The organism is Mucilaginibacter sp. P4_D1 (assembly GCF_056401935.1).
In genome coordinates, this window is sequence record NZ_JBFUIJ010000008.1 from 1 (window position 1) to 196,045 (window position 196,045).

Here is a 196,045-nt window from a genome sequence, read left to right on the forward strand (position 1 = left end):
CTTCATCACTGTTAATCGGCAAGCCATAACAATGGCTTTTTGCACGTTTACCGCAACTTTTTTCTTATAGTTTTTCTATTTCTTCAGCCGAAAGTTGAGTGAATTTTTCTATCTGGGCAACAGCCATGTCTTCTTTTTTCATTTCACGGGCAATAGCAATAGCTTTTGCTTTTTCACCTTTTCTTTCACCTTTCTTTTCGCCTTTTTTCTCAGCCCTGTCTAATAAAAGTTCTTCAATGCACATGGTGGTGCTTCGTTTTGTTAAATTTATAGCGATTGGATTAAGCTGTATTTATTAGGAACCAGCATACTATGACATAGGCTGTTTTTACGTGTTTACAGCGGTTTCTTATAATTTTTCAATCTCCTCAGCGGAAAGCCGGGTGAGTTTTTCGATCTGGGCAACAGGCAAGCCATCCTTTATCATTTCGCGGGCAATAGCAACAGCCTCTTCTTTTCTACCTTCTTTTCTACCTTCGTTTCTACCCTTTTTTTCGCCTTTTCTCTCGGCCCTGTCCAATAAAAGTTCTTCGATACCCATGGTGGTGCTCCTTTCTGTCAAAATTTCTACCTGTTGCTCAAATTTAGTGTTTATATCCTGATTTTCAAAGCGTATGTAATACCTTAAAAAATTCATCAGCACCCTTATTTTTTCTTTATTTATCTGTTTGACCAACAATAGCCTGGTTAGGCTAAGCTTTAAGTTTAACAACAGTTCATCACGTTCCCTGCTGCTTTTCAGGTCTTTGCCTGCAAATGCCGCCTTTGCTGTAAGCACAACAAGGGCAAAAGGGTTGTCGCTGGCTTGCAGTGCCTCGTCGCTTTGGCTGGCTATTTTGTAGGTATTAAACGTATAACGTAGGCTGGTGCCCATAAAGTCTATCGCAAAATAATTGGGCCTTTCTTTTGTATTGGCTTCGGTAAATATAGCGTAGGCAACTATTGGTTTTTGATACTTATCCAGTATCCGGTAAAAGTAAGTATACATGCGACTTGCAAAATCTTTTTGATATTGGCCCTGTACTTCCACGTGCACCAAAATCCATTCTTCTTTGCCTGCTTTGGTAAATACCTTAACCAGTTTATCGATCACCTTTGGAGAATACTCATCATTTTCGGGCGGAAAAACCTGCTCCAGCTCTTTATCCAGGAATTCGAAGCCTTTATCAAAATCGAAAGTCTCTGGGGCCTCAGGATTAAGAAAACATAGGAAATCATCAAAAATATCTTCGAGGATACCTTTCCAAAGGAGGTCGTCTTTTCTTCTCATTTAGGTAAAACAGAAATTGAGTATAGTTAAAGTCTTTAACATAAGTCACCTAACTAACCAAGCCCGACCTTTAATGGTGCCGGGCTTGGTCGGTGGATAGTTGATTAAACGAGTAGCAGATAAGAATAAAGATGTTGGGTATTCAACACTTAATAAACCCGATCAACCATTTACTGCTATCTTATGTCTACACCGCGTCTGATAACGAAGTAAAGGTAAAATCACGAATCCGCATAGGAGGGATCAGGGCATTTTGGCCCGATTCGCCACTTACTGTACGCTCGGCTTTACCCAGAGCATCCAGGTTATTAAGCATGATAACCGGGCTTTCGTTAAACCTTAAATTCTTGATCGGGAATTTGATTTGCCCGTTCTCGATGTAGAATGTACCATCACGGGTAAGGCCGGTAAACAATAGCGTTTGCGGATCAACAGGGCGAATGTACCACAGGCGGGTAACCAAAATCCCTTTTTCGGTACCTTTTATCAATTCTTCCAAGGTGGCATTGCCGCCTTCCATAATTATGCCGTCGGGGTTTGGTATTGGCTTCACGCCTTGTTTTTGAGCCCAATAACGCGAGTATGTGAAGTTTTTAACTACTCCTTTTTCAATCCAGCTTCGTTTTACCTGCGGTTGGCCATCGCCGGCCCAACTGCCTGTTGGCAAATCGGGGTGTGATGGATCGGAGTAAATGTTTACCCTTTCATCAACCATTTTTTCGCCAAGTTTGGTTTTACCGCCGGGTTTACTTAAAAAACTGCGGCCTTCATCGGCGCTGCGTGCATCAAGGCCGCCATACAATTGTTCAAGTAATACAATACCGGCGGCGGGCTCTAAAATTACCGTGTATTTTCCCGGTTCAATAGCTTTGGCGCCTTTCGATCCGGTTGCCTTTTGGGCAGCTATTTTGGTAAATGCCAGTGTATCCAGTTTACTCACATCGTTATAACCCTTGGTAGAGTATCCCGAGCCTGTACCGTCTTCAGAACGTAAGGTTACCGAGAAATTTACATCTGTAGAGGTATTGTAGGCAAACAGGCCATGCGAATTCATCATCGAGCTAAAGCCCGCGCTGTTTTGCAAAAAGCCTGCTGCTATTAACTTATTTTCTTTTGCTGTATCCAGGCTTTTGCCCACCATATCTGTACGCAAGGCAGGGGTAATTGCCGCAGTTTCGGGTACAAAGGTTTTTGAGCGTGGCGCGTAGGTTTGCGGGCCTAAAAAGGATACAAACTCCGGATTCTCCGGCGCTAGCTGTGCCAGCTCTTCGGATAAGCGAACGGCTTTTTCAACCGAGGCATCATCATATTCGTTGGTGGTTACCACACCCAGTTTTTTGCCAAAGGCTGATGAAATAACCATACTGGTTTGGCTTAACGAGCCACTGGTAGATACTGTATTGCGGGCATACCTGATATTACCCGAGTCTGATCCGCCAAAGTTGATCTCGCATTCATCGGCTTTTGAATAGCCCAGCGCCTTTTTTAATATCGCGCGGCATTCATCTTCTGTTAAAATTGCCATATATTAAATTTTTCTTGCTGTATTAATTACGTTAACTCCTTTAAATAATGCTGTTGATGACCCGTGAGATACGGCGCTGGCCTGCATAGGCTGGCCTTTACCATCAAAAAATGATCCGCCTAAGCGATAATCATTTGCATCGCAAACTGCGGCGCAGGAGTTCCAAAACTCCTGCGTGTTTGACTGGTAAGCCACATCATTCAGCATACCTACAATTTTGCCATTTTTGATCTCGTAATACAGCTGGCCGCTAAACTGGAAGTTATAACGTTGCTGATCTATCGAGAACGAACTATCGCCAATGATGTAAATGCCTTTTTCTACGTTTTTGATCATATCATTTACGCCCATAGGCACCTTACCGGGTTGTAAGGATATGTTAGCCATACGCTGGAATTGCACATCCTGCCAGCTTTGCGAATAGCAACAGCCCTGCGATTCTTTTAAACCAATGATATGTGCCTGATCGCGGATGGCCTGGTAGTTAACCAAAATACCATCTTTAATAATATCCCATTTTTTGGCCTCAACACCTTCATCATCATAACCAACAGCGCCAAGCGAACCAACCTGGGTTTTATCCGCCACAATGTTTACATTTTTGCTGCCGAAGTTGAATTTTTTTGATTCCCATTTATCCAGGGTAAGGAAACTGGTACCTGCAAAGTTGGCTTCGTAACCTAGTACACGGTCGAGCTCGGTAGGGTGGCCAACAGATTCGTGGATGGTTAACCAGAGGTGGCTTGGATCTAAAACCAGATCGTATTTGCCTGCTTCAACAGATTTTGCTTTTAGCTTTTGATCGGCCTGGGTAGCTGCCGCGCGGGCATCTTCCAGCATATCATACCTGTCTTTATAAAGGGTTGTTACACCTTTTATCTTGTCACTTTCGCGCGGGGTCATATATTCATAACCCATGCCGCGTGGTGCGCTTAACGACTGGCGCGTTTCAAATTTGCCGGTTTTAGCATCAATTTTAGTAACGGCGAATAACGGCCAGATACGGTGGATATCCTGATCGATATATGAACCGTCGGTAGATGCAAAGTATTTTTGCTCGTTGACTAAAAACAGGATCGAGTTTACATAATTGGCGCCGCCTTTCATGGCTGCATCATTTACGGATAGCAATAAATCTGTTTTTTCTTTCATCGGCACTTCAAACGCGTTGCGCTCAATCGGCGTTTTCCAGCTTACTTCGCCATGGCCCTTTTGAGGCACCAGCTGTACCGGATCTGTTTGGATGCGGGCGTTTTCTTTCGCTATGGCTACGGCAAGTTCGGCGGCTTTGGCTATGCTATCATTATCCAGCTTATCTGTAGCGGCAAAACCCCAGCAACCGTTGGCAATAACGCGGATACCCATACCGTACGATTGGGTATCAACAATATTTTCAACCTTGTTTTCGCGGGTTACCACAAACTGGTTAAGGTAGCGGCCTATACGCACATCGGTATAGGTGGCGCCTTTTGACCGGGCAGCATTTAAAACCACGTCGGCCATTCGTTTTTTAAGGGCCACATCTACCGGGCTCATATCATGGCCGGGTAAAACGGGCGAACCGAAAACGGGGATCCTGCTAAGCATGGATGCACTAATGCCCATTCCGGTTAGGTAAAGGAAATCTTTTCTTTTCAAAGTCAGTCAGTTTTAAGTCCTAAATATAATGAGCGAAGTTTGGATATTTGAGTGTTTGAAGCAAAACAGGTTAATTTGTTACGGATTTGCTTAAGATTTTCTGACTACATACGTTTTTGCAAGCTGATCATGCCAGGCCTGGTGCATAGGGCTCCATAAAACGGTTAAAAAGCCAATGCAACATAACAGGCTTGATAGTATTTTACCAAAATTTCGTGCCAGGGCTTTACTAAAATCCAACCTTTGGCCACGGGCATCCACTACAATCATCTTGCAGACAATTTTTCCTATGCTTGCCTGCAATTTTGTGGCTTCAAAAACGGCATTGTACAAAATCCAGCTGAGTACACTGATGAACATCGGCAGATATCTGCTATCTTCTGTTTCATCATTGATGTTATGAAATAGCATCTTTTTAATAAGCAATATCACAACGGTGCCAATAGTAGTTGCTACAAATAAAAGTATGTAATCAATAACATAGGCCAACAGCCGCCACCAAAAATTGGCAACATTACGTTCGTCAGGTTGAAAAATGCCTATTGATCTAAAGTATTCCTGAAATTCGGGTAAATCGGTAGCTTGTTGCCAGTCATCGGCTATGGGCGATAACACTAATTCGTCGGGGCTTAATCCCACCTCCATTAACTCGGTATGTGTATAAGGGCCATCCTGTTGGCCGCCTTTTAAAATGTAATATTCGTTTATCATTAATCTACAGCTTAGGTTTGTGTAAATTAACTAAAATTGTAATTGCGGGCAAATTAATCCCAATCAATAATTTAGCGCGTACATAATAATATTTACGCCAAACTTGGTATTATCTTCGGCCAGGAAACGCTTATTCCGGTAGTCATAGTCCCATTCGCAACCATAATCCTTACTGCTATACAAAACTGCTATGCGCCCGTTAATTTCAATGGCTTTTAAATAATCGTGCACCAAATCATCTCCCCAGCCATTTAATTCAAAGCTGGTGGTAGGTGGGCCTTTATCGAAAGAGAAAAAAGAATGGTATATTTTATGGTTGTTAGGGATTTTTTTCAATGCGGTGGGGCCAAACAAAGCAACCATTTGCGCTTCGAATGATTTGGCAAAAAGGCCATCTATATCATGGTTACAGTCGTCCACAAAAATAAAACCGCCATTCTCTGCATACTTTTTAAAATTCGCCCGCTCTTTGGTATCAAACTGGACAAGCTTATGGCCGCTCAGGTAGCAAAATGGGTACAAAAATATATCATCGCTGCTTAAGGGGATCACTTTTTCCTGCTGATCAATAGGAATTGTGGTATACTCCAGCAGGGAATTGAGGAGGTTTGATGGCATGCGCTGATCGGTATCCCAATCGCCGGAGTGGTAACTTAACCTGGTAAACGTAAATTTTCCGCTGAATGCCATCGTGCTTTAAAACCTTAAAAGTAGTACAATATTTTATGCTGATGCTACATTTGTTTGCATTGCTTGTAAAGTTTTGGATACTTTATTTGATTTTTAATAAAAAATACTGGTTTTTAATCAAAAGGGTGATATATTGGGGGAGTACATTAAAAACGTATTAAGTTGGAACTGACCGAAAATAATATAAAAGCGCTGCTTGCCAAATTGCCTGCTTTAAAAGGCGAAATTCAAAAGGTAATAGTAGGGCAAGATGCCATATTGGACGAATTGCTGGTAGCATTTTTAGCCGGAGGCCATTGCCTGTTAGAAGGTGTGCCCGGCCTGGCCAAAACACTCATTGTAAAAACCATGTCGCAGGCGCTGCACCTGGCCTTCAGGCGTATCCAGTTTACTCCCGATTTGATGCCTACAGATATTATAGGTACCGAGATACTGGAGGAAGACCATGCCACAGGCAAACGTTTCTTTAAATTTAATAAAGGCCCGCTGTTTGCCAACATTATCCTGGCCGACGAAATTAACCGAACTCCCCCAAAAACGCAATCGGCATTGCTGGAAGCGATGCAGGAGTTTGAGGTAACCTACGGCGGCCAAACATACCCCCTGGATAAGCCTTTTTTTATCCTTGCTACCCAAAACCCTATTGAACAGGCCGGCACTTACCCGCTCCCCGAAGCCCAGTTAGACCGTTTTTTATTGCTGATAAAAATTGGATACCCAACCGAGCAGGAAGAGTTTGAAGTACTGAACCGTACCACCGGTACCAAAAAAGCCGATGTTAAGGCAGTAATAACTGCCGAAGAAATTATTCAGGCCCAGGCACTGGTAAGGCAGGTTAGTATAAGCGAAGACCTGGTAAAATACGTGAGCCAGGTAATCCGTTCCACCCGCCCCGATACCACCACAGTAGGCTATGTAAAAGAATGGGTGCGCTGGGGTGCAGGCCCGCGGGCAGGGCAGGCGTTAATATTAACAGCCAAAGCACGGGCATTATTAAAAGGGCGTTACTCCGTTTTGATGGAAGATATACACGCTATGGCCCCGGCTGTGTTAAGGCACCGCATATTGATGAACTTTAAAGCCGAGGCAGAAGATATTACATCAGATAAAGTGACCGCGGAGTTGATAAAAACAATAACCAGGCCTAAAACGATTTAATACGCGTTATTGCGAGGAACGAAGCAATCCCATACATGCAAATCTACTTGCTAAATCGAGGATTGCTTCGTTCCTTATAATGACGCCTTTAATAAAATCCGAAATCAAAAATGCAGCTTGATCCAAAAGTATTAATGACCATTAAGGATTTGCCGTTACTGGCGAAAACGGTTATTGATGGCTTCATGAATGGGTTTAACAAAAGCAAGGTGAAGGGGCCTGGGCTTGAGTTTAGCCAGTATCGCAGCTATCAGCCCGGCGATGATTTACGCTGGCTGGACTGGCGCATGTTTGCCCGGAGCGATCGGTATTACATCCGCGAATCGGAGGTGGAAACCAGTATTTCGGTAAAGTTTTTGGTTGATGCCAGCGCATCGATGGATCATGATGATAACGGGATAAAAAAGATAGACTATGCCCGTTTCCTGGTGGCGTCGCTGGCCTGGTTATCCAATTTGCAGGGCGATTCTGTAGGGTTGTACGTTTTTCAGGATGGCGGTTTGTTTTCGTTAGCATCCAAACCCGATCCGCAACATTTGCAACGGTTGTTTTATCACCTGCAACAGGTTAAACCAAACGGTAAGTTTACGCAGCCGGTTCATTACAAGGAGCTGTTTGCCGGCGATGGCCGTAAGGAGCTATTGGTATTTGTTACCGATATGTACCAGGCTGATGGCGAGATAAATAAACTGCTGGATTCACTAATAGCTTTAAAACATGAAGTGGTAGTATTTCACCTGATGGGCAAAAATGAGCTTGATTTCGACTTTAGCGGATATGCTTCATTAGAAGACCTGGAAACCGGGGAGACTATCGAAATAAACACCCAACAGGCAGCCGACTACCAGCAAAAGCTGAAAAGCCATTTAGAGGCAATCCGGATGCAATTACTGGGCAAGCATATCTACTACCGGATGCTGAGCACTGCCCAGCCGCTGGATGAAGCGCTGCGCGATTTTTTAACACAACGACATAAAAGCAAATTTTGAATGTGCTGTTTGAATTTATTTATTCCTCAAATCAATAATTCACTAATTCAATAATTAAAATAAAGAATGCAGTTTTTAAATCCCATATGGTTGTTTGCTATTGCCGCAATAAGCATCCCGGTAGTGATACACCTATGGAATATCAGGCCGGGCAAAACCCTAAAGGTTGGCAGCATCGCCCTGATAAGCGCCGCTGCCCAAAAAAGCAGCCGGAGTTTTAAGCTGAACGATGTGTTGCTATTTATTTTACGATGCCTGTTTTTATTGACGCTTGCTTTTTTATTGGCCGCTCCTTTTTGGCAGCGCAGCCAGGCAATAGCCAAAACAAAAGGGTGGGTGCTTATCCCTAAAGCCAACCTGAAAGAGACCTATAAAAATTTGAAATTTACTGTAGATTCTTTGTCTAAAGCTGGTTATGAGTTTCATTTTTTTGATGAAGATTTCAATAAATTTGAATTAAATAAATTACTGAATGATAGTTTATTAAAAGATAAGGCTGAAGTAAAAAATTACTGGAGCCTGGTGGCGAAATTAAACGAAAAGCTACCGCCAACCCTGCCGGTTTATTTACTCACCCCAAACCAGGCAAGGTACTTTAGCGGCAACAAACCGTCAGTGTCGCTTAACCTGCATTGGCAAACCTATACCCCGGCCGACTCGGTAAGCACATGGGTTGAAAATGCCTGGTTCACCAGTAATAATTCAATAAAAGTTATCGAGGGAAATAGCAGGCCATCTGGTACCTATTTTACGAATTATGTTATCCAATCCGAGGGCGATCCAAAATCGCCATTCATAGTAGATGTTAACCATGGCAGCCCAGTTATCAGCTTGAAAACGGCCCGGGAAAAATACACGCCGATTGACACAAGCACTTTGCGGATAGCTATCTATAACGATAAATACAGTGTTGATGAAAAGTATTTAGGTGCTGCTTTACAGACGATTATTGATTTTACCCAACGTAAGGTTGTAGTCAAAAAATATGCTGATGTGGCGCAAATACCGGCAAAACAGGATTGGTTATTTTGGCTCTCCGATAAACCTGTTGATGCCAATATACTGGTTAAAGCTGCCCATGTGTTCAACTATCAACAGGGGAAGATCGAATCGGAATCATCGTCAATAAAAGCCAGCGGCGCTTTTGCTTTAACCGAAAGGGAAGAGCCCGCAGCAATTTACAAACTGGTTAAAAATGAAATTTCGGGCGGTAAATCTATTTGGGTTGATGGCTATGGCAACCCTGTTTTAACGCGAGAGGAAAGCCCACAAACTACACAGTATCACTTTTATTCCCGTTTCAATCCCGCCTGGAATGACCTGGTTTGGAGTAATAATTTCCCAAAGTTATTATTGAAGTTGATTTTATATGGCACTGATTATGAAGTGTTAAACAGTCGTGATCTAACGAAAATTGACCATCGGCAAATGATGCCAAATATAATTTGGTCGGCAAAAAAAATAGATAATAGCAAAATAGTTGTGCAAACAGATCTGTCGCGCTACTTCTGGCTGATGCTGATTGCCGCGTTCATTGTCGAGAGATGGGTTGCCCATAAAAATAAGCCTGTATTAAAATGATTGTACCTACAGGGATAAATAAAATAAACGCGATACGCAGGTGGTATATCAGCTATCAGCTGCTTGCCGATGTGCTTTTTGCTGCCGCCATATCGCTGCTTTCAATTGGTTTGTTATGGTATTTATTTAAAGTGCCGGTACTTTGGGCGTTACCCTTATTTATATTATGCCTGGCAATTTTTCTGTTCATTCATCGGGCCTGGAAAACCAGCGACGTTTTAATAGCTAATTTTCTTGATCAACAATATCCCGAACTGGAAGAAAGCAGCGGGTTGGTATTAAAACCTGCATCAGAATTAAACCTACTGGAAACACTACAGGTACAAAAGGTAGAAACTCAGTTGCTGGCTGTTCCGCAGTGGCATAATTCGTTTTTAAAGCGGGCAAAACTTGCGCTACTGTTGCTGTTGTTTGCAGTCGGATTGACCTGGGCACTAAATAAGCAGTCGGTAACAAATCAATCCTTGGCAGGAGTTGTTTTATTAACTGAAAATAATGCCATTCCCGAAAAGGTACTGCCCCAAATATCGTCGATTGACGTTGCGGTACATCCGCCAGCTTACACAGGTAAACAGCCTCGTAGCCAGGATAAATTTACTTTAAATGTAGAGGACGGCGCGACTGTGAGCTGGAAAATCGCCACCAATATCGCGGTTAAACAGGTGKCATTGCTGTTTAATGATAAGGAAACTATTAACCTTAAAAATATAAACCCCGATAAAACCGGTTGGCAAATTCAAAAACTGATTAATAAGCCAGGTTTTTACCAGGTTAACGTTGACGGCAAGCTTTCGGACTTATACCAGGTACAGGTAATAACAGACCAGCCGCCGGTTATTCATATCAAATCGCCTAAACAATACACCTATATTGATGCGGGCGAAGCGCAAAAAGTAAATATTGATGCAACCGTTAATGATGATTATGGTGTAGCAACCGCGCTTGTTTTCGCCACCGTAGCTAAAGGAAGCGGCGAGGCTGTAAAATTCAAAGAGTATAAAATCGATTTTTCTACCTCGTTCAGTTCGCACTTGCCACAATATAGCCTGCAAAAATTAATTAGTTTGCCGGCCTTAAACATGGAGCCGGGCGATGAACTTTACTTTTACATCCAGGCTACCGATACCCATCAACAACAAAGCCGCACGGATGTTTATACAGTATCTATACAGGATACCGCTCAATTGTTAAGCATGGATGGTATGCTAAGCGGGGTAAACCAAAAGCCGGAATTTTTCCGTAGTGAGCGGCAGATCATCCTTGATACCGAAAAGTTGTTGAAGGATAAAGACAGCATTACAACGGTGAAGTTTAATGACCGGAGCAATGACCTGGGTATTGATCAAAAGCTGCTTCGCCTGCGTTACGGCAAGTTTTTAGGTGAAGAGTCGGAATCTGACATTAATCCTGCGGATGTGAAAGATGATCCGGTTGGGGACATCAAAAATTACGGTAATGCGGCGGTAATATTGGATAAATACACTGATAAACATGATAATGCCGAGGATGCCCAGTTTTTTGATCCTGAACTAAAAAAACAACTTAAAGCCACACTTACAGAAATGTGGAAGGCCGAATTGCAATTAAGGCTTTACAAACCACAAGACGCATTGCCATTTGAGTATAAAGCACTGCGATTGTTAAAAGATTTGCAGCAAAAATCAAGGATGTATGTAGCTAAAACGTCGTATAATCCACCGGCGTTAAAATTAGAGAAACGTTTAAGCGGCGATCTGTCGAAGATCAATCAACCCATCAATAAATCGGATGTTAAACCCGGTACCGATCAATATGAAAATTTAAAAAAGGCGGTGCAGGTTTTAGCGCAGCTTAAGGTTGCGCCAAAAATGAGCGATGCAGATGAACATGTGCTTGCTTTAGCTAATCAGCAGCTCAGTTCAAAGGCCTCGGCTCAACCGGGTGCTTACTTGCCGGCTTTAAGTGCCATGCGCCGGATATTATCGAAACCAGATAAAATTAGGCCGGGCGATATCTCGTTGGTAGAAAGAGCTATTCAAAAAACGCTGATTCCAGCTGATAAATTGCCGGTTGCAGCGCAAATCCCCGCAGATTTAGGGTTATCGCAGCAGTATTATAAAAACCTTAACCAATTAAACCGCTAAATACAAATGAACTGGAACGCCATTGTTATCGTCATTTGCATTTTAATTGCTGCTTTCGCGGTTTGGAAAGAGTACGTTCGGGCAAATCAATCGCGTTTGGTTTTACGACTGCTTGCAACTATAACGGCCATAATTGCCTTAGCCTGTATTGCTTTACCTTTAACTTACCAGGTTAATGTAAACCGGCAGGATAAAAGGGAAGCGCTATTACTAACTGAAGGCTTTAGTGCCGATAGTGTGAGCAGGTATAATGCTGAAAAAATATTCACCCTGAATAGCGCAATCAGCCAAAAGAGTTCGAAGGCAACGCTGATCTATGATTTAGCAGATCTGAAATCCGATTCGACAATTACACAAATACGGATCCTGGGTGATGGTTTGGACAAGGAAGAACTACAGCGATTGGATCATGTACCGGTAATATTCCATCCCGCGGCTTTTAAACAAGGGATAACCGCAGTTAGTTGGAGTGAGCGCCTAAAAGCAGGAGATGAGATTAACGTTGCCGGAACTTATAAAAACAGTTTGCCTCAAAAAATAAAACTGGTACTGAAGGGCTTAAGTACAGGGTTGGATTCTGTAATCATTCCACCGGGCGAGGCGGTGCCGTTTAATTTAAGGAACACGCCCAAAAATCAAGGCAAAAACGTTTATAAGTTACTGGCCATAGCCGGGACAGACACGCTCGAGAACCAAAATATCCCCGTACAAATTGAACCGGCCAAACCTTTGAATGTTTTAATGCTAACCGCATCGCCCGATTTTGAGAGTCGGTTTTTAAAGAACTGGCTTTCCGAAAAGGGATACGCAGTGGCAGTCCGCTCGGCAATCAGTAAAGATAAATTCAACAAAGAGTTCATCAACCTGGATCAATTTCCGCTTGATCATTTATCAGCTTCGGTTTTTGGCAAGTTTGATGTTTTAATTGCTGACCTAAGCGTTTTGAAAACGCTAAACGGGGCCGAGGCTGCCGCTTTACAACAGGAAGTAACCCAAAAAGGCCTGGGGGTAGTTATACGGGCTGATAGTAGCTTAAGATCAAATTCGTGGCTGCAACGCGATTTCCCTGCTGACCGGCTGTCGATGAAAGATCCTGCACCGGTATCGCTCAGCATACAAGGCAAAACCGGTAACACAGCCAAATTGAATGCCGGAATGGTTTACCTGGCAAACCAGGCTAATACCCAAGCATTGGTTAGTGACGAGCACGGACATGTTTTAGCGGCCAATGCATTGGACGGTGCCGGTAAATTGGTATTCACACCCTTGAATAATACTTTCAGCTGGATATTGGGCGGTAATAAAGCCGACTATTCAGCTTTATGGTCGTTGTTGATTGCTAAGGCAGCACGAAAGATTGCCACAACAGAATCGTGGACAGTAAAATCGACTATCCCAACAGTATCAAATCCGGTTGAGTTACAGCTGGAGAGCGCGATAGCGCCATCGGCAATACAAATTGGCAGCGCGGTTATCGCCCCAATACAAAATAGCAAGCTCCCTTTTCAATGGAAAGTAAACTACTGGCCGCAGGTTGCCGGCTGGCAATCTGTAAAACAAAGTAACGGGACTTTAAACTGGTTTTATGTTTATAGTTACGATGATTGGAAAACTATAAGGGCGTTAAAAAAGCAAGCCGACACCAAAGCCTATATCGCCAACAACGCGATTAATAGCAATGTAACGAAACAGATACACGAAAAAGCCACGATTGCTGTAAGTAAAATTTATTTTTATGTTTTGCTATTGATGGCTTGTGCTTTTTTGTGGTTAGAGGCTAAGTTTCGGTAGTTATATAAGTAATAAAAGGAGGAAATATACTTTGAGAAGACGTGACTTTATCTATTTAACGGGTATGGGTGCCGGCGCTTTAATGCTGCCTGGTATGAATGCCCTCGGTAAAACAATCGATCCTTTACAGGCGCTGGAAGGCGTTGATGTAAAGATCAAAAAAGAGCTGGCCGATGTGGCTTTAAACGCAGCCAAATCAAAGGGTGCTACCTATGCCGATGTTAGGATTGGCCGCTACCTTAACCAGTTTGTGGTAACCCGCGAAAACAAGGTGCTTAATGTGGCCAATACCGAATCGTATGGTATCGGTATCCGGGTTATAGCTAATGGTTGCTGGGGATTTGCGGCAACCAACGATGTAACTAAAGAAGGTATGGCTAAAACTGCCCTGAAAGCAGTTGCAGTTGCCAAAGCCAATGCCAAAATTGGTGGAGCTCCCGTAGAACTTGCCCCTCAAAAAGGTTATGGCGAAGTAAGCTGGAAAACACCGATTACCAAAAACGCATTTGAAGTGCCAATCAAAGAAAAGGTTGATCTGTTGCTTAACGCCAACGGCGTGGCTATGGCAGGTGGTGCCAACTTTGTAAACTCGATTATGTTTGCTGTAAACGAGCAAAAATATTTTGCATCTACCGATGGTTCGTATATCGACCAGGATGTACATCGCTTATTCCCGAGTTTTACAGTAACCAAAATAGATCCTGCTGCAGGTTCATTTGAAACCCGCAGGTCGCTAAGCTCGCCGGTTGGTATGGGATACGAGTATCTTGATCCGTTGGACAGCGAGAAGGTGACTGGTATAACCACCCGCTACAAAAAGCGTTATGACATGATTGAAGATATGAAGTTTGCTACCCAGCAGGCAGCCGATAAAATAAAAGCAAAATCGGTTGAGCCGGGCAAATATGACCTGGTGCTTGATCCTTCGCACTTATGGTTAACCATTCACGAATCTGTTGGTCACCCTACGGAGCTTGACCGTGTGCTGGGCTACGAGGCTAACTTTGCCGGTACCAGCTTCCTTACGTTAGATAAATGGAAATCGGGCAAGTTTAATTTTGGCAGCAAGGCCGTAAATATTGTGGCCGATAAAACCCAGGTAGGTTCATTAGGAGCCGTAGGTTATGACGATGAAGGTGTTAAGTGTAAAAAATGGGATATCATAAAAGAAGGCACCTTAGTTAACTACCAGGCCATCCGCGACCAGGCACATATTATCGGGCTTACCGAATCACAAGGCTGCTGTTACTCCCAAAGCTGGCAGGATGTGCAATTTCAGCGTATGCCAAATATATCTTTGCAACCGGGCAAAACCCCATTAAGTGTTGATGAGATGATTAAAAACGTCGAGAAAGGCGTTTACATTATTGGTGATGGCTCATTCTCTATCGATCAGCAGCGCTATAACTTCCAGTTTGGCGGGCAGCTGTTTTATGAGATTAAAAACGGCAAGATAGCTGGCATGCTTAACGATGTTGCCTACCAGGCCAACACACAGGAGTTCTGGAATTCATGCAGCCAGGTTTGCGACGAGCGTGACTACCGTTTAGGTGGAGCCTTTAACGATGGTAAAGGCCAGCCAGGCCAGTCAAGCGCGGTATCGCACGGATCATCAACCGCGTTATTTAAGGGAGTTAATGTAATCAACACTAAAAGAAAGATCGGATAACTGAATTATGCCTATATTAAATAAAGAAGAAGCCCAGGCTTTACTAAAAAAGGTACTTGCCTATTCAAAAGCCGAGGAGTGTGAGGTAAGTTTAAACGGGAGCGAAGGCGGTAATATCCGCACCGCTTTAAATGCTGTTTCAACAGCTGGCGATATCAGTACTATTGGATTGGCCGTAACATCGGTATTTGGCAAAAAGGCCGGTACCGCCACCATTGATGAATTTGACGATGCCGCGCTGGAAAGAGTGGTGCGCCGGTCGGAGGAACTGGCGCAGTTAGCGCCGGCCAATCCCGAATATATGCCGATGTTAGGTCCGCAAACTTTTGCAGAGTCTATTACTTTTAATGCTAACACAGCAGCCATAACGCCTGATACCCGCGCCGAAATGGTAGCCAAAAGTCTATCGGTTACCAAAGAAGCAAAATTGACAGCCGCCGGGTTTCTCGAGAATTCTACCAGTTTTAACGCTGTAATGAATTCTAAAGGGTTGTTTGCTTACAACAAAGGTAGCGATGTTACTTTCTCGGTTACCACCCGTAACCAGGAAGGCACAGCATCTGGCTATGCTGCCAGGGGATTTACCGATGTAAGTAAGATGGATACCTTTTCGGCAACCAAATACGCCGCAGGTAAATGTTTAAGCTCATCAGGTGCAAAAGCCATAGAGCCAGGTAAATATACCGTTATACTAGAGCCTGTTGCAGCTACCTATCTGCTGGAAAACATGTTCCGTTTTGATGCCCGGAGTGCCGAAGAGGGCCGCAGCTTTCTGAGCAAGAAGGGTGGAGGTACCCGCCTGGGCGAGCAGCTAATGGACCCTAAAGTGAATATCTACTCAGACCCATTTAACCCCGACCTGCCATCAACCACATGGAGCGGTGAAGGCTTGCCGCGCGAAAAAACCAGCTGGATTGAAAAAGGCGTGGTTAAAAATTTAAGCTATACCCGCTACTGGGCTGATAAAAAAGGTGTTAAGCCTTTGCCAGGCCCCGGTAATATTATTATGGATGGCGGCGATGCCAGCCTGGAAGACCTCATCAAGAGCACCGAACGTGGTATCCTGGTATCGCGCCTCTGGTATATCCGCATGGTTGATCCGCAATCGTTGCTGTTAACAGGCCTTACCCGCGATGGTACGTTTTATATCGAGAATGGTAAAATCAAGTTCCCGGTTAAAAATTTCAGGTTTAACGAGAGCCCGGTTATTATGCTTAACAACCTGGAAGCCCTTGGCAAGCAGGAGCGGAGCATCAGTGTAGAAAGTTATCGCAGCTACCTCATCCCAACTTTGAAGGTGAGGGATTTCACGTTTAGCTCACTATCAGACGCTGTTTAAATCTTTAACAAAAACGGGAAATTTTAATTAAGATCCCGTTTTTTGTTATTTATATAGTGTTTTGGGGATACTATACCATAATGTCATCAAGTGCATGTACAACCGAAGCCACCGCATTTACGTCAACAGGTAGTGCGGGATGGTCTATAAGCTGTACAGCGAGGTTACCTATCCAATAAGGTGCTGTATCCTCATTACCCGCCGAACTATTACCATCGTGTGGGTAGTCAAGGGCCTGGTCATCAGAGTCGGCAGCATGTACTGACTCATGGATGAATGTACCCGCTATACTCCCTAACGATCTGTTCAATTTGTTGCCTGCAATATTGATGTGAATGGAAGTAGGATCGTTTGGATCTTCATACCCCAATTCCCTTGTGAAATATTTCTTGAATGTTTTTACAGATAACTGAAGGTTGCAATTTTGCATCGAGGCGGCTACCTGTGCTCCCGTTGCGTTGGTAAAATAAAACCCGGGTTTGGTTGCAATAGCCTGGTAAAAGGCGTTATCGGCCAAAAGCCTGTTTGCTTCTGCTACGCCGTCAATAAGAATCTGGATTGATCCGTTGTATGTTATTGTCATCATGATAAAATGGTTTTGTAACAGTAAAACTACACTTATCTTGTTTGGCCCGGAATACCTGCATCAAGGTATTTATTTCATGATTTCCCGTTGAATATCAAACAGAAACTCAAATAAATTGATCTCCGTGGGGATTTGTAGTTTCTTTCTCAGCCTGTATCTGCTTATTTCAACTCCCCTTACAGATATCGCCATTAGCTGGGCAATCTCCTTACTGGATAGGTTCATAATGAGGTAGGCACATAATTTTAACTCCTGCTGGTTGATACTGGGGTAGCGGTCTTTAATTACCGTCAGGAAGTCGGCGTGTACTTTGTTAAAGTGCAGCGAGAATTGTTCCCATTCCTCGTTTACCTTCTTTTCTTCGGACAGCAACCGCAGGATCTTTTTAATTTCTACCGTTTCAACAACATCCTTACCCGATTTGTTGATGCGTTGCAGTTCGTCCTTAACTTTTAAAATAAACTCCTTTTTTTGCACCAGGCTCATGGCCGAGCTGGCCAGTTCGGAGTTTTTATATTCAATTTCGCTCTCCAGTTTTTCATTCTTCAATTTCACCACCTCTTTTTCCGATCGCTCCAGCTCAAGTTGGTGCAGGTAGGCCATTTGCTTTTGCTCTTCCTCGTTCTTTTGTCGCTGTATCGCCAATTCTTTTTGCTGGTTGCGGATGTGCCGTTTTTCTTGTTGCTGGTAAATAAAATAAAGCAGGTAGCTAAAAATTATTATGTAAACAAGGTATGCCCAGATGGTTTGATACCAGGGCGGACTAATGGTGAAAGTATAGACGCTTACCGGCGATTCGTTATTCTGGTGATTGCGCGCCTTTACCATAAAAGTATAAGTACCTGCCGACAGGTTGGTGTAGTCCTTTTCAGTCTTTTTTGACCAGGCCGACCATTCCTGGTCAAAGCCTTCCAGATAATAGCTATACGTAACATTTGATTGGCCCTCAAAAACAGGCGAGGAGTATTCAAAGTGAAGGGAGTTTCGTAAATAACTCAGTGAACGGGTATTGGTTGATGATTGCTTATTATCATCATTAACCAATCCATAATATCCGCCAAAAAGCAGGCTGTCGGTACCTGCCGTTGCTTTAACCTTGCGGATAAAAACCGACAGCGGGTGGATATTCTGTTTGTATTTGGCATAGTTAATATGATAATAGCCGTTCTCGCTGCCAACAAAAACGTTGTTATCATTAATGGGATAAACATTTTCAAAGCCGCTTAATATTTTATCGGTTAGCTCGGGGATGTAGGTAATGGTTGGTTTCGGGGATGAATAATCGACCACGCCGAGGCTTTTTTCCTGTACAAACCAAATATTGCCTGATGGATCTTCTCTTAAATACCTAAGGCTTCTTGTTCCGAAAATCCCTTTATAAGCCTCGGAAGGCCCAAACTTATCAGTGGAAGCATCATATTCATAAACGCCTTTTTCTGTTGCTACAACTACACGGTTCCTGATCTTAAAAACAAAATTGTTTAAGGTTGATGGCAAGCCCTGCGCCTGGGTATACATTTTTACCTGCGCGTTGTCGGGGCTTATTTTATAAATACCGCGGGTGGGGTGCGATGTCCAGATATTACTTTCGGCATCAACGGCCATAAAACGGGCCGATTCATAGTATTTGCCAATATTCCCTTTATCAAGAAAACCGGTAGCTATTCGTTCAAATAACCTCACGCCGTAATAATTGCCTGCGGCAACTAAATTGGTACCGGGTTTGTTTAATAAAGGTTCAAAAAGCCAAAAGCCTGTGGCATTATAAATAGGGAGCAACTTATCCCCGCTTATTTTAAACATGCCATCATCGCGGCCGGCCAGCAAATCGTCGTTAACTACAGACAAATGCCATGATAAGCCATCGGCTAAAACGTTAAAATTATTTTTAGCGTAGCTTAAATCGGTAATATCTTCTACAGGGAGCTTGTATATACCTGTCGACATAGAAAAATACAGCGCGTTTTGGTATTTAGCTATGGCATAACCGCTGCCATCTTTAAACACAGCCGGGTTAATATGTTTTACGGCATTATTAAAGGCGATGAAATCGATGCCATTATCAAGCCCCAGCCATATGTTATGGTTTACATCCATAAACATGCAGCGCACATTTGTATTTTGAAGCCCCTCTTTTTTCGATATCTTTTCTATTACGGTGCCGTTTTCATCAACCTGGTAAATGCCGTTGGTATAGGTACTTAACAGGTAATTATTTTCGCCAATAGCAACCGCCGCCGAAAATGCCTGCTGACCACCTATATCGAAGCCGCTAAGCAGCCAGTTTTTGAGCTGGTTCCCGGTTAAAACAAAAACGCCGTTTTTGGCAGTAGTAACCAGGCTGGAGTTTTCGCCAAACCGGCAAACGCTGGTAATATAAAAGCCATTGGGCAGATCTTTTTTTTCGATAAAGGTTTGCCAGTTGTTGTTTTTAAAAACCAGTACGCCCTTTTGCTGATCATGTGCTATTAGCTGGCCCTGGTATAAGCCCAAAAATAACCACGACGATGAGTTATAAATAGTTATTTTGCCATAGCTATACCTGAAGATTTTATCATGTGACCGAAAAAATACATCATCGCCATAGGTCACAATATCCCAGATATCCGAAAAATTCTGGTCGGCCTTGGGCAGTAGGTTTTTTAACGAGGTAAAAGTAAGCTGTCCGTTGCTACCGGGGGCAAAGTACCCCAACTCGTCTTGTCCGCCCGCGTAAAGTTTCCTGTCCTTTCCAAATTCAATAGATCTGACAATAGTTTTATTAGGCAGCGGATACAACTGCCAGTATGCGCCATCAAAAACAAGCACGCCCTCGTTATTGGCAAAATACATGCGGCCCTGGGCGTCTTGCCTTATTTTCCAGTTTTGGGTGCCGCCGTTATATTGTTTTTTATCAAAATTAACCGTTTCGCGCTGGCCAATATAAGTTTGTGAAGATGCAGACTGCACACCCGCAAGCAGGAGTAAAAAAATAATAGTACGTAAAAACATATCAGGTTATAATGCGGCGATGAACATTTTAATAAATGTATCAACTATAAGCGCGATTAGCTACTAATATGACKATTTTTTCAAACTGTGTGGTAGTGATGTAGTCCGTTTTTTCGCTGCAACGGCCCATGCATCTACATTTGAAGCGTCGAAACCAATTGACCAAACCAATTATAATATTAAAAATTTTAACGCGAGTATGAATGTATTATGCCTCATGATGCCCTGTATAATTAATTTATGTAGTGGTAAATACAGTATGGAAAATATCACAGCTATTAGCCCCGAATTTCCACCCTGAACCATAAAAATCGTTTATTCTGCATCCTGACCAGGTGCGTTGCGCAAGGGTAACAAGCCTGGAATGCAGCTTTCAATTATAATTATATAACCTAAAATTCAAATTTGTATGCAAGTAAAACTCAGGTTTTGCATGTGCATCGCCTTACTATTTTGCTTTGTAAGCGGTGCATTTGCGCAAAACGTTCGATTAACCGGTAAAGTAACCCAAAAATCAGATGGGCAGCCTTTACCCGGTGCATCAGTATCTATTAAAGGTACAACAACAGGTGCAATAACAGATGTAAATGGCAATTATTCGCTTAATATACCGCAGGTTGGCGCTACAATAGTAGTATCATTCCTGGGTATGGAAACCTTAGAAAAAGCAGCTTCAAAAGGCGGCGTGCTCGACTTTGCTTTAGAAGATAATGCCGCAAAGGCATTGAATGAAGTAGTAGTGGTTGGTTACGGAACGCAAAAAATAACCAAAGTTTCGGGCGCCATATCAACTATTAAAGCTTCTGACATCCAAAAACTAACCCCAACACGGGCAGAAGAAGCGCTGCAGGGGCAGGCAGCCGGCGTAAGCGTTATCCAAAGCGGTTCGCCGGGCTCAAAGCCTACGGTGCTGGTAAGGGGTATCCCATCATTTTCGGGTACCGACCCAACGGTAATTATCGATGGTGTGCAGCAAACTTTAACCGATTTTAACTCCATCAATCCAATTGATATCGAATCGATCAACGTGCTTAAAGATGCGGCTACAACAGCCATATATGGTGTACATGGGGGTAATGGTGTAATAGTAGTAACCACCAAAACCGGCAAAAAGAACCAGAAACCGCAAATTGCCCTAACCACCAATTACGGTATTCAGGAAGTAGCCCGCACAATTGGTGTATTAAATGCTTCTGAATATGGCGCTATTGTAAACGAAGGTAGCGTTACTTCGGGTGGCAGCGTGATATTTCCTGACCTGAGCACACTCGGCGTTGGTACCGATTGGCAAAAACAAATTTTCCATACCGCCCCCATGCAAACGTATAACTTATCGGCTACGGGCGGCAGCGAAAACGTGAACTATTTCCTGTCCGGCGGCTACCAAAGCCAGGGTGGTATTGTTGGGGGCATTGATAAATCGAGGTTTGACAGAGGGAACTTTACCGCGAACCTTAACTTCCAGCTAAGCAAAAAGTTAAAATTTACTATCAACGCAACCGATGTAATCCTTAAATCAAAAGGCATCCAGGAAAATTCTTTCAACAGCATCTTGGGTAGTGCGTTAAACTTTGATCCAACCGTACCCATTTATAATAACGTACCCAATACGGTAGGGAAATACGGCTTTAGTAACCATATTTTCTCGGAGGTTTATAACCCGCTTACCAAACTGGATAATACCTACAACACAAACACAGGCAACAAACTGTACGGCAAATTTGAATTGCAGTACGATGTATTTAAAGGCTTAACTTTAACCAGCAGGTTTGGCTACACCAAATATGATTCAAATGCAAAAACATTTACACCTCTTGTATTTTATGGCCCCCAGAACGTAGATAATACGATGAATGCCGACGGAACAACCGTTACCGGCATGCACAACAGCGTATCGCACGAAAAGGACAGCAACTTTAATTATTCTTGGGAAACCTATGGTAATTACAATTTTAACCTGGATAAAGACAATCATTTTGAAACTACCGCAGGTTTCTCGCTATACCGCACATCTGGCAACGCCGATGGGGCAAGCAGGCAGGATGTGCCTTATAACTCCTGGGAATTTGCCGATTTTACAGCCGCAACCGGCACAAATTCGGCTACAAATACCAATGCGCTTAGTGGCTACTACTACCAGTATTTCCGCCGGAATGTTTCGTACTTCGGTCGTGTAAACTACGATTATAAAGAAAAGTACCTGGCGTCGTTTGTGGCCCGTCGCGATGGTTCGTACGCTTTTGGTACCAATAATAAGTTCGGTAATTTCTACTCCGGTTCGTTGGGGTGGGTTGTAACAAGCGAAGACTTTTTTAAAGTTCCTTTTATTGATTATTTAAAAATCAGGGGTAGCTATGGCGCTATCGGTAACGAAAACGTTAGCCCGCAATATGTAAAAATTTCAACCGGCGGCCCTGATTACGGCCCAACTGCCAACAGTAATGGTTACAACTTTGATAATGTATTTTATCCGGGTTCAACTGTTGCATCGGCTGCCAATAACAGCTTGAAATGGGAGCGCCAGTTACAATCAAACGTAGGTTTTGATATTCATTTCTTTAACAGCAAACTTAATATCTCGGCAGATTACTACCAGAAAAAAGTAAACGGCTTATTATTTACGCCGAATGCTTCCTTATACCTGGGTACTGTGCCAATCCCTACAGCCAACATTGGCTCAACCAAAACTAACGGTTTTGATATCACCCTAAGCTATAATGAAACCTTAAACAAGGATTTTAAACTGGGTAATACGTTTACGTTTACTACAGCAAAAAACCTGGTAACCGCTACCAATACCGATAACAGCGCCAAAATATACGGAGGGGGCTATTTTAACGGTCAATCGCAAACAGTTACTGTGTTCCAGAAAGGCTTTACTCCCGGTTATTTTTATGGCTATAAAACGGATGGCCTGTTTCAAACTGCGGATGAAATTGCCAAAGCACCTACCCAGTCGGGCGCGCAACCTGGCGATATCCGTTATGTTGACATAAACAAAGACGGCAAGATAGACGCTAACGACCAAACCAAAATTGGTGACCCTTTCCCTAAATTCACCATCGGCTGGAATTTGAGTGCATCATACAAAGGCTTCGATTTTAGCGCCTTTACTTATGCATCTATCGGCAACGATATTTATAGGGCTTACGAGCGTAATGGAAACTATACCAATAAATTCCGCAGCGTACTGGCCAGGTGGACAGGCCCCGGAACTACCAACGATGCCCATAACCCAAGATACTCATTTACCGATCCTAACAGCAACATCCGCGTATCTGACAGGTATGTTGAGAACGGTTCATTTGTAAAGATTAAAAACCTGCAGCTGGGCTATACCTTTCCTAAATCAATAACCGGAAAGGTGTTTAACAGTGTGCGCCTATACGGCCAGGTTAAAAACGCTTTTGTAATAACCAAGTATACCGGTTATGATCCGGAAATATCAGGCGGCATCCTGGATACAGGTGTTGATCGTGGCGAATATCCGCAACCACGCATCTATTCATTTGGCCTTGATATCAAATTATAATCATTTAAATAGATCATATTACAATGAAGAAGAAATATATATTAATGAGTTTGGTTACCCTGGTTACCATACTTGCATCCTGCAAAAAGTTTGTGGATTACAATCCGCATGAAGATTTTGTGACAACGGAGCAGGACTATTTAAAATCGGAGACTGATTACCGCACCATGGTAATTAGCGCGTACTCGCCGTTACAATGGCTAAACCAGATGGTTCCCGTGGGCGATATCGCCTCAGATAATTCGGTAACCGGGGGCGAGAGCGCATCAGATGTGTTGTCGTTACAACAGATAGATGATTATACCAACACACCCATCAACTCAACCATGACCGATTTATGGCAGGTGGCCTACGAGGGTGTTAACCGGGCCAATTATTTAACCCAGTACAAGGATAAAAACCTGGCAGGCCAAACCATTACTTTTGCTGGTAAGGATGCCCTTTATGGCGAGATTTACTTTTTACGTGCTTACTACTATTTTTCGCTGGTACGCATGTTTGGCGATGTTCCCTTGTTTACCGACAAGCGTTTGGGCGTAACCGATTCACGTACTTTAAAAAGATCGCCTAAGGCTGATGTTTATAAAGCAATTGAGGCCGATTTGGCCAGTGCTATTGCTGCATTACCTGCTGTACAAACACAAAAAGGCCGCATTACCAAATATGCCGCGCAGGCGTTATTAGGTAAGGTTTACCTTTACGAAAACAAGTTTGATCAGGCAGCGTCAACATTAGAAACCGTAATTACCTCCAACGCTTTCTCGTTAGTGGCCGATTTTAATTCGATATTCCTGGCGGCCGGCGAAAACGGGTCTGAATCGGTATTCGAGATCCAATACACCAATGGATCGCCTTATTACAATTGGGGCGGTGTAACCCGGGGCCAGGGTAACTACTCGGTACAGCAATGCGGCATCCGTGGTTTAAACGGCAATATTCCGTATGCAGCCGGCTGGAGCACCAACCTGCCGTCGCAAAATTTAGCCTCGGCTTATTCCGCCGGCGATCAGCGTAAAGCGGTAACAACTTTTGATATCGAAGCCTACAAAAATGCCAATCCTGCATTAGGTATTACTTACCAGGTAGCGCCATATAAAAATACGGGCCTGTACAATGGTAAATACCTGCCCCGCAAAGGCGAAACATCTGGTCAGGTGGAGTTGAACTATTTAAACAACTTCCGTACTATCCGTTACGCCGAAGTGTTGCTGATGGCTGCTGAAGCCAACAACCGCGCTACCGCGCCCAACGATGTAAAGGCACAGGGGTACCTGAACCAGGTACGCCAGCGTGCATTTGGCGATGCTAACCACAATATCACCTTAACCGGCGCAGCGTTAAAACAGGCTATCTGGGACGAGAGAAGGCTGGAACTGGCTATGGAGGGCGACAGGTTTTTTGATTTGGTTAGAACAGGGCAGGCCGCCGCGAAAATTCCGGGCTTTAAAACGGGTAAAAACGAAGTATTTGCCATCCCGCAGTCAGAAGTGGATGTTTCGGGCTTAACACAAAACCCGGGATATTAATTCATTTAACTATTAAAACTAACGATCATGAATGCAAGAAAATATTTTTATAGCATAGCGTTATTACTGGCCGTTACCGCGGGTTGCAAAAAAGAATCATACACTGATACTTCTTTTGTAAACGGTATTACATCGCCTGCTAAGCTATCTGTCCTGTTTGATATTACGCAGGATAACTCGGGACTGGTAACCATTACGCCAAATGGCGAGGGAGCGGTATCATACGATGTTTATTATGGCGATGCGGGTAGTACTTACGTAAAAGTGCAGTCGGGTAAAAACGTACAGCACACTTATGCCGAAGGTAATTACACGGTTAAAATTGTAGGCCACGGCCTTAACGGTAAAACAACCGAATTTACCCAGCCGTTAACCGTGTCGTTCCGCGCTCCCGAAAACTTGAAAGCTACGGTAACTACATCGGGTTTAAGTATTAGCCTATCGGCATCTGCCACCTACGAAACCTTATTTAAGGTTTACTATGGCGATTCGACAGCGGTTAACCCCGAGCCTTTTAAGGCGTTTTTAGAAGGACAAACTTTAACCCACGCTTACGCCGGTGCAGGCGTGTACGTAGTTAGGGTTGTGGCACTTAGCGGCGGCGCGGCAACAACTACTTTGCTTGATACCATCAAAGTTGGCAAGCAAATAGATTTGCCGGTTACTTTTGATGATCCTAATTATGATTACACCATGAGCGATTTTGGTGGCAATCAATCATCTGTAGCGGCCGATCCGGCCAACCCGGCTAATAAAGTTTTAAAGGCCATTAAAACAGCCGGATCTGAAGTTTGGGCTGGTACCACCATTGGTACTTCCTTAGGTTTTGCATCTAAAATTCCTGTTACTGCGGCTTCATCAAAAATGAGCGTGCGGGTTTATTCGCCTGCGGCAGGATTGGATATCAAACTAAAAATTGAAGACCATACCAACGGCAACCACGCTGTTGAAACCGACGTTAAAACAACCGTTGCCAATAAATGGGAAACGCTGACATTCGACTTTAATTCGCCGGCCGCAGGCACGCCGGGATTAAACGCGGCGTATACTTATGACAAAGCATCATTGTTCTTCAACTTTGGCGTAAACGGCGATGGCAAGGCATATTATGCCGACGATTTGAAGTTTGTTCCATCGGCCCCTGCATTAACACAGATAAACCTGCCGGTTACATTTGATGATGCTACGGTTAACTATACCATGACCAATTTTGGCAACGACCAAACAACCGATGCCGTTGACCCAACCAACGCAGCTAATAAAGTAAAACTTACTACCAAGCCAAACGGTGCCGAAGTATGGGCGGGTGTAACCATTGGTACGCCAGCCGGGTTCCTTGCAAAAGTGCCCCTAACTGCAACAAGCAACAAAATGACAGTACGGGTTTACTCGCCGGCGGCTGGCATCGATATCAAATTGAAGCTGGAAGATCACACCAATGGCGCCAATTCGGTCGAAACGGATGTGTTAAGTACGGTGGCTAACGGCTGGGAAACGCTAACGTTTGATTTTACCAAAAACTCATCTGGTACACCTGCTGTTAATTATGGTACTACCTATGATAAGGCATCCATTTTCTTTGATTTTGGTACTGCAGGTAATGGTAAAAAATTCTATTGGGATGATGTGAAGATGGCCGCCTCCCGTCCTGAAGTTTTAGGTATCCCGCTCACTTTTGAATCAACTACATTAAGTTATGCATTTACCGATTTTAATGGCGGAACTGTAACTGTAATTGCCAACCCCAAATCATCGGGTATAAACACCAGTGCCAAAGTTGGTAAAATGGTTAAAAATCCTGGCGAAACCTATGGCGGTAGCTATATTACCTTACCAAACCCAATTGATTTTTCGACAAAGAAAACCTTTACCATGAAAGTTTACTCGCCAAGGGTAGGTGCAAAAGTATTGCTGAAAGTTGAAAACCTGACTGATGGCGGTACCAGCTTTGAAAAACAAGTGACTACCACCAAAGCCAATGAATGGGAAACGCTCACGTTTGATTACAGCACCATTAACACCGCAAAATCATACCAAAAAGTGGTACTGATATTTGATAACGGAACAAGTGGCGATGGATCTGCCAATTACACCTGGTTGTTTGATGATATTTCACTTAATTAATATTAACAGATCATGAAATTCAATATAAAATTAATCGCCATATTTTTTGCCGCTGCCGCGATAGTTTATAGCAGCTGTACAAAGCAAAAATATCAGTTCGGCAGTATCAAAACGCCGGCCGATCTTAAATTAACGGCAACCATTACCGGTGCCGACGCCGCAAACCCCGCCGGATCGGGTGCGGGTACTGTAGCTATAGCCGTAACTGCAAGCAACGCCATTACCTATAACATCGACTTTGGCGACGGCAACAAGCAAATTGTATCATCGGGCGTTATTACCTACAAATACAATAATCCTGGCACATTTGACTATACCATTACGGTGAATGCTGTTGGTACTGGTGGCGTAACGTCAACCATCAGCAAAAAAATAACAGTATATGTAGCCTATACCATTCCGCCGGCAATAGTTTCGGGCTTAACAGGCAGCTCATCGCGTACGTGGGTAACAGACAGAACAGCGCCCGGGCACGTAGGGGTAGGGCCAACCAATACGTTTACACCCGATTACTATGCAGCCTCGCCAAATCAGCGCGCCGATTGTTTGTACGACGACGAGATAACATTTACCAAAGATACCAATGGAAACATCATCATGACCATTGATAACAAGGGGCAATCATTTTTTATAGCGGCGTCAACCGCGCATTACGGGGTAAGCGGCGGCGATAATTGCTATGCTATTGATGAAACGGGCGCTAAAAAGCTGGTATTTATGGATGCTTCATCTGGCTCAAATTCAGGCAATTCAACCATGGTGCAATTTGTTGTGCCGGGTAACGGATTGATTAACTTTGGTACGGGCGGCAATACCTACGAGATCTTATCAATCAGCGATACCAATATATCGTTACGTAACATCGGTATCGACGGACTGGCATGGTATCAAAAATTAAAAGTTAAATAACCTGGATATGAAATTTTTAAAAGTCGTAATATTAATTCTACTGGTATCATCACTTGCCGCCTGCAGTAAAAAAAGCAGCGGTACCGGTACCCCCAATAATCCGCCCACCGGGTTGGATATGACATCAAACGTAAGCACCGATGCCAGTGGCAATGTAACTTTTAACGCTACTGCCACCAATGCAGTAAGTTATGAGTTTGATTTTGGCAATGGTGTTTTTCAAACATCTACATCAGGATCTGTAACCTATAAGTACCCGGCAGCGGGTACTTATACTGTAAAAGTTACTGCAAAAAGCAGCACAGGGCAAACAGCCGCAAAATCTATCCAGGTAACGGTTTCATTAACCGCAGACACCGGAGGCGGAACAGGGGCAGGTGCAACCTGGGCCGAAGAGTTCAATACCGATGGTGCGCCAAATTCGGCAATATGGGGGTATGATCTGGGTAACAATAATGGCTGGGGTAATAATGAGCTTGAATATTATACCAATCGGAGCGATAACGTTATCATATCGGGCGGCACGCTTAAGATAAAACTCAAAAAAGAGGATTATATGGGCAGCGCTTATACATCGGCAAGAATTTTGACGCTTAACAAGTTTTCGTTTAAATATGGTAAGATAGAAATAAGGGCCAAAATGCCTGCCGGCTCGGGTACGTGGCCTGCTATATGGGCAATGGGCGATGATATTTCCACTAATCCCTGGCCCGGCTGCGGCGAGATAGATATTGTGGAACACCTTGGCCGCGATTTGAATAAGATTTATGGTACGGTACATTATCCGGGCCATTCGGGCGGCAATTCTGTAGGAGGCACTACGGTCATTACAGGCGCCACTACCGATTTTCATAGGTATGCTATAGATTGGTCGGCAACGGCTATCAAATTTATGGTTGATGACGTAGTTTATTTTACCGTGCCTAATGACAACAGCTTGCCATTTAACCACAAATTTTTTATCATACTTAATGTGGCTATGGGAGGTAATTTTGGAGGTGCTGTCGATCCTGCATTTAACAACGCCCAGATGGAGGTTGATTACATCCGGCTTTACCAATAAGTTTAACTTGCAACGCCATTTACCTGCGCATAAAGCCTGGGTAGACGGTGTTGTAATTAATACTACAACTAATTAAAAATTCACTTAATCGTAATTTATGATAAACTATCGAAAGTATAGGTACTGTTTTTTACTTCCGCTTTGTGMTATCCTGATGCCAACAACACCCAGCTTTGCTCAAAAKAAAAAAGCGACATTAAAAACGGCAGAAAAAGTTGTTTTTTTCGACGATTTCTCGGGCAAAAAACTGGATCGGGGTAAATGGGGGGCCGAGATAACAGGTCAGCATAACAACAATGAATTGCAGGCTTATATAGATACTAACGCAACGGCCTTCCTGGTAAACGGAACAGCTGCTGAAGGTGCAAGGAATGGCGCTTTGGTAATAAGGCCACAATCGATGCCCGGCTTTAAAACAAAGGATGGACAGAATTTTGATTTTATATCGGCGCGGCTAACCACCGAAAATAAATTTGAGTTTACGTACGGCAAAGCCGAAGCAAGGATTAAACTTACAGATGGTGCCGGACTTTGGCCCGCCTGGTGGATGCTGGGCAAAGGTGCCTGGCCCGAATGCGGCGAAATTGACATTATGGAATACGTAGGCGAGAAGGATTGGGCAAGTGCTGCCGTGCACGGCCCCGGCTACTTTGGCGAAACCCCTTTTGTAAACCGGCAATATTTTACAGCAGGCAACGATGTTACCCAATGGCATACTTACGCCGTTGAATGGACACCCGATGCCCTGAATTTTATTTACGATGGCAAATTGATGTTCAGGGTAAATAAAAAAATGACAAATCATTACGGCAAGTGGGCGTTTGATACCAGGAAGTACCTTATCTTAAACTATGCTTTAGGTGGTGCTTATCCTGTAAAAATAAATGGTGTAATGTCGCCGTATAACGGTATGCCGGCATCGTCAGTAAATCTTGTTAAAAAAGGCGAAGCAAAAATGTTGGTTGATTGGGTTAGAGTAACTCAAAAAAAGTAACATTTATCAAAACGCTTTTTGAATTTAGAACCGGACTTGACAGCCGGTTTTTTTGTGATTTGAAATTTAACAGGCGGTTCAGCTATAAGAAATGAAAAATTAAGTAGAAAATTTTACAATAAACCAAACCCTTTTGTTTATTGTACGTATAAAGGTTGAGAATTGATTTCTATAAGAACAGTGTTGTTGGCTATGTTATTGGTTGTAAATAATTTACCGGTTTAAGGATTTATTTAAACCAGACCTTATTATCATAAAGCTGAAACGAATAGATATTGAGGTTAATGAAGATCCGTCTACTTTTTTTTATTTTTTTACTTATTTCCCTGCGTGGCCTTTGTCAGTCATGCTCATTATCTGTATCCATAGCTTCTTCGGAGCCGGGCATATGTGCAGGCAATACCATTGATTTAACAGCTACGCCCGCTGGTGGTACCGGCAGTTATGATTATGCCTGGAGTACAGGCGAAACTGTTAACCCAATTCACGTAAACAAAGCAGGTAATTATACGGTAACTGTTACCGATAAATCCTCGGGCTGTACGGCCAGTAAAACAATTACAGTAAGCATTACGCCAACGCCTACAGCGCCTGTAATAACAGGTGGGGGTACAGTTTGCCAGGGTACAAGCGCCCATCTTCAGATTACATCGGCAGGTGATAGTTTTCAATGGTATACGCAGGCGGCAGGCGGCAGTCCTTTTCATACAGGCACCAGTTACGATACGCCTCCCGTTAACGGCTTTTCAGCTTACTATGTTGAAACTACTACCGCCGGCTGTACAAGCGCCCGGGTTACTGTTTCTGTTAACGTTTTAGGCAGACCGGTAGCCCACAGTGTTAAAGCCTGTGCAGGTAGCCCGGTTACGCTATCGGTAAGCAACGGCGATAATTATAGCTGGTATACCTCAAGCACGTCAACAAATGTTGTTAATACCGGCCCAACGCTTACCATAGCATCATTAAATCAATCAGTAACTTATTTTGTATCTTCAACTGTTAACGGTTGCACAAGCCAGCGTACCGCTGTATCAGCCACGGTAACCTCGGCGCCGCAATCACCCACGGTTAACAGCAACAATTCGGTATGTTCAGGTTCGGTCATCACTTTACACGCCGATTCGCCATCCGGCGTTGTTGATTGGTTTGATACACCAACCGGCGGCACCCCTTTAATATCAAGCCCGGATTATACAACACCGGCGCTTACTGCCAATACCACCTACTACGTACAAAGCACGTTAAACGATTGCCAAAGTGCCCGTGTACCGGTTAATGTAACTGTAACACCTATACCCGCAGCCCCACCGCAACAAACCGTAAATAGCTGTTATAACAGCAGCGCACACCTAACAGCGGGCACATCAGGCACCTACCAATGGTATGCCGATGCGGATGGCAAACACTTTTTAAAACAAGGCCTTACCTATGATACCCCACCATTAACCCAGGATGTTACTTACTATCTTATGGCCGTTAATTCAGGCTGTAATAGCACGCTTAGCCCGGTAAATGTTGTGGTTGCGCCGCTTGTTCCGGCACCATCGGTATTAAACCCACCCATTACCTGTTACGGTTCCACAGCCGAGCTTACCGCTACCGCTCCCGGAGGCACCTACCAATGGTTCGCAACCGCTACCGATAATAACGCATTGCCGCTTACCGAGAACGGAAAATTCACAACACCGGCGTTAACCACTACCACTACCTATTATGTGCAAACTGTAGTAGGGCAGTGTACAAGCGCCCGTACTGCGGTAAAAGTACCTGTATTAAGCCAGGTAACCCCACCCGTAGTACATGATACCAGCACTTGCTCAGGAACCCCGGTAACCCTGACAGCAAACGGGCCCGCCGGAAATTATGCATGGTATGATAGCAGTAATACGCTCCTTCAGATTGGGCAAACATTTACTACCCCGGCGTTAACATCTACCACTACATACACCGTACAAGTTACCGTTAATGGTTGCAGCAGCGCTCCTGCTCCGGTAAAGGTGACGGTTACACCATTGCCGCAATCGCCGGTAGCCGGGCCGTCGCCTACAATTTGTCCGGGTACTACAGCCAATCTTACAGCCAGCGTACCCGCGGGCGAAAGTATCGATTGGTATGCAGTACCCTCCGGAGGTGTATCTTTGCATACAGGAAACAGTTATACAACACCGCAATTATCTGCCAATACAACTTATTATCTGCAAAGTACATCGGGGGCCTGCACCAGCACGCGCACCCCAATTACAGTTACCGTTGATAACAGCGGTACTACGTTTACCTATTCATCGTCAACATTTGCAACAACAGGCGCAAATCCAACGCCGGCTATTATCAACCCATCGGGCGGTGGTACTTTTAGCGCACCTTCAGGCGTAGTATTTGTAAGTACTACAACAGGGCAAATTAATGTAGGCGCAAGTACTCCCGGGACCTATAAAATAGTTTATACCAGTAGCGGTACTTGTTCGGGCACTTATTCGGTTACTATAACTATTACCGATAATCCTCTTACTACTTTTACATATAATACTCCTGTTTGTAAAACCGGGACCAACCCTAAACCCCAGTTTGCAGCTGGCGCCAGCGCCGGTGTTTTCACAGCATCGCCCGCCGGATTAACCTTTGTAGACAAATTCACCGGCGAAATAGATTTAAAAAATACCAGCAAGGGAACATATACTGTGCAAAACACTATACCACCCAGCGGCGGTTTTGCTGGCGATTCATCGACTTTTAAAATTACCATTGATGACGCCGTTGTAATTACCGCGGGGAGCAATCAGAGCGTGCCGCTAAATACACCGGTTACTTTAAATGGCAGTATAACTGGTGCACCAGGAGGCACCTGGTCTGGTGGCGCAGGACAATTTTCTGATGTGAATGACCTTCACGCTGTTTATACTCCTGCAAATAACGAAAGCAAGGCTGTGCTCACCTTACTTTCAAATAAGCCTGCCGGAGCATGTAATGCAGCATCGGCAACGGTAACCATCTTGTTTAACACGCCTCCGCCGGCGCCTACTGCCCAAGATGCCCAGATTTGCACCGGCAGCAGCACCACGCTAACGGCTACAGCACCCGGGGGAACCTATAATTGGTTTACCGTAGCTAATGGTGGCTCATCAATAAAACAAGGTGCAAGTTATACCACTCCCGCACTTACGGCTACTACCACTTATTATGTGCAAACTACTGTAAACGGGCTCTCAAGTCCGCGTACAGCTGTAACGGTAAGTATTTTTGACCAACCGCCAACGCCCACAACCTCGGCAGATACGGTTGTTATTTGCGCCGGAGGTACAGCAAAATTTATTGCAAGTGGCTCCGTCGGAAACTACCAATGGTTTAACGAAAGCGGGCAAACCGTGGCCACAGGCAATACGCTTACAACATCACCATTAAACACCAGCACATTTTATAATGTACAAAGTACAGTAGGGCAATGCGTAAGCGCTATGAAAAAGGTAGTTGTTATAGTTAACTCAATACCTTACATTACCAGCGCCTCAAGCGGTTTTATCTGCAGCGGCAACCCTTTAAATTATACCATAACGGCCAATTTGCCAAATGCTACATTTAGCTGGGGGCGGGCGGCTGTAGCCGGTATCAGTAACCCGGCAGTTTCAAACCAATCCAGCGCTTTAATTTCCGAAACGTTAATAAATACCACGGCCAATCCAATAAATGTAACCTACGCAATCACACCAACAGGTGGCACATGTTCAGGTACGCCTATTAATTATGTTGTTACGGTTTACCCTACACCAGTGATAACCAGTTCTGCAAAGGATACAATTTGCAATGGTACCTCTGCCAATTACACTATAAAATTTAGCACGGCCAATACTTCATTTAGCTGGAGTAGGGCTGCAGTGCCCGGCATTACCAATAACGCGGTGAACGGCCAGGCTTCAAATGTTATCAGGGAGGTTTTATACAATACCAATACTACCCCGGTTGATGTTGTATACACCATTAGCTATAAAACCAACGATTGTGATGGGGCGCCATTCAGTTGGGTGGTTACTGTTAACCCGGCACTTAATATTACCAGCGATACTACATCCCTGGCATGTAACAAAACACCACAAAATTATACCATAACATCCAATGTACCCATCGCAACGTTTACCTGGAGCAGGGCAGCAGTGCCGGGCATTAGCAATCCGGCGGCTACCGGTAACACCGCGTTGATTGATGAGGCCTTAACAAACACTACAACATCGGCTGTGACCGTTAATTATATTTTAACACCGATTGCCTATGGTTGCTCCGGCCTACCATTTACGCATCCGGTAACAGTTAACCCCAAACCCAATGTGCCACAGGCCAACAGCAATTCGCCGGTGTGCCTGGGCAATACCATTAATTTACGTACCCCATCGTTAGCAGGCGCTACATATATGTGGACGGGGCCTAACGGTTATTCATCAACATCGCAAAACCCGGATATCCCGGCTACTGCGGCAAGCGCTGGTACTTATAACTTATTTGTTACTGTTGCCGGGTGTACAAGCGATGCCGGTGTTACCACTGTGCAGGTAAACCAGCCGCCACTTGCCGAGGCTACGGGCCCGCTGCTGGTTTGTGTTAACGCTACGTCAATTCCACTTAAAGGGTCGGTAACTGGTGGTACTACAACCGGTATCTGGTCGTCAAGCAACCCGAAAGGGAAATTTTTGCCATCGTCTACAACTATCGATAATGTGCAGTACATCCCATCGCCAGAAGAAAAGGCTGCAGGTAAGGTTACCATAACCCTGTCATCTACCAGCAAGGACGATTGTACAATATCAACCTCAACCCTAAATATTGTATATGGGCAGGAGCCTGGCGCCGATGCAGGTAAGGATCAGAATGTTTGCTCGCAGGATCAATTGGTACAATTGGCCGGAAAGATCCTGGTGCCCGGTGGTACAGGTTCCTGGAGTACGGCCAAAGGCGACGGTCATTTTAATTCAGGCAACCAGGCCAACGCGTCATATTCACCGGGGGCTAACGACAGAAAGAATGGTTCTGTTATGTTAACTTTTAATGTCAATAATTCCGGTCAATGCTATACACCGTCTGATTCAGTTAAAATAACATTCTTTGGCCCTCCGGTGCTCGCTACCGAAAAAACAAGATATGTGTTGAAAGATAAAACGATTACGCTGCATCCGTCGGTAAATGACAACACAGTTGCATATTTATGGTCGCCCAATTATAATATCAGCGATATCCATGCAAAAGAGCCGGTAATAACCGGTAGCGTAGATACCACGTATACATTAACCATTACTGATAGCCTGGGTTGTGTAACTACCGGTACAACTCATATTGTGGTATCGCCAACACTTTCGGTATCCAATGCTTTCTCGCCCAATGGCGATGGCACCAATGATACCTGGGAGATAATAGGTCTGGTAGCCTACGAAAATTCGACAGTAGATGTGTTTAATCGTTACGGTACCCTGATATTCCATTCCAAAGGCTACGGTGTGCCATGGGACGGTAAATCAAACGGCCAGCCGGTACCAGTTGGCGTTTATTACTATATTGTAGATACCAAAATGAATGGGCAACGGTTTACGGGATATGTTACGGTTTTGCGGTGATCTGAGGTCTGTGATAGATTATATTAAGATGGTTAAAACAAACACGTCAGATTTTTTTTTACACCACACACCACACACCACACACCACAGATCAACCTAAAATCCCAAGCAGATCAGTCTTCGACATGGATTGTAAGAAGGAGCCGTCGGTATTAACCAGGTTATCGGCCAGGCTGCGTTTAAAGTCCTGCATCTGCATAATTTTTTCTTCCACGGTATCGGGGCAAATCATCCTTACCGCTACCACGTGCTTGTTTTGACCTATACGGTGCGACCTGTCGATCGCCTGGTTTTCAACGGCGGGGTTCCACCAGGGGTCCACCAGGTATACGTAATCGGCTTCGGTTAAATTAAGGCCGGTACCACCTGCTTTCAGGCTGATGAGGAATACGCTGATCTTCGGGTTGTTTTGAAATTCGTTCACCGCGGCCTCGCGGTTACGGGTACTGCCCGTGAGCCAGCTGAATTCAATTTTACGGCTCACCAATTCTTTTTTGATGAGTTCCAGCATCGATACAAATTGCGAGAATACCAGTATTTTATGCTGATGCTGTTTGCTCTCAATCTGCTCAACCAGCATATCTATCTTGGCCGATTCGTTGCCCGGCAATTTCTCGCCCTCAATTAGCAACGGCGAATCACAGATCTGCCTCAATTTGGTTAACCCCTTAAGTACATTCATCGGCGTTTTTCGCAACTCGTCGCTGGTGGTGGCCGAGATGTATTCGCGGAATTCCTTCTCGTAAGCATCGTAAATTTTGCGTTGCTGCTCCTTCATTTCGCAGTACAAAACCATCTCGGTTTTTTCGGGCAGTTCGGCTGCTACCTGTTGTTTGGTGCGGCGCAAAACAAAGGGTTTTATTTTATGCTGCAATTCGGCGGCGCGTTTGTGGCTTTTAAACTTATCTATCGGCACTGCGTAGATATCTTTAAAATATTGCTTTGTACCCAACAAACCCGGGCAGGCGAAGGATAGCTGCCCGTAAATATCGAAGGTGTTATTTTCGATAGGGGTGCCGGTAATGGTTATCCGGTTGCGCGATTTTAACAAACGAGCCGCTTTATACCGTTGCGAATCGGGGTTTTTGATCTGCTGCGATTCGTCAAGGAAAACGTAGTTAAACTGGTAATGCTTTAAAAAGTTAATATCGGCCAGCAAGGTACCATACGATGTCAGGATAATTTCGTAGCCATCAAAATCGGCCGTGCTTTTTATCCTGTCGGCACCGTAAATGGTGTGCATCCTGATGGATGGGGCAAACTTTTTAACCTCGGCCTGCCAGTTAAAAATGATAGACGTAGGTACTACCAGCAAATTGGTATTGCGATCGCTTTTTTTGCGTTGCGATAATATGAACGCGATGATCTGCATGGTTTTACCCAGGCCCATATCATCGGCAAGGCATCCACCAAAATTAAAATCATCCAAAAAATTGAGCCAGTTTAAGCCCTGCTGCTGGTAAGGGCGAAGTGTAGCCTTCAAATCTGCCGAAACCTCTACATGCGCTATCTTGTCAAAATTGGCTAACTTTTCACGATAGGTATATAATTCGGCTTTCACTTCTTCGTCCATTACCTGCTGGTCAAACAGTTCGGCAATGGCGGTATAATTTATTTTGTGGATACTTAAAATGTCCTCGTCGGTTACTTCGCCGGCGTTAAAGTATTTGGTAAATTTTTCTATCCAATCCAAAGGTAAAATGCCCAGGGTGCCGTCGTCAAGTTGTATGTATTTGCTTTTGTTGCGCACCGCTTTTTGTACCCGTTTTAGGCTGGTTTTGGTTTTTCCAAAGCGGATGCCTATTTCGGTATTAAACCAGTTGATGCCGCTTAGCACCCTGATGGTGATATTTACCTTGTTTGGGTTTAGCTTATTGCCCTCCAGTTCGTTAAAGCCTAAAACGGTAATGCCATGCTGACGCCAGTCTTCAAATACATTTAAAAACCACTCTTCCTGTAAAAAATGCCTTTTGTGCAGGTAAAAGTAATGCAGGTCGTTGTCCAGTTGTTCTTCAAAATAGGGGTGCTGCCTTACCAATAAGGCGGTTAGGGCTACCTCAGCATCGTCGTCGCGCTTTACAATAAATTCGTTGCCTTTATGGTCAAGCCCGTGAATGGTGCGTTTGGTGCGTACCGGAATTTCGGCCTCGCCGTAGCGCATCACGGGGATGATCATCACATGGCTGCCAAAATCCGACAGGTAAATGATCTGTTCTGTTTCGGCATCAAAGCCCTGTTGCTTTAACTGGGCCTGCGTGGCCGGTTTTATATGCTGATAGGCAATGCTGATCCTGTCTTCCAGTTTGGTGAGCAACTGTATTTTAAACTCCTTGTATTTAGAGTGATGGATAAGCAGGTTCTCGGGCCGTTTACGCATCAGGTCTATAATGCCCAATAGCTGAAGGTTATCGGCCAGGTAAAGCTTATCCTTTGTCAAAATAAAATAACTGAACCGGATGCCCAGGTCTTTAAGCTGATGCACCTCGCCGTCAATTTTAAGCTGGCCCGAAAATTCATAAAAAGGCCCGCGCGGTTTAATATCCAGGTTTACGTTTTGCGGTAGCAAGCCCACTTTAACCGGTACAATGGATGATGCCGTAATATTATCAGATGCCTCGGTGTTGTGGTAATAAAAATCGTATTGCAGCGGGTTTTTGATAATAGCCTTTAAGGCCAATATATCGGCTGCGGACCGTTTACTGTTAATATGGTTTTGAAACTTATTTATCCCCGTAAAAAACTTGATCTGCTCATGGTCCTCCGTACTCCATATCTGGTCTAACGGGTTTATCAGCGTCAGCGGGTTTTTAATTTTTCCCTCTTTGGTAATTTGCGCGCTGTACAGCTCCACAAACAGGTATTTATAATATTTATGCTGTTTTAAAACAATACACATCGATTGGCCGGTATTGCCATCGGCCTTATCAGTAATTGCCGCATCGGGGGGCAGCATCATTTCGCCGTACTGGGCCAGGCTATCTTTGGTAACCGGGATGAGCGAGGGCAGGCGCGGAACAATCACCGCCTGTTTATCGGTATACATCACTTTCAAAAAAGCATCCAGATCGGGCTCATTTTCCAGTCCGTAATCAAGGGCAACTTTCCGTAGTTTTTCGTCGCGCAGGCGGGCATCAAAATAGATGCGCAGCTCGTTTTTTTTAATAATGGCGGTAAGTACTGCGGTTTGGTGTGCGCAAAGCCTGCCGTGGCTGGCATTACAGCCACAGGTTAACAGTAGCTGGCTGTTGTTTTGCACTACGGTAACCTCCGGAAAGTTATCACCATCAAAGTCGTGATAAAACACGCCGCTGTCAATATCGATAACCTCGGGCACGATCTGTTTATAATAGGATGGATGGTTATCAAAACCACCGCCCGACCGCTGGAGTATAACAGTATCGGTAATGGCCGCAAAAGGCAAATCTAAAATATAAGTATGGCCCTCATGCTCATCATCCTCATAAATAGCTACGGTATCCAATATAATTCCCCCGGTGTGTTTTGGGTAAATATCTTAACAATTGCCGAAAGTAGGAGTATGCGTGTGATGAATTTTTGATAACAACATTGTCATAAATATTGCGCGTGCTGAACGTGCTGTCAGATTCTCTAACCTCGGACGACTATGCCTGTAGTCTCCAGATTACAGGATAATAAGGATTATGGATGCATAATTAATAACAGAAGACAGTAAAGCTATCTGATGTTGGATGGTTTCAAATCATAATGTTATCTTTAGCACAATCAAATCTTATCATGAAGTATTGTTTTTTTATATCCGCATTAATGTTGATGGCCGCGCTATCATGTAAAAAGTCGGCTGCGCCGGTTGTTGTTCCACAGCCCAATTATGGCAAGGTGAAAATTGGGCGTAACGATTACAGGACTGTAGTGATAGGAAAGCAAACATGGACAGAACAAAGCTTTCATTACTGGTACGATCCTGTAGATGGCCCGTATGGGAGTAATTCTGATGGTTACTACGTAACACTATCAAATAGACCCGATACTTTGCCAGACGGGTGGCGGGTAGCCACCGTTGCCGATTTTAATAAGCTAACCGCTAATTTTAAATATACGACAGATTTTAGAGGAAACAATGTAGCAGTTGCCGGTGGTGGTATCGAACAAATTTGTGGTAATTTTCAATGGACCACCACAGAGGGTACAAATGCATTATTTTTTAACGGTCAGCCTTCTGGCTACGTTATGAGGCCTCAGACCGCCGATGGCGGTATGCACGACAAAACCAGCGGTTATTATCTTGCCGCTAAATACGTGGGCGACCGCGATTATCATAACGTATTGTTGTACAAGCTGAACCCCAAATATGCAGGCATTGTTAGTGTAAATGATGGTACCGATAGTATAGCAACAGCGCTTATGCGTTTTGTAAAGGATAATTAATGATAGGTTAGGTAACGACGATTTTAGGGAGTCGTCCTTTTGATTTGAAGACAGGTACCTTGTATAAATAATAAAGCCCCTCGTTATCAACGAGAGGCAGTTAATTGTATGTCATAAGTTTTATTTGAGAGATTACTTCTTCTTGTTATTGTTGGCCTGTGATAACACCGACCCTGCCAAGCTCTTGGATGTTGCTGAAGAATGTGAATTTCTTAAAACAGAGGAAGCTTTAGTGGCTTCTTTAGAAGATGATTGTTTTTTGTTCATGATTTATCTATGTAGCTTGTTTTATACCACACTCAAATATACCCAAAACAAACGAGGTTTTCATTGAAAAGCTAATTTTTTTAGCTAAAATTGAAGATGTTTATCAACACTTTTACTTTTGTCAACTATATGCTTCTAAGTCCAACTCCTATCTGTAATTTTAAGAAATGAAACCTTATCTCTTCAATGCCATTCTTGGTTTTTTAGCGCTTATAGTACTTGTACTTCCGTTTACAGGGAAGGTACATGATGGTAGATTTAGATGGTTCAAAGGATTCACAATTAGAGGCTGGATAGTTTTAGCGGCGTTTATAGCAAGCATCACTGTAAACTACTTCAAAGACTTACAAGCAGATAAAGATGACATCGAAAAAAATCKAATAGTTAAGATTGAAAAAAGACAAGATGATTCTATTGCTAGAAAACGAAACGACGAAAGTAACGCTAAAATAGTAACGACATTTACAGACGCACTAGCAAAGCACGGATTAAAATATGATTCGGTCGAAAAAATAATTCAGAAACTTGTAAAAGACTCTTTAAGGAAAGAAACTAAAGTTGTTAGATCGGATGAACCTAATTTGGATATATGCAATATACAACAGGGACCATTTCACAGCGATACTACTGAACTTTTATTGTCGCTATGCGCCACTAAGTCTACGGTCTACAACATCCAATTGAAAGTCTACCAAGCGTACGAGTTAGAAAATAAATTTTTCTYAGTAAACGGAGTTCCTGATTTTTATGCACATAATGGAACTTTAGCTGTTGATAAAAAATTTATTGGGAGCATAAATTTCATAAAATTAGATCACCGTGTTAGATATATGGAATTTTTGTTCATCGGAACTTACACTAATGAAGATAATAAAATTTTCCACCTTAGAACTATATACAACTACGACTTTATAAAGAAGACTTGGGGTATGGAGAATGAGCCTTATTATTCCAATGCTGTGACTTTTTTCCATAAAAAGGGGGTAATATTTTGATTAAACGATATGTTATTTTATTGTTATAAACAATATTTCCTTCGCATATTTTAATTTTCTTCCTATTTTTAAAACCTAAACATTCACAATAAATAACACCGTTTTGCAGCTAACAGAAGACCAGATATACGCCCTTGCGCCCGATGAAGCTTCAAAAAAAGCGGGTCGCGACTTGGCCGGTCCGGCTAAATGGGTAACCAAAGGCATTAATGAGCTGGCGCTTTGGGGCGAATGCCAGGGCAGCGGCAGCAAACCTTACCAAACCCAGGTTGATTTAACTTCCATAGCCTTTAAATGTTCGTGCCCAAGCCGTAAGTTTCCGTGCAAGCATGGTTTGGGGCTGTTGCTTTTATGCGCCCAGCAGCCAGCCTTATTTACCAATGGCGATATGCCTGCCTGGGTGAGCGACTGGATTAGCAAGCGATCTGAAAAAGAAGAAAAAAAGGTTGAGAAAGCCGAAAAGCCCGTTGACGAAAATGCACAGGCCAAACGGCAGCAGGCGCGGGAGCAAAAAGTAAGCGGCGGCATTGCCGAATTACTGGTTTGGATAAAAGACATTGTGCGCGGCGGCATTTTAACCATGCCCGAAAAAGGGGCAAACTTTTGGGAAAACATGGCGCGCCGCATGGTTGATGCCCAGGCAGGCGGTTTAGCCGGGATGGTGCGCGCTTTAGCCACCACCAATTTTTGGAACGAAGGCTGGCAAAGCAGCTTTATGGATAAACTGCTGCAATTGTACCTGGTGGCCGAAAGTTACCAGCACTTGGCCAATATTAATCCCTTATTACAACAAGATATCCGCACGGCCATTGGGTTTACCACCAACCAGGAGGAGTTGAAACAGCAAACGGGCGTTACGGATACCTGGCTGGTGATTGGCAAGGATAGCCGCGATGAACAGCAGCTTACTGTGGAGCAAAACTGGCTTTATGGCATTAAAACCAATCAATACGCGTTAGTGCTGCAGTTTATAGCCAGAGGGCAATTTGGGCAGCTGGCTTTAAGCCCCGGCATGTATTTAGATGCCGAGTTGGCTTATTTCCCTTCGGCGGTGCCTTACCGGGCAATTATTAAAAATTACAATGCGTTAAAGCCGGTTGATTTGGCCGCGATACAAAGTTATAGCGGCTGGCAGCAGGTGGCAGGGCAGGAGTCGGACCTGAACAGCCGTTTGCCTTTCAGGGGCGAGATGCCTTTTGTGGTGGCCGGGCTAAAGCCGGTGCTGTATCAAAAACAATGGTGGTTGCAGGACCAGGAGGGCGGCCTATGCAAAATAGCCCCGGCTTATCAAAATATATGGCAGCTGATGGCCATAAGCGGCGGCGAGGCACTCACCATGACCGTTATTGGTAAAGAGAATGAGTATCGCCCCCTTGGGGTTTGGCATCAAAATAATTATAAAGCTATCTGATGAAGGCCTGGGAACATGTTATAAATGCCGCCATGCTGGGCACCGATAAACCCATGCCGGGCAATGCCGATTTGCCGGACGAGATAGCTATTGTTGCTAACGCGATTGATAGCACCGACACTTTAGATAAAGAAGCAAAATACCTGCAAAAGGCAGCTTTAATATACAATTACAGGCAATGTGGTTTTACCCCATTGCAAAAACAAGACCTGCCGCAAAATATAGCCCAACCGGAAACAAAATCCTATTGCACTGAAACAGCGGCCAGGGTTTTAGATGCCATACTCGACGAAAACAACGATGCCCTACTGGAACTTTGGCTAAACTTGTGCCACAAAGCCGGGCAATTATCTTTGCCGGATGTTTTGCCTGTATTGTTGGAGAAGGCCGAAAAAGATAAATCATTAAGACCGTTAATAACCGGGTGCAGCGGCAACCGCGGCCTTTGGCTAAGCAGGCTGAACCCCGCATGGGATTATTTTAGTGTATTGCCCGATGAAGATATTTGGCAAACCGGCAAACCGGCCGAAAGGGGGGAGGTACTCAGGAAGGTGAGACAAAGCGACCCTCAAAAAGCACTGGAATGGTTACAGCAAACCTGGGAGCAGGAAAACGCGGCAGGCAAAGTGGAGTCGCTAAAAGTTTTGAAAACAAACAGCAGCCCGGCCGATTTACCCTGGCTGGAAACTTTGTTGGCCGAGAAAGGGCAGAAGGTGAAAGAGGAAGCTTTGACTTTGCTGAAGCATATTCCCGGCTCGTCTATCGTAAAACAATACGAGGATTTGCTGGCAAAAGCTGTCACCCTGAAAAAGGAAAAGGCCATGCTGGGGATGATGACCAAAATCTCTATCCGGCAGGAATTACCGGCAACGGTTGATGAAAGCATTTTTAAATCGGGGATAGAAAAACTGGCCGGGCAAAAAAGTTCGGTAAATGATGAAGGCTATATCATTTACCAATTGATGGCTTCCGTACCGCCTTCGTTTTGGGAAAAACAGTTTGATGCCACGCCCGAGCAGGTGGTGGGCTATTTTGAAAAATATGCAGTATCGCAAATTGGTGCTTTGGCTAAGGCCGTTATCAGGTTTAATGCTGATGGCTGGATCCCATATTTTTTTTACAAGGCCGAGATTCATCCCGAATTTGTGAATAAACTACCCGTACAGCAGCGCGATAAATACCTTTTTATGTTTATGGACAATGATGCCCCTAATACCGTACAAATAGCGTTACGTTGCCGGCAGGAGTGGGGAATTGAATTTACAAAAGCAGCGCTTGTACATATGGTTGCCTATCCTTATCAATATAACCGTGGCGATTTTGGCCGGATGATCAGGCTGATTCCGGTGGGCATCCTGGACCACCTGGAAAGGATAGTGCCCAAAGATTTGAACCACCAGGCTCCCTGGGATAAAAACAAAAATTACTTAATTAAATTACTCGGCTTAAAGCAACAAACGCTTCAGGCCTTTAACGCATAAAATAATTTAACATGTCACAGATCTTACGTCAGCATGCAGAGCAATTATTTGCACAGGAACTGGAAGAACTTAAAAAGCAGGATTCGGAGAAGCGCCCGGTAAACTGGGTACTATCGCCGCAGGCCGTGGTTACCTACCTGATGGGCGGTAAACTTAAAAACGGTTTCGAGGTATCGCCAAAATACATCGGCAATCGCCGCTTAATGGAAATTGCGGTAGCAACCTTAACTACCGACCGTGCCCTGTTGCTTTACGGCTTGCCCGGAACCGCCAAAAGCTGGGTAAGCGAGCATTTAGCGGCAGGCGTAAGCGGAGATTCGACCCTAATTATACAGGGAACTGCCGGGACAAGCGAAGAATCTGTACGTTACGGCTGGAATTATGCCCGCCTGATAGCGCAAGGCCCAACAGAAGAAGCACTGGTAGAAACACCCGTAATGCGTGCCATGAAGGACGGTAAAATAGTGCGTTTGGAAGAACTTACCCGCATTGGCGCCGATGTACAGGATACACTGATCACCATCCTGTCCGAAAAAACATTGCCCGTTCCCGAACTGAATATGGAAGTGCAGGCCGTAAAAGGCTTTAACGTAATTGCCACCGCCAATAACCGCGATAAGGGCGTAAACGAATTATCAAGCGCGCTAAAGCGCCGTTTTAATACCGTGATTTTGCCCTTGCCCGATACCATTGAAGAAGAAATTGACATTGTGCGCCGCCGGGTAGAGAGCTTTGAAAAAGTAATGGAGATGCCTGCCGAGCCACCGGCCTTGCAGGAGATCCGCCGGATAGTGACCATTTTCCGTGAATTGCGCAGCGGGGTTACTTTGGACGGTAAAACAAAAATTAAAGTGCCATCGGGCACGCTAAGCACAGCCGAAGCAATTTCGGTAGTGAACAGTGGGTTATCCATGGCCGCCTATTTCGGCGACGGGCAAATCAAGGCCGCCGATTTGGCTGCAAGCATCATCGGTTCGGTAATTAAAGACCCCGTGCAGGACAAACTGGTTTGGCAGGAGTACCTGGAAACCGTTGTAAAGCCACGCAACGATTGGAGCGATATTTACCGCGCCTGCCGGGATTTGTAAAGCCGAAAGCTTAAGGCGGAAGGCTGAAAGCTTTTAGCTGCGTCCTTAATAATTTGATTTGTTTACGATGAGGTTGAAAATTAACCAATGGGAGTAAGTATTTTAGGTATCAGGCACCATGGCCCCGGTTCGGCACGGAATGTGAAGGCGTTCCTGGAATCGGTAAAGCCAGATATTGTGTTGGTTGAAGGTCCGCCGGAAGCCGATGCCATGCTGCAATGGGTGGGGCACGAGGGTTTAAAACCTCCCGTGGCTTTGCTGTGCTTTCAGCCCGACGATTCGCGGCGATCGGTATTTTATCCCTTTGCCAGTTTTTCGCCGGAGTGGCAGGCCATACTTTACGCTAAAAAGAATAATATCCACGTAAGGTTTATGGATTTGCCGGCCGGCAACCAGATGCTGGTAGAAAAAGAGCGTGCCGTTGTAATCCCGGATACAGACCCCGATAAAGATGCGATAAACTCCGATGCGCAGCCTTTCGAAAATCTGTATAAAACCCCGATAAGCTATTTATCGGATGCCGCCGGCTTTGCCGACGATGAAAAATGGTGGGAGCAGATGTTTGAATACCGCTCAAACAACGATGATGTATTTGACGCCGTAGCCGAAGCCATGCAGGCCCTGCGCGAAGGCCTGCCCCAAAAAGATAAAAAACTGGAGCAACTGCGCGAAGCTTATATGCGCCGCACCATCCGCCAGGCCGAAAAGGAGATGTTCCATACCATCGCCGTTATTTGTGGTGCCTGGCATGTTCCCGCGCTGCAAGGTAAATCGTCGCAAAAAGATGATAACGAACTGTTAAAAGGCCTGCCCAAAGTAAAAACTGAATGCACCTGGATTCCCTGGACGTTTAACCGCCTGAGCTTTAACAGCGGCTATGGGGCGGGTATCAACTCGCCCGGATGGTACAACCATGTTTGGCATCATCCTACGGATGACGGCACTTTGTGGATGGCCCATGTTGCCCAATTGTTTCGCAAGCAGCAGATGGATACGTCGGTTGCCCACATCATTGAAGCAGTGCGTTTAGCAGGCTCTTTAGCCTCCTTACGTGGCCTGCCAAAGGTTGGGTTGGAGGAACTGAACGAGGCAACCCTGAGTGTATTATGTAACGGCGAAAGTATTTTGCTGAAACTGGTGCATGAAGAGCTGATTGTTGGCCACCAGATAGGCGAGGTGCCGGTGGATATTCCCAAGCCGCCGCTACAGTTAGATATTGAAAAACTGCAAAAGAAACTCCGGCTCCCGGCCACTGCCGATTACAAAGATTACACCCTGGACCTCCGTAAGGATACCGACCTGGAACGAAGCGTGTTTTTACACCGCCTGTTGTTGTTAGGAATTGATTGGGGCCGCCAGCAATATATCACCGGCAAGGGCACCTTCAAAGAACAATGGCGCCTGCAATGGGATCCCGGTTATTCGGTAGATATTATCGAGCGGGGCAACCTGGGCAACACCGTTGCTGAGGCCGCTGCAGCCAACGTGCTCAACCGCGCCACCGAGGCAAAAGAACTCAATGAAATCAGCGACCTGCTTGAAAAAAGCATCCCTGCTGAATTACCCGGGGCGATTGAGTCGCTGATTACCCGGCTAAACGATTTAGCAGCCGCCTCGGCCGATGTAATCCAGCTAATGGAAGTAGGTCCCGGGCTTATTACGGTGGCCCGTTACGGTAACGTGCGCAAAACGGATGCTACGATGGTATTGACTATCATCAGCAGCATTATCACCCGTATTTGCATCAGCCTGCCCAGCGCCTGTGTTGCCATTGATGAAGACGCCGCCCAAAAACTACTGGAACTATTTTACAAACTGAACGACGGCATTAACCTGTTACAGGACACCGATATCACCGCCCTTTGGCAACAAACCTTGCGGGTGATAGCCGGTAATAAAAATACCTCGCCGGTAATTGGGGGCTACAGTACCCGCCTGTTGAATGACGGTAAATTATTAGAGGGCGAACAGTTGATGCAGTACTTCGGTTATGCCATGTCGTCGGCAACCGCGCCGGATATTGCGGCCGCCTGGCTCGAAGGATTTTTAAAAGGCAGCGGAACTTTGTTGTTACTCGATCTGGATCTTTGGCAGGTGATAGACAACTGGGTGTCAGGTTTGACGGATGAGATTTTTATGCAGGTGCTGCCGCTGCTCCGCCGCACGTTTTCCAACTTTACCAGCCCCGAGCGGAGGAAGCTGGGAGAAAAGGTGAAGTTTGGTGCATCAACGGTGCAACAACGGGTTAATAACGATGCCGGATTGGATACCCAACGGGCATTGAAAGGTATCCCGGTGGTTATGGAATTATTAGGTTTAGCCATCAGCAATAACAACACTCAAAATGGAAACTGAACCACAACATTTACGCAAATGGCGGCTCATTTTGGGCGGCCACCAACAGGAGGGTACCGGCTTTGAACTGGAAGAGGCCGACCTGAAGGTAGACCGTACTTTAGAGGCATTATATGACAGTGATAAGACCGGTGGACTGGGGGCTTCTTCGCCAAACGTAAGCCGCTGGCTGGGCGATATTCGCACATTTTTCCCATCAAGCGTTGTACAAGTAATGCAGCAGGACGCGCTTAAACGCCTGAACCTCACCCAGATGTTGTTTGAAAAGGAGATGCTCGAAAACATCGAACCCGATGTTCACCTGGTAGCAACCCTGATGACACTGAGCCGGGTTATTCCCGATAAAACTAAGGATACCGCCCGCCAGGTAGTACGCAAAGTAGTTGACGAACTTATAAAAAAACTGGCCGAACCTACCCGCCAGGCCATCAGCGGTAGCCTGAGCCGGAGCGTACGTAACACCCGCCCACGGCACAGCGAAATTAACTGGGGTGCAACAATTCTCAAAAACTTAAAACACTATCAACCTGAATATAAGACTATTGTGCCCGAAAATAGGGTGGGGTATGGACGCAAAAGATCGTCGTTAAAAGATGTAATCCTTTGCCTGGATCAAAGCGGATCAATGGGCTCGTCCGTAGTATACTCCGGGATTTTTGGTAGTGTAATGGCTTCTATCCCAGCTATCAAAACCAAAATGGTGGTATTTGATACCGCTGTTGCCGACCTCACCGAAGAGCTGACCGATCCGGTTGAACTATTGTTCGGTGTGCAGTTAGGTGGTGGTACCGATATCAATGCTGCACTAACTTATTGCCAGCAAATAGTTACCAAACCCGCCGATACCGTAATGGTTTTAATAACAGACCTTTACGAAGGCGGTAACGTGAACGAAATGCGCCGGCGAGCTGTGGAAATTGTGGCTTCAGGCGTTCAGTTGGTAGTATTACTGGCTTTGAGCGATGATGGTGCACCATCTTATGACCATCGGAACGCCCAATTCCTGGCCGATTTGGGTGTACCGGTTTTTGCCTGTACACCTGATAAATTCCCCGATTTAATGGCGGCAGCGCTTACTAAGCAGGATGTTGCTTTGTGGGCTGCTAAAGAAGACCTGGTTCTAAAGAAATGATTTGAATGTTGTTCAATAATATCGGCCATTTTTACCAGCTATAAATAGCATTTTATCTTTAGTATTTTTTGCCATAAATAAAATCTTTGTTTACCTTAGATAAAAAGTATAAGGTATTGATTTTTAAAACTTTAAAAAGTATTATTAAGTCAATATTTGCACTGTTATTACTACTTAAACCTTAATTTATGTCAAAGAAACCAAGTGTTACCCCCGATCAGGCTAAGAATATAGCCTGGTACCTTCAACCTGTTGATTTACATACCTTGCTTCCTATTAATGTTGGGTTGCGGTCGGCGCAGGAAGCAACTATGATATCTGTCCTCGGTTCGCCTCAATTACCCCTTACCACGGTTGATCAGCCCGGTAAAGCGAGTCCACTGGTAAAAAAGCTTGCGTCTACCCTAAATATCAGCCCCTTAATTATCGCTAACGGTATTAAGCCCTCTGTCCAAAGCCTTGATGCTATACTTAAAAAAGCCTTTAGTCAAGAACAAGCTGCGGGTCATGATCTTAAAAGTGTACTTAGTTCGGCATATAATATGCTAAATGTTCGTTACCGCAAGCCGCCAAAGGGCCCGCCGTCAACCCAAATCAGTAATCATGCTTGGGGTGCTGCTATTGATTTCAAGATAATTACCCAGGACTTTTTGGGCGATACCCATTCAACCATACCTAAATATATTGAAGTATTACTGCCTCTTTTTAACGAAGAAGGCTGGTATTCGGGAATAAGCTTCCATGATACAATGCACTTCGAAGTTTCCGATGGAACTATCCATCAGTGGTCGGCAGAAGGAAAATTTAAGATTTAAAAAACTTAACGGACACGTCGCAAATATTGGTTCAAATTTTAGGTGTAACCGCCTTAAATGGCTTATCAAACGAATTAGCCCCATTTACACCCACTTTACGGCGGTAAACTTTATCCTGGCAGGTAACATATAATATATCAAAATTGGGGCCGCCAAAGCAAATATTGGCGGGGGTATTTCCGAAGGGGACGGGTATTATCGAAATTACCCGTCCTATCTCGTCCATAACCTGGATACCCATTTTTGTAACGGCATAAATACGGTTGTTACGGTCACATTTTAAACCATCGGCCCAGGCGTTTTCGGCATTATCGGGTACATGCAGCCAGCCAAAACGCTGCTTGGCCGTTAATGAGCCATCAGCTTTAACCTGGTAAGCATATACCCAATGGCTTGCACTCTCGGCAACATATAACTCCGTTTGATCGGGGCTAAGGGCCAGCCCGTTAGGGAATTTGAGCCCTTCATCAACAACCAGTTTTTCGCCATTGGGCCTTATAAGGTAAATTTTGCCCGGCTTTTCGGCACCGTTGGGTGCTGTTACATAAATGTTCCCGTTGTTGGCTACAGTAAGGTCGTTTACATTGATGCCGTCAGCAACCATGGTTTCCTTATTGTTTACATCATATTTTAAAATTTGATTGGTAGCAGTTGCGGTGTTGTAACGTAGTCCGTCGGCACCAAAAGCTGTGCCGCTGGCTTTTTTAGAATCTATTTTTAGTTGGGTTAAGTGCCCCTGCAAATCTACTTTGTAGGTTTTAGCATTGGGGATATCCTGGTAAAATACCTCTCCCGCGGCATTAACGCCGGTTCCTTCGGCAAAACCATAACCTTCGCCAACCAGTTCCCAGTCTTGGCCCGGTATGATGATTGTGTTGGTGAAAGCGTTTTTTGACTGACCTTTTGCAACCGGTTTTGGATAATCTTTCCATAAAAAACGCATGGCTTGCGGAAATATGGCCGTAGCATGGATTCCATTGTGTCCGCCATCGCCCCAGGCGTGCTCAACCTCGTAACCAGCAAACTGCAACGCTCTTTCCATCATCTGGGCAGTTATCCACCAGTCGCCAACGTAGTTATTCAAATCGTTTGTTCCGTCCTGCAAAAATACCCTGATTGGTTTAGGCTCAAATTTGCGAATGAGGGTAGGGAACCGCTCGGCACCACGAAAACCTACATAAGTGCCAATCGAACTAAATACCCGGCTAAACTGGTCTGGCCTTTCCCAGGCTGCGTTAAAGGCGGCTATCGCACCGCTGCTTGATCCGCCTATAGCCCGGTCATTGGCCTTTTTTGAAAGCAGGATGGGTTTTCCGTCTTTGGTTTTTTGCTTCTCAACTTCGGGGAGTAATTCCTGTATTAAAAATTTAATATAATTATCGCCCAAGCCATCATATTCGTAGCTGCGGTTGTTACGATTTAATGCGTTGTCGGCATCTTCGGCTGGTATGCTGCCGGGTTGTATAAACACCGCGATAGTTACTGGCATTTCTTTTTTGTAAATAAGGTTATCAAAAACAACCGGGGCTTTAAACTGGATACCATCCTGGTTTACATACAGGCAGGCCGGTTTTTTGCCGTCATACGCGGCGGGCACATAAATCCAGTATTTACGCGTGGTGCCGGGGAATATCTTTGAACTATCGAATTTAAATTCCATCATATCGCCCTTGGGTACGCCGGTTTGATCCATTGACGCAGGATCAGCGGGGTAATTTTCGGCCGGCGACTGGGCAGCGGCATCCAGCCAGGATATAAAACATACAAAAAGAAACAATACTTTTATTGGTTTCATGGCGGGCTTATTTCAGGTTTATGTAATTGGTTTTCAAATATATAAAATTGATAGTAAAAATGATGTGAGACTGATTGAGGAGATTGTTTAATTCTGGTAAAATATAATTCCTATAGGAATAGTAGTTTATGGAAATAATTTTATATTTGCGACGTAAAAACACCACCATGAATGCTTTTTTAAATCCTGGAATAGGGTTCAATAAATTCTCTCCTGCTACTCCGCGRCAATTCATGTGCGGTTATTGTTGTTGTTGCTAATCCGGCACAACATCCTGTTATTTTTTTGACGCTGATTTTCTTTCGCATGAAGAGGCGTGCAGCCTTCAAAACATTCATTTGAAATGAAATTTACAGGTATTGTTTGATGGGCAGCCTCAAAGGATAATATATCACTTACCAATAATCTGAGTAATGTGCTTAGTAAAAAATAACCAATACCAGGTAGCATAGTCAACAATCTATGATCGGTACCATATGTTTATCAAATCAAACAAATAAATGAAAAAACTCATTCTTGCTTTTATAATATTTTTTGCCATCAGCCTGGGCACCTGGCAGGTACATGCCCAGCAAAAAAAGCCAAATATCATTCTTATTGTTGTTGATGATATGGGGTATGCCGACCTGGGCAGCTATGGCTCTGAAATTCATACGCCCAACCTGGATAAGCTGGCTTCGCAAGGGCTTCGTTTAAAAGAGTTTTATAATAATGCCATCTGCGCGCCAACCCGGGCATCCATATTAACGGGCCAGGATCAGCATAAGGCAGGAATTGGTTATTTTGATCAAAACCTGGGTTTGCCGGCTTACCAGGGCTACCTGAATAAAGAATCGGTGACCTTGGCCGAAGTACTCAAACAAAATGGATATAGTACTTTAATGTCGGGCAAGTGGCACGTGGGCAACGATAGTACCAGCTGGCCAAACCAAAGAGGGTTCGACCATTTCTTCGGTATCATAGGCGGAGCTGCGAATTACTTTAATGCCGGTTACATGCCACTTGCGGGCGCCAAATACCCTGTTATTATTGAAGAAGATAACAAACGCTGGCATAAACCCGACGATAGTTATTATATGACGGACGAGATTGGCGATCATGCCGCCAAATTTTTGGATGAGCAAAGCAAAACCAATAAACCGTTCTTTTTATACCTTACGTTTAATGCACCACACTGGCCGTTGCAGGCTTTGCCTGAGGATATTGCCAAATACAAAGGAAGGTATAACATTGGTTGGGATTCGCTGCGTAAAGAACGTCTTGCCCGCCAGTTAGCCTTAGGATTGCGCGATCCAAACCAGCCGCTTGCTGTACGTGATGCCGAAGTACCCAACTGGGATAATCTCACCTACGATGAGCAGCAGCTGTGGAAAGCCAAAATGGAGGTTTACGCTGCCATGGTTGACCGTATGGATCAAAACGTTGGCAAGGTGCTTGATAAGTTAAAACAGCTTAAAAAGGACGATAATACGCTCATTGTATTTATATCTGATAATGGCGCGCCAGCCGAGGATGTGGCACATGGCAAGGTACACGCGGCCCGTAATATTGGCCCGGTAGGTACATCCGGCTCGTTTGAATCGCAGGGGAAAAATTGGTCGTTTGTATCTAACTCGCCGTTACGCTCATTTAAGGGTGCCCTATATGAAGGTGGTATGAGTTCGCCGCTTATTGCCTGGTTTCCCGGTAAAATAAAAGCAAATACAATTGAAAGAGGCACCGCCCACCTTATTGATCTGGCACCTACATTTTATGATGTGGCAGGGGCTAAATACCCGGTGGTTTATAACGGTACCAAAACCAACCCATTGATTGGTAAAAGTCTTGCCGGTTTGTTTTTCAAGGGCGAGGACCTGAACCGGAACAAACCGCTGTTTTGGGAGTTATGGGGTAATCGCGCTGTACGCGAAGGTAAATGGAAATTGGTATCAGTATTCCCGGTAAATCAATGGGAGTTGTACGATATTGATAACGATCGCGGAGAAACTAATAATCTGGCTGCAAAGAACCCCGAAGTGGTACGTAAGCTTTCATTAGAATACCTGCAGTGGGTAAACGCAAATAATGTAGTTTTGGATTTTAATTTGATAAAACCCAAAGCGATACTGGATATTAAAGCAAATTAAAGGTGTATAAAATAACTGAGCCGGTAATGAAGGAAATAAGAATAAAAACCAGGCAAATTTATAGAGCAGGCTTAGGCCTGATGGTATTGGGAATTGGCTTTTCGGCATCATCGTGCAAACCGAAACCGGCTGCCGCAGCCGTTGTTGTTAAGCCGGCATTACCGGTCAAAAAAGCCATCTGCTGCGAATCGAATATCCCGGCACGTTTTCCGTCGCTGGCCGGTCGCCAGGCCGCTTTGTTAGGAAAAGCTGACGTAAACACCGCTCACCAGGGGATGGTTTTTATTAAGCCGGGTAGTTTTCAAATGGGGGGCGATAATAAACAGGCGTCGCCCGATGAATATCCAAAACACCAGGTTACGGTTGATGGCTTCTGGATAGACGTAACAGAAGTTACCAATGCCCAGTTTAGCAAGTTTGTAAAAGCTACCCGTTACATTACAACGGCCGAAAAAAAGCCAGATTGGAACGAGCTGAAAAAGCAATTGCCTCCCGGAACAGCCAGGCCGGCAGACAGTCTGATGGTAGCTGCATCGCTTGTGTTTAGTGCGCCCAATCACCCCGTGGATCTGAATGACTATAGCCAGTGGTGGGTTTGGAAAACAGGTGCAAATTGGAAACATCCGCACGGCCCTAAAAGCAGTATTGCTGGGAAAGATAACTACCCTGTGGTGCACATTTCCTGGTACGATGCCGTAGCTTATTGCAAATGGGCGGGCAAACGTTTACCTACAGAAGCCGAGTGGGAGTGGGCCGCACGTGGCGGCTTGCCAAATAAGATTTACCCCTGGGGTAACGAGCCGGTTGATGCCGGTAAGGTAAAAGCCAATACATGGCAAGGACACTTCCCCGATAATAATACCGTTAAAGATAAATTTTATGGAATAGCGCCTGTTTCCAGCTTTGCCCCAAATGGTTATGGTTTATACGATATGGCAGGTAATGTTTGGGAGTGGTGCGCCGATTATTATAATAACGGTTACTACAAAACAATTAGCCGGCCCGGGGGCGTTAAAAATCCAACAGGGGCTACAAAAAGCTTTGACCCCGACGAGCCTTATGCCATTAAGAGAGTAATCCGTGGTGGATCATTCCTGTGCAACGATAGTTACTGTTCGGGTTACCGTGTTGCCCGCCGTATGAAAAGTACCGAAGACAGTGGCATGGAGCACCTGGGCTTTCGTTGCGTAGCTGATAAATAAATTTAAGCTGCAGATAGCACCAATAACCTGTCTGCTAAAACAATAACCTGAATGGAATTAGTTTTCATTCAGGTTTTTTCGGTTAACGGAATAAGCTTATGGCGTCGGGAAGATATAAGGATTAAACAAACGACACGTTATTTTTGTTGCGTGATCCTGGTTATCCAAAGTCCCTTTGGTACCAGTATGAAGCAACAACAGGYACAAATATTTGGATGCGCCTAAATTGCGGAATACGTTAATTTGGTGTTAACCATGATAAAATATAAAATATTGATTATCAAACATTTATAAATATTTTTTCTGAAATGTGTTAAGTTATGTTAACCCAATTAAATGCGTTTGCCCCCGGTTTCAATCAAATAATTTAGATAAAGAAAAATAAAAAAACTAACTTTCAAGCATCATCKCAAGCAAGCGAAAATTTTAAACCTATAAAATAGCTAAAGTAAAATATGAAAAACCTTACAATGTTAGGCACTAAGTTAACTGGCCATTTTTTTCAGATGCAAATTATGCTGTTGTTATTAGTTTTTTCGGCGTTTACAGTATCAGCCGTTAATTTAGAGCCGAAGAAAGATCCTGACGTAATTGGCAGATGGGATATCACTATAACCAAAGGAGGTAAAAGTTTACCTTCCTGGCTGGAGGTGCAAAAATCAGGCACCCATACGCTGATTGGCCGTTTTGTTTATGCTTTTGGAAGCGCCCGCCCGATTTCGGAAGTTAAGCCCGAGAACGGTAAATACAGCTTTTCTATTCCTCCGCAATGGGAAGAAGGAACCCGCAATATGGATTTTCAGTTTGAAGTGAGCGGCGATAAATTAAAAGGTACGATGGTTTTTACCGACGGCCTTAGCTATGAATTTACGGGTGCGCGCGCTCCGGTACTCATCAGGGCTAAAAGCCCAGTTTGGGCTGCGCCTGTGAAATTATTTAACGGAAAGGATACAAAGGGCTGGCATACCGACGGAAAAAATCAGTGGATAGCCGAGGGTGGAATTTTAAGAAGCCCGCATTCGGGAGCTAACCTGATCACTGATAAAACTTTTACTGATTTTAAACTCCACATTGAATTTAGGTACCCGCAGGGAAGCAATAGCGGCGTTTACCTGAGGGGCAGGTATGAATTGCAGGTTATCGATACAAAAAGCGGCGACCCTGAACCTATAAATAACCAGTTCAGCTCAATCTATGGTTTCCTGCCGCCAAATAAAATGATGGCGAAGAATCCAGGTGAGTGGCAGTCCTATGATATTACGCTGGTTGGCAGGATGGTAACTATTGTGGCCAACGGAAAAACGGTAATATGCGACCAGGTAATCCCCGGAATAACCGGCGGAGCGATAAATAGCCGGGAAGGCGAACCCGGCCCAATTTTGATACAGGGCGATCACGGGCCGATAGATTACAGGAATATTATTATAACACCTGTCAAATAAGAAATCCAAATAAACGAAAAAGCCTTTCCGCGAAACCAGGAAGGCTTTTTTCGTTTCAATCCCAACTATATTTGTACTATTTGATATCGGCCTTGGTCTATGAAAAGCAACCAACAGTCGGTAGTCTTAGGCCCATCATCGATTCATCAGCCAATAACGCAGAAAGCATAGTTGAGGTTAAGTATATTTGTTTTCTGGCAGATCATTGCTTATGATCGGCTTCGATAAACCACGTATAAACGAACGCTAACTTTTATCTAATCTGTGAATCGTATGAACAATCCTCGGTATAAGCAAAATCTTAAAGTTATAAAGTTTAGCCCGGTCAAATTACTTTCCGTAGGTCTTTTATTCACTGCGTTAATTTTTGCCGCAACAGGATGTGTAGCGCAGGCTACGCCGCCAACTTCACTCCTCGCATTATCAAAAGCCGATCATATCCTGGCTATCATCGATCCGCTTACACTGAAAGTCGTCGCACGTGTTCCTGTTGGTTCAGATCCCCATGAAGTTATTGCATCAGCCGATGGAAAAACAGCTTATGTTTCGATTTACGGAGGTGGCAGTCTACATGAACTAAGTGTGGTTGATCTGGTGGCCCAAAAGCCCTTGCCTACTATTGATACCAGGCCATTCATGGGACCGCACGGCCTGACGGTTGCCGATGGCAAGGTGTGGTTTACCGCAGAGGGGACCAAAGCTGTTGGGCGCTATGACGCTGCAATTGGTAAATTCGATTGGGCTATGGGAACGGGACAGGATAGAACACACATGATTTACGTAACCGGCAACGGGAAACAAGTTTATACCACAAACGTTTCGGCGGGAACCGTAAGCATTTTGATAGATAGCCTGCTGAAACCTGCTCCTTCTCCAATGGGATTCACGCCGCCGGCTCACCAGGACTGGGTACAAACGGTTATTCCGGTGGCTAAAGGCTCTGAAGGATTTGATGTATCTCCCAATGGCCGTGAATTGTGGACTGCCGGTGCTGATGACGGCACCATTTCCATCATCGATATTGCTGCAAAAAAACTAATAGGTAAAATTGATGCGAAAGTTTTGGGGGCCAACCGGCTTAAATTTACACCAGATGGCAAGCGGGTACTGATTACAAGCCTGCGAACCGGTGATTTGTTTGTTTATGATGCAGCATCGCACAAGGAACTGAAACGCATTAATACCGGTCATGGAGCAGCAGGCATCCTGGTAGACGATGACGGATCCCGCGCGTTTATCGGCTGCACCGGCGATAACTATGTTGCGGTAATAAACCTGAAAACGTTGGAAGTAATCGGGCATATAGATATACGTGGCGCAGATGGATTGGCTTGGGCGGTTAGGCCGTAGTGGCTATTACAACGACCTTTTCCAACTGTTTATCACAATCTGAATGTCGGCATCAGAACCTGACCGTGCTGACTTATTTTTGCTGATGAGCAATCTTGAAGAGCCAGGCATTCATTGTTAATGCTTTTTTAATGGTTTATTAAGTTATGTAGCTTTATTTGTATTGACAATTAATGCTCAATGAATAAGAAAGTCTTCATACTAACTAATATACTCCTGATTTTTACAATAGCTACAGGGTTTGCCAAACCGAAATTTCCTGCTGATACGTTGCTTGATAAATATAATGTAAGCTGGGATACACCGGGCCCCGGTTCGGCCCAATCGATGCCTTTAGGAAACGGGGATATTGGCCTGAATCTTTGGGTCGAAAAGAATGGCGATCTTGTTTTCTACATTAGCAAAACCGATGCCTGGGGAGGCGAGTTAGATGCCCAAAAGGATGAGTGGATGAAACAGGGTGGGGTGTTGATGAAGCTGGGCGCTGTTAGGGTATCTGTAAGCCCCAATCCGTTAGCGTTAGGTAATGGTTCGGTTTTCAAACAGGTGCTTAAGCTAAAAACAGGCGAAATAGTAATACAGGAAGGAAAAGACAGCTCGGCCATAACCTTGCGTGTTTGGGTTGACGCTAATAACCCGGTAATAAGGGTGGAGACGCAAAGTGCCGGATTAACAACTGTAAAAGTGAAACTCGAAAACTGGCGGGCAGGTTTAACGGATGCCATCTTAAACAATCAAAAAAGCCGCATTGCGTGGTATCATCATAATGTATCAACTGCTGATACTCATTTGGCCAACCTTACCTTTGGGGCTATTATTAAAGGAAAAGGCCTCGCGAATATTGATAACGTAACGCTACAGTCAGGGAAAAAGGTTAAATCGCAATTGATCTCTATTTATCCCTTAACATCGGTTTCAACCAGTGGCCGTCAGTGGCTATCTGGTCTTGAGGAGAAAATGAGCCGGATTGAAAAATTAAAACTTGAACAGACGCGGCAGGCCCACCAGCAATGGTGGCAGCGGTTTTGGCAACGCAGCCGGGTATTTATCAGCTGTGATGCACAAGCTTACAATGTTACGCAAGGCTATGTTTTACAGCGTTTTGTTACAGCATGCGCGGGCAGAGGAGCCTATCCGATAAAATTCAATGGGTCTATTTTCGTGGTAGACAACCCCGCTAAAAATGAGAATGCCGATTTCCGTGCGTGGGGCGGGCAATATTGGTTCCAAAATACCAGGGCCATGTACTGGCCACGGCTTATGGCCGGCGACTTTGACATGATGCGGCCATTGTTTAAAATGTATGCCAATATTTTGCCTGCTAATACTGCGCAGGTTCAGCAGTATTACCATCACGGAGGTGCATATTTCGCAGAAACCTCGCCTTTTTGGGGTGGCCTGAGTTTTATGGGCCCCGATGTGAAAGCAAATTATACCAATCATTACTTTACGCCTGTATTGGAGTTAAGCATGATGATGCTTGACTACTATGAATACACAGGCGATACTAAATTCGCCAGGGAAACTTTATTGCCCATTGCCACTGCAGGGCTGCAATTTTTTGATCAGCATTTTGGCCGCGATAGCACAGGGAAATTGCTGCTTGATCCCGACAACGCAATAGAAATGTTTTGGAAGGTGCGTAACCCGGCACCTGATATTGCGGGCCTGCATGCTGTACTTAGCCGGATGATAAAATTGCCTGCTGGTATGGTAGATAAAAAAACACTTTTGCAATGGCAAAAACTATATAATGAGCTGCCGCCATTGCCAACATCAAATTATAACGGAAAAACAATACTTCTGCCTTATACAGGCCCCCAAACAGCAAAATCATTCAATAGTGAAAACCCCGAATTATATGCGATATACCCTTTTCGGATCTATGGTTTAGGAAAGCCGGATTTGGAAGTAGCTGTAAATACTTTTAATACACGCAAACAGCGTTCAAAGGGCTGCTGGGTGCAAGACCCTATACAGGCAGCCATGGTAGGCCAGGCCGACGTGGCTAAAGAATATGTGAGTTTTGCCCTTACACGCAAAGATCCGGCCCTTAAGTTTCCGGCATTTTGGGATAAAGCCAATGATTATATGCCCGATGAAGACAACGGGGGCAATGGTGAAAACGGATTGCAGCAAATGTTGATGCAGGTTGATGGTAAAAAAATAATGCTTTTACCTGCCTGGCCGCTTGGTTGGGACGCCGATTTTAAACTCAACGCGCCATATAACACAACTGTAGAAGGAAAGGTTGTAAATGGAAAGCTCAGTAACCTGAAAGTTACTCCTGAAAGCCGCATGGCCGATGTAATTGATATGACGAAACAACAGGCAAAATAAATGTTAAATTAGTATTGCTATTTGTTAAATTTATGCCAGTTATCTGGCTCAAATTTCAATGGCATTATAGCCTTATATAAAGTTATATTCCTTGAATCTGTATGGTTTTTATTGTAATTTAGCCGGTGCATCACATGTAACCTAATAATACTGCATGTTYTATAACCTGAATTATAAACTATACGCCGGGTACATAAGTTTTAATGCTTAATGTGTACTTACCAACATGAGATTTTTTTTATCGGGAACTATAACGGTTATTATATTAAATATCCTATCTGTATTGCCAGTTAATGCGCAATCGTATGGGCTTGGGTTTTATAGCCACGAAGTGGTGCAGGATAAACGTACTACATTAGATTTAAGCCTGAGTAATGTTTCGCCAAAAGAAAGCCTCGAAATTTCATTCGACTTGTCTTTCATGCCCAATCATGAAATATATTTTGGTTATATATTAAGGATAGTTGACGATAATAAACAAAACATCGATTTAGTTTACGATAACCAGGCTAACACCCGGCATTTTAAGATCATCATTGGTGACCGGCTTTCAAAAATCTCCTTTAATATTGACGATAAACGGCTTTTTGAGCGTTGGAACAAATTGCGCTTACTGATTGACTATAAGAATGATAAGATAACCATATTCTCCGGGCGGGAATCATTTTCGGAGTCGGGCGTTCACTTGCAGCAAAGTAGAAATTACAAACTACTTTTTGGCGCCAATGCTTACCGCCAATACCAAACAACCGATCTTCCCCCGTTAAAATTAAGGGATGTTAACGTAACTCAAAGCGGTACGCTATTGGCTAACTGGCCGCTTAACGAATGGGAGGGTTGTGTGGCCAATGAAAGCGTAAGCCAAAATAACGGAACAATAACAAACCCCTTATGGATAAAAGCCCGCCATCGTAATTGGCAAATGGAGAGGGAATTTACAGTGCCGGGTGATGCCAGTGTTGCGTTTGACGCAGACAATGAGGCTGTTAACATAATTTCACAGGATTCATTAGTCACGTTTTCGGTGAATAAAACACCGCAGTTAAAAAGTGTGGCTTATCGTTCGGGCAGGCAATTGCTGGTGCCAGGGGATCAGGCACTGTTTGGCAACGATAAATTATATTATCTGTATATCGATCAGATGGCCGTTGCTACCTACGATTTTAAAACCGGGCGGTGGAACAAGGGCTTCAAAAGCCTTGCAACCAATAATGGGCACCTGAATAAGTTTTACAATAAAACGGATAGTTGCATATATACCATTGGCGGCTATGGCCAGCTGATTTATAAGGATAGTGTGAAATGTTATAACGTAGTTACCAATAGCTGGCAAAAAGTAACAGTGAAAGGCGACACTTTTACCCCCCGCTACCTGGCGGGCCTGGGCGTCAATAAAACCGGCGATACTGCTTACGTAATAGGCGGGTACGGCAGCGCTTCGGGGCAGCAGATAGTGAATCCGCGTAATTTGTATGATATGATGCGGTTTTCGGTTAAGGATAAATCCTTTAAAAAACTGTTTACTATCGATGTTAAAGATGAAGATTTTGTGTTTGCAAACTCTTTGGTCATCAACGAAAAAAGCCGGTCGTACTATGGGCTCATTTTTCCCCAGCATAAATTTAATTCAAGTATTCAGCTTATCCAGGGATCGTTGGATAAGGCAAGCTATCATTTGGTAGGTGATACCATCCCTTTTCTTTTTCATGATATTCACTCCTATGCCGATTTGGGCTATTTTCCGCACAGCGGCAAGTTTTTGGCTGTAACGCTCTTCAGAGAAAACGATCGGACAAGAATCAAGATATATTCTCTGTTAAGTCCGCCAGAGCCGTTGGCAGATAAAGTGGTTGAGATTAGCCATGTCAATTATTTCTTATGGATAGGAGGCATATGCGCAGCTGGCTTAGGTTTAACGTTGGCTACTGTCATTGTCCGTCGGCGTAAAAAAGTAATTATCCCGATACCGTCTAAGGTAGTTAACGATTTACCTGTAATTGCTCACCACACTGAACCGGAATTCGTAGAAGAAGATGATCACACGCGAACCAGCAACAGTAATGCCATATTTTTATTTGGCGATCTTCAGCTTTTTACTCCTGATGGGAACGAGATAACCAAGTATTTTACCCCTTTATTAAAAGAGTTGTTCCTGGTTATATTACTGTACTCCGTAAAACTGGATAGGGGGGTAAGCTCCGAAAAGTTGAACGAAATACTTTGGTTTGATAAATCAGAAAAAAGCGCACGTAATAATCGCTCTGTAAATATTGCCAAACTTAAATCGCTGCTGGATAAAATGGGGCATTGCCATTTATCAAAAGATACCGGTTATTGGAAGATAGAGATTGATTACACCAATATATTGGTTGATTATCACAATTACCTGAATATTGTATGCAACAAAACCAGGCTGAATAAGCAAAGAATAATCCAGCTTACCCATATCACCCAAAGAGGTAATTTTTTATCGAACATTGAATATGAGTGGCTTGATGCTTTTAAATCAGAAGTGTCTAACGAAATCATCGACTCCTACATTCAATTTGCAAACAGCGTCCAAATTGCCGACGACCCCGAGTTTTTAATAAAACTGGCCAATGATATTTTCTACTTCGACCCTGTAAACGAGGAAGCTATGATATTGAAATGTAAAGCTCTTGCACATATTGGTAAACATTCGCTGGCAAAAAATACTTTCGAGAGTTTTAATAAAGAGTATAAAACAATTTATGGCGAAGCTTTTGACCGTGATTTTAATTCAATTCTTGAATAAATCTGTTACAAAAGCTATTTTTCCTGCTGATTAATCAATTATTAATAGTTCATTAAGCATTATGGGCAATTTTGGCATCATAAACCAAATATAAATTTTCTGAGATGGTTAATCATTTTTCCCGCTTGTTAAAGTCGGTTCCGTTATGTGCGTTATTGAGTGTTACACTCGCTGGTACATGTTACGCGCAAAGCGCCGATGGTAATTTAGAATACATTGACCCACGCATTGGCAATGTGGGCCAACTTTTAGAGCCCACCCGGCCTACCATGCACCTGCCCAACCAGATGATTAGGATGTACCCTAAACGGGCCGATTATATTGACGATCAGATTTCAAGCTTTCCGCTCAATATGGTTTCGCACAGGCTGGGCGAGGTTTTTGCCATAAAGCCAGATGATAAACCGCTCACGGTCGATTCCTGGGACCAAAAAATGCCTTATGACCACGATCTGGAAATAACGCGACCATGGTATTATTCCACTTACCTTATTGATAAGGACATTAACGTGCTGTTTACCCCGGGTAAAAAAGTAGGCATATACAGATTCTCCTTTCCTGCAAAAACAGCCGCTAAAAGCGTCCTCTTTAACGTATATAATGATGGTGCCTCCAGTTGGAATTTTACCGGTGGTAATGAAGTAACCGGCACAGAAACTTATCATGATGATATTAAAGTATATGTTTATGGTCAGTTTAGCGCAAAAGGAATAGCAGGGGTTATTAAGGATGGTGTTTTAACCAAACAAACATCAATTGAAGGTAAAGATGCCCGATCTTTTATTACTTTTTCAGACGGGACTCCTGATAATATCGAGTTTAAATATTCCATATCATATATAAGCGCCCAGCAAGCAAAGCAGAATTTTAACGATGAATTTACCGGGGTTGATTTTACTACTTTGATGGCAGCTGCAAAAGGCGCATGGGCAAAGGTTGCCAACCAGATACAGGTTGAAGGCGGTACTGTGGCACAACGTAGGTCGTTTTACACTGCACTATACCGTAGTAATGAGCGTATGGTAAACATTAACGAAGATGGCCATTATTATAGCGGTTATGATAAAAAGGTGCATGACAGTAACAGGCCTTTTTATGTAGATGACTGGGTATGGGACACTTACCTGGCATTGCATCCGCTCAGGTCGATATTAAACCCGACCATGGAATCGGATATGTTAAACTCCTATGTGAATATGTACCAGCAAAGTGGTTGGATGCCTACCTTCCCGGTGTTGTTTGGCGATAACCCCTGCATGAATGGTTTTCACTCTACCGTGATGTTTTTAGATGATTACCGTAAAGGCATTCGTGGTTTTGATGTAGAAAAGGCATATGAAGGGATTGTAAAAAATGCAACACAGGCCACCATGCTGCCCTGGGAAAACGGCGCTAAATGTGAGCTTGATGATTTTTACTATGCTAAAGGATATTTTCCTGCTCTGCAAAAAGGCGAAAAGGAAACCGTAAGCCTGGTACATTCATTCGAGAAAAGACAGGCTGTAGCTGTTACATTGGGTGGCAGCTATGATGATTGGGCTGTTGGTGAATTGGCTACCGAACTGAATAAGACAAATGATCAATCAATATTTGCAAAGCGGGCATCTAACTATAAAAACTTATGGAACGAGGATAAAAAGATGTTCATTCCAAAGGATAAAGACGGCAACTGGATAAATATCGATCCTAAATTTGATGGTGGCCTTGGCGGGCGCGACTTTTATGATGAAAACAACGGATGGACTTACCTATGGCAGGTACAGCACGATATACCCGGATTAATCGGTTTAATGGGCGGCAAGGATAATTTTGTGGCTAAGCTTGATCAAACATTTCGCGAAAGCCTTGATCGCAGCAAGTACCAGTTTTGGGCCAAATTCCCCGATGCTACAGGTCTGGTTGGGCAATATTCTATGGGCAATGAGCCAAGTTTTCATATCCCATATCTGTACAATTATGCAGGTGCGCCCTGGAAAACCCAGAAACGAATCCGCTTTTTACTGGACGTATGGTATAAGGATAACATATTCGGTATCCCCGGCGATGAAGATGGCGGTGGCATGTCGGCGTTCGTCGTGTTCTCCTCTATGGGTTTTTATCCAATTACACCGGGCAAACCTATATATACTATTGGTAGCCCTGTATTTAGTAAGGTTACCATTAGTTTGCAAAATGGTAAGCAGTTTAAGATGATAGCAAATAACTGCTCGGTGATTAATAAGTATATCCAGAGTGCAAAGTTTAACGGCGAAGTTTTAAATAAACCATGGTTTACGCACGATCAACTGACGGCCGGTGGGACTCTCGAACTGGAAATGGGGCCAAAGCCCAATAAAAACTGGGGTATCTGATCTAATCTATAAAACAAAAATATTAACAATAATCCTGATGAAAAAACAAGTTTTTAGCATCTTGTTGCTACTGCTATGCGCTGTTGCCTATAGTCAAAAACACAGCAAAACATCAGCGTTTAAAAGTTATAAAGGGTTGGTAATGGCCGGTTACCAGGGTTGGTTTAATGCCGCTGAAGATGGGGCCGGCCGGTGGTGGAATCATTATGTATCGCACGGCAAATTTGAACCTGGATTTACCAATATCGATTTATGGCCCGATGTAAGCGAATATAAAAAGACCTATAGATCTCCCTTTAAATTGGCCGATGGCAGCGATGCGTACCTGTATAGTTCATACGATGCCTCTTCGGTTGAAACACATTTTAAATGGATGCAGCAATATGGCGTCGACGGTGTATTTGTACAGCGTTTTATTGGCGATGTGCAGCGGAGTAGGGGGCGTAACCACAATGATGTGGTTTTGGGCAATGCACTTAAGTTTTCTGAAAAATACCATAGGGCAATTTCGGTAATGTACGATCTTTCGGGAATGGGCGGCAGAGGCGACTCGCTGGTGATAAAAGATTGGAAACATTTGGTTGATAGTATGAAACTAACCAATCGCGGCAATAAGCAAACCTGGCTATATCATAACGGAAAGCCACTGGTAGCCGTTTGGGGCGTAGGTTTTAACGACAATCGTAAATATGGCCTTGCAGAAGCTGAGCGAATCATCGATTTTTTAAAGAATGACCCTGTTTATGGCGGATGTGCCGTGCTGCTTGGTGTGCCAACTTACTGGCGCGATTTTGGGAGCGATACCGAGAAAGACCGGCACTTGCATGATCTGCTTCGTAAGGTGGATATTGTACACCCCTGGTTTGTAGGCCGTTTTAATGAAGAAGCTTACCCCAAATTTCAGGCCCGGATAGTGGATGATATTGCCTGGTGCAAAGCTAATAAGATTGATTATGTGCCTACAATTTTCCCGGGTTTTAGCTGGCATAATATGAATCCGCGGGCGTCCCAAAACCAGATTCCGCGCAACCGCGGAAGCTTTTACTGGAAACAAATTAACGGGGCAATTAAGGGCGGGGCAAGTATGCTATATGTTGCCATGTTTGATGAGGTTGATGAAGGCACAGCTATACTCAAGGCGTCTAAGAATCCCCCCGTGGGGCTTAGTACGTTTGTTAAATATGAAGATGATATTCCTAATGATTATTATTTATACCTAACGGGGTATGCCGCCAAAATGCTTAGGAAGCAGCTGCCTTTACAGGAAAATGTACCACCGCCGGTAAAAAAATAACCGGGGTTTAGTTGATGTTACCAGGCATTTGGTAACCGGTGTGCCCGGGGTGAGATACGGGCGCACTTATTTTTAAAACCTTACCAAGGAGGGCTTTTTCCGGGTAACAAAAGATCAGGAAGCTTGTCGGAACAAATGAAATGCTTAAAAGGTACGGACTAACTGGGTGGTAAAATACCCCTGTTCTTTAGAAAAGTACAGGAAATGAGAGGTTTACGGCAGTGATTTTAGAAAAATTTCTAACAGTTCCCCGATAATTTTCAAAAGAAAAGCCGCAGCAACTATTAGTTCCCGCGGCTTTTCTTCGATAGATAACTTTTGTTACAAAATAGGTTTTGTAGGCCTTGTTGCCGTAAGCGGGGTTATCTTTTTAAACATCTTTGCCCCGTCGCCGGTAAGCCTCAGGTAGTAATCTGCAGAGCAGGCGGTGCCGTCTTCATCAAGCCCCAAAAAGCCTGAGCCTGCCGGTATAAATGCCTGGCTTTCGGCAGTCTTGGCTATCTGGTTGCCTTCATTGTACTCATCAAACATCGAAATGTAGATGCCCTGGGCGCCAACCCTGGTCATGTTGTAAAACTGTCGCCACATAAAGTCGCCGTGGGCACGCTGGCGGCCAGATAAGTCGCCGGGTAGTATACAGGGTTGGTAGTCAATTCCGTTGGCATTGCAATAGGCCTGGTCGGCTTTATTAATGGTTACAAAAAAACCGTCGGACTGGTTGGCATTGCCTATCCTGCCAACCATCCATGGCGAAAGCATATCAAATGCCTTATACGTACTTAAAAATCCCGGGCGTGAATCGCTGGTTTGGGTAAGCCAGTTTGTAGGCACGCCGCCAATAACATAACATCCCTTGCTTTTAAACCATTTAATCACTTCAAGGCAGTTTGCCGCAGTAAAGTCATGGTTGTTATCAGAAAAGCCAAATCCCCAGATACACACAACAGGTTTGCCATTTTGCTTTGCATAGGCCGGCGACGAGGTGTATTGCGACATTTTGTTTGTCCAGTCGGTTTTTAATTCGCTTTGCATATTTGTCCAGCCGCTTACATCGTACATAATGTAAAACTTGACACCATTTTTTTCGGCGGCTATTTTGGTTTTGGCGGCCATGGCATCGCGTACCGGACCTTCCAGTCCGCTTGGGTTAAAACGCTGTAAGGCAGCACCGTCAATACCATAGTCTTTCATCCATTTAAACTGGGTATCGATAGTTTGATCTGAAAACGAAGAAAACACCGTAGCCGGTTGCCCGTTCCCTAAATTGGCAAATTGGGTAGGGAATTTATTGGTATAATCGCGCATATCTGGCCAGGCCGAAATAGCTTTATTGGTTGGTGATGGCTGCTGTTCCCAGGTTTGAGCCCAGTGCCAGTACCTGTTTATCGGCGATCCGTCGCCTATAGCCGCAAACCAGCCCTGGTAACCTACTACTACTTTGCCCACTACATCGCCAACCGGCGATGGTGTTCGGTCAATGGTATCTGTTGGTGTTACAGGTGGGGCTGGGGTATTAGTACTTTTTTTTGAACAACTGGTGTTCGCTGCTATCAGCGTTATTAGTAGCAACGCGTTAAATGATCTTCTTCTCATGTCCCTTGTTTTATTTGTTTATATCTTTTATTTTTTCACTCCGTTAATATCTGTTTGAATTACTTTCCTGATAGTGCCATCGGCGTTGTAATAAAGCTTGTTTACACAAACAGAACGCAGCCAATCATTGTGCGAAAGTGAGCTATTATGGTAAAAGGCATACCACTGCCCTTTAAACTCAATTATTGAACCATGGTCGGTAAAACTGTCGGTAGGGTCCATGTATACACCTTTATAGGTCCAGGGACCAAGCGGGTTATTACTTGTTGCATAGCGCATACGATTAAATTTTCCGGCCTCGTTAAAATTATCGGCGTATGAGAGGTAATACACGCCGTTCCGTTTATGTACCCAGCTTGCTTCATGAAAATCCGTAAGGCCCTGCATGGTTTTCATTTCGCCATCAAGTTCCATCATATTATCCTTTAACTTGCCGCCTTTACAGATGTTACCACCGCCGTAGTATAAATAGGCCTTCCCGTCATCGTCAACAAACACACAGGGATCTATCAACGATTCGAGCCCATGGATGTACCCCTGCGATTTAAAGTCCTTTGCCGGGCTTTTGCTAGTTGCTACGCCTATTTTCCAGGTAGTATTCCATTCGGTACCGCTGGGATGCGGGAAGTAGAAGTAGTAAGTGCCGTTTTTATAAGCGCAATCGGGCGCCCACATAAAACCACCTTCGGGGCGACCCCAATCAACCTCGCTTGCCTGTAATACCTGTCCTTCATCCCGCCAGTGTACCATATCATCGGTAGAGTATACATGATATTTATCCATCAAATCGCAGCCACGCGGCGGGTCGATGTCATGAGAAGGGTATAAATACAACCTGCCATCAGTCCAAACATGTGCCGATGGATCTGCAGTGTAGATATTGGTAATAAAAGGGTTTTTAAAACCGTCGCCCTTTGGGTCTTCAATAACTACTGTTGGGGTTTCGCCGGTGGGGTTGCTTTTTTTTGAGCAATTGCTTGCTGCCACCACCAGGGTTGTTAAAAGGATTGTATATACTATCTTCCCGTTCATATTATTTACTTTTTTATCGCTCCTGTTGGTATTACTTTTTTAATAGTGCCATCGGCATTATAGTAAAGCTTATCTACACAGATAGACCGTAACCAATCCTGGTGAGAGAGTGAACTGTTATGGTAAAACGCGTACCATTGGCCCTTAAACTGAACAATGGAACCATGGTTGGTGTAGCTATCAGTAGGGTTCATATAAACACCTTTTGAAACCCAGGGGCCTAACGGACTATTGCTGGTGGCATAACGCATTTGGTTGTGTTTGCCGTTCACATCGTGATTGTCTGAATAGGATAGGTAGTATATGCCGTTCCTTTTATGTACCCAGGTGGCTTCATGAAAATCTTCCAGGCCTTCCATTTTTTGCATTTCTCCATCAATTTCAATCATGTTGCTTTTTAGTTTGCCACCTTTGGAAGTGCCGCCGCCACCATAATAAAAATAAGCCTGGCCATCATCATCTATAAACACACACGGATCAATCATCGATTCCAATCCTTTGATATACCCTTGCGATTTAAACCCGCTTGCCGGGCTTTTGCTGGTGGCCACGCCAATTTTCCAGGTGCTGTTCCACGCGGTGCCGCTTGGATGGGGGAAATAAAAGTAATAGGTGCCATTTTTGTAAGCGCAATCCGGCGCCCACATAAAACCGCCTTCTGGGCGGCCCCATTCAACCTGGCTGGCGTTTAGTATTTCGCCATGGTCTTTCCAGTGCACCATGTCGTCGGTTGAGTAAACGTGGTATCTGTCCATCAAATCGCAGCCGCGCGGCGGGGCTACGTCATGCGATGGATATACGTACAGGCGGCCGTCTTTCCAAACATGGGCAGATGGATCGGCTGTGTAAATATCAGTAACAAATGGGGTTCCGACAGCTGCGGTATCGGCCGGTTTATCCTGGGCAATACACAAAGACGTTGATAGTGTTCCCAGGCCTATGGCCAATATAGCTGATATTTTTATTAAATTATGCTTTATCATCAGGATGCTGTTTCTTTTTTTAAATGGCAGAGAAATTACTTTCTCCGCCATTTTGATGTTTATAAATTAATGAAGGGTTGGGGAATAATTATTTTGAGACAACTTTGATGTCATCGATGCCATAATTTTGATCTGTTGTTGCTTTAGCTGCACTCCAGAAGAATATCTTTATATAGTTCATAGCTGTTAAATCCGGCCCCCCGTCTCCCGACACATATCCGTCGGTAAAATTGAGCTGCAAGTGATTCCATCCATTTTTTAAGGTCGGGATAATTTTATCCATTCCCCAGCCAATACGTTTGTTATCCGGATCGGCGGCGCTGCTGAATTGTATTTGACCATCTACTTTAAGTAAAGAAACGTCCTGGACATAAAACCAAAGATCCAATAGCCCTGTTGCTATGGTTACCGTTGTATTAACAGGAGCGGGCAGGGTTTTAATAAACTGCATAAAGTCCTGGCCGGTTTTTATTGTTGCCTTCAGATAACCGGTACCTTCTTTTTGGCCGGTTATTGTTAAAACCGGGTCTCCGCCTGCTACCTGCCAGCCGTCAGTTTTATCACAGTTATCAATCACTACGGGCGGTGGCGGCGGTAATGCTGCAACCCTGATATCATCGATACCAAAATTTTGGTCAGTAGCTGCTTTAGCTGCGGTCCAGAAGAATATTTTTACAAAATTCATTGCTTTTAAATCCGGCCCGCCATCTCCGGATACGTATCCATCGGTAAATTTCAGCTCTAAGTGGTTCCAGCCGTTTTGCAGTGTTGGGATAATTTTATCCATGCCCCAGCCAATACGCTTATTATCCGGATCGGCGGCGCTGCTAAACTGTATCTGGCCATCTATTTTAAGCAAAGAAACATCCTGAACATAAAACCAGAATTTTAATTCGCCGGTACTAAAGGTTGCTTTTGTATCAACAGGAGCGGGAAGGGTTTTAATAAACTGCATAAAATCTTGCCCTGTTTTTATCGTTGCCTGAATATAGCCAGTGCCTTCTTTTTTGCCGGTTGTTGCTAAAACAGGATCTCCGCCTGCTACCTGCCAGCCGTCGGTTTTATCGCAATTGTCAATTACAACAGATGTATCGATAACCGGGGGTGTTGTAGTATCAACCGGGGGAGGGGCTTTAAGGCCTGATGTATCCCGCGAAACATATTTTTCTTTTTGGCAGCCCACAATTATAAAGCCTGCCATAAGGATGGCGCATGCCATCGTTGTTTTAATGAATTTCATTTCCTTTTTTGGTTTAAGGTTAAATTATTTAGGAACGTCTACCTGTACTATTTCCGAAAAATTGGAGCTGTTGAAACTATCGCTCAAACGCACCCCGGCACGTACAAAAAATGTGCGGCCCGGAATAAGGTTAGGAACGGTTAAGGTGATTGATTTTTGCGCTGTAGTCAGGTCAATAAATTCTTTATTGATGGTTACAGCATTTAAATCCGAGAAGTCTCTGATAGAAGCTCCTGTACCTACCAGCTTTGTGGTATTCACATAAGGCTGCACATCTTTAATAGTTGGCAACCCTGCTACAACGGGCGCGGTAATATCAAACTTTAAGGTTAAAGTTGTGCCTGTTAAACTTGTAGTAAAGTTTTTGATAATGATGTACGGTGTAACAACAAAGTCGTGTTTGGTACCTTGGGCAATATTCACCGTCACGGTATCATAAACCGGCCAGAAAGCGCCGCCTGTAGGCACAACCTTATATGCACTTTTAAAAAGTTTGGTATCCTGAAAGGTGCCATCAAACTTACTTGGAATGGTTTGTGGGGTAGTCCAGCCAATTTGCTGAAGTTTTATTGTGGTGCTACCGCCTGATGTTGGCAAGTTACCACCTTCGGACGAAATTATATTGCCTTGGAATGAGGCGTTAGGACCATCGTAATTGTCTGTTTTTGTACATGCAGAACTTGCAAGTATAGTTACGCCCACCAAAATTCTGCTAATCAGTTTTTTCATATCTTAAAATTTAAATTCTTAATAATTTGGATTATTAGGGAGCAGGTTAGGGTTCTTTCCGATTTCGCCTCCGGGAATTCCTTCATAATAAAATTGCTTCTGGAAAGAGTATTCGCGATTAAACAGTTCTGTTTCGGCTAAGAAGATGAATTTGTTTTCATTTAACACATAATATGGCATCAGGCCTTTAAAGTGCGCCCTGTCAAGCACCACATCGGCTGTGCGCCATCTTTTTAAATCCCAATAGTATTGGTTTTCAAATGCAAGCTCCATACGCCTTTCGTTGCGAACTTTATTTAAATCGATAGTAGTGTAAGGGGCTGCACCGGCCCGGCTTCTGATGAGGTTAACAGAAGTTAATGCATCGCCGGCGTTGCCCAATTCCATAGCAGCTTCTGCCCGGTTTAACAAAATCTCGCCATAACGAAGGTCAATCCAGGGCTGCTCGCTCCTGTTAAGGTCAACCGCCGATTGGGGTTTGTTATAATCAACATATTTGCGCACATAAAAGCCTGTGCGGGTTAGTTCATCGCCACCTGTCCATGGGCCGGTAAAGCCAATTACCTGCTTGCCCTGGTACAATGTTTTTGTATCGCCTGCAAGTATGTATGAGCGTGAATTGGCCTGTTTAGCAACCTCAGCGGCCGCTGTTCCGCTAAAAGATGGGTAAATGCCCCGTTGCATATCAAACATAAGCCCCCTTAACGTTGCGCCAGGGAAATAAACGGTGGCTAATAACCTTGGCTCAAGACCTTGCATCAATTGTGCACGGTTATCAAAACGTTTAGGTGTACCATCGCCATTAGTTACCGGTAACTCTCCCCAAAGCCGTACAAAATCTAATGTAGGGTATGAACGCGAAAGCGCATTAGCTGTAAAATAACGCGGCGACATAGTAGCATCCCAGCTATGAGCAGTGTGAGTAGCAATAGAATATTGTTTTATAAAAATATTTTCGGGGCTTGTGCTTTTTAAGAACAGATCAACATAGTTTTGTACTTTATCTGAATTTGCACTGTAAAGCGAGTAATGACCATCGAGCAATTTAGCGGCATCATAAGCTGCCTGGAAATAAGCAGTCGCTTTATCTGCAGGGATACCAACCAAGCCTTGTGCGCGCGCCGGGCCATCAACAAAGTTTACTGAACCGTACCTGGCCACACACGCGGCATAAAGCATTGCCCGTGATTTTAAGGCGGCTGCAACATACCTGTTGGCCCTGCCTGCATCACTGGTTTCGGGCATCATCTGGTAACCCAAATCAAGCTCGGTGCCGATAAAATCCCATACAGCCTGTTCTTTATCGCGGTGCACCTGGAGTGTTGACAGTGGTGCGCCAGGATCTTGTGGTACCGTAATAATTGGGATACCCCCGTAACGCTTGGCCATGCCAAAGTAATAGTACGCCCTTAAAAAATGAGCTTCGCCCAAAAGGGCATTTACTGTTGGCTGGCCTAGCTTGGCCACATGTTTAGGCAATTCGGCTATCAGGGTATTTACGTTCCTGATATCGCCATATGGCCAGTAACCAAAGCCACCGCCAATATCCATCCCGCCAAAAGGGCCAACTTCTTCGCCCGTAACCGAGGCCGAATTATAAAAGTTTTCCCAATCGTTGCCACCGGTTTTAAACCCCTGATCGGGCCGGTATTTAAAGTCTTCAATAGGTAAATTATGGTATATGGTTGCCAAAAACGATTTAACACCTGCCTCGCTGTCATATATAATCTCGGGAGTAAAGATGTTAGTCGGCAGAATATCCAACCTTTGGCAGGAAGTAAGCGAAACCCCTACGCCAATAGATATTGCTATAATAAATTTATGTATACTTTTCATGTGTCAATAGTTATTCGTTAATAATTCATGATATGCCCGGCAGTCTAAAACGAAACGTTAGCTCCAAGATTGAAGGTTCTGTTCATCGGGTAGGTGTAGCCTGCGAAAGCTTTGCTGAAATCGCCGTTATCTCTCGGATTTGGCCCCTGATGCTCAGGATCATAGTTTTTCAATCCGGTAAATGTTAACAGATTGTAGCTGTTTACATATATCCTGAACTTTCTAACACCTATGCTTTTCAAAACTGCCGGCGATAAAGAATAACCAAATTCAAGCGTTTTTACACGCAGATAGCTGGCATTTTGTATCGCTTTTGTACCCTGTGCGGCAGGCGACCCCATTGCAGGGTAATAGCCTGGTACCCATTGTGTATTCGGGTCAAAAACGTTTGCCGAAGGATCTGCCGTGTGCCAGCTGTCAAGGAAGCGTGTTAAAGCGCTTCTGCCATACATCAACGGTTCTGCAAATTGTTCGCCATACTGTACGTAAACCCCGGCTGCGCCTTGTAAAAGCATGTTCATATCAAATCCTTTATAACTTAGGCCTACGGTAAAACCATAGTTGTATAGCGGTATATCGGTAGTGGCAATAGGATGACTGTCTTTATCATCTATAACCCCGTCGCCGTTCCAATCCTTATAATAATAGTCGCCGGGTATGGTATTGTTATTGCCACCACCCGTGTTTACGCCATAATTATATATTTGCTTATAGGTGGTAAACTGCCCGGCATACTCTGGCCCCCACCAAACATTCTGATACCTGTTTGTTTGGTTCTCTTTCCAATTTAAATACTCGTTACCTGAATTACTGCGAAGAACAGTCATGTTTTTTAAGCGGGTTGTACCTATGTTACCCGTAAGGTTTACGCCCAACTGACCAAAGGTATTCCTGTATGATAAGTTAAGATCCAAACCCTGTACCCGGTCGCTGTTGTAATTAATCTGGGGCACATCGGCACCTACTGTTCCGGGTAAAGCCACCGAAGGGGTAGCGGGCAATCCGGTTCTGTCGTTTCTGAAAACTTCAATAGTTCCGTCAACTTTTCCACCAAACAAACCAAAATCAATAGCTATATTCTTTATGGTGCTTATTGGCCAGGTTAAACCAGGGTTGCCAAGTTTTGGCGCCGACCCGTTTACCGCGCTTGACGCAAAAATGTAGTTGTTTACCGGATAGGTGTAACCGTTTACATAATTGAATGCATTACCCTGCTCGTCACCAACCTTACCGTACGAAGCTCTGAGCTTCAGGTTGGAAAGGATGTTATCTGAGACCAGTTTGCGGAAAAAATCCTCTTTTGTTAAAACCCAGCCTATTGATGCACCCGGGAAGAAGCCATATTGATCGGCCCCTGGTTTATACAAACTGGTGCCATCCCGGCGAAAACTGAATTCGGCAAGGTACTTTCCTTTAAAATCATAATTAAACCTTCCAATAATACTCCTATGTGCCTGGTCCTGCAAAGCATTGGCATCCATTCCACCATACATATTGGAATTTTGCAGGCCGCCGAATAAATAATTTACCGGAATCTCGGTATCGCGGTATGCGTTAAAATTATCAGCAGTTTCATGGCTTTGCTCATAGGTAGCCATAGCTGTGATATTGTGGTCATCAAAAAAAGTATGCGCGTAATTTAACGTTACCTGGCTTAAAGTATTTAAGTGGGTATAATAGGCGCGGGTGATGCCCGAAGGTGAATTTACAACGCTTGGTATGTAACTATTGTCGTCTGCTTTGTAAGTATATAAAGAGAATGTCTTTTTTATCTGATTATAATCATTAACCCCATAATCAATATTAAATAAGGCCTTTGCACTTAATCCCTTTATACCTGGGATGTCATACGTTAAATTTAACTGGCTGGTAATACTTTTGTTCCTGCTCCTTTTTGAACCCACTTTGTCGGCATCGGTTATGATAGATGGGTTCATGTTATCATCAATTACAGCTGGATATAAAGGATTATCATTGGCGTATATCTGGTGTGTAGGTATCTGGTTCCAGGTGTACTTATAAATAGTCCATTCGTCTGTATAAGGCTGATTTTTTTCATCCATCCAGGCCGATGTTAATACCTGCCCTTTTAACCCTTTTGTTATATTGGCCGTAACGTTTGAGCGGAAATTATATTTGTTGTAGTTTAAATCTCCGGTTTTAAAAACACCGTCCTGCCGTTGATAACCAAAGTTGAAGAAATAGCTGATTTTGTCGTTTCCGCCATCAATATTTAAATTATGCTGTATTTGGTTGGCTGTCTTCCTGAAAACCATGCCTATCCAGTCGGCCGATTTGTAGGTGCCATCAAGCCATGGTTTGATGTCGGCATATGAATATTGYGGGGTTACATTAGATACAAAATTATTGGCAAAATCGCGTTTAACTTTTTCATTTGTAAGCAGCATATAATCTACAGCGCCTACGCCCTGGGGCATACCTAAAAACGTTTGGATAGCGTCGTTAACAGAATAATTGATGTTAATGTTGCCGTTTTTTCCGCCTTTTTTGGTGGTTATTAAAATGGCGCCACCTGCAGCCCTTATACCGTATATAGATGCGGCTGCATCTTTTAGTACAGAAACGCTTTCAATTTCATTCGGGTCCATGCGGCCTATTGTTGATTGGTCGCCGCCAATTACACCATCAATTACAACCAATGGGGCGCTTGTAAACCCCCTGATATTTAAATTGTTGGCAAAAGATCCCGGTTCGGCAGTTGTTTGAACAATGCGTACACCCGGTATTTTACCGCTAAGCATATTTATAACACTTTCGTTTTTAGTTGTTACAATCTCTTTGCTTTGTAGTGTTGATACAGAGCCGGTTATGGTGGCCCTTTTTTGTACACCATAGCCCACCACTACTACTTCATCAAGCGTTTTGTTAGTTGCAGTTAATGCGATGGTGCCGCCTTTTATATCTTTTACAATTACCTCTTTGGTAAGGTAGCCTAAATATGATACCTGTAAAATCACGTTAGTATTTGCAACGTTCAGGGTAAACTTTCCTGCTATATCAGTTATAGCACCAGCTGTAGTACCTTTAATTTTTACACTTACCCCCGGAAGTGCCGACCCATCGGTTAAATCAATAACCTTTCCGCTGATAGAAGTTTGCTGGGCTAACAAACCAAGCGGGAAAAGGAAGAGGAGTATAAGTAAGTATCTAAGTTTTTTCATATTGTCTCTCTGTTAATATTTAAGTTTAATTGGTTTGGTTTACCGTGTTAGGGTAATAAATAGCGCGTGCGGCAGCTACTTACGGCGGGTTAGGTGCGTAATGATACATGGTGTAATTTGGTTGGTTAATAAATCACCTGACGCTTATATGAGGGCTGGCAGGTGCTATAATTGGTTTATTTTACTGACACAAAAGAAGAGGCGATCATTAATAAAAAATAAATAATAGATTAATTTTAGCTGTAAAAACACTAAAAAGGAGGCTTTTGAGATATTTTTCGCAATCGATTGCGGTTTTTGTGGTTTTGGGAGGATTTTTGTTTTTAACAAAGCCTTGCCATGGATTTACGTGGCAGTTTTACTAAACAAATATTGCCAGGTGAATTAAATGGCAATCAATTCTTCTGATCTTTGCGAGATCAATACGAAGTGGAGGAGGGGTTTTATTTACGGTGATAGTATACTTGGTGTTAATGTCAATGGTAAATTGACGGATAGTCTTTAGCCCAAAGTCTTTAGCCAAAAAAGAAAAAATTCTATTGTAGGCTTACGACTTTGTACTGTTGGCTAAACATTAATAAATGCAAACTATTAGTTTATTTTACTTTTTGCTACGATGTCATGCAATATCATATCGGCGTGCACCCGCGAGTTTTCAATAAACCAAAGGTGAGTGTCTAAGCCGCCGCAAACAACGCCTGCAAGGTATAAACCCGGCAGGTTGGTTTCCATAGTTTCGGGATTGTATTGGGGGATGAATTTATCTTCGGACAGGATAATGCCCAGTTTTTTCAGGAAATCGAAATTGGGTTTATAGCCGGTCATGGCCATTACAAAGTTGTTGGGTATTGTAATTAATCCATCGGGTGTTTTGATATCAACCTCATGTTCGCGGATAGCCTCAAGATTGGAGTTGAAATAAGCTTTAATGCTGCCTTCTTTTATCCGGTTAATGATGTCAGGCCGTACCCAGTATTTAACCCGGCTGCTAATTTCCGGCCCACGCACCACAATGGTAACGTCGGCACCCTTGCGGTAAGTTTCCAGAGCCACATCGATAGCCGAGTTGCTGGAGCCAACAACCACTACTTTTTGCAAAGTATAATAATGCGGGTCCTGGTAATAGTGTTTTACTTTGGGAAGGTTCTCGCCGGCGATATTTAAATTAACCGCGATGTCATAAAAGCCGGTAGATACGATAACCTTTTTTGCCCGGTAGATTGCTTTACTTGTTGTTATAGTGTAGACATCGTCTTCGGCTTTTACATTGGTTACCTCCTCAAATAAATGGAGCGGAAGGTTGTTGGATAGTGCAACCCTGCGGTAATATTCCAAAGCATCATTACGGGTAGGTTTGTTATGAACGGTTACAAAAGGTACGCCACCAATCTCTAATTTCTCAGAAGTTGAGAAAAAGGTCATGGTTGAAGGGTAGTTATATAACGAGTTTACCAGGCAGCCTTTTTCGACGATTACAAAACTTAAACCTGCTTTTTGGGCTGCCAGTCCGCAAGCTAAACCTATGGGGCCGCCACCTATAATGAGTATATCGAGCATGCCGCTAAGATAGGCAGTTTTTGAGAGAGAATTGTGGAGTGATTTCGGATTAGTTTCCTTTTGGTTATCCAGGTGAACATGCTTTTGCCGGGAAAAATATAGGCACAAAAAAAGGGTAAGCTACTTTTATCGCGCCGCTCAACTCTCTACCCTTGCTGTGTTCCCACCCTGGGGGAGTTCAAGAGGAGCTGGCCGTAAAAGACTTACCCCGGGGCAAATATAGAAAAAGGATGCGTATCAGGTTAATAAATTGTTAAAAAAGGCTTAGCCGCTGATAGCTAAAGGAATAGATTGTTGTTTGTTGCCCGTTGTGGGTTACATCGGGCATAAACCCCTGCTCTTCGTCAACCTTGAATGCGGGAAAACTGCGTATTTTAAAAATTTACTGCGTTTTTTTGACGGGCAAAAATAGAAAAGGCGGTTATTTAACCGCCCCCCTTTATTTTTTACTTTGTTAATATCAATTCAAGATCTTTTTTGATCAGATCAGCGTTTTTTGGTTTGATCTCGTAATCGAAATTAGCGGCACCATCAGTCGCGATCCGGATAATTGAAACTGATTTGGTTTTCAACGTTTCGATATCATCTTTTTCCAGCTTATAATATACAAGGTTAATAACCCGGTCGGCCTGCGAGCCGTAAGTTACATGGGCATCACCGCCAGCATCTGGTTTTAAGTCCAGTACGCTGTTATCAGTAAACTTAATATTGGTAATGTTAGCCGGACCTACAGACCATAACCGGGGACCATTCATATTATCTATCCTGAAACATAGCACGTAACTTGTTCCTATTTTCTCTGCGTAAACATATAATAGCCTGCCTGTTGCAAAGCCCAATTGTGTGTAAATTCTTTCATCAGATGTTTTCCACGTGGTGTCTCCTTTGATCTTATCGATCTCTGGTTTTTCTAATTTTTGGGCACTCGCAGAAAGTGTAATGCCGGCGGCTAAAATAGCCAGGAGGTAAATTTTTTTCATTGTGAAATTTTTAGGGTTAAGTAATAATTGATAAAAKGTTATAGGTTTAAAGCCAACAAGGTTTTATGTTAAGGTTTAGGTTTTTTTATTCAATATGAGTGTTTATGCCACGGCCAGCTTTCTGTCGAAAGGGATTTTTTTATATACTTTATAGCTATCAAATTTGGTGTCGGCCTCTTTTTCCAGCACAGTTATGCCATCGGCTAAAAACTCATCTTTGTATTCAATTTTTACAAAATGGGGCCACAGGATGTTAAATGCTTCTATCGGTATTTTACGCGCAATGGTAATGTGTGGATGAAGCTTTTTTATCATCAATAAATCCTTAATGGCGGTAAACCAATCGGATGTTTCTTTATCCAATTCTATTTCGGCATAAATGGTACGGAAGGCCGGCCCATGCGAAAAAAAGTTAAACCCTATGATCCTGATGTTATGCACAATGACAGTGCGCCTGATAATAAAATCGACCATATCATAAAAAGGTCCGATAAGTTTTGGTTTCTGTGAGCCGGGATCGACCTCATCGCTGTTAACATCCAAGGTAATATGCGCACGCGAATTCATCCCCTGGAAATTACCTATGYGGTTAAAACACGCTTTTTTAAAGGCGTTTATCTTTTGATCAATACGATCTGGCGGAGACAATACAGTCAGATAATATTTAAGGCTCATATTCAAGTTAAAAAAGACTGGTTTGTTTATTAACGACAGCTGTGTTTTTTAAATGCCGCATTAAATAATCCTGGTAAACACTGTTTAATGAATCTGGAGAACCTTTAAACTCAAATTCGCGATAAACCGACGAACCGGAATTAACCAGGTTTTTTAAAATGGTGAATTTTGATACCACAAACCTCTTTTTCAACTCTTTCCTTTGAAAATAGGGCCAAAGTAAATTAAACTGTTCGGGGGTAAGTCCGCGTGCTATGGTAATGTGCGGTGTTCCGCTGCCTTTGCCTACTATATCCCACAATAATTTAAGCCAGTAGGTGTTATGGTCGCTTATCTTAAGCTTTGCGTAAATGGTTTTGTTATAGCCGTTGTTTTCGTTAAAACAATCAAAGCCATCTATCTCAAAAACAACTGCCGGTAAAGCCGTTAACCTGCGCTCAAACATCGAAAAGCCATGGTCATGTACATGAATGGGGTGCTTTGGATAATTGTTGGTAGTTATATGGGGCTTTGACCCCATGCCCGGGTAATCGCCGATTACCCGCCGGGCTTCATTTTTTAATTTAACAATCTCGGTATTAACATGATCGGGCAAGGACAATACGAAGTGAAAAAATGGCGAATTCATATAATTGCTGATTAAATTGTTTCAAATAAACTGGTCTGATCCTGGCCGACCATTTCAATCCGGCCGGCTTCAATGTTTTCGGTACCAATAAAGCCTTGCTGATTTTTAAATTCAAAGGCTTTAAAAAACTCCCATTTGGCATATGGGGCAAACGTATCGCGTTTAACTATGGTAAGCGCGTTTATCCAGAATGGCTCAACCAGCTTTTTATGCCTGAAATGAGGCCATAAATCGTTAAAATCTTTTTCTGCTATATTCCTGGCAATGGTTATATGCGGCGTAAGCGCCTTTTTTATTTTTAGTTTTTTCTTTAGCTGGCCAAACCAATCGTCAACAGCTGGTGTCGACCGTATATTGGCGTATATGGTAAATTTGCCGTGCACATGCGGGAAATTTCCAAATCCATCGATATGCAGTAATACGGGCGGCAAGCTTCTCAATTCTGTTTCTAACAAGTCAATGTTTCTATCAGTCATGAACKGCTTTTGACGTTCCTTATGCTGGATTGAAATATGAGCAGGCGAGTTCATACCTTGATAATCTCCAATGAGCCTTGCCGATGCCTTTTTATAGCGGGCAATTTCGGCCCTGATTATCTTCGGTGGCGAAAGCAGCATTAAATGATCTTCGTACATCCTCATGTTCTAAATTCTGTTAATCAAAAATACTAATATTATTAGTAAAATACCAATTTAATTAGCAAATTTGTTTCGTGGATCAAAAACGACATATCGTACACATCGATCTCGATTCATTTTTTGTGTCGGTAGAGCGTAAGTTTAACCCAGCGCTTATTGGTATTCCTGTGCTTATTGGTGGCTCGGCAGATAGGGGTGTGGTTGCCTCTTGTAGTTATGAAGCCCGTAAATTTGGTATCCACTCGGCCATGCCAATGAAACAGGCCATGAAGCTTTGCCCGCATGCCACGATAGTACGTGGTTCCCATGGCCGCTATTCTGAGGCGTCCAAAGAAGTTACAGATATCATCCACGACTCGGTACCGCTATTCCAAAAATCATCGGTTGACGAGTTTTATATCGACCTTACCGGCATGGATAGGTTTTATGATTGTTACCAGGTAGCATCAAACCTTAGGCAACGTGTTATTAAAGAAACGGGGCTACCTATTTCATTTGGGATGGCATCAGGCAAAACGGTGGCAAAAATGGCTACCAATGCGTCAAAACCAAACGGTCAGCTATTTATTAAGCATGGCGAAGAATTAAAATTCCTGGCTCCATTGCCTATCGGCAAAATTCCCGGCCTTGGCGAAAGCACAGCTCAAAAGCTATATCAATACGGTATTGAAAAAATTGGCGACCTGCAACGCGCTGACCTTAAGTTTTTAGAAACTGTTTTTGGCAAAGCAGGGATTTTTCTTTGGGAAAAAGCGCATGGGATAGATCATAGCGAGATTGTGCCCCATTCTGATCGTAAATCTATATCGACAGAGCATACTTTCGATATCAATGTAAACGACCAACGGACCATTGAAACCATCCTTGTTTCGATGACGGAAGAACTATCGTCAAAACTGCGGCGTGAAAATAAACTGGCATCGTGCCTGGCTATCAAAATAAGGTATGCCAACTTTGAAACCCACACCCAGCAGCAAAAGATAGCCCTTACCGCGGCCGAGCATATTCTGTTGCCCGGCGTCAAAAACCTGCTGAAAAAAGCGTGGAACCAGCACCGGCCCATCAGGCTGATAGGGGTAAGGTTAAGTAACCTCGCAAGCGGCCGCTATCAGATTAACCTGTTTGAAGATAATGAGGAACGCATCCGCTTATACCAGGCAATGGATAATATCAACTTTAAATTTGGTGATAAAACTATTTGCCGGGCATCGGGCATGGAGATAGGCACGAGGAATTTTAACCCGTTTTTGAAGGGTTAGGCTCTAAAAGGAAGAAGATACAGTTAAGGACAGTTTGCTAAAAAAAACGGTTAATTTAGCGCTTGTACTTCTGGTAAACCTGTAATTACTCCCGCCGTGATGAAACAAATAAGACCATTGCTATTGTTGGTACCCATATTCATGATCCTGAGCGCTTACAAACCCAGGGAGTTGACCTGGGTGGCCATAGGTGACTCAATCACTTATCTAAACGATCATCTTAATGAAACGGGTAACCGGGTAACCAGGGGATACCTAACCGGCGTGACCGAGCAGTTAACCGGTTTGAATTATATTAATAAGGGCTTTAACGGCTGGACATCGGGCGGTATCGCACAAAACATAGACAGCCTTGGAATTCCGGTAGCGGATGTTTACACTGTTTTTTTGGGAACTAACGACTGGTGGCAGGGAAGGCCTGTTGGCAGCCCGGACGATTATAAAGCCGGTAAAGGCAATGCTACCGTTTACGGCTCGTTCCGCATTATTATCAATAAGCTGCGTAGCTTAAACCCCGATGCAAAAATTATGCTGATAACTCCCATGCAAAGGGTTGACTTCGTGTATATTAACGATCAGCGAAATAATGCCTTTGGCAGCTATCGCACTAAGAATGGCCAATCGCTGGAAATGCTTGTGAACGCTATAGATTCTATCGGCCGCTGGGAACAAATTCCGGTGGTTGACCTTTACCATGACAGCCGGTTGGCAATAGAGAACCTGGTTAAATTTAAACGCCTTAAAAACCCGGTATTGGGCTCTTACAAGAATTACGTTTACCCGGAATTTACCAACGTCCCTTTTAATGCTGCTACAGATGATTACCCTTATCCTAAGGAGGCCATCGGGTTAACATACGACGGTTTACATCCTTCGGACCAGGGAAACGCTGTTATTGCCGGAGCAGTGACAAAAGTATTTAAGCAATGGTTTGGTGCAGATAATGCAACCGATTGGAAAGGATACATCGACCTGCAGGCATATACCAAACCGTTTTGGACGGCTGATACCATTGTAGATGAATCTGTACAGGTGATGAAGGATCAGGCCAATTTCAGTACGAGACTGCTTTTTAAGCCTACTAAAATAATATCGGTAAAAGCCGCCAATTACAGCAAGGAATATATTAAAGGAAAGGACTGGACTGAATACAACGGTAACCTGGTTATCCCGGAAGGCTCATTTGTTCCTTACTTTAGCCCGGGAGACCTGATTTTTGATAAAGCCAGACCGGGGCGTTCTATGGCGGGTAAAGTGCCAGGCACCCACGTGCTTTTTAGCGAAGGTCCGTTTTTCAGTTCAAGGCAAATATTGGTTTCGTACCTCCCTGAAAAGCGGCGAAACTGGAAAGGGCCGGTGCCCAGGTTTGCCGGATTGCTGCTGCCAAATACGCTTGTTAAATTGAAAAACCAAACTGGCCTTAAGGTAGTTTTTTATGGTAACAGCATAGAAGTAGGTTATAACGCCAGTGGCCTGGAAAAAACACCACCCTATATGCCTGTATGGCCAGAACTGGTGATTAGTAGCCTGAAAGCAACTTACGGGAATCACATTGCCTTTGCCAATACCTCGGTAGCTGGCCGTGCGGCAAAATGGGGACAGGACTCTGTACGCCGCCGGGTAATGGCAGAAAACCCAGACCTGGTAGTAATTGGGTTTGGGATGAACGACGGGACTGCGAAGATAGCCCCCCCGGTGTACAGGGAACAGATTAGGGGGATCATAGATTCGGTTAGGTTGGCCAATGCAAAAGCGGAATTTATTCTGATAGCGCCGATGCTTGCTAACCCGGCCTCGGTTTTCAGCGGTTTTCAGGTACTCTATAAGGCGGAACTGGATAAACTGGCAGGAAAAGGTATAGTTGTTGCCGATATTACAGGTGTACACTCTGAATTGTTAAAGCATAAAACTTACCAGGATATGACCGGTAACAACATTAACCACCCTAATGATTATCTGGCCAGATGGTACGCCCAATATATTTTAGGGTTGTTGCTAAACAGATAGTTGACTCCAGTAATTTTCGTTTTTTATTGTCGCAGTAGCGTTCTGCGACGTTAGGCATCTTAAATCTTATATCTTACATTCGCTCTTAGTCACAGTTCGTCAAAGGTTTTTTACCATTGGTCAAAGTATTTATATTGATTGCGCCGGCTTTGTTTCCTTTGATAAAAAAACAAAACGATCATGCAATCCACACAACGACAAACTTACCTCGATTGGTTACGAATCATATCAATCATCGGCGTATTATTTTTTCATTCGGCCATGCCCTATGTGGCCGAGGATAACTGGCATATAAAAAACGCCCAAACCAGTAACCTAATGATGGAATCAAATCACTTTTTGCACCTTTTTCGCATGCCGCTGCTCTTTTTTATTTCTGGTACCGTGAGTTACTACATGATGCAGCGGCGATCTACTTTAAACTTCATCGGCTTACGTTTCCGCAGGCTATTTATTCCATTACTGGTGGGCATGTTTATCATTGTGCCGCCTCAAATTTATATGGAGCGGCTGGCAAATGGCTATCACGGCAGCTACTGGCACTTTTATGCAAGTGTATTTAATTTTGTGCCTTATCCCAAAGGCAGTTTCAGCTGGCATCACCTATGGTTTATTGCTTACCTATTTATTTACGATTTAATATTTGCCCCGGTATTTGCATGGATGGTCTCGCCCAAAAGTGATGGCTTTAAAACTAAACTCGCGGTCCTGGCTAAGGGTAAATGGATTTACCTGCTCATGTTGCCGGGTATCATTTGGTTTACATTTTTAAGCTGGCAATTACCCGAAACAAACGACTTAATTCACGACGGATGCTATTTTGTTTACTGGCTGTTTTTTGTTTTGGCCGGCTTTATATGTATTGTACAGCCCAAACTAATGGATAGCCTGCAACGGAACCGGCGTTTTGCTTTAACTATTGGCTTTTTGAGCCTCATGTTATGGGAATGCCTGAGGTGGAATGGAATCGAGCCTTTACACGCCCGCTGGCCATTTCAAAATATATTGTTTAGTTATGCTTTTACTGCTTTAAGGCCAATAATTGCCTGGGGATGGGTATTGGCTTTGGTTGGCTATGGCAAACAATATCTTAACCGCACTCATAAAGTTTTAAGTTATTTAAACCAGGCTGTGTATCCTTTTTATATTCTTCACCAAACTGTGATAGTGCTGCTGGTTTATTACATTGTACAGGCGCCAAATGAAAGTATCCTGTCGAAATATATTTATACAGTTGGGATCACCTTTTTTATAACTATGCTTATTTATCATTTACTGGTGCGTCCATATACCTTAACCCGCTTTTTATTTGGGATGAAACCTTTGGAGATGAGTCAAGAACCAAGAGTCAGGAATCAAGAAGATGTTGCTGAACTGGAAAAGCTTGGCAGCCGCGAACCACTTACTACATCCGTGGTATGAAATTGAGTTGCCAGGTAAGCAAATTTGCATAGTAAAAACAATTATCATACCTTAAACAAGATCAAATTACGACCTTAGTCTTAACTCTTGATTCTTAACTTTTGACTCTTTTCCCATGAAGTTTTTCAGGAAATATATTTCCCCCGCGTTGTATGGCCTGCTGGTATATTTTACCGTAAGGCTGCTGCATGACACTGAACATGATGAAATGTTTTGGAAAAGAGACTGGGGTTTAAATGTCCTTGAAATGAGCTGTAGTGTATTGGTGGGCTATGCAGGCATATATTTATTTGAATGGCTCTTTCGGTTTTATGACAGGCGCTGGCCACTGCAATTCAATTATCGGGGGGTAGTAAGAGAATTAACTATACTGGTGTTTGCTAACCTGGTTTTGGTGAACCTGATATTTACTCCAATGGCTGCATTTACTGACGACGGCCTATCCTGGGGTGATCTGGCAGACCTCACCATGATACCAACCTTATATGCCATTATTTATTATGGCATAGCCCGTAGCAGCACATGGTTAAAGGCCTACATTGCCAACAAAGTACAACTGGAAAAGTTGACTACCGATCAGTTAGAAACCGAACTTAAGTTTTTGAAAGCCCAATACCATCCGCACTTTTTGTTTAATGCTTTAAACACCATTTATTTTCAGATGGATGAGGATGTGCCGGCGGCCAAGCAAAGTACAGAATTGCTTTCCAGTTTGTTAAGATATCAACTTTACGATCAGCAGCAACAGGTACCTATAAACCACGAATTGGAATACCTGCAAAACTACATCCGCTTTCAGCAAATAAGGGCCAGCAGTAAATTGAAGCTGAATGTTTGTTTTGATGAAAGGTTAGCAGATCAGCCAATTTACCCATTACTACTGCTTCCGTTGGTCGAAAATGCTTTTAAATACGCGGGTGGCAATTTTGAAATCAGTATTAGTGCAAATATTAACAATGGTGACTTTATTTTTGCTACAGTTAATGATGTACCGGCACAAATACAGCCTAACGAAAACTATACTGGTATTGGGTTAGAGAATTTACGCCGCCGTTTACAGTTGTTGTATCCGGATAAACACCGGTTAACGGTTGGCTGTGAAGGGAATTGTTTTTCAGCACAGTTAGTGATAGAATTTAATTGATGAACTTGATAACTTGTATAATAACCGATGATGAACCTTTTGCGCGCAAGGGCCTGCAGGGTTATGTGGAAAAGACCAGCTTTTTTGATTTAAAAGCGCAATGCGAGGACGCAATGGAATTGAGCGAAGTGCTGAAACAACAGCCTGTCGACCTGCTTTTTTTAGACATCCAGATGCCGCATTTAACAGGGGTTGAATTTATAAGATCGTTGCAAAATCCGCCAAAGGTGATATTTACCACAGCGTTCAAGGAATATGCCACAGATGGTTTCGACCTTGATGTGCTGGATTATCTATTAAAACCCATCTCGTTTGAGCGATTTATGAAGGCTGCCTTTAAGGCCAAAGATTATTTTGATCAAAAGGGGAGTATGGGTATAGAAATGGGATACATGTTTGTAAAGAGCGAAGGCAAGCTTGAAAAAGTTGTTTTTGATGAGGTGTTGTTTGTGCAGGGTATGGAGAACTATGTGGTGATACAAACGGCCAACAAAAAGATCATCACCCACAGTACATTAAAAGCTTTTGGCGAAAGGCTACCGCAGCGTAAATTTTTACAAACTCATAAATCGTACTTTGTGGCGTATGATAAGGTAAACTCCATTGATGGTAATATGCTGAATGTAGGAATACACCATGTGCCTATCAGCAGGCAGTTACGGGAACAGGTGATGCAGCTGCTGATTAACAGGGGGAAGTAAATTGGTTGCCCATATCTTGTTCTTAACCGCGATATGTTCTTCAAGGTTGGAGGCCTGTCAGTGTGAGCCTGTCGAAGACTCGCGCGGAGAGGCCTTTGCCTACCATGGTTCGACAGGCTCACTATGAAAGCCTTTTTACAACTTTATTTAATTAAACTGTTCTTTTAACCGAACCAGTCTATCAATCATCAGGTTAAGCTTTTCTTCTTCGTTTTTAAACATCCTGGGTTTTAAGTAAAAAGTGGTAAACAAAAACCAGATGGTGATGGAACTATAAGTGCCAATTTTAAATGCCAGGGAAGATTTTTCCAACACCTCGATAAAGTACAGTGCCAGGCCGGCGCTGATTAATAGAATGTAGATATAATAAAACCAACCTGTAATTTTCGACCGTGTTTTTTGGTATTCTTTAAGGCTATCCAAATACTCGGCCGGGTTAATGGTTGCGTCGCGCTTGCTTAAAATGTGATAGTGCCTTACGGTAAGCGCCAAATACATCAGCATGGTAAGCAATACTATTAAAATACCCGCCGTTGTAACCCCCGACTTGAATGCCAGGAAAAATGTAACAATGGCGGCAAATACTGTAACGGCCACCATGGCCACAATTGTCCAATACAACTTGTTGGTTATGCCGCGAATCCCCTTCTTTACCTGCTTCAGCACATCATCCACTGAAAGCTGATCTTGCTTTGGCTGTCCCTGCCAAACCGACATCAAATGATCAAAGTCTTTCATACTGGTTATATAATTCAGTTAACTTCTGTTTAATACGATAAATTTTCACCCTCAGATTTCCCTCCGATATCCCCGAAACCTCTGCTATTTCGGGATATGGTACTTCATCAAGTACCAATGTTATTATAATTCTTTCCGATTCCTCCAGTTTTGATATGCATTTGTATAGTAAAGCAACCTGCTCATTCTTTTCAGAAAACTCCTCTCGTTTAGTTTCAGCTATTTGTTCGGTAAGTTCGTCTTTCGCCTGTCGCTTCTCCGATCGCAGGTAGGTTAAGCAGGTGTTTACGGCAATACGATAGATCCAGGTAGAGATCATGGCCTGGTTACGAAATTTATCCAGGTTTTGCCATACTTTTAAAAAAGTTTCCTGTAGCAGGTCATTCGCGGCGTCATCGTCGCCGGTATAACCATAGCACAAATGGAAAATCTTTTTAGAATTAGCTGCATAAATTTCCTTGAATGCTGCTTCTTTGTTGGCCACTGTTAATAGAATTTATATGGGTTAGATTATCTTAGTGTACATATGTTACAACAGGTAATCACTCTTTTTAAACCAGTTCAATTTTTTTTCGGCATCTGTAATTAATGCATTGTAGCTATCGGCAAAATCATATTGCAGGTCTTCATGTAGTTTAGTTATTAGCGTTTTTACCTTTTCAACCTGCCGGGTTAATATCAGGCGTATTGGTTTGTATGACGTGCGCCTGTCGGCATACTCCAGGTAATTACTACAAAAATTTAACAAAAACTCAATCTCCGCCGTTTTTGAGCCAGTAAACTTAGTGTATTTGCTTAACAATCGTAATATTTTACGCATGCCTTTAGCTGCGTTATAGCTCAGCGCCGGCAACTGGCTAAACATGAACCCTGCTTCGGCTTTAACTTTTTCTATAAAGGCGCCTTCATCGTAGGCTTCGAACAGCAAATAGGCCAGCAATTCTTTGTTTTCTTTTTTATAACGCGCCAGCCGAAGCAATAACTCAGACAACTGCTCATGCGGCAAATGCTGAATTTCTTTTTTGATATGCTGTAGTCCGTAGGTAGTAACTGTCATTATAAATAGAATCAAGAATTGAGAGTCAAGAATCAAGACATGATCAATTCTGGTTGCCAATATATACAAAATGTTTTAAGAGAGTCAAGAATCAAGAGCCAAGAATCAAGAAAAACACAAATCTTCAATGATAATACAAATTAAGAAGGAAGGTGTTTGCGGGGCGAAGAGTCAAGGGTCAACCATCTGTTTGCAGCTTAATTTTTCCTGTCTTGACTCTTGATCTTGACTCTTGATTCTTTCCGCTCCGATTCTTAACTCTTGATTCTATTTCACTACTTTTGTCGACTGATCAAAATCCATGCAAAAAAAAAGCAAGCTGACGCTGTACATTTTTATAGCGCTTATCGCCGGTGTAATAGTTGGTTATATTTACAACACTAACGTAATCAATAAAATTAATGCCAATATAAGTACAGCGGATGCGCACATTAAAGCCATTGATAAAAACTTGCTGGCATCAACGGATACTACAACCGCTGGCTTTCAAAACTTAAAGCTACAGCGGAAAGCAGAAGTTAAATTACAGCAGGATAACAGCACTTTAAGAGAAGACAAGCTTGAGGGCTTTAATATTTTAAGTAAGATTTTCCTGAATTTGATAAAGATGATTGTGGCGCCGCTGGTGTTTACAACGCTGGTAGTTGGCGTGGCAAAAGTTGGTGATATTAAAGCAGTGGGCCGGATAGGCGGCAAAACGATGCTTTGGTTCGTTAGTGCCACCTTAGTGTCTTTATTGTTAGGGATGCTGCTGGTTAACTTATTTGAGCCAGGCAAAACTATGCACCTGCCGTTGCCAGACAGCCATTTAAGTACCGGTATCAAAAAATCGGCACTGTCATTAACCGAATTTATCGGGCATGTGTTCCCCTCAAGCTTTATCAAATCAATGGCCGATAACGAGATATTGCAGATTGTGGTGTTCTCTTTGTTTTTCGGTATTGCCACGGCAGCGATTGGCGAGCAGGGTAAAATAGTTATCAAAGCTATGGATGCCATTGCCCATGTGATATTAAAGATAACAGGCTATGTAATGAAGTTGGCCCCTGTTGCCGTATTTGGCGCTATAACAGCGGTAATTGCAAAGCAGGGCTTAGGTGTTTTATCAACCTATGGCATATTTATTGGCGAATTCTACTTTTCGTTAGTGTTGCTTTGGCTTATCATAATATCAGCAGGCTTTATTGTTTTACGTAAGCCTGTGTTCAGACTGATTAATAACATAAAAGATGCTATGCTTATTGCATTCAGCACTTCAACCAGCGAGGCTGCTTACCCTAAAGTATTGCTGGAACTGGAGCGGTTTGGCTGTAGCAACAAAATTGTGAGTTTCGTATTACCATTAGGGTACTCATTTAATTTGGATGGCAGCATGATGTATATGACCTTTGCATCATTGTTTTTGGCGCAATCGTACGATATTCATTTGTCGTTTGGACATCAGTTATCCATGCTATTGGTGTTAATGCTTACCAGTAAGGGTGTTGCGGGTGTGCCAAGGGCATCGTTGGTTGTTATTGCAGGAACTCTATCAATGTTTAATATCCCAGAGGCAGGATTGTTCCTGTTGATAGGAATTGATCCTTTGTTAGATATGGGTAGATCGGCGACAAATGTTTTGGGCAATGCTATGGCAACGGCGGTTGTTAGTAAGTGGGAGGGAGAACTTGATAAAACACCGGAAATGGAACCGATTTAAACATAAGAATAAGCATACAAATTCGCTTTGCACATCGGGGATTGCTTCATTCTTCGCAATGACGGATGTAATGGTACCAACTCAATAATTCAGTAAATTAATAATTAATTAAATGTCTTCAAGAACTAAAAAAATATTCCTCATCTTCACTATTGTTGTTCCGTTCCTTTTATACTGTTTTTACTACTACGGTATGATGATAAAAAATGCGCCTTACCGATATGCCGATTTCCAATCGATATCTATCGCTTATGGGCCCAAAGATAGCCTGGTGAATAAATTCAATTCCCTCGCCGGCGATTACCAGTATATTAATAAAAGAGATTCGCTGGTGAAAACGCACGTGAAACTTACTGATAACGATCTGTTATACCTGCACCATAAAGCGGCCGACCTTGGTTTCTGGGATTTTCCGTCGAACGAGAGGGGTGACACCGTCAAAGAAAAGCCGGTGCGTTATATCATCGAGTTTAAATATAAAACCAAAACTAAACGGGTTGTTTTTGATTCGAACTTTGCAGGCGATCCTAAATTGATAGATGCCAATAAACAACTGATCAAAGAAATTGATCAAAGTTTAACAACCGCAGAACGAAGACTTAAAAAATAAAAGGTTGCGGTGTTGTTTATTAAATAACCAATCCCTATATTTGCACCTCGAATTTTAAAACAATAATTAACAAACATGTACGCAATAGTAAGTATAGCAGGACAGCAATTTAAGGTTGCAAAAGACCAGCAGATCTTTGTACACAGGTTACAAGGTGACGAGGGCGCTAGTATTGAATTTGACAGTGTATTGTTAGCAGAAAACGAAGGTTCATTCAAATTAGGTTCTGATTTGAAAGGCGCTAAAGTATCGGCTAAGATCTTGTCTCATTTAAAAGGTGATAAAGTAATCGTTTTCAAAAAGAAACGTAGAAAAGGTTACAAAAAGAAAAACGGTCACCGTCAGCAATTTACCAAGATCGAGATCACTGGTATCACATTATAATTTAAAGTTTTAAACCGAGCCGATTTATCAGCTCATAAAAGATATAAACAATGGCACACAAAAAAGGGGCCGGTAGTTCCAGAAACGGCCGCGAGTCGCATAGCAAACGTTTAGGTATCAAAATTTTCGGTGGTCAGCCCGCAATTGCAGGTAATATCATCGTTCGTCAGCGTGGTACTAAACACAACCCAGGCGTTAACGTAGGTATCGGCAGAGATCATACTTTATTCGCTTTAGCCGAAGGTATTGTAGTTTTCCGTAAAAAAGCTGATAACCGTTCATACGTTTCAGTTGTTCCGGCTACAGAAGCAGTTGCCGAAGTAGCAGCAGCACCAGCGGTAGTTGAAGCAGCACCTGTTGCAGAAGAAGCTCCAAAAGCAAAGAAAGCAGCAGCACCAAAAGCTAAAAAAGCTGATACTGAAGAAGCAGCAGCTGAATAATTAGCAAAGCTTTATAGATGATATAAAAAATCCCCGGTCAAACTTGATCGGGGATTTTTTTATTGCTTTATTGCGGTAGGAGTAAAGGAGATTGGTACTGTATAATACACTCTTACAGGTTTACCACCCACTGTTCCCGGTTTCCACTTTGGCGAGAGTTTTAAAACACGTATAGCCTCATTATCAATATCTGCATCTACCGAGCGGACGCAATAGGCATATTTTACCGCTCCATCTTTTTCAATTATCATCTTTACGAACACCGTTCCCTTAATCCCTCTTTTGAGGCAACTCGCCGGGTATTGCATATTTTTGACAAGGAACGACGAAAACTGACGCTCGCCTCCGGGAAATTCAGGTATTACATCTGCCATGCTGTAAACGGAATCTGCCCGACCTGTATTTTGGGCCTTGGCCCGATAGGTACACACTGCGATAAATACAATTAACAAGGTTAAGGTTTTTTTCATGAGCAAATGAACTTAGCAATAATGTCGAATGGTATCTATTCAATAATAAGCTTCTTCAAATAATACGTATCCGGATCAATCACAGGCATTATTTTGCTGGTAATTGTCAGTCCCTTTTTGTCCAGGGTGTATCGCTTGGTTAGGCCATCGGCACTAATGTCAACCGGTAATGGCATGTCAATATTTTGAAGCTGGATGAAGTACTTATCGCCGCGTTTTGCGGTTACATGAACTTCGAGTTTATTAACAGAATAAATATAGAGATCAAATAAAGGCTTCAAATCAATACCGGCTGCTTTGCTAAAATATTCCTGCACATCTGCCGTAGTAACCATGTTGCTGTAGGTGTATTTAGGACTTGTAACGAAGTTTTTTATAGTTGGGAAGAAGATAGTGTCGCCCATAATATATCTTAAAGTATGCATAAAGAAAGCGCCTTTGCCGTAAATGTCGCCATTATAAGCTGCCTCTTCGTCGATATCTTTTCCTATTACCAAGGGGATTTTGTTGCCAAATGAAAGGGCAGCTTGCTGGAAGTGTTTAATATAGGCTTGTTCGCCTTCCAAATCGCGTATGGGCATGGCATCACCAAAGGTGCAAATACCTTCGTGGATCCAGTAATCGGCCCAATCCTTGGCTGTTACTTTGTTGCCCCACCACTCATGGCCAAATTCGTGATGCATCAGCCAGTCAAAATCTTTGCCGCCGAGTTTGCTGTACCTGAATTTGTTGCCGTAGGCATTCATGGTTTGATGCTCCATACCCAGGTGCGGCGTTTCGGCAATGCCTATTTTCTCTTTAGCCCACGGATACTCGCCAAAATACTTTTCTTGTATGCGGATGGTTTGCTCGAAAATATCAAGGTGACGGTTGGCCTTAGCGGCATCCTCCTTTAATACATAAAACTGGATAGGCACAGTTGTTCCATTAACGGTTTTATATGGCCTGCTTACAACAGTATAATCGCCAACATTAAACAGGATACTATAGTTGTTGATGCTATAATTGGTTTTCCAATGGTAGGTAGTCTTATCGCCGCTTTTGGTTACTTTTTGCAGTAAGCCCGGACCGGCAACTACCAGGTCTTTAGGTACGGTTATCAGCATATCAACACCGTCATTTGGCTCATCCGAAGGATGATCCTTGCACGGAAAATAAAGTTTGCCCCCGGTTCCCTCGGCTGTGATGGCAACCCAGGCATGCCCGGTAGAATCTTTCGTCCAGGTGAATCCATCATCCCAGGGCGGACGACGGGCAACATGGGGCTTGCCACCATATATCACTTTAACACTGGCTTTGCCGGTAGGTAATTCCTTGGCAGTATTGATGGTGATGAGGTTGTTTTGGTAAGTATAAGGTTCTTTTTTACCATTAACCAATACGTTTCTGATCGTTAAGGAATCCAACAGATCAAAAAGTAACACCTTAGTAGGCTGCGCCATGATTACATCAATAGTGGTATAACCATCTATCGTTTTTTGAACCGGATCAACGCTTAACGCGATTGTATAATGACGCACGTCCATAATGGCTTGCTCAGGTTTGAGCTTGCCGCCGGAGGTTAGGGTTTGGGCGTTTGCTATTGTCCCGACGATCAGCGTGAATATTACAAAGAGTGTTTTCTTCATTTTGTGTTTTACTGGCCTAATGTGAAATTTATGGGAACTGTATATCCTGATCTTATAGGTTTGCCGTTTAATTTAACAGGAATCCATTTAGGTGAAAGTTTGAGCACCCTTAATGCTTCTTCGTTAAATTTATTCTGTAACCCTCTTTTTATTTCAAAATGAGTCAGGGAGCCGTTTTTTTCTACAATAAAAGAAATGATAACCCTACCTTGAACATCAAGTTGCGGGTCAGGGTTTTTTAAGTTCTTTTGCAGGAAAAGTTTAAAAGCGTCGTACCCACCTGGAAATGATGGCTGGGGTTCAATTGGGCAAATAAGAATATATTGTGTAGAATCGTTCGGTCCAATTGCCGGGATTTGTGCCTTGACAGAAATTGAGCATAACAAACCTGTTAACAAAAGCAAAATACTCTTTTCCATCCTTAAATATAATTAATACTCTCTCACCAACAAATTATCGGCAAACTGCCTCAAATACTGTCGCCTGTCTTCCGACAGCTTGATCTGGTCTAACGCGCTAAAGGCGGCATCGGCATAGGCTCGCATAGCATCTTCGGCATAATTCCTGATGTCAAGGCTATCGTAGATGCCGGTCACCGCGGCGACCTTTTCGGAGGGGTTATATTGTTCTATGCTCAGCCAGTTTTCGAGTGTTGTGGCCTCGCTATCTTTTGCCAGTTCAAGGGCCTTAATAAGAAGGTAGGTTTTTTTGTTGGATAATATATCACCGCCAACTTGCTTGCCAAATTTTTCGGGATCACCGTAAACATCCAGGATATCATCCTGCAGCTGGAAAGCTATGCCAACATTTACACCAAAATCATACAGTAATTGCGCATCGGCTAATGTAGCGCCGCCAATAATTGCGCCTATTTTTAGCGTTCCCCCTAATAGTACGGCGGTTTTAAGCCGTATCATGTCCAGATACTCGTCAATCTGCACGTTATTGCGCTGCTCAAAACTCATGTCAATTTGCTRGCCTTCGCATACACCCGTGGCAGTTTCGTTAAAAACATCCATTACCCGGCGTAAAATACCATCGTCAACCTTCATCATGAATTTGTTGGCTTCTACCATCATAGCATCGCCGGATAGTATGGCTACATTGGCGTTCCATTTTTCGTGCACTGTAATTTTACCACGGCGCAAGGGAGCCTTGTCCATAATGTCATCGTGCATCAGCGTAAAGTTGTGAAATACTTCGATGGCCAGGGCAGGCTCTATCGCTTTTTCCACGTCGCCGCCAAACAGGTCGCATGCCATTAGCAACAGGGCAGGGCGTAGGCGTTTACCGCCAAGCGAAAGTATATAGCTTATAGGTTCGTAAAGATCGGTAGGATATGCCGGAAAAGTAAGTTCGTCTACCGCCTTGCTCACCATGGCATGTAGTTCTGTAAGTTGTTTCATGTTTGTAGTTAACGGCTGATTAAGTTGATTGAGTGGGATTAAGTTGATTGAGTGGGATTAAGTTGATCGAGTTAAAAATTCAACCACTCTCCTAATCACCCCAATCAACCACTCACCTAAAATATCAATCCTGCACTAACGAAAAATCAATTTGCTTCTTGGTCAAATCAACATTTTTAACCCTGATTTTTACCTCATCGCCCAGCTGGTAAGTTTTCTTTTTACGCTGACCGATGATACAATAGTTTTTTTCGTCCAAAGTATAAAAATCATCGGATATATCGCGCAGGCGAATCATGCCCTCACATTTATTTTCGATGATCTCGACATACATACCCCACTCGGTAACTCCCGAGATAATACCCGTAAAAGTATTGCCAACCTGGTCGCGCAGGTATTCTGCCTGTTTATATTTAACAGATGAGCGTTCGGCATCGGCTGCCTTTTTTTCCATTTGCGAACTATGGGAACATAGCTTTTCGTAATGTTCTGCATTTACCGATTGTCCGCCGTTTAAATAATGAAACAGCAGGCGGTGTACCATAACATCCGGGTACCGGCGAATAGGGGAGGTAAAGTGCGTATAATGATCAAACGCCAGGCCGTAGTGGCTGCTGGTTTTTGTAGTATATATCGCCTTAGCCATCGATCTGATGGCCAGTTGGGTAAGTACGTTTTGTTCTTTTTTACCTTCTACATCCTCCATCAGGAAGTTTAACGATTTTGCAGTTTCTTTATCTGATTTAGTATTTATTTTATACCCAAACCGGGCCGCAAACTGTGCAAAATTGGCCAGGGCATCGGGTTTAGGGGAATCATGCGCACGGTAAACAAATGTGTATTTGTGCTTGCCTTTACCCATTTTGCTTACATGTTCGGCCACCTTACGGTTGGCCAACAGCATAAAATCTTCAATTAGCTTATGGGCATCTTTACGTTCTTTTACATAAACTCCAATGGGCTTGCCTGTTTCATCAAGCTTAAATTTAACTTCGGTAGTTTCAAAGCTGATGGCGCCATTTTTAAATTTCCGGTCGCGCAGTTTATAAGCCAAGGCATTTAGCTTAAGAATCTCGTCTTTAAAATCACCTTCTTTGCTTTCAATTACTTCCTGAACTTCTTCATAAGTAAAGCGCCTGTCAGAGTAAATGATGGTTTTTCCGTACCATTCGGTTTGGATAAATGCATTCTCGTCCAGTTCAAAAACTGCCGAAAAGCATAGCTTTTCTTCTTTAGGGCGCAACGAGCACAGGCCATTTGAAAGGCGCTCGGGCAGCATCGGGATAACCCGATCAACCAGGTACACAGAAGTAGCACGATCGAACGCCTCTTTATCCAGGGCAGAATCGGGTGCTATATAATGCGATACATCAGCAATATGCACACCAACTTCGTAATTGCCATTCTCGAGTATTTTAAACGATAATGCGTCGTCAAAATCCTTGGCATCAAAGGGGTCGATAGTAAATGTGGTAATATCCCTGAAATCTCTTCGGCGGGCAATTTCCTCTTTGGTGATCACATCCGATATCTCTTCCGACTCATGTTCAACCTCGGCCGGGAAGGATAACGGAAAACCATATTCGGCAAGGATGGCGTTCATCTCGGTGTCATTCTCGCCTTGTGCACCCAAAATGTGTTTTATTCTGCCAATGGGGTTTTTGGCCTCAGCCGGCCAGTCGGTAATTTCGGCAACTGCTTTTATCCCGTTTTTAGCCCCGTTTAGCTCGCTCATCGGGATAAAAATATCATGCATCATTTTACGGTCGTCCGGGATGAAAAATGCAAAACGCTCAGATAGTTTTACAATTCCGGTAAACTCCATTTTGGCGCGCTGCAATATCTCAATGATCTCGCCTTCTTTACGTTTGCCTTTACTGATGGCGTATACGTAAACTTTAACACGGTCGCCATGTAAAGCATTGCGAAGCTTGCGTGGGGCAACAAAAATGTCGCTTTCCAATTCATCGTCAGTAACTATAAATGCCGAACCGTCGTTCGTCAGATCGACACGGCCCTCCATAAATGTTTTTAACTCAAGAAGTTGGAACTTGCCTGGCGAAACCTCTTTAAGTACCGATTTAAAAGCCTCGTCTTTTAGAATATCAAATATAATTTCGCGCGATTCGGGATCGCGGACGTTTAATTTTGCAGAAACCTGTTTATAATTAAGTGGCGTATTGCCGTTTTGTTCAAATACATCAAGTACCATTTGGGTAAGTACCTGAACGATAGAAGAATTATTTTTCTTTTTTTTAGACATACAAAAGTATTTGTGCTAAGATACGGAATTTTGGTGTTTGGGGGAGAAGACGAAAAAGACAGGGTTAAGGAAATTGATTTTGAATCTGAGGTTGTGAATTTGGGCAATCGACAGGAGCCCATTTTTTGAGTTAGACACGAATGCATGCCAATCCGGCTAAATTTAATCTAATTTCACAAATTTTTGGATTGATAGGCTGCACAACTTAAGATAGTAAGAATTTGGCAATGTTTTGACCAACAACAAGTGCAAAATATCGATTAGCTAAATTGCGCGAAATCTTAGTTGAATGTTAACCATGTTAAATTATAAAATGTTTATTATCAGATATTTATAAATTAAATAGCTGAAATGTGTTAAGTTATATTAACCCAGTTTAGATGCGTTTGCCTTTGYTATCACCCCTGCGGAATCGATGCAATCAAATTCCTGGTGTACTCGTCCTTTGGCCTGTAATAAATATCGTCCGGGTAACCTGTTTCAATGATCTCGCCTTTATTCATCACCATCATCCTGTCGGATATATGTTTAATAACGGCAAGATCATGCGAGATGAAGATATAGGTAAGTTTAAACTCCTGCTGTAATTCGCGGATCAGGTTAAGCACCTGTGCCTGGACAGATACATCAAGCGCCGACACTGATTCGTCGCAGATGATAAATTTGGGCTGCAGCGCCAGCGCCCGTGCTATCACGATACGTTGCCGCTGGCCTCCTGAAAACTCGTGGGGGTAACGGTTAAAATGTTCTGGTAACAGATTTACACGTTCCAGTAAATCTAAAACGTGTTTTTTGCGTTTGGTATTATTGGCGTAAAACTGGTGCACCTGCAAAGGCTCCATGATGGATTGACCGACGGTTAATTTAGGGTTTAAAGACGAGTAAGGATCCTGGAAAATGATTTGGATATTGCGGCGTACCTCACGTAGTTCATTCTTTTTTAAGCTCCCCAGATCTGTATTTTCGAAACTGATATTACCGGCTGTGGGCTCTATCAATCTTAGTATGGTACGACCTAATGTTGTTTTTCCGCAACCCGATTCACCAACCAGGCCAAGTGTTTCGCCTGGGTAAACTTCAAAACTTACATTGTTTACCGCTTTAACCACTTTTTTTGACAGACCCAACAGGCCCGTACTAACCGGGAACCAGGTTGAGAGTTGGCCGATCTTCAATAAAGGTTCTTGTTTATAAAGTTCTATCCTTCTTGCTTTTATTTCAGTTTCAGGATAATGATACAAGGTCCTGATGTTTTCTATAGTGACCGCCGATTTGTTTTGGATATTTTCTGCATCAAAAAAATCGGCAACTATCGGCAGTTTCTTTAAATGTTGATTTGGTGAAGGCCTGCATGCTAATAAGCCTTTAGTGTATGGGTGACTGGGATGATCGAATAAGTCGGGCGTATTGGCCTCTTCAACAATTTCGCCTTTATACATCACCATTACCCGGTCGGCAATTTCCTTAATAACCCCCAGGTCATGCGAAATGAAAATGAGACTCATCTGGCGAGCTTTTTTAAGGCAGAGCAGCAGTTCAATAATTGTTTTTTGTACCGTTACGTCAAGCGCAGTAGTTGGCTCGTCGGCTATTAATATCTCCGGATTGCAGGATAGGGCCATAGCTATCATCACCCTTTGTTTTTGCCCACCTGAAATTTGGTGCGGATAGCTATCAAAAATTGCTTCAGGGCGGGGCAGTTGTACTTCGTTAAAAAGTTCGATAGTTTTCTTTTTGGCCTCAACCTTGCTTAAACCCAAATGCAGCCGGATGGCCTCGGTTAACTGGAAGCCGCAGGTAAGCACCGGATTGAGTGAGGTCATGGGCTCCTGAAAAATCATGGCCATACGGTTGCCCCTGATGTGGCGCATATCGGCTTCCGATAATTTGCACAAACTTACATCGTTTAAAAGCACATCGCCATTGATAACAGTTTTATCGGCATCTAAAAGCCGCATCAAAGCAAGCGATGTAACAGACTTACCCGAACCGGATTCGCCGACTATCCCGATAGTTTCGCCTTTTTGTAAATTAAGCGATATGTTTTTTACAGCCTTAAATAAGCCATCTGCTGTTTTAAAGCTAACCTCCAGGTTTTTTACTTTCAGCATTATTGGCCGACTATTGTTATCATCTCATCTTTTATTAAATCTTCGCCACGATAACGCCTTATCAGTTGCGCGGTGGCAACCACATCTTTTTGGCAATAAGTGCAAATCCGATCAAGCTGGTTTTCGTTCCAGTAAACATGACCTACCATGCTGCCGTCAATATCATCCTTTGGGGTGGGGATGTCAAAAATGGCGGTGAGTAAATTTAAGGATGTGTAGTTTTTGTAATCGCCAAACTTCCAAAGTTCCATAGTATCCAGGTGAATAATTTCCCATGGCTTTTTACCTGCCAATTGGAGTTGAGGGGGAAATGGCAAACCATTTATTAATAACCTGCGGCAGATGTAAGGAAAATCAAACTCCTTACCATTATGCGCCACCAAAACTAAGTTAGCCGGCTGGCTAAATAGCAAACTCGAAAACCGGCCCAATAAATCCTTTTCGTCATGCCCGGCAAATGATTTCACTCTTAAGCCAACACCCTCTTTTCCTTTGGTAAAAACGCCGGCAGATATGCAAACTATTTTACCAAACTCGGCCCAGATGCCTGCACGCCCGTAATAATCTTCGGCAGATTCATCCTTACGCTGGTATTGGGTCTTCAACTCCCACAGCTTTTTAAAATGCTCCGGCACCTCATTGTGCGTACCATATTGAGGCACGGTTTCAATGTCGATTACTAGTAAATTATGTAGGTCATAATGTTCAAGCATGCCACGTTTTAATTATGCAGGCAATATAATGAATGTTTTTGTCTGGCAGGTTTTGGGCAGGGTATTTTAGGTTATACGTTTGTAATTTTTAAAGCCACCTTATTTTTTTGGGGGTTTATTTAACTGGAAACCAACGGTGAGTTGTACAGTGCCTGGGTTTGATTTATAGCTCCCAAAGTCCGACGAGACTTTGAAACCGCTTATGCTTTTTAAATAGGTAGCCTCAAAACTAAACCGGTTATATTGCAGGCTTACACCGGCTGATACGCCAACGTTGATAGCAGGAACATACCGGGTACTCTTTAATTGGTTATTTACCGATGTATAATAAGGTGTGTCTGTTTTTATAGCCAAAGGTGTAAAGCTTGTGGTGCCGGTAATTTGCTTAACGGGTATGTTTATAACGGGGCCTGCTTTTAAACCCAGGTAATTATTAAGCTTGTAAACCAATTGAATAGGCACGCTTACAAAATATGCCTTACGGCTATCTGTTACCCGGATGGTTTTTCCCGAATCTACAGCGCCGCTATCGGCTTTTGCACCGTTTGCATGGGTATAGGAACCGCTGATTTTTTGTGGGTTAAGGGCCTTGGCTTGCACATTTATAGCCCATCGATCATTAAAATGATAAGTGCCATAAAGCCCGAAATTCAGATCGACGGGCAGGCTGCCATAAAAATTGCTATTTTGTTTTTGGGTTGTAAAGCTGCCAGATGCATTTACGCCCGCAAGCAGGCCCCAATCAAAATTAAAGGGGGCCGATAGTTTAGCTTTTACAACCTTTTCCTGTTTACCGTTTTTAGGTTTTTGACCTGCTTTTAGTTTTAAAAGATCTGGAGACGATTTAGTGATTTTGCCAACGATTTCGTTTACACGTGCCGAAGTTTGCTTTAGTATTCCATTGTTTCCCTTCGCGTTGGAATTTAAGATCTTATTGATTGCCGGTTTGGTGAAATAATTATTGACATCAGATTGAATACTATCAATGCCAGATACCTTGGAGTATGATTTTTGAAAGGTTACAGACAATACAGATGGTTTATAGTTACTATTGCCCTGGGTTAATCCATTTGGGGTGCTTGTTGGCATAGTGCCGCCCAATGGCTGCCTGTTACCTGTATATAAAGTTTGGGCGCTATTTGCTGCATGGCCATGTTGATCGGGTTGGTTTACCATTGTGTTTTGGCTATTTGCCAGTGTGTAAGTGCCTGTGTTTTTGCCTCCTTTTAATATACCATATGGCCCGGAATTTTTATTTGAAACAGAATTTCCGGTACTTGCTTTGATGCCGGTATTTTTGTTTACCGGCACATTTTTACCGGTCAACCCGCTATCCGGCATGTTATTATTAGCTAAGCTATCGGCGTTTGCCGGGGTGGATTTGATTTGCGGCGGGTTGTTGACCCCATAAGTTGTGCTATCGGCCTGGTTTAATGAATCAATAGTTTTTAAACTGTCGGCAATTACATGTGCTATGTGTTTTTTGATCCCATTATCAGGCTCGCTGTGCTTGATTTTATGGAAGTGACTGTATGTGTACACGCCGGTAACGAAAGTAGCCGTTGTTGATACAAGTAAAACAAGTGCTTTAAATCCTTTAGCTGCTTTTATAATTTTTGAAGCCTTAAGTACTTTATCGCTTTGCGGAATATCATGAGGTGCCGCCGACGGTAAATGTAAATTCAGGAGGTTTTGCATTTGCAGCCAGTCTGTCTGGGCGCTGTCATTAACAGGTAATTCGCTACGCTTTTGCTGCCAAAGTTTAAGGTAGTTTAGTGAGTTTTTCATTTTGCTTTTTCACTCCTTTCTTTTGGCCGGATGCTGCTTATTGATGGTTCAAGTAATTCTCTTAATTTTCTTTTTGCTTCGGCTAAATGCCAGCGGGAAGTGCCCTCGCTTACATTCAATTGTTCACTAATCTCTTTGTGGCTAAAACCATCTAAAACTGATAAATTGAAAACGGTTTGGGTGGCAAAAGGCAAAGTGCGGATGTTTTGGAGTAAGTCCTCAAAGTAAAGCTTCTCCAGCACCAACGGTGAAATAAAATGTTCATCCGGATCCAGTTCGCTTGTATTTGTTGTGTTGAATTTTAATTCCTTGCGACATAGATCAATAGCGGTGTAAATCATGATCTTCCTGATCCAGCCACCAAGCTCTCCTTTTTCTGTATCGAAAGTCTTTATCGATTGAAAAACTTTCAGGAAGCCTGTATTAAAAGCCTCTTTGGCAAGCTGCTTGTCGGGGAGGTAATTATAGCATACACGAAGCATATCGGCATGAAACAGCTTATACAAAGTTTCCTGCGCCGTTCGGTCGTTATCAATGCATCCGTTTACCAGTTTTTCAGCCTGTTTTTTGGGTAGATTCATTCAAAAAAATCACACATATGTGTGCACGTAAAATGCTCTTCGGGTAAAAGTCATGAAACGTTGGGTAAAAACAATAATATTTTTTAATATTATAACAGGCTTAATATTTTTATTCTTTAATAACCGACCGATCTTTTCTGGGATCAGTCGGTTATTAAAGAATTAATGCAGGAATGTATTAGATGATCTGTTATAGGTTTTAAATGGTATTAGTACTCCGGATGTATAATTCCAATTAAAAATTACTTGAGCCGGAGTTATGACAATGCTACCCGTGTAAACTTTGCCATTAAGCGTAACCTTTAACGGATAAGTACCATTTACCTCGTATTTTTGGTAAAACCTCAACGGACTTACAACCATCGGTATATCATTGGTACTCTTGCAAACCTTAGGCTCTTGCACATACAGAAAATCGATGTTGAAATTATTATTAACATCAACACTTTGGTTGTATTTGAGTAAACCACTGGCGCAGTACCTGTTGGCAGTGGTTACGTTAAAATCAAATCCAAGACTATCCCCCTTGGCGTTAAAATAAATTCCAGGACTCATAGTTAACCGATCGCCGGTAAGCTGAACGATTTTTGCGGTGTCGGGTGTGGTTACGACAGAATCCGTGCTCACTTTAATTGATATGCTTGCCGGCAAGGCACCCAATTTTGTTGCAGAAACTGTGTAATTTCCGGATTTGGTAAAAACAATGCGCGACGCGTTATTAGAACTTGTAAGGATATTGAAGCCAGCCGGGGCAACAGACCAATGGACAGAATCGGTTGCGCTTGCACCTACTAAGACCAGCGAATCTGGCTCGTTTATTTTCACTTCGGTTTTACTGGCTACAATTTTCCCGTTATTAGCCGGATCGGAAATTTTGGTGCATCCCGAAATAGTGAGGAACGCAAGTAATAAAATAAGTACTGTGTAAGTTAAGTTTTTCATTTTTTTAGCTGATTAATGTTCTTTATTGCATCATCGTATCAATCACAAAAAACGTTGGGTGTAAGGCCTCTCTTTTTATTATTTCGCAGAAATAAGTCTCACTACTCACTTACTCAATATCTCGAATCCAATATTAACGGTATTACCATTGCCATCAACCAGGGTAAGGATATGCTTGCCCGGCGGTGGGTTTAAAGCCATCTGGTGGAAATCTTTGGTAATACCCATATACTGATCATCCAGGTGCCAGAATATTTTCATGCCCGGTAAGCGGTGCGCCGCGTTACAAATCATCCGTCCGCGTGTACCATCGGCCTCAAGGGGGATGTATATTTTTGCGCCATCTTTGGGGTAAATCACCTCCATTGTATTCCCATTCTCCGTCTGGGCGCAGTCAGCCCGGAACGGCGGAAGTGCATGGTATTGGTAATTGCGGGATTTATAATAATACTCCATGGATGGTGGCAGCACAAACCATTTTTTGTTAAGCATTTGATCCGGTGGTTCGCAATTACCATTTACCTGGTATTGGCCATCGGCAGATAGATGAATAAGCTGGTGATAAGGACAAACAGGTGCCTTTAAGCCGGTTTTAGGTACCAGTACCTGGTCAATATCCTGGCAATACTGGCCTGCGCGGTAGCCGCTTTGCCTGCACACGTCAATTTTTACCATTTCGCCGGTTGGCATTGCAAACCAGTCTTTTGATGCGGGCAGCAATCTGAAAATCTCGAACAGGGCAGGGGCAGCGGCGTTAATACCGGTTAAACCAGGCCGCCCTTCGCCATCGGTATTACCAACCCAAACACCCACTACATACCTTGGGGTAACACCAATGGCCCAACCATCCCGGAAGCCAAAACTCGTTCCCGTTTTCCAGGCCACGCGCTGACTCGAACTGAATTGCTGCCACAGCATTTCTTCGCCCGGCCTCATTACTTCTTCCATGGCCTGGAAAGTGCAATAAATAGAAGCGGCATCAAGCAAGCCTGATTTTTCAAGTTCGGGTTTCTTAATATCCTGTTTGCCATAAACAGGGTTGTGAAAATCCTCTGGATCGTAGCTGCCGTTGTATTTATCATAATGATTAAGCACCCTGGCCATATCCGCATAAGCACCTGTAAGTTCCCAAAGCGTATTTTCGCCGCCGCCCAATATCAATGATAGACCATAATGGTTTGCCGGTTTGGTTAGGGTGGTGATGCCAACTTTGTGCAAGAAATCATAAAATTTCTCGAATTTGTACTGCTGCAGTAGTTTTACTGCAGGTACGTTAAGCGATCTGGCCAGGGCTTTCGAGGCAGGTACAGCACCGTCATACCCCATATCGAAGTTCTCCGGGTGATAACCGGCTATCAGTGTAGGCACATCCGGCAGTAAGCTGTTAGGCAATATCAGCCCGTTATGCATWGCCGAAGCATACAACAGTGGCTTTAGCGTACTTCCGGGGCTGCGGGGGGCGTCAATTACATCTACATCGCTTTCCATTTGCGGGTCTTCATGATGGGTAATGTTACCGGCATAAGCAAGCGTTTCGCCGGTTTCAACATCCAGCACAATAGCGGCGATATTGTTAATGTCGTTCGCCTTTAAAACCTGGTGATGTTGCTCCAAAATATCATTGACTTGTTGCTGCAAGCCCGAACGAATACTTGTACGAATACGGGTATCGCCCATTGGCTTGGCATCGTAATCGTTTTTAAAGCGCTGCAGTAAATGCGGAGCAAGGGACGGCAGCGGCATGGGCCTTTCCGGTACGGGTTCCAGTTTTGCCAGTTCGGCTGTTATACTGTCGATGACGCCTTGCTTAAATAGCCGGTTAAGCAGCCTGTTCCGTTTATTAACCAATGTTTGCCTGTTCCTGCCGGGATGCACTAATGACGGCGCATTGGGCAATACCGCCATTGTGGCCATTTCGCCCCAGGATAGTTTATCGGGGCTACGACCAAAATAGCGCCAGGAGGCGGCATCCAGGCCAATAACGTTGGTGCCAAATGGCGCGTTGCTGGTGTAAAGGGCCAATATTTCTTTTTTGCTGTAAGTGAGCTCGAGCCGTAGAGCCATAAAAATCTCCAGCAGCTTGTTCCAGATGTTGCGTTTGTGTTTGGTAGCCAGCCTTATCACCTGCATAGTAAGCGTACTGCCGCCACTGGCAATTTTTTTTGAGCTGAGGTTTTGTTTGATGGCCCGCCCAAAAGCCAGCGCATCAAAACCGGGATGATGCTCAAAGCGTTTATCCTCAAAGGCCATGATACATTGCTTGAATTTTTCGGGTACGCTGTCACTATAGGGAAAGCGCCATTGGCCATCTTTGGCGATAGATGCCCCCAGCAATTGGCCCTGATTATCGTCAATTACGTATGAGGTAGGGCTTTTAAATAGTGGCTTTGGCAAACAAAACCAAAACAACACGGTTAAAACGAACAGGAATACAAGCAGAAATATTAATTTTGGTTTTTTTAAGTAAGTTTTTATTCGTTTTAATACAGCTTGCATTAAGTAATATTTTCAATAAAGATATAACTAAGCTTTATATCACTACCATATCCGGAAGCGGATTTTTTGATAAACAATATAATGGGCATTCAAAAACTTTCAATTATTATCCCGGCTTATAACGAAGGGAATACCATACACTTAATTTTGGATAAAATTAAAGCGGTTAACCTCACCAATGAAATTCAAAAAGAGATTATTATTGTAAATGATTGCTCAAAGGACAATACAGAGTTTGCCATTAATTCATACCGGCAATCCAACCCGGATGTTAATATCCAGTACTTTAAGCACGATGTAAATAAAGGTAAAGGGGCAGCCCTGCATACCGGTATCTCAAAAGCAACTGGTGAATATCTTATAATACAAGATGCTGATTTAGAGTATGATCCGTCCGAGTACAACGATTTACTGAAGCCCGTAGTAAACGGTTTTGCCGATGTTGTTTACGGCTCCAGGTTTATGGGGAGCAACCCGCACCGCATATTGTTTTTTTGGCATACCATAGGTAATAGGTGGTTAACCTTTGCATCAAATATGTTTAGCAATCTTAACCTAACGGATATGGAAACCTGCTATAAACTATTTGATACCAAGTTGATACAGGCTATCCCCCTTACCGAAAAACGCTTTGGATTTGAGCCCGAAGTTACCATCAAAATATCAAGGGTACCCAAAATCAGGATCTACGAAGTGGGTATTTCTTACTATGGCCGTACTTATGAAGAAGGCAAGAAAATAGGGTGGAAGGATGGCGTAAGGGCTATCTACTGCATATTAAAATACGGGTTGTTTAAAGGTAAATAGTTCAAACAAAAGCAACAAAAAAACCACACAAATCATACATTTTTTGACAAGTTTATTTCAAAAAAATGCAACTTTTGAATGGTTTTTTCACACACTATGCTTCCCAGGTTTTCAGCATCGGTTTTGAAGCTTTTTACCAACCAGTTTTTGTCGGTTTTTAAAATAGTAGTGTTGGTGATGTGCATGCCGTCGAGGCAGGGGATATGTTTGAGGTTCTCATCCAGGCCCTGGGCGGTGGCTTTGGTAAGGGCTTCCTTTCGTGTCCACAACAAAAAGAAATTTTCCGGGTTATCATTTATAAAACTAATTTCGGCGGGGCTGAAATAATCTTCCAGTATGGATTGGAAATTAAACGAGGCATCTATTGTTTCGGTATCCACGCCAACATCGGTTTTTGCAATCGCTATTAATACCCAGTTTGCCGAGTGGGATACATTATACCGCAAATCAGCTCCCGCAATAAATGGCTTTTTATTTGGGCCGCTGCCGAAGATGATATCCCTTGCCGGTTGATTGATATACCTGCTTATTATTTCCCTCAATGCCGCCCTGCTGATAATAAACCGAATCCGATCTTTTTCCTGTACATAACGGTTTGCCCGTACAATATCATCGGGCTGCAGGAGATTTAGAAAGTGTGCAGTTTGGTCTTTATACGAAGGGATATAAATTCGCCAAATGTCAACATCACTATTTAACTTAAAACTGCAATCGGTTGAGGGCTGCCATAAAATATTTGTTAATAGTTCAATGTGCACTTCAATTTGCTTCATGGTGGTAATTTTCCGGCAGGTATGCCAACATGATAATTTTTATTGCCGGCGTTGTGCTTTTTCCCAAACGGCACTTTGTGTAGTGGTAAAATACCTGATGATACCGGCTAAAACAGCATAATTCATCACACAAAAGTAATAGGGAATAAACAATATTTTTACCCGTAATTGTTTCTTTTCCATGATGTAGCCCAAAAATGCCAGCAGGTAAAATAATACCTGCGCAAACAACAGCAGCTGCGACCCCGTTGCGCCGGGTTCTGAAGCCAGGACAATATTCAGCACAAACGATAGGATGAGCAGGAAGGGGGTAATTGTCCATCGCAATACCCGGTGGCTGATGTACTGGAACGACAGTATTGGGTAGGGGAAGGGATTAAACAAACTTTTTAGCCGCAATATTGATTGGATGCCACCAGCTGCTATGCGTATTTTTCGTTTTAACTCTTCGGATACATTTTCAGATGCGGTTTCGGTAGCGTAGGCTTCGGGTTCATAAACAATGCGGAACCCTTTTTCGGCAATCAGCATAGATATCATAAAATCATCCAATACCGTATCTGCCTGTACCGGCAAATAATGCGAACGCCTTACACTGAACAACTCGCCGGCGGCACCAACAACAGAATATAATTCAGAATCCCATTTTTTAAGGGCCGATTCGTATTTCCAGTAAAAACCTTCGCCGGCGGCGCTTGCATCGGCATTCTCGTCAAAATGCACGCGTTTTTCGCCGGCCACCGCGCCGACGGCAGGATCGGTGTAATGCCTGCAGATTTTTATTAGCGCATCTTTGTTCAAAAAGGTATTGGCATCGGTGAAAACAACGGCGTCTGTATCCACAAACTCCATAGCCCGATGAACGGCAGCTATTTTACCGGCGCGCTGCGGCTGATGCAAAAGCTGGATCTGGGGGTACCCCGCAATGATGCCCGGAGTGTTATCAGACGAGCCATCGGTTATAAAAATTATTTTCAATTTACCTGCCGGGTAATTGAGCAGTAAGCTATTGGCTATTTTTTCTTTTATAAAAAACTCCTCGTTATAGGCGGCCACAACCAGCGTACAGGTTGGGAGAACGCTCAAATCTTCGGCTATAGGTTTTTTGGCCCCCCTCACCATTCTTTTTAGTTTTATAATAAAGTATAGCAGGATGCCGTATCCTGCAAACGTATAAAACACAATAAAAAGGCTTAACAGTAAAATTATTTTCATGCTATGGTTTTTATAGGGTAACCTAAGTTAGTGCTGTTTTTTGAGTGGGTGAAATTCCACCAGATTGCTTTAAAAAGCATGGGTATAAAATCGTAGTTTTTATTTTTAATATAAGCTATCAGGTTACGCGGCACCACCAGTACCAGGAAATAAATAAAAAAGATTATCTTTTTGTAGCCGGGCGCATTACGCCGCGTAAACAGGATGCGGTTACGGTTCATGAAATACTCCTTAAGCTTACTCTTTTTACCAACGGATACAGATTCTTTGTGATATATCAACGCATCCGTATTCACCCAGGCCTGGTAGCCGGCTCTTTTGATCATCTCGCACCAGTCAACCTCCTCATAGTACAGAAAAAAATTTTCGGCCATGAGCCCGGCTTTGTCAATAGCTTCTTTTTTAATCATCATAGCTGCACCGTGGCAATAGGCTGTTGGGCCTGTGATGTGGTTAAACTGCCCCTGGTCTTTTTGCTTTAGCCCGATGCAACTATTACGGCAGGTGTAATAATCCATAGGCGTATAGCCGGCATATTGAATTAAACTTTTATCACTGTAATATTTTATCATGGGCGAGATAATGCCCACATCATCATGTGTCTCTAAAATAGTTACCAATTCACTTACAAGGCCAGGCGTAAATTCGGTATCGTTGTTTACCAGGAAAATATAATCGCCCGTGGCATGTTTAATACCCAGGTTGTTACCCCCGGCAAAGCCCAGGTTAGCATCCGACCGGATGGATTTAATATGGGGGTATTTTGCCAGCCAACCGGGAACTGGGTTTGTTTTACTGGCGTTATCAACCACAATTATCTCCAGGCTGGCATAGGTGTTTGTTTTTTCTATGGACGATAGCAACTCTTCGGTTACTGCCGGCTGGTTAAAGTTTATGGTTATAATAGAAACTTTTTTCATTTATAGATAACACACATAATTGTTTAGCGCGATTTACAATTACAAAAGTTAACTATTTAGTTTAATAAAACAAATTGCATTTTTATAATAAATCGCTATTTACAAGATAGATTACCTAAATATATTATGGCTATATTCGCGTATATTGCTTAAAAATGTTTTGTGAATTTTAAATATGAATGATATACTAAACAAAACGCCGACTTTAAACAGTAAAAAGAAGCTCTACTTTCCTAATTTAAATGGTATACGCGCCTTGGCAGCCTCAATGGTTTTAGTATGCCATATTGAACTTCACAAGGTTGATTTTCATCTTAAACGGCTTGATTTTTTAAATGTTTTAAATTTCGGAAGAGTTGGCGTAACTGTTTTTTTCTCGTTAAGCGGGTTTTTAATAACATACCTGTTGCTTGAGGAAAAGAGAAATTTTACAGCTATAAATTTTAAAGACTTTTATATCCGAAGAACGCTAAGGATATGGCCACTATATTTCCTTACGGTTTTTGTAGGTTTCTTTGTTTATCCTCATGAGGGTTCAACCAAGGCTTTGTGGTTGTCTTTATTGTTTTTACCCAACCTTGCATTTTGCTTACACTTGCTGCCTGTAGTATTTGATACCATATGGTCTATAGGTACCGAAGAGCAATTTTATATTTTTCATCCACATTTTTTCAGGATAAAGAAAATTTCACATATCCTTTATACGTTGCTTGTTTTCATTTTATTTATATGGACGCTTGGCGTTGTTGTTGTGCGTTTGCCTCATGAATGGTTTATCTGGAAAACATTTAATGAGTTTTTTTATTACGCCCGTTTTGATAATATGATGATAGGGGCTGTGGTAGCTGTTTTATATTTTAATACTAAGCACCCAACAGTTAAATTTAAATTGCAGTCTCTTTTTGATCTGATGTTTAATAAATATTTTCAGGTACTAATTTTGCTTGCCTTTATTATTTTTACCGCTTTTTACCTTAACCATTATATTGCGCATGGCGATGTAATACTTTCTATATTATCTTCGCTGCTGATAGTAAATTTATGTCAAACAAATACAAGCATTTACTCGTTGCAGGGTAAAAGCATGAAGTTTATAGGGCAAATTTCATATGGTATTTACCTATTGCACAAGTTTCCGTTATTCCTGATACTTTTTATCACAGAAAAATATATGCAGTCGGCAAACCTGGTAGTTCAAAACATAATAATTTATTGCTTTACAATTGCTTGCACAATAGCACTGGCCTCACTATCATTTTATGCATATGAAACCCCTTTCCTTAATTTAAAGAAGAGGTTTCAAAAAATAACCCAGTAGTTTTTATTGAGCTTTGGTCATGTTGTATGATCGTGTGGTGTATGAATAAATTTTTTGTTGGCTCCTTTAAGTTTAAATAATAAAAATAACATAGTAAAAAAAATCAATGGCAGTTTTAAAGCAGCGATAAGTAACCTGCCGTTAAAAAACTGACCCGGTATTGCAACCAAAATACCAATATAACAGCAACAGGTTGCAGCCAGCCATAATTGCCAGGCGGGACAAATACCTGGTATTATTAAAGATATGCCCAACATAAACGGCATTAAACCAAGCATGAGCACACGGGGCAGTATAGCAGTTTGATAAACCTCATTAAAATAATCAAAATTACCTCGCAAAAATAATTCGCTAAAGCCGCTCATGCCGTATTTGCGCAACAGGTTAAACTGGGCCGAAAGCCATCTTTTACGTTGTTTTTTAAATACTTCGGGGTTACTTACCTTCTCATCATATACATAGGCTTTTTCGGCATAGGCAACGCCAATTTTCTGGCGGGTAAGTATCAGCCCCATTTGTTTATCAAAGCCTCCAACAGCATCAATCTGGCCCATGGTTGTTTTGAATAAGTTATATTCCAGCGCCATTCCCGAGCCTATAATAGCCGCCGAAAGATTAAATACCCGTTGCGCCTTCCTAAAAATGTGGTTGTTAATCTCTTCACTTATGCCATCAAGCACTGCTACATTGGTATTACTGTTTTTGGCTATCCTGTGGCCTTGTACCACCTTTTCGCCTGCCTGCAGGTAGTTGTTTATCTGGTACAAAAAGTCGGGCGCAGCAACGTTGTCAATATCGTAAACTACCGCTGCATCAAATCCGGGCACCGTATTTTCAATAGCTTTGTTCAGCGCTTTTGATTTGGTGCTATTTTCAAAAAACACTTCAACAACCTGCAATGGCATTTGCCTTAGCTTTACCAAAGTTTCGGGCTTAAGCGAATCGGCTATCACACATACATGGAATTTGTCGGCAGGGTAATCAAGCGTTAACGCGTTTGCCGCAGAATTCAATAAAATTTCATCTTCTTTATAAGCGCAGATGTAGATAACAAACTTGCTTAATGAAGTAGCAGCGGGAGGATATTTTATAGGTACCAACTTCCCTAAAACCGAGAAGATAAAAAGGTACAGGCAATATATTCCCAGGTATATAAAAGCCGCCCACATGATTACCGAAGCAATAAACTTGATGATCTCCATTGTTTATTATGTTTTATAACTTTTACTGTATTTTAATAAAAAAGTTGCGTTATTATTGATTTATCGCTTTAAGCTTTAGCTTTAAATTTAATGCCAAAAGTTTTTCTATTTCAATAACGCGGTGCTCCCAGGTATTTTCGGCAGCCACTGCAAGTCTTTTTTTCTGTAGTTCAGGCGTGTCCTTTAAAGCCTCGTTTATGGCAATGGTAAATTCTTCGGCAGTTTTACAGTAAGCAACCGTATCTTTTGTAAATTCTTTTAAATCGGTATTAAAATTGGATGATACCGTTGGTTTGCCCGAGCCAAGGTATTCAAAAAGCTTCAGGGGGAAAATAGAACTGCTTACCTCATCTTTTTTGAATGGGATAATGGCTACATCAAAACCTTTTAAAACTGCGGGCATTTGCTCATAAGGCACTGCTCCTGTTAAAAAGGCATTGGGCCGTTCAAATACCGACATATCCGCGTAATTATTATCCACCGGGCCTACAAAAGCGAAATTCTTGTCGGGATTTTGATCTAATAATTCTTTGAGCAAGTTGTAATCAACGCGGCGTTCGATGTTACCAAAATACCCTATTATTGGTTTGCCGATACCCGATAAAACAGCAGCTACAGGCAATTCAGGATCAAGCGCTTTTTGGCTGTGGTTGATGTTTGCCGCGTTTGGAATAAGGTGCGTGTTATGATTTAACTTAAGCTTTTTGTTCCTTAATTCATTGCTGGTGCAAATTACCAGGTCTACGTTTTTAACAACAATATCCTCGGATATTAAACCATGCCTGGTTTGGTAAACCTCTATCAGCGGATCGACGCAATGGTAAACCGTTAGTAATGGCTTTATTAAATTATGAAAGTTGGGGTAGGTGTAGTTGTACGAGTTGATGTAAATGTAATCGTCGATGCTAAATTGTTTTATTACTTTTTTTACCCGCGAGGCAACTATTAATTCATTCATTTTAACAGCCAGGCGATATATTTTCCCCTCGGGTAACATATTAATGGATGGCACCGGCGGGCAAATCACTATTTTAAGGTTGGGTATCTCTGTCTGAATAATGCTGTTGGGAGGTGAAAAGAAATGCGGCTTCCTGATTTTAAAAGCCGGCGTATTTTTATACATCATATAATCGCGCCAGGTAAAGGGCCTGTCAACATAGTATACTTTATTGTTTTTTGCCAGGTATTTTGCCAAGGTATAGTTTGTTGATTCCAGGCGGCCATCAAACTGCATTTGTGAAAATATGATGATATTGCGGTTCCTGAGCTCCATACGGAAATTGCTTGTTTATCTGTTCCTCATCTTTTTATATCCGGTGCTGATAAGCTCGTTCAGTTCAAGGTACCCTAAATAAAACATATCCCTAACAGAAAACTGTAAGTGCCTTTTTAGCGCCCAATAACCAAAAATGGCTCCCGAAAAGAAAGTAAAAATGGATGCTATAGCAACACCGTATAAACTGTGAAAAATGAATATACCTGTAAAATCGGCAACTACATTAACTGTCAGCATAATAAAAACCTTTATCATATTTAATTGGGGTTTCCCAATAATGTCCAAGGTTATCCCAAAAAATCTATCAATTGGAAGCAGCATTACAAAGCACATAAATATACGGAAAATATTGCCTGCATCAGAGTGCTGATAACCGATGCCGAATAATAAACCGATAACAAAATCGGCTAATAAAAAGGATAGGACAGCTACAGGTATTAGGGCGAGGGTAAGCATTCCCGCATATTTTTTCATGATATACGATACCTGCTTTTTATCCTCGCGGTGTACCGCCGAAGACATCACAGGCAATGCTGTAGCAATAAAGGCCCTTAAAGGAATCTCAAATATCTCCATTAGCCTTTGCGGAATGTAATATACACCAAGCAAATTTGTGGGGAACATCATTTTAATAATAATTGTATCTGAACTGCGCAACAGGTATGAACTGATTGATGTGCCAACGCTATATTTGCCAAAATGGGCCATGTCTTTTATTGAAGCCCAGCTTCTGTTGCCCAGTGTTTTGATTTTTGACCATCCGATAAAAATGGTGAACAGGCTGCTGATAACACTGCTTAGGCAGTAGCAATAAATTGAATTTTGTAAACTGATTTGGCGGAATACGATAAGCAGTAACACGAACAGGAAAAACCCGCCCTGGTTAATTAACTGTACTAAAAAAAGCCTGTCAAAACGCTGCTGGGCCTGTAGTATCCATATTGTTATTGTTGTTGGAAGCGAGCATAAGTAAACGATGCCAAGCCATTTTGTTATAAGAAACATGTTGGGGCTTGTGCCGGTATACGAAAGAATGAAAAATAATAACAGATTGCCCAAACCAAAAATGAGCACTATAACTAAACCAATGTACCAGGCAGATCCAGCTATATTGGATGCTCTTTCGATGTTGGCCCCGGCATAGTATTTTATGAGCGACGTTTGCAGAAAACCTGTTCTGAACGTATCGGCAAGGTTAAATACAACAAGGAAAAATATATAATCACCAAAGTCGCCTTTAGAGAGATGCCGCGCCATTACACCCAGTATGGCCATGCCCAAAACCGGCATAATTGCATTGCTTGCCAGGGAAAGTGTATGCTTATTGATAAGCTTTTTAATAAACGGCATGGTTTGTTTTGTTACGCCTTTTCCCAGCAATTTGTTGTGAAATTATATCTTTTTATGACTCTTGCCGGATTGCCTACCGCTACTGAATAATCAGGTATGTTTTTTGTAACAACACTGCCTGCACCTATTATTGCATGTTTACCAATATTTACGCCCGCAGTAACTACGCAGTTGGCGCCAATCCATACGTTATCATTAATGATGATTTGCCTGGTTACCACTTTTTGTGCCCTGGGAGGGAGGCTTATATCTTCGTAACCATGGTTTAAGCCCGAAATAACAATGTTTTGCGCCAGCATTACATAATTGCCAATAGTAACCGGGCCAATAATAACGTTGCTGATGCCGATGCCGCAATTGCTGCCTATTATAACGTCGCCTACGCCATTGTTGATGGTTGCAAAATCTTCGATAATACTTTTGCTGCCTAACGAGAATTTGTTAAACGGAAAAATATCCAGCCGTGCATAATACCTTACAATAGCCCCCTTGCCCCGCGGATAATAAAACGGCGTAATAAACCAGCGCACCCAACGCCGGGGCCTCGATTCACCGGTTGGTATCAGCATCCAGTGGACTAACTTTTTTAACCTCGGGTTTGTTTTTATAGTGGTTATTATCGACATCGGCTCAATTCATTCGGTTAATGCTGTGGTTTCTGTATTATTACCCGTCGTTGTGGCTTGTTGTTCAAGGTCTAACCGCATGCAGGCAACAATAATGGCAATAGACAAGTAAAAAATAATATTGGATGGGTATTGTACAATGGCCTGCTGCGGAAAATTGCCGATGTTAAAGGCGAATATAACCAGTACCATGGCCATACAATAGTTTTTGATTCTGGGGTTTTTTATCAGAAAAAAGGAATTGATACCGTTTTTTAATACCACAAAAAACAGGGTACAGAATAAAAGAAGGCCTATCCAGCCCATCTCTACCGCCACCCGTACATATCCGCTATCGGGTGGGAATTTGGCAAGCATAGAGTTGGGGGAGAAACGGCGGCCCCAGATCCCGACCGATCCAAGCCCGCCACCTATCGGATGAGACAATATATATGGCTTTATTTTTTTTTGATTTTCGGCCCGCACATTATAGGATGCATCTTTGGATGGGCTAAAAGCAGACTGGAACCTTTTTATTGCCGGGTTTGATGTAGGCATTACAATCAAAAAAGCAAGCATTAAACCAGCCGTAACGGTTCCTATAAGTACCTTGCGGTTAAAATTCAGTACGGCCAAAATAAGTAACGATGCCGGTAATAAAACGTAGGCCGCCCTGGTTCCTGAATAAAGCAGAACCGTAAGAAAAAAAATGGCTATACATCCCAAAATTATTTTTTTGCGGATGTTAATATTACTCATGATAAGTGCAATACAAAGCAGCGCACCTATAACCATGTTATAGGAAAACGTAACGGGATCGGAAAAGATGCCCGATTTGCGCATGTGCCCATTTATAAACAACAAACTTACCCGTTGGGGGTCAGAATAGAGCCATTTTTTTTCGAAAGATAAATAACCAAATTTTTCCTGTTGAAAGGCCGAAACGGCGGCAATAATATCGAGCAGGAGCCACAGTTTAAACAAATATTTAATAAAGCTAACCGTACGTATATGATAAACAAACACAAAGTACATGAGCATGATAAAGCCAACCGTACGTACCGTATAAATCCAGGCCAGCACAGATGCAGCAGCTGGATTAGCTACCTCAATCATATTGTATGCAAGCCAAATTATAATTAATACACTAATAGGGTTTTTAAAATAACTCCAGTCGTTTTCGCTTTTTTGCTTAATAAAAAACCCCAGGATAAGCAAATAGGTAATAGCATCCAGCAAGGTGCCTATTGGCACCTGGGCAGGCAAAAATTCAGAAATGTAGCTAATAAAAAATGATGCAACTATTAGTATCGTTATCCCAAATTTTGGATAGGCAACAATGCCAACTAAAACGGGCAGGCCTATTACAATTGCCATGATAGCACCAGCGCCAATAATACCAAGTTTATACACCACAACGCTTACGAACAAAGCGGCCAGTACTAAAAATATAAGCACAAAAGGATTTGAAAACTTTTGGCGCAGCAGCCTTTCCCCAAATGTTTCGTTCACCTTAGTATTATTAGTTGTTTCGTGCTGCATTTGCTATGGCCAAAGGTTTACAAAAACAAAATTTTAATTGCCCATACAAACACGCCGATAAAGGCTATTGTGATTGCCGCTTTGCGCGACTTGTTTTGAAGCGGTGTTAAATCTTCAAAGGGGTCTCGCTTTGCTTCAATGGGATCTATTCTCATAATACTAAAGCTAAAATTACCCTGGTTCAAAATAAACCGGCAAATGCCTCATACAGGGTTATGTTCTCTTTTTATTTGCCGTTGTTTTATTAAGCACCCATCCGCCAAACTTGCTTCCCAACGTTTTTAAAAATGCCAGGTGAGGTTTTTGCGTGTTGGTCAGTTCTTTATTTGCCTCAAAAATGGCAATAGTTTTGTTGGCAAACAGTAACCATTCCTTTGATTTATTTAAGGCAGTTAACGGAGCTGTATCAATAATAATAATATCATATTTTGACCTTAAGTCGTCAAACCGGTTTTTAATAAAGGCTTCATCGGCAATTTCAAGCAGGGTAACATCGCTGCCATGGTTACCCAGGGTAGTAGCCACGCTGCTGTTTACATCTATACTGTTGTGCGGATTGTTTTTAAAATAATCCTCTAAAAACAGCAAAGGGTGTAGTGCATTTGTTAAATCCGGCCTGTCAAAATTTCCATCAATCAATAAAACCTTTTTATTGATCATAGCATAGGAGTATGCCAGGCTTGCCGCAAAAAGTGTTTTACCCTCATGCGGGCTTAAACTGGTAATAGCTACTATTTTTTCTCCGCGTAATTCCTGGTCAATCTCAAACCTTACAGATCGCAGCAAATCCTTATATTGTTGCATTTTATCCCTGTTTTCAATATCCCAAAGTTTTCTGATATCCAGGTCGGTGCCAGGTATCCTGTTCAGGTAGCCCAGTAGTGGTAATTGGGTTTTATTTACAAGCTGGGCCGGCTCCTTTATGGTATTATCGAAATAAAACATCAGGAACAATATAAACACACAGCCAAAAAACGTTACCACAACGCTAATAACTATCAGCAGCATCTTTTTGGATGGCTGCGGGGCTTCGGGTTCGGCTTTCTCTACCTGTATCAACTCGATGTTGAAATTCGACTTAAGGTTGGTAGCATTGTATTTATTCAACACGTCAAGGTATTCCTGGCTGGCAATGTTGATGTCAAAATCGTAAGTTTTTACCTTGGCATCAAACGGCACCAGGCTTGCAAATTTGGCGTTCAGTTTGGCCAGTTCGGTATTGATAGATTGCAGGCCATATTTGGCCAGGTCGCGTGCTATTTCAAGGCCCAGTTTTTGCTTAACCAAGTCGTCTTTATGAGTAAGCGGATTGGTAATATATTGGTCTGATGAGACATTTATTTGAGCCGATAATGATTTTTGAAGCGAATCAAGAGCAGGCTTATATTTAGGATCGTAATTGCTGCGGATGTACCTGTTTTGAGTATTATGAAGTTCATCCTGGGTTACTGTAATAGCCTGGTTAATTTTGCTTGATACCGACTCAAAATATTTTCTGTCGCCGGGATCAAACCTGCTGTCAATCTTTTTTAGTGTCCCGTCATATGATGCAATTTCTTTTTCTGCATCCTGTTTTTTGTCATTATAGCTAATTATCTGGCTAAAGATGGCTCTTGACTGTTCTTCAAGGTTTATTATTCCGTTGTCTATTTTGTATTTTTGCAATTGTGCCGTTTTATCACGAAGGGCGTTTCTTTTTTGAACTAACAGCTCGGATAAAAATGAAACGGCATTGGATTGGTTTTTCTTTACGGCTTCTGAATAATAGTTGATAAATTGGGTACACAATATATTAACCACATCTGCAGATAATTCCGGGTTGGCCGAATTATAAGTTATAGTTATAAAATCGCTGTCTTCGTCCCGGTAAATAATCAGGTCCTTGCGCAAGGATTCGTCATCATATTTCATGGAATGCAGGAGGTCGTTCAAAATGCGCTCCTGTTTGTTATAAAGCAACAGGGGTTCAAAGTGGTTGAATTTGTACTCAAAAAGCTTTAGCGCGGCGTCGCGCTGGTATTCGGCCATTTCTGCAAGCATCTGGCTTGGTTTGCTATACGGGTAGGTAGGGTACTTTAAGTCATGTATTATTAGCGAGTAGGAAACCTGGCTCACTATCCGCTTAAGCTTCATGATGGCCATCAGGTTACTAAACTCGCTGAATGCCTGTTGGGTTTGGAGACTTGCGTTTGCATCTTTATCCAGCAGGTGCCGCGATGCATCAATTATACCCGTAGCAATTTGCGCATGCGAAATATAGGTATCGGGCAGTTTTTTAACTAAAAAGAAGGTACCTATACCTGTTATAAGTGGTATAAAAATGAGTACTAACCGGTATTTTTTTAATAGTTTTAAAAAAAAGCTTAACTCCATTTTACTTTACGTCTTCCAGTTTAATTCCTAATAGCTCTTCCAGGTTTGTTTTGGCGGTCCAGGTGGCCAATTCAGCCTGTAACATAAACGCATTTTGGTTGTAATATGCGTTCAATTGCTCGTTATAGATCTGGAATGTGGTTTCTCCCTTTTGAAATGCGTATTTAAGCTGTTTAACAGCAGTCCCTGCGTCTGTTACCGCGCCCGAGCGAAGCCTCAATTCGGCCATAGCAGCCAAATACGCAAAATAGTTTCTTTTTACCTGCGCTTCAAGACTAAGCATATATTCTGTTTGCTGGTATTGGGCTATTTTAAATGATTCGTTTGCAATATTGGTATTAGATGGGTTTCTAAGCAATTGGCCTATATTAAGCGTTAGGGCTAACTGATAGCCTTTAAATATGCTTGGCTTGGCCTGGTTAACTAGATTTTGCGGGCTGTAAATGTACGATGCCGTTAAGCCATCCACCCACGCAAATTTTGTTTGATTGTAAGTGCTGCGGGCTATTTTTACCTGGCTTTGCTTTGCCTTTACCTCCGGATAGTTCTTTTTAGCTGTCGCTATCAGTTTATCCAGGTATGTCATGTTTACAGTGTTTATAAAAGTCTCCTGGGCACATACCTGCCTGGAAAACAGTGTAATGGTTAACAAAAAGCAAGCAACTACTATATTTCTGTTCATTAATTTATACTTTTTCTTTTTGAAAGAGAGCGGGTACAGTACCTACAATAATCCGTAAATCTAACCAAATAGAATACTTTTGAGCATAAAAGTTATCCAATTTCTTTCTTTCTCTTTCAGACATATCTTCTTTGCCGCGTTTGCTAATCTGCCATAAGCCGGTAAGTCCCGCGGGGCCCAGGAACCTCATAGACCATTCGTTGGATGTAAGCATCTCGGCCTCATAAACAGGCAAAGGGCGATTACCTACTACAGACATATCGCCCCTGAGGATGTTGAAAAGCTGTGGAAGTTCGTCGAGACTGGAGTTGCGCAAAAAATTACCAAGCCTGGTAATACGCGGATCGTTTTTGATTTTTACAAAAGCTGCTTTACTGGCTCCGCCTTCGGTTGCGTACTGGTTGTTCTCGGTAGATAGTTTAGCCAATAGCTGATCGGCATCGGTGCGCATCGACCTGAATTTATAAAAATCAAACACTTTGTACCCTGTGCCAACCCTTTTGCTTTTATAAAATACCGGCCCTTTTGAATCTAACTTAATGGCTATGGCTACAAGCAGGTAAATGGGGGATAGGAAGAAAAGCATTGAGCCTGATATAACCAGGTCAATAACACGTTTTCCAAAAGGCATCTTGTAAGTTGTATCAACTTCTTTTGATAACTCAAGCAATTTTGGCTTTATCAGCTTAAAAGTTACCAGGAAGTTTAACCTTTCGCGCAAATCATCAACAGAAAACGGAACACTGTAATAATCATGTACCCTTAATTGCAGCGCTTTTTGTTTTAGGGCTTTATCATTTTGGGTTGATAGCAAAACGATGATAGAGCCATTTAGTAAAAAGCTTCGTTTTATAGATTCTACCAGTGCAAAACATTTGCCTTCTTTATCAATCTCCATCAGGATGATATCCGGAACTGTTAAAATAGACTGCTCGCCCAGGTAAACATCAAGCTGAGTGATGGTATCATTACAAATGAGATTAAAGTTGCTAAGGCCGCTTAATATCTGGTCTTTTAATTCCAACCCTGCATAAGCGATCCTGATGTGCGAACCGGAATTTTCGTTCCAATCAGACGTTTGATGATTCATAAACTTGTAGAAGTTGGTTAATTGCTGACTTTAGTTCGTTTGGTTTGAAGGGTTTGTGCATGTAGCCGTCAATTTTAAAAGGCATTTTGCTTACCTGTTCATCCAGGTCATGTGCCGCAGACAACAACAACACCGGGATATCCCGGTAAAAACCACTTATTTTAACATTTTTGGCAAATGACTGCCCGTCAAAATAGGGCATCTGAAGGTCAGAAAGAATCAGGTCTGGAAAATGCCCTTCTTCCAGCCATCCAAATGCATCAATGCCGTTGTTTTTAACAACGCAATCATAATCTTTAGAAAGGATAAAACTGAGTAACTTTAGTATGCTTAAATCGTCATCGACAATCAGTAATGTTTTCTTCATATGGTTAATTTCGGGAATCTGGTAAAGCAGTTAAAACATATAAACTAATAATGATTTCGGGCAAAGGCCAGGTTTTAATTGTATTAAAATTCCTATATTTTTAATGGTTTTCAAAGTAATCGGGTGTACGTTAAAATGATGACGAGAGTTTTGTTTTTAGTGTAATTTCCTAAAAATCTTTACACAGGTAACCAGTTTGTCCGCATTAAGTCAATTACTGTACCGAAAATACAGATAAAAATTTTACCTAAGGCACCAATAATGCTTTTATTTGCTAACAAGGCTTTTAGCTATTAATTAAGGCGTTAATATAGCTTTCGTTTAGGTTATTATAGCTGAATCCTATCTACAGTTGAGGAATATATTCCCATTTTGGGTAGATGCTTTTAATAAAGGGAAAAAAATACCTGATGTGTTGATATTTTTTAACCCTGTGCTATTTGATATTACATAGACATTGAACTGCTATTTTATATTTTTGAAGGGAATAACATGAAAAGCATTTGAACCGGTTTGCAAAAAATAAGTATATTATTATTTATGGGGGCTCGCTCGCCGTGCTGCTGTTTTTAATGCGGTGGCTGGAGTATCGTTTTATTATCATAGACCACGCCCTTGAGATTTATATTGGTGCCATAGCCATTATTTTTACATCGCTGGGTATCTGGCTGGCATTAAAGCTAAGTTCGCCAAAAGTAAAAACCATACAGGTTGAGAAGGAGGTTTACGTTTACCCAAGCGATAATTTTGTTTTAAACGAAACCGCATTAGCCGAACTCAATTTAAGCAAACGTGAAGTGGAAGTACTGCAATTAATGGCCAGCGGTTTAAGTAACCAGGAAATTGCTGCCCGGTTGTTTGTTTCGTTAAATACCGTTAAAACCCACTCGTCAAATTTATTCTGGAAACTTGACGTTGAACGCCGTACCCAGGCTGTTGATAAAGCTAAAAAGCTGGGAATCATTGCCTGAAAAGCTGCTACTTTAGGGTGATTTGTTCGAAATCACCCTAAAGTATGACTGCTGCTTAATCACAAACCTTCAAATTTGTACCAAATATTTAAAACGATGAGAAAAAATGTAATCACTTTTGGGCTAATTGCAGGCGCCATAGTTTCCGCCCTGATGGGTGTGACTGTAACCATGTGTTATGCCGATGGAAAAACCCACGGCAACATGTACTTAGGGTACGCTACCATGCTCATCGCGTTCTCGATGATATTTGTAGCTGTTAAAAACTACAGGGATAAATATAACGGCGGCGAAATCACCTTTGGGAAGGGTTTTATGATAGGGCTATATATTTCGCTCATCGCATCTACCTTATACGTGGTTACCTGGCTAATCATCTACTATAAATTTATGCCCGATTTTATGGAAAAGTACGCAACCCATACACTCACCGAAGCCAGGGCCAGCGGTGCAAGTGCAAAAGAACTTAGCGAACAGACCGCTAAAATGGATACCTATAAGCAAATGTACAAGAACCCTGTTTTTGTGGTGTTGTTTACTTATATGGAGATTTTGCCTGTAGGATTAATTGTAGCAGTTATTACCGCATTGATACTAAAAAAGAAACCCACAGACAATATATTGGCTGCCGGTTAAGCCGTAAGCCCGAAGTTAGTTTTACTTACTACTTCGGGCTTACGACTTCAGGCTATTTTAAGCTAATTTCCGGCTTTGTTTATTTAGCTTTTAGCTTCTTCAATAACCGACAGGATGTTACCCGCCGGGTCATTAAACCAGGCTATTACGGGACCGCCGGCTGTAAATATGCCTTTTTGATTGGTTTTGAAGTTTTCTTCGTTGTAAACAATAAATTTAACTCCGCGGGTTGTTAATTCGTCTACAGCTTTTTCAACATCCGGTACCGGGAAGTTAAGTATGGTAAAGGTGGCTGGCTCATGATTAGGCTTGGGGTATATTACAATTGCGTTGCCGCCCAAAATTTCCAGGTGTAAAATGCCTGGCATCGAGACGTCTTCCTTTACTTCGAGGCCTAATGTTTTACCATAAAATTCCTTTGCTTTGGCAATGTCGTTTACCGAAAAACCACTGAATGCTTTGCTTTCTTTTAACATGATAATTTCCTTTTATTATAACAATTGACAACAGCGGATTTTGTTTCAACTTAAAACTAATCGCCCAATTGTTTATTTTGCTGTAAATAAAGGCGCGTACTTATCGCGTTGTGTATAAGCCAGGAATAATACACCTGCCAGCAGTGGTATAACCATAGTGAGCCCCGATGGCGACAAAAAGGCGTTCACTAAAACGATATTTATCATTACCGGGAATAAAACCACCAAAGCCAGGGCCACGTACCTGCCAAATAGTAAAAGCAGCGCGCAAACCAATTCGGTTATTTTTATAAACAACATTAAATAACCCGAGGCTTCCAATCCGTCGTTAAAAACTTTCATATTGCCTGTTACAGGGGGCATAGCAAATGCATGAAAGTAAACCATGGCAAAATAGGTTACAGATGCAAACAAAAACATCAGGGCTACAAGTGTGCGTACAATAATTACAGCAATTTTCATAAAATTTTGGTTTTGGTGTGGTTGGTTTTTATTGAGTTGTGTATATCTACAGGTTATAACAGAAATATTTTGTTACCGGCCGTTAGCAAAAAARGAAATCCCCAGGATCAAACTATCAGCTTAATAGTTTTTTGCTCACACGCTGTTACGGAAATTTAAATTTGGTTTTGCAGTAACAAAAATAGATAATAATCTGTTATTTATCACTCAAATAAAACTAAACGATAGCAGGTTAAATTTGCCAAGGATTAAAATGGATTAGGTAAAAAAAATGTTTTTCACTTAATAATCATATTTGATTAAAATTAAAAAGTAAATCCCTCGTTTATTCATAAATTTTTGTTACTTTAAACTTTTAAATCGGACTTTAAGATTATTTAAGATAATGATAGAAACTAAGAAGTCGCTATTTGATAACCTTCAGAATTTTTTCGGATTCRACAACTTTAAGGGGGAGCAGGAAGCGATAATCACTAATATCCTGGCGGGTAATGATACTTTTGTAATTATGCCTACAGGTGGTGGTAAATCCATGTGTTATCAGTTACCGGCGCTAATGAGCGATGGTACTGCAATTGTAATTTCGCCATTGATTGCCCTGATGAAAAACCAGGTAGATCAGTTAAGGGCCTTTGGAGGCTCAGATAGTATAGCTCATTTTTTGAATTCGTCGCTCACCAAAGCAGATATTGGCCGGGTTAAAGAAGACGTGTTGGCCGGCAAAACCAAGCTGTTGTATGTAGCTCCTGAATCATTAACCAAACAGGAAAATATTGATTTTTTACGCCTTAACCAGGTATCATTTGTTGCGGTGGATGAAGCGCACTGTATCTCGGAGTGGGGACACGATTTTCGCCCCGAATACCGCAAGATAAGGCAGGTGATCAGTAATATTGGCGATAATATACCAATCATTGCGTTGACGGCTACAGCAACACCAAAAGTTCAGCAGGATATCCAAAAAAACCTGCAAATGAACAATGCAACCATTTACAAATCATCGTTCAACCGGTCAAACCTTTTTTACGAAGTACGTGCCAAGCGTAACGTGATTAAAGAGATTGTAAAGTTTGTAAAACAAAACCAGGGTAAATCGGGCATTATTTATTGCCTCAGCCGCAAAAAGGTTGAAGAGGTTGCCGAAGCCCTTAACCTGAACGGTGTTAAAGCCCTGCCATATCATGCCGGGTTAGACCCCAAGGTGCGCGCCGATACACAGGATAAATTCCTGATGGAAGATGTTGACGTTATTGTGGCTACCATCGCCTTCGGGATGGGGATTGACAAACCGGATGTCAGGTATGTAATTCACCACGATGTGCCTAAGAGCATGGAGGGCTATTACCAGGAAACCGGTAGGGCAGGCCGTGATGGCGGCGAGGGTGTTTGCGTTGCTTTTTATTCTGAAAAGGATATTGATAAGCTGCAAAAGTTCATGAAAGATAAGCCTGTTGCCGAACGCGAGATTGGCACACAGATATTAAAGGAAGTTATCGACTATTGCGAATCGTCGGTTTGCCGGCGTAAACAGTTGTTGCATTATTTTGGCGAGAACTTTAACGAGGCCGGCTGTAATAACATGTGCGATAATTGCTGTGGCCACAAAGATCATTTTGATGGCGAAGAACATTTGCATAAAGCCCTGAGCCTGATTAAACACATTGGCGAGAAGTTTGACGATCATTACATCATCAGCATATTGATGGGTGAGGATAACGCGCAAATTAAAAACTACGAGCACGATGCCATTGATTACTTTGGGTCGGGCAAGGAGCAGGGTAAAAACCTGTGGAATTCGTTGTTGCGCCAGGCATTACTCAGTAACTATTTATCAAAAGATATTGACCAATATGGTTTACTCCGGTTAACCAAGCTTGGTAATTCGTTTATTGAGAACCCGCACAGCATCCGTTTTGTGATGAACCATGTGATAGAGGGGACAGATGACGATGATGAAGCAGACGGCCCTAAACAAGGCGGTGGCGCCCTGGATACCCAGTTGCTGCAAATGCTGAAAGATCTGCGTAAAAAGCTGGCCAAACAAAAAGGATTGCCTCCGTTTGTTATTTTCCAGGATCCGTCGCTGGAAGAAATGTGTACACACTATCCGGTGAATACCGAGGAACTGAAACAAATTTCGGGAGTGGGCGCCGGTAAGGCTTTGAAGTTTGGTAAACCGTTTACCGACCTTATTCAGAAATATGTAGACGATAATGACATTGACCGCCCTGTAGATATGGTAATTAAAAGTGCCGCCAACAAATCGGCCCTTAAGGTTTTCATTATTCAGAACATCGATCGTCATTTAAACCTGGATGACATTGCAGCCTCAAAAGGACTTACCTACGAAGAGATATTGAAAGAAGTTGAAACCATAGTTAACTCGGGTACCAAACTTAATCTTAACTATTATATTGATGAGGTGATTGATGAGGATAAGCAGGAAGAGGTATTTGATTACTTCCGCACCGCCGAAGCCGACTCGATAGATGATGCCCTTGCCGAATTAGGTAACGATGATTATACCCGTGAAGAAGTACAATTGATGAGGATTAAGTTCCTATCCGAAATGGGGAACTAACATAAAACGATATAGGTAAAAAAGGGAAGCAATCATTGTTTCCCTTTTTTATTGGCCAAAAACCTTAATTTTAAATCAATTGGCAAAAGCTTTAAAACTGATAGCGATATTTTTGATTTTTGGAATATTAACGCTGTTCACTCAAATAGGTGGGGTTGTGTACCTGTTGTCGTTTTTAACGCATGCCTTTATTAAAAAGAAATTTGTTAACCGTTATGCCATATTTGCTATCGAAACTGCTGCGTTCCTGTTTTTTTATGTTGCATGCACATTTTTAATTGTACCACCGTTGGCTAAGTTATTGGGGCGGGTGCCGCTGCCGATGACAAAGACCAATAACCTGCAACCGCTCAATATCCTGACATGTATTTTTAATCGTAACTATGTGCGGTCACAGCTAAAAGACGTTGCTTTTGATGTCGCCAAGCAAATGAATGAAAGATATCCCGGTACGGTTATAAATTATTTGGATGCCAGTTTTCCTTTTATTAATAAGTTTCCGTTATGTCCCACCTAAGTCACAACGATGGCAAAAAGCTTGATTTTGCCTTTTGTTACCTCGATAGCAAAACATCAAAAGCTACAAACCTTGCGCCATCACCCATTGGCTATGGTATTAGCGAAACCCCGCAGCCCGATGAAATAAATACGGCTGCTTTTTGCAGCGAACAGGGTTATTGGCAATATAGTTTCCTGATGAAGATCGTCCCTCAAAAAAACAAAGCGAATTTTATATTTGATGGCAACCGCACCAAAAATTTGGTTGAAATACTTGCCTCTGAAAAATCAATAGGTAAAATATTCATTGAACCCCATTTAAAGACAAGGCTAAAGTTAACAACCCCCAAAATAAGGTTTCATGGATGCAGGGCCGTAAGGCATGATGATCATATTCATGTGCAGCTTATCTAAAATCAAGATAATCCAGGTTCATGTTACCATTAGCAACAATGTGAAGCTTTAGCACATGTACACCTTTGGTTAAAGTTATTGAGCCGATGGAGTTTGATCCATTCCAATGATGCCATTGCCGCCATGCAGTGGTATCCTGATTATCGTGGGTTGATGCTATTTTCATGGGCCCGGTGGCATCTTTACCATCAACATCTATAGAGATAGCACCATCGCCATTTGATGTATATAAAACGCCGATAGCATAAGTTCCTGATTTGGTTACATTAACGGTGTAGTTGATCCATTCGCCGGGTTGTGTCCAACCAACATAAAATTTGTTCATGTCGCGTGGTACCTTGTTGTACGGATTATCGTCAATATGGTCATGAGCTTTGGTGTACGATATATCAACACCTTCTGTCATCCTGAACTCATTTAAAAAAGTTCCGTTGGCAGGGTTAAGCTTGCCGCTGCCGTTATTGGTGCTGTCGCTGTCATGATAGGCTACGCCCTCGCCGCCGATATTATAAAATTCACACTCCAGCCTGCCAGGTAGTTGCTGCATTTTATTTTGCCAGGGTTTGCCGGCATCAGGCGATTGAAATGTAGCGGCACAGCAAAAAAACGCTATACCGAATAAGGACAATAAAATGGTTTTCATTTTTGAGGTTATAGTTGGTTGGCCTAAGGTACCAAAATCAACATAGGATTTAACAACAACAACCGTTTTATTTCGCAATAATCATGAACTCTGTACGCCTGTTTTTGGCTCTGTTTTCGTCGGTGGTATTTGGCGCAATAGGCTGGGTTTCGCCGTAGCCTTTATAAACAAGGCGGGCAGCCGGTATGCCGTTGGTAACAAGATATTGGTAAACCGATTTCGCCCGGTTTTCTGATAGTGTTTGATTAAACTGAACAGCGCCAACGTTATCTGTATGGCCCGATATTTCGATATGAACAGTTGGGTTTACATTTAAGAATTCAACAAGCTTTAGTAGCTCTGCTTTTGATTCGGCCTGCAGGTCGAACTTATTTGTATCAAAGAAAATATTTTTCAGAATTACCTTATTGCCAACTTCGATGGGGGATAATAGGGCTTTAATATGAAAAGGTTTTTGCTCTTTGTAACCAACCAGCGAGAAATTATCTGAATAAAACAAATAGCCGCTTTTTGAAATATTAAGTCCATAGTTTTTACCCGATGTTATGGTAGCCAAAAAGTCGCCCTCGTTGGCATTGCTGTAATCCTGGTAAACCGGCGTATTGTTTTGCAAATCGATGATCTCAACGGCGGCTTCCAGCGGCTCATGGGTTTTTATATCATTTACGTTGCCTTTTACATAAGTTACAATATGAGGCCTTAAGCTTGCGGGGAGTTCAAAAGTATAAATGTCATACCCTCCAAAACCATTAAGGTTATCTGAAGCAAAAAAGGCGTAGTTACCGTAAGCAGTAAGTGTAAGGCCGTTTTCATCGCCATTGGTATTAATAGGATAGCCCAGGTTTTGAGGCTTTTGCCATTTGCCGTCTTTGCCGAGCCTGCTTACAAACAAATCTTTGTTGCCTAAGCCCGGCCAGCCATTTGAGCAAAAATAAAAGGTACTGTCGTCGGCATGAATAAACGGCGATTGCTCATCATAGGAGGTATTGATATTTGGCCCCATATTCTCGGGCTCGCCCCAGCCTTTATCTGTTAGCGACGATTTCCATATGTCGTAGCCTCCGTAGCCACCTTTTTTATTGCTAACAAAATATAACGTACGTCCATCGGCACTAATGGATGGCTGTGATTCCCAGCCCGGGGTATTTATCGGTGGGCTCAGGTCAAAAGGTTTGCCCCAGTCATCGCCCCTTTTTTGTGCAATATAAATATCACAGCGGCCACGGCCATCCGGGCGGTTACAGCCGGTAAAAAAAAGGTATTTACCATCCTGCGATATGGATTGCGCGCCTTCATTGTATTGGTCGGTGTTAATGCGGTTGCTCAGGTAGGTGGCCGTATCCCATTTACCTTTTACTTTCAGGCTTTTATAAAAATCTTCGTTTTTATTTATCTTACGGGTAAAAATGAGCATACTTTCATCGGCCGTTGCCACCGGCAGGTACTCATCATCGGCTGTATTGATATTGGCGCCCATGTTAATCGGCTTAAATGGCACCGGGTGCTGTAAAGCCAGGATGCTAAATTTTGTATCGGCTATAAGTTTTTGGGCCAACGCATTATTCTGAGGCGTTAAATCGGGATAGGTGAGATATTTTTCGAGGTGTTGTTGTGCCTGAAGGTATTTAGCTTCAAAAATTTCCGTTTCGCCAATTCGCAGGTAAATGGAGCGATTAAATTCAGGATTTAACTGGATAACTTTAAGGTATTCATCAATTGCCTGTTTATAAAGGTGCCGCATTTTTAATACGTCGGCAAGCTGGGCATGGGCCTCAACAAACTTCGAATCTTCGGCGATTGCCTTTTGCAGGTTTTCGATAGCATCATCGTAGTAATGCTCATCAAGGTTTTGACCGGCCTGGGCAAAATATTTTATTGCCTCACTGTTTTTGGTAGAATATTGCCTTTGCTGAGACCATGCAGTAACAGAAAAGAATAAAAACAGGGCAAAGACGATTACAACTCTCATCTGCTACAATACGATAATTTATATTGTAAGTTACAAATATTACGGAATATTCAGGTATTTATGCGTTTGCAACGAAATTTCCCATTGGGGATTGTTCATCACATAATCAACAATAAGCGGGGTCATTTCTTTTGATTTTGACCACTCGGGTTGCAAATACAGTTTGCAATCGGGCGATACCATTTTGGCGTGATACTCGGCCCATTCAAAATCCGATTTATTAAATACTATTACCTTCAACTCATGAGCATGTTCGGCAACCTGCGGTGTTGGTGCTTTGAACTTTTTTGGCGATAGGCAAATCCAATCCCAATCGCCTGATAGCGGGTATGCGCCCGATGTTTCAATAAAAGTTTTTATACCCCGGTCATGCAGTTGGTTGGTTAAATAATCAAGGTTATAAATGAGTGGCTCGCCGCCGGTTACCACAACTGCCTTTGAAGGATGTACGGATGCGTTGGCAACAATCTGATCGGCAGCGGTAAGGGGATGTAGTTCGGCATCCCAGCTTTCTTTTACATCGCACCAATGGCAGCCAACATCGCAGCCGCCAAGGCGGATAAAATAAGCGGCCTTGCCGGTGTTGTATCCTTCGCCCTGTATTGTATAAAACTCCTCCATTAAAGGAAGCAGCGTGCCATCATCTGGAATTTGGTGTGCCATAATATTTTGCAAAAGTACCTAAATAAGCCGAAATCGTGAAGCTGAATGGTAAACGCAGGGTAAAACGTTTATGCGTTTTGCACACCCGGCATACGGTTGTTAGTACTTATTGTCAAATAAACAATATTTAAGTGCCTGTATAACTGTAAATAATAAGTTTTGAATCGTAATTTAGCGTCATGAAATCATAATTAATTTGTAAAACAATTGTCGCCATGAAAAAACTGTACGTTCCAATTATCTTTTTGGCTTTGTTATGTTTTAGTTCATGCGTTGATATTGAAGAGCATTATGACTTTAAAAGCGACGGCAGCTGTAACGTTGCGTATGGCTTCGACATGAGCAAGGCTGTTTCGGTGTTGGTAAACCTGGTATCCGATTCATTGAAACAAACCCCTCAGTTCAGTTTAGTTAAGGATACCACACTCAATTTTTACAATGCTATGCCCGATAGCACGCAGCAAAAAATGAATGCTGCCGAAATTGAACTGRCAAAAAGCAGCGACCTTACTGTAAATATGAACCTGAAGAAAAGCATTATGAAGGTTGCAATCAACCATAAAGCCAAAGATGCTGCCGACCTTAAATATTACCTTCAAAACGTATCTAAAATAGCCCTGAATAGTCAAATCAGCGCCTTGTCAACCGGGCAGAACAATAGTAAAACCCTTGATGCTAAACAAATGGTTGCCGGGCAGGACTATTACTCCTATGAGATAACGCCGCACCGGTTTTACCGCATAGTTGATAAGATAAAGTTTAACGCGTTTTTAAAGAAAACAAAATCAACTTTTATGATGGCTAAAGCCATGCTGATAGATATGCCCTACAAGGTGGTGTTAAATTTTGCCAAACCGATAAAAAAACTCAATAACCCTAGAGCCGTACTCTCGGCCGACAGGCGAAGCATTACGCTGGTAACTAATATGGACGAGGTAATTAAAAACCCTTCGGTCATGAATTTGAAGATCGATTTTTAAGATCAAATACTCATGTCCACTGATGAAATCTGAACTCGACTTACTTATTGAAATACTGGAAGCGGAGAAACTGTCACTCGAATCACATATAAAGCAAGATATTAAGGAACATGAATATTTGAATGTACATCACTATGGCCAGGCATTAATTAAAGTTAATAGCCAGTTATTTATGCTCAATTGTTTTAAAGACCCTTTTTATGAAAGAGAGAACCGTCTTGAAAGAATGCAGAATTTTTACACCAGAGACGAAGATATTTATTTAAAGTCCTTTTGGGAAGAAAGGCTTCTTGCGGAAAAAGAAGAAATTCTGCAATTAAGGCGCAAGTCAAATACTTATTTTAACGATACTCAAAATATTGATGACGCCCTTTTTAATTTACGAGATGGCAAGTTTGCTAAATTGAGGTTGAATTTTTCTCACAGGGGAGAACCGTTTTATCTTGATTTTGAGATGGGGCCGGAAAAAATATTAAATATCTCTACGAAAGCAAGTAATCTTGTAGACGGGGATGATCCGGACGATCTTGAATCAAATCAACTTCATTTATTCAGGAATTTAGGGTTTAAGTTAAGTGAGGAGAACGATCTGTTGGTTTATCGATATGATATGTACGACGCGAAAGATACGATAGCCATTAAAACAATGTTATCCAGAATTGTATATGATATTGGTTATTATGGTGATGAACGGCAAGCTAAACTGGAATATTTTGAATAACTATGAACTGGTATAAAATTGCCGAAATAAAAAATACTCCTGAACCATTCATCAAAAAAGTTAAAGCCGGAAATAGAAGCATTTGCCTGGTGGGCTTTGAGGGCAAGATTTACGCAACTGCAATTGACTGCCCGCATGCCGGGTTTGACCTAAGCCAGGGTTTGTGCGTTAAAGGGAAGATAGTTTGCCCTTATCATCGTTACACCTATAACCTAACTACCGGCAAGGGCGGGGAGGGCCAGAATGACTTTTTGGAAACCTATACTGTAGATATAAGGGGCGACGATATCTACGTCGGCATTAATTCTTTTTGGGATAAGGTGAAGCAGGCGTTTAAGTGATAGGTTAATTAAGTTAGATTGGGTTGAATAAGTTGATTGGATTGAGTTGAATAAGTTGGATACGATATTTAGACTAAGTGAGATATTATTACGGCTAACTTAATCTAACCTAATCAACTCAATCCAACTCAATCTAACTTACTCAACCCAATCAACCTAACTATACACTTCTTTATTGGCCGAAGCTAAAGTGTTTTTCAGTAGCCCGATAATGGTCATTAAGCCAACACCACCTGGTACAGGAGTGATCCACGAGGCTTTAGGAGCTACATTTTCAAAATCAACGTCGCCATAAAGTTTAAAGCCCGATTTGGTTAGGGCTGATGTTTCACGGTTCATGCCTACATCAATAACTACAACGCCATCTTTTACCATATCGGCAGTAATGAAATTCTTTTTGCCGATGGCTACAATCAAAATGTCGGCATCTAACGTAAATTTTTTAATATCCGGGGTACGGCTATGGCAAATGGTTACTGTGCAATTGCCGGGAGTAGTATTCCGCGCCATTAAGATACTCATAGGCGAGCCAACTATGTTACTACGGCCCACAACCACACAATGCTTACCGGCGGTTTCAATACCATATTCTTTCAGCATTAATGTGATGCCATACGGTGTAGCCGGGATAAATGATGGCAGGTTGCGCTGCATCCGACCCAGATTCACCGGGTGAAATCCATCCACATCTTTCCTGTGGTCGATACGTTCTGTTACTTTCTCCGGATCAATGTGTTTGGGCAAGGGGAGTTGCACAATAATGCCATCTATGTCTGCATCGGCATTTAATTCTTCTACTTTTTTTAACAGCTCATCTTCGGTAACCGTATCCTCAAAGCGCACCAGGGTTGATTTAAAACCAACCTTTTCGCAATTTTTAATTTTACTGGCTACATAAGTTTCGCTGCCACCATCGTGGCCAACCAAAACAGCAACTAAATGTGGCTGCCTGCCAGTTTCGGCCAAAATTTTTGCTGCCGCTTCGGCTATTTCAACCTTAAGTTTTTCTGATACGTATTTTCCGTCGAGAAGTCTCATGTATAGCCCCCTAACCCCCTAAAGGGGGAACGATAGTGTATAATTTATGTTATTAGCCAACCTTGCTTATCAAAAAGCTCCCCCTTCAGGGGGCTGGGGGGCTTAATCGAGTTTCAAAACCGCCATAAATGCCGATTGTGGTATCTCTACGTTACCTACCTGGCGCATGCGTTTTTTACCTTTTTTCTGTTTTTCCAATAATTTACGTTTACGGGAAATATCACCGCCGTAACATTTGGCGGTAACATCTTTACGCAAAGCTTTAACCGTTTCTCGGGCGATGATCTTGGCACCAATTGAGGCTTGTACAATAATCTCAAACTGCTGGCGCGGAATAAGTTCTTTAAGTTTCTCGCAAATCTTTTTACCAAAGTCGTACGAGTTGCCCCTGAATATCAATGACGACAAAGCATCAACCGGCTCGGCATTTAAACGGATATCCAAACGCACTAAATCAGATCGGCGGTAACCTATCTGGTGGTAGTCAAACGAGGCATAGCCTTTTGATATGGTTTTCAGTTTATCGTAAAAGTCAAATACAATTTCGCCCATTGGCAGTTCGAATATCAACTCAACGCGGTCTGAAGTTAAATACGATTGATTGACGATCGAGCCACGTTTTTGGATACAAAGCGACATTACCGGCCCAACGTAGTCGGATTTGGTGATAATGGTAGCTTTAATGTATGGCTCCTCAACATAATCAATTCTGCTTGGATCGGGCAGGTCTGATGGGTTGTTTACAATAATAGGATCACCTTTGGTGGTGTAGGCGATATAGGATACGTTGGGAACAGTAGTGATCACCGTCATATCAAATTCGCGCTCCAACCGCTCCTGGATAATCTCCATGTGCAGCATGCCGAGGAAACCGCAACGGAAACCGAAACCTAAAGCTGCCGATGATTCCGGTTCAAAAACCAATGATGCATCGTTTAACTGCAGTTTGGCCATTGATTCGCGCAATTCTTCGTACTCGTCGGTATCAACAGGATAAATACCGGCAAAAACCATTGGTTTTACTTCTTCAAAACCCTGGATACCGCTTTCGCACGGGCGGTCAACCCGGGTTATGGTATCGCCAACTTTAACTTCTCGTGCTTCTTTAATACCAGATATGATATAACCTACGTCGCCCGTTTTGATAACATCGCGGGGCGATTGCTTCAGCTTTAATGTACCAACCTCGTCGGCAATATATTGCTTTTCGGTAGCAAAGAATTTTACTTTATCGTTTTTGCGGATCTCGCCGTTTACTACTTTGAAGTAAGCAACAATACCACGGAAAGAGTTATAAACCGAATCGAAGATCAAAGCCTGCAAAGGAGCTTCAGGATCGCCGACAGGGGCGGGGACGCGTTCGACAATGGCACGTAAAATATCGTGTACGCCCATACCGGTTTTACCCGATGCTGCCAAAATCTCTTCGCGTTTGCAACCTATTAACTCAACAATCTGGTCTTTAACCTCCTCGGGCATAGCGCCCGGAAGATCCATTTTATTGAGTACCGGGATAATCTCCAGGTCGTTTTCCAACGCAAGGTACAAGTTGGATATGGTTTGAGCCTGAATGCCTTGTGCCGCATCAACAATAAGTAAAGCGCCCTCGCAGGCAGCTATAGAACGTGATACTTCGTATGAAAAATCTACGTGGCCGGGGGTATCTATCAGGTTAAGGATATATTTTTGCCCGTTAAGCTCATAATCCATCTGGATGGCATGGCTTTTTATAGTAATACCCCGCTCGCGTTCCAAATCCATATCGTCAAGCAATTGTGCCTGCGATTCGCGTTGGGTTATAGTGTTAGTGTATTCTAATAACCTATCGGCAAGTGTGCTTTTGCCGTGGTCGATGTGCGCGATGATACAAAAATTACGAATATGCTCCATTGAACCGCAAAAATAACTTTTTAAACCGATAATTGCATACGGCTAATAAATTAACTGTTTATCCTGATAAATTAATTATCCTGAAATAATGTCTGTTGCGAAGAAACTTATTAACGATATTGAAACGAAGCTGGGCGTAGTCATTACAAATGTTAGCCCGGTTAGCGGTGGTAGTATCAACCAGGTCTACCAACTGCAGACGGTCAAAGAAAGTTATTTGTTAAAAGTAAATGATCGTTTTAATTTCCCCGGCATGTTTAATCTTGAAGCACAAGGCCTGGAAACTATCCGCAGTACCCAAACTATAGCTGTGCCGAAAGTCCTGTTACAAGGCGAGACGGATACGGAAAGCTATTTATTAATGGAATGGATAGTACCCGGGCATACTACGCAAAAGGCATCGGAGGCGCTGGGCGAGCAACTTGCCCAAATGCACAGGCATACATCTCATAGTTTTGGGTTCAACACCGATAATTACATGGGCTCGCTTCAGCAAAGCAATCGGCAGCACGAGCGTTGGAGTGATTTTTTTATAGAGGAGCGTTTAAAACCTATGATAAGGATAGCTCAAACAAAACAATTGCTTACAAACGCTGATTTGCGTTTATTTGAATTACTCTATCAAAAGCTCCCCGGTTTGTTTACCGAAGAACCACCAGCATTGGTACATGGTGACCTTTGGGGCGGTAATTATTTGATAGATGCTCATGGAAAGCCTTACCTGATTGATCCGGCTGTTAGTTTTAGTAACCGGGAGTTTGATATAGCTATGACCACCTTATTCGGTGGTTTTGATAGAAGGTTTTACGAAGCATATAATCATCACTTCCCGCTACAGAAAGGATGGCAACAACGGATTAAATTGTGGAACTTATATCCGTTATTACTGCACGTAAATCTTTTTGGCGGCGGTTATATCAATCAGGTTCGTGATAACCTTGCTGCTCTTTTATGAAATTATTGACTTACACCTTCAATAAATGTGGGTGTTTCAGTTACGTTGACAGAAAGTTTGCCGGCTGTTGTATTCACTTGCGACGATACCATTTCTTCGGCTCCGGGCTTCGGTGTATAAATATTGGCTTTGGGTGTACCCAGGTTAAGCGTATAATTTGCTTTTCGCTGTTGTTGATCGGGTACTGTCAAAATATACATTTTCCGTGATCCTGAGATATATTTATCAACTATCGGATCGGCATTTATTGTTGACCGGTAGGTAAAATCGCCCATTAGCTTATTAACCTGTAATATATAATCGGCGGCAGGTCGGCGTTTACCATCGGTGGCCAGGCCTGATGTAGCATATTGGACACTTGAATTGGGCGCATCATCTAATAACTGATAATAGAAAACACGTTTGATGCCGTGCCTTATATACAACAGCGAAGTTCTTAATAACAAGTCGGCCTGGGTTATCAAAGCCGGCTTATCGCCAATGGCGATTGCTTTTTGATAGCTCCCCTGGTTAATATCGTAACCAGATTCGGTAACCCAAACCTCGGGTGGCTTTTTCAGCGAATTTGCCAGTTTGACAAAAGCATCAGCAATTGTACCTGCTTTTGATAATTCGGGAGCTACGCCGGTTGTAGCTTTACTATGTGTTATAATATCACCATTGTTGTTATAATAGTGGTAGTTGATAACATCGAAACATAAGTTAACGCTGCCATCGGTTCGATATCCCCGGTTGGCTTTGCACCAATCTATTATTCTTTGTACAAAGCTAACGTCGCAAGTGGCAAGCCCGCCTATCACAACCTGCATGCCGGGGTCGGCGGTTTTTACACCAACATTATTGCCTAATCGGCCTTTGTCGCCATCATAAAATGCCGATAAATTGGCTGCATATTCTTCTGGTGTTTGTTTTGTCGCCGGGCCTTTCCACCATTTATCCCATTCGTTGCCGCACTCAATGTATTTTACCAGGCTCATCCCTATTTTTACTGCGTTAGGCTGGTCGTTAGCCCAGCGTGGTTTTGAGTTTACCGTCACAAGTGCAGGATCAACCGCCGTGTTATATCCGTAGCGTGCAGCAAATTGAAACGCTGCTTTGGCCTGATCTATATAGCTTGCCGGGGCAGTTTTGACCTGGCCGTAGGGTACGGGTACATTATCTAAATCCTGCATCCCGGTAGGATAGGTGTTAACTAACCAGCGGGCACAATTTTTCATATCGGCCAAAACCAAAATATTTTCCTGCTTGCAGCGGGTATATATCAGGTCATAGTTCCAGCCGCCGTTGTTGGTTGGGTTAAAAGTATAGTCGCCTTTTGTATTTTCGAGTTTATTCCAATTCATGTAGTGCCTTACAGCGCTAAAAGATTTGATAACCGACATGTTTGCCTCGTAAATTGTCTTTGCGTTAGGATTGGCCGGATCCTGCAAAAAATTCCACTCATAAGAGTTTATGCCGAACATGTTTTTCAACGGAGTGGGGCTTTTTATAACAGTGTCTGTTAGATCAAAACTTCTTTTAGACGAGACGGTACCGAACCTGCAATTATTGAAAAGCAAAGCGCTGATGGCTATAACCAAACGGAATTTAAATTGATAAATCATTTTTATCTTTTTTACTGGTCGCACGATCATGAATAATGCCGCCTGAAGCGGTAAAAAAAGTATTAACAGCGCGAAAATATTTAATCATACATTGAAATCTGCCTGGGTATATACGCGACAGGTAAGCCATTATCGGATATGTGATTTTAAAGGTAGCTGTAAAGTTTAACGATTAAGTAATAGTATATGTTTCGAGCATGTTACCGGCTGGCAGATTTATTTTAATGAATTGCTTATCGGACGTAGATTTATAACACAGTAGGATATAAAAAAAGCCCAAAAATCTTTTGAGCTTTTTATCAGGCAATCCCATGTCTTCCTATTTTAATTTCACATAGGTTTCAATAATGATGCGATCTATCTTCAGGCTGTCTATTTTTTCAACGCCGCTTTGTACAAGCGTGTCTCCCTTAAATTGAACAGTAAATTTAAAATCCCTGTTTTCCCATTCGCGGGCATCGCAATACGCCAGGTGTTCAGCATAATCATTCCCAGCAAGCGTATAAGTACCGCTGCCCGAACTATAAACGGGTTTTGCTGTTTTGCCATGCATCTTATCATGAGTAAAAAAGGCAAAATTTGTTCCGTTAAAAATTTTAACCATTTCTTCATCCGCCGAAGGCGTGGTTGTTACGGTATCGCCCTTGGTAATGCTTTTGCTATTTATCAAATGCCAGGTACCAATTAAAGGCTGATCTGGTTTTGAATCAGCTTTGGTCTCCTTTTGCTTACATGATGATAGCACGGCTGCGCAGATTAATACGGTATAATAAAGCTTCATAATAATGGTTGGTTTGCACAATATTACTATTTTATGCCGAACAAAAAAAGCGGCCCACATTTATGCAAGCCGCTTAAAAAATTATTATTAAATTCTCTATTCGCCTCGCTTTAAACCAAATTTCTCAATCTTGCTGTACAAGTGACTGCGCTGAATATCAATATCATCAGCAGTTTTTGATACATTCCAATTGTTTTTTTCAAGCTTGAATTTAATGTATTCCCGTTCGGCAAAGTCTTTGTATTCCTGGAAGTTATTAAATTGATCAAAATCCGTTTGAGGGGCAGTATTGTTATCTGCCACAGCAGCAGCCGGTGCCGATGGATTGGCAAATGCCCGTACGTCGTTGTCGGTAATGGTTTTATCACTTAAAATTATCAAACGCTCAACCATGTTCCGCAACTCGCGGATGTTACCTGTCCAAGGCAATGCTTTAAGAGCATCAAGGGCCGCGTCAGATATCTTTTTAACCGGCATGCCGTATTCATTACATATCTCGTCAAGAAAACTTTGTGTAAGCAATGCAATATCGTCCTTCCTGTCAACCAATGGTGGTACGTGGATTAATATAACGCTGAGGCGATGGTAAAGGTCCATACGAAAGTTACCGGCCTCAATTTCTTTAAGCAAGTCTTTATTAGTCGCCGCTACAACACGTACATCAACATCAATTTCTTTTTCTCCACCCACGCGGGTTATTTTACTTTCCTGTAGGGCGCGCAATACTTTAGCCTGGGCAGATTGGCTCATGTCGCCTATCTCATCAAGGAAAAGCGTGCCACCGTTCGCCGATTCAAATTTACCTATCCGTTGTTTAATTGCCGATGTAAATGAGCCTTTTTCGTGCCCAAACAATTCGCTTTCAATTAATTCAGAGGGGATGGCGGCGCAGTTAACTTCAATAATGGGCGCATTTGAGCGGTGCGATTTTTCATGCAGCCAGCGGGCCACCAATTCTTTCCCGCTGCCGTTTGCACCGGTAACCAGTACACGGGCATCGGTAGGTGCAACACGGTCAATAGTTTCTTTTATTTTAAGAATGGCCTGTGAATTACCTAAAATAGGACGAACCTTAGATACTTTCCGTTTTAAAACTTTAGCTTCAACAACCAAACTTCCGCGATCAAGCGCGTTACGTACCGTAATAAGCAGGCGGTTTAAATCAGGTGGTTTTGATATAAAGTCAAACGCTCCTTTTTTACTAGCTTCAACGGCTGTTTCAACGGTGCCGTGCCCGCTTATCATGATAAAAGGCAAATCGGGTTTCAATGCCAAACCTTCGGTAAGCACTTCCATGCCATCCATCCGGTTCATTTTTATATCGCAAAGTACCAGGTCAAAATCTTTTTTTTCAATCAGTTGCAGGCCATCAACGCCGTTATCTACGTCCTCAACTTCATAATCTTCATATTCCAGAATTTCACGTAAGGTGCTGCGTATTGCCCGTTCGTCATCAATAATTAAAATTTTTGCCATGTTTTATATATGTAATAGGTAGTAATTGTTCTTTTGCTAATATATAGATTTGTATAGAAAAACAAACACTTTTTGCTTCTAACAAAAATAACCCCTTCCTGTTTGCAGGAAAGGGTTATATAATTCAGCAGCAAATCTGTAAGCCGGGTTCTGTATTGCCCGTAAAGGCAACTTCTATCATTAATCTGGCCCTGCCATTGCTGACAGGTTTAAACAACCTACCCATCTTAACGTCACCAACAAGTTGGTGAGCGGGAGCGAGCAGCCCCACTTTCAAGACCTATTTGGTTTTTCAACTCCTGAGGTTTACCGTCATCTCCGGTCGCCCGGAAAAGCCGTGAGCTCTTACCTCACGTTTTCACCCTTACCCCGGTTTTCACCGTGGCGGTATTTTCTCTGTGGCACTTTGCTGTCGCCGGCTGCCGGCGCCTTCCCGTTAGGAAGCAGGATGCTCTGTGTTGCCCGGACTTTCCTCCGCTAATAAATTAGCAGCGATAGAACGTTTTGCAGGGGTAAAGGTAAGGATTTTTCCGGTCTTGGCAGTAATTTGGATCGGGTTGCGGGGAACGCGGTTCGGGTATTTTCTGAAAAAGATTGGTGTAGTAGGTTAACTTATTCTATTGAAACCCGCAACTGGCAACCGGAACCCCGAACCTAATCACCTGCATTTTGCCATGTCGTCCTGAACCTGCTGTAAGTTTATGGTGCCTAATTTATTGCCAAATGAGTTGGTAACATAGGTAAGAACCTTGGCAATTTCGATAGGAGCCAGGCTATCAGCTGGCATTTCGCCCTCAAAAATTTTGTTATTGATGCTGATTTTTTCTTTCAGCCCATTTTTAAGAAAACAAGCTAAAACGTTTTTATTTTTTTTTAGATAAGCAGAATCCGTAAGCGGTGGTATCAGCGCCTGCAGTCCCTCGCCTTTGTTGCCGTGGCAATTGGCGCAATGTGCCAGGTAAATAGCGCTTCCACCCGAATAATAGCGGTTAAATTCAATCTGCCCGTCGTTCTGGCATGAAAAAATCACCACTGCCAACAATAATAAAATACTACCTGTTACTTTGAATTTCATTTGGTAACGGCTTGTTCTGGTTCGGCCTTCAATATTTTTATGTCGGCAATTAATTTATCAACCTCTTTGGGGTCGGTGCCTTCGTAGGTGCCACGAATGCGCTTTTGTTTATCAATCAGTATAAAAAAACCATCGTGAATGTACTGGCCGGCGGGATTTTTTTCCTGTACGGTTTGCAGGTAGCTTTTGGCAATGGTGTACGTGCTGCCTTTATCGCCATGCAAAAGCCACCAGTTGTTACCGCTTAGCCCCATTTTATCGGCATAGCGTTTAAGTACGGGAACAGTATCATATTTAGGGTCGATGGTGTGCGATATGATCCGGAAATTATCGTCGGCCTTAAACTCTTTATACACATTAAGCATGTTGCGGTGCATTACCGGGCAAATAGAAGGGCATGTTGTAAAAAAGAAATCGGCTACATAAATTTTTCCCTCCAGGCTTTTCTGTGTAATGGTATCACCATACTGGTTCACAAATTTAAAATCGGGAATAGTGGCGTATGCTGTATCTACAACCGATTTGCCATCTACTGTGTTAGTAACAGGTTCGCGGTTGCCTAAAACAGGAAGTTTGCTTTGTTTATTGCTGCAGGCATTTAATACCGATAATAGGATAACGCCCAAAATTAACTTGCGCATTTATTTTTTATTTGGGGTGAGATATTTGTCAGATTCGGTTATCGCGTTGCTGATTTGAACATCAATAGCCGCGATTTTCTTTTTTTGATCACTTAGGTAATCAATAATTTCCTGGTGCGATTTGCCTTTGTTTTCCACATCAAACTTATGCATCCAATCGCTCATGGCACCGTCGGCATCATCAACCAGCTTAAGGCATACCTTTGCCGAATCGTTAATGTCGGGTACATTTTTAACCAGGCTATCCAGCAACATTTTGTTTTTCATCAAGTGCTCGTCATTAGCCATTACCTTGTCATGCACGGCAATCACGCTATCTAACAGCAATTTTTCCTGTTTTTTATTATCGGCACATCCCAGTAAAATGGTAAGGCTTAATACAATCCCGATATATTTTTTCATGGTTGCGTTTTGTATTGGCAAATATTATAAATAAACCCATTAATGTTAGCTATTTAGTTGCCTTAAATAATAAACATAGTCAGTAATTGGTAAGGTTTCGGCACCGCTAAGTTTCAATTGCTGGCCGGCCTGCGCCCGGGTGTGCGTACCATGATTAATTACGTGAATAAGAATATCTGTTACCGAGGTTTGATTGCTGCCCAATACATTTTGGTAAATGATAACCCTGCTCAAATCTTCTTCGGTAATTCGGTCCAGGACGCCAAGCCACTCTTCATGATATTCGTTTACCAGGTGGGTACAATGCTCAATAGTATAATCCTTTGGCCATAACTCGGTGTTGGAGTAAGGCTCCACATCATTTACCCTATCCAGCCAACGGCGTTCGGCGGCAAGCAAATGGGACATCAGCTTTATAGGCCCCCTTGGATTGCCAGCTTCTGCAATGGCTTTTAATAAAGCATGGTTAGCGAAGTGGCTATATTTGAACATTTTTATAAAATAGTTTTTCATGCAAACGAATTTATAAACACGAATGTCTCGAATTGAATCGAATTTCACGAATTGAATGGACACGAATGTTGCTAATTATAAAAATAGGGTTTATAATTTAAATGATGTTTCATATGCGATAACCGCCCTAATCAGTGAAATTCGCCTTAATTCGAGACATTCGTGTTTATAAATTCGATTTAATTAGTTAAATTCGTGTGCATGCAATTCGTGTTTAACAATTTGATAATATAGTTGTTACAATAACAATATATCTGCACACTACCTTTAGTTAATAAAAAAAACAAGGTCATGAAATTTATCAATGTGTTTTCAAGGCTCATCAGCGGTATAAAGGAATGGATGATGTTAAAAAGTATGAAATCATCCTTCATTCATTAATATTGAAACTTTATATCTCACTTTCGTAAATATTATTGCAATTTTGGACCCTCGTAGTCCATTTAATGAATTTCACTCCACAGCATACAGCTCTGAACAGAGAACTTTTTGGCCCCGATTTTAATTGGGGCGTATCTACAGCTGCGTTCCAGATTGAGGGCGCCCATGATGCCGATGGCAAGGGCCAATCTGTTTGGGATAATTTTACAGAAAAAAAAGGCAAGATATTAAATGACGATCACGCACGTGATGCCTGCGATTTTTATAACAGGTACGAAGAAGACATTGACCTGATAAAAAAGTTAAATATTCCAAATTTTCGTTTCTCCATATCCTGGACACGTTTGTTGCCCGATGGTACCGGCAGGGTTAACCAGGCAGGTGTTGATTATTATAACCGCGTTATTAATTATTGCCTTGAGCAGGGGATAGAGCCCTGGGTAACTATATACCACTGGGATTTGCCATTGGCGCTTGAGCAAAAAGGAGGGTGGGCCAATCGGGATGTAATTGCCTGGTTTTGCGAATTTACTACCCTATGCGCGCAAAGTTTTGGCGACCGTGTAAAATACTGGATGGTAATGAACGAGCCCGTTGTTTTCACCGGGGCTGGTTATTTTTTTGGTATTCATGCGCCAGGCCGTAGTGGCATCAGGAGTTTTACGTCGGTAGTACACCACGTTGTTTTAAGCATTGTTGCCGGGGCAAGAATATTGCGCAGCTTATTACCCCATGCGCAAATTGGTAATACATTTTCATGTTCGCTGGTAGAGCCATTGACGGATAAACCGCGCGATGTGGCCGCAGCAGTTAGGGTTGATGCCTTAATAAACCGCCTTTTTATCGAACCCTTATTAGGGCTCGGTTACCCGATTAAGGATTTGCCTGCTTTAAAGGGAATTCAAAAATATATGTTGCCGGGCGACGAGAATCATATGCAATTTGATTTTGATTTTATTGGCGTACAAAACTACACCCGCGAAATTGTTAAATATTCCTTTTTTACCCCTTATGTAGGTGCCCGCATTGTTAAAGCCGAAAATCGTAAGGTCGGCCTGACAGCAATGCGATGGGAAATTCATCCACCCGCTATTTATCATATGATAAAAAAGTTTGCGACCTACCCGCAAATAAAAAATATCATTATTACTGAAAATGGCTCAGCTTTTCCTGATGAGGTTACCGACGGCGAAGTGAACGACCCCAAGCGGCTACAATACTTACAGGATTATTTAGGCCAGGTTTTAAAGGCAAAAAATGAAGGCTGTAACGTTAATGGTTATTTTGTTTGGACACTTACCGATAATTTTGAGTGGGCCGAAGGATACCATCCACGCTTTGGGCTTATACATGTAGATCATACCACACAAAAACGGATTATAAAAACATCCGGTAAATGGTTTGCAGAATTTTTAAAAAAGCCAATCAAACAAAAAGAGCTTACTTTGGAAGCGAGAAGTGGAATGTAGTACCATTTTCGGTATCACTTTCAAACCAAATACGCCCATTGTGCTTTTCGATGATTTGCTGACAAATGGATAGCCCCAGCCCGAATGATTTTTCGCCCTCGGTTCCCGGACGTTTAGCATCGGTAAACATATTAAAAACCTGGCTTTTAAGCTTATCCGGGATTCCGATGCCATTGTCTTTTACCGAGATCTGTACTTCATTTTTAAATTCTTCTGCTTTAACCAATACAGTGGCACCGGCCGGACTGAATTTAATGGCATTACTGATCAAATTACTTATAACACGCCATATTTTTTCGCGGTTTATAATTAGCTCAACCGGGTTAGCTAATAACAGGAGGCTGATGACCTGATTTTTTTCGGCGGCTTTAAAGCGAAGCAGTTCCACGCTGTTGGTGAGCAATGAGTTAATCTCAACGGGTTCTGTGTTTAACTCCGCGTTTACGGTATTGGTAGCTTCCAATATCTCGTTTATCAGTTCTAATGAGTTAAATGAAGTTTCTTTTATCAAATTGAGCATTTCGCGCTGTTCGTCGGTGTAATCATCTTCTTCCATAGCAGTGGTTAATGAAGCAATACCGCCAATAGGGTTGCGAAGATCATGTGCTACCGTACGCAAAATTCTATCTTTTTCTTGACCGTTTAATTTAAGTTCGTTCAGGGCCGATTCAAGATGAGTGTTTTGGTCGTTTATTTGATGGTTTAACCCGCCCAGGGTTTCAATGTTCTTTTTTGATTTTTGCCAGTTCAGAAATATAAGTGATATGATCATCACCAGCATTACAACAAAAACCACTGTTACATTAAGGTAAATGTTTTGCTGGTGGTTGTTTTTCTTAAGCCGGTCAAATTCATTATCCTTTTCCAGGCGTTTTATCTGTTCGGCAATGTCGGCCTCCTTTAGTAATTTGCTTTTTTGGTTAATGGAGTCTTTTAAAGCATCGTATTTTATAAAATATTTGAGGGCTTCGTCCTGTTTGTTCTTTTTTACAAAATACTCAGCCATCAGGTTATTCCAATCCGCCCTGGCATCTTGCTGACTTAAGTATTCAAACTGCTTTTTTATGACGTTTAAAATATCAATCAACGAGTCTGTTTGATTTAAAGTATTATAAACAGCAGCCAGCTTTAACTCGGTATATTGGGCATCCTGGTTATCATTGCCTTTTCGCAAATTAATTCCGATGCTCTTTTTTAACAATATTTTGGCTTGGCTATAATTTTTTAGGCTGATATAAACATTGGCCTGGTTGCCGTATACAACACCACGGGCTACGTCAAGCATTTCCTGCCGGTTGCGGTATAATACCTGGTGACTATCAATGTATTTTAGCGTTTTGTCATAAAAAAAAAGAGCACTATCGGTCATATTTATCGAGCTGTAACTTAAGCCCGCATTGTCTGTTAGTTCCTGTACACGGTAAAAGCTGCCAAAATTATCTGAGCAGGCGGCACCTTCCCTGGCGCTGTTTTTAAAGTATGCAGCGGCTACCCGGTAATGCTCCTGGCGAAACATAATCATTCCCATCCGGTAACTATAATCGCTTAATACGCATTCATCCAAGCCATTACTGCCAATTACTTTGCCACGATAGAAGTTTGCATAGGCCTCGTTATATCTATTCTGATCAAATAAAATATCACCTTTATAAAAATACGATTGCCCATATTCCGTAGTGTATTTTTGTCTTTTATCGGGTGTATCAAACAGGTTAAGCATGCTATCCACATATAACATAGCTTTGTTTTTATCAGGCTTGTTATAATAAAAATAATCATAGTGAAACCTATAATAGCTGTAAGTTTGAAGTAGATCGAGATTTTTTGAATGCTGATATGCTGAGTCGATATAATGCAATGCAAGTTTTTTTTGACCATTATCGCTCATGCGGTTTGCCGAGTCGAGCACCTTATTAAATGCTTTTGATGACAACAAGGTATTTGTTGATCTGTTGCAGGAGAAAAAAGCAATGGCGACGTAGATGAGAAAAAGATTCAACAGCAATATACTGTAAAACCGGTTTTGGATTAYGCTTTTTGACTCAAACATTAAATTCAGTTACTCCAGGGACTGGGTTAGGTATATAAAATACTCGTTAAACTTAAATAAAATATTTCAGTGCAGCATTTTTACATTTAATTTATTGCTCATAAAATCAACTAATGCACATCGTGGTACTTTACAAAACGGTGTTTAATCCGGTTTCTTTATCCTCAAAGTGCAGGAAAACATAAAAAGTTGTGCCTTCGCCCACAGTGCTTTCCAACCAGATGCGGCCATGGTGTTTTTCGACAATTTGCTGGCAGATGGACAGGCCGAGCCCAAATGATTTTTCGCCGGCCGTGCCAACCCGTTTGGCATCAGTAAACATATTAAAAACCTGTTGTTTCAATTTGTCGGGAATGCCTATTCCGCTATCTTTTACTATAATTTTGACACCATCTTCGTAATTTTCAACGCCCACTGTAATACTACTGCCATCATGGCTGAATTTTATGGCATTGGTAACCAGGTTACTGATAACGCGCCATATTTTTTCGCGGCTTATGAACACCTGGGCCGGATTTGGAGGCAGGTTGAGGTTTATCGACTGGTGTTTATCGGCAGCCTTAAAACGCAATAACTCCACACTGCTGGCTGTTAGTGCATTAATATCAACCCATTCTTTCTTAAGCGGAGCGGTAGCCGAGTTGGCGGCTTCTAATATCTCATTAATAAGTTCAAGCGAGTTGTACGAAGTTTCTTTGATCAAATTGAGCATCTCCTGTTGATCGGGCGTATAATTATCCTCAATCATGGCTGCCGATAGTGCCGCAATGCCACCCAGCGGATTCCTTAGGTCATGGGCCACAGTTCTTAAGATACGGTCTTTTTCCCGGCTACCAATATGAAGTTCGTTTAGGGTATTCACCAGGTTTTTCTTTTGATAATTTATCTGGTCGTTTAACACCCTGATGGCCAGTACGTCTCTTTTTGATTGTTTCATATTTCTGAAAATCAGGAATATGATTATTACGGCCATAATAGACAATAAAACTGCAAAATAAATAAACATCAGTTGCCGCTTGTTGTAATCTTTCAGGCTGTCAATCTCGCTTTGCTTGTCGTAATTAGCTTGCTGGGTTGTTACATCTGTGCGCTTCAGCGAATTGTCTAATTTTACCAATGAATCTTTTTGAGCCGAATACTTTTTTAAATAAAGCAGGGCACCTGTATTGTCATTTTTTTGCTGACAGTATTTGCTCATCAGGTAATTCCAACTGGTTTCGGCATCGTTATTGGGCAGGCTATCCAGTTGAGCACGCAGGTTTTTGAGCAACAGGTACAAGTCATTTTGCCTGTTCAGTTTCAGGTACATCCGCGCCAGCTTAATTTCGGTTAATTGAGCGTCTTTATTATCATTCCCTTTTTTGAAATTTATGGCTATGCTGCTTTTGAGCATTTGCTCGGCCTGTGCATAATCGCCGGTCATTAAAGCCATATCTCCCTGGTTGCCATAAACTACACCGCGGGCAGTCTCCAGCATTCCGGCCAGGCTGCTAAATCGTGCATTATTGCTATCAATATATTCAAGTGCTTTTTTGAAGTAAACAGATGCGCTATCTGTTTTTCCGGCGTTTTTATAACTTTCACCAATATTATCCAGTAGCTCCTGCCGCTGATAAAATGTCTTGAAACCGTTTTTAAGGGCCCGGCTTTGGTTAAAACTCAGTTTAAAATAGGCAGCCGCATCAAGATAGTGCGCTTGCTTAAAACTCACCATTCCCATCCGGTAAGTATATTCGGCCAGTATTTGGTTATTCAGCAACCTTTTGCCTATATAGTATCCCTGGTAAAAACATTTATAAGCATTACTGAATTGTGAAAGATCAAAATAGGCATCGCCGAGGGCGAAATTTGCCTCGGCATAGTTAACCTGGTATTGGTGTGGGGTAACACTTTGTTTAGCAATAGCCAGCATACTATCTGCATAAGCAAGGGCCTTTTTTCGGTTATGGGTAACTTTTCTTTCGTATACAAAATGAAAGCCATAAAACCGGAACTTATCATTTGTAAAAGGGTTTTTAATTTGTCTGAAAGCAGAATCGAGATACCGGGTGCTGGCAGGCTGGTGTTTTGTTAACTGTTGGTAGTTGTTAACGGTATCAAAAATACCCTTAAATTGACTGGAATAGTTGCCGTCATCTTTATTGTAACTACAAGCACCAAAAAACAAAGTAACAAAAAGCACAGCACGTACCCTTATGATGCTACGTGGATAATATTTGTTGTTAAAACTAATAGGTTTAATTGAAGACATTAACTATAAAGCAGAAACAAATATAGTGTTTGAAAAACACCAATTATATATTTAATGCTTAATAATTGCCTTGGTGTTTGCAAACCTATTTAAAGGCATCCTCGCCGGTAATATCCATTCCCGTTATCAGCAGGTGAATATCATGAGTCCCTTCATAGGTAATTACCGATTCAAGGTTCATCATATGCCTCATAATAGGGTATTCGCCGGTTATGCCCATGCCCCCGAGCATTTGCCGGGCCTCGCGGGCTATATTAATAGCGGTTTCTACACTGTTACGCTTGGCCATTGAAATTTGAGCGGCAGTGGCCCTGTTTTCGTTTTTAAGTACTCCTAAACGCCAAACCAGCAACTGGGCCTTAGTTATCTCGGTTATCATTTCGGCCAGTTTTTTTTGCTGCAGCTGGAAAGCTGCTATAGGTTTACCAAATTGAACACGCTGTTTAGCGTACCTTAAAGCGGTATCATAGCAATCCATAGCTGCACCAAGTGCACCCCAGGCAATGCCGTAACGGGCTTGGTTAAGGCAGCCAAGCGGGCCTTTTAAGCCTATAACATTTGGTAGTAAGTTTTCCTTAGGTACTTTAACATTATCAAAAACCAATTCGCCGGTGGCCGAGGCTCTTAACGACCATTTGTTGTGCGTTGTAGGAGTAGTAAAGCCCTCCATACCGCGCTCAACTATCAATCCGCGTACTTTTTTATCCTCGTCGCGCGCCCATACCACGGCAATATCAGCAAATGGGGCATTGGAGATCCACATTTTGGCGCCGTTTAGGATATAGTGATCGCCGGCGTCTTTAATATTAGTGGTCATCCCGCCAGGATTTGATCCGTGATCTGGTTCGGTGAGTCCAAAACAGCCCATGATTTCGCCGGATGCTAAGCGGGGCAGATATTTTTTACGTTGTTCTTCAGACCCATAAGCATAAATAGGGTACATTACCAATGAGCCTTGCACAGATGATGCCGACCGGACGCCCGAATCGCCGCGCTCAATTTCCTGCATAATGATGCCGTAGGCCATATAGTCTAAACCTGCGCCACCGTATTCAACCGGTATTGTTGGGCCAAATGCGCCAATTTCGGCAAGGCCTTTTACCAGCCGCATCGGGAACTCGGCCTTTTGGGCATAGTCTTCAATTATCGGGCTTAATTCCTTTTTTACCCAATCACGTACCGACGAGCGGATAAGTTTATGTTCTTCGGTAAGCAATTCGTCTAATTGATAATAATCGGGCGATTCGTACAGATCTGTTTTGGCCATAATGTTATACTTGGTGGGCAAATATATGGCATTTAAAGTGGACAAAACAAAGCCAAAATCGCTGTTTTTGGATACCGGAAGCCACTTTATGCCAAAAACTATGTTTAGATTGTTTAAACATGGTTTTTGACGGATTTTATTTTTTTAAAAAAATAAAATCCCAAAACATCTATGTGTTTTGGATGGCCTATTTAACAAAGAACATGTTAAATAGAATGGCAATAATGTATAAGTAAACGCCAATTAACTCCATTTTTAGCCAATGAATTTTAACTTTTAAACATTTTTTTCGACAAATAAATCAATTTATAAACCAACAAAATCTGCTACTTTTGAACTATGACTACTATTGCCCTACAGGGTRCAGAATTTTTTGCATACCATGGATTTTATCCCGAAGAACAAAAAATAGGCTGCCGTTTCCTGGTAGATATCACAGTTGATTTTATCCCCCAGACTGAACCAGCCGACGACGAGCTTAAACACACCGTTGATTACGAAAAGGTATATTATATGGCTTGCGAGGAGATGAAACATTCCCGCAAACTGATAGAAACCGTGGCGCAAGCTATTTTAGACAGAATAAAAAGGAAATACCCTTACGTGGAAAGCATCCGGGTAGAAATAAAAAAATTAAATCCACCGTTGTTGGGTAAGGTTGCCCACTCGGCTGTTACAGTTAACTATAACAAGCAGTAAAATGGAATACAATAAAATAACACCGTTGGTATTAGATGCCATCATGGCTATTGTTGGCGCGGGCAATGTTATCAATCAGCACGACGAGCTTGAAAAATATAGCCACGACGAAACTGAAGACCTGGTTTATTACCCGGAAGTGGTTGCCCGGCCACAAACCCCTGAAGAAGTTTCAGCTTTGATGAAACTTTGCAGCGAAAACCTGATCCCTGTTACACCCCGGGGTGCGGGCACGGGTTTAAGCGGCGGTGCCCTGGCCATTAAAGGTGGTTTGCTGATAGCGATGGAACGCTTTAACAAAGTACTGGAGATTGATGAGGCTAATTTACAGGCAACGGTTGAGCCAGGCGTTATTACCGAAGAGTTTATGAACCGGGCCGCTGTCAAAGGCCTGCTTTATCCGGTTGACCCGGCAAGTAAAGGAAGTTGCTTTATAGGGGGCAACGTATCCCATGGCTCGGGTGGGCCAAGGGTGGTTAAATATGGTACCATCCGCGAATATGTATTGAACCTGCAGGTGGTTTTACCATCGGGAGAAATTATATGGACAGGCGCAAATACACTTAAGTACGCATCGGGGTATAATTTAACCCAATTATTCATTGGGTCGGAAGGTACGCTGGGTATTATTACCAAGATTGTAGTGAAGCTAATTCCATTGCCCACGCTGGATGCTTTGATGCTGGCTTCATTTGCAACTAACGAAGCGGCCTGCTCGGCTGTTTCTGCCATATTTCGTGCCGGTATTGTACCATCGGCATTGGAGTTTATGGAGCGAAGAGGAGTGGAGTGGGTGAAAGAACACGATGATATTGCCTTTGATTTACAAGATGATATCCAGGCCTTTTTACTGATTGAAGTAGATGGTAATAACCAGGACGTGATTTTTGCCGACTGCGAAAAAATTAACGCGGTGTTAGAATCGTACGATTGCAAAGATGTGCTCTTTGCCGATTCATCAGCACAAAAAGAGGAACTTTGGCGGTTGCGTCGCACTATGGCTGTATCGGTAAAGTCAAACTCCATTTATAAAGAAGAAGATACCGTAGTGCCCCGCGCCGAATTGCCCCGACTGATTAAAGGAATAAAAGAAATAGGTACTAAATATGGCTTTGAATCAGTTTGTTATGGCCACGCGGGCGATGGAAACCTTCACGTAAATATTATTAAAGCCAACATGAGCGATGAGGACTGGAACAGCAAACTCAAATTCGGCATCAAGGAGATTTTTGAACTTACAGTAGGGTTGGGCGGCACGTTATCCGGTGAGCATGGCATTGGCTTGGTGCAAAAGGATTTTATGCCGATAAAATATTCTGACGTGCATTTTGCCCTTTGGCGAGGCATCAAGAGTGTATTTGACCCGAAAGGGATTCTAAATCCGGGGAAGATATTTTAATTTGAGAATTTGAAAATGGATTAACGTCTGATTGTATCATCTTTAAATTCTTAAATTAATTCTTTTTCGATTCTGTCATTTTCAAATCTTCAAATTCTCAAATTTTCAAATCGATTCTTAATTCGTATTCAATATCAATCTCGGCTCATCGTATGCAATCATGCTCCTGCGTTCATCCGGCGGGATGGATACCGATTTGTTGGCTGCGTAGTCATAGCTGATACAAACGGTTTTACCTGTTGTCACAATTTCTTCGCCCTGCGGGGTTACTTTTACCAAAACGTGCATTACATCAAAGCTACTGTTGCCTATGCGAATGGTGCGCACGTAGCAGGCTATCTTATCCTGAACGGTGATCTGCTTTAGGTAATTAATTTCTGAGCGGCCTATGATAATGCCGGCATTATTCCAATCCCAGCCAATGGCGTCTTTCCAATAGTTGGTGCGCGCTATCTCAAAGTAGGTTAAATATATGGCGTTGTTAACGTGTCCTAATGAATCAATATCCGAAAATCGGATAGGTATGTCAGTTTTGAATTTGTAATCGGTGAGTTTTTCAGCCATTTGTGTCATTTTGTCGGTAAAAAATCTTTAATAGTGACAAAACGTCATTTTAATTATTGATTTTCCCTGTTGGTATAACAGTTGATTRATACTTCACGAAGTTAACAAAAACAAAAACTTATAAATATACATATCATGACTTTAGTAAAATTTAACAACGGATTAAAAAACAACGCAAGAGGCCCATTCTTTAACGATGTATTCGATTCAATTTTAAATGATTCGTTCCTTGGCGAAAAATTGGTAGCCCGCATACCTGCTGTAAACATTAGCGAAACTGAAAATGAATTCCACGTTGAATTGGCTGTACCTGGATTGAAGAAAGAAGATTTGAAGATCGGTTTAGATAAAAACGTATTAACTGTTTCGTCTGAAAAGAAAACTGAAAACGTTGAAGAAGGCAAAAAATTCAGCAAACGCGAATATAGCTACAACTCATTCAGCAGGTCATTCACCTTGCCCGAAAGTGCCGATCATTCAAAAATCGAAGCAGACTATACAGACGGTATCCTGACTTTGACCATTACCAAAAAAGAAGAAGCTAAATTTCAATCGAGAGAAATAGCTGTAAAATAATTAAAGACTGTTTTCATAAAGTAGTTAGTTTGGTTTGAAGGCCGTTTCCAATTGGGGCGGTCTTTTTTTTGCTTTTTGAACTGCCTGCATTGACATGGTTTTAATTTTTTATTGTATTTTACGCTGTGTGATAGTCGCAGATTTACCAAAAGCGTGTGCCTGCAAACCCGCGATCAGAAAAAGACATCTCACCTTGTACACAATAATTTTTTCAATATGATCAAAAAACTACTTACCATTCTTTTAATTTCTGTCGCTTATTTATCCCATGCCCAAAACAAAATTGTGGTTTTCCAATCTGATTTTGGTGTAAAAGATGGCGCTGTCTCGGCCATGAAGGGTGTTGCAACCGGCGTTTCTGCCGATTTAAAACTTTATGACCTCACACATGAAATTCCAGCCTATAATATATGGGAAGCATCATATCGCCTCTATCAAACCGTAAATTACTGGCCTGTAGGTACGGTATTTGTTTCGGTAGTTGATCCCGGGGTGGGCACCGCTCGCAAGTCTGTTGTGCTGAAAACCAAAACTGGCCAGTATATTGTTACGCCGGATAATGGCACCTTGACGCTGATAGCTGAATCCCTGGGAATAGCCGAGATCAGGCAAATTGATGAGGCCCGCAACCGCCGTAAAGGATCCGAAAAATCATACACCTTTCATGGTCGCGATGTATATGCCTACACAGCCGCACGTTTGGCTGCGGGCGTTATCACTTATGAACAAGTTGGCCCTGAACTGCCTAAACAAGTGGTGAAAATTCCTTACCAAAAAGCAATATTGGAAGGCGGAACCCTAAAAGGCACTATTGATATTCTTGATATTCAATATGGCAACCTGTGGACAAACATTGGCGACGACCTGGTAAAACAGCTGAATGTTAAGGTAGGAGACACCCTGCACCTTGTAATTTACCAAGATGGCGAAAAGAAATTTGAGGGCGATGCTCCCTATAGCGATACGTTTGGCGAAGTGGCTAAAGGCAAGCCTTTGGCGTACATGAATAGTTTAATGCAATTGTCTTTTGCCTTAAACCAGGGCAGTTTTGCAGATGCTTATAAAATAGGCAGCGGAAGCGACTGGAGTGTGGTGGTGAGCAGGAAGTAGTAGTGAGTTGTCAGTTTTGAGTAGAGGGTGTTGAGTGACGTGTAGGACTCTCGGGTAGTTTTTTAATAAACACAAATGTTGCAGCGAAAGATGCGCCATTTGTGTTTATTTCCATTGGCCAATGACCACTACGCCATCTCCCGGCTTCGCTTCATTTCTTCGGCCATTTTTATTCCCTGTTTTCTGATTTGTTCTGTTCGCACGTAGCGTTTATCGGCACCTAAATTGGGCTTGGTAATAAAATCATAAAACATTCGGGTCCAGGAGTGGGTCGAATCCAGGTGCTGGTAAAACTCTTTGGTAATTTTATAATACTTAGGCAAAAAACGGCCCGGTATATTCATAATATCGTGGTGTTCATTATGGTAGCCTACGTTAAAGCAAACCCAGTTGAGCCAGCCATAGTATGAGTTGGTTTCCTGTCCTTCTTCAAATATAAAATGCTCGTGAATAAAATGCCCGGCTGCCGGGTGCAGGCTGAATCCCCATAAGGTGGATAGGAAGAGGTAGATGATGGCAATCTTTCCTAAAAACACAAAAATCAACGCATCGGTGATAATCAGCGTAATGATATTGGCCCATTCCCATTTGGTTGGTTTGGTATCAAATCCCCTCACCAAAAACAGGAAAAATATGTAAAAGAACAACCAGATAAATTTACGGATTCCCGATTTGCCCACCACTTTCACCTCCCAATGGCTCGGGAAATCGTTATCAACATCTTCGATACCCAGGTGGGAGTGATGCTTCATATGGTGTGTACGAAAAGCGATAGCTCCCGGCACCAAAACCGGGATATTGGCAAATATGGCCAGCGCTTTATTTTGCGCAGGTGTTTTCAGCATCAGGTTATGTGCCATTTCATGCACAGCCATGGCCGACCAATGGTTCATGGTACCGCCGACCACGTATGACATCAGGATAATTTGCCACCAATAGGTTCCAAACGAAGGGAACCAGACACTTACACCCCACGCAAAGCTAATTTGCCCTGCCACAATGAAAAAAGTAAGCACTGCCGCCCAGGGATCGTAGCCCATTAATTGTTTTACCTCGGGGTGTTTCTTTAATACTTCTATCCGGCGCAAAAAATGTATATCCGGCGTTTCAATTGGCTCAAAAGGAGTATCGGTTTTCATGTTGATGTGTTTTAGGATTCTGCTAAATAACATAATTCACCTTATATTATTCCCGGTAGTTGTACGGAATTTAACTGCGTAGAAATACTTAATTATTAATAAATACACCACGGTAAATCCACAATATACACTGAGGTAATATATAGGGTAGCTTAACTTAACAATACTTATCCCGGCAATTTCCCGTTCTAACTGGCAGTTAAGGATAATGCGCATGCTAAACAAATTGTCATTTAATTCCTTTTTTTAATAATGCTGTATGGGCGCTAAAGCCATATGGCAAATAATTTTTTATGTTTACCGAAAAATCAAAACCAACTATGAAGTTTTTAAAAGCCCCTTTATTTTTATCGCTTATTGCTTTAGTGGCCATTACTTTTCCGGCTTGTAAAGCCAAGAAATTAGCCGAAAAACCAGCTCCTGTTGAAACTGAAAAAATGTACGCGCCGGCACCGAAACCAACGCCGCCGCCTGCTGCTGCTCCTGCGCCCACACCGCCGCCAGCACCTGCAAAACCAAACTATAATTTTACTAATATCCAATTTGAATTTAATTCGGCGGTGTTAAAAACAGCGTCGTACCAAGCGCTTGACCAGGCCGTTATCGAGTTGAAAAAAGACCCATCTGTAAAGTTTGTTTTAAACGGAAACTCATCTGCAGAGGGTACCGACGAACGTAATATGGAATTATCAATCCAACGCGCCAACTCGGTTAAAACTTACCTGGTAAATAGCGGCATCAGTGCAGATAATCTTGCCGTTAAAGGCTATGGCGAAAGTCAACCTATTGCCAATAATACAACCGAAGAAGGACGGGTTCTGAACCGCAGGGTTGAGATTAAACTTGTGCAATAGTTATAAGTTTTGAGTTCTGAGTGTTGAGTTTTCGTCATAGTTTAAAGTTCCACGTCCCGGGTTTTATATTCTCTTCTAACTTCAGGCTTAGGGTGTAGAACTTCGAAGTTCAAACTCAAGACTCATAAATTAAAACACAAGACTTAACATACACAACGGGCAACCATTACGCGCCCTGTGCCGTAATGATGAAGTACTAAAAGACTTTGTCATTACGGCATTTTGAAACACATTTTTAAGGGAATACTCACGCTGCTTAGCGTAACCGAAAAAAACAAGTTGTACAGGCTCATCCTGCTCGATCTGTTTATCAGCGTGCTTGATATTGCCTTTTTAGGTACATTGCTTATCATCATAGGGCTTTATACCTCGGGCACTCCAGTTCAACATCATTTATTGCGGCTTAGCTGGCTTAAACAGCAATCTATACTGCCAATCGGTTTATTTATGCTGCTGTATTGCGGCAAAAACTGGCTCGGTTATTTGATTACCCGGTTTCAGCATCATTTTTTTTACGGGGTAGCATCGCGATTGTCAAAAAGGAATATCCTGCATTACCTGAAAGATGAGTATATCAAATTTGTTAATGTCGATTCATCGGTACACATCCGCCAGGTAAGCCAGCAACCTATCGAATTTAGCCATTACATCCTCAATAATGTTCAGCAAATTATATCCCAAAGCCTGCTTATTTTATTTACCATCGGTGCCATATTGATCTATCAACCATTGCTGTTTTTTTTATTACTGCTGGTGCTGTTACCGCCTATAATTACCCTGGCCTATTTTATCAAACGGAAATCTAAACAGGTGCGCGAACAAACAAAAATTGCGAGCGAGAAAAGCATCCAGTATTTACAGGAATCGTTAGCCGGGTTTATAGAAAGTAACATTTACAACAAACACACATTCCTGGCCGATAGGTACGTGGGTTACCAGCAACGGCTTAATAACAATATCGCAACGCAGCAAACGCTACAGGGGCTACCAGCAAGATTGGTAGAGATTTTTGCCATTTTTGGTTTTTTTATCCTGGTGCTGATAAACAAATGGGCTGTACGTGGCGCAGTGGTTGATGTGCTTACCATTGGCGTTTTTATTACAGCTGCCTACAAAATTATCCCCGGTATTATTAAAATCCTGAACAGTATGGGGCAAATAAAAACCTACGAATTTACCCTGAATGACTTGCTTGCTGTAAAAGAACCTGGCACGTTGCCAAAGGCGGGTATGCTTAATATTGCTGAACCCATCAGTTCTATTCGTTTTCACAATGTTTATTTTAGTTACGCAGACCAGCCTGTAGTATCGGGCATTAGTTTCGATGTTTGCGCAGGCGATTTTGTTGGTTTATCGGCAGCGTCTGGCAGTGGCAAAACAACCATCATTAATTTATTGCTTGGTTTTTTAACGCCCCAATCGGGCTATATTTACATAGATGGTAAACAAGCGAATACCCAAAAAAGACAGCAATACTGGAATAAAATAGCTTATGTAAAACAGCAAAACTACTTTATTCACGATACCATCCTTAAAAACATTACCCTTGCTGATGGTAAGGAATACGATACGGCAAAACTGGATGAAGCCATATCCTTTTGCGGACTTGCCCCCTTGTTATCCGGCTACCCAGAAGGCATAAATAAAATAGTGCGCGAAAACGGCAAGAACCTGAGCGGTGGGCAAAGGCAACGCATAGCCCTGGCAAGAGCATTGTACCACGACTTTGATGTGCTGATCATGGACGAGCCGTTTGGCGAAATGGATCAGCAGGCCGAAGAGGCTATCCTTATCCAACTAAAGCAATTAACGGCCCAGGGTAAGATCATATTTTTTATAACACACAACATTGCAAGCCTGAAGCATTGCAACAAAATAATCCCCCTAATAAATGAATAAGCCTGAAGCATTGGTCATATTAACCCCGGGCTTCCCCGCAAACGGTAACGATACCACATGTTTACCGCCTATGCAGATTTTTGTAAAAGCTTTAAAACAACACAATCCCCTGTTACATATCATCGTGGTTAGCTTTCAATACCCTTTTAAGGCGACCCGGTATTACTGGCATGGAGTGGAGGTTATTGCGATTGCAGGTAAGGGCAGGGGGCAGCTTTTCAGGCTGATAACCTGGTGGCGGGTATGGCAAACCTTAAAAGAGCTGAATGGCGGGTACAAACTTGTAGGCTTATTAAGCTTTTGGATGGGGGAGTGTGCGTTTATTGGTAACCGCTTCGCAAAAAAAAACGGCTTATTACATTACCCCTGGCTGCTTGGGCAGGATGCAAAGGCAGGTAATGAGTACGTTAACCGAATAAAACCCAATGGCGGCTCGGTAATAGCGATATCGGATTTTTTGGCAACGGAATTCAGGATAAACTATGGTATCCAACCGGCGCATGTTATCCCTACAGGTATTGATGTTACGCTTTTTGGTGCCTGCGTTGCTGATCGGGATATCGACATTATGGGTGCAGGTTCGCTCATCCCGCTTAAGCAATATGGTCTTTTTGTAAATATTATCAAAAGCCTGGTTGCTGAATTTCCGGGGTTAAAAACGGTAATATGTGGCAAGGGCCCGGAAATGGAAAAGTTGAGAAGACAGATAAACAGGCTTGGGCTGGAAAATAACATCGAATTAAAAGGTGAATTACCACACCCGGAGGTGCTGGCGATGATGCAGCGATCGAAAATATTTTTGCATACATCGGCTTATGAGGGTTATAGTACTGTTTTAAGCGAGGCCTTATATGCAGGCTGCCAGGTGATGAGCCTGGTTAACGGAATGAATATAAGGCCCACACAGCATCACGTTCCCGGCAACGCTGAAGATCTGCCGGTTATTATCAAAGCAATGTTGAATGATAAGCAGCTGGAACATGAGCCCGTGCTGATATACACTACCGAAGAGATAGCGGCCCGCGTTACCGCCTTATTTGTGAATTAATTGATGGCAAATATCAACCAGGTCATCGGCTATGGTTTTAAAACTTAGTTTTTTGTTAAAATGCTTTAAAACAGCTGCCGAAAGCTTTTGCCAGTCTGCGCCCTCAAGCGCTTTAAGGGTTTGACCCAAAGCATTGGCATCACCTGCGGGATATAAAAAACCATGCTGACCGTTGACTGTGATTTTTTGATAAGATGGGATGGTGGTAACAATGGGAATGCAACCGCAGGCCATGGCTTCTAACAAAGCATAACCGCTGCCTTCTTTATGGCTGCCCGATATATAAAAATCTGCCGCGCTAAACCAATAAGGCAAATCGTTATTTGCAACTTCGCCTACTAAAATAACGGCATCCCGTAGTTGGGCGGAAGATATTATCAGCTCTTCTATATCGCTTAAAAGTACTTCACTTTGGTAAATCATGTACAATTTTGCACCCGGGTTTGCAGGCAGGTAATCCCGGAAACCTTTTAAAACTGTTAAAGGGTCTTTATTTGCATTTAGGTGGCCCACCCAGATAAAGTTTGCATCGCCGGTAACCTTGGTATACTTTTTAGCAAGCTCTTTATCAACGGGTTTAAAAGCTGTAGAAGCTTCTAATAACTCAAATATCCGGGCACCAGACCTAATAATGCCTTTTTGTTTCCAGGTATCCGCATTGCCGGCCGAAGTAAAAAGGAATGCATCCGTCATAGTGCAGGCCACCTTTTGCAGCCGGCCTTTTAAGCTACCTGAAGGTAGTTCGCCATGATGCTGTATGACCAGCTTAAACCTGTTGCCGCAAAGCAATCTTAAAAACATTACCTGTAACGGGAATACCAGGCCTTGTACCATCACGATATCTGGCTTCATTTTTTTTATAAAGCGATGCGCTTTTATGGTTATCGACCAGAATCTGTTGTTGCCTTTAAAAAAATAATAAGGTACTCCATTCATCACCACATGTTGCTCAAAAGCGGCGTGCTTTACAAATGTAAAATCAAGCTTATTTTTAAGGTAGGGAGCAAAGGCCAGCGCCGGGGCATGTTTTTCTGTTACGTCCTGCGGCCGGGTATAGTTTAAATGTGAATAGTAAACAAGGTCAACAAGTTTTATCAATTTTAGATAATTTGATGTTGTATAAAGGTAACAGGGAAAACAACACCCGGCAAGTACGATTGAATAGAGACCATTAACTTCCCGATATTTCCTTCAACATATTTATAGGCACCATCCAGCTTTATCAAACTAAAGGATTTTCCCTTTAATCTGCCTGCTAATGCAATAAGCAGGTCCTGGTCAAACAGTCGGATGTTTCCCCTGTGAATCACCATTTGGATATCGGCCAGCCGGGTAGTAAAAAAAGCTTCGTGATCACCTTTAGAACTGCTGGCTTTCGTGATCACCAGGTCGGCATATTTGCCGCCAATAACTTCGCCGGTGTTCATATTCCAGGCTTTTGCGGCAGTTTTGTTGAGTGATTGGTACAGTTCCTGGTCGCTAAGCATACCGGTATTACGTGCTATGCAGATGTGGTCCCATATATTCCAACTGCCGGTAAGGGTAGAGTCGGTTCCAAAAAGAATATCGGCGAACGGTTTTAGCTTATGGATATCGGCTGTTTTGTTTAATAAGTAAAAGTTCGACTCGGGGCACCATACTAAAGCCTTAAAATAGGGGGCCTGTTGCGTGCTCATGGCTACCGCGTGTATGCCCACCAGGGGGCGGCCAAATTTATTCCAGCTAATCAGTTCATCTATTTCGCGGGAGGCCAGTTCATCTGATCCTTCACCTGTATGGATAACGACGGGTAATTTTCGTTTCAATGGATTATTGAGCTTTAATCTCCAGAGCTTTTCAAACGATGCGGAATGCAGGTCTTGTGTTTCCTCAAAAATATTCAACAGGGCATTGTCAATGCTCAACCGCTCCCCGTGGTTTACCACGGTTGTAACGCCGCACAACAAGTTTTTGTATATCCCCCAAAGTATCCGCAGGTGACGGGGCACCTTAAGCACAGCAGCAATTTCTTTTTTAAACTCCCAGTGAATATTTGCCCCCCACTCGGTATAATTATTATAAATCCGGCTGCCCAGCTGCGGGAAAAGGTTAAAATCAAGGTGATCGTGCGAATTGACAATGCCGGGGAAAATGATGGAGTTTTCAAAATAAAGCGATAACTGCTCATCGGCGTTTAAGGCTGTTAAACTTACGGTATCAATCTTTTCGCCTTCAATTTTAATATCAAACGTTTGTCCGCTGTCGGCCGTTACCACATTCCCCAGTATCATTTTTCTTTTTTTAAATGAATACCATAAATAACAGGGAAGCCCAGGTATTTTTCGTAAACATGTAGCGCGTTGGCATCTGCGTAAAACGGCTTCATGGTTTCGTCAATTTTTATTTCCTGCTGGGTCATGAGCTTGAAACCATTGCTTATAAGCGCTTCCTTAATAGTAAATATCGGGTGTACATAGTTACGCACCGCCATTAATGTATTACCGTGTTTAAAGGTGCGCTTACCGCCAGATGCCAGTGTATGCGGATGAAAATCGGTGATGATGATCTCGCCTCCGGGTTTAAGCAAACGACTCCAGGCATGCATCGCCTCATCTATATCTTCAATATGGGCAACGGTGAGTGTTGAAACTATAATATCGAAAGAGCCATCGGCAACATCCGAAAATAAGTTATTGGTAATTTTGAGTGTATGTGCGTCAGGATATTTATCCTTCAGCTTTTTTAACATTCCGGCAGATACATCAAAGCCGGTTAGCGCAGCCGGTTGTTTATTAAATATAGCGGGCCATTGCCTGCCGGTACCGCAGCCTATATCGGCTATTAGTTTACCGTTCAGATCCAGACCTTCCAACAAACCTTTAAAAAGTATTCCGTCAAGGTGCAGCATGAGGTTACCAGGCTGCATATCGTAGTCAGAAGCCCACAGGTCGTAAGCCTCTACTACACCTTTTTCGGTTACGGGGGTGGTTATTTTGCTTTTTATATAGTTTTTAACTGTTGCCAGCATTGTGCGCGTTTTTATAACAATAACGGCCTGGAAGTCTTTAAGGTTGCCCCGCGCTTTTTATTTTGTCGCAGGCAACCTCCACTGTTTTACTGCCGTAATGTATTATGAATAGTTTAATGTTGATCTGGGTTGGCGACGGCGGAATAACATCCGCCGCCGCCATTAATTGCCAATAACACATGAATAAGATTTTACTGTATAACCCTAAAAGCGCTTTTTATAAGCACCGCATTCCTAATTCTATTTTAAATATTGCCGCATCGGTTGAGGGCAAGTATGATTGGGTAATTGTTGATGGTAATTGCGAAACAGATCCGCTAAGTAAAATAGAAAGTTATTTAAAAACAGGCGAGTTTGGTTACCTGGGATTTACCGTAATGCCTGGCCCGCAATTAAGGCAAGCTATTCCGTTATCAAAAATCATTAAAGAACGGTATCCCTATACCACCATGATTTGGGGAGGATATTTTCCGTCGAGCCAGCCCAAAGCTGTACTGAATTCGGGCTTTGTTGATTTTATCATTAACGGCCCCGGCGACAAAGCATTTCCCCGCCTTATTGACGCTTTGGAGAACCATGAACCTTACGAGTTTATTAAAAATCTGATTTATAAGGCCGACGGCAAAATTACCAAGACCATTAAAGAAGACTTGCTTGACCAGGATTCGCTGCCGCCATTACCCTACGATAAACTGGGTACTTTTTACCCGATAGAAAAATATTTGGGTAAAACTTACCTGGGGCAACGTACGATGGCCTATCACTCCAGCATTGGTTGTCCGTTCACTTGCTCGTTTTGTGCTGTGGTGCCTATATATGAAGCACGGTGGAAAGCTAAATCGGCCAAACAGGTTTACAAAGATGTTAAATATATTAAGGACAAATGGGGAGCGGATGCTATTGAATTTCATGATAATAACTTTTTTGTATCAGAGAAGCGCACTGTTGAATTTGCCAAATTAATAGAGCCCGAAAATATGTCGTGGTGGGGGATGGCGCGTATTGATACCATGGATAAATTCAGCGATGCCTCGTTAGAGCAAATACGTCGTGGTGGTTGCAAAATTATATTTTTTGGTGCCGAAAGCGGGAGTAACGAGGTATTGGAGCAACTGGATAAAGGAGGCACACAAACCGGCGACCAGATTATCCGGTTTGCGGAGCGATTGAAGAAATTTGACATTATTCCTGAATATTCCTTTGTATTAGGAACACCGGCAGCAACGCCAGAAAAGGTACAGGCGGGAATAGATTTTGAAATTGATTTTATCAAGAAGGTTAAAGCCGTTAATCCACGTACCGAGATTGTTTTATATACCTACACGCCCGTGCCCACCGAAGGATCGGAATTGTATAAGCAGGTTTTAGACCAGGGCTTTCAATACCCTCAAACCCTGGAAGACTGGATGAGCCCCGCCTGGGAAAGTTTCGACCTGCGAAAAAACCCGCTTACCCCGTGGTTAAAACCCGAGATGGTTGATAAGATACGCAATTTTGAAACTGTGCTAAACGGCGTGTACCCAACCGTGACTGATATCAGGTTAAATGACTTAAAGCGGAAGTCGATTAAATTCATTTCCAACTTACGGTACAAAGCCAACCTGTATAAATACCCTTACGAAATAAAATTACTACAGCGGTTTTGGAAATACCGCCAACCTGAAATATCCGGATTTTAAATGGTTAATGATTTGTCGAACTTTAACTTAAACGATATTGCCCCTAATGTAGCCACAATTGCTCCTGAAGCGTTTGAGGCCATGTATGTTGCCGTGCGCGATAAAGAGGGCAGGCTGTATACAAACAAACAAGTGGCACGCCTGCCTGAAATTGATTCGGGCCACCGATATCATAAGGAGTGGAAAATGAGAAAGCATTCGGCTGAGCAGTTAATCGCTTTCTTGAAAAAACAACGGCGTTCATTGGATATCCTGGAGGTTGGCTGCGGCAACGGCTGGCTTTCGGCCAAACTTGCGGGTATCCCTAAAGCTAAAGTAATTGGCATTGATCCTAACGGTGTAGAAATTGAGCAGGCAAACAGGGTGTTCAAAAAAAAGAACCTTAAATTTATCCATGCCCCATTTACCAGCACTTCGTTTGCCGGGGGAACGCAATTTGATGTCATCATTTTTGCGGCGTCTATCCAATACTTCCCCTGCATTAAGGACGTTATGGCCGATGCATTCAGTTTGCTTACTTCCGCGGGGCGCGTCCATGTACTCGACACCCATTTTTATCATTCCGGTGAGGTTGAAATTGCAGCCGAAAGGAGCAAGGATTATTTTACGTCAATAGGCTTTCCGGAAATGGCGCAGTACTATTTTCATCATCCATTAAAACAGGTGATGCATTATAAGCACAAGGTGATGTTTAATCCCACGTCGTTTTTAAATAAGATCATCAAAAGAAACATTTTTTACTGGATAAGAATTAAACCCTAACCAATGACCGGGCAAAACGTGTTGCATACTTTTAAGCGCTACCGTACCCTGCAAACGCACAGGGTTACAGCCTTGCCTATTGTAATATTAATGCCCCACAGCGCCTGTAACTGCCGTTGCGTAATGTGTGATATCTGGAAGGATAACAAAAACCTGAAGCAACTGACAGAAGCTGATATTACAGGACTATTAACCTCATTAAAATCATTGGGTACCATGCAGGTGCTGATGTCTGGAGGCGAGGCTTTGCTGAACGCCAACTTTTTTACCTTGTGCCGGATTTTAAAGGATGCAGGCATCAGCGTGGTGTTATTGACTACTGGTTTATCTATAAAAAATAATGCCGGCGATATCCTGAAATACGTTAGCGAGGTAATTGTCTCTATTGACGGCGACGAGCCGCTGCATGATACCATCCGCAACATTCCCAACGCTTTTAAAAAGCTGAAAGAAGGAGTGGAGTACATCAAAAAACTCAACCCTGCTTACCGGATAACCGGGCGAACGGTGATACACCGTTTAAACTACCGCAACTGGGCCAATATTATTGCCGAAGCCAAAAAGATGGGGCTTAATCAGGTAAGTTTTTTACCTGCCGATGTAAGCAGTCATGCATTTAACCGCCAGCAGGCCTGGGCCGAGCCTAAACAAAACGAAATACTGATATCGGAAAAGGAATTGCCCGAACTTTGCGAAGTGATAAGTTACCTGTTTGAAGAATTTGATAAAGAGTTTCACAACGGTTTTATTGCCGAAAGCAAAGAGAAGATCCAGGATATCTACCATTATTACGCGGCTTTTTATGGTTTAAATGAATTCCCGTTTAAAAAATGCAATGCACCATGGGTATCAACCGTAGTTGAAGCCGATGGAACGGTTAGGCCTTGTTTCTTTTTGGAACCAATGGGTAACATCAGGGATTCATCGCTCCAGGTAATTTTAAATAGCCCTGATGCAATCGCCTTCCGCAAATCGTTGAATACATCAACGCATCCAACCTGTTTAAAATGTGTTTGTTCGCTTAACCTGTCGCCATTAACCCGTCTATCTTAATTTTATGGAGCAGTTAAATAATATATTGTTCACCCATTCCTACTTTTTACGGTTCGATCCTAAGCAATGGGCAATAGGGCAGCCGTATGCGCCCCTGGGCACATTATATGCCGCATCCAACATGCGGATTCATGGTTATAACGTATCGTTTTTTGATAACATGTTTTCGCACGCGGCGCTTGATGTTATGCCCGCCATAACCCAAAATAAACCAGGCTTTTTTGTGATTTATGACGATGGGTTTAACTATCTCACCAAAATGTGCCTTACCAATATGCGCGAGGCTGCGTTTAAAATGTGTAAGCTGGCCAAAAAGTATGGTTGCACCGTAATTGTATCCAGTTCCGACTCCACAGACCGGTATAAGGAGTATTTGAACGAGGGGGCTGATTTTGTAATCATCGGCGAAGCCGAACAAACTTTACTGGAACTTACCAACGCTATAAAAAGCGGCGTTGAAGATATTGAACAAATACAGGGACTTGCCTATATTAAAAATGGCCTGCCTTTTAAAACTATTGCGAGGCCGGTGCTCAAAGATCTGGATACTTTGCCGCTGCCTGCCTGGGACCTGGTTGATATTACCCCTTACCGCGAAAGCTGGCTTAAACATGCGGGATATTTCTCGATGAATGTAGGTACTACCCGTGGCTGCCCTTTTAAATGCAACTGGTGTGCTAAACCCATTTACGGAAATCGCTACAACTCCCGCAGTCCCGAAAATGTGATTGCCGAGCTTAAGCTTTTGAAAGCCATGTTCAACATGGACCATATTTGGTTTTGCGACGATATTTTTGGCTTAAAACCCGGTTGGGTAAAGCAGTTTGCCCAATTGGTAAAAACGGAGGGGCTACAGTTCAGGTACAAACTCCAGTCGCGGGCGGATTTGTTGCTGGATGATGAAGACGTGGCTGCACTGGCCGCATCTGGTTGCGAAAATGTGTGGATAGGTGCCGAGAGCGGTTCGCAAAAGATACTGGACGCTATGGATAAAGGTACAACCGTTGAACAGATAGCAACAGCCACACAACTGATGAAAAAGCATGGCATAAAGCCGTCTTTCTTTATCCAGTTTGGCTACCCAGGCGAAATAAAAGACGATATCGCGCTTACTATCAACATGATCAATAGCCTGTTGCCTCATGAAATCGGAATATCGGTATCGTACCCATTGCCCGGGACCCTGTTTTATGAAAAAGTAAAAGCCGACCTGCGCCAAAAAACAAACTGGACAGACTCTGACGAGATGGCGCTGATGTTTAGCAACACTTTTAGCGCAGCATACTATAAACAACTACACCGCTATGTGCATCAAAATTATCATGCCCACCTGGCTAAAAACAGCCTGGTAAAACTATTGAAAAATCCATTTCAGCCCAGTTTAAAACGTATCAGGAAGGCCGCATCGTTTATTTATCATGCCCCGGCAACTTTGATAGAAGGGTTTAAACTTCAAAAATTGGAGAACACCATATGAGCCAAATCAGCCTTGTAAATAATGAAGCCAACGCATCAGATGCCTTTAGCCGGCAATCTGCGGTATTTGACGAAATTTACTCGGGCAACACCATCATCAATTACAAAAGGGCCCGTGTAAGGGAGCATGTACTTCGATATTTAAACCCGGCGGGCAGCATACTCGAATTGAACAGCGGGACAGGGGAGGATGCCCTATTTTTTGCCCAACAAGGGTATCGAGTTCATGCTACTGATATATCAACGGGAATGCAGCAAGAACTTCAGCAAAAAGCAATACCCTATAAAGATTATATAAGCACCGAAATTTGCTCCTTTACCCATCTGGATGAATTAAAGCAACGAGGCCCTTACGATCATATTTTTTCCAACTTTGGCGGTTTGAACTGCACCAGCGAGCTGGAAAAGGTTTTGTTATCATTTGATAGCCTTTTAAAACCCGGCGGAAAGGTAACTTTAGTTATCATATCTCCATTTTGCCTGTGGGAAACATTGCTTGTTTTTAAAGGACGGTTCAAAACTGCATTCAGGCGATTTTTTAGCAGCAAAGGAAGATCTGCCCATATTGAAGGTGCATACTTTAAGTGTTTTTATTATAATAAATCATTCATTATCAATGTTTTAAAAAATACATTTAAAGTATTAAGCGTCGAAGGCCTGTGTACCATAGTACCGCCATCATATATAGAGGGCTTTGCCGAAAAACACCCCAAAGCTTATAATTTTCTGAAGAACAAAGAAGACCGGCTAAAAGGTACCTGGCCCTGGAAGTATATCGGCGATTACTTTATCATTTCGCTGGAGAAAAAATAGTACACACGAATTTGAACTGATTTATCCGAATTTCACGAATTTACATCAGTTTAATGTTAACCTTGTTAAAATGCAAGATTCTGTTTATTAAATAGTTATATACTATAGTGTCTGAAATGTGTTAAGTTATGTTAACCTACTTTAAATGCGTTTACCCTGTCTGCTCAATTAAGCCCTAAACCAGAGAATTAAGCATTTACTTTAGAATATTCATTGCCTATAACATCCATTCGGGTAGCTGGAGAACCATCCATGTAATTTGTGAAATTCGAAAAAATACGCGTGCATTCGTGTTTCTAAATTGGTGTTTATCCTACCTTTGCGCCCATATAATCGTGCCCATGTTAAAAAAAATCCTTCCCGGTTTATTGTTTAGTATCCTTTGGGCAACCGGGTCTGTCGCTGTAAAATTCGGAATCCGCTCGGCAGATGCATTGATATTGGCCAGCATCCGGTTTATAGCCACCGGCTTCATATTCGGTCCCTTTTTTGGCCTGGTAAGGAAAGAACGTTTCTGGCCACTAAAAAGCGAATGGAAAAGTATTATCATTTACGGCTTTTTATGCACTACCTTAACATTGGGCTCGTTCTTTGCCGCCCAGCGATACGCTTCGGCTGGCATCAGTATGTTGTTTATAGCGGTTGCTCCTTTGCTAATCGCGCTATTTTCGTCAATAATTGTTAAGCGGAAACTTACCAGGTTCGAAATTATCGGGATGCTGATTGCATTTACCGGTCTGGTGCTGGCTTCGGCAGCGGCTTTGCCTAATGCCAGTATAAAACCACTGGGTATTATATTGCTGCTTATTTACATTTTTGCCTATGCATCAAGCAGTGTTTACTTCTCTACCTTAAGTATCAGCCTACCTAATGTATCATTCAATATCTGGCAGGTATTTGTAGGTGGAATAATTTTGTTGCCGTTTTGCCCTCTATTTGAGCAGCAGCATGTACACCACATTGATATTAACTTGTTTTTATCCCTCTTTTGGCTAATTGTGGTGCTCTCATTTATCGCCAACCAGTTATGGCTATACCTGGTTGGCCAGGATGCTGTAACCGCAGGTACATGGCTTTACCTTACGCCTGTATTTGGGTACGGTTTTGGTTACCTTTTACTTGGTGAACAAATCTCGGTTTACGCAATAGCCGGAACTGTTTTGGTGGTAACCGGGCTTGTGGTATCTAAAAAGAAAATAAAAAACATCGAGCCGTTATAAATACCTTTATAAAATTGAAGACCAATGTTCCGGGCTTTCAGCTTTGTGCATTCTGCTTTAAGCTTTTACCATCAATTGGCCACGCTATGATGGTCTTCGGCAAGTAATTGGGCTACTTTATTTTGAAAGCGCTTAATCAGGCTTGATTGGAAATTTCCTGGATCTGGTTTGGCGCAATGCTTATCGGCGGCTATGGCCAATAAAATTCCATGGTCGTTAAGTTTTTGCTGCCTGGTTTTCTCATTCCACCTGCGCGATGTAATTTTCATAAAACCATCGTCCAACAAATCGCCCAGTTTATTGTTAAGTAAAAACTCAACCAGGTTTTTTAACCAATTCTTTTTAAACGACTTTGCGGTTGATACCCGCATAATATGATTAGGCAAATATTTACGTGTCCAGGCGTTGGCTGTAAAAAAATCAGCAAAAGTAGTGTCGCCCTGGATAGGTATCAGTGTAACAACTTCCGTGGCAGTATAGATATTCTTTTCGGCTATTTCAAGTGCTTGTTCATCCACATAGTAGTTCATGCAAAAGCAATGTTGCTTGTTTACCACGAATGTTAACTTCTTAAAAAAATGCATCAGCGTACGCGCTATCCAAAGGCGGTTTGGCGCGGTAATTATAAACAGGTCGATATCTGATTGGTCGTCGGCATAATTTTTAGATAACGAGCCCGAAATAGCGATACCCCGCACGTAAGGGAAATTAATAAGCAAGCTGCCAACCTTGCGTGCTGTACTTATCATTTCAATAGCCTTTTGGTTGCCTTTATTACGGCGCTGTGCCAGGTACTGGTCGTTTTTTAAGCAGTAAAATTTATCAAAACGGTATACCATCCGGGTTTCAATCAGGCAGGTCATGGCATCGTCAAACGTTTTGCGATCAAATTTCACCGGCAAAAACAAGCATACCTCTTCGCGGGTGAGCGGATAGTTAAATGCATCAAAATAGGCCAGTGTAGTTAATATGTTCTTTTTAATTTCTGACACGGTATTGAAGCTTGGTTGATTAAAAACGGACCTGATCTGCATTATTTATAGTATTAAGTCTTAAGTTCTGAGTCTTGAGTCTGAATTTTATCTCGCCGTTTTTGGGCTTGTAACTTAGGACTTTCTACTAAGAACTATCTACCATTTTATAGGCGGCACAACATTAGTATGACGTAAGCGCTAAACTGTTGGTTGCCACTTCATCTAAATATTCGTGGCTTTTATTTCTGACGATATCTGCGGGCTTCTCTTCACCGCCAGAAAATAGCAGGAACGCAAAAAACAAGCTGTAAAACATAACACCTTTATCGGCGTCCAACACATTTTCTGATAGCGAAACAATAATAATCAGCAACATAAAACTGATAAATACTACATCTTTTTTTTTGATGGCTGTTTTAAAACCATACCCAAGTGTTACCAAATAAACAATCAGTCCCCAAATGCYCGATTTTACCAGAAAACTGAGGTATTGGTTGTGGGCGTTTAAATTGGCCAAAAAAGAGTTGTACATTTTGGCCTTAAAAAAATCATCGTGTAATAATGCCTGCTCAGCACCAGAGCCATAGCCAATTAAAGGCTTCTGTTTAATAAGTTTGGCTACCACGTGCCAACGGGCCAAGCGCGAGTCAGTACTTTCGCCCGGTTTGAATGCCGAAAAATCATCCGTTAAGCTGGTTAAATAGCGTTCTTTGAACGAAGGTTCATTTAAAACTATTATAAAAGCTAACCCAGATATAGCAATACCGGCCAATATAAACTTCAGCCTGTTTTTACCATTGAGCAAGCAATACGGCAGCACCAGGTTAATAACTATAAACAAAACTGCCAGTATTGATTTTGAACTTAGCTGAATAAGCCCGCATAACAAACTGAGACTGCAAACACAGTAAATTAATTTAACAGGTAATCGCAGCGGTTTAAACAATAACGTTAACAGGTACACCAATGCTATCACCAACTGTAAGGAAAAAAAAGTAGCATGTATATCAAGCGGCTCCGAGAAATTGTGATTGGTAAATGCCGGCGAAAAAATAGTTTTAAACGGCAAATGGTAATATTTAATAGTAAATAGCGCATCAATATATAGGTAGATGATAGTTACAGTACACACAAGTGCAAAAGCCAATAAAAGATTAGCCCTGTATTTTTTTATATCGAGGTTATTAAGCAACAGCATTACCGGAAAAACCAACACAGGTAAACGCAACACCCATTCGTTAAAGGCTTCGGCAGGGTACCGTGAGTAAGCCGTGGCAATAAGCGTAACAAAAAAAACAGACTGCAGTAATGCGGTTTTTAATGTGAACACAGCCCTTAGTTTTTCTTTTTGCAAATGGATAAGCATGTGCGCAATAAAACTAATAAGTATAATATGGCTGTAAAACCTGTCAAACGGCAGGCTTGCCATCAACAGCATCATGTGGTAATAACTTACCTTATTAGCATTACTATCATTTATCAGCAATAATTGCTTCATAGTTTTTGTGTTTATAGCTCTCGATGATAAACTCCTCGTATTGGTCAATTACACGTTCCCAATTAAACTGGTATTGAATTTTATGAAGATTATTCATCACCATGTTTTTCTCGGGTGCCTTACGCTGTACATTCTCCACAAGGTGGGTAACTTCGGCTGCATTGGAAAAATAAAATGCATCTGTATTTAATACCGATTTATTAAAAGGGTTATTATGCGCCGCAATGAGGGCTTCGCTGGCCATGGCCTCCAACAGCGACGGATTGGTGCCGCCAACGCTATGGCCGTGAAAATAGAGGTAAGAGTTGTTTTGTAACGAACGTACTTTAGGCGTATCAAAAATGGCACCTTTAAATTGTATGCGTTCATCATTGGCAAATTTATTGGTGATGAACTTGCCAAAACGATTGCCGGTATCGCCCAAAACTTTAAATTTTTTGCCCGAATTACTCCTGTTAAAACCTTCCAGGATAGCTTCAATATTATTTTCGGGTTCCATGCGCGCCATCAGCAAAAAATAGTCCTCTTTAAGCGCTTCGTTCATGTCATATTGCTCGCGCTCAAAATCAGTAAAAATATCTGCCCCATAGGGAATATATCTGCTGTTAATGTTATACTTATCCTTCAGGTACGCCTTTATCACCCTTGAATCGGCAACATAGTAGTCGCTGTGTTTAACTGCCAGCTTTTCGGCATATTTCAAAAATTGCTGTACCGGTTTAGCATATTTAGTCCGCTTCCACTCCATGCCGTCCATATTGGTGATAATGGTACTGTTTTTAGGGTAAAGCTGCCCCCAAACCGAACTGCTGGTGTAGCCCATAAGCATTACCACGTCAAAATTTCGTTTGCGGGCGTCTAACAGGCAGTTCATATCGTAAATAAACTGGCCGGCGGTGCCAACCAGGTATTCAGGGTCGTAGCAGTGCCTTATCTCCACACCGTTCCAGCTATCCTGCTGATAAGGGTGATTATGCGAATTATAAACAGTTACAGAATGACCCCGCTTTACCAAACCGGCCGATACATATTCTGAAATATGTTCAAACCCGCCGTAATAATTCGGTACACCCCTTATCCCTAATATGGCTATGCGTAGTTTCATGTTATAATACAGATTGATATGCTTTTAAAGTTTGAGTTGCAGCCTGTTTCCAGGTGTATTTTTGTAAAATTTTATCGCGCAAACATTCGTTAACAGGAGCTTGGCTGGCTTTTTCAACGGCGGCCAAAATGCTTTGCGGTGTTTCCGGGTCGCAGTAAAATGCATCGTCGGCAAAGTATTCCCTCACGTCGCCTTTGTCGCTTATTACCACGCTGCAACCCATCAGGGCAGCTTCTATCGAGCTGAGACCCGTGGTTTCAAACCAACTTGGTAATACATGTACCTTGGCCTGCGTATAATATTTTACCAGCTCATATTGCGGTAACTGATCGATGAATGTGATGTTATCGGCAGCCGTTTTACGACATTCCTGGTAATAAGCGGCCTGGTTGGGGGAATGGGTGCCAATAAGCAGCAACCGGTAAGGCGTATTATTTATTGCTTTTATCAGGTTCAACTGGTTTTTAATTCCTTCTATCCTGGCAACACAAAGCACCAGTTTATCATCTTTTTTTACCGAGGCATCATATTTAAACAAATGCTGATCGGTGCCGTTTGGCACTACCATGTGCTTTACTTCGCCCGGGTAATTGTTTAATACTCTTTGATACTCTGATCTGGAGTTGGGCAATATCATAGCTGTCCGGCTCAAAATATCCAATATACTTTTGCGCTGCCCTTTCCAGGCGTAGGCCATACTGGCCAGCTTATCGCGGCCAAGCAGGTAACGGGCTATGGTTTTAACATATTCCACACCATCTGCCGGCAGGTATTTGAAAAGCCTGCCCAAACCTTTGCGATGCTGCTGATCGTATTCGCTGTAATTACATAATATGGTTGATATTAAAAATGGTTTTTCGGCCTTATGGCTATGGTATAAGATATCGGCAGGCCGGGTGAGGTTAAAAAAATGCAGCAGATCGTAATTGCTGTAATTAATATGTTCGTTGGTCAATTTTATATCTGCGGTAATGCCCATAAAAGTTAGGTGGCGCGCGGTTTGTACCACCTGCACGGTATCGCCACCAGGCACGGTATACAAGGTTGACCGGGTGATGAATGCAACTTTCATATCGCAGCGCCTCCTGATATTAATTTATGCAACCAATTAATTACACGTTCGGGAAAGTAGCTAACGGTATATAGCAGGTAATTATCTAACCTTAAAGGCGAGATGCTGATAGCCCTGGCTACGTGAACGCGGGCCTTTTGAGGCTGGAAATTATTGAACAGCAATTTTTTACCACAAAGCGCATAATAAGAACCCTGTTTTATTTTTGCTGAATATTGTTTTTCGCCCATCTCCGCCAGTAAACTGCCTTCCCGTTTACTTATCACGCGGTTTTTAAGTGTGGCGTATTTGATATCCCTGAATTTACGCGGCCTCCATTTTTCGTCAATTGTGATTGATTCGGGGTTTAGCCTTACTTTAATTAAGGGTTGCGCAAGGTTGCATGCCTTTTGATCTTTTAAAATATTAACCCATAAAAAATGATCTTCAAAGGTATAGGCGTACTCATTATAGCCACCCTTGCTAATCACCATATCTTTTTTGTAAAAAACACAGGAGTGAATGAATGGGCAAACCGAATATTTTAACTGCTGAATCTCGTTGTTATCAAAAGCCGGGGGCTTGTGGGTAAACAAAAAATGCCCTTCCATATCAATATAATCAGCGGCCGACCCAATTACGCTGTACTCCGGGTTGGCTATCATAAAATCATGTTGTAGTTGCAGCCGTTCGGGGTAGCAAATATCATCGGCATCAAAGCGCGCTATGAAGGGGGCACGCGCATATTTCAACCCGTTATTGAGGGCATCAGCAATACCTTTGTTATCCTGGTAAATTACCACAATCCGCGGGTCGTCAAACGAGCGGACAACGTCAACAGTGTTATCTGTCGATCCGTCATTTACTATAAGTAATTCAAAATCGGTAAAAGTTTGTTGCAGCACCGATGTTATGGCATCGCCAATATATTTACCCGCGTTGTAGGCTGGCATCAGTACCGTTATTTGTGGGATGCTAAAATTCATTTACCAAAGGTTTAGGTGATTGGGTTTCCTTGATATTTAACAGTAGCAGCAGTTCAAAAAATACGATAACCGAAAGCTGCTCAAACCAGTATTCGATAAAAAATGCAGCCAGCATTAACAGCAAAAGGGGCAGGCCGTAGGTTAAAGTTTTAAAATGCCTGGCAAAAAAGCCAAGGTAGTAAACGGCAAATATGAGTAAACCAATAAGGCCGTATTCGGCTAACAACTGGTCGTAAACCGAAAACGGACTATTGGTTAACGAATGGAAGCCCGCCCTTTTGCTGAAATAATTGAGATATAAGTCGAGATGATTTACCATAAAATCATGCCCGATGTAGGTGAAATTACGCGGATAGCCTCCCGCAAACCCAAGTCCGGTGGCTCTAAAAGCCAGCTTCGATGAAAAATTGCCAATACCCGCGCCGGTTACTATTCTATTAATATGGTGATGCAAAAAGTTGGTTGTTTGTAAAAAGCCAATCAGTTTGCCTGGCCTATCCTGCCTGGGTGCAACAATTTCCTGCCCCGCGACCGGCAATGCCGTTTTGTGTGCATCAATAAACTGCACCAGTTGTTTTTGCTCGGGAGGTGTTTGCCTGCTGCTTTGATAAGGCGCCGAATTAATATCGGGGCCCTTAATTGCTATCCGGCCGCCTTCGGTTTCGTAAGGCTCACTTTGGGGCTTTATTATCTCAGTTTTTTGGGGATGGGCCGCTTTATAAATGCTATCCCTGAAAACGATGGCCTGTTTTTGCCGGCGTTCGTCAAAGCTTAATATACTATCCGGTCTTCCGTTGACGGGTACATTTGCCCACACCGAGGGTTTGGCCGGGCTGGGATCTTTATGCAGCAGTATCGAAATTGCGTTGGTGGTATAGCGGTTATTTTGAGGCGAAATCTTCGCCATAAAAATGCCTAAAAAAACCAGGCAAATTACAATCAGGCTTTTTTGATAACGATCTGTTTTGAAAATAAATAGCAGTAAAAAAACAAGCACTATAACAATATTGATAAAATTACTGCCCGTAAACAGTAGCGTCGCCATGCACATAAAAAGCATAAGGGCGTTTTTGCGCGTTAAAAAATAGATTACGCCAAAAGCATTCAGCATTGCGTTAGTTGTCGAGGTGTCAAAAGTCACTCCCCTTATGTAATCGCCGGTGTTTAAAAAATACTTTTGCAGCTGACCCTGGTAGGTATAAGGGTTTATGGCATGGGTCTCTAAAAATATAGCAGCCAGGTTGCCAGCCGAGAATAATGCATTGATAATAAAAAAAACAAGGATGGTTTGATGTATTACCGCAGGTTGGTTTTGCTCAACAGCCAGTTTAACCTGGTGAATGGCAAGGATGCATAATACCCAAAAACCTATACCGGCCAACAACATAATGGTATAGTTAAGTTGCGTATAATTTTTGCCTATAAACCAGTTAATAACCGCTATAGCAATTACCAGTGGATAAAATAGCGGCAGCCGGGAGTTTTTGAAACTGAAACCGAATTTGAAATTAAACTGCAGGAGTGTGAACAGCAGGATAACAGGGATCTTGATGCCGATTTTTACGTTTAAAAACAAAAGCAAAAATGCCAGCAGCTTCCAATCTACTTTTTGCTTTAATTTATTGATGTAAAAGATTGCTTTGTTAACAAACATTATCCTGGGGCATTTAAAGTCATTACGACTTAAAAACCGTATTGGTTGCCTGTGTAAAACAAGAGATGTCTTATTTTACCAGTTTAGTAGTCTAATCAGGCCTGCTCTGTCATCCCGCTTTAACTGTGTGGTAATTAATAACGATAAGCCGTAAAATGCTACCGCGATAGTTGCCGCCAGCCATGTGTTTTGAAACAGGAATTTGGCTGCAAGGCCGCTAAAAAAGGCACATGCCATAGCAATGGCGAGTGTATAAAAAGACCCTTTAAGTCCCGATTTGTCATTGGCCAGATAGAAAATAGCTTGCACCAGGCAGGCCAATAAAAAAGCAAGTGCCGCTCCTTCGTTTTTGTAAAAAGGGATTAATATCAGGTCGCCAACTACGTTTACGACAAAAGTGATCAGGAATGAATGAAAGATCATTTTTAACCTGTTTTGCGCAAAAAAAATAGTCCACAAAAAGTTGTTCAGGTACATGAGGGGTAAACAGAGCGAGAGGATGAATATGGTGGTTGTATTAACCGCACCATACCTGCCATGGGTTATGTTGTCAACTACCGGGTTCCAACACATATTTAACACTAAAGCAGTAAACGCGGCAATGATAAGTTCTATCCTGATGAGTAATTTAAAATCGGCCTGCCGATGGTCGCCTGTTTTAAACAATTTGGTAAAACGGGGTAGAATTAAAGGGGCTATGGCTAACAGGGGGAGGGTAGAGATCTCAAATATTTTGTAAGCAAAACTATACTCGGCCAAACTAACAGCCGATACCATAAACCCGATGAACAACCAATCAAACCGGGCCAGGGCCGATGTAATTAGCACCACCCCAACCTGTGGTATTGATTGGCGCAGCAAGGCAAAGTAAGGTAACTTTCTCCAGGCCGGAAGTACAGGCACCCGTACATAGCGCCTGAAAAGATAAAAGGATACAACCAATTCAAGTACATCGCCACCAATAAATACCCATATTATAGTGCCGACGCTTACCTGGTGTAAAAGAGCTAACACAAGCAGACTGGTGCCCCTTAACACGTTGGATACAACCAGCATGCATGCCAATACTTTAAACCGCTCCATGCCGCTTGAAACCTGTTTTAGCGGTGTAGAAAAGAAGATCATGAGCTTGCCCATGCCCAATAATAATATAAGCCGGTATACTTCATTATCGTGGATAAAAAACGCCCTGCCTAATAACAGGATACCATAAAACAGGCCGCCGGTAAACAATACGTGGAAAGCGTAAAGCGACAAAACGGTTTGGGCATCATCGCCATGCGCTACTTTTTTAATAACCACCTGGTCGATACCAAAAGAAAGTATGTTGAATGCAGATAGCAGCACTGCTAAAGCAAGGTTAATCTGCCCAAAGCTATTTTTATCCAGATTTACAGATAATACATAAAAAATGATCACCCCAAACAACTGGTTGATGACGAGCTGCAATGTATTTGCCGAAAAATCAATTACCAGCTTTTTTTTCATGAACAATGTTGCGGTTTATTCAACACGCGCATGGGTATTAAGCTTATATGCCATGGCAGGTATGTCATGCTGGTATAAAGGTTTATCTCTTACGCTTTGTGTAGCTTTACTAAGGTAATAATATTTTAGCCATGTATTTTTAAACGCCATCCGCGAGATGATGAAGCCTTCTTTGCCATCCAAAAAGCCCAATAAAAACAGGTAGGTTTTTACAAAATGAAATACGGGCGCCAAATACAGCTTTACCAGGCCTGCCTTTTTTCCGGCTTTAAGGTACTTTATGGCACTTAATTGAGCGTAGTGTATTGTCTTCTTCTCGTATTCGGCCCGGTTTTTTACTGAATAGTGGTGCAGGTTGCCAGCCAGTTTCTTTATGATAACATTTTTCGGCAGTTGCAGTGTTTCGTGTACCGGCGTTTCGTTCCATTTAACATATTGCCTGTTGAACAGGCGGATATGGTGATCGCGGCCCCAGTTACCAAAGCGGATAAGCTTTTTGCCAAAATATGTTTTAAAAGCTATATCGTAGACAGTTTTATCATCGTCGCAGGCAATTCCCTTTATTGAGTTGATCAGGGCCTGGTCGGGTATCTCATCGCCATCAACGCTCAGTATCCAGTTATTTCGCGCCAACTGAATGCCTTTATTTTTGTTGGCGCCATAGCCAATCCATACTTTTTGAAATACTTTGCAGCCATATGCGTTAGCTATAGTCACGGTTTGGTCGGTACTGTTATTGTCAATCACAATAATGTCGTCGCTGATCTGTTTCAGCAGCGGGATGCTTTTAACAAGGGTACCGGCCTCGTTTTTGGTAATGATCACAACAGAAATTGGATTCATGTTATAGTAATGTTAGTCGGTGTCTGTCGCTTCAAGTGATACAAGAAGAAGCAGGCATCTATTAACTATATCGTTATTTTAGGTGGAAGGGTTGCCCGCATGCCGAAAACTTATTTTAAAAAGCGCGTGCCGGCCTCATTTTAAAGCGTTAATTTTATACAAATACATTTTACCACATGAAAACAGGAATAAGAGCCATTGTTACCGGTGCAACCGGAATGGTAGGCGAGGGGCTTATGCATCAATGCCTGCAAAGTCCGGATGTTGAGCAGGTTTTAGTGATTAACCGCAAGGCCTCGGGAGTATCGCATCCAAAATTAAAGGAGATTATTCATGCCGATTTTTTTGATCTCTCGCCAATCAATGATCAGCTTGCCGGTTATAACGCATGCTTTTTTTGCCTGGGTGTTACTTCGGTTGGCAAAAAAGCGGATGAATATTATAAGCTTACGTATACGCTAACCATTCACATGGCCGAAATATTGTCAAAGCAAGATCCTGACATGACTTTCTGTTATGTATCGGGCGCCGGCACAGATACTAATGAAAAGGGCAATGGCTGGGCAGCAGTAAAAGGTAAAACAGAGAATGATTTGATGAAACTGCCTTTTGAACAAGTGTACGCCTTTAGACCAGGTTTTATAAAACCGATAAAGGGCTTGAAAAATGCCCACAGTTTTTACAAATATATAAACTGGCTATTCCCGGTTGGCCGCGCGCTTTACCCGGCCGGGTTTTGCACTTTGGAGGAATTGGCTGCCGCCATGATAAAGGTAGTGAACCACCCATACCCCAAAAAAGTGATAGAAGGGAAAGATATTATAGCGTTGGCTAAGTAATAATGACGCTTGGCCGACTAAAAGGGGTATATTTAACCACATGCCTGCATTAGTCGGACCAACATGCTAACCCACCTTTATTGGAAGACTCATTCAATTGCCTTATCGATAGTTATCTTGCTGACAAAGTTGGCATTGCCGATCACTTTTTAAGCGATACGCTTGCTGCCGATCTTAAGCTTAATCTGCTGGCACTTGTTAAATCAAGCTTGTTATTATCTGCCGGAACTGGTAACGATAAAACCGTGAACCACGACACCAAGGTTAGGGGTGACCATATTTACTGGCTCGACCGTAAACATGACACCCCATGCGAAAATGATTTTTTCGACCTGATGGATAGTTTTGTAGCTTATCTTAATAAAACATGTTATACCGGTATTACAGGCTATGAATTTCATTATACGTTGTATGAAAAAGGGGCTTTCTACAAAAAACACCTTGATCAGTTTAGGAATAACGATAGCCGCAAATATTCAATGATCATGTATTTAAACACAGGGTGGTTAGCCGCCGATGGTGGCGAATTGCGCATACACCATGGAAATCGCGAGCAAAATATCGGCCCTGAAAACGGTCGTACGGTATTCTTTAAAAGTAACGAACTTGTCCATGAAGTTTTGTGCACCCAAACACCCAGGATGAGCATTACCGGCTGGTTAAAGGTTGACCATTAAAATAAGTCTGAAGTCGAAAGTATTAAGTCCTAAGTCAAAAACCCCAAAATCGTTTTATAACTTAAAGTGTTCGGCTTCAAACTTAAGACTTCAGACTATCATGGCTTAAAGCCCGAACCAATGTTCCAGTTTATACCAAGCGCAACGCCGGTTGATTTAAGATCGACCTTGCCATTGCCAATACCGGTAAGTGGCAGTTTCATGTAAGGCTGTAAAACCGCGCTAAACTTTGAGTTTATTCTTCGCTGATAATTAACATTTACATTCAGTACGCCAAACAGGTGAGTATTTTGATTTCGTACTTCCAGGTTATATGGCTTCCAACCGCTCTCGGCCGAGTAATCAAACCTGTAGTTTTCTTTAAGCATAAAATAGGACGATAACCCTGTACCCACACCAATAGTATTGCTTCCTTTTGAATATAACTGGTAGCTGAGATTCAAAGGAATATCAAGTACCTTACAGTTTGCCTGGACATTAGTAGGCGCTATTGAGGGATTGTAAGACGCAGACGAATAACTGGTAGGTGTTGATGAATACGGCTTAATAGCGTATGCTACACCAGTACTGATGGTGAGCTTCCTTGTTACACGTAACGAAAGCTGTAATCCATAATTGGTGCCTGTTTGGCTATGTCCAAATGAATTTACCGCATTAGCATCAGATGCGGCCAATACGCTGATAGAAAACTGTGGCCTGTTTTTTATTGCTAATGCTTTAACAATAGCCATCTGTTTTTTTGCTTCCTGCTCTTTAGCCTTACCGGTAAGTGTATCCGTATTTTGATTTGTTGTTATATTGTTTTTTACCTGATTACTTGCCGATGCTATTTTATTGCCATCAAAAAGTGTATCAATACCAGCTGTTTTGTTTTTGGTTATTTGATTCGCCGGTTGTGTTTTGTTTGCGGCCAACTGAGTTACATCGGTGCCCGGCGTAACTTTGTTACTTGTTTCGGTTTTCGGCGCAGCGTTTCCAGGTAAAGCATGGTTGATAGCCATATTTGCAGCTTTATTGTAAAGACTGCCACCTGCAGCTGTGTTTACTTTTGAAGATTGTTTTTTGACAACACCCTCATTTACAGCAGTATTTTTTGTTTTGCCAAACAGGGTATCCCCCTGTGCATGTTTACTGTTAGTAGCGGGGATGGTTGTAGCAAGGCCTGTTGTTGTATCTCTTATCGTGCCGTTGCTCTGCGACTGATCAGGTGAGCCGATAAGCCTTTTATCATTACTTGTTTTAGTTTTAACCTTGCCTTGTAATTTGGTTGGATCTATTTTATCGGTTTTACTATAAAAGTATAAGCCCAAAGCAAGCAGCAATAAAGCTGCAATGCCGGATGCATAATACATGATGCGGATAAACCCTGCCTTTTTGTTGGATTTTTTATCCAACAGCTGTTCCATTGATTCCCAATCCTCCTCACGAAAAGCAAAGTGGTCTTCAGGACCGGATAAGCCGTCCCTGAACAATTGATCCAGTTTATTTTCGTGCTTCTCTTTCATTTCATTATTAATTCTATTAATACCGACATGCTGATACTTATAGTGCCAATAGCCACAATGGTATGTTGGCCGCTGCCGGAATTACTCTCCGGCAACCTGCCGGAATTGATTACCATATTTTTTAATTTTTCACGCGCTTTAAACAGGTTTGATTTTGACGTACCCGTACTTATATTTAGTTTCGACGCTATCTCCTCGTGCGAAAATCCCTCAATAGCAAACAGGTTAAACACCGTACGGTAAGCGTTAGGCAGTTGTTGCACCATGCCAATAAGATCATCGTAATTTAACTTCTGGTCGGGGAGTTCATTGTGCCCTATGTCCTCGGCGGCATCAAGATCATCAGTGAGCGATAGCTTCAGGTTACTTCTGTAATAATCAATCGAGGTGTTCATCATAATCCTGCCAACCCATGCAATAAAAGGGCGGCTGGCGTCATATTTCTGCAGGTTGGTAAATACCTTTAAAAAACCCTGGTTCATGATTTCAGCAGCTTCATACCTATTGCCTGCGTACCTAAGGCATATACTCATAGCAAAGCCGTAAAACGCTTTATATAGCATCTTCTGGTCTTTTCGGCTTTGCTGTAAACAGCCCGCAATCAATTGTTGTAGTTCTGCTTCTCCCATATATACGGGCTACCTGTTTAATTAATTCCTGTTTGCAACTAACACGTATTTATGTTATAAAGGGTTGCCTGTGGATTTACTTTTTTTTAAAAGAAAGCTTATTTACGATAAAAATTGCCCGCTGTCATCCGTTTTCTCCTGATAAGAAGTGGAAGAACAACACAAAAGGTATTATTAAAACGTTTTATAGATCGCGAACCGTCCTGAATATTGAAGCACTATTCTGCTACCTCATTCATATCAATCATTGTCCAGTTATCCTGCACCGCTTTGGGGCCTCCGTCATATTTTAACGTGATCTGAAAATTGGTTTTTACTTTTGCTCCTTTTTCATCAATTGATGTTACGTAAGATTTTATTACAAATACCGAGTCGGACTTTTTTGCAAACTGGTAACGGTCTTCGGCAAAAGCAAGATTGCTCGATTTGATAGTAGGGGCAATGTACTGTTTAGCCACCTGGTAAGCATCATCGCTGTTTGGGAACATGGTAAAGGTAAGCATATCAGATGAGCCGCCGGATGTAGCAAATTTCACCACCACTATCATAAAAATAATTCCAAAAAGCACCAACATCCATACACCTATCATGGCTGTTTTCTTTTTATGTTGCTTGTCTTTAAGATAAGACTGGTCAGGTCTTGCTTTTTGATAGATTTTCTCCATCTTAATTCAGGATATATAGCTGATAAAGATATAAATAAAATTCTTAATAAAAATCATAACAACGTCTTGCCCCTTCAAACTTGTGGTAGGCATCCGTGCGCGAGGGTAGGGTGGTTTCATAACCAATGCTTCCTTCGGTTGTGCCGCTGGTGTTGCTGTAATTGAGTCCCGAAATTGGCGCATCGTGGCTTACACCCAGCCTGAATTTCTCTCCGCTTTCTTTGTTTAAAAACAAATCAAATATTAACGAAAATGTAATAGCCGAGGGTCCGCCTGATCCGGCAGTACGCACCCATAAACCGGCATTTAGGTTATGCCTTTTATATTGCAGCCCTATATTTATTGATTGCGCCGTTGATTGCTTATAAAAAACTACCGATGGAATAAAAAATGATTTCTCGTCCTCATCAAGATTCTCATCCCTATTAAGGTCCCATCTATAGCTTACGTGTGCTGTGCCGCGCATAGGCAGTTTTGCGGGTGTACCGGTAAATGATTCATTGGGGCGGTTGATATGCTGCAACGCGCCGCCAATATTAAAATCGCTTAAAGCGAGGTTTACCCCGGCGCCGGCATCAAAATAAAACCGGTTGTCGAATCGTGGTGACTCGGCATTTGTTGGCGATCCGGGGATGTACCCTAAACGCGGGTCAATCTGGTCGCTAAATATCAATTTACCATAATCCACGGTGCGGTTGGTTACCCCCGCCTGTATGCCAAACGACAATACAAAATCATCAGAACCAACACTATAAGAATAAATACCGGCTATATTGTTTTTGGTAAGCCCGGCGGTACCTTCGTTGCCCCGGGTAAATATTAAACCAATCCCGCCACCAAACTGCGGGATATTGTAATCAACAGATGCGGTAAGATAATTAAAGCCACCGGGCACCGATGTAAATTGATTGCGATAAATTAAATTCATCCGCAGATCGCCCTGGAACTGCCCGTTTAATGCAGGGTTAAGATATACAGGCGAATTAAAAAACTGCGAATACATGTGGTCCTGGGCAACGGCCAGTTTGCCACACAACAGTATTAATAACCACAAGATATATCCTTTGAGCAAAACGCGCATTATTTATCTTATTAAATGAACAACACCCGTTCGTTTGGGTAATGAATTATTGTACGACATCCCTTTCCACTCGCTGCCGTTTATAAACGTTGCCGAAGCCTGCCATACGTAAACGCCCTGCTCTACCGGTACGCCTTTAAAAGTACCGTCCCAACCGTCGCCGTCAATAGGGGTGCCTTTAGGGGCCGATAGTTTGGTGGTTTCCCAAATTAACTGGCCAAAACCATTAAATATTTGCAGGTGCCATTGTTTAATACCCGATCCTTTAGCTGCAAACCTTCTTAGCTCGGTTGTACCGCTGGTGGGCATAAATGCATTTGGTAAATACAGTTCGCCGGGAATGCCGGTTATGCGCACATAGTGTGTTGCCGCACTATCGCAAAAATCTTTAGTGCTGGTTATCAGTGTCACTTTGTATTTTCCGGTATCGGCATAAGTATGAGATGGGTTAGGGCGGGCGCTTAAGGTTCCGTCTCCAAAATCCCAGGCCCAGTTGGCTGGTGATCCCGTGGTTTGGTCAACAAACTGAAATTGGTAATTTGGTATACTGGTTATCGTATCAGGGCTTGCCGTAAAAACAGTCCCCGGGGGCGATGTAACTTTGATATAGTCTTTTTTTACTAAACTGTCTGCACAGCCGGTAAGCGGGTTAACAGCTACAAGTTTAACCGTGTATGGCGAATTTTTAAAACTATAGGTATGCGGCGGCGGCGTAAATCCGGTTGCTGTGGCACCATCCCCATAATACCAGGTATAGGATAAAGCTACCGGCTGCGTATTAGGGTCGGCATAGGTTGTGTTTGTGAATGATGCTGTAACATTTCGGCAACCTGTGGTATCTGATGCTGCAAAGCCGGCCTTTGGTATATCATATACCATAACCCGGTTTGTTGATTTTGATGACTCGACACCTGACGAGCATTTACTTGAAGCCGTAATGGTTATGTAATACAAGCCTGGTTTTGTAAACACGTAAGGCAAATTATCGGTACCGGCGGCTACATTGGTTACTACAGCATATTTATCATCATAAATGGTATAATAAAATGTATCGCCGCCTGATGAATTATTTACAAACGTTAAATTTAAAGGTGCACAACCGCTGTTTTTATTATTCAGAAAAAACATATCTGGTGTAATGGTTGGGGCCGATACCGTTATGGTACGTTTCAGTGTAGTATCGGTATTACCACAGTAATCCTGGGCAATCATAAATATGGTGTATTGCTTTATGCGGGTGGTATTTAACGGCGTGTCGAATTTAAAATCACTTTTATCTGTATACACCTTTGATTCCAGCAGCAACGGTCCATCATACAGGTAGTAAGTGTATTGTAAGTTTTTCCCAGGCGATGAGTTTTTGCCGGTTACTATAAAAGGAGAGCAACCTTCAACTCTATCTGGAATTAACCTTGCAACAGGTTTCTGTGGGCTTATCTTCACCGAATCGAGATAGGGAGCAGCTATATTACAATTGCTTACAATGCTTAAACTGATGTGATAAACAGTATCCCGTCCGTCTGTTTTTGCMAAAAATGTGTGTTGGGGATTAATCCCCGTATCTGTTGAACCATCTCCAAAATCCCATAAAAAAATGCTGTTTATTGGTTTCGATGTATTGGTGAACTGAACCAGCAAATTACCACATGCCGTACTGTTATCTTTGGTGAACGAAGGTGTGGCAATAGCCGGAGGTATGGTTACAGTAAGCACAAATACCCCGCTAACACAGCCCTGGCTGGTTGATATAATATTATAGGTTACAATTGCATTGTCGTTTAAATCGCTGTTGGTTAAAACATCGTTGATAAAGCTGCCGCTGCCGTTTACCGTATAACCACCCGCGGTTGCGCTGGTTTTTGAGGCATCAACTACCCAGGTAAATGTTGTGGTGGGTTTCGCAGCCGTGATATTATAACTAAGCGGCTTTCCTGCACATGAAGTTACTGTATTTTTACTTGTAATTGAATCGGCCTTATTGATGATGATTGTTGTCGGGTCGGTTATGGTATCGCAGGGGGCAGCCAACGTGGTTATGCCCTGAAAAACAAGTGTAACCTTGCCCGCTTTTATCTCGGCAGCCGATGGTGTATAAACAGTTTGTGCCAGGTTCGGGTCGCTAAAAGTACCGGTACCGCCGGCCCAACGCATTTTTATTGAGGTATTATTGGATGTACCATTCAAATTAACAGGCGTTCCGGCACAAACAGCAGGGTAGGTGCCCGCCGTAACAGTTGGTGCCGCTATAAATTCTAATTGCTGACTACTGCTGGCCGGCGCTCCGCAAACGTTGGTATTGGTTACGCTAACAGTATACCTGGCAAAATCGTTAAACTTTATGACCGGATACTGTGAAACATCACTGGTATTATTAACAAATGTAAAGGCGCCGCCGGCTACCGTCCATTTGTAGGTTGCGCCAGTGTTTTGCGCCGATCCGGAAAATGTTACCCTGGTAGCGCTGTTGTTGGTATTATCAAATTTAAGGGTGGTATTTGTTCCGCAAAATACGGTGTCTTTTGATAGTGTGGCCGTGGGCGTATCATCAACTACAACGGTTTGTGCAGTGGCATCGGTTATCAGGCCACAACTTACTGTTGAGATGGCCAGTTTGATAGTGTAAACACCTGTTTTATTAAACAAAAACTGGGGTGTCTGGCTGTTGGCATTTGTTCCGTTTGCATAAGCTACCGGCGTTGGGCCGGTAACAGTCCAAACGTATTTATTGGTGTTATTGCAATTTGAATCGATTTTTGATGTGTTTACCGGGGTAACTGCAAGAGGAATGCAACCCGAATTAACAGGCAGCGAAAAGGCGGGCACAGGAGGTTCCTGGATACAAATATCCTGCGTAACATCAGCAACCGCGCATGAGCCGGTGTTGTTTTGCAGTTGCAGGGTTACCGTATGTGTACCGGTAGTTGTAAAAGTATAAAGGAAGGCATCAGATAGTTTGTAATTAACTTGTTTGGTTACACCATCAACAAGCCAGGTATAGCGGGCTTTGCTGTTTGAGCAGGTCGTTGATGTGCTGTTGGGATCATCGCCCGGAAACGAATTGTTTACAAATTTAACCGCTGTATTTACACAAGCAGCCACCGGCACAACCGGCAGGTTAATTGGGGGAGCTATTACCTTTGCGTAACTGGCAACAGGCGTACCTACATTACCACAAAAAGGGCTAACTAATTGCAGTTTTACTTCGAACGAATTGTTTTGGCCCTTAACAATGTTTCCGCACGATGCCTTAACATATTCGTGCGAAACTTTGCCGCCGGCTGCAAGTACCTGGCAGTAGGTATAAGATACAGATGCTGTACCATCGCCCCAGGAAACATTATAAAGCAGCCCCGGATAGTTGTTTTTTATAACATTAGGGTCGATGTTGTAAGTTAAATTGGTAGCCCCGCTGCCAAGGCATGCTGTGGTGCTGCCCTCAACCCCAAAACTATTGTTAACCAGGTTATTGACAAGGGTATATGCATAAGTGCCCACAATGCCTCCTGCTGTAGCTTTTACGCTAACCGTATAATTGGCTGTTTTGGCTGTAAAATTGCCGTTGTTGGTAAAATCAACGTTCAATGCCTCGGTCACCTGCGAAAGCTCATTGTAAAAACTTGCAGTAACGGTGGCGCCTGTTGTTGATGTATTAATAAAATTGTAAGAAGAATTGCTGGCCCCCGAACATGAACCAAACACTTCGGGATAATTGGCATCTATCGATTGCGAATTTAAAGCTGCAACAGTGCCTGTGCCGGCTATAATCGAAAATGCAGCCGACGCACCGCTGGTAACCGCCGGATTGGTAGCCGCCACTTTAACCAGATAACCACTGCCAGTACCAGTGCCAGCAGGGATGATACCGTTTACAAAGGTTGCATAGTTGCCCGTAAATTTGCCGATTAATTTTTGCGACGCGAAACTTCCGCTGGCATTTGAAAGGTAAAGATTGTAAGTGTTAGCGGGATTTATACACGAACCGGTTAGTTGTATGGGAACACTTATTGTCGATCCAGGCGCGTAAGGGCCAGCGTCAATATTGCCGATAGTTATTGTTTGCGCTAAGGCGGAAAAAGCAACTAAATTAAATAAAGCAAAAAAAAATAAATTTTTAGTAAATATTTTGTTCATTCACCTGCTTTTATGATCTAAAATTGCTTACAATTCAATAGTTTGATCGAAAATAGTAATTATTTTCAAATATTAATTGAATTCATTGCAAAAAGCAAAATTTCGAAAACGCGTCATTTTATCAAAAATCGACAAAAAATTGCCTTTACAGCTTTAAAAGGTAGCTGCCGATTAATAATTCAAAAACAGTGCTGAGCTTATTTTAAATTGCCAAAAAACAGGTAAGTAATAAATATGGCAGTTATGATTCCGGCTAAATCGGCAATTAAGCCGGCCGGGATAGCATAGCGGGATTTTTTGATGCCAACAGTACCAAAGTACAAGGCCACAATATAAAAAGTAGTATCGGCCGACCCGTTGAATATACTGCCCAGATGGCCCGCAAAGCTATCGGTGCCGAAATGTTTCATCACATCTATCATCATCCCTTTTGACCCCGATCCACTTAGCGGTTTCATGTAAGCAACCGGCATGGCATCTACAAAACGGGTATCTAAACCTGCTTTAACACAAACCCAGCGTAATCCATCGTTCATATAATCTAAAGCCCCGCAGGCCCTGAATACGCTGATGCCTACCAGCATAGCAACCAGGTAGGGGATAATTTTTACAGAGGTCTCAAAGCCACTCTTGGCACCTTCTACAAAAACATCAAATACATTGATTTTTTTTACCACCCCGCCCACAATAAATACTACCGGAATAAAGAAGAGCAAAAAGTTGCTTACAACCTTCGATACGATGCTAATTTGATCATGTGATAAATGCGTTGTAAAATACCAAACTACCAGGGTAATAAAAGCGGTTAAGCCACCAAGCCATGTTATAATTACCCTATCCCAAAGGTTGATTTTTTGTTTTATTGCAACTATTAATAAACCAACCACAGTGGCAGCATAGGTGGCAATAATACAAGGCAAAAACACATCGGCGGGATCTTTGGCATTCATAATTGCGCGTTGAGCTATAATAGTTACCGGCAACATCTGCAGGCCCGAAGTATGCAGTACCAGGAACATGATTTGAGCGTTTGATGCCGATTCTTTATCCTGGTTTAACTCCTGAAGGCTCCCCATAGCTTTTAAACCCAGTGGGGTGGCTGCATTGTCCAGCCCAAGCAAATTGGCCGAAAAGTTCATGAGCATTTGGCCCACGGCCGGATGCTTTTTAGGCACATCAGGAAAAAGGCGGCTAAAAAATGGCCCTACCAGGCGCGACAGGAAATTTATGGCGCCTGCTTTTTCGCCCACGTTTAATATCCCCAGCCAAAAAGCCATAGCGCCAACCAATGGTAAGGCAATGTCCATTACTGATGATTTTGACGAATTGAAAATACCGTCAACAAGCAATTTAAAAGCCTCTACATCGCCAAAAAAAACAAGCTTAATAAGTGCTACAACAAAAGCGATCAAAAAAAATGCTATCCAGATATAATTAAGGGCCATATGTATCTTTAAGGCTTTGAAGTTAATGGTTTTGTATTTCAATATGAAATAACAATCTTTAAATACTCAATTTAAAAACACACAATGACCACTACTTCTGCCATTTTAAACACAGCTATAACCGATTTTTTGCAAACCAGGTCGCCCGATGACGAATGGGATTTGAGGCCGGCGCCTGGAAAATGGTCTAAAAAAGAGATCATTGGCCACCTGATTGATAGCGCCCAAATAAACCTTCAGCGTTTTGTACGTTGTACCTATGAGGAAAACTTTAAACTGGTTTACCAGCAGGATGCCTACGTAGCCGTGCAGCATTACCAGGACGTTGATATTAAAGAATTGCTCGACCTTTGGATTTTGCTTAACAGGCAAATAATAAGGGTTTGGGAAAGCTACCCCGCCGATAGGCTTAACGCCCGTTGCGATAACAGCAAAGGTGAACCCAACCTTCAAACTGTTGAATGGCTGGCTAATGATTATGTTGAACATCTGATACATCATTTAAAAACTATCTGATGAACACGGCAGGATACTCCGGCACCCCATTAGCAAAAAAACTGGGCATAAAGGCTTTGGCAAAAGTAATGCTGATTAATTCGCCCGATTATTATCTCCAGTTATTTACCGATATGCCCACGGATGTTTATTTTGTGATTGATGTCGGCATTAAGAAAGACCTGGTTCACTTTTTCACTAAAAGCAAGGATGAATTTTTAACCAATTTGCCACAATTGATGAAGCAAATAAAGCCCGATGGGATTATCTGGGTTTCATGGCCCAAGAAAGCGTCGAAAGTAGTTACCGATATTACGGAAGATGTGATCCGGAATTTCGCACTTAAAATAGGAATGGTTGATATAAAGGTTTGTGCTGTAGACGAAATTTGGTCGGGTTTAAAATTGGTTATTCCGGTAAAGGATAGAAAATCGTTGGCTTAAAACTTTTTTCGTAATAACAGCGTAAACAATCATCGGCTATTATTTGCAAACGCCAACAATTACCTAACTTAGCATCATTATAACTTTAATACTATGGCCACAATAGAACTTAAACGTGTGCATGGCGATTTCGGCTTCGAGGCCGTTGATTCCATTGGTCACACAGTAAAAATGGATAGCAGCCCCGAAAGTGGTGGCGAAGATTTTGGGATACGCCCGATGCAAATGCTATTAATGGGCCTTGCAGGTTGCTCGGCAATTGATGTTATCAGCATCTTAAAAAAACAACGCCAGGAAGTAAAGGACTATAAAATGGTAGTTAACGGCGAACGCGAGGCCGGCAAAGAACCATCGTTATGGCAGGATATCGAGGTTGAATTTCATTTGTATGGCGATATTGATGAAGATAAAGCAGCCCGTGCGGTTGAGTTATCATTAAATAAATATTGCTCTGTGGCCGCTACACTTGGTAAAGCCGGCGCGGAAATCAAATCAAAGGTATTTGTTCATCCGGCAGTAGAAATATAAAGGCCAATCAGCCTCCATGAAGTTCTTGAAATTTTAAGATTTATCTTAGGACTTTATTTGACATTAAAAAAGCGATGAATTCTACTCATCGCTTTTTTTGTTTTAACCTTATTACCGCACCGATTTCAGTTATTCGCCTTCAAAAAAGTCTGTTAAACCACCAAAATAGCTATAAGTCCAACCATCGGTAATATCATCAAAATCTTCATCCGGGATGTTGGTATGCCTAAGTTCGGCAGATGTACCTTGTTTGTCGGGGTGTAGTTTTATAGTAACTATCGAATCATCCGATTTTCCTTCAAAATACCATTGCTGTACAATTTTTTTACCGGGCTCAAATTCTATGTTTTTACCAACAATACTGCCATCCCACATCGAGAATTCCGAACCTGGTTCGGTACTCATTTGGGCTGTTTCACCTGTCCATAACTCGATAGTTATGGGGTTGGTTAATGCCATATAAATTTCGTCGGGCGTTGCCGGTATGCTGTAGTATTTTTTAAAATCTTTCACCTGCGCAATTTAGCAAGATTATTTTAAACGTTTACAGGTCCTATTGGCAATACAACACGACCGTAAACTTCATTTAATACGTTGGCAATGCCTGTGTAAATAGCCGATGCGCCACAAATAATACCCTCATAACCAGCTAAATGTTTAATAGTAGGATTACCTGTTGCATCACCTGCCACTAATAAGAAAAACAATATGGTTAACGAGCCAAAAACAAACTGTAAAGCGCGGTTTAACTTTAAAGTACCAAAAAACAGCAGGAAGGTAAATACACCCCAAACGGCTAAATAAGCGCACATGGCGCCTTCAGATGGTGCTGTACCCCAACCAAGTTTTGGCATTACAATAAGACCAACTAACGATAGCCAGAAAAAACCGTAGGATGTAAATGCGGTTAGCCCAAATGTGTTATTCTTTTTTGCCTCAATAACGCCCGCAATAACCTGGGCCAGGCCGCCGTAAAAAATGCCCATAGCCAGTATCATGCTGTTCATTTCAAAAAAACCGGCGTTATGAATGTTTAATAAAACGGTTGTCATGCCGAAGGCGCAAAGCCCAAGCGGAGCCGGATTAGCGATGCCATCCTTTACAGGGGCAGGTGTAGTAGGGATCATATTGGTTTAGTATTAATTGGTTTATAATGCAAGCTAAATGATTTATGAATATTTTACAATTTTATTTACAACTCTGCCCTTACTTTTGCGTTAAGCAAGTACCTATGCAAAAAATAGTATTGATACGCCACGGCGAAAGTATTTTTAACCTTGAAAACCGTTTCACAGGTTGGGAGGATGTCGATTTATCCGAAAATGGCTATCAGCAGGCCCACAAAGCAGGGCAGATCCTTAAAAAGAATGGTTATAACTTTGATGTTGGTTTCACCTCGTACTTAAAACGTTCCATTAAAACCATTCATTTTATATTGGAGGAGTTGGATCATTTATGGATTCCGGTTGAGAAGTCATGGCGGCTGAATGAACGTTTTTACGGCGCTTTACAGGGCATGAACAAAGATGAAGCCATAGCCGAATATGGTGCCGAACAGGTTCAAAAATGGCGCCGCGACCCTAATGAGCACCCGCCTGCTGTAACACGTGACGATCCACGGTTTCCCGGTCATGATTTGCGCTATAAAGATTTAACAGACCGCGAGCTGCCACTAACCGAAAACCTCAGCGAGACCATGGATAGGGTATTGCCCTTTTGGAACGAAACTATTGTAAGTGCCATGCGCCGTAACCAAAAGGTAATTGTAGTTGCCCATGGCAACAGCCTGCGGTCGTTAATTAAGTATATAGATTGCCTTACAGATGAGCAGGTAACCCAGCTTGAAATACCCACAGCTACACCCTGGGTTTATGAATTGGATCATGGGTTAAACCAGATAAGGCATTATTATTTGGATTGAGGTTTGATTTTTATGGATATGCAGCTCATTTGTTTATCTTAGTCGTMCCGATTAATTATAAACCATACGCTAAATTAAAAAATGAAGAAATCTGATATTTATGAAATAACTATAAAGATACTTGGTGTTTACCTGCTGGTTTCCAACCTATCCAAAGTTCCCGGTTTTTTCACCTTCTTAAAAACTTTCAGTGCTATTTCGGGTGCCGACCATGCGACTGAACAAATGAACTTATTTTGGCTAAATATCATAAACTTTGCTTTTATGCTGGCCTTATCCATCTTTTTAATAGCCGGCACAAAACTGATTACCAGGCTTATTACAAATAGTGCAGATAAGCAGGAAAATGTAAAACTGTTTGCAGATAGAAAAGTGATATATGAAATAGCGCTTATTATCATCGGCGGCTTACTTATTGTTAATACGGTTCCCGATTTGCTGTATCGTTTGTATAACATATCCAGCGAAAACGATCAAAACGCTGTAATATCATCAATAACAAAAGTACTTGTGGGTATTTTAACAGTGGCCTTTGGCAAACGCATTGCTGCTTTTTTTGCGAAGTAATTAGATATAAAAATCATTTTAAATAAGAAAGGCCCGAATCGGGCCTTTCTTATTTAAATCATACTATTCGAAACTTAGTTTTTCATCATCTTCAAAAACGACGCCAGTTTCTCTTTCATTTCTCTGCGATCAACTATAAAATCAAGGAAACCATGTTCCTGAACAAACTCAGCAGTCTGGAATCCTTTAGGC

Annotated in this window: 157 protein-coding genes, 2 other RNA genes and 1 pseudogene; 71 read left to right on the plus strand and 89 right to left on the minus strand. The window is 42.5% G+C overall.

Features of this window, described 5'->3' with window-relative positions; all coding sequences use genetic code 11:
* Positions 1-64 precede the first annotated feature (64 nt).
* The 6 genes from AC1DV1_RS09675 to AC1DV1_RS09700 form a co-directional block, all read right to left on the minus strand.
* Positions 65-244 (minus strand): hypothetical protein, encoded by a 180-nt coding sequence (locus tag AC1DV1_RS09675; RefSeq protein WP_477358136.1) that lies wholly within the window; start codon positions 242-244, stop codon positions 65-67.
* 105 nt (positions 245-349) lie between these two features.
* A complete protein-coding gene (locus AC1DV1_RS09680; RefSeq protein WP_477358139.1) occupies positions 350-1,270 on the minus strand; it encodes an Rpn family recombination-promoting nuclease/putative transposase in 921 nt (306 codons plus the stop codon).
* A gap of 187 nt (positions 1,271-1,457) precedes the next feature.
* Positions 1,458-2,795 (minus strand): TldD/PmbA family protein, encoded by a 1,338-nt coding sequence (locus tag AC1DV1_RS09685; protein WP_477358142.1) that lies wholly within the window; start codon positions 2,793-2,795, stop codon positions 1,458-1,460.
* 3 nt (positions 2,796-2,798) lie between these two features.
* Positions 2,799-4,433, minus strand: coding sequence for a TldD/PmbA family protein (locus AC1DV1_RS09690; protein ID WP_477358145.1), 1,635 nt, complete (start codon positions 4,431-4,433; stop codon positions 2,799-2,801).
* 90 nt (positions 4,434-4,523) lie between these two features.
* Positions 4,524-5,144 (minus strand): RDD family protein, encoded by a 621-nt coding sequence (locus tag AC1DV1_RS09695; RefSeq protein ID WP_477358148.1) that lies wholly within the window; start codon positions 5,142-5,144, stop codon positions 4,524-4,526.
* Positions 5,145-5,207: 63 nt separating this feature from the next.
* Complete coding sequence (locus AC1DV1_RS09700; protein ID WP_477358151.1) at positions 5,208-5,834, minus strand: DUF4159 domain-containing protein; 627 nt, start codon at positions 5,832-5,834, stop codon at positions 5,208-5,210.
* 162 nt (positions 5,835-5,996) lie between these two features.
* Here AC1DV1_RS09700 and AC1DV1_RS09705 point away from each other — a divergent pair, with 162 nt between their 5' ends.
* The 7 genes from AC1DV1_RS09705 to AC1DV1_RS09735 all read left to right on the plus strand — a co-directional run bounded on the left by AC1DV1_RS09705 (position 5,997) and on the right by AC1DV1_RS09735 (position 16,484).
* Positions 5,997-6,992, plus strand: coding sequence for an AAA family ATPase (locus AC1DV1_RS09705; protein WP_477358154.1), 996 nt, complete (start codon positions 5,997-5,999; stop codon positions 6,990-6,992).
* A gap of 110 nt (positions 6,993-7,102) precedes the next feature.
* Positions 7,103-7,981 (plus strand): DUF58 domain-containing protein, encoded by an 879-nt coding sequence (locus AC1DV1_RS09710; protein WP_477358157.1) that lies wholly within the window; start codon positions 7,103-7,105, stop codon positions 7,979-7,981.
* A 66-nt stretch (positions 7,982-8,047) separates the two neighbouring features.
* Positions 8,048-9,562 (plus strand): BatA domain-containing protein, encoded by a 1,515-nt coding sequence (locus tag AC1DV1_RS09715; protein ID WP_477358159.1) that lies wholly within the window; start codon positions 8,048-8,050, stop codon positions 9,560-9,562.
* Positions 9,559-11,685: a hypothetical protein gene (locus AC1DV1_RS09720; protein WP_477358162.1), complete on the plus strand. Its 2,127-nt coding sequence runs from the start codon at positions 9,559-9,561 to the stop codon at positions 11,683-11,685. The genes AC1DV1_RS09715 and AC1DV1_RS09720 overlap by 4 nt, the downstream gene beginning before the upstream one ends.
* A gap of 6 nt (positions 11,686-11,691) precedes the next feature.
* Complete coding sequence (locus AC1DV1_RS09725) at positions 11,692-13,476, plus strand: hypothetical protein (protein ID WP_477358164.1); 1,785 nt, start codon at positions 11,692-11,694, stop codon at positions 13,474-13,476.
* 31 nt (positions 13,477-13,507) lie between these two features.
* Entirely contained in the window at positions 13,508-15,145 is a 1,638-nt protein-coding gene (locus AC1DV1_RS09730) for a TldD/PmbA family protein (RefSeq protein ID WP_477358167.1), read from the plus strand.
* 7 nt (positions 15,146-15,152) lie between these two features.
* Positions 15,153-16,484 (plus strand): TldD/PmbA family protein, encoded by a 1,332-nt coding sequence (locus tag AC1DV1_RS09735; RefSeq protein ID WP_477358169.1) that lies wholly within the window; start codon positions 15,153-15,155, stop codon positions 16,482-16,484.
* A gap of 70 nt (positions 16,485-16,554) precedes the next feature.
* Here AC1DV1_RS09735 and AC1DV1_RS09740 read toward each other — a convergent pair whose 3' ends face one another.
* Together AC1DV1_RS09740 and AC1DV1_RS09745 are read right to left on the minus strand one after the other, a co-directional pair.
* Positions 16,555-17,070: a hypothetical protein gene (locus AC1DV1_RS09740; protein WP_477358173.1), complete on the minus strand. Its 516-nt coding sequence runs from the start codon at positions 17,068-17,070 to the stop codon at positions 16,555-16,557.
* Between the two features lie 69 nt (positions 17,071-17,139).
* Complete coding sequence (locus tag AC1DV1_RS09745; protein WP_477358175.1) at positions 17,140-20,061, minus strand: ligand-binding sensor domain-containing protein; 2,922 nt, start codon at positions 20,059-20,061, stop codon at positions 17,140-17,142.
* Positions 20,062-20,470: 409 nt separating this feature from the next.
* Here AC1DV1_RS09745 and AC1DV1_RS09750 point away from each other — a divergent pair, with 409 nt between their 5' ends.
* The 7 genes from AC1DV1_RS09750 to AC1DV1_RS09780 all read left to right on the plus strand — a co-directional run bounded on the left by AC1DV1_RS09750 (position 20,471) and on the right by AC1DV1_RS09780 (position 35,803).
* Positions 20,471-23,593: a SusC/RagA family TonB-linked outer membrane protein gene (locus tag AC1DV1_RS09750; protein WP_477358178.1), complete on the plus strand. Its 3,123-nt coding sequence runs from the start codon at positions 20,471-20,473 to the stop codon at positions 23,591-23,593.
* A gap of 23 nt (positions 23,594-23,616) precedes the next feature.
* Positions 23,617-25,119, plus strand: a complete 1,503-nt coding sequence (locus AC1DV1_RS09755; protein ID WP_477358181.1) for a RagB/SusD family nutrient uptake outer membrane protein — start codon at positions 23,617-23,619, stop codon at positions 25,117-25,119.
* Between the two features lie 27 nt (positions 25,120-25,146).
* Positions 25,147-27,243, plus strand: a complete 2,097-nt coding sequence (locus tag AC1DV1_RS09760; protein WP_477358184.1) for a phage tail protein — start codon at positions 25,147-25,149, stop codon at positions 27,241-27,243.
* Positions 27,244-27,255: 12 nt separating this feature from the next.
* A complete protein-coding gene (locus tag AC1DV1_RS09765) occupies positions 27,256-28,152 on the plus strand; it encodes a PKD domain-containing protein (RefSeq protein WP_477358187.1) in 897 nt (298 codons plus the stop codon).
* A gap of 7 nt (positions 28,153-28,159) precedes the next feature.
* Positions 28,160-29,215 (plus strand): family 16 glycosylhydrolase, encoded by a 1,056-nt coding sequence (locus AC1DV1_RS09770; protein WP_477358190.1) that lies wholly within the window; start codon positions 28,160-28,162, stop codon positions 29,213-29,215.
* 154 nt (positions 29,216-29,369) lie between these two features.
* Positions 29,370-30,209, plus strand: coding sequence for a glycoside hydrolase family 16 protein (locus tag AC1DV1_RS09775; RefSeq protein WP_477358194.1), 840 nt, complete (start codon positions 29,370-29,372; stop codon positions 30,207-30,209).
* 284 nt (positions 30,210-30,493) lie between these two features.
* Positions 30,494-35,803, plus strand: coding sequence for an Ig-like domain-containing protein (locus AC1DV1_RS09780; protein WP_477358197.1), 5,310 nt, complete (start codon positions 30,494-30,496; stop codon positions 35,801-35,803).
* A 91-nt stretch (positions 35,804-35,894) separates the two neighbouring features.
* Here the strand turns inward: AC1DV1_RS09780 and AC1DV1_RS09785 are convergent, their stop codons facing one another.
* Positions 35,895-39,284: a DEAD/DEAH box helicase gene (locus tag AC1DV1_RS09785; protein WP_477358200.1), complete on the minus strand. Its 3,390-nt coding sequence runs from the start codon at positions 39,282-39,284 to the stop codon at positions 35,895-35,897.
* A gap of 275 nt (positions 39,285-39,559) precedes the next feature.
* Here AC1DV1_RS09785 and AC1DV1_RS09790 point away from each other — a divergent pair, with 275 nt between their 5' ends.
* The 8 genes from AC1DV1_RS09790 (at position 39,560) to AC1DV1_RS09825 (ending at position 49,754) form a co-directional block, all read left to right on the plus strand.
* Entirely contained in the window at positions 39,560-40,210 is a 651-nt protein-coding gene (locus AC1DV1_RS09790; protein WP_477358203.1) for a fibrobacter succinogenes major paralogous domain-containing protein, read from the plus strand.
* A 434-nt stretch (positions 40,211-40,644) separates the two neighbouring features.
* On the plus strand, positions 40,645-41,472 hold the full coding sequence (locus tag AC1DV1_RS09795; RefSeq protein ID WP_477358206.1) for a hypothetical protein: 828 nt from the start codon (positions 40,645-40,647) through the stop codon (positions 41,470-41,472).
* A 103-nt stretch (positions 41,473-41,575) separates the two neighbouring features.
* On the plus strand, positions 41,576-42,883 hold the full coding sequence (locus tag AC1DV1_RS09800) for an SWIM zinc finger family protein (protein WP_477358209.1): 1,308 nt from the start codon (positions 41,576-41,578) through the stop codon (positions 42,881-42,883).
* Positions 42,883-44,364, plus strand: coding sequence for a DUF5691 domain-containing protein (locus AC1DV1_RS09805; protein ID WP_477358211.1), 1,482 nt, complete (start codon positions 42,883-42,885; stop codon positions 44,362-44,364). The genes AC1DV1_RS09800 and AC1DV1_RS09805 overlap by 1 nt, the downstream gene beginning before the upstream one ends.
* Positions 44,365-44,375: 11 nt before the next feature.
* Positions 44,376-45,452 (plus strand): ATP-binding protein, encoded by a 1,077-nt coding sequence (locus tag AC1DV1_RS09810; protein WP_477358215.1) that lies wholly within the window; start codon positions 44,376-44,378, stop codon positions 45,450-45,452.
* An 87-nt stretch (positions 45,453-45,539) separates the two neighbouring features.
* Complete coding sequence (locus tag AC1DV1_RS09815) at positions 45,540-47,807, plus strand: DUF5682 family protein (RefSeq protein WP_477358218.1); 2,268 nt, start codon at positions 45,540-45,542, stop codon at positions 47,805-47,807.
* Positions 47,797-48,939: a VWA domain-containing protein gene (locus AC1DV1_RS09820; protein WP_477358221.1), complete on the plus strand. Its 1,143-nt coding sequence runs from the start codon at positions 47,797-47,799 to the stop codon at positions 48,937-48,939. Before AC1DV1_RS09815 ends, AC1DV1_RS09820 begins: the two co-directional genes overlap by 11 nt.
* Before the next feature lie 188 nt (positions 48,940-49,127).
* The gene (locus AC1DV1_RS09825; RefSeq protein ID WP_477358224.1) at positions 49,128-49,754 is read left to right on the plus strand and encodes a M15 family metallopeptidase; all 627 of its coding nucleotides are present in this window, start codon (positions 49,128-49,130) and stop codon (positions 49,752-49,754) included.
* A gap of 31 nt (positions 49,755-49,785) precedes the next feature.
* Here the strand turns inward: AC1DV1_RS09825 and AC1DV1_RS09830 are convergent, their stop codons facing one another.
* On the minus strand, positions 49,786-51,549 hold the full coding sequence (locus AC1DV1_RS09830; protein WP_477358227.1) for an SMP-30/gluconolactonase/LRE family protein: 1,764 nt from the start codon (positions 51,547-51,549) through the stop codon (positions 49,786-49,788).
* A 500-nt stretch (positions 51,550-52,049) separates the two neighbouring features.
* Here AC1DV1_RS09830 and AC1DV1_RS09835 point away from each other — a divergent pair, with 500 nt between their 5' ends.
* The 8 genes from AC1DV1_RS09835 to AC1DV1_RS09870 all read left to right on the plus strand — a co-directional run bounded on the left by AC1DV1_RS09835 (position 52,050) and on the right by AC1DV1_RS09870 (position 66,430).
* On the plus strand, positions 52,050-53,675 hold the full coding sequence (locus AC1DV1_RS09835) for an arylsulfatase (RefSeq protein WP_477358230.1): 1,626 nt from the start codon (positions 52,050-52,052) through the stop codon (positions 53,673-53,675).
* A gap of 26 nt (positions 53,676-53,701) precedes the next feature.
* A complete protein-coding gene (locus tag AC1DV1_RS09840; protein ID WP_477358233.1) occupies positions 53,702-54,877 on the plus strand; it encodes a formylglycine-generating enzyme family protein in 1,176 nt (391 codons plus the stop codon).
* Positions 54,878-55,332: 455 nt separating this feature from the next.
* Positions 55,333-56,319 carry a 3-keto-disaccharide hydrolase gene (locus AC1DV1_RS09845; protein ID WP_477358236.1) on the plus strand — a complete coding sequence of 329 codons (987 nt, stop codon included), beginning with the start codon at positions 55,333-55,335 and terminating at the stop codon, positions 56,317-56,319.
* 273 nt (positions 56,320-56,592) lie between these two features.
* Complete coding sequence (locus tag AC1DV1_RS09850; protein ID WP_477358239.1) at positions 56,593-57,669, plus strand: YncE family protein; 1,077 nt, start codon at positions 56,593-56,595, stop codon at positions 57,667-57,669.
* A gap of 180 nt (positions 57,670-57,849) precedes the next feature.
* Positions 57,850-60,009 (plus strand): DUF5703 domain-containing protein, encoded by a 2,160-nt coding sequence (locus AC1DV1_RS09855; protein WP_477358241.1) that lies wholly within the window; start codon positions 57,850-57,852, stop codon positions 60,007-60,009.
* Between the two features lie 226 nt (positions 60,010-60,235).
* A complete protein-coding gene (locus AC1DV1_RS09860; RefSeq protein ID WP_477358243.1) occupies positions 60,236-62,785 on the plus strand; it encodes a Kelch repeat-containing protein in 2,550 nt (849 codons plus the stop codon).
* A 104-nt stretch (positions 62,786-62,889) separates the two neighbouring features.
* Entirely contained in the window at positions 62,890-65,136 is a 2,247-nt protein-coding gene (locus tag AC1DV1_RS09865) for a GH92 family glycosyl hydrolase (protein ID WP_477358245.1), read from the plus strand.
* Between the two features lie 37 nt (positions 65,137-65,173).
* Positions 65,174-66,430 carry a glycoside hydrolase family 99 protein gene (locus tag AC1DV1_RS09870; RefSeq protein WP_477358247.1) on the plus strand — a complete coding sequence of 419 codons (1,257 nt, stop codon included), beginning with the start codon at positions 65,174-65,176 and terminating at the stop codon, positions 66,428-66,430.
* 321 nt (positions 66,431-66,751) lie between these two features.
* Here the strand turns inward: AC1DV1_RS09870 and AC1DV1_RS09875 are convergent, their stop codons facing one another.
* The 13 genes from AC1DV1_RS09875 to AC1DV1_RS09935 form a co-directional block, all read right to left on the minus strand.
* Positions 66,752-68,023 carry a glycoside hydrolase family 99 protein gene (locus AC1DV1_RS09875; protein WP_477358249.1) on the minus strand — a complete coding sequence of 424 codons (1,272 nt, stop codon included), beginning with the start codon at positions 68,021-68,023 and terminating at the stop codon, positions 66,752-66,754.
* A gap of 27 nt (positions 68,024-68,050) precedes the next feature.
* Entirely contained in the window at positions 68,051-69,055 is a 1,005-nt protein-coding gene (locus AC1DV1_RS09880; protein ID WP_477358251.1) for a family 43 glycosylhydrolase, read from the minus strand.
* 5 nt (positions 69,056-69,060) lie between these two features.
* A complete protein-coding gene (locus tag AC1DV1_RS09885; protein WP_477358253.1) occupies positions 69,061-70,089 on the minus strand; it encodes a family 43 glycosylhydrolase in 1,029 nt (342 codons plus the stop codon).
* A 37-nt stretch (positions 70,090-70,126) separates the two neighbouring features.
* The gene (locus tag AC1DV1_RS09890) at positions 70,127-71,278 is read right to left on the minus strand and encodes a hypothetical protein (protein WP_477358255.1); all 1,152 of its coding nucleotides are present in this window, start codon (positions 71,276-71,278) and stop codon (positions 70,127-70,129) included.
* A gap of 24 nt (positions 71,279-71,302) precedes the next feature.
* Positions 71,303-72,007, minus strand: coding sequence for a DUF3823 domain-containing protein (locus AC1DV1_RS09895; RefSeq protein ID WP_477358257.1), 705 nt, complete (start codon positions 72,005-72,007; stop codon positions 71,303-71,305).
* An 18-nt stretch (positions 72,008-72,025) separates the two neighbouring features.
* Positions 72,026-73,843 (minus strand): RagB/SusD family nutrient uptake outer membrane protein, encoded by a 1,818-nt coding sequence (locus tag AC1DV1_RS09900; RefSeq protein WP_477358259.1) that lies wholly within the window; start codon positions 73,841-73,843, stop codon positions 72,026-72,028.
* Positions 73,844-73,887: 44 nt separating this feature from the next.
* Positions 73,888-77,025, minus strand: a complete 3,138-nt coding sequence (locus AC1DV1_RS09905) for a SusC/RagA family TonB-linked outer membrane protein (protein ID WP_477358261.1) — start codon at positions 77,023-77,025, stop codon at positions 73,888-73,890.
* Positions 77,026-77,616: 591 nt separating this feature from the next.
* Positions 77,617-78,582 (minus strand): YpdA family putative bacillithiol disulfide reductase, encoded by a 966-nt coding sequence (locus AC1DV1_RS09910; RefSeq protein ID WP_477358264.1) that lies wholly within the window; start codon positions 78,580-78,582, stop codon positions 77,617-77,619.
* 110 nt (positions 78,583-78,692) lie between these two features.
* An RNA gene (ffs, locus tag AC1DV1_RS09915) (signal recognition particle sRNA small type) lies at positions 78,693-78,791 on the minus strand.
* A 237-nt stretch (positions 78,792-79,028) separates the two neighbouring features.
* Positions 79,029-79,562: a hypothetical protein gene (locus AC1DV1_RS09920; protein ID WP_477358266.1), complete on the minus strand. Its 534-nt coding sequence runs from the start codon at positions 79,560-79,562 to the stop codon at positions 79,029-79,031.
* 102 nt (positions 79,563-79,664) lie between these two features.
* On the minus strand, positions 79,665-80,237 hold the full coding sequence (locus tag AC1DV1_RS09925; protein WP_477358268.1) for a 2'-5' RNA ligase family protein: 573 nt from the start codon (positions 80,235-80,237) through the stop codon (positions 79,665-79,667).
* A gap of 7 nt (positions 80,238-80,244) precedes the next feature.
* On the minus strand, positions 80,245-80,865 hold the full coding sequence (locus tag AC1DV1_RS09930; protein ID WP_477358270.1) for a 2'-5' RNA ligase family protein: 621 nt from the start codon (positions 80,863-80,865) through the stop codon (positions 80,245-80,247).
* 11 nt (positions 80,866-80,876) lie between these two features.
* Complete coding sequence (locus AC1DV1_RS09935; RefSeq protein WP_477358272.1) at positions 80,877-81,506, minus strand: 2'-5' RNA ligase family protein; 630 nt, start codon at positions 81,504-81,506, stop codon at positions 80,877-80,879.
* Between the two features lie 71 nt (positions 81,507-81,577).
* On the opposite strand from AC1DV1_RS09935, the gene dinB reads away from it, so the two are divergent.
* The 5 genes from dinB (at position 81,578) to AC1DV1_RS09960 (ending at position 88,036) form a co-directional block, all read left to right on the plus strand.
* On the plus strand, positions 81,578-82,762 hold the full coding sequence (dinB, locus tag AC1DV1_RS09940; protein WP_477358274.1) for a DNA polymerase IV: 1,185 nt from the start codon (positions 81,578-81,580) through the stop codon (positions 82,760-82,762).
* Between the two features lie 99 nt (positions 82,763-82,861).
* A complete protein-coding gene (locus AC1DV1_RS09945) occupies positions 82,862-84,769 on the plus strand; it encodes an SGNH/GDSL hydrolase family protein (protein ID WP_477358276.1) in 1,908 nt (635 codons plus the stop codon).
* 180 nt (positions 84,770-84,949) lie between these two features.
* On the plus strand, positions 84,950-86,191 hold the full coding sequence (locus AC1DV1_RS09950; protein WP_477358279.1) for an acyltransferase family protein: 1,242 nt from the start codon (positions 84,950-84,952) through the stop codon (positions 86,189-86,191).
* Between the two features lie 115 nt (positions 86,192-86,306).
* Positions 86,307-87,335, plus strand: a complete 1,029-nt coding sequence (locus AC1DV1_RS09955; RefSeq protein ID WP_477358281.1) for a sensor histidine kinase — start codon at positions 86,307-86,309, stop codon at positions 87,333-87,335.
* A complete protein-coding gene (locus AC1DV1_RS09960; protein ID WP_477358283.1) occupies positions 87,335-88,036 on the plus strand; it encodes a LytR/AlgR family response regulator transcription factor in 702 nt (233 codons plus the stop codon). Before AC1DV1_RS09955 ends, AC1DV1_RS09960 begins: the two co-directional genes overlap by 1 nt.
* Before the next feature lie 147 nt (positions 88,037-88,183).
* Here AC1DV1_RS09960 and AC1DV1_RS09965 read toward each other — a convergent pair whose 3' ends face one another.
* From AC1DV1_RS09965 to AC1DV1_RS09975, 3 genes are read right to left on the minus strand one after another with little or no spacing between them, the layout of a single operon-like run.
* Entirely contained in the window at positions 88,184-88,774 is a 591-nt protein-coding gene (locus AC1DV1_RS09965) for a hypothetical protein (RefSeq protein ID WP_477358285.1), read from the minus strand.
* On the minus strand, positions 88,761-89,258 hold the full coding sequence (locus tag AC1DV1_RS09970; protein WP_147060001.1) for an RNA polymerase sigma factor: 498 nt from the start codon (positions 89,256-89,258) through the stop codon (positions 88,761-88,763). Before AC1DV1_RS09970 ends, AC1DV1_RS09965 begins: the two co-directional genes overlap by 14 nt.
* 45 nt (positions 89,259-89,303) lie before the next feature.
* Positions 89,304-89,831 (minus strand): hypothetical protein, encoded by a 528-nt coding sequence (locus AC1DV1_RS09975; protein ID WP_477358287.1) that lies wholly within the window; start codon positions 89,829-89,831, stop codon positions 89,304-89,306.
* A 301-nt stretch (positions 89,832-90,132) separates the two neighbouring features.
* Between AC1DV1_RS09975 and AC1DV1_RS09980 the strand changes: the two genes are divergently transcribed.
* The 4 genes from AC1DV1_RS09980 (at position 90,133) to rpmA (ending at position 92,964) form a co-directional block, all read left to right on the plus strand.
* Positions 90,133-91,530, plus strand: coding sequence for a dicarboxylate/amino acid:cation symporter (locus AC1DV1_RS09980; RefSeq protein ID WP_477358290.1), 1,398 nt, complete (start codon positions 90,133-90,135; stop codon positions 91,528-91,530).
* Between the two features lie 112 nt (positions 91,531-91,642).
* Positions 91,643-92,140 carry a hypothetical protein gene (locus tag AC1DV1_RS09985; RefSeq protein WP_477358292.1) on the plus strand — a complete coding sequence of 166 codons (498 nt, stop codon included), beginning with the start codon at positions 91,643-91,645 and terminating at the stop codon, positions 92,138-92,140.
* A gap of 75 nt (positions 92,141-92,215) precedes the next feature.
* A complete protein-coding gene (gene rplU, locus AC1DV1_RS09990; protein WP_090650782.1) occupies positions 92,216-92,524 on the plus strand; it encodes a 50S ribosomal protein L21 in 309 nt (102 codons plus the stop codon).
* A gap of 50 nt (positions 92,525-92,574) precedes the next feature.
* A complete protein-coding gene (gene rpmA / locus AC1DV1_RS09995) occupies positions 92,575-92,964 on the plus strand; it encodes a 50S ribosomal protein L27 (protein WP_090650785.1) in 390 nt (129 codons plus the stop codon).
* 59 nt (positions 92,965-93,023) lie between these two features.
* Here the strand turns inward: rpmA and AC1DV1_RS10000 are convergent, their stop codons facing one another.
* The 11 genes from AC1DV1_RS10000 to pbpC all read right to left on the minus strand — a co-directional run bounded on the left by AC1DV1_RS10000 (position 93,024) and on the right by pbpC (position 107,362).
* On the minus strand, positions 93,024-93,434 hold the full coding sequence (locus AC1DV1_RS10000) for an energy transducer TonB (protein ID WP_477358294.1): 411 nt from the start codon (positions 93,432-93,434) through the stop codon (positions 93,024-93,026).
* A gap of 35 nt (positions 93,435-93,469) precedes the next feature.
* On the minus strand, positions 93,470-95,062 hold the full coding sequence (locus AC1DV1_RS10005) for a M1 family metallopeptidase (RefSeq protein ID WP_477358296.1): 1,593 nt from the start codon (positions 95,060-95,062) through the stop codon (positions 93,470-93,472).
* 8 nt (positions 95,063-95,070) lie between these two features.
* Complete coding sequence (locus tag AC1DV1_RS10010; RefSeq protein WP_477358298.1) at positions 95,071-95,481, minus strand: energy transducer TonB; 411 nt, start codon at positions 95,479-95,481, stop codon at positions 95,071-95,073.
* A gap of 12 nt (positions 95,482-95,493) precedes the next feature.
* Positions 95,494-96,468: a polyprenyl synthetase family protein gene (locus AC1DV1_RS10015; protein ID WP_477358301.1), complete on the minus strand. Its 975-nt coding sequence runs from the start codon at positions 96,466-96,468 to the stop codon at positions 95,494-95,496.
* 124 nt (positions 96,469-96,592) lie between these two features.
* Entirely contained in the window at positions 96,593-98,731 is a 2,139-nt protein-coding gene (gene rnr, locus AC1DV1_RS10020; protein ID WP_477358303.1) for a ribonuclease R, read from the minus strand.
* 398 nt (positions 98,732-99,129) lie between these two features.
* Positions 99,130-100,842 (minus strand): ABC transporter ATP-binding protein, encoded by a 1,713-nt coding sequence (locus tag AC1DV1_RS10025; protein WP_477358305.1) that lies wholly within the window; start codon positions 100,840-100,842, stop codon positions 99,130-99,132.
* The gene (locus AC1DV1_RS10030) at positions 100,842-101,555 is read right to left on the minus strand and encodes a 3'-5' exonuclease (protein ID WP_477358307.1); all 714 of its coding nucleotides are present in this window, start codon (positions 101,553-101,555) and stop codon (positions 100,842-100,844) included. Before AC1DV1_RS10030 ends, AC1DV1_RS10025 begins: the two co-directional genes overlap by 1 nt.
* A 99-nt stretch (positions 101,556-101,654) precedes the next feature.
* Positions 101,655-103,343, minus strand: a complete 1,689-nt coding sequence (locus AC1DV1_RS10035; protein ID WP_477358309.1) for an outer membrane beta-barrel protein — start codon at positions 103,341-103,343, stop codon at positions 101,655-101,657.
* Positions 103,340-103,924, minus strand: coding sequence for an RNA polymerase sigma factor (locus AC1DV1_RS10040; protein ID WP_477358312.1), 585 nt, complete (start codon positions 103,922-103,924; stop codon positions 103,340-103,342). Before AC1DV1_RS10040 ends, AC1DV1_RS10035 begins: the two co-directional genes overlap by 4 nt.
* A 162-nt stretch (positions 103,925-104,086) precedes the next feature.
* Positions 104,087-104,866, minus strand: coding sequence for a hypothetical protein (locus tag AC1DV1_RS10045; RefSeq protein ID WP_477358314.1), 780 nt, complete (start codon positions 104,864-104,866; stop codon positions 104,087-104,089).
* A 105-nt stretch (positions 104,867-104,971) separates the two neighbouring features.
* Positions 104,972-107,362 carry a penicillin-binding protein 1C gene (pbpC, locus tag AC1DV1_RS10050; RefSeq protein ID WP_477358316.1) on the minus strand — a complete coding sequence of 797 codons (2,391 nt, stop codon included), beginning with the start codon at positions 107,360-107,362 and terminating at the stop codon, positions 104,972-104,974.
* Positions 107,363-107,443: 81 nt separating this feature from the next.
* Between pbpC and AC1DV1_RS10055 the strand changes: the two genes are divergently transcribed.
* Positions 107,444-108,169, plus strand: coding sequence for a glycosyltransferase family 2 protein (locus AC1DV1_RS10055; RefSeq protein WP_477358318.1), 726 nt, complete (start codon positions 107,444-107,446; stop codon positions 108,167-108,169).
* Between the two features lie 32 nt (positions 108,170-108,201).
* Here AC1DV1_RS10055 and AC1DV1_RS10060 read toward each other — a convergent pair whose 3' ends face one another.
* Genes AC1DV1_RS10060 through AC1DV1_RS10070 form a run of 3 tightly spaced genes read right to left on the minus strand, consistent with a single transcriptional unit; the run spans position 108,202 to position 111,077 of the window.
* Positions 108,202-108,942 carry a 4'-phosphopantetheinyl transferase family protein gene (locus AC1DV1_RS10060; RefSeq protein WP_477358320.1) on the minus strand — a complete coding sequence of 247 codons (741 nt, stop codon included), beginning with the start codon at positions 108,940-108,942 and terminating at the stop codon, positions 108,202-108,204.
* 39 nt (positions 108,943-108,981) lie between these two features.
* Positions 108,982-110,157, minus strand: a complete 1,176-nt coding sequence (locus AC1DV1_RS10065; protein WP_477358322.1) for a glycosyltransferase family 2 protein — start codon at positions 110,155-110,157, stop codon at positions 108,982-108,984.
* Positions 110,154-111,077, minus strand: a complete 924-nt coding sequence (locus tag AC1DV1_RS10070) for a glycosyltransferase family 2 protein (protein WP_477358324.1) — start codon at positions 111,075-111,077, stop codon at positions 110,154-110,156. The genes AC1DV1_RS10065 and AC1DV1_RS10070 overlap by 4 nt, the downstream gene beginning before the upstream one ends.
* A gap of 175 nt (positions 111,078-111,252) precedes the next feature.
* Here AC1DV1_RS10070 and AC1DV1_RS10075 point away from each other — a divergent pair, with 175 nt between their 5' ends.
* The gene (locus AC1DV1_RS10075) at positions 111,253-112,395 is read left to right on the plus strand and encodes an acyltransferase family protein (protein WP_477358326.1); all 1,143 of its coding nucleotides are present in this window, start codon (positions 111,253-111,255) and stop codon (positions 112,393-112,395) included.
* Positions 112,396-112,412: 17 nt separating this feature from the next.
* On the opposite strand, the gene AC1DV1_RS10080 is transcribed toward AC1DV1_RS10075, so the two are convergent.
* From AC1DV1_RS10080 to AC1DV1_RS10120, 9 genes are all read right to left on the minus strand, one after another.
* Positions 112,413-113,597, minus strand: coding sequence for a glycosyltransferase family 2 protein (locus AC1DV1_RS10080; protein ID WP_477358328.1), 1,185 nt, complete (start codon positions 113,595-113,597; stop codon positions 112,413-112,415).
* Positions 113,598-113,649: 52 nt separating this feature from the next.
* Positions 113,650-114,870: a glycosyltransferase family protein gene (locus AC1DV1_RS10085; RefSeq protein ID WP_477358330.1), complete on the minus strand. Its 1,221-nt coding sequence runs from the start codon at positions 114,868-114,870 to the stop codon at positions 113,650-113,652.
* Positions 114,871-114,885: 15 nt separating this feature from the next.
* Complete coding sequence (locus AC1DV1_RS10090) at positions 114,886-116,223, minus strand: oligosaccharide flippase family protein (RefSeq protein WP_477358332.1); 1,338 nt, start codon at positions 116,221-116,223, stop codon at positions 114,886-114,888.
* Positions 116,224-116,234: 11 nt separating this feature from the next.
* A complete protein-coding gene (locus AC1DV1_RS10095; protein WP_477358335.1) occupies positions 116,235-116,849 on the minus strand; it encodes an acyltransferase in 615 nt (204 codons plus the stop codon).
* A 9-nt stretch (positions 116,850-116,858) separates the two neighbouring features.
* Positions 116,859-118,370 (minus strand): O-antigen ligase family protein, encoded by a 1,512-nt coding sequence (locus AC1DV1_RS10100; protein WP_477358337.1) that lies wholly within the window; start codon positions 118,368-118,370, stop codon positions 116,859-116,861.
* Positions 118,371-118,583: 213 nt separating this feature from the next.
* Entirely contained in the window at positions 118,584-120,743 is a 2,160-nt protein-coding gene (locus AC1DV1_RS10105) for a GumC family protein (protein ID WP_477358340.1), read from the minus strand.
* Position 120,744: 1 nt separating this feature from the next.
* Positions 120,745-121,425, minus strand: coding sequence for a TolC family protein (locus AC1DV1_RS10110; protein ID WP_477358342.1), 681 nt, complete (start codon positions 121,423-121,425; stop codon positions 120,745-120,747).
* Between the two features lie 4 nt (positions 121,426-121,429).
* Positions 121,430-122,515: a sugar transferase gene (locus tag AC1DV1_RS10115; protein WP_477358345.1), complete on the minus strand. Its 1,086-nt coding sequence runs from the start codon at positions 122,513-122,515 to the stop codon at positions 121,430-121,432.
* On the minus strand, positions 122,496-122,882 hold the full coding sequence (locus AC1DV1_RS10120; protein ID WP_477358347.1) for a response regulator: 387 nt from the start codon (positions 122,880-122,882) through the stop codon (positions 122,496-122,498). Before AC1DV1_RS10120 ends, AC1DV1_RS10115 begins: the two co-directional genes overlap by 20 nt.
* A gap of 503 nt (positions 122,883-123,385) precedes the next feature.
* On the opposite strand from AC1DV1_RS10120, the gene AC1DV1_RS10125 reads away from it, so the two are divergent.
* Together AC1DV1_RS10125 and AC1DV1_RS10130 are read left to right on the plus strand one after the other, a co-directional pair.
* A complete protein-coding gene (locus tag AC1DV1_RS10125) occupies positions 123,386-123,853 on the plus strand; it encodes a response regulator transcription factor (protein ID WP_477358349.1) in 468 nt (155 codons plus the stop codon).
* 96 nt (positions 123,854-123,949) lie between these two features.
* Positions 123,950-124,489 (plus strand): DUF4199 domain-containing protein, encoded by a 540-nt coding sequence (locus tag AC1DV1_RS10130; RefSeq protein ID WP_477358351.1) that lies wholly within the window; start codon positions 123,950-123,952, stop codon positions 124,487-124,489.
* A gap of 83 nt (positions 124,490-124,572) precedes the next feature.
* Here AC1DV1_RS10130 and AC1DV1_RS10135 read toward each other — a convergent pair whose 3' ends face one another.
* Both AC1DV1_RS10135 and AC1DV1_RS10140 read right to left on the minus strand, forming a co-directional pair.
* Entirely contained in the window at positions 124,573-124,965 is a 393-nt protein-coding gene (locus tag AC1DV1_RS10135) for a VOC family protein (protein ID WP_477358353.1), read from the minus strand.
* Positions 124,966-125,037: 72 nt separating this feature from the next.
* Positions 125,038-125,427, minus strand: a complete 390-nt coding sequence (locus AC1DV1_RS10140) for a DoxX family protein (RefSeq protein WP_477358355.1) — start codon at positions 125,425-125,427, stop codon at positions 125,038-125,040.
* Between the two features lie 388 nt (positions 125,428-125,815).
* Between AC1DV1_RS10140 and recQ the strand changes: the two genes are divergently transcribed.
* From recQ to AC1DV1_RS10155, 3 genes are all read left to right on the plus strand, one after another.
* Positions 125,816-128,008, plus strand: a complete 2,193-nt coding sequence (recQ, locus tag AC1DV1_RS10145; protein WP_477358493.1) for a DNA helicase RecQ — start codon at positions 125,816-125,818, stop codon at positions 128,006-128,008.
* Between the two features lie 79 nt (positions 128,009-128,087).
* Entirely contained in the window at positions 128,088-128,525 is a 438-nt protein-coding gene (locus AC1DV1_RS10150; protein ID WP_477358357.1) for a hypothetical protein, read from the plus strand.
* Positions 128,513-128,920: a hypothetical protein gene (locus AC1DV1_RS10155; RefSeq protein ID WP_477358359.1), complete on the plus strand. Its 408-nt coding sequence runs from the start codon at positions 128,513-128,515 to the stop codon at positions 128,918-128,920. Before AC1DV1_RS10150 ends, AC1DV1_RS10155 begins: the two co-directional genes overlap by 13 nt.
* On the opposite strand, the gene AC1DV1_RS10160 is transcribed toward AC1DV1_RS10155, so the two are convergent.
* The 3 genes from AC1DV1_RS10160 to AC1DV1_RS10170 form a co-directional block, all read right to left on the minus strand.
* Positions 128,913-129,563: a carbohydrate-binding protein gene (locus AC1DV1_RS10160; protein ID WP_477358361.1), complete on the minus strand. Its 651-nt coding sequence runs from the start codon at positions 129,561-129,563 to the stop codon at positions 128,913-128,915. The two genes, AC1DV1_RS10155 and AC1DV1_RS10160, sit on opposite strands and share 8 nt — an antisense overlap.
* A 67-nt stretch (positions 129,564-129,630) precedes the next feature.
* Positions 129,631-131,532 (minus strand): OmpA family protein, encoded by a 1,902-nt coding sequence (locus tag AC1DV1_RS10165; RefSeq protein ID WP_477358363.1) that lies wholly within the window; start codon positions 131,530-131,532, stop codon positions 129,631-129,633.
* A 39-nt stretch (positions 131,533-131,571) separates the two neighbouring features.
* Positions 131,572-132,195, minus strand: a complete 624-nt coding sequence (locus AC1DV1_RS10170; protein ID WP_477358366.1) for a 7-carboxy-7-deazaguanine synthase QueE — start codon at positions 132,193-132,195, stop codon at positions 131,572-131,574.
* Positions 132,196-132,410: 215 nt separating this feature from the next.
* Here AC1DV1_RS10170 and AC1DV1_RS10175 point away from each other — a divergent pair, with 215 nt between their 5' ends.
* From AC1DV1_RS10175 to AC1DV1_RS10185, 3 genes are read left to right on the plus strand one after another with little or no spacing between them, the layout of a single operon-like run.
* Positions 132,411-133,175: a hypothetical protein gene (locus tag AC1DV1_RS10175; protein WP_477358368.1), complete on the plus strand. Its 765-nt coding sequence runs from the start codon at positions 132,411-132,413 to the stop codon at positions 133,173-133,175.
* Between the two features lie 22 nt (positions 133,176-133,197).
* On the plus strand, positions 133,198-133,896 hold the full coding sequence (locus AC1DV1_RS10180) for a hypothetical protein (RefSeq protein WP_477358370.1): 699 nt from the start codon (positions 133,198-133,200) through the stop codon (positions 133,894-133,896).
* Positions 133,897-133,898: 2 nt separating this feature from the next.
* Positions 133,899-134,237 (plus strand): Rieske (2Fe-2S) protein, encoded by a 339-nt coding sequence (locus AC1DV1_RS10185; protein WP_477358372.1) that lies wholly within the window; start codon positions 133,899-133,901, stop codon positions 134,235-134,237.
* Positions 134,238-134,393: 156 nt separating this feature from the next.
* Here AC1DV1_RS10185 and AC1DV1_RS10190 read toward each other — a convergent pair whose 3' ends face one another.
* Complete coding sequence (locus AC1DV1_RS10190; protein WP_477358374.1) at positions 134,394-135,275, minus strand: bifunctional 5,10-methylenetetrahydrofolate dehydrogenase/5,10-methenyltetrahydrofolate cyclohydrolase; 882 nt, start codon at positions 135,273-135,275, stop codon at positions 134,394-134,396.
* A gap of 102 nt (positions 135,276-135,377) precedes the next feature.
* The gene (gene lepA / locus AC1DV1_RS10195) at positions 135,378-137,165 is read right to left on the minus strand and encodes a translation elongation factor 4 (protein ID WP_477358376.1); all 1,788 of its coding nucleotides are present in this window, start codon (positions 137,163-137,165) and stop codon (positions 135,378-135,380) included.
* Positions 137,166-137,253: 88 nt separating this feature from the next.
* Here lepA and AC1DV1_RS10200 point away from each other — a divergent pair, with 88 nt between their 5' ends.
* Positions 137,254-138,120: a fructosamine kinase family protein gene (locus AC1DV1_RS10200; RefSeq protein ID WP_477358378.1), complete on the plus strand. Its 867-nt coding sequence runs from the start codon at positions 137,254-137,256 to the stop codon at positions 138,118-138,120.
* Between the two features lie 2 nt (positions 138,121-138,122).
* Here the strand turns inward: AC1DV1_RS10200 and AC1DV1_RS10205 are convergent, their stop codons facing one another.
* The 8 genes from AC1DV1_RS10205 to AC1DV1_RS10240 form a co-directional block, all read right to left on the minus strand.
* Complete coding sequence (locus tag AC1DV1_RS10205; protein WP_477358380.1) at positions 138,123-139,724, minus strand: hypothetical protein; 1,602 nt, start codon at positions 139,722-139,724, stop codon at positions 138,123-138,125.
* 319 nt (positions 139,725-140,043) lie between these two features.
* Positions 140,044-140,505 carry a hypothetical protein gene (locus AC1DV1_RS10210; protein ID WP_477358382.1) on the minus strand — a complete coding sequence of 154 codons (462 nt, stop codon included), beginning with the start codon at positions 140,503-140,505 and terminating at the stop codon, positions 140,044-140,046.
* Between the two features lie 96 nt (positions 140,506-140,601).
* Positions 140,602-141,981 (minus strand): sigma-54-dependent transcriptional regulator, encoded by a 1,380-nt coding sequence (locus AC1DV1_RS10215; protein WP_477358384.1) that lies wholly within the window; start codon positions 141,979-141,981, stop codon positions 140,602-140,604.
* Between the two features lie 123 nt (positions 141,982-142,104).
* An RNA gene (gene rnpB, locus AC1DV1_RS10220) (RNase P RNA component class A) lies at positions 142,105-142,492 on the minus strand.
* A gap of 147 nt (positions 142,493-142,639) precedes the next feature.
* Entirely contained in the window at positions 142,640-143,056 is a 417-nt protein-coding gene (locus AC1DV1_RS10225) for a c-type cytochrome (RefSeq protein WP_477358387.1), read from the minus strand.
* Positions 143,053-143,697, minus strand: a complete 645-nt coding sequence (locus AC1DV1_RS10230) for an SCO family protein (RefSeq protein WP_477358389.1) — start codon at positions 143,695-143,697, stop codon at positions 143,053-143,055. The genes AC1DV1_RS10225 and AC1DV1_RS10230 overlap by 4 nt, the downstream gene beginning before the upstream one ends.
* Positions 143,698-144,099 carry a hypothetical protein gene (locus AC1DV1_RS10235; protein WP_477358391.1) on the minus strand — a complete coding sequence of 134 codons (402 nt, stop codon included), beginning with the start codon at positions 144,097-144,099 and terminating at the stop codon, positions 143,698-143,700.
* Between the two features lie 45 nt (positions 144,100-144,144).
* Positions 144,145-144,612 (minus strand): DinB family protein, encoded by a 468-nt coding sequence (locus AC1DV1_RS10240; protein ID WP_477358393.1) that lies wholly within the window; start codon positions 144,610-144,612, stop codon positions 144,145-144,147.
* 446 nt (positions 144,613-145,058) lie between these two features.
* Between AC1DV1_RS10240 and AC1DV1_RS10245 the strand changes: the two genes are divergently transcribed.
* Positions 145,059-146,462, plus strand: a complete 1,404-nt coding sequence (locus tag AC1DV1_RS10245) for a GH1 family beta-glucosidase (RefSeq protein ID WP_477358395.1) — start codon at positions 145,059-145,061, stop codon at positions 146,460-146,462.
* On the opposite strand, the gene AC1DV1_RS10250 is transcribed toward AC1DV1_RS10245, so the two are convergent.
* The 3 genes from AC1DV1_RS10250 to AC1DV1_RS10260 form a co-directional block, all read right to left on the minus strand.
* On the minus strand, positions 146,434-148,398 hold the full coding sequence (locus tag AC1DV1_RS10250; RefSeq protein ID WP_477358398.1) for a tetratricopeptide repeat-containing sensor histidine kinase: 1,965 nt from the start codon (positions 148,396-148,398) through the stop codon (positions 146,434-146,436). The two genes, AC1DV1_RS10245 and AC1DV1_RS10250, sit on opposite strands and share 29 nt — an antisense overlap.
* A 244-nt stretch (positions 148,399-148,642) precedes the next feature.
* A complete protein-coding gene (locus AC1DV1_RS10255) occupies positions 148,643-150,763 on the minus strand; it encodes a tetratricopeptide repeat-containing sensor histidine kinase (protein ID WP_477358400.1) in 2,121 nt (706 codons plus the stop codon).
* 85 nt (positions 150,764-150,848) lie between these two features.
* Positions 150,849-152,030, minus strand: a complete 1,182-nt coding sequence (locus AC1DV1_RS10260) for an acyl-CoA dehydrogenase family protein (RefSeq protein ID WP_477358402.1) — start codon at positions 152,028-152,030, stop codon at positions 150,849-150,851.
* A 339-nt stretch (positions 152,031-152,369) separates the two neighbouring features.
* Here AC1DV1_RS10260 and folB point away from each other — a divergent pair, with 339 nt between their 5' ends.
* Together folB and AC1DV1_RS10270 are read left to right on the plus strand one after the other, a co-directional pair.
* On the plus strand, positions 152,370-152,729 hold the full coding sequence (gene folB, locus AC1DV1_RS10265) for a dihydroneopterin aldolase (protein WP_477358405.1): 360 nt from the start codon (positions 152,370-152,372) through the stop codon (positions 152,727-152,729).
* Between the two features lies 1 nt (position 152,730).
* Positions 152,731-154,128, plus strand: coding sequence for an FAD-binding oxidoreductase (locus AC1DV1_RS10270; RefSeq protein WP_477358407.1), 1,398 nt, complete (start codon positions 152,731-152,733; stop codon positions 154,126-154,128).
* Positions 154,129-154,245: 117 nt separating this feature from the next.
* On the opposite strand, the gene AC1DV1_RS10275 is transcribed toward AC1DV1_RS10270, so the two are convergent.
* Positions 154,246-154,692, minus strand: coding sequence for an acyl-CoA thioesterase (locus AC1DV1_RS10275; protein WP_477358409.1), 447 nt, complete (start codon positions 154,690-154,692; stop codon positions 154,246-154,248).
* Positions 154,693-154,827: 135 nt separating this feature from the next.
* On the opposite strand from AC1DV1_RS10275, the gene AC1DV1_RS10280 reads away from it, so the two are divergent.
* Positions 154,828-155,268, plus strand: coding sequence for an Hsp20/alpha crystallin family protein (locus AC1DV1_RS10280; RefSeq protein ID WP_477358411.1), 441 nt, complete (start codon positions 154,828-154,830; stop codon positions 155,266-155,268).
* A gap of 216 nt (positions 155,269-155,484) precedes the next feature.
* Positions 155,485-156,378, plus strand: a complete 894-nt coding sequence (locus AC1DV1_RS10285; protein ID WP_477358414.1) for an SAM hydrolase/SAM-dependent halogenase family protein — start codon at positions 155,485-155,487, stop codon at positions 156,376-156,378.
* Positions 156,379-156,506: 128 nt separating this feature from the next.
* Here the strand turns inward: AC1DV1_RS10285 and AC1DV1_RS10290 are convergent, their stop codons facing one another.
* Positions 156,507-157,517: a fatty acid desaturase gene (locus AC1DV1_RS10290; protein WP_477358416.1), complete on the minus strand. Its 1,011-nt coding sequence runs from the start codon at positions 157,515-157,517 to the stop codon at positions 156,507-156,509.
* Between the two features lie 320 nt (positions 157,518-157,837).
* On the opposite strand from AC1DV1_RS10290, the gene AC1DV1_RS10295 reads away from it, so the two are divergent.
* The 3 genes from AC1DV1_RS10295 (at position 157,838) to AC1DV1_RS10305 (ending at position 161,318) form a co-directional block, all read left to right on the plus strand.
* On the plus strand, positions 157,838-158,371 hold the full coding sequence (locus AC1DV1_RS10295; protein ID WP_477358418.1) for an OmpA family protein: 534 nt from the start codon (positions 157,838-157,840) through the stop codon (positions 158,369-158,371).
* A 222-nt stretch (positions 158,372-158,593) separates the two neighbouring features.
* Positions 158,594-160,270: an ATP-binding cassette domain-containing protein gene (locus AC1DV1_RS10300; protein WP_477358420.1), complete on the plus strand. Its 1,677-nt coding sequence runs from the start codon at positions 158,594-158,596 to the stop codon at positions 160,268-160,270.
* Positions 160,263-161,318 carry a glycosyltransferase gene (locus AC1DV1_RS10305; RefSeq protein ID WP_477358422.1) on the plus strand — a complete coding sequence of 352 codons (1,056 nt, stop codon included), beginning with the start codon at positions 160,263-160,265 and terminating at the stop codon, positions 161,316-161,318. The genes AC1DV1_RS10300 and AC1DV1_RS10305 overlap by 8 nt, the downstream gene beginning before the upstream one ends.
* Here the strand turns inward: AC1DV1_RS10305 and AC1DV1_RS10310 are convergent.
* The 3 genes from AC1DV1_RS10310 to AC1DV1_RS10320 are packed head-to-tail and all read right to left on the minus strand — an operon-like array spanning position 161,304 to position 164,325.
* Entirely contained in the window at positions 161,304-162,416 is a 1,113-nt protein-coding gene (locus tag AC1DV1_RS10310) for a glycosyltransferase family 4 protein (protein ID WP_477358424.1), read from the minus strand. The genes AC1DV1_RS10305 and AC1DV1_RS10310 overlap by 15 nt on opposite strands.
* A gap of 2 nt (positions 162,417-162,418) precedes the next feature.
* A complete protein-coding gene (locus AC1DV1_RS10315) occupies positions 162,419-163,588 on the minus strand; it encodes an amidohydrolase family protein (protein WP_477358426.1) in 1,170 nt (389 codons plus the stop codon).
* Positions 163,585-164,325: a class I SAM-dependent methyltransferase gene (locus AC1DV1_RS10320; RefSeq protein WP_477358428.1), complete on the minus strand. Its 741-nt coding sequence runs from the start codon at positions 164,323-164,325 to the stop codon at positions 163,585-163,587. Before AC1DV1_RS10320 ends, AC1DV1_RS10315 begins: the two co-directional genes overlap by 4 nt.
* 179 nt (positions 164,326-164,504) lie before the next feature.
* Here AC1DV1_RS10320 and AC1DV1_RS10325 point away from each other — a divergent pair, with 179 nt between their 5' ends.
* From AC1DV1_RS10325 to AC1DV1_RS10350, 6 genes are all read left to right on the plus strand, one after another.
* Positions 164,505-166,004, plus strand: coding sequence for a B12-binding domain-containing radical SAM protein (locus AC1DV1_RS10325; RefSeq protein ID WP_477358430.1), 1,500 nt, complete (start codon positions 164,505-164,507; stop codon positions 166,002-166,004).
* A 12-nt stretch (positions 166,005-166,016) separates the two neighbouring features.
* Positions 166,017-166,766, plus strand: coding sequence for a class I SAM-dependent methyltransferase (locus AC1DV1_RS10330; protein WP_477358432.1), 750 nt, complete (start codon positions 166,017-166,019; stop codon positions 166,764-166,766).
* A 3-nt stretch (positions 166,767-166,769) separates the two neighbouring features.
* The gene (locus AC1DV1_RS10335; protein WP_477358434.1) at positions 166,770-167,819 is read left to right on the plus strand and encodes a radical SAM protein; all 1,050 of its coding nucleotides are present in this window, start codon (positions 166,770-166,772) and stop codon (positions 167,817-167,819) included.
* Positions 167,820-167,823: 4 nt separating this feature from the next.
* Positions 167,824-169,296, plus strand: a complete 1,473-nt coding sequence (locus tag AC1DV1_RS10340; RefSeq protein WP_477358436.1) for a B12-binding domain-containing radical SAM protein — start codon at positions 167,824-167,826, stop codon at positions 169,294-169,296.
* Positions 169,293-170,108 carry a class I SAM-dependent methyltransferase gene (locus AC1DV1_RS10345; RefSeq protein WP_477358438.1) on the plus strand — a complete coding sequence of 272 codons (816 nt, stop codon included), beginning with the start codon at positions 169,293-169,295 and terminating at the stop codon, positions 170,106-170,108. The genes AC1DV1_RS10340 and AC1DV1_RS10345 overlap by 4 nt, the downstream gene beginning before the upstream one ends.
* Before the next feature lie 341 nt (positions 170,109-170,449).
* Positions 170,450-171,328, plus strand: a complete 879-nt coding sequence (locus tag AC1DV1_RS10350) for a DMT family transporter (RefSeq protein WP_477358440.1) — start codon at positions 170,450-170,452, stop codon at positions 171,326-171,328.
* Positions 171,329-171,399: 71 nt separating this feature from the next.
* Here the strand turns inward: AC1DV1_RS10350 and AC1DV1_RS10355 are convergent, their stop codons facing one another.
* The 8 genes from AC1DV1_RS10355 to AC1DV1_RS10390 all read right to left on the minus strand — a co-directional run bounded on the left by AC1DV1_RS10355 (position 171,400) and on the right by AC1DV1_RS10390 (position 180,927).
* Positions 171,400-172,320, minus strand: coding sequence for a hypothetical protein (locus tag AC1DV1_RS10355; protein ID WP_477358442.1), 921 nt, complete (start codon positions 172,318-172,320; stop codon positions 171,400-171,402).
* 163 nt (positions 172,321-172,483) lie between these two features.
* Positions 172,484-173,800, minus strand: coding sequence for an O-antigen ligase family protein (locus AC1DV1_RS10360; protein ID WP_477358444.1), 1,317 nt, complete (start codon positions 173,798-173,800; stop codon positions 172,484-172,486).
* Entirely contained in the window at positions 173,775-174,905 is a 1,131-nt protein-coding gene (locus tag AC1DV1_RS10365; RefSeq protein WP_477358446.1) for a DUF1972 domain-containing protein, read from the minus strand. Before AC1DV1_RS10365 ends, AC1DV1_RS10360 begins: the two co-directional genes overlap by 26 nt.
* 1 nt (position 174,906) lies before the next feature.
* Positions 174,907-175,977: a glycosyltransferase family 4 protein gene (locus tag AC1DV1_RS10370; RefSeq protein ID WP_477358449.1), complete on the minus strand. Its 1,071-nt coding sequence runs from the start codon at positions 175,975-175,977 to the stop codon at positions 174,907-174,909.
* A complete protein-coding gene (locus AC1DV1_RS10375; protein ID WP_477358451.1) occupies positions 175,974-176,942 on the minus strand; it encodes a glycosyltransferase family 2 protein in 969 nt (322 codons plus the stop codon). Before AC1DV1_RS10375 ends, AC1DV1_RS10370 begins: the two co-directional genes overlap by 4 nt.
* Entirely contained in the window at positions 176,932-178,596 is a 1,665-nt protein-coding gene (locus AC1DV1_RS10380; RefSeq protein WP_477358453.1) for a hypothetical protein, read from the minus strand. The genes AC1DV1_RS10375 and AC1DV1_RS10380 overlap by 11 nt, the downstream gene beginning before the upstream one ends.
* Before the next feature lie 75 nt (positions 178,597-178,671).
* The gene (locus tag AC1DV1_RS10385) at positions 178,672-180,084 is read right to left on the minus strand and encodes an oligosaccharide flippase family protein (RefSeq protein WP_477358455.1); all 1,413 of its coding nucleotides are present in this window, start codon (positions 180,082-180,084) and stop codon (positions 178,672-178,674) included.
* A 15-nt stretch (positions 180,085-180,099) separates the two neighbouring features.
* On the minus strand, positions 180,100-180,927 hold the full coding sequence (locus AC1DV1_RS10390) for a glycosyltransferase family 2 protein (protein ID WP_477358457.1): 828 nt from the start codon (positions 180,925-180,927) through the stop codon (positions 180,100-180,102).
* A 176-nt stretch (positions 180,928-181,103) separates the two neighbouring features.
* On the opposite strand from AC1DV1_RS10390, the gene AC1DV1_RS10395 reads away from it, so the two are divergent.
* Both AC1DV1_RS10395 and AC1DV1_RS10400 read left to right on the plus strand, forming a co-directional pair.
* On the plus strand, positions 181,104-181,766 hold the full coding sequence (locus AC1DV1_RS10395) for an NAD-dependent epimerase/dehydratase family protein (protein WP_477358460.1): 663 nt from the start codon (positions 181,104-181,106) through the stop codon (positions 181,764-181,766).
* Between the two features lie 80 nt (positions 181,767-181,846).
* The gene (locus AC1DV1_RS10400) at positions 181,847-182,443 is read left to right on the plus strand and encodes a 2OG-Fe(II) oxygenase (RefSeq protein ID WP_477358462.1); all 597 of its coding nucleotides are present in this window, start codon (positions 181,847-181,849) and stop codon (positions 182,441-182,443) included.
* Between the two features lie 98 nt (positions 182,444-182,541).
* On the opposite strand, the gene AC1DV1_RS10405 is transcribed toward AC1DV1_RS10400, so the two are convergent.
* The 6 genes from AC1DV1_RS10405 to AC1DV1_RS10430 form a co-directional block, all read right to left on the minus strand.
* Positions 182,542-183,948: a hypothetical protein gene (locus AC1DV1_RS10405; RefSeq protein ID WP_477358464.1), complete on the minus strand. Its 1,407-nt coding sequence runs from the start codon at positions 183,946-183,948 to the stop codon at positions 182,542-182,544.
* Entirely contained in the window at positions 183,945-184,577 is a 633-nt protein-coding gene (locus AC1DV1_RS10410; protein WP_477358466.1) for an RNA polymerase sigma factor, read from the minus strand. Before AC1DV1_RS10410 ends, AC1DV1_RS10405 begins: the two co-directional genes overlap by 4 nt.
* Positions 184,578-184,795: 218 nt before the next feature.
* Complete coding sequence (locus AC1DV1_RS10415; protein ID WP_477358469.1) at positions 184,796-185,242, minus strand: hypothetical protein; 447 nt, start codon at positions 185,240-185,242, stop codon at positions 184,796-184,798.
* Positions 185,243-185,285: 43 nt separating this feature from the next.
* Positions 185,286-186,323, minus strand: a complete 1,038-nt coding sequence (locus AC1DV1_RS10420) for a PorP/SprF family type IX secretion system membrane protein (protein WP_477358471.1) — start codon at positions 186,321-186,323, stop codon at positions 185,286-185,288.
* Positions 186,324-186,326: 3 nt separating this feature from the next.
* Positions 186,327-190,454, minus strand: a complete 4,128-nt coding sequence (locus tag AC1DV1_RS10425; RefSeq protein ID WP_477358473.1) for a PKD domain-containing protein — start codon at positions 190,452-190,454, stop codon at positions 186,327-186,329.
* 197 nt (positions 190,455-190,651) lie between these two features.
* A complete protein-coding gene (locus AC1DV1_RS10430) occupies positions 190,652-191,899 on the minus strand; it encodes a nucleoside recognition domain-containing protein (RefSeq protein ID WP_477358475.1) in 1,248 nt (415 codons plus the stop codon).
* 84 nt (positions 191,900-191,983) lie between these two features.
* Between AC1DV1_RS10430 and AC1DV1_RS10435 the strand changes: the two genes are divergently transcribed.
* The 3 genes from AC1DV1_RS10435 to AC1DV1_RS10445 all read left to right on the plus strand — a co-directional run bounded on the left by AC1DV1_RS10435 (position 191,984) and on the right by AC1DV1_RS10445 (position 193,365).
* Positions 191,984-192,415 (plus strand): DinB family protein, encoded by a 432-nt coding sequence (locus AC1DV1_RS10435; protein WP_477358478.1) that lies wholly within the window; start codon positions 191,984-191,986, stop codon positions 192,413-192,415.
* Complete coding sequence (locus AC1DV1_RS10440; protein ID WP_477358480.1) at positions 192,415-192,837, plus strand: DUF3052 domain-containing protein; 423 nt, start codon at positions 192,415-192,417, stop codon at positions 192,835-192,837. Before AC1DV1_RS10435 ends, AC1DV1_RS10440 begins: the two co-directional genes overlap by 1 nt.
* Positions 192,838-192,930: 93 nt before the next feature.
* Positions 192,931-193,365 (plus strand): OsmC family protein, encoded by a 435-nt coding sequence (locus AC1DV1_RS10445; protein ID WP_477358482.1) that lies wholly within the window; start codon positions 192,931-192,933, stop codon positions 193,363-193,365.
* Positions 193,366-193,494: 129 nt separating this feature from the next.
* On the opposite strand, the gene AC1DV1_RS10450 is transcribed toward AC1DV1_RS10445, so the two are convergent.
* A complete protein-coding gene (locus AC1DV1_RS10450; RefSeq protein WP_477358484.1) occupies positions 193,495-193,878 on the minus strand; it encodes an SRPBCC domain-containing protein in 384 nt (127 codons plus the stop codon).
* A 23-nt stretch (positions 193,879-193,901) separates the two neighbouring features.
* Positions 193,902-194,492, minus strand: coding sequence for an acetate uptake transporter (locus tag AC1DV1_RS10455; protein WP_477358486.1), 591 nt, complete (start codon positions 194,490-194,492; stop codon positions 193,902-193,904).
* 104 nt (positions 194,493-194,596) lie between these two features.
* Here AC1DV1_RS10455 and gpmA point away from each other — a divergent pair, with 104 nt between their 5' ends.
* Both gpmA and AC1DV1_RS10465 read left to right on the plus strand, forming a co-directional pair.
* The gene (gpmA, locus tag AC1DV1_RS10460; RefSeq protein ID WP_477358489.1) at positions 194,597-195,286 is read left to right on the plus strand and encodes a 2,3-diphosphoglycerate-dependent phosphoglycerate mutase; all 690 of its coding nucleotides are present in this window, start codon (positions 194,597-194,599) and stop codon (positions 195,284-195,286) included.
* A gap of 81 nt (positions 195,287-195,367) precedes the next feature.
* Positions 195,368-195,853, plus strand: coding sequence for a hypothetical protein (locus tag AC1DV1_RS10465; protein WP_477358491.1), 486 nt, complete (start codon positions 195,368-195,370; stop codon positions 195,851-195,853).
* 74 nt (positions 195,854-195,927) lie between these two features.
* Here the strand turns inward: AC1DV1_RS10465 and AC1DV1_RS10470 are convergent.
* Positions 195,928-196,045, minus strand: a pseudogene (locus AC1DV1_RS10470) (acetyl-CoA carboxylase, carboxyltransferase subunit beta); the annotation flags it as partial.

Bases quoted from the DNA above. Each gene is read 5' to 3' on its own strand.
- AC1DV1_RS09835 (WP_477358230.1), top strand. From the start codon at position 52,050: ATGAAAAAACTCATTCTTGCTTTTATAATATTTTTTGCCATCAGCCTG.
- AC1DV1_RS09930 (WP_477358270.1), bottom strand. From the start codon at position 80,865: ATGAATTCGCCATTTTTTCACTTCGTATTGTCCTTGCCCGATCATGTT.
- AC1DV1_RS09750 (WP_477358178.1), top strand. From the start codon at position 20,471: ATGCAAGTAAAACTCAGGTTTTGCATGTGCATCGCCTTACTATTTTGC.
- AC1DV1_RS09685 (WP_477358142.1), bottom strand. From the start codon at position 2,795: ATGGCAATTTTAACAGAAGATGAATGCCGCGCGATATTAAAAAAGGCG.
- AC1DV1_RS09735 (WP_477358169.1), top strand. From the start codon at position 15,153: ATGCCTATATTAAATAAAGAAGAAGCCCAGGCTTTACTAAAAAAGGTA.
- AC1DV1_RS10135 (WP_477358353.1), bottom strand. From the start codon at position 124,965: ATGTTAAAAGAAAGCAAAGCATTCAGTGGTTTTTCGGTAAACGACATT.
- AC1DV1_RS10455 (WP_477358486.1), bottom strand. From the start codon at position 194,492: ATGATCCCTACTACACCTGCCCCTGTAAAGGATGGCATCGCTAATCCG.
- AC1DV1_RS09900 (WP_477358259.1), bottom strand. From the start codon at position 73,843: ATGAAAAGTATACATAAATTTATTATAGCAATATCTATTGGCGTAGGG.
- AC1DV1_RS10110 (WP_477358342.1), bottom strand. From the start codon at position 121,425: ATGAACAGAAATATAGTAGTTGCTTGCTTTTTGTTAACCATTACACTG.
- rnr (WP_477358303.1), bottom strand. From the start codon at position 98,731: ATGTCTAAAAAAAAGAAAAATAATTCTTCTATCGTTCAGGTACTTACC.
- AC1DV1_RS09955 (WP_477358281.1), top strand. From the start codon at position 86,307: ATGAAGTTTTTCAGGAAATATATTTCCCCCGCGTTGTATGGCCTGCTG.
- AC1DV1_RS10395 (WP_477358460.1), top strand. From the start codon at position 181,104: ATGAAAACAGGAATAAGAGCCATTGTTACCGGTGCAACCGGAATGGTA.
- AC1DV1_RS09805 (WP_477358211.1), top strand. From the start codon at position 42,883: ATGAAGGCCTGGGAACATGTTATAAATGCCGCCATGCTGGGCACCGAT.
- AC1DV1_RS10410 (WP_477358466.1), bottom strand. From the start codon at position 184,577: ATGGGAGAAGCAGAACTACAACAATTGATTGCGGGCTGTTTACAGCAA.
- AC1DV1_RS09850 (WP_477358239.1), top strand. From the start codon at position 56,593: ATGAACAATCCTCGGTATAAGCAAAATCTTAAAGTTATAAAGTTTAGC.
- AC1DV1_RS10370 (WP_477358449.1), bottom strand. From the start codon at position 175,977: ATGAAAGTTGCATTCATCACCCGGTCAACCTTGTATACCGTGCCTGGT.
- AC1DV1_RS10140 (WP_477358355.1), bottom strand. From the start codon at position 125,427: ATGAAAATTGCTGTAATTATTGTACGCACACTTGTAGCCCTGATGTTT.
- AC1DV1_RS10280 (WP_477358411.1), top strand. From the start codon at position 154,828: ATGACTTTAGTAAAATTTAACAACGGATTAAAAAACAACGCAAGAGGC.
- AC1DV1_RS10260 (WP_477358402.1), bottom strand. From the start codon at position 152,030: ATGGCCAAAACAGATCTGTACGAATCGCCCGATTATTATCAATTAGAC.
- AC1DV1_RS09960 (WP_477358283.1), top strand. From the start codon at position 87,335: ATGAACTTGATAACTTGTATAATAACCGATGATGAACCTTTTGCGCGC.
- AC1DV1_RS10185 (WP_477358372.1), top strand. From the start codon at position 133,899: ATGAACTGGTATAAAATTGCCGAAATAAAAAATACTCCTGAACCATTC.
- AC1DV1_RS10030 (WP_477358307.1), bottom strand. From the start codon at position 101,555: ATGCTTGAACATTATGACCTACATAATTTACTAGTAATCGACATTGAA.
- AC1DV1_RS09780 (WP_477358197.1), top strand. From the start codon at position 30,494: ATGAAGATCCGTCTACTTTTTTTTATTTTTTTACTTATTTCCCTGCGT.
- AC1DV1_RS10165 (WP_477358363.1), bottom strand. From the start codon at position 131,532: ATGAGAGTTGTAATCGTCTTTGCCCTGTTTTTATTCTTTTCTGTTACT.
- AC1DV1_RS09895 (WP_477358257.1), bottom strand. From the start codon at position 72,007: ATGAAAAAACTGATTAGCAGAATTTTGGTGGGCGTAACTATACTTGCA.
- AC1DV1_RS10060 (WP_477358320.1), bottom strand. From the start codon at position 108,942: ATGAAGCAAATTGAAGTGCACATTGAACTATTAACAAATATTTTATGG.
- AC1DV1_RS09980 (WP_477358290.1), top strand. From the start codon at position 90,133: ATGCAAAAAAAAAGCAAGCTGACGCTGTACATTTTTATAGCGCTTATC.
- AC1DV1_RS09875 (WP_477358249.1), bottom strand. From the start codon at position 68,023: ATGAGAAGAAGATCATTTAACGCGTTGCTACTAATAACGCTGATAGCA.
- AC1DV1_RS10200 (WP_477358378.1), top strand. From the start codon at position 137,254: ATGTCTGTTGCGAAGAAACTTATTAACGATATTGAAACGAAGCTGGGC.
- AC1DV1_RS10435 (WP_477358478.1), top strand. From the start codon at position 191,984: ATGACCACTACTTCTGCCATTTTAAACACAGCTATAACCGATTTTTTG.
- AC1DV1_RS10085 (WP_477358330.1), bottom strand. From the start codon at position 114,870: ATGGAGCTCAGGAACCGCAATATCATCATATTTTCACAAATGCAGTTT.
- AC1DV1_RS09845 (WP_477358236.1), top strand. From the start codon at position 55,333: ATGAAAAACCTTACAATGTTAGGCACTAAGTTAACTGGCCATTTTTTT.
- AC1DV1_RS10160 (WP_477358361.1), bottom strand. From the start codon at position 129,563: ATGAAAACCATTTTATTGTCCTTATTCGGTATAGCGTTTTTTTGCTGT.
- AC1DV1_RS09910 (WP_477358264.1), bottom strand. From the start codon at position 78,582: ATGCTCGATATACTCATTATAGGTGGCGGCCCCATAGGTTTAGCTTGC.
- AC1DV1_RS09825 (WP_477358224.1), top strand. From the start codon at position 49,128: ATGTCAAAGAAACCAAGTGTTACCCCCGATCAGGCTAAGAATATAGCC.
- AC1DV1_RS09965 (WP_477358285.1), bottom strand. From the start codon at position 88,774: ATGAAAGACTTTGATCATTTGATGTCGGTTTGGCAGGGACAGCCAAAG.
- AC1DV1_RS10205 (WP_477358380.1), bottom strand. From the start codon at position 139,724: ATGATTTATCAATTTAAATTCCGTTTGGTTATAGCCATCAGCGCTTTG.
- AC1DV1_RS10155 (WP_477358359.1), top strand. From the start codon at position 128,513: ATGTCCCACCTAAGTCACAACGATGGCAAAAAGCTTGATTTTGCCTTT.
- AC1DV1_RS10130 (WP_477358351.1), top strand. From the start codon at position 123,950: ATGAGAAAAAATGTAATCACTTTTGGGCTAATTGCAGGCGCCATAGTT.
- AC1DV1_RS09715 (WP_477358159.1), top strand. From the start codon at position 8,048: ATGCAGTTTTTAAATCCCATATGGTTGTTTGCTATTGCCGCAATAAGC.
- AC1DV1_RS10055 (WP_477358318.1), top strand. From the start codon at position 107,444: ATGGGCATTCAAAAACTTTCAATTATTATCCCGGCTTATAACGAAGGG.
- AC1DV1_RS10080 (WP_477358328.1), bottom strand. From the start codon at position 113,597: ATGGAGATCATCAAGTTTATTGCTTCGGTAATCATGTGGGCGGCTTTT.
- AC1DV1_RS10180 (WP_477358370.1), top strand. From the start codon at position 133,198: ATGAAATCTGAACTCGACTTACTTATTGAAATACTGGAAGCGGAGAAA.
- AC1DV1_RS10335 (WP_477358434.1), top strand. From the start codon at position 166,770: ATGACCGGGCAAAACGTGTTGCATACTTTTAAGCGCTACCGTACCCTG.
- AC1DV1_RS09815 (WP_477358218.1), top strand. From the start codon at position 45,540: ATGGGAGTAAGTATTTTAGGTATCAGGCACCATGGCCCCGGTTCGGCA.
- AC1DV1_RS10245 (WP_477358395.1), top strand. From the start codon at position 145,059: ATGAATTTCACTCCACAGCATACAGCTCTGAACAGAGAACTTTTTGGC.
- AC1DV1_RS09790 (WP_477358203.1), top strand. From the start codon at position 39,560: ATGAAGTATTGTTTTTTTATATCCGCATTAATGTTGATGGCCGCGCTA.
- AC1DV1_RS10095 (WP_477358335.1), bottom strand. From the start codon at position 116,849: ATGTCGATAATAACCACTATAAAAACAAACCCGAGGTTAAAAAAGTTA.
- AC1DV1_RS09870 (WP_477358247.1), top strand. From the start codon at position 65,174: ATGAAAAAACAAGTTTTTAGCATCTTGTTGCTACTGCTATGCGCTGTT.
- AC1DV1_RS10390 (WP_477358457.1), bottom strand. From the start codon at position 180,927: ATGAATCCAATTTCTGTTGTGATCATTACCAAAAACGAGGCCGGTACC.
- AC1DV1_RS10215 (WP_477358384.1), bottom strand. From the start codon at position 141,981: ATGGCAAAAATTTTAATTATTGATGACGAACGGGCAATACGCAGCACC.
- AC1DV1_RS09880 (WP_477358251.1), bottom strand. From the start codon at position 69,055: ATGAACGGGAAGATAGTATATACAATCCTTTTAACAACCCTGGTGGTG.
- AC1DV1_RS09765 (WP_477358187.1), top strand. From the start codon at position 27,256: ATGAAATTCAATATAAAATTAATCGCCATATTTTTTGCCGCTGCCGCG.
- rplU (WP_090650782.1), top strand. From the start codon at position 92,216: ATGTACGCAATAGTAAGTATAGCAGGACAGCAATTTAAGGTTGCAAAA.
- AC1DV1_RS10290 (WP_477358416.1), bottom strand. From the start codon at position 157,517: ATGAAAACCGATACTCCTTTTGAGCCAATTGAAACGCCGGATATACAT.
- AC1DV1_RS10385 (WP_477358455.1), bottom strand. From the start codon at position 180,084: ATGAAAAAAAAGCTGGTAATTGATTTTTCGGCAAATACATTGCAGCTC.
- AC1DV1_RS10105 (WP_477358340.1), bottom strand. From the start codon at position 120,743: ATGGAGTTAAGCTTTTTTTTAAAACTATTAAAAAAATACCGGTTAGTA.
- AC1DV1_RS09695 (WP_477358148.1), bottom strand. From the start codon at position 5,144: ATGATAAACGAATATTACATTTTAAAAGGCGGCCAACAGGATGGCCCT.
- AC1DV1_RS10100 (WP_477358337.1), bottom strand. From the start codon at position 118,370: ATGCAGCACGAAACAACTAATAATACTAAGGTGAACGAAACATTTGGG.
- AC1DV1_RS10210 (WP_477358382.1), bottom strand. From the start codon at position 140,505: ATGAAGCTTTATTATACCGTATTAATCTGCGCAGCCGTGCTATCATCA.
- AC1DV1_RS09840 (WP_477358233.1), top strand. From the start codon at position 53,702: ATGAAGGAAATAAGAATAAAAACCAGGCAAATTTATAGAGCAGGCTTA.
- AC1DV1_RS10120 (WP_477358347.1), bottom strand. From the start codon at position 122,882: ATGAAGAAAACATTACTGATTGTCGATGACGATTTAAGCATACTAAAG.
- AC1DV1_RS10225 (WP_477358387.1), bottom strand. From the start codon at position 143,056: ATGAAATTCAAAGTAACAGGTAGTATTTTATTATTGTTGGCAGTGGTG.
- AC1DV1_RS10045 (WP_477358314.1), bottom strand. From the start codon at position 104,866: ATGAAAAACTTAACTTACACAGTACTTATTTTATTACTTGCGTTCCTC.
- AC1DV1_RS09680 (WP_477358139.1), bottom strand. From the start codon at position 1,270: ATGAGAAGAAAAGACGACCTCCTTTGGAAAGGTATCCTCGAAGATATT.
- AC1DV1_RS10090 (WP_477358332.1), bottom strand. From the start codon at position 116,223: ATGCCGTTTATTAAAAAGCTTATCAATAAGCATACACTTTCCCTGGCA.
- AC1DV1_RS09985 (WP_477358292.1), top strand. From the start codon at position 91,643: ATGTCTTCAAGAACTAAAAAAATATTCCTCATCTTCACTATTGTTGTT.
- AC1DV1_RS10075 (WP_477358326.1), top strand. From the start codon at position 111,253: ATGAATGATATACTAAACAAAACGCCGACTTTAAACAGTAAAAAGAAG.
- AC1DV1_RS10255 (WP_477358400.1), bottom strand. From the start codon at position 150,763: ATGTCTTCAATTAAACCTATTAGTTTTAACAACAAATATTATCCACGT.
- AC1DV1_RS10380 (WP_477358453.1), bottom strand. From the start codon at position 178,596: ATGTTTGTTAACAAAGCAATCTTTTACATCAATAAATTAAAGCAAAAA.
- AC1DV1_RS10415 (WP_477358469.1), bottom strand. From the start codon at position 185,242: ATGGAGAAAATCTATCAAAAAGCAAGACCTGACCAGTCTTATCTTAAA.
- AC1DV1_RS09855 (WP_477358241.1), top strand. From the start codon at position 57,850: ATGAATAAGAAAGTCTTCATACTAACTAATATACTCCTGATTTTTACA.
- AC1DV1_RS10240 (WP_477358393.1), bottom strand. From the start codon at position 144,612: ATGAAAAACTATTTTATAAAAATGTTCAAATATAGCCACTTCGCTAAC.
- AC1DV1_RS10350 (WP_477358440.1), top strand. From the start codon at position 170,450: ATGTTAAAAAAAATCCTTCCCGGTTTATTGTTTAGTATCCTTTGGGCA.
- AC1DV1_RS10465 (WP_477358491.1), top strand. From the start codon at position 195,368: ATGAAGAAATCTGATATTTATGAAATAACTATAAAGATACTTGGTGTT.
- AC1DV1_RS10230 (WP_477358389.1), bottom strand. From the start codon at position 143,697: ATGCGCAAGTTAATTTTGGGCGTTATCCTATTATCGGTATTAAATGCC.
- AC1DV1_RS10440 (WP_477358480.1), top strand. From the start codon at position 192,415: ATGAACACGGCAGGATACTCCGGCACCCCATTAGCAAAAAAACTGGGC.
- AC1DV1_RS10170 (WP_477358366.1), bottom strand. From the start codon at position 132,195: ATGGCACACCAAATTCCAGATGATGGCACGCTGCTTCCTTTAATGGAG.
- AC1DV1_RS10115 (WP_477358345.1), bottom strand. From the start codon at position 122,515: ATGAATCATCAAACGTCTGATTGGAACGAAAATTCCGGTTCGCACATC.
- AC1DV1_RS10420 (WP_477358471.1), bottom strand. From the start codon at position 186,323: ATGCGCGTTTTGCTCAAAGGATATATCTTGTGGTTATTAATACTGTTG.
- AC1DV1_RS10035 (WP_477358309.1), bottom strand. From the start codon at position 103,343: ATGAAAAACTCACTAAACTACCTTAAACTTTGGCAGCAAAAGCGTAGC.
- AC1DV1_RS10430 (WP_477358475.1), bottom strand. From the start codon at position 191,899: ATGGCCCTTAATTATATCTGGATAGCATTTTTTTTGATCGCTTTTGTT.
- AC1DV1_RS10065 (WP_477358322.1), bottom strand. From the start codon at position 110,157: ATGAAAATAATTTTACTGTTAAGCCTTTTTATTGTGTTTTATACGTTT.
- AC1DV1_RS10270 (WP_477358407.1), top strand. From the start codon at position 152,731: ATGGAATACAATAAAATAACACCGTTGGTATTAGATGCCATCATGGCT.
- AC1DV1_RS09810 (WP_477358215.1), top strand. From the start codon at position 44,376: ATGTCACAGATCTTACGTCAGCATGCAGAGCAATTATTTGCACAGGAA.
- AC1DV1_RS09700 (WP_477358151.1), bottom strand. From the start codon at position 5,834: ATGGCATTCAGCGGAAAATTTACGTTTACCAGGTTAAGTTACCACTCC.
- AC1DV1_RS10235 (WP_477358391.1), bottom strand. From the start codon at position 144,099: ATGAAAAAATATATCGGGATTGTATTAAGCCTTACCATTTTACTGGGA.
- AC1DV1_RS10375 (WP_477358451.1), bottom strand. From the start codon at position 176,942: ATGAATTTTAGCATCCCACAAATAACGGTACTGATGCCAGCCTACAAC.
- AC1DV1_RS09945 (WP_477358276.1), top strand. From the start codon at position 82,862: ATGAAACAAATAAGACCATTGCTATTGTTGGTACCCATATTCATGATC.
- AC1DV1_RS09865 (WP_477358245.1), top strand. From the start codon at position 62,890: ATGGTTAATCATTTTTCCCGCTTGTTAAAGTCGGTTCCGTTATGTGCG.
- AC1DV1_RS09950 (WP_477358279.1), top strand. From the start codon at position 84,950: ATGCAATCCACACAACGACAAACTTACCTCGATTGGTTACGAATCATA.
- AC1DV1_RS09860 (WP_477358243.1), top strand. From the start codon at position 60,236: ATGAGATTTTTTTTATCGGGAACTATAACGGTTATTATATTAAATATC.
- AC1DV1_RS10445 (WP_477358482.1), top strand. From the start codon at position 192,931: ATGGCCACAATAGAACTTAAACGTGTGCATGGCGATTTCGGCTTCGAG.
- AC1DV1_RS09885 (WP_477358253.1), bottom strand. From the start codon at position 70,089: ATGGCGGAGAAAGTAATTTCTCTGCCATTTAAAAAAAGAAACAGCATC.
- AC1DV1_RS09760 (WP_477358184.1), top strand. From the start codon at position 25,147: ATGAATGCAAGAAAATATTTTTATAGCATAGCGTTATTACTGGCCGTT.
- AC1DV1_RS10345 (WP_477358438.1), top strand. From the start codon at position 169,293: ATGAGCCAAATCAGCCTTGTAAATAATGAAGCCAACGCATCAGATGCC.
- rpmA (WP_090650785.1), top strand. From the start codon at position 92,575: ATGGCACACAAAAAAGGGGCCGGTAGTTCCAGAAACGGCCGCGAGTCG.
- AC1DV1_RS10295 (WP_477358418.1), top strand. From the start codon at position 157,838: ATGAAGTTTTTAAAAGCCCCTTTATTTTTATCGCTTATTGCTTTAGTG.
- AC1DV1_RS10025 (WP_477358305.1), bottom strand. From the start codon at position 100,842: ATGCTGAAAGTAAAAAACCTGGAGGTTAGCTTTAAAACAGCAGATGGC.
- AC1DV1_RS10000 (WP_477358294.1), bottom strand. From the start codon at position 93,434: ATGAAAAAAACCTTAACCTTGTTAATTGTATTTATCGCAGTGTGTACC.
- AC1DV1_RS10325 (WP_477358430.1), top strand. From the start codon at position 164,505: ATGAATAAGATTTTACTGTATAACCCTAAAAGCGCTTTTTATAAGCAC.
- AC1DV1_RS09755 (WP_477358181.1), top strand. From the start codon at position 23,617: ATGAAGAAGAAATATATATTAATGAGTTTGGTTACCCTGGTTACCATA.
- AC1DV1_RS10315 (WP_477358426.1), bottom strand. From the start codon at position 163,588: ATGATACTGGGGAATGTGGTAACGGCCGACAGCGGACAAACGTTTGAT.
- AC1DV1_RS10405 (WP_477358464.1), bottom strand. From the start codon at position 183,948: ATGAAAGAGAAGCACGAAAATAAACTGGATCAATTGTTCAGGGACGGC.
- AC1DV1_RS10190 (WP_477358374.1), bottom strand. From the start codon at position 135,275: ATGAGACTTCTCGACGGAAAATACGTATCAGAAAAACTTAAGGTTGAA.
- AC1DV1_RS09745 (WP_477358175.1), bottom strand. From the start codon at position 20,061: ATGTTTTTACGTACTATTATTTTTTTACTCCTGCTTGCGGGTGTGCAG.
- AC1DV1_RS09890 (WP_477358255.1), bottom strand. From the start codon at position 71,278: ATGAAATTCATTAAAACAACGATGGCATGCGCCATCCTTATGGCAGGC.
- gpmA (WP_477358489.1), top strand. From the start codon at position 194,597: ATGCAAAAAATAGTATTGATACGCCACGGCGAAAGTATTTTTAACCTT.
- AC1DV1_RS09920 (WP_477358266.1), bottom strand. From the start codon at position 79,562: ATGAAAAAAATTTACCTCCTGGCTATTTTAGCCGCCGGCATTACACTT.
- AC1DV1_RS10005 (WP_477358296.1), bottom strand. From the start codon at position 95,062: ATGAAGAAAACACTCTTTGTAATATTCACGCTGATCGTCGGGACAATA.
- lepA (WP_477358376.1), bottom strand. From the start codon at position 137,165: ATGGAGCATATTCGTAATTTTTGTATCATCGCGCACATCGACCACGGC.
- AC1DV1_RS09675 (WP_477358136.1), bottom strand. From the start codon at position 244: ATGTGCATTGAAGAACTTTTATTAGACAGGGCTGAGAAAAAAGGCGAA.
- AC1DV1_RS09725 (WP_477358164.1), top strand. From the start codon at position 11,692: ATGAACTGGAACGCCATTGTTATCGTCATTTGCATTTTAATTGCTGCT.
- AC1DV1_RS09830 (WP_477358227.1), bottom strand. From the start codon at position 51,549: ATGAAACCAATAAAAGTATTGTTTCTTTTTGTATGTTTTATATCCTGG.
- AC1DV1_RS09975 (WP_477358287.1), bottom strand. From the start codon at position 89,831: ATGACAGTTACTACCTACGGACTACAGCATATCAAAAAAGAAATTCAG.
- AC1DV1_RS10340 (WP_477358436.1), top strand. From the start codon at position 167,824: ATGGAGCAGTTAAATAATATATTGTTCACCCATTCCTACTTTTTACGG.
- AC1DV1_RS09820 (WP_477358221.1), top strand. From the start codon at position 47,797: ATGGAAACTGAACCACAACATTTACGCAAATGGCGGCTCATTTTGGGC.
- AC1DV1_RS09770 (WP_477358190.1), top strand. From the start codon at position 28,160: ATGAAATTTTTAAAAGTCGTAATATTAATTCTACTGGTATCATCACTT.
- AC1DV1_RS10305 (WP_477358422.1), top strand. From the start codon at position 160,263: ATGAATAAGCCTGAAGCATTGGTCATATTAACCCCGGGCTTCCCCGCA.
- AC1DV1_RS10010 (WP_477358298.1), bottom strand. From the start codon at position 95,481: ATGGAAAAGAGTATTTTGCTTTTGTTAACAGGTTTGTTATGCTCAATT.
- AC1DV1_RS10285 (WP_477358414.1), top strand. From the start codon at position 155,485: ATGATCAAAAAACTACTTACCATTCTTTTAATTTCTGTCGCTTATTTA.
- AC1DV1_RS09740 (WP_477358173.1), bottom strand. From the start codon at position 17,070: ATGATGACAATAACATACAACGGATCAATCCAGATTCTTATTGACGGC.
- AC1DV1_RS10070 (WP_477358324.1), bottom strand. From the start codon at position 111,077: ATGAAAAAAGTTTCTATTATAACCATAAACTTTAACCAGCCGGCAGTA.
- AC1DV1_RS10320 (WP_477358428.1), bottom strand. From the start codon at position 164,325: ATGCTGGCAACAGTTAAAAACTATATAAAAAGCAAAATAACCACCCCC.
- AC1DV1_RS09710 (WP_477358157.1), top strand. From the start codon at position 7,103: ATGCAGCTTGATCCAAAAGTATTAATGACCATTAAGGATTTGCCGTTA.
- AC1DV1_RS10365 (WP_477358446.1), bottom strand. From the start codon at position 174,905: ATGAAACTACGCATAGCCATATTAGGGATAAGGGGTGTACCGAATTAT.
- AC1DV1_RS10040 (WP_477358312.1), bottom strand. From the start codon at position 103,924: ATGAATCTACCCAAAAAACAGGCTGAAAAACTGGTAAACGGATGCATT.
- AC1DV1_RS10275 (WP_477358409.1), bottom strand. From the start codon at position 154,692: ATGGCTGAAAAACTCACCGATTACAAATTCAAAACTGACATACCTATC.